At 42.1% G+C, this 183,863-nt stretch carries 151 protein-coding genes, 2 tRNA genes and 1 pseudogene; 61 read left to right on the plus strand and 93 right to left on the minus strand.

Annotated features, from left to right (window positions below; genetic code table 11):
* Together L1283_RS11405 and L1283_RS11410 are read right to left on the minus strand one after the other, a co-directional pair.
* Positions 1 to 257 (minus strand): IS110 family transposase (locus L1283_RS11405; RefSeq protein ID WP_429626108.1); only part of this gene is annotated, 257 nt, incomplete at its 3' end.
* A 288-nt stretch (positions 258 to 545) separates the two neighbouring features.
* Complete coding sequence (locus L1283_RS11410) at positions 546 to 2,765, minus strand: NADP-dependent isocitrate dehydrogenase (protein WP_429626109.1); 2,220 nt, start codon at positions 2,763 to 2,765, stop codon at positions 546 to 548.
* A gap of 273 nt (positions 2,766 to 3,038) precedes the next feature.
* Between L1283_RS11410 and L1283_RS11415 the strand changes: the two genes are divergently transcribed.
* From L1283_RS11415 to L1283_RS11430, 4 genes are all read left to right on the plus strand, one after another.
* Positions 3,039 to 3,878 carry an aldo/keto reductase gene (locus tag L1283_RS11415; protein ID WP_312460060.1) on the plus strand — a complete coding sequence of 280 codons (840 nt, stop codon included), beginning with the start codon at positions 3,039 to 3,041 and terminating at the stop codon, positions 3,876 to 3,878.
* A 176-nt stretch (positions 3,879 to 4,054) separates the two neighbouring features.
* On the plus strand, positions 4,055 to 4,903 hold the full coding sequence (locus L1283_RS11420) for a helix-turn-helix domain-containing protein (protein ID WP_248933726.1): 849 nt from the start codon (positions 4,055 to 4,057) through the stop codon (positions 4,901 to 4,903).
* Between the two features lie 84 nt (positions 4,904 to 4,987).
* Complete coding sequence (locus tag L1283_RS11425; protein WP_312460058.1) at positions 4,988 to 6,328, plus strand: TolC family protein; 1,341 nt, start codon at positions 4,988 to 4,990, stop codon at positions 6,326 to 6,328.
* Between the two features lie 99 nt (positions 6,329 to 6,427).
* Entirely contained in the window at positions 6,428 to 7,063 is a 636-nt protein-coding gene (locus L1283_RS11430) for an HdeD family acid-resistance protein (RefSeq protein ID WP_075992464.1), read from the plus strand.
* Positions 7,064 to 7,114: 51 nt separating this feature from the next.
* Here L1283_RS11430 and L1283_RS11435 read toward each other — a convergent pair whose 3' ends face one another.
* Complete coding sequence (locus tag L1283_RS11435; protein ID WP_145329154.1) at positions 7,115 to 7,756, minus strand: peptidylprolyl isomerase; 642 nt, start codon at positions 7,754 to 7,756, stop codon at positions 7,115 to 7,117.
* Between the two features lie 219 nt (positions 7,757 to 7,975).
* Between L1283_RS11435 and mgrA the strand changes: the two genes are divergently transcribed.
* Positions 7,976 to 9,007 (plus strand): L-glyceraldehyde 3-phosphate reductase, encoded by a 1,032-nt coding sequence (gene mgrA / locus L1283_RS11440; protein WP_159726905.1) that lies wholly within the window; start codon positions 7,976 to 7,978, stop codon positions 9,005 to 9,007.
* A gap of 101 nt (positions 9,008 to 9,108) precedes the next feature.
* Here mgrA and L1283_RS11445 read toward each other — a convergent pair whose 3' ends face one another.
* From L1283_RS11445 to L1283_RS11490, 10 genes are all read right to left on the minus strand, one after another.
* A complete protein-coding gene (locus tag L1283_RS11445; RefSeq protein WP_145329158.1) occupies positions 9,109 to 9,636 on the minus strand; it encodes a DUF1697 domain-containing protein in 528 nt (175 codons plus the stop codon).
* A 9-nt stretch (positions 9,637 to 9,645) separates the two neighbouring features.
* Positions 9,646 to 9,948 (minus strand): MGMT family protein, encoded by a 303-nt coding sequence (locus L1283_RS11450; protein WP_145329160.1) that lies wholly within the window; start codon positions 9,946 to 9,948, stop codon positions 9,646 to 9,648.
* A gap of 131 nt (positions 9,949 to 10,079) precedes the next feature.
* Positions 10,080 to 10,574, minus strand: coding sequence for a hypothetical protein (locus L1283_RS11455; protein ID WP_145329162.1), 495 nt, complete (start codon positions 10,572 to 10,574; stop codon positions 10,080 to 10,082).
* Between the two features lie 144 nt (positions 10,575 to 10,718).
* On the minus strand, positions 10,719 to 11,066 hold the full coding sequence (locus L1283_RS11460) for a hypothetical protein (protein WP_145329164.1): 348 nt from the start codon (positions 11,064 to 11,066) through the stop codon (positions 10,719 to 10,721).
* Between the two features lie 38 nt (positions 11,067 to 11,104).
* Complete coding sequence (locus L1283_RS11465) at positions 11,105 to 11,776, minus strand: hypothetical protein (RefSeq protein WP_145329166.1); 672 nt, start codon at positions 11,774 to 11,776, stop codon at positions 11,105 to 11,107.
* A gap of 60 nt (positions 11,777 to 11,836) precedes the next feature.
* Positions 11,837 to 12,373, minus strand: a complete 537-nt coding sequence (locus tag L1283_RS11470; RefSeq protein WP_145329168.1) for a hypothetical protein — start codon at positions 12,371 to 12,373, stop codon at positions 11,837 to 11,839.
* Positions 12,374 to 12,384: 11 nt separating this feature from the next.
* Positions 12,385 to 12,798, minus strand: a complete 414-nt coding sequence (locus L1283_RS11475) for a DUF3592 domain-containing protein (protein WP_158638915.1) — start codon at positions 12,796 to 12,798, stop codon at positions 12,385 to 12,387.
* Between the two features lie 306 nt (positions 12,799 to 13,104).
* Complete coding sequence (locus L1283_RS11480; RefSeq protein ID WP_145329172.1) at positions 13,105 to 13,659, minus strand: hypothetical protein; 555 nt, start codon at positions 13,657 to 13,659, stop codon at positions 13,105 to 13,107.
* Positions 13,660 to 13,760: 101 nt separating this feature from the next.
* On the minus strand, positions 13,761 to 14,495 hold the full coding sequence (locus L1283_RS11485; RefSeq protein ID WP_145329174.1) for a DKNYY domain-containing protein: 735 nt from the start codon (positions 14,493 to 14,495) through the stop codon (positions 13,761 to 13,763).
* 12 nt (positions 14,496 to 14,507) lie between these two features.
* Positions 14,508 to 14,849 carry a hypothetical protein gene (locus L1283_RS11490; RefSeq protein WP_145329176.1) on the minus strand — a complete coding sequence of 114 codons (342 nt, stop codon included), beginning with the start codon at positions 14,847 to 14,849 and terminating at the stop codon, positions 14,508 to 14,510.
* A 240-nt stretch (positions 14,850 to 15,089) separates the two neighbouring features.
* Here L1283_RS11490 and L1283_RS11495 point away from each other — a divergent pair, with 240 nt between their 5' ends.
* From L1283_RS11495 to L1283_RS11505, 3 genes are all read left to right on the plus strand, one after another.
* On the plus strand, positions 15,090 to 16,886 hold the full coding sequence (locus L1283_RS11495) for a helix-turn-helix transcriptional regulator (RefSeq protein ID WP_145329178.1): 1,797 nt from the start codon (positions 15,090 to 15,092) through the stop codon (positions 16,884 to 16,886).
* A gap of 427 nt (positions 16,887 to 17,313) precedes the next feature.
* On the plus strand, positions 17,314 to 18,393 hold the full coding sequence (locus L1283_RS11500; RefSeq protein WP_145329180.1) for a hypothetical protein: 1,080 nt from the start codon (positions 17,314 to 17,316) through the stop codon (positions 18,391 to 18,393).
* 353 nt (positions 18,394 to 18,746) lie between these two features.
* Positions 18,747 to 21,095, plus strand: a complete 2,349-nt coding sequence (locus L1283_RS11505; protein WP_312460038.1) for an NB-ARC domain-containing protein — start codon at positions 18,747 to 18,749, stop codon at positions 21,093 to 21,095.
* A 299-nt stretch (positions 21,096 to 21,394) separates the two neighbouring features.
* On the opposite strand, the gene L1283_RS11510 is transcribed toward L1283_RS11505, so the two are convergent.
* Positions 21,395 to 22,327 (minus strand): LysR family transcriptional regulator, encoded by a 933-nt coding sequence (locus tag L1283_RS11510; protein WP_145329184.1) that lies wholly within the window; start codon positions 22,325 to 22,327, stop codon positions 21,395 to 21,397.
* Positions 22,328 to 22,420: 93 nt separating this feature from the next.
* Here L1283_RS11510 and L1283_RS11515 point away from each other — a divergent pair, with 93 nt between their 5' ends.
* The 5 genes from L1283_RS11515 to L1283_RS11535 all read left to right on the plus strand — a co-directional run bounded on the left by L1283_RS11515 (position 22,421) and on the right by L1283_RS11535 (position 26,066).
* Positions 22,421 to 23,041, plus strand: coding sequence for an NAD(P)H-dependent oxidoreductase (locus L1283_RS11515; RefSeq protein WP_145329186.1), 621 nt, complete (start codon positions 22,421 to 22,423; stop codon positions 23,039 to 23,041).
* A 26-nt stretch (positions 23,042 to 23,067) separates the two neighbouring features.
* Positions 23,068 to 24,084, plus strand: a complete 1,017-nt coding sequence (locus L1283_RS11520; RefSeq protein WP_145329188.1) for a YncE family protein — start codon at positions 23,068 to 23,070, stop codon at positions 24,082 to 24,084.
* Between the two features lie 53 nt (positions 24,085 to 24,137).
* Positions 24,138 to 24,656, plus strand: a complete 519-nt coding sequence (locus L1283_RS11525) for an SRPBCC domain-containing protein (protein WP_145329190.1) — start codon at positions 24,138 to 24,140, stop codon at positions 24,654 to 24,656.
* A gap of 23 nt (positions 24,657 to 24,679) precedes the next feature.
* Positions 24,680 to 25,711, plus strand: coding sequence for an L-dopachrome tautomerase-related protein (locus L1283_RS11530; RefSeq protein WP_429626110.1), 1,032 nt, complete (start codon positions 24,680 to 24,682; stop codon positions 25,709 to 25,711).
* A 130-nt stretch (positions 25,712 to 25,841) separates the two neighbouring features.
* Entirely contained in the window at positions 25,842 to 26,066 is a 225-nt protein-coding gene (locus L1283_RS11535; RefSeq protein ID WP_429626111.1) for a hypothetical protein, read from the plus strand.
* Positions 26,067 to 26,222: 156 nt separating this feature from the next.
* Here the strand turns inward: L1283_RS11535 and L1283_RS11540 are convergent, their stop codons facing one another.
* From L1283_RS11540 to L1283_RS11550, 3 genes are all read right to left on the minus strand, one after another.
* Positions 26,223 to 27,602, minus strand: coding sequence for a site-specific integrase (locus L1283_RS11540; RefSeq protein ID WP_145329194.1), 1,380 nt, complete (start codon positions 27,600 to 27,602; stop codon positions 26,223 to 26,225).
* A gap of 231 nt (positions 27,603 to 27,833) precedes the next feature.
* A tRNA-Ser gene (locus L1283_RS11545) sits at positions 27,834 to 27,921 on the minus strand.
* A gap of 55 nt (positions 27,922 to 27,976) precedes the next feature.
* Positions 27,977 to 28,495: a YceI family protein gene (locus tag L1283_RS11550; RefSeq protein ID WP_075992444.1), complete on the minus strand. Its 519-nt coding sequence runs from the start codon at positions 28,493 to 28,495 to the stop codon at positions 27,977 to 27,979.
* A gap of 185 nt (positions 28,496 to 28,680) precedes the next feature.
* Between L1283_RS11550 and L1283_RS11555 the strand changes: the two genes are divergently transcribed.
* Positions 28,681 to 28,754, plus strand: a tRNA-Arg gene (locus L1283_RS11555).
* 379 nt (positions 28,755 to 29,133) lie between these two features.
* Here the strand turns inward: L1283_RS11555 and L1283_RS11560 are convergent.
* Positions 29,134 to 31,446, minus strand: coding sequence for a glycoside hydrolase family 3 N-terminal domain-containing protein (locus L1283_RS11560; RefSeq protein WP_429626112.1), 2,313 nt, complete (start codon positions 31,444 to 31,446; stop codon positions 29,134 to 29,136).
* Between the two features lie 311 nt (positions 31,447 to 31,757).
* Here L1283_RS11560 and L1283_RS11565 point away from each other — a divergent pair, with 311 nt between their 5' ends.
* A complete protein-coding gene (locus tag L1283_RS11565; RefSeq protein ID WP_145330236.1) occupies positions 31,758 to 32,507 on the plus strand; it encodes an NUDIX hydrolase in 750 nt (249 codons plus the stop codon).
* Positions 32,508 to 32,659: 152 nt separating this feature from the next.
* On the opposite strand, the gene L1283_RS11570 is transcribed toward L1283_RS11565, so the two are convergent.
* The 5 genes from L1283_RS11570 to L1283_RS11590 all read right to left on the minus strand — a co-directional run bounded on the left by L1283_RS11570 (position 32,660) and on the right by L1283_RS11590 (position 39,389).
* Positions 32,660 to 33,025, minus strand: coding sequence for a response regulator (locus L1283_RS11570; RefSeq protein ID WP_075992441.1), 366 nt, complete (start codon positions 33,023 to 33,025; stop codon positions 32,660 to 32,662).
* Positions 33,026 to 33,096: 71 nt separating this feature from the next.
* On the minus strand, positions 33,097 to 33,927 hold the full coding sequence (locus L1283_RS11575; protein WP_145330234.1) for a CheR family methyltransferase: 831 nt from the start codon (positions 33,925 to 33,927) through the stop codon (positions 33,097 to 33,099).
* Positions 33,928 to 34,299 (minus strand): response regulator, encoded by a 372-nt coding sequence (locus L1283_RS11580; RefSeq protein ID WP_145330232.1) that lies wholly within the window; start codon positions 34,297 to 34,299, stop codon positions 33,928 to 33,930.
* A gap of 13 nt (positions 34,300 to 34,312) precedes the next feature.
* Positions 34,313 to 37,915, minus strand: coding sequence for a response regulator (locus tag L1283_RS11585; RefSeq protein WP_429626113.1), 3,603 nt, complete (start codon positions 37,913 to 37,915; stop codon positions 34,313 to 34,315).
* A complete protein-coding gene (locus L1283_RS11590; RefSeq protein WP_201668524.1) occupies positions 37,905 to 39,389 on the minus strand; it encodes a hybrid sensor histidine kinase/response regulator in 1,485 nt (494 codons plus the stop codon). Before L1283_RS11590 ends, L1283_RS11585 begins: the two co-directional genes overlap by 11 nt.
* A 144-nt stretch (positions 39,390 to 39,533) precedes the next feature.
* Between L1283_RS11590 and L1283_RS11595 the strand changes: the two genes are divergently transcribed.
* From L1283_RS11595 to pdeM, 4 genes are read left to right on the plus strand one after another with little or no spacing between them, the layout of a single operon-like run.
* Positions 39,534 to 40,532 carry a ligase-associated DNA damage response exonuclease gene (locus L1283_RS11595; protein WP_145330226.1) on the plus strand — a complete coding sequence of 333 codons (999 nt, stop codon included), beginning with the start codon at positions 39,534 to 39,536 and terminating at the stop codon, positions 40,530 to 40,532.
* 7 nt (positions 40,533 to 40,539) lie between these two features.
* Positions 40,540 to 42,120: an ATP-dependent DNA ligase gene (locus L1283_RS11600; protein WP_145330224.1), complete on the plus strand. Its 1,581-nt coding sequence runs from the start codon at positions 40,540 to 40,542 to the stop codon at positions 42,118 to 42,120.
* Between the two features lie 19 nt (positions 42,121 to 42,139).
* On the plus strand, positions 42,140 to 44,602 hold the full coding sequence (locus L1283_RS11605; RefSeq protein WP_429626114.1) for a ligase-associated DNA damage response DEXH box helicase: 2,463 nt from the start codon (positions 42,140 to 42,142) through the stop codon (positions 44,600 to 44,602).
* Positions 44,599 to 45,261 (plus strand): ligase-associated DNA damage response endonuclease PdeM, encoded by a 663-nt coding sequence (gene pdeM, locus L1283_RS11610; RefSeq protein WP_312460018.1) that lies wholly within the window; start codon positions 44,599 to 44,601, stop codon positions 45,259 to 45,261. Before L1283_RS11605 ends, pdeM begins: the two co-directional genes overlap by 4 nt.
* 18 nt (positions 45,262 to 45,279) lie before the next feature.
* Here the strand turns inward: pdeM and L1283_RS11615 are convergent, their stop codons facing one another.
* From L1283_RS11615 to L1283_RS11630, 4 genes are all read right to left on the minus strand, one after another.
* Positions 45,280 to 46,242: a helix-turn-helix transcriptional regulator gene (locus L1283_RS11615; protein WP_075992433.1), complete on the minus strand. Its 963-nt coding sequence runs from the start codon at positions 46,240 to 46,242 to the stop codon at positions 45,280 to 45,282.
* 91 nt (positions 46,243 to 46,333) lie between these two features.
* Positions 46,334 to 47,125 (minus strand): heme ABC transporter ATP-binding protein, encoded by a 792-nt coding sequence (locus L1283_RS11620; RefSeq protein WP_145330218.1) that lies wholly within the window; start codon positions 47,123 to 47,125, stop codon positions 46,334 to 46,336.
* A gap of 33 nt (positions 47,126 to 47,158) precedes the next feature.
* Positions 47,159 to 48,190, minus strand: coding sequence for a FecCD family ABC transporter permease (locus L1283_RS11625; protein ID WP_145330216.1), 1,032 nt, complete (start codon positions 48,188 to 48,190; stop codon positions 47,159 to 47,161).
* Positions 48,191 to 48,195: 5 nt separating this feature from the next.
* On the minus strand, positions 48,196 to 49,053 hold the full coding sequence (locus L1283_RS11630) for a heme/hemin ABC transporter substrate-binding protein (protein WP_145330214.1): 858 nt from the start codon (positions 49,051 to 49,053) through the stop codon (positions 48,196 to 48,198).
* Positions 49,054 to 49,365: 312 nt separating this feature from the next.
* Between L1283_RS11630 and L1283_RS11635 the strand changes: the two genes are divergently transcribed.
* From L1283_RS11635 to L1283_RS11675, 9 genes are all read left to right on the plus strand, one after another.
* Entirely contained in the window at positions 49,366 to 51,744 is a 2,379-nt protein-coding gene (locus L1283_RS11635; protein ID WP_244294562.1) for a TonB-dependent receptor, read from the plus strand.
* Positions 51,745 to 51,791: 47 nt separating this feature from the next.
* Positions 51,792 to 52,547, plus strand: coding sequence for an HmuY family protein (locus L1283_RS11640; RefSeq protein ID WP_346068652.1), 756 nt, complete (start codon positions 51,792 to 51,794; stop codon positions 52,545 to 52,547).
* Between the two features lie 29 nt (positions 52,548 to 52,576).
* Positions 52,577 to 53,200: a hypothetical protein gene (locus L1283_RS11645; RefSeq protein ID WP_145330212.1), complete on the plus strand. Its 624-nt coding sequence runs from the start codon at positions 52,577 to 52,579 to the stop codon at positions 53,198 to 53,200.
* Between the two features lie 273 nt (positions 53,201 to 53,473).
* Positions 53,474 to 54,211: an HmuY family protein gene (locus L1283_RS11650; RefSeq protein ID WP_145330210.1), complete on the plus strand. Its 738-nt coding sequence runs from the start codon at positions 53,474 to 53,476 to the stop codon at positions 54,209 to 54,211.
* 38 nt (positions 54,212 to 54,249) lie between these two features.
* Positions 54,250 to 55,236, plus strand: coding sequence for a hypothetical protein (locus L1283_RS11655; protein ID WP_145330208.1), 987 nt, complete (start codon positions 54,250 to 54,252; stop codon positions 55,234 to 55,236).
* A 67-nt stretch (positions 55,237 to 55,303) separates the two neighbouring features.
* Positions 55,304 to 55,873: a hypothetical protein gene (locus L1283_RS11660; RefSeq protein ID WP_075992426.1), complete on the plus strand. Its 570-nt coding sequence runs from the start codon at positions 55,304 to 55,306 to the stop codon at positions 55,871 to 55,873.
* A 162-nt stretch (positions 55,874 to 56,035) separates the two neighbouring features.
* The gene (locus L1283_RS11665; protein WP_145330206.1) at positions 56,036 to 56,956 is read left to right on the plus strand and encodes a hypothetical protein; all 921 of its coding nucleotides are present in this window, start codon (positions 56,036 to 56,038) and stop codon (positions 56,954 to 56,956) included.
* Between the two features lie 8 nt (positions 56,957 to 56,964).
* The gene (locus tag L1283_RS11670; RefSeq protein WP_429626115.1) at positions 56,965 to 58,107 is read left to right on the plus strand and encodes a cytochrome-c peroxidase; all 1,143 of its coding nucleotides are present in this window, start codon (positions 56,965 to 56,967) and stop codon (positions 58,105 to 58,107) included.
* A gap of 196 nt (positions 58,108 to 58,303) precedes the next feature.
* Positions 58,304 to 59,551, plus strand: coding sequence for a S41 family peptidase (locus L1283_RS11675; protein ID WP_145330204.1), 1,248 nt, complete (start codon positions 58,304 to 58,306; stop codon positions 59,549 to 59,551).
* 148 nt (positions 59,552 to 59,699) lie between these two features.
* Here L1283_RS11675 and L1283_RS11680 read toward each other — a convergent pair whose 3' ends face one another.
* Together L1283_RS11680 and L1283_RS11685 are read right to left on the minus strand one after the other, a co-directional pair.
* A complete protein-coding gene (locus tag L1283_RS11680; RefSeq protein WP_145330202.1) occupies positions 59,700 to 60,152 on the minus strand; it encodes an RES family NAD+ phosphorylase in 453 nt (150 codons plus the stop codon).
* Between the two features lie 2 nt (positions 60,153 to 60,154).
* On the minus strand, positions 60,155 to 60,595 hold the full coding sequence (locus tag L1283_RS11685; protein ID WP_115048458.1) for an antitoxin Xre/MbcA/ParS toxin-binding domain-containing protein: 441 nt from the start codon (positions 60,593 to 60,595) through the stop codon (positions 60,155 to 60,157).
* A gap of 254 nt (positions 60,596 to 60,849) precedes the next feature.
* Between L1283_RS11685 and L1283_RS11690 the strand changes: the two genes are divergently transcribed.
* Both L1283_RS11690 and L1283_RS11695 read left to right on the plus strand, forming a co-directional pair.
* Positions 60,850 to 61,413 carry a biliverdin-producing heme oxygenase gene (locus L1283_RS11690; protein ID WP_088161405.1) on the plus strand — a complete coding sequence of 188 codons (564 nt, stop codon included), beginning with the start codon at positions 60,850 to 60,852 and terminating at the stop codon, positions 61,411 to 61,413.
* A gap of 29 nt (positions 61,414 to 61,442) precedes the next feature.
* Complete coding sequence (locus L1283_RS11695; protein ID WP_257786987.1) at positions 61,443 to 61,577, plus strand: hypothetical protein; 135 nt, start codon at positions 61,443 to 61,445, stop codon at positions 61,575 to 61,577.
* 116 nt (positions 61,578 to 61,693) lie between these two features.
* Here the strand turns inward: L1283_RS11695 and L1283_RS11700 are convergent, their stop codons facing one another.
* The 6 genes from L1283_RS11700 to L1283_RS11725 all read right to left on the minus strand — a co-directional run bounded on the left by L1283_RS11700 (position 61,694) and on the right by L1283_RS11725 (position 69,391).
* Positions 61,694 to 61,906, minus strand: coding sequence for a hypothetical protein (locus L1283_RS11700; RefSeq protein WP_139145000.1), 213 nt, complete (start codon positions 61,904 to 61,906; stop codon positions 61,694 to 61,696).
* A 16-nt stretch (positions 61,907 to 61,922) separates the two neighbouring features.
* On the minus strand, positions 61,923 to 62,927 hold the full coding sequence (locus L1283_RS11705; protein WP_145330200.1) for a metallophosphoesterase: 1,005 nt from the start codon (positions 62,925 to 62,927) through the stop codon (positions 61,923 to 61,925).
* 9 nt (positions 62,928 to 62,936) lie between these two features.
* Positions 62,937 to 64,586, minus strand: coding sequence for a RagB/SusD family nutrient uptake outer membrane protein (locus L1283_RS11710; RefSeq protein WP_145330198.1), 1,650 nt, complete (start codon positions 64,584 to 64,586; stop codon positions 62,937 to 62,939).
* Positions 64,587 to 64,680: 94 nt separating this feature from the next.
* Complete coding sequence (locus L1283_RS11715; protein WP_145330196.1) at positions 64,681 to 67,719, minus strand: SusC/RagA family TonB-linked outer membrane protein; 3,039 nt, start codon at positions 67,717 to 67,719, stop codon at positions 64,681 to 64,683.
* Positions 67,720 to 67,724: 5 nt separating this feature from the next.
* Positions 67,725 to 68,783 (minus strand): FecR family protein, encoded by a 1,059-nt coding sequence (locus L1283_RS11720; RefSeq protein ID WP_145330194.1) that lies wholly within the window; start codon positions 68,781 to 68,783, stop codon positions 67,725 to 67,727.
* An 83-nt stretch (positions 68,784 to 68,866) separates the two neighbouring features.
* Positions 68,867 to 69,391, minus strand: a complete 525-nt coding sequence (locus L1283_RS11725; protein ID WP_120336057.1) for an RNA polymerase sigma factor — start codon at positions 69,389 to 69,391, stop codon at positions 68,867 to 68,869.
* A 271-nt stretch (positions 69,392 to 69,662) separates the two neighbouring features.
* Between L1283_RS11725 and L1283_RS11730 the strand changes: the two genes are divergently transcribed.
* The 3 genes from L1283_RS11730 (at position 69,663) to L1283_RS11740 (ending at position 72,553) form a co-directional block, all read left to right on the plus strand.
* Entirely contained in the window at positions 69,663 to 70,805 is a 1,143-nt protein-coding gene (locus L1283_RS11730) for a DUF4932 domain-containing protein (RefSeq protein ID WP_286831557.1), read from the plus strand.
* Between the two features lie 147 nt (positions 70,806 to 70,952).
* Positions 70,953 to 72,008: a 3-oxoacyl-ACP synthase III family protein gene (locus L1283_RS11735; RefSeq protein ID WP_429626116.1), complete on the plus strand. Its 1,056-nt coding sequence runs from the start codon at positions 70,953 to 70,955 to the stop codon at positions 72,006 to 72,008.
* Between the two features lie 353 nt (positions 72,009 to 72,361).
* Positions 72,362 to 72,553, plus strand: a complete 192-nt coding sequence (locus L1283_RS11740; RefSeq protein WP_070566486.1) for a cold-shock protein — start codon at positions 72,362 to 72,364, stop codon at positions 72,551 to 72,553.
* Between the two features lie 140 nt (positions 72,554 to 72,693).
* Here L1283_RS11740 and L1283_RS11745 read toward each other — a convergent pair whose 3' ends face one another.
* The 11 genes from L1283_RS11745 to L1283_RS11795 form a co-directional block, all read right to left on the minus strand.
* Positions 72,694 to 73,287 carry a TlpA family protein disulfide reductase gene (locus L1283_RS11745; protein WP_145330188.1) on the minus strand — a complete coding sequence of 198 codons (594 nt, stop codon included), beginning with the start codon at positions 73,285 to 73,287 and terminating at the stop codon, positions 72,694 to 72,696.
* Positions 73,288 to 74,549: 1,262 nt separating this feature from the next.
* Positions 74,550 to 75,977: a phytoene desaturase family protein gene (locus L1283_RS11750; protein WP_145330186.1), complete on the minus strand. Its 1,428-nt coding sequence runs from the start codon at positions 75,975 to 75,977 to the stop codon at positions 74,550 to 74,552.
* Positions 75,978 to 75,997: 20 nt separating this feature from the next.
* Entirely contained in the window at positions 75,998 to 76,159 is a 162-nt protein-coding gene (locus L1283_RS11755; RefSeq protein WP_153847574.1) for a hypothetical protein, read from the minus strand.
* 193 nt (positions 76,160 to 76,352) lie between these two features.
* Positions 76,353 to 76,748, minus strand: a complete 396-nt coding sequence (locus L1283_RS11760) for a hypothetical protein (protein ID WP_145330183.1) — start codon at positions 76,746 to 76,748, stop codon at positions 76,353 to 76,355.
* A 14-nt stretch (positions 76,749 to 76,762) separates the two neighbouring features.
* The gene (locus L1283_RS11765; protein WP_070566495.1) at positions 76,763 to 76,993 is read right to left on the minus strand and encodes a DUF3995 domain-containing protein; all 231 of its coding nucleotides are present in this window, start codon (positions 76,991 to 76,993) and stop codon (positions 76,763 to 76,765) included.
* A gap of 219 nt (positions 76,994 to 77,212) precedes the next feature.
* The gene (locus tag L1283_RS11770) at positions 77,213 to 78,043 is read right to left on the minus strand and encodes a metallophosphoesterase family protein (protein WP_429626117.1); all 831 of its coding nucleotides are present in this window, start codon (positions 78,041 to 78,043) and stop codon (positions 77,213 to 77,215) included.
* Complete coding sequence (locus tag L1283_RS11775) at positions 78,043 to 79,842, minus strand: RagB/SusD family nutrient uptake outer membrane protein (RefSeq protein WP_145330181.1); 1,800 nt, start codon at positions 79,840 to 79,842, stop codon at positions 78,043 to 78,045. Before L1283_RS11775 ends, L1283_RS11770 begins: the two co-directional genes overlap by 1 nt.
* Before the next feature lie 9 nt (positions 79,843 to 79,851).
* Entirely contained in the window at positions 79,852 to 83,145 is a 3,294-nt protein-coding gene (locus L1283_RS11780; protein ID WP_070567092.1) for a SusC/RagA family TonB-linked outer membrane protein, read from the minus strand.
* A gap of 77 nt (positions 83,146 to 83,222) precedes the next feature.
* Positions 83,223 to 84,242 carry a FecR family protein gene (locus L1283_RS11785; protein ID WP_070566501.1) on the minus strand — a complete coding sequence of 340 codons (1,020 nt, stop codon included), beginning with the start codon at positions 84,240 to 84,242 and terminating at the stop codon, positions 83,223 to 83,225.
* 104 nt (positions 84,243 to 84,346) lie between these two features.
* A complete protein-coding gene (locus tag L1283_RS11790) occupies positions 84,347 to 84,946 on the minus strand; it encodes an RNA polymerase sigma factor (RefSeq protein ID WP_158638957.1) in 600 nt (199 codons plus the stop codon).
* Positions 84,947 to 85,279: 333 nt separating this feature from the next.
* Positions 85,280 to 85,879, minus strand: a complete 600-nt coding sequence (locus L1283_RS11795; RefSeq protein WP_070567095.1) for a porin family protein — start codon at positions 85,877 to 85,879, stop codon at positions 85,280 to 85,282.
* Positions 85,880 to 86,021: 142 nt separating this feature from the next.
* On the opposite strand from L1283_RS11795, the gene L1283_RS11800 reads away from it, so the two are divergent.
* The gene (locus L1283_RS11800) at positions 86,022 to 86,876 is read left to right on the plus strand and encodes a helix-turn-helix domain-containing protein (protein WP_070566506.1); all 855 of its coding nucleotides are present in this window, start codon (positions 86,022 to 86,024) and stop codon (positions 86,874 to 86,876) included.
* Positions 86,877 to 86,925: 49 nt separating this feature from the next.
* Here the strand turns inward: L1283_RS11800 and L1283_RS11805 are convergent, their stop codons facing one another.
* Positions 86,926 to 87,336, minus strand: a complete 411-nt coding sequence (locus tag L1283_RS11805; protein WP_286849431.1) for a TonB-dependent receptor — start codon at positions 87,334 to 87,336, stop codon at positions 86,926 to 86,928.
* A 23-nt stretch (positions 87,337 to 87,359) separates the two neighbouring features.
* On the opposite strand from L1283_RS11805, the pseudogene L1283_RS11810 reads away from it, so the two are divergent.
* Positions 87,360 to 87,787: pseudogene (locus L1283_RS11810) on the plus strand (DUF4998 domain-containing protein).
* Positions 87,788 to 88,007: 220 nt separating this feature from the next.
* Positions 88,008 to 89,738, plus strand: a complete 1,731-nt coding sequence (locus L1283_RS11815) for a tetratricopeptide repeat protein (RefSeq protein WP_088161383.1) — start codon at positions 88,008 to 88,010, stop codon at positions 89,736 to 89,738.
* Positions 89,739 to 89,813: 75 nt separating this feature from the next.
* Here the strand turns inward: L1283_RS11815 and L1283_RS11820 are convergent, their stop codons facing one another.
* The 3 genes from L1283_RS11820 to L1283_RS11830 form a co-directional block, all read right to left on the minus strand.
* The gene (locus tag L1283_RS11820) at positions 89,814 to 90,722 is read right to left on the minus strand and encodes a fimbrillin family protein (RefSeq protein ID WP_070566514.1); all 909 of its coding nucleotides are present in this window, start codon (positions 90,720 to 90,722) and stop codon (positions 89,814 to 89,816) included.
* 80 nt (positions 90,723 to 90,802) lie between these two features.
* Entirely contained in the window at positions 90,803 to 92,509 is a 1,707-nt protein-coding gene (locus L1283_RS11825) for an SUMF1/EgtB/PvdO family nonheme iron enzyme (RefSeq protein WP_429626118.1), read from the minus strand.
* Between the two features lie 62 nt (positions 92,510 to 92,571).
* Positions 92,572 to 94,215, minus strand: coding sequence for a fimbrillin family protein (locus tag L1283_RS11830; protein ID WP_198386100.1), 1,644 nt, complete (start codon positions 94,213 to 94,215; stop codon positions 92,572 to 92,574).
* 739 nt (positions 94,216 to 94,954) lie between these two features.
* On the opposite strand from L1283_RS11830, the gene L1283_RS11835 reads away from it, so the two are divergent.
* Positions 94,955 to 96,517 carry a TlpA family protein disulfide reductase gene (locus L1283_RS11835; protein WP_088161379.1) on the plus strand — a complete coding sequence of 521 codons (1,563 nt, stop codon included), beginning with the start codon at positions 94,955 to 94,957 and terminating at the stop codon, positions 96,515 to 96,517.
* A 31-nt stretch (positions 96,518 to 96,548) separates the two neighbouring features.
* On the opposite strand, the gene L1283_RS11840 is transcribed toward L1283_RS11835, so the two are convergent.
* Both L1283_RS11840 and L1283_RS11845 read right to left on the minus strand, forming a co-directional pair.
* The gene (locus tag L1283_RS11840; protein ID WP_088161378.1) at positions 96,549 to 97,556 is read right to left on the minus strand and encodes a S41 family peptidase; all 1,008 of its coding nucleotides are present in this window, start codon (positions 97,554 to 97,556) and stop codon (positions 96,549 to 96,551) included.
* Positions 97,553 to 98,026, minus strand: coding sequence for a DinB family protein (locus L1283_RS11845; protein WP_070566524.1), 474 nt, complete (start codon positions 98,024 to 98,026; stop codon positions 97,553 to 97,555). The genes L1283_RS11840 and L1283_RS11845 overlap by 4 nt, the downstream gene beginning before the upstream one ends.
* Positions 98,027 to 98,225: 199 nt before the next feature.
* Here L1283_RS11845 and L1283_RS11850 point away from each other — a divergent pair, with 199 nt between their 5' ends.
* The 4 genes from L1283_RS11850 to L1283_RS11865 all read left to right on the plus strand — a co-directional run bounded on the left by L1283_RS11850 (position 98,226) and on the right by L1283_RS11865 (position 100,739).
* Entirely contained in the window at positions 98,226 to 98,522 is a 297-nt protein-coding gene (locus tag L1283_RS11850) for a hypothetical protein (protein WP_139145001.1), read from the plus strand.
* A 295-nt stretch (positions 98,523 to 98,817) separates the two neighbouring features.
* Positions 98,818 to 99,159 carry a PAS domain-containing protein gene (locus L1283_RS11855; protein WP_088161377.1) on the plus strand — a complete coding sequence of 114 codons (342 nt, stop codon included), beginning with the start codon at positions 98,818 to 98,820 and terminating at the stop codon, positions 99,157 to 99,159.
* Complete coding sequence (locus L1283_RS11860; RefSeq protein WP_088161376.1) at positions 99,137 to 100,369, plus strand: sensor histidine kinase; 1,233 nt, start codon at positions 99,137 to 99,139, stop codon at positions 100,367 to 100,369. The genes L1283_RS11855 and L1283_RS11860 overlap by 23 nt, the downstream gene beginning before the upstream one ends.
* A gap of 4 nt (positions 100,370 to 100,373) precedes the next feature.
* Positions 100,374 to 100,739 carry a response regulator gene (locus L1283_RS11865; protein ID WP_088161375.1) on the plus strand — a complete coding sequence of 122 codons (366 nt, stop codon included), beginning with the start codon at positions 100,374 to 100,376 and terminating at the stop codon, positions 100,737 to 100,739.
* A gap of 93 nt (positions 100,740 to 100,832) precedes the next feature.
* On the opposite strand, the gene L1283_RS11870 is transcribed toward L1283_RS11865, so the two are convergent.
* The 4 genes from L1283_RS11870 to L1283_RS11885 form a co-directional block, all read right to left on the minus strand.
* Positions 100,833 to 101,195 carry a response regulator gene (locus L1283_RS11870; protein ID WP_088161374.1) on the minus strand — a complete coding sequence of 121 codons (363 nt, stop codon included), beginning with the start codon at positions 101,193 to 101,195 and terminating at the stop codon, positions 100,833 to 100,835.
* A 171-nt stretch (positions 101,196 to 101,366) separates the two neighbouring features.
* Positions 101,367 to 103,568: an ATP-binding protein gene (locus tag L1283_RS11875; RefSeq protein WP_286774873.1), complete on the minus strand. Its 2,202-nt coding sequence runs from the start codon at positions 103,566 to 103,568 to the stop codon at positions 101,367 to 101,369.
* A gap of 301 nt (positions 103,569 to 103,869) precedes the next feature.
* Positions 103,870 to 105,876 carry a BCCT family transporter gene (locus L1283_RS11880; protein WP_429626119.1) on the minus strand — a complete coding sequence of 669 codons (2,007 nt, stop codon included), beginning with the start codon at positions 105,874 to 105,876 and terminating at the stop codon, positions 103,870 to 103,872.
* A 74-nt stretch (positions 105,877 to 105,950) separates the two neighbouring features.
* Positions 105,951 to 106,799, minus strand: a complete 849-nt coding sequence (locus L1283_RS11885) for a mechanosensitive ion channel family protein (protein ID WP_286774871.1) — start codon at positions 106,797 to 106,799, stop codon at positions 105,951 to 105,953.
* A 261-nt stretch (positions 106,800 to 107,060) separates the two neighbouring features.
* Here L1283_RS11885 and L1283_RS11890 point away from each other — a divergent pair, with 261 nt between their 5' ends.
* Entirely contained in the window at positions 107,061 to 108,353 is a 1,293-nt protein-coding gene (locus L1283_RS11890; RefSeq protein ID WP_070566540.1) for a TIGR00341 family protein, read from the plus strand.
* A gap of 2 nt (positions 108,354 to 108,355) precedes the next feature.
* Here L1283_RS11890 and L1283_RS11895 read toward each other — a convergent pair whose 3' ends face one another.
* Complete coding sequence (locus L1283_RS11895) at positions 108,356 to 109,033, minus strand: potassium channel family protein (RefSeq protein ID WP_070566542.1); 678 nt, start codon at positions 109,031 to 109,033, stop codon at positions 108,356 to 108,358.
* Between the two features lie 72 nt (positions 109,034 to 109,105).
* On the minus strand, positions 109,106 to 110,488 hold the full coding sequence (locus L1283_RS11900; protein WP_286774870.1) for a TrkH family potassium uptake protein: 1,383 nt from the start codon (positions 110,486 to 110,488) through the stop codon (positions 109,106 to 109,108).
* A 231-nt stretch (positions 110,489 to 110,719) separates the two neighbouring features.
* Between L1283_RS11900 and L1283_RS11905 the strand changes: the two genes are divergently transcribed.
* The 6 genes from L1283_RS11905 (at position 110,720) to L1283_RS11930 (ending at position 118,434) form a co-directional block, all read left to right on the plus strand.
* The gene (locus tag L1283_RS11905) at positions 110,720 to 112,177 is read left to right on the plus strand and encodes an alanine/glycine:cation symporter family protein (RefSeq protein ID WP_286774869.1); all 1,458 of its coding nucleotides are present in this window, start codon (positions 110,720 to 110,722) and stop codon (positions 112,175 to 112,177) included.
* The gene (gene nhaA, locus L1283_RS11910) at positions 112,161 to 113,336 is read left to right on the plus strand and encodes a Na+/H+ antiporter NhaA (protein ID WP_145328369.1); all 1,176 of its coding nucleotides are present in this window, start codon (positions 112,161 to 112,163) and stop codon (positions 113,334 to 113,336) included. Before L1283_RS11905 ends, nhaA begins: the two co-directional genes overlap by 17 nt.
* A gap of 132 nt (positions 113,337 to 113,468) precedes the next feature.
* On the plus strand, positions 113,469 to 115,268 hold the full coding sequence (locus tag L1283_RS11915) for a chloride channel protein (protein WP_286774868.1): 1,800 nt from the start codon (positions 113,469 to 113,471) through the stop codon (positions 115,266 to 115,268).
* A 234-nt stretch (positions 115,269 to 115,502) separates the two neighbouring features.
* The gene (gene msrB, locus L1283_RS11920; protein ID WP_286774867.1) at positions 115,503 to 116,609 is read left to right on the plus strand and encodes a peptide-methionine (R)-S-oxide reductase MsrB; all 1,107 of its coding nucleotides are present in this window, start codon (positions 115,503 to 115,505) and stop codon (positions 116,607 to 116,609) included.
* A 245-nt stretch (positions 116,610 to 116,854) separates the two neighbouring features.
* Positions 116,855 to 117,580 (plus strand): ferritin-like domain-containing protein, encoded by a 726-nt coding sequence (locus L1283_RS11925; protein WP_286774866.1) that lies wholly within the window; start codon positions 116,855 to 116,857, stop codon positions 117,578 to 117,580.
* A 20-nt stretch (positions 117,581 to 117,600) separates the two neighbouring features.
* The gene (locus L1283_RS11930; RefSeq protein WP_286774865.1) at positions 117,601 to 118,434 is read left to right on the plus strand and encodes a ferritin-like domain-containing protein; all 834 of its coding nucleotides are present in this window, start codon (positions 117,601 to 117,603) and stop codon (positions 118,432 to 118,434) included.
* Between the two features lie 108 nt (positions 118,435 to 118,542).
* Here L1283_RS11930 and L1283_RS11935 read toward each other — a convergent pair whose 3' ends face one another.
* From L1283_RS11935 to L1283_RS11950, 4 genes are all read right to left on the minus strand, one after another.
* Positions 118,543 to 119,394: an anti-sigma factor gene (locus L1283_RS11935; protein ID WP_429626120.1), complete on the minus strand. Its 852-nt coding sequence runs from the start codon at positions 119,392 to 119,394 to the stop codon at positions 118,543 to 118,545.
* Positions 119,395 to 119,396: 2 nt separating this feature from the next.
* Positions 119,397 to 119,861 (minus strand): RNA polymerase sigma factor, encoded by a 465-nt coding sequence (locus L1283_RS11940; RefSeq protein ID WP_286774863.1) that lies wholly within the window; start codon positions 119,859 to 119,861, stop codon positions 119,397 to 119,399.
* Between the two features lie 229 nt (positions 119,862 to 120,090).
* Entirely contained in the window at positions 120,091 to 121,284 is a 1,194-nt protein-coding gene (locus L1283_RS11945) for a DUF1501 domain-containing protein (protein ID WP_286774862.1), read from the minus strand.
* A 16-nt stretch (positions 121,285 to 121,300) separates the two neighbouring features.
* Positions 121,301 to 122,674: a DUF1800 domain-containing protein gene (locus tag L1283_RS11950; RefSeq protein ID WP_333802815.1), complete on the minus strand. Its 1,374-nt coding sequence runs from the start codon at positions 122,672 to 122,674 to the stop codon at positions 121,301 to 121,303.
* A 600-nt stretch (positions 122,675 to 123,274) separates the two neighbouring features.
* Between L1283_RS11950 and L1283_RS11955 the strand changes: the two genes are divergently transcribed.
* Positions 123,275 to 124,315, plus strand: coding sequence for a linear amide C-N hydrolase (locus L1283_RS11955; RefSeq protein WP_429626121.1), 1,041 nt, complete (start codon positions 123,275 to 123,277; stop codon positions 124,313 to 124,315).
* A gap of 97 nt (positions 124,316 to 124,412) precedes the next feature.
* Here the strand turns inward: L1283_RS11955 and L1283_RS11960 are convergent, their stop codons facing one another.
* Genes L1283_RS11960 through L1283_RS11980 form a run of 5 tightly spaced genes read right to left on the minus strand, consistent with a single transcriptional unit; the run spans position 124,413 to position 132,622 of the window.
* Entirely contained in the window at positions 124,413 to 126,329 is a 1,917-nt protein-coding gene (locus tag L1283_RS11960) for a thioredoxin-like domain-containing protein (protein WP_429626122.1), read from the minus strand.
* The gene (locus L1283_RS11965) at positions 126,322 to 127,686 is read right to left on the minus strand and encodes a RagB/SusD family nutrient uptake outer membrane protein (RefSeq protein WP_312351894.1); all 1,365 of its coding nucleotides are present in this window, start codon (positions 127,684 to 127,686) and stop codon (positions 126,322 to 126,324) included. The genes L1283_RS11960 and L1283_RS11965 overlap by 8 nt, the downstream gene beginning before the upstream one ends.
* Positions 127,687 to 127,712: 26 nt before the next feature.
* Positions 127,713 to 130,958 carry a TonB-dependent receptor gene (locus L1283_RS11970; RefSeq protein ID WP_312351893.1) on the minus strand — a complete coding sequence of 1,082 codons (3,246 nt, stop codon included), beginning with the start codon at positions 130,956 to 130,958 and terminating at the stop codon, positions 127,713 to 127,715.
* Positions 130,959 to 130,996: 38 nt separating this feature from the next.
* Positions 130,997 to 132,049: a FecR family protein gene (locus tag L1283_RS11975; protein ID WP_312351892.1), complete on the minus strand. Its 1,053-nt coding sequence runs from the start codon at positions 132,047 to 132,049 to the stop codon at positions 130,997 to 130,999.
* Positions 132,050 to 132,070: 21 nt separating this feature from the next.
* Complete coding sequence (locus L1283_RS11980) at positions 132,071 to 132,622, minus strand: RNA polymerase sigma-70 factor (protein ID WP_429626123.1); 552 nt, start codon at positions 132,620 to 132,622, stop codon at positions 132,071 to 132,073.
* Positions 132,623 to 132,917: 295 nt separating this feature from the next.
* Between L1283_RS11980 and L1283_RS11985 the strand changes: the two genes are divergently transcribed.
* The 6 genes from L1283_RS11985 (at position 132,918) to L1283_RS12010 (ending at position 140,020) form a co-directional block, all read left to right on the plus strand.
* Positions 132,918 to 135,275, plus strand: coding sequence for an ABC transporter permease (locus L1283_RS11985; RefSeq protein ID WP_312351890.1), 2,358 nt, complete (start codon positions 132,918 to 132,920; stop codon positions 135,273 to 135,275).
* 230 nt (positions 135,276 to 135,505) lie between these two features.
* Positions 135,506 to 136,513 (plus strand): S41 family peptidase, encoded by a 1,008-nt coding sequence (locus L1283_RS11990; protein ID WP_429626124.1) that lies wholly within the window; start codon positions 135,506 to 135,508, stop codon positions 136,511 to 136,513.
* Positions 136,514 to 136,715: 202 nt separating this feature from the next.
* Positions 136,716 to 136,964 carry a hypothetical protein gene (locus L1283_RS11995; protein ID WP_286777269.1) on the plus strand — a complete coding sequence of 83 codons (249 nt, stop codon included), beginning with the start codon at positions 136,716 to 136,718 and terminating at the stop codon, positions 136,962 to 136,964.
* A 369-nt stretch (positions 136,965 to 137,333) separates the two neighbouring features.
* Positions 137,334 to 137,693 (plus strand): response regulator, encoded by a 360-nt coding sequence (locus L1283_RS12000; protein ID WP_115048386.1) that lies wholly within the window; start codon positions 137,334 to 137,336, stop codon positions 137,691 to 137,693.
* A gap of 168 nt (positions 137,694 to 137,861) precedes the next feature.
* Positions 137,862 to 138,221 (plus strand): hypothetical protein, encoded by a 360-nt coding sequence (locus L1283_RS12005; RefSeq protein WP_312351888.1) that lies wholly within the window; start codon positions 137,862 to 137,864, stop codon positions 138,219 to 138,221.
* Positions 138,218 to 140,020, plus strand: a complete 1,803-nt coding sequence (locus tag L1283_RS12010; protein WP_312351887.1) for an ATP-binding cassette domain-containing protein — start codon at positions 138,218 to 138,220, stop codon at positions 140,018 to 140,020. The genes L1283_RS12005 and L1283_RS12010 overlap by 4 nt, the downstream gene beginning before the upstream one ends.
* 379 nt (positions 140,021 to 140,399) lie before the next feature.
* Here L1283_RS12010 and L1283_RS12015 read toward each other — a convergent pair whose 3' ends face one another.
* The 22 genes from L1283_RS12015 to L1283_RS12120 all read right to left on the minus strand — a co-directional run bounded on the left by L1283_RS12015 (position 140,400) and on the right by L1283_RS12120 (position 171,390).
* Complete coding sequence (locus L1283_RS12015; RefSeq protein WP_312351886.1) at positions 140,400 to 143,444, minus strand: SusC/RagA family TonB-linked outer membrane protein; 3,045 nt, start codon at positions 143,442 to 143,444, stop codon at positions 140,400 to 140,402.
* A 71-nt stretch (positions 143,445 to 143,515) separates the two neighbouring features.
* The gene (locus tag L1283_RS12020; protein ID WP_312351885.1) at positions 143,516 to 145,330 is read right to left on the minus strand and encodes a RagB/SusD family nutrient uptake outer membrane protein; all 1,815 of its coding nucleotides are present in this window, start codon (positions 145,328 to 145,330) and stop codon (positions 143,516 to 143,518) included.
* Positions 145,331 to 145,346: 16 nt separating this feature from the next.
* On the minus strand, positions 145,347 to 148,454 hold the full coding sequence (locus tag L1283_RS12025) for a SusC/RagA family TonB-linked outer membrane protein (protein ID WP_312351884.1): 3,108 nt from the start codon (positions 148,452 to 148,454) through the stop codon (positions 145,347 to 145,349).
* A gap of 26 nt (positions 148,455 to 148,480) precedes the next feature.
* Positions 148,481 to 149,470: a DUF4961 domain-containing protein gene (locus L1283_RS12030; protein WP_429626125.1), complete on the minus strand. Its 990-nt coding sequence runs from the start codon at positions 149,468 to 149,470 to the stop codon at positions 148,481 to 148,483.
* An 82-nt stretch (positions 149,471 to 149,552) separates the two neighbouring features.
* Positions 149,553 to 150,005: a DUF5004 domain-containing protein gene (locus L1283_RS12035; RefSeq protein WP_312351882.1), complete on the minus strand. Its 453-nt coding sequence runs from the start codon at positions 150,003 to 150,005 to the stop codon at positions 149,553 to 149,555.
* Between the two features lie 13 nt (positions 150,006 to 150,018).
* Positions 150,019 to 151,746 (minus strand): RagB/SusD family nutrient uptake outer membrane protein, encoded by a 1,728-nt coding sequence (locus L1283_RS12040; protein WP_312351881.1) that lies wholly within the window; start codon positions 151,744 to 151,746, stop codon positions 150,019 to 150,021.
* An 86-nt stretch (positions 151,747 to 151,832) separates the two neighbouring features.
* Positions 151,833 to 154,109, minus strand: a complete 2,277-nt coding sequence (locus L1283_RS12045) for a GH92 family glycosyl hydrolase (protein WP_312351880.1) — start codon at positions 154,107 to 154,109, stop codon at positions 151,833 to 151,835.
* Between the two features lie 22 nt (positions 154,110 to 154,131).
* Positions 154,132 to 156,831, minus strand: coding sequence for a glycoside hydrolase family 2 protein (locus L1283_RS12050; RefSeq protein ID WP_312351879.1), 2,700 nt, complete (start codon positions 156,829 to 156,831; stop codon positions 154,132 to 154,134).
* Positions 156,828 to 159,167 (minus strand): GH92 family glycosyl hydrolase, encoded by a 2,340-nt coding sequence (locus L1283_RS12055; RefSeq protein WP_312351878.1) that lies wholly within the window; start codon positions 159,165 to 159,167, stop codon positions 156,828 to 156,830. Before L1283_RS12055 ends, L1283_RS12050 begins: the two co-directional genes overlap by 4 nt.
* Positions 159,168 to 159,190: 23 nt before the next feature.
* Positions 159,191 to 161,764 (minus strand): glycoside hydrolase family 38 C-terminal domain-containing protein, encoded by a 2,574-nt coding sequence (locus L1283_RS12060; protein WP_312351877.1) that lies wholly within the window; start codon positions 161,762 to 161,764, stop codon positions 159,191 to 159,193.
* Between the two features lie 4 nt (positions 161,765 to 161,768).
* Complete coding sequence (locus L1283_RS12065; protein ID WP_312351876.1) at positions 161,769 to 163,178, minus strand: SGNH/GDSL hydrolase family protein; 1,410 nt, start codon at positions 163,176 to 163,178, stop codon at positions 161,769 to 161,771.
* 225 nt (positions 163,179 to 163,403) lie between these two features.
* A complete protein-coding gene (locus L1283_RS12070; protein ID WP_312351875.1) occupies positions 163,404 to 165,053 on the minus strand; it encodes a DUF6377 domain-containing protein in 1,650 nt (549 codons plus the stop codon).
* A gap of 250 nt (positions 165,054 to 165,303) precedes the next feature.
* The gene (locus L1283_RS12075; protein WP_312351874.1) at positions 165,304 to 165,474 is read right to left on the minus strand and encodes a hypothetical protein; all 171 of its coding nucleotides are present in this window, start codon (positions 165,472 to 165,474) and stop codon (positions 165,304 to 165,306) included.
* Positions 165,461 to 165,760, minus strand: a complete 300-nt coding sequence (locus L1283_RS12080; RefSeq protein ID WP_312351873.1) for a hypothetical protein — start codon at positions 165,758 to 165,760, stop codon at positions 165,461 to 165,463. Before L1283_RS12080 ends, L1283_RS12075 begins: the two co-directional genes overlap by 14 nt.
* A gap of 275 nt (positions 165,761 to 166,035) precedes the next feature.
* The gene (locus L1283_RS12085) at positions 166,036 to 166,440 is read right to left on the minus strand and encodes a DUF5675 family protein (protein WP_312351872.1); all 405 of its coding nucleotides are present in this window, start codon (positions 166,438 to 166,440) and stop codon (positions 166,036 to 166,038) included.
* The gene (locus L1283_RS12090; RefSeq protein ID WP_312351871.1) at positions 166,437 to 166,970 is read right to left on the minus strand and encodes a DUF6266 family protein; all 534 of its coding nucleotides are present in this window, start codon (positions 166,968 to 166,970) and stop codon (positions 166,437 to 166,439) included. Before L1283_RS12090 ends, L1283_RS12085 begins: the two co-directional genes overlap by 4 nt.
* Before the next feature lie 50 nt (positions 166,971 to 167,020).
* Positions 167,021 to 167,665 (minus strand): DUF6266 family protein, encoded by a 645-nt coding sequence (locus tag L1283_RS12095; protein ID WP_312351869.1) that lies wholly within the window; start codon positions 167,663 to 167,665, stop codon positions 167,021 to 167,023.
* A gap of 462 nt (positions 167,666 to 168,127) precedes the next feature.
* The gene (locus L1283_RS12100; RefSeq protein ID WP_312351868.1) at positions 168,128 to 168,442 is read right to left on the minus strand and encodes a MerR family transcriptional regulator; all 315 of its coding nucleotides are present in this window, start codon (positions 168,440 to 168,442) and stop codon (positions 168,128 to 168,130) included.
* Positions 168,443 to 168,473: 31 nt separating this feature from the next.
* Complete coding sequence (locus L1283_RS12105) at positions 168,474 to 169,217, minus strand: LytR/AlgR family response regulator transcription factor (protein WP_115048359.1); 744 nt, start codon at positions 169,215 to 169,217, stop codon at positions 168,474 to 168,476.
* 2 nt (positions 169,218 to 169,219) lie between these two features.
* Positions 169,220 to 170,227, minus strand: a complete 1,008-nt coding sequence (locus L1283_RS12110; RefSeq protein WP_312351867.1) for a hypothetical protein — start codon at positions 170,225 to 170,227, stop codon at positions 169,220 to 169,222.
* A gap of 28 nt (positions 170,228 to 170,255) precedes the next feature.
* Positions 170,256 to 171,194, minus strand: coding sequence for a hypothetical protein (locus tag L1283_RS12115; RefSeq protein ID WP_312351866.1), 939 nt, complete (start codon positions 171,192 to 171,194; stop codon positions 170,256 to 170,258).
* Positions 171,195 to 171,261: 67 nt separating this feature from the next.
* On the minus strand, positions 171,262 to 171,390 hold the full coding sequence (locus L1283_RS12120; protein WP_262511804.1) for a hypothetical protein: 129 nt from the start codon (positions 171,388 to 171,390) through the stop codon (positions 171,262 to 171,264).
* A gap of 316 nt (positions 171,391 to 171,706) precedes the next feature.
* Here L1283_RS12120 and L1283_RS12125 point away from each other — a divergent pair, with 316 nt between their 5' ends.
* From L1283_RS12125 to L1283_RS12135, 3 genes are all read left to right on the plus strand, one after another.
* Positions 171,707 to 172,252 carry a hypothetical protein gene (locus tag L1283_RS12125; RefSeq protein ID WP_312351865.1) on the plus strand — a complete coding sequence of 182 codons (546 nt, stop codon included), beginning with the start codon at positions 171,707 to 171,709 and terminating at the stop codon, positions 172,250 to 172,252.
* Positions 172,253 to 172,595: 343 nt separating this feature from the next.
* Positions 172,596 to 173,111 (plus strand): MauE/DoxX family redox-associated membrane protein, encoded by a 516-nt coding sequence (locus L1283_RS12130; RefSeq protein WP_312351864.1) that lies wholly within the window; start codon positions 172,596 to 172,598, stop codon positions 173,109 to 173,111.
* A 4-nt stretch (positions 173,112 to 173,115) separates the two neighbouring features.
* Positions 173,116 to 173,484: a hypothetical protein gene (locus L1283_RS12135; protein ID WP_429626126.1), complete on the plus strand. Its 369-nt coding sequence runs from the start codon at positions 173,116 to 173,118 to the stop codon at positions 173,482 to 173,484.
* A gap of 51 nt (positions 173,485 to 173,535) precedes the next feature.
* Here the strand turns inward: L1283_RS12135 and L1283_RS12140 are convergent, their stop codons facing one another.
* The 4 genes from L1283_RS12140 to L1283_RS12155 are packed head-to-tail and all read right to left on the minus strand — an operon-like array spanning position 173,536 to position 180,215.
* Positions 173,536 to 175,035, minus strand: a complete 1,500-nt coding sequence (locus L1283_RS12140; RefSeq protein ID WP_429626127.1) for a TlpA family protein disulfide reductase — start codon at positions 175,033 to 175,035, stop codon at positions 173,536 to 173,538.
* A 2-nt stretch (positions 175,036 to 175,037) separates the two neighbouring features.
* Positions 175,038 to 176,429 carry a RagB/SusD family nutrient uptake outer membrane protein gene (locus tag L1283_RS12145; protein ID WP_312351860.1) on the minus strand — a complete coding sequence of 464 codons (1,392 nt, stop codon included), beginning with the start codon at positions 176,427 to 176,429 and terminating at the stop codon, positions 175,038 to 175,040.
* Between the two features lie 4 nt (positions 176,430 to 176,433).
* A complete protein-coding gene (locus L1283_RS12150; protein ID WP_312351859.1) occupies positions 176,434 to 179,823 on the minus strand; it encodes a SusC/RagA family TonB-linked outer membrane protein in 3,390 nt (1,129 codons plus the stop codon).
* Between the two features lie 17 nt (positions 179,824 to 179,840).
* Positions 179,841 to 180,215, minus strand: coding sequence for a hypothetical protein (locus L1283_RS12155; protein WP_312351858.1), 375 nt, complete (start codon positions 180,213 to 180,215; stop codon positions 179,841 to 179,843).
* Positions 180,216 to 181,219: 1,004 nt separating this feature from the next.
* Between L1283_RS12155 and L1283_RS12160 the strand changes: the two genes are divergently transcribed.
* The 3 genes from L1283_RS12160 to L1283_RS12170 all read left to right on the plus strand — a co-directional run bounded on the left by L1283_RS12160 (position 181,220) and on the right by L1283_RS12170 (position 183,717).
* Entirely contained in the window at positions 181,220 to 181,834 is a 615-nt protein-coding gene (locus tag L1283_RS12160) for a hypothetical protein (protein WP_312351857.1), read from the plus strand.
* 168 nt (positions 181,835 to 182,002) lie between these two features.
* Positions 182,003 to 182,362, plus strand: a complete 360-nt coding sequence (locus L1283_RS12165; RefSeq protein ID WP_312351856.1) for a nuclear transport factor 2 family protein — start codon at positions 182,003 to 182,005, stop codon at positions 182,360 to 182,362.
* A 377-nt stretch (positions 182,363 to 182,739) separates the two neighbouring features.
* A complete protein-coding gene (locus L1283_RS12170) occupies positions 182,740 to 183,717 on the plus strand; it encodes a hypothetical protein (RefSeq protein WP_312351855.1) in 978 nt (325 codons plus the stop codon).
* The last annotated feature ends 146 nt before the right edge of the window (positions 183,718 to 183,863 follow it).

Here is a 183,863-nt window from a genome sequence, read left to right on the forward strand (position 1 = left end):
ATTTTCTTAATCTTGTGCAGATGGTGGGCAAGGTTCTCATAATACACACCGGTAGCTTCCATCAAAAAAACAAGTGCTGCATCTCTGGCAATGACTCCTTTCGTCCATCGAAGGAACTGGTTGAATCCTTTGCTGTCGTTACTAAAATCAATTGTCTTGGAGAACGCTAGTCCTCCATCATCTGAACGTTGACACAGACATGCTGTGAAGGTCCCTTTTGAGATATCTATCCCAATGCATTGTTTACTAATACCCATAGTCAAGAATTTAAATCGTATCGACTTAATCATCCTTCGTCTATCCTTTTGTTTTATCCAGGCTCGAAATAGCGGCCTTAAGTACTGTTCAGACTCCTGAGAATAAAATCGTGTGGACAATTCCTTTTTTACGGTATAACGATCTGTTTACCTAGCCCACATTCGTCTCACACGAAAAGTCAATACATTTTGTATAACAACAATATAATGACCTTTTCTAAATTCTCAGTAAAAATAAAAGCCCAGATCAATCGAACTGGGCTTCTTTGTTATGAAAGCAATTACCGCTTAAATGCTGGAAATTGCATTATTCAATGTTTCAGATGGACGCATTGCCTTAGCTGCCAATTCATCATTCGGGAAATAATAACCACCGATGTTTTGTGCATGCCCCTGAGCCGCGATCAATTCTTCATTGATTTTCGCTTCATTTTCTGTTAACACATTTGCAACGGTCGCAAATTTCTCAGCTAATTCAGCATCTTTTGTTTGCGCTGCCAAAGCCTGAGCCCAGTATAATGTCAAGTAGAAATGCGACCCACGGTTATCGATCTGACCAACTCTACGTGCCGGAGATTTGTCATTAGCCAAGAATTTCTCCGTTGCTTCATCCAATGTCTCCGCCAATACCAGCGCTTTTGGATTATTTTGTGTTTGAGACAAGTGTTCCAAAGAAGCACCAAGTGCCAAGAATTCACCTGATGAATCCCAACGCAAGTAACCTTCTTGAAGGAATTGTTCTACGTGTTTCGGAGCCGAACCACCAGCACCTGTTTCAAATAAACCACCACCATTCATCAATGGAACGATCGACAACATCTTAGCTGATGTACCCACTTCTAAGATCGGGAATAAATCCGTCAAATAATCACGTAATACGTTACCAGTCACGGAAATAGTATCTTCGCCTTTACGAATACGTTCCAAAGAGAATTTCGTCGCATCAATCGGAGATAAAATACGAATATCCAGACCAGTTGTATCAAAGTTTGGCAAGTATTTTTCTACTTTTTTGATGATTTCTCTATCATGTGCGCGGTTTTCATCCAACCAGAATACAGCTGGTGTCTCAGATAGACGGGCACGATTTACAGCCAATTTCACCCAGTCTTGAATCGGAGCATCTTTCGTTTGACACATACGGAAGATATCTCCTGTCTCTACTTTTTGCTCCATGAAAACATTTCCTTCCGCATCAACCACACGAATAACTCCGTTTCCTGCAGCTTGAAAAGTTTTATCATGGGATCCGTATTCCTCAGCTTTTTGCGCCATCAAACCTACGTTTGGCACAGAACCCATTGTTTTTGGATCTAAAGCACCATGCTCCTTACAGTCTTCAATTGTCGCTTCGTAAACACCAGCATAACAACGATCAGGAACCATAGCAATCGTATCTTCTTCTTGACCGTCTTTATTCCACATCTTACCACCGATACGGATCATTGCTGGCATAGAAGCGTCAATAATTACATCAGAAGGTACGTGGAAATTTGTAATACCTTTATCCGAATTTACCATCGCTAAAGCAGGACCATTTGCGATAGCAGCGTCGATAGCAGCTTTCACTTCAGCCTCTTTTGCATGACCTGCGATTTTAGCATAAACCTCGCCTAAACCGTTATTTTTATTGATACCCAACTCTTTGAACAAATCGCCATATTGCGCAAAAACATCTGCAAAATAAGTTTCAACAACAGCACCAAATATAATCGGATCAGAAACTTTCATCATTGTTGCCTTTAAATGTGCAGACAACAATACTCCTGCGGCTTTCGCTTCAGCGATAGCATCAGCTACAAAAGCTTTCAATGCAGTTAAGCTCAACGTTGAAGAATCAATAACTTCTCCCGCTTTCAATGCAGAAAGTCCTTTTAATTCTGTCACTGCACCTTGCTCATCAACAAACTCAATTTTGAATTGGCCTTCATTTTCAACGGTTACCGACTGTTCTGAACCGTAGAAATCACCTGAAGTCATGGATGACACCTTTGTTTTGGAATCTTTCGCCCAAGCACCCATTTTATGTGGATTTGCTTTTGCATAATTCTTAACCGCTTTAGGTGCACGGCGATCTGAGTTTCCTTCACGCAATACAGGATTTACAGCAGAACCCAATACCTTTGCATACTTAGCTTTGGCTGATTTTTCTTCATCTGTGGTCGCTTCATCAGGATAGTTCGGAACAGCGTATCCTGCTTGCTGTAATTCAGCGATAGCACCTTTTAACTGCGGAATTGACGCGGAGATATTCGGTAATTTAATGATGTTTGCTTCAGGAGTTGTTGCCAACTGTCCCAACTCAGCCAATGCATCAGCAATTTTTTGATCTTCTTTTAAAAATTCTGGAAAGCTAGCAAGAATACGACCTGCTAAAGAGATATCTCTCAATTCAACATCGATACCAGCTGTAGCTGTAATCGCTTGAACGATAGGCAAAAACGAATAAGTCGCTAATAAAGGAGCTTCATCTGTTTTTGTCCAAACAATTTTTGATTTGTTTGACATAGTAATCTATTAGAAATATGTTTAATTTTTAATGCTATATGAAATCATTGAAAAATCTGAATTTCTCAAAAATTCGCCTAAAGATAAGAATTAATGCCATAATTAACGAGGAATTGCCCCCCTTTTGACAATAAAATTGTGAAAATAAATATATTTTGGCAATACAGAATAAGTCGCTTCAGCTCCGCCCAAAAGTATCCCTCTTGACATTTCAGTGACCGGATACTACAGGCGAAATCCTATTTTAGCTCAAATTAAAAAACGCAACTGACAATGAAAACATTCAAATTGAACAATGGAGTTGAAATTCCGGCAATTGGATTTGGAACTTGGCAAATTCCCGAGGGCGAAGAAGCTTATCAGGCAGTTAAAGAAGCTCTTGCCGCTGGATACACACATATTGACACTGCAGCTATATATGGAAACGAAAAGAGTGTTGGAAAGGCTATAAAAGACAGTGGTATAGATCGTAATTCACTGTTTATTACAACAAAACTCTGGAATACCGAACGTGGATACGATAAGACAATTGCTGCATTTGAAAAATCACTCAGCGATCTACAATTGGACTATCTCGATCTTTACCTGATTCACTGGCCAGCCAATGAAACACAATTTGCAAACTGGGCAGACATCAATGCGGACACCTGGCGAGCTTTTGAGCATCTGTATCAACAGGGAAAAATAAAAGCGATCGGTGTGAGTAATTTCCCAAAAGACTACCTCGCCAAATTATTGGAGTCAGCGACAATCGTACCTGCCGTGAACCAAATTGAATTTCATCCGGGGTATCTTCAGAAAGATACCGTGGCGCTCTCCCAATCCAATGACATCCTTGTTCAGGCTTGGTCACCCCTGGGTTCGGGCAGAATATTACAGGATGAAACACTCGTTGCACTGGCTGAGGAAAAGAATACAAGTGTTGGACAAATCTGTATCAAATTTGCCTTATCTCAGGGCATCTTGCCGCTGCCAAAATCAACCAATCCCGATAATATAAAACGAAATTTAGCTATCGACGATTTTGAGCTGACAGCAAGCGATATCAAAACTATCCTCGATTTACCTGAAATGGGGTTTTCCGGATCGGACCCTAAAAAAGTCGCTTTTTAAGAGCGGTAATACAAAATTTATGGAGTCGCTCTAAGGCTGCTCCATAAATCCTATATTGCAGAGCTTCTAGCACAAAAGAAACTTATTGTCCCTTTTTCCTAAACAGTGTATAACAATTTTTTGCTATTATAGCGGTAAAGTTGCCTACGCTATTCCTTACTTTTTTATTGAAAAAAATGAATGAAATAGAACTTATAGATCAATCGGAACTTCCTGTGCAGGGAGAAGACTACTACTATCACCCCTTATGGACGACTTGTATCCTGCTGTATAAAGGCTCTATTCAGGTCAATAGCAATGGTACGCCTACCGATCTCCAAGCTGGCAATATCCTCTTTATCGGATACAATAAGTACTACAGCTTTACGGCAATTAGTACCGATGCTGTTTTTAAAATACTTCATTATGACCGGAATTTTTCCAACCGAATACGATTGTCGATCAGTCGATACGATGCGTATCGGTTAATCAATGCCAATCGCTCCACACCTTTTACTCCCGCCCCCAACGATTTTGAAGCTATCTGGACATTGTTATGCACTTTGCATGGCAACCGTAAAAAACCGATCGATCCGAAGAAGGATTTTCTCCAAAAAGCCAATATCAATATTTTTATGGCGATTATTTACCTTTTGGCCGATGTGATCTATACTGCCGGCGAAAGCTCCGGAAAGACACACAACAAAAGAAAGGAAGAAATTACCGTGCATTTTTTACAGCTTATAGCCGATCACTACAAAGAACAGCGCGATCTAGCATTCTACGCCGACCGCCTCAACATCTCCATCAAATACCTGTCGATCAGCGTCAAGGAGATTACAAAAGAATCGCCCTCTGAAATTATTAGTAACTGGCTAGTCACAGAAGCTAGAGCGCAACTCACCATTTCTACCAAAACAATCAATCAAATCTCACAGGAATTTAATTTTTCAGATCAATATGCTTTTAGCAAGTTTTTCAAAAAACATGTCGGGATAACCCCCAAGTTATTTCGTGAACAGCAAGCCAACCTTGTTACCAATTGAACATCATAAAGCAGGAATCAAACATTTCTTGTCCCCCCAAGGCATACTAACTTTGTATCACATATATAAACAAAGTTAAATACCATGAATACGAAGTCAAGAGCCCGAAAAATAGGTTTTTACTTGACGTTATGCTTCTTTACATTCTTTTGCAATCAAACATACGGTCAAGACAGCATAAACAGCCGGAAAATAACAATTGAAAAACTGTTCGAACTTGCTATCCATAACCACCCAAATCTTATCGTTTCGGCATCAGCTGTACGTATCGCCCAACAAAAAACAGAAGTTGCAAAATTAAGAAGGCTTCCCGAAATCAGCGCTTCGGCATCGGCCTTTTACCTCGGCAATGCTACCTTGATCGACAAAGACCTCTCGGGGTCGGAAAAGGTACCTCTACCCCATTTCGGCAATAATTATGCTTTGGAGGCGAAAGAACTTATCTGGAAAGGAGGTGTGGTAAAAAATAGTATCAAAGCATCCTCTCTTGGCGAAGAACTGGCTGAATTAGATCATAAGAATGAAGAACAGAACATTAAAATTTTGGTTTTAGGGTACTACCTTGATCTATTCAAACTTAAAAATCAAGAAGCTGTCTATAATCAAAATATTGAGCTTGCCCACAAAAGGTTAGACCTGACGGAAAAATTATATAAACAGGGCATGATCACCAAAAATGATGTCATCCGAAACCAATTGCAAATATCTGAATTGGAACTAGCGAAAGAGGTCATTCAAAACAATCGGAAAATCCTGAATGACGAGCTTATCGTCGCGTTAGGACTACAGGAGGGCACAGTAATTGAGCCGGATGATAAATTATTAGATAGCAGGTTTCAGCTGGCAGACCTCGCGAGCTTGAAACAAGATGCTTATGTGTTCAGCCCGGGCCTTCAACTTGCGGCCAAAGAGACCGAGCTTCTGCAGACAGAAAAGGCGATTACAAAATCGGAACGATCCCCTGCCCTTAGCGTATTCGCGGGAAACAGTCTTGTGAAACCCATCACCAATGTGATGCCGGTGATCGACAAATACATGAATACCTGGAATACGGGTATCTCGCTAAGCTATACGATTTCCTCAGTCTACACCACTGGAAAAAAGCTTAAGCTAAATGATCTACAAATTGAAAAAAACGAGAAATACGCAAGCGCCCTGAAACAAAAAACCAGCGTAGCTGTTAATACTGCATACATTAAATACAATGAGGCCTACTCACAACGCAAGACTTTGGAGTACAATAAAGCGCTTGCAGATGAGAACTATCGTATTATTGAGAAAAAGTATTTGAACCAATTGGCGTTGATCGTCGATATCATGGATGCATCAAACTCAAAACTTGAAGCGGAATTGAAATACACAAATGCTGAAATCAATATCGTGTATGCATATTACAAACTTTTAAAAGAGACTGGAAAGATCTAGTATATTTTCCTTTTGCCTAATTTAATCAGTTTTATATATGTAAGGCCTCGTTAAGAAATTAATGGGGCTTTTTTATCTGCAATATTTTAACTCATTATTATGGCAAATTCATTTTTTAAAACGATCCGGACATCCATCAAGCATTGGTATATCCCATTGATTATCGGTATTCTATTAATTCTTTTGGGTTTCTATACCATTTCCACACCTGTTGCTGCATTTCTCACATTAGCGATTCTATTTTCATGGTCATTTATTATTTCTGGTATTTTGGAAATCATATTTGCCGTGCAGAATAAAGATGAAGTGGATGGTTGGGGCTGGTACCTCACCGGGGGCATCCTCTATACCCTATTCGGCATATTGCTGATTGCCAATCCGCTGTTATCAGCAAGCACCTTGGCATTTATCGTGGGTTTTTATGCACTTTTTAAATCCTTCCAACTGCTGTCCTTTTCCTTTGATCTCAAAAATTACGGTAGTAAATCTTGGGGATGGAATTTGTTATTTGCCATTTTAGGTATTATTTTCAGCTTTATCTTGCTTTGGAATCCATTATTTGCCGGTTTCTCACTGGTGATCTGGACAGGAATGGCTATTAGTACGGTTGGTTTCGCAGCCTGTGTATTTGCATTTCAGCTGAAAAGTCTCAAAGATATCCCGAAAAAGCTACCAGACGAGTGGAAAGAACGTTATCAGAAGCTTAAAGAAGAATTTGATCAACATCGTAAATAGAAAAAGGGCAATTAAGCCCTTTTTTTATCAATATTAATTCGGTGGTCAAGATTATTTACTTATTTCAACAATCTTAAAAGGCACTTTATGAAGTGGATAATCTTGCTTATCTGTTTTTACACGACTTATTTTCATGATCACATCAAAGCCTTCATAAATTTCACCAAAAACGGTAAAATCATGATCGAGTCTTGGCTGTCCTCCGCGAGCTAAGTACTCCTTACGTTGTGCTGCAGTATATTTTATGCCTTTCTTTAATTCCAGACTATCAAGCTCAGCTGCCGTGATTTTCTTTCCAACCACGAAATAGATCTGATTCAAAAAAGATGCCTTCGCGGGATTTCCATCCCGTCCTGCCCCCAGAGCACCCATTTTATGAAAAGCCCGGTCATCGAACTCTGCTGCCAATCGTGGTTTTTTATGAAGGGGATCTGCTGCCTCACGTTTTTCAATATCAATATCATGCTCTCCGCCCTGCACAACAAAATTTTCAATAATGCGATTAAACAATGCTCCCTGATACACAGTATCCCGAATGGATCGCAACATCAAATCGCGATGATTGGGCGTATAGTCATAAAGTACAACTTTAAAATCGCCAAAATCAGTCTTGAAAAGCAGATGTTTTGATTGTGCATAACAATTCCCCAATACAATAAAAAGAAAGCATAGGATGGTCAGAATTTTCCTCATAGTACGAATTAATCAGTTTCTTAGATTTCATATAAAAATACATTAAATTTCGATTTATAAAAGACATTCCCCTGCAGTTTTCCAAATGCGCTTGAAGGACATCTGCATAAGATCCTTTCGAAAGTTGCCCTTCACTAAAAAATTACATATAAAGTGTCTAGTTAAAACTTGCAAATAAGCATAAATTTATCTTAGTTTGGATTAAAACTATTCAAGACTATGCAGTATACAGCAAATCCAGACCGATATCAAGATATGATCTATAATCGTTGTGGTCAATCCGGTCTTCTATTGCCTGCCATCTCATTGGGAATGTGGCATAATTTCGGTGACGACACGCCCCATCAAACCAAAGTTGATATTTGCACAACCGCGTTTGACTTGGGAATTACCCATTTTGACCTCGCAAACAATTACGGCCCTCCTGCTGGGAGCGCCGAAAAGGCCTTCGGACAAATATTAAAAGAACAATTTTACGGTTTACGCGACGAAATGATTATTTCATCAAAAGCAGGATATCACATGTGGAATGGGCCTTATGGAGAATGGGGAAGCCGTAAATATCTGATATCAAGCTGCGAGCAATCACTCAAGCGCCTGGGTATCGATTACGTCGATATTTTCTATTCACATCGTTTCGACCCCAATACCCCCTTAGAGGAGACCATGTTGGCACTGGATCAGCTAGTCCGCAGCGGAAAAGCACTTTATGTCGGTATTTCATCCTATAACTCGCAACGCACAAAAGAGGCCTATGCGATCCTGAAATCATTGGGTACACCTTTTATTATTCATCAGCCCAGCTATTCCATGTTAAACAGATGGGTGGAAACCGATGGCTTGCTTGACACCTTGGATGAGATAGGCATTGGTTCTATCGTATTCTCTCCCCTGGCACAGGGCATGCTCACCGATAAATATTTACAACATATCCCGGAGAATAGTCGCGCTTCGCAGTCCAAATCACTTCAGACAAAATTTCTGAACGAAGAAAATCAAAAGAATATCCAGGCTTTACATGCAATTGCACAGCGTAGAGGACAGTCGCTCGCACAGATGGCGATTGCCTGGGTATTACGTAAGAAGCAGGTTACATCGGCGCTCATTGGTGCATCAAGACCACAACAGGTTGTTGATTGCGTTGGTGCACTGAAAAATCTGTCGTTTAGTCCGGAGGAAATTCACGAAATTGATCTTTATGCAAAAGATGGGCATATTAATATCTGGGCTAAATCGGCTGAGATCGATTAAGATTAATGGCACAGAAGTTTTCATCCGGAGAACCGCTTTGCGCCCGGTTGAATTCCATAAAACAAAAAAGAGCCCGGCACTATCCGGGCTCTTTCCGTTGATTAACCCATTTTTTTCACTATCTTTTCAAAGGTGTTGATATTCCGGCTTGTCATCTTATCTTTAAGATTCTTTTTCCCTAGCACCTTTCCAAAGCTGGAGTCCAAAGTATTTCCCTTAGGCACACGCCAATAAAAGACTGTATTGACAATTTCAGCCTTCTCCCCTAGCACCTGCGTCGAATTGCTGAATTCATCCATCAGTATTGTTTCGACACCTTTTGTCCCTACAAAAGCATATACATGGAAGTCCGTATGCGTTTCGAACGGAATGTTTGCCTGCAGCAATTCCACCTCTTCCTGCGACCGGATGAATAAAAAAGCTTCATAAGAAAAATATGCCGACATGGACTCCTCCAATAGCCGCTTGAGCGGGTCGGCCGCTTTGTCCGACGAAAAAACAATATTTCCAGAAGCCAGTACCGAAGTGACATCAGTTAGACCGGCGTCCTTAAAAACTTGACAGACATCTACCATCTTCATATTGGTTCCCTTCACATTGACGCCACGTAGAAAAGCACAGTATTTCATGTTATTAAATTAATCGATTAATTCCTCCATCGGATTCCAAAACAACTTTCTAAAATCCTTGATCCGTAAATTATTCACAACAAGTCCTTCAGCTTCAAGCCGTTCTTGAAACCCAGGCACAGCAAGTATACCGCTACTTGATATAACACGATGAGCAGGAACATCTTTCGGGCATCCGCCCATCGCTTTCCCGACGTGCCTTGAGTGGTTAGGAAAACCCAAAGCTTTTGCTATGGCTCCATAAGTCGTTACTCGACCTTTGGGAATCAGCTTTGCAACCTCATATACTTGTTGTTTGAATTGCTCATCCATTTCGGTTCACATTTTAATAGCTCGATATATTTACATCAAAGAGTGCCATTCCTTTGCTATTCTCATAGCAAAAAGAGAAGAGCAACCTAAGTTACGAAAAGCTCTTGTAAGCGATACAGTCTTTAATTGATTCACTTGTCTAATTTTTTGTTTCCATATGATTTTGGGGGGAACGATTCCTCCAATTGTCTATATACGCGATTCCAGCTAGGGCTATCGTAAGCATTCAGTTTTACATATTGCCCCTTTTTTGTTGCAATGCTTATTTTTATATCTATTCCGTCGTATGGCTGACGCGACTCCTCCTCTTTAGCGGCAATAAATTTTTCCAAATCAATTTTATCCAATAGGAAGTTCCATTTGTCTTCCGTATTGCCATATGATTTTAGGGTACTCTGGGCTGTATCAATTGCAGAAAACAGACAATAAACACTATCTCTTGTTATCTTAATCGTATAACCTTTTGAAGGTGTTGCTGTAAATCCGCCAACCGTAGAAAATGACACTGCTGTAATCTCATTTTTAGTATTTTCTACCGTCACCCGATGTGAGTTATGGGTACAGCTTTCCCATAAGAATAGCTGTCCAACCAAAAGTGAGAACTTTAGGATCAATTTTCCGCCCATATCTTGTTCCTTTAGACGCTGATAAGTAAATAATCAAACAAAAAAAAGCGTTGTCTGTTGTCAACAGACAACGCTTTTTACTATTTTCCTAATTTACAAAAGTTATTAAGATTTCGTGACCCCAATCTCCATATTCCTTCGGTATCAAACCAATCCCTCGAAATACGATCTTTTCGTCCCCTCTCCAATAAACAAAGCCGCGACATATACATCATTTCCAGCAACTGCAATTGCCAATGCTTGAGTAAAAGTTTCCCCTTTTGCCAATATAACCATTTGTCCATTCTTCCAGTAGACAGCCATGGGTTCATTTGTATTTGGGTCAATACTCACTCCCGCTACATAGACATCATTACCAGCTACAAAGATAGAACCTGTTAACCAAGTTGCATGAATCCCAGAGCCAGTTGCTAAAATAACTTCTTGTCTATTTTTCCAGTATATTGCCCTTGACCTATCTCTTAAACTAAAATTGAATATTACTGAACTCATATTCAGCTATCTAGATAGGAGTGAAATTATTTCTAACATTAGTTCTTATCCGTAAAATAAATTTCCAGGCCCCGATCTGCAGATCTTAGATTGATTAGATATCCAGCCTGCTCTGTTATCTTAACTGGAGTTCCTTCCGCCTCAAAAGTACTGTTGTCCAATTGTTCTTTGGGCTTGCTGGTTTTGCTCATGATCGTGGATTTAGCAATATAATAGGTATCGCCGTCCACTTTGAGGACCTTGAACCAACCGAATCCCAAGCGGTCGCCAGGTCCCGGACGCGCTTCGAAATGGCCAAAATATACATCACCCACAGCAGGCTTTTGTTCCATGGCGATTGTTTCCGCCGACTTTGGCAACGGCGGCTTCATTCCGTCGTAAATGATCATTCCAAATACGGCGACAATGAGCAGCGTGGCTATCCAGCCCAGAATGGTCATCTTGAACACAAAGGGTGGCCTTGGTACTTCTTTGCTCTTTGTCTGGTAGAAAGCCTTCATTTCAGCTGTCCATAGTCGCCTTGAGATCACCTTTCCTGTACTCAGATCCTTAAATTCGCCAGTCGCTTTTTTAGAATTTACTGTACAAACGGCCATGTGCATTTTAGTTCGTAAAAACACCAAAACCATAGCCTGTTCTGCTGTCTGAGGATTTTGCAAATGGCCGGCTGCAAAACGCGTTGCTTCATATTGTTGGAGTAGAAAAAACATATCTAAAAGATTATGGGTATTTTATGTTGTTATTTGTTGACACAATTTCCAGGAAGGACGTTAATCACTTTGTTTATTATAGCGATTATCGGCTACGACTTGTAAATAGCTATCTATATCCTTTAGGATCTCGGGGGCGATCTGCGCACATTCCCTAACCGGCTGAAGTAATGCCTGTCCATGCTGAATTTGGACAAAAGCCATCACGGATTCACCACCCCACATCCAATTATAAATAAGAGCCAGTCCGACTTCGGAAAATTTGGCCAGTTGCTTTATAAAAGCCAGCATAGGCAGGATTTCATGATAGTTTTCACTAAAATTGAGTGCTATGAAAGTCCAGCATTGTTTGTCCTCGTCATAATGTTCCGCTGCTGCGCAAAAGCGGTCACAGAGCAGTTCATCAACAACCTCACGGTTGTACTGTTTCGAATAGGTAGGGATAGCTTCCAATGCTGTTTTACTATACATTTCGCGACTGCCCCACCACTCTCGCCAATTTTCGTCCAAGTCTTCGGGGCTTGGTTTTGCCGAAAAGAACCCTGCTAAATTTTTCCTTTCGATTTGAATCTGAATATAAAGTGTATCTAGTTCCATAAGATTGCACGTTAAATAATTCCTGCTTTGAATAGAAAATAACCGATGCTGATCAAGACCATCGGCAAAGCTATGGCCAATAAGATATTGCTGGCCAAATACACTCCCCAATAGGAGCGGATGCGTATATCGTTATTATTGTTCGGATCATAGATCAGATTTATTTTTTCGCCTACAGCATAAGCCGGTGGATTAGCCATTGCTGAAGGTGAAAAACTTCTGACGCTGCCATCTATGCTATATTCCATCAGGGGCGTATACATGATACCACCCTCACTGCCCCGAGAAGGAATATTTTCGACGACTGTCGCCAGTACGAGCGAACCATTGCTCATAAGTCTCCTTGCGCGGCTAAAAGAGACTATGCCTAACATAAGGAGTGCCAATCCAATAAAGAGCAGTATCATATGTATTGTTGTTGCCATTTTCATGTTTTGGGGTTGAAGTTAAAAAAATAGAGAGATTAGTTACATTTTTTCGTGACCATGTAGTTTTAATTCAATAGGAATCAGACAGTTATGACTATTCATAGATGCAATAAATGTTCTTTTAGGCTTCATGATGATTTTTCCGTTAATCACCCGGACAGTATCTATTAGAAAATAAATTGCTCGGCAGAAAAAGCGTACCCAATTGTTTCGGAAGACCATTTCCGTTACCATTTTGAATGTCGCTTTCATAAATCCGTATATCTTTTATTGCCCTGTACTTCATCACATTTTAATTTTAAGTTACCACCACCGTGCCTCTGGCAGCGCATAAAATACTGTATCTGCCTTTGGCTGCCAGGGAGCCTGATGAAAGTGCCAGCTCGCGTCCACTTTATCCATAAATTTTGCAATATCCATAGTCCCCCACTGATAGGCCGTTCCGTAGCTTTTGCCCCCATAGCGGACCTTCCCAAAAACAAAGGGGGTCGAACTGCCCGAGACACCCCCTGTAAACTGGACGGCTTTTTCAATATGAAAGCTGATGCCGGCCGGAAACTTTTCCACCAGTGTATAGTCGCCCAGCCGGATGCGTTCTTCAATATAAGGCCAGTCGGGATGCAAGCTATCAAATAAAAGATATGGATAACCGTTTTGTGCATATAGCTTCACCCTTTCACTGATCAGAATTGTCTCCTTATCCAGTGTCACTGTTTTTCCCACCCACTGCTTAAACGGTGGATATTGGCTCACACCTGTAGACTTCGTTTTGATGGTCGCGTACAGAAAAAATCCGAAGCCCAACATGGCTACAATTCCTATCGTGATGATTATTCCCATTATTTTCTTTACAGACATATTTTAATTGATTTGTTTGCATTGACCAATTCACCATTTCCGCTCCTTTTTTTAACACTTCCTTCAACATCTTTCAGTAAAGAGCTACTGATAACGACCATTTACTGCCGAGCTCTTTTTCCATACAGATAGCGGTATTCTCCATCAAACGCATAGCCCAGTTCGTCTCGCACTTCAAAACCGAATTGCTGTACATTTTTTGTTTTGATGGTTTTAATGGATTTTGCGATGCTGTCTATATAAAATGCCCAGCGTCTGTCCGTCGCGTAAAAGGTATGATCACATTCCCGGTAATAGCTTCCGCCCACGCATTCCGCTAGAATACTAAAACTTTCCGCATCCGCATCAGGTACGATTTCATCGCGAAAATAGACATGCTTACTATCTTTCGCCACATTTCCGATACGCTCTCCGTGGAGCACTTCAAAAGACGTTGCATCGGCATCCTCAACATGTTTAAAATACGCACAGTAGACCGAATCGCCTACTAGCTGATAGATCCCTGGGAGCTCCCTGAAATCAGCAAGGCGATAGGCAAGCTTCTGCTCAAAAACATAATCGTGGCCTCCCGAGGTTGCCATGCCTTTTTCAAAATCAAGGATCTGAAAATCCACAGGATCAGCATCAGGCAGAATACAGAATCTATTTCTATAACTTTCCAGGTAAACATGATTGTTATCCTTAAAGTAATGGAAAGTAGAACCGTTACTTTGGATGATTTCAAAGCTTTGAAAATCAATGTCAGCATAAAACTTTCGGTACACTTCGCTGTCGAAATGCAAGATAAAGCTGTCATCGATTACCACAAAACCATTCCCTAAATCCTTCCTACTCATGATTAATTTGTTTTAGTCCGTATTGCTTTCCCTATCTAGAAATGGAAATTGCTTGTCAAATAATTCACCGACCAAGGGTAAAGGCTTTTTCACATCATTGGCCGCATTGATTATACCGATGACCATCACGATAAAAAACAATATGCCTGCATAAGCTAATATCCCTGCAAGCGACGCGAAAAAGAAGCCAACGATGTTGACGATCACGCCAAACAGAAAAGAAAAAAGGAGAAGCCCCAAGCCCTGCTTGAGGTGATAGCTACTGAAATCATTTCGCTGCGATTTTCCGCCGAAATAAGCGACTAGCCATAAGATACCGATATAACTAAGAATAGATTGTACTCTGGGACTCATGATGTTATATTTTTTTGTTTAAGCAAATATGTCAGAATCTGATTCAAAAACCTTTCCTAAGGTGCCGACAAAACATCTACTAACAAAAAAAACAGTATATACAAAACATCTACAAATTCGCCAAAACACTGAAAAACAGCATGTTTAAAAAAATAAGATTAGAGCCCGAATAAAAATCATTACAGATTTAAATATTAAATTTGGTACACTGCACGTTTGTTGTATATAAATAATATGTATTTGAAAAACTTCCCTCTACTGATCTTGATCCTGTCGATAGCTTGCTGCGCAAAAGCGCAGCTAACCCCAGCTGTGCAGCAGACTTTAGGGAAATTGGAAAACCTCCGGATCAACAATCGGGCAAAGGAAGCCTTGGCACTCCTCGAAAAAGCAATCGAAAACAAGAAAAATACGGCTGATGAAATGGTCTATTTCTACGCACAGCAAAGCCTGATCTACGGTACACTCGACAGCCTGTTACTGAGTAAGAGTAGTCTGGACAATAGCGAGAAATTCGCCCAGCAAGCCAGCACAAACGAAGCCAAAGCCATGGCTTACCGTGCCGAGGCCGCACTGAACCGGCAACTGGGTTTACCCGATGAGGTCGTAACAAGTGCCCTCAAAGGATTACGGTTACTGGAAAAAAGCGAAAAAGACCCACAAAATCAATATGCCCTGAATTACCTGCTATATGGTGTATACAGCCGCTGGAACGAAGATGAAAAAATGAACTTTTACATTCGCCAATGTGAACATTATGCGCGAAAAGCCAAAAATAACAATTCGCTTGTAAATGTCTATAATGGGCTCTCGAGCATGTTTCAGGCCCGCTATGAAAAGCAGCCGCAGAGATCCCTACTCGACAGTAGCTTCCACTACCTCCAAAAATCATTCGGCCGCTATCAGCAAGCTCGCAGCGACATCAGTCCGAATAGTTTTGTGATCACCTGCATCAATCTGGCCAATTTTTACTTTGAGTTTTCAAAGGCATCGCTGCACGAAAGAAAAAAACAGGCATTCCACTATTTGGCTCTGGCAGAAACTGAGCTAAAAAAGAATAACGCCGCAGCAGATTATTGGGTCAATGTCTATGGGATCAAGAGTGATTTTGCTTTACTAGAAAATAATCTGCCACTTGCAGAGCAGTATTTACTGCAGTCAATCAGTCAGATTAAACAGGACGGAAATACCTTTTACAAATCTGAATATACCGTATTTAAGCACCTTGCCGAGATTGCTACCAAAAAGAATGACCTGAAAACGGCACTCAACTATCAGCAGACAGCGGAGCAGCTGCTGAAAAAGACCTTTGATCAACAGCAGTTATTTAATGTACAGAAGTTGGCGGTGCAGTATGAGACCGAAAAGAAAAACCAACAATTACTTTTGCTCAGCCAGAAAGCCGAATTTCGTAAAAAACAAAATTATCTTTACGGTGGGCTTGCTCTGGCGATGCTGCTCGGTCTGGGTTTTATGTTCCGCTCCTATCACTTTAGGCTGCGCTATTCCATCGAACGTGAGCGGAAACTTCAGTTGGAAAAGCAAGATGGCGAAAAACGGGCTGCAATACAGCTCCAGCTGGAAAAGGAAGAACAGGCACGTCTACGCGCCGAGCAGGAACTACTGGAACTCAAGCGCAAGCAGCTTGAAAAAGAAGCGCTGGCAAGCTCCTTGATGATCGAACATAAAAATGATATGTTGCAGCAGATCAAAACGCAGTTGAATGATGGCGATGCTGCTCCTATAAAAAAACTCCTAAAAGAAGAAATGCTGATCAGTGCCGATTTTCAGGATGTTATCAATCAGATCCAACTGCTACATCCCGATTTTTTCAGTCAGCTTTCAGCCAGAGCCGTCAAGAAACTTACCCCACTTGATTTAAAATACTGCGCTTACATTCACCTTCAGATGAGCACCAACCAGATTGCGCAAGCGATGCATGTGGAGGCCCAGAGCGTCCGAATGTTTAAGTACCGCTTGAAACAGAAGTTCGGTCTGGATAAGGATACCGATCTGGAAGAATTTTTGAGAGAATAGCAGATTATTTTTTGAACCGGATTTTTTCGCTAGTCAATTCTATTCAAATAAACATTCGGCTAACAGTTTGAAAAAACCGTATTAAGAACAACTTAAAAATCCATTTAAACATCTAATTGCAAAATAATTAAGGACTAAGCTGGCTTCTCATAAACTTCCAACGAACAGCTACTAATCCTATTCTAGAATTGATTCGGATATGAGTTAAACCTTTAGTTCAATAAAGATTCTATTCATCTTCTTTTACTTTTAAACGCGATGCTTTTGAGAGCGTGTTTAAAGGTTATCTTGATTATATCATTCTCAAGCAATATGGTGAATTTGTAGATAATTTGTAGATAGGAGAACAGCATAAAGTTTATCTACCTTTACCCTCAGGCTGGAACGACAGCCGATCATTTTTTTGAGTAATATGAAGTAATTAACTATGAGAGAATTGAGATTTTTCCTGAAACTTATATTGGCCAGCTTTAGTTTTATTTTATTGATGGCATGCGGGAAGGATGATGATCCGATCGAGGATAGTCAACCTGAGCCGATCGAGGCCGATGTCTATGTGACAGGAATAAAAAAGGTGAATGGGGTAAACAGACCATTCTATCTTAATGGGGAAAAAGAGATTATGCTTGCATACAGCGGTAACGTATCTGCTACTGCTAACGATATTTTTGTTTCGGATGCGAATGTGTACGTGGTAGGGTTTATCAATTCCGATTTAACCTGGCAATATCACCCCAAGACTGCTGTGCTATGGAAAAATGGTATAATCCAAAATTTGGAAATGCCCGCCGCTTCGATAAGGTCGGAAGCTAGGGCAGTATTCGTTTCCGGAAATGATATCTATGTCGCTGGTAGACATCAAAAAGCCGGAGAAAATTGGATAGCTTGCGTTTGGAAAAATGGAAAGGTCATTAATGTGACGGACGGGACCAACACGGCCAGACTATATGATATATATGTCCATGGCAATGACATCTACCTGACCGGGTATGAAATAAATGACGAAATAGGAACTCAGGGTAAATACTGGAAAAATGGAACGCCAACTGTGTTGGAAAATAAGAATACTGAAAATATCGTCCCTAACCAGATCACCGTTCTCGGAAGTGACATATATGTTGTCGGTTCTGGTTTTGGAGGCATTGGACAGACTGTCCAGTACTGGAAAAACGGGAAACAGTCCATACTACCATCAAAACCAGCGCCAGTAAATTATGGTCAGGCAATAACAACAGAAGGAAGCAATCTCCTAATAGGCGGAACCCTGGATAACCAGCCAACAGTATGGAAGAATACGGTATCACTAAACTGGAACATCAACTCCGATCCTTCGATAGATGCTGAACTTTCAGACATGAAAGTACTAAAAGGAAATGTATTTGCAGCAGGATGGAGAAAAAATGGAACAAGTAGAACACTATGGATATGGAAAAACGGAAAGGAGTATTTCAGTACTGGACCAGATTCCCATTATACACCCACTAGTCTCTTTGTTGTTGAAAGATAATTGGACAAAGGTTTCCAAATGAGGGAATAAGAGGCTACATTATTTTTAATGCTAGTCAAAGATCGAAATGCGACCTGTTGTGTAATCGCAGATGAAATTAAATACTATGCAGGCAAGAAGTATCCATATTACAAAAAACGTTTTTTCTGAGATTGTGAATAATGGCAAATTTTCTAATTTCGGTTTGTATTGCAATAAGTTGTCTTGTCTTAGTTTAATAAGTGGATATTGGAGCGCCTGTGATTAACAGGGAAATATTAAAAAGTGAATCCAACAAAATTCGACAGGCAAAGTTAAACCGTATAAATATCACCTTAACCAAAAAAAAGGAAATTAACGAAAGTTATAAGGCAATGTGCGAATTGATATCGGACGATGCCCTTTTAGTTGGATTTTGCAGATGTGTTCATTGGGAATTTGGCGAATTAACGACCGAAGAGGCTATATACGCATTGCGACAAGAGATACTTGTTCTATTAACCGATAAAGTATTTGGCAATAGATCCGTTGAAATTATTTTTAGAGTTCTTTTATCTGAAATAAATCGGTGTTCCCAAGAAACTGACGCATCGTTACGATCAGTGGATAAAACTGATCTTCAGAAGCTTTTAGATTTAACAGATGCCGAAATTCAAGAAAGAATAGATCCCAAATTTATACGATTAATTGGTATTGAATTAGAAGAAATAAAGGATCGTATTAAAAACGTAGAATTAGTGCAAGAAAATCATGAAGCAGCCTTAAAAAATTTAAAACCACGCATCTTAGAAAGTACTGATCTTTCCTTGGTTCCATACTTAATCAATGTGGATAATGTCTTCGGATGGCAAAATGAAATTAAAGAAGTGTTTGACCTAATCGCCGATAAAAAGTTTATTTCCATTCACAATTTTGGTGGCGTGGGAAAAACAACATTTGCCAAAAAATTTCTTGCTCAATATCGGGATCACTACAATAATGTAATATGGTTAAATGTGGAGAATTCCGTGAGTGAATCAATTGTTCTGAATACTCCCCTGCAGAAAAACCTGCACATTAACTTGTCTAAAGAAACCACGGTCATTGAGCAATTTAATATGATCTTAAATGAACTCGATAAAACCGGAGAAAATAATCTTATTATCCTGGATATCCAAAAGAACCATGATCAGAAATTTTCTGAAATCAACAGAATCCTGAGCTTACGAAACTGGAAAAAAATCGTCCTTACACGTTCTAATTTAAAAAACCTAAATCCTTATTTACTTCCAAATCTAAATTATGAGAGTGCGTATAATCTTTTTAAATTACACTGTTCAAAAGAGTTTGATGAAACCTTATTTAGGGAATTTTTGGAATTTATTGAATATAATACTCTCACTATTGAACTCGTTTCCAAAACAATCGAGAATTCTTATGATCTAACACTAGAATTCATATATGATGCATTAAAGACACAAAATCTCAATAGCAATCTGCTTAAAATAGATATTGACCTTAATGATGAAGAAAATAGAGTCGTTGCAATCTTTGACTTTATCCTACAAAGCTTTTCCATTGAAAATTTAGAGAATAAAGAAAAGTACTTTTTACAATATCTGGCCCTGCTTCCGCCTTCTGATATCGTTATCGAAGATTTAATATTAATATGTGGTCGTGAATTCTATGACGGGAATAAACTTAGCTACCTAAATTCGATCAATGCGCTTGAGAAAAAAGGATTACTGCAATATGAAAACAATAAAAAAAGTATTCGGATCCACAAAATTTTACAGGAAACAATTTTATACCGACTAAGAAATGAAAATAGTCCATTTGTAGGGTTTATCTACTATATAACCTGGCTCTCCCATAGGTTAGCGGAAGGCTATAACAATCCCAAGGAATCTTTTAAATACTTAAAATATGCTGAATCAATTCTGAGGAACATTAAAGAAGAATTTCGCACAAATATTTATCAGCCACTCCTTCTATTGGAAAATGAATATTTACATCTTTCATCCTTTTTCTTTATTCGTGAAAATATTGATAAACTTTGGGAAGATTTGATAAATAGAACGGAAAAATACTTAGGAAAGGATGCTCGTTGTCTGGCTGCGATGTACAATAATCTCGCCTCTACTCTGAATGTTGAAAATTCTTTGGACACAATAATTAAGTATCAAAGAAAAGCTAATCAGCTATACCTGCAGAATATAGGGAATTTTAAAGATGGAGATCTCTTAATGTATATCACTTCCCTACATAACCTTGCTCAAGCATATCTATTAAAAGATGATCCGATAAATGTCGTAAAATGCCTTCATAAAGTAGCAACACTCCGAAAACAAAATTATTTCTACAACGATGCACAAATCGGAGTGGGCTATACCATATTATCACAGATACATCGTAAAACTAAAAACTTTGATGAATCTGATGCATTTATCAAAGAGGCAATAAAATACCATAATTCAATTCCGGCAGAAAAAAGAAACCATTTCTTGCTATCGAACTACTACAATAAACTAGCTGAGAATTCAATCTTTAAAAACAATCTGGAAGAAGCCCTATCCCATCAGCTCCAATGTGTTGAAATTATGGAAGAACAAGAAATAAGGAATACATACTCCGTAAAAATGTATGAATTTTTGATCAATTTATACAAAATCAGTACTGTTCCAGAAGTCTCTAAAGTTTATATCAATAAACTAGAATTATTAAAACAGCAGAACCAGAATTAATGGACATATCCAAAAGTGTTTTTTAAGACAAAAATAATATTGCCTATAATAATTTACAGATCGACAACTAGCTACTATAAGTAAAACTACACTTCATACCTTGAAGAGTAGCCAATATAAATGTCCTTTGCCTCAATGAATATTTCTATTTAGGCAAAGGACGTTTTACAATAAATATTGTTAAGTAGGACAAAGAACACATAGTCAGAATCTGTTTGTATAAGATTGCTCATTTAATTAACATTTTATCAAGGTATATTGTTATAGTTTACCACCAGATTCTAAAATTATTTTATCAATTAGACTGTATAAGAAGATAAAATAGGCTCCTGCATATCCGCATATTCAGCATTCAATTTTTCTTTCAAAAATCTAATCTGATCGCTATAGAGACTGTTCTTCCTCTGTCCAAAATACATGGTATTTTGGACATCATTGTACCCTCGCCACAAAACCTTGACCTCGCTTTTGGCAAAGGCCTCCCTGCAGATAAAATCAGGCAGTACAGCTAGACCCTGCCCTACGGACAGACAACGGATGATCGAAAATTTATTAGGAACAATATAATTAGGTACAAATTCCGGCATGATCCCAAAATTTTCCTGCCAGAACTGATTCAGAAGTTTCATGTCGGATGCTGTGTTATACCATATCTGCTGCTGGAACCAGTTTTTCAACGATTCACTGTCATTCGGATCGATCGTTTCCCAGCCTGAAAGATCGGTATTTTTTCCGCAGACAACCATCAGGGTTTCGGTGGTAAAGGCTTCAAACTCTAAAATATTATCCTCCTTTGGTTTTGTGGTCAGGATAAGATCTGCCCCGCCATTTTCAAGCAGTTCAGTCAGCTTCTCGTTCTCCCCGAACTGCATGATCAGGTTAAAGTCAATATAAGGAATATGCTGTTCAAGCGCCTGCTGAAAAGTTTCAACACACATCCCGACACTTACCGTAGGTCGGTCAGATCCGGCTTTACGTCTGAACCGCCCTTGGATTTCTTCAAGAACATTTAAAGAATGCTGCATCTGCTGATATAATAAATGCCCTCTTTCCGTGGGGACCATCTTTCGGGCTTTTCTTTCAAATAAAGGATAACCCGTATAAGTTTCCAGAGAATTGAGATGTATCCCAACTCCGGGCTGTGATACAAACAACTGCTTTGCTGCACCGCTCAGCGTTCCCGATTCATAAATAGCCTTAAAAGTCCTGAACCATTCCAAATTAGCATTCATGTATAAATATTTTTATAGTTATGTAAAAATACTATTATTTTTATTTAATAAAAACTGTCCATAATTTTGCATATAGATTTTTAACATATTGTAATGCAAAAGATACTGGTAATAAACGCAGGAATGAAATTTGCCCATTCCGGTGGTAAGCTAAATGAAACGATCACTTCTTGGGACAGATCGTTCTTTACTGCCAAAAATGGCTTTGAGCTTAGAATCACCGAAACCGGAGAAGGAGACTATGACATCGAAGAAGAAATAGAAAAGTTTCTTTGGGCAGACACTATTATCTATCATTTTCCCATCTGGTGGATGTATATCCCATTTACTTTAAAAGAATATATTGATAAGGTTTTTACTGCGGGACATCGAAAAGGAATGTATTATAGTGATGGAAGAAAAGCCGACAATCCCACCCGTAATTATGGAACCGGCGGGCTGCTTGGTGACAAACGGTATATGGTGACGACCACATGGAATGCCCCGGAGGATGCATTTACCATTCCCGAGGAATTCTTTCAAGGCAGAAGCGTCGATGATGGTGTTCTGTTTCCTTTTCACAGGATGAACGCATTCTGTGGACTTCAGCAGCTACCCAGCATACACTTCCACGATGTGGAAAAGAATGGCTCAGCGGAATTGGTCGAAACATTTAAACAGGAATACCTGCTGCATTTGAAGTCTCTTTTCAAAAATGATGGCGTGATTTTATAAATAGAAAATATGACCAAAGAAAAAATATGATCAATATAAAAAATTTACTGCTGGTGGCTTTTTGTTTTTCCAATACAGCAATCTTTGCGCAGCACCAGTATATACTGTCTCTGTCAAAGGGAGAAAAGAAACTTGTGGTCATGGACTATACCACCCTGGAGGTTATCAAAAAAATTCCTGTGGGCGATGATCCGCACGAAATTGTAACCAATAGCGATGGTACCAGAGCATATATCTCAGTTCCACTTATGAATGCGGGCGGACATGAAATCAACGTGATCAATCTTCAAACACTTGAACCTGAGCGAACGATCAATACAAGCCCCTTTAGCATACCGCATGGACTGGCTTTCAGGAATGATTCACTTTGGTATACTGCCCAGGGATCCAAAAATGTAGTCGTCTATGACCTCAAACAGAACAGAGCTGTTAAAGCTTTGGGAACGGGACAGGATTTTACCCACCTGATATACCTGACAAAAAACGGAAAGACCTTTTACACCACAAATGTTGAAAGCGGCACACTTAGTATCTATGAGAATAAGGAAATTCCGCCATATATGCCGCCAACAGGTATACTTCCTGCTAATGCAAAGCCTAGAAATGACTGGCGGCAGACCTTGGTGGATGTTGGTCTTGGAGCTGAGGGCTTCGATGTTTCCCCGGATGAAAAAGAACTATGGACAGCAAGACCGGATGGAACCATTGTGATAGTTGACCTCGAAAAAAAACAGGTTAAACATAAAATCAATACACAGGTTAAGGGACTCCACCGTCTAAAGATCACCCAGGATGGTAAAACAGTGTGTATCGTAAGTGTAAAAACTGGTGACCTGCTCTTCTACAACAGAAAGACTTTAAAATTAGAAAAAAGAATGCAGGTTGGACAGGGCGCCGGAATCTATATGGACAGTAACAATAGGATCTTTATTTCCTGTACCCCAAACAATTATGTTGCGGTGATTGACCTGTTGACACAAAAGGAAATCAAGCGTTTACCTATGGAGCGACCTGATGGTATAACTTCTGTTATTACCCCTTAATAAATTTAAAATCAAGCTTTAAAGGAGGCTATTAACAATTAAAATTATAAAATATGCAAAATTCAATAAACTGGCCTGAGGGATATTTACCGGGTCTAACAGATAATTATTGTTCAAATGAAGTAATTGTAAAAGGTTTGACCACAGAAGAAGTCTGGCGTTATTTAAACAATCCTTTTGCCTGGCCGAAATACTATGCGAATTCATCCGATATTGAATTTGAAAATAATGGCGGACCCGAGTTCACCGCAGATTCGCGTTTCCGCTTTAAAACATTCGGCTTTCCGATAGAAGCTGAAATAACTGAATTTGTCCCACCTGCAGATGGCAGACCGGCCAGAATTTCATGGCATGGATGGGCCGAAGGCGATGAGGAAACAAGACTGGACGTTATCCATGCATGGCTGATCGAAGATCTTGACGGCGACAGAGTTCGCATCCTGACCCAGGAATCACAGATCGGAAAACCTGCCAGAGAACTGGCTGCGCAAAAACCCAATCCAATGATCAATGGACATCAGGACTGGCTGGAAGGTTTAATAAAGGCTGCGCAGACTAAACTTGAAATATAACTTTAACTCAAAACAGGATCACAATGATAACTAGACTAATGCTCCCTATCATGTTCATGATAGGACTGAGTGTAAATGCCCAGCACTTAGAGAAGGTCACAGACTACAAAGGACAGCAGGTAACAGGAATCAGCGTAAATGAAGACGGACGGATTTTTGTCAATTTTCCTCGCTGGCGGGAATCGGTGAAATACTCGGTAATGGAAATTAGCGAAAACAAAGTGTCTGTACCTTATCCAGATACCAAATGGAACAGCTGGAAGCCGGGCAGTGCAATCAGTGATTCCCTTTTCGTTGCCGTACAGTCCGTAGTTGCAAAAAACAATAAGCTCTATGTCCTTGATACCAGGAATCCGTTATGGAAAGGTGTTGTGGACAATCCCCGTATTTTCGTTTTTGATCTCAAGACAAACAGCCTAATCGATGTGCTTAAGCTATCCGATGGCTCCTTCAAAGCTAACTCTTACACAAATGACCTACGAATCGACGATAAGAATGGATTTATTTATATGACTGATTCCAATGAACCTGGGCTAATTATATTTGATAAAAAAAATAGAAAAAGCAGGCGTGTTCTGGATCAGCATTATTCAACATCTGCTGAAACTGATCATTTGATGATAGATGGAAAAAAATGGGGCAGCAAGCCTGTCCATTCCGATGGGATTGTCTTTGATGAAACACGGGACAAACTATTCTATCATGCGCTAACTGGGAAAACACTTTATAGTGTCAGCGCGAAGACATTACGTGAAGGCTCTGAGCAGGAGATTGAAAGTTCAGTCAAAAAAGAGGCCTTAACTCCCTCTCCTGACGGTATGATACTGGATAAAAGGGGTAATTTATACATGGCTGATCTGGAAAAACATGCCATTGTGTTTATCAGTCCTAAGGGAGAGCTAAAGACTTTGGTCAAGAATGAGTCCGTAGGATGGGCTGATACCTTCAGTATTTATGGATCCTACTTATATTTTACGAATTCAAATATTCATAGGGTAGGATCAGGTGCTGAGGATCTCTCCTATCCTGTTTTTAAGATAAAATTGCCAGAATAATAAATCAGCAAGACAAAACATCTAAAAATAGCTATTATTAGGACTTGAAGGTAAAAAAGACTGTATTAGTGTACAGTCTTTTTTTATTAAATAACATTTTTTACTTTTTTTATTTTTAGCATCAGCGGCTATGGGTTTTGGTTACGCAGCCTGGAATATCGGAATTCTAAAAGGGAATCCTACTCTTTTGGCTGGTGCATCCTATTTCACTCCGGTATTGTCTTCTGTATTATATTCCTTTATGCTAGCGACAACTTTAGGATTATCATTTTGGCAAGGCTCCATAATGGTGTGTCTTGGATCAGTTCTTTGCTGGTTTGCTACAAAGGAAAATAATCCCACAAAAGGTAATTAATCTGAGAATATATTTTATCATACATCGTCTAAGTATTTTAATTATTGATCGAGTTATTCTTATGAGAAAGATAGTCAGATTGATATGTATCACCTTAACAAATCGATCATATAAAAGGGGAATATTAATTTCCTCTTTAAAATTTTTTGCCTCTATTTAAAGAAAAGTACTAGCCATTTTAAGTATTAACTCTAAAGCGTTTGATCTATTAATTAATGTATCGTTACTTTTATTCTGTTCTAACGATTTCAATGATTCAATTTCTTTACGAAGATCTAGAAGAAATGTTTCAATATTGTTCGATGATTTATCTTTTTTATTGCTTAATACTAATTCCAAATTTTTCATCTCTCTACCAATCGATTCCTGTTCAGTTATGGCATACTCTTCTGTCTGTTTTACAGAATAATGTCCAAGCATTTCTTTAACTACATGAATTGATACCCCATTATTCAAAGTAATTGTGCTAGCAAAAGTACGGCGAGCCTTATGGGTGTTTAAAGTTTCAGAAACACCACACAGCTCAGCAATCTCTTTTAGATATTCATTCATTTTCTGATTAGAACGGCCTGGTAGAACCGCTCCTCTTTTAATACATTCAGAATCATTACTGTATTTAGCAATTATCTCAAGAGCTTTTGGCAATAATGGGATATCAGTCCCAGATTTTGATTTTTGTCTACTGGACATAATCCACATACTGCCATCATCACCTTCTTTGATGTCATTCCATTTTAATTGAAAAGCATCAATATATGATAAACCTGTATAGCATTGAAAAACGAAAATATCTCTAACTACACTCAATCTATTAGATAAGAATACTTTATCTTCAATGCGCTGTAACTCAGCTTTAGTCAAAGGTTTCTTTTTCACCTTAGTTTTCCTACTTGTAAATAGCTTAAATGGATCTTTAGGGATAATTTCTTTTGCAACTGCCCGGAGTACTATCTTTTTGAAATTACTGATATATTTCAATGAAGTATTGTTCGAACACTTTCTGATAGTTTTTAAGTATAATTCATAATTTTTTACAAATTCATAGTTCAATGCAGAGAAAGAAAGATCTTCCCGCCCGTATTTATATTGGATAAATTCTGCTACATGAGAACGGGCAGTAACATATCTTTCACGTGTTCCATCAGAATACTCTCCAGTTTTAACTAAAGCAGCTATCTCATCATTATGTTCCAGAAATTCTTCTAATACGGAGTTATGACGTTTGTACTTACCATTCACAAAATCGATAAGATCAACAGCCGTAATAAGCTTATCATTATTCAGCAGTTCTGTCCGATAGCTGTTAATCTTGGTTCTAAATGAATCTAAAAAGAAATTGAGTTCTTTAGCATCCTCCTTGGTACCTATAGCTTTTTCTTCCTTTTGGTTCCATCTTGTAACATCCCACTGGCGTTTTGTGGAACATTCTTTTGTAATTCCATCCACCGTAATTCGAACATAGACAAGGCGGATAGCTCGGCTTTTTTCTCTTGGGCTCTTTAGAAAGAAGGTTAGCCCATAACTTTGTTCTAACATAATTAAACTTTTTAAGGGTTATAAATGTCGAACCAAAGATTTTTCCAGTTGTCAATGTGGCATTTTGTGGCACATTTTTGCAGAAACTCAATGTGCCACGAATGTGCCACAAAAATTATGAGTGTTTTTGAAAATTTCAGCAATTCCCATAAACAAAAAAATCCTGCAAATAATTGATTTTGCAGGATTTATCTATTTTTTAGTGCTTTTTAAAAATTTTGAAATTGCACCTGGCGGAGAGTGAGGGATTCGAACCCCCGAACCTGTGACAGTTAACGGTTTTCAAGACCGCCGCATTCGACCACTCTGCCAACTCTCCGCGACAAAAGTACGAATTTTCACTCTCCTACCAAATTTTATTTTATATATTATGCTTATTGAGCTTTTATAAACTGAATATCAGCACTAAATTTTACATCGTCGCTCACCATTACCCCTCCTGTTTCCAATGCAGCATTCCAATTAAGGCCAAATTCTGAACGTTTGATTTTGCCCTCTACAATAAAACCAGCTTTGGTATTTCCCCAAGGGTCTTTTTGGATACCTGCAAATTCTAAATCAAAAACGACCGGTCTAGTGACATCACGAATAGTCAAATTTCCCTTAATTTGTTCATTTTCTAAACTCGTTGCCTCAAAAGTAATGGTGGGATATTTTTCCACATCAAAAAAGTCTGGACTTTTTAGATGTCCATCCCGTTGTTCATTACGCGTATTGATGGACGCAGTGTCAATAACAACTTTCGCTAGGGCATTTTTAAAATCTTCGCCATCGGCATCAACATCTATTTTAAAACCGTCAAAGTTTCCTTTAACGTTCGTAATCATCATGTGTTTAACTTTGAATTCTATCTCGCTATGTGCAGCGTCTAGTTCCCATTTTCCTTGTGCCATAATTTTATGTTTTTTCTATTTGTTTAACAACACAAAGGTAACAGCAGTTTTATTCATTTTGTTTGACCTAGATCAATAAAATAATCTTGTTGAAAAGCAATCAGTTATTGAAAAACCACAAAAAAAAGTTAGCGATATTTTGGAAATATAACACAAATGTCTACTTTTGCATTACCGAAAGCGACGCGCCAATAGCTCAGCTGGATAGAGCATCGGTTTTCTAAACCGACGGTCTCAGGTTCGAATCCTGATTGGCGTACTTAAAAGCTCCTTTGTTTAAAGCAAAGGGGCTTTTCTTTTTATACACTATATGGTTTCAAAAGTTAAGATTTATTAAAATTTCGTCGATATGGCAGTCGAGCTTGAAGATGAAAATAAGCTAGGGCTTTTACCCTTTCTCATTTTTAAATTGACCATACAAAAGAAAAGCAACGAAGGCGAGTATGACAATTAAAATAACATTCATATGGTTATATTTTAGGTTAATAATAATTTAAATATATAAAAATAGATAAGGCCGAGCAAATGCTTCGACCTTATCAAAAGTAATTTCTAATTATCTGGCGCTGATTGACCCCAGGACCATCTAAATGAACTGAAACTATGATGGTGACTTACATGGTATTTATGGATTAAACCTATTTCTTAACAAACTCGCGCATGCGCTCATCTTTAATTACACCCGACCAGTTCAAACCATAACCAAAATCGTAAGCATGTCCGGCTTGATCAACATATACCTCCATATCAAAGGGCACATCCTCTGCTTGCTTCTCTACTGTAGCCATATTCGCTGGCATTTGAACCGGTAATAGACCAGATGGTTCATACTTTCCAAACATAACATCCAATACAGCCTGTGTCGATACGCCAAAATTCAAGACAATACCAGATACATCCTTTTCAAACTCGGCAAATACCATCGGCTTGTTGGCAGTTACAGCAACCAGAACTGGTTTATCTTTCATCATATCCTTCGTATCCAATATCGTCTGAAGATCCATCACATTAACAGCAGTCACCATTTTATTCTTATAAGATCTATTCTTAATCGATGGATCGATTACTGGATCACCTGCAGCAATACTCTCCGCTCTTGCGTTTGAGGCTGTATAAGTGCCATATTGCAAGGAAATGGGAACATAGCCATTTCCACCATTCCTGCGATCCCTTGCGCTATACCCACCTTCTGCACTGATCGGGCTCCGTACAAACACGATTGCAAGGTCAGCTTCATTGGGATTATCGGTTACATCGGCATATTTTCGCAAGAGATCAATGTTGAGGGGGTATTCCAATCGTGCCTGTGTATAGTTTCCCCACCAATCTTTCATTGCTGCACTATACATCTTCGGAACATAAACTTTCTTCCGTCCAAGAATAGGCAATTGCTGATCACTATTCTTTAGTAAAATAATGGACTTTACCTGTGCGTCGTAGCCCTCCTTCATATGGAGCGGATTACCGACAGTGGCGCGACTTTCCTCGACATCCAAATATGGATTTTCAAAGAGTCCTACCCGGAAAATATTTAACAGAAGCCTTCTAGCGGAAGCCTCAAATCGTTGTCTCATAAATTTCTGTCCGTGCTCTTTCACGCCCAGTTCATAGGCTATCAAAACAGGAGCCTTATCGTTATTGCCTCCAAATTGATCTACACCTGCCATCAATGCTTTATAATGACGCTCTGCCACCGACAGCTGTTCTACCCCCCAGGGTTTACCTGCAAATCCATCTGGTTTAGGCGCTTCATCTCCCGTAATCAACCAGTCCGAACAGATCACACCATCATAACCGTAGGTGCCGCGCAACAAGTCGGTAAGCAAATATTTGCTATAACCATTTCCCACATTTTCACCATTCTTCTCGTCTTGACCAAAAGAAATCGTATAATAGGGCATAACTGCGGCAGCTTTGCTCGTCTTTCCTGTCAACTGAAAAGCTCCATTGACAAATGGAATAATATGTTGCTTCAGATTATCACCTGGATATACCGCAAACTTTCCAATAGCCCAATGGCCGTCCCGACCACCTTCCTCAGGCCCTCCACTGGGCCAATGTTTCACCATAGCATTAACACTCTTATACCCCCAGCCTAAGGCAATTTCGTCTTTTCCACTCGACGTCTGAAAGCCATCGATATAAGCTCTAGCCATGGCTGTGGTCAACTCGGGGCTCTCTCCGAAAGTCATACCAATGCGGTACCAACGCGGCTCGGTACCCAAATCTATCTGTGGCGATAATGCCGTCGTGATGCCCAATGATCGATATTCTGAAGCCGCCACTTGCCCAAAACGTTTGACGATAGCTGGATCGAATGTCGCCGCCATCGCAAGTCCATCCGGCCACATCGAAATTTGCCCCCCTGCCCCCGCATTGAACTCTGCACTGACAACAGCATTATGACGTGGATCGGAACTATTATTCGCCGGAATACCCCATCCCAACCCTTCCACAAAACCCTGCAACTCATTATTCCAGCGGGCAGCGGTTTCCGGATCTTCTACTGCTGTTAATAGGACATGCCTAAGCCCATCCTTCTCCAGAAATTCGCGCTGCTGATCGGTCAGGGCCCAAGGTGAAACAATACCTTCCTGATAGTTTTTGCCTTGATAGGTGCCTGCCATAAATCCAAAGGCGGGTGCTGGTAAAGCTTGGTGTCTGCTGTATAACATAAGTCCAGCAATCTGATCAACAGATAATTTTGAGGCGAGATCTTTGGCGCGCTCTTCTGGTGTCAAACGCCAGTCTTCATAACGATCTAATTTCCCATTTCGATTGAGATCCTTAAATTTATTTCCAGCGATGCTTAGGATCTTCACTCCTGAAGTTGTCGAATAACCCAAGACAGGACCGTATTTATTCTCAATCTTTTGATAAACCTGGCCTTGTGCCGAAAACGTTAAAAATAGACTGAAAGATGAAGCGAATAGTAGTTTCCTTGCGTTCATATAATCTGTTATTTTAATAAATGAGTTCGTAGTAAAAACGTTCGCCTTATTGGCAATAAAAACATTTGGCTTGATACGTTATAATCAGTTACTTATATTGCTTCATTATGAAGCAATACAATTTTACAACCTTTTTATTCAAATACAAAATAAAATCAATAAAATAACACAAACAGCTAGATATCAATATATTGATTTAACAAGAGAGCCCCTAATGTAATTTTTGACACAAGGATTTGTTCGACTTTATCAACCAACTTTCCTCCCATTGGGATATTTTTTTGTAATATTAACCCAAAGACAGAAAGTACATGGATTTCAGAACACAGATTATTAACGCATCGGCAGAGAGTTATGAAAAATTTCTACCTCACATTTCTGTAGACACCGTCGTCTTTGGCTTCGACCAAGGTTCTTTGAGAATCCTTTTGCTAAAAATGAACTACAATAAAGAGTGGTTTCTTCCTGGAGGCTATGTAGGGAAAGAGGAAGATACTGACGAAGCGGTCAAACGCGTACTTTATGAACGCTCGGGTGTAAAGGATATCTTCTTGGAAGAATTTGCTGTATTTGGAAACCCACAGCGCAGCCAGCAATCCTTTGCGGATTACCCAGACACATTGTGGAACAAACAGCGTTTTATTTCAATTGGTTACTACGCGCTGGTAAATTACAAACATGTGGTTCCTCAACCTGATTCCTTAAGTGAGACCTGCCAGTGGATCGACTTTAAGGACATCACTGAACTCAATATCACCATGGACCACCGCAAAATCATCAGCAAGGCTCTTCGGACTCTTCGCGAACGGCTTTCTTACAAACCAATAGGATACAATTTACTACCAGACAAGTTTACACTGTCCGACTTGCAAGGGCTCTATGAAACAGTACTTGGTAAAAAACTTAATCGAGGCAATTTTTATCGTAAAATGAAAAATATGGGCATCCTTCAAAAACTTGACGAGCAACGGAAAGGCGGGGCCCATAAAGCTCCCGACCTCTATAAGTTCAACGTGGAAACCTATAATAATATCTTACAGGAAGGCTTAAATACCTGGTAGTACAATCAAAATACTTTGATACCAAATTTATATTTATATAATAGACTACAACCTAGTCACCGCTGACATAGGCCAACACATTCTACCATCGGCTAAACTAACCCGCAAGAAACTGACATGCGCAGTACGGAAGTCCAACCTTTACAATTGATCTATACAATATATTTATTGACAATATTTTCCAAATCTTCCAAATCAAAAGGTTTAGATAAAAAATCATCCGCTCCGGCACGATCTGCTAGGGATTGAATATCGTTGTTTGCCGAAACGTAAATTACAGGAATATGGCTAAAACGCTTATCTGATTTGAGCAATCTAGTCGCTTCAACACCACCTATGTTTGGAATCCAATTATCCATTAAGATAAGGTCAGGCTCTGCAGATTCCACCTTTTGGATAATATCATGTGAAGTTTCCGAAACTTCAACGTGAAAGCCCAAATCTGTCAAAACAACTGTTATAACCTCCAAAATAATGGTATCGTCCTCAAATATCAATACCGTTTTTGCTTTACTCATATAAAATAGTTTATGTATACCCTCATTGTTTTACATCAGACACAAAAAGATTCACGCCTGCCTGCAAACTCCTATAAGGTATAAATTTTTTTCCAAATTTTTTGATCCCCTACAGGTGTAAAGTTATGCTGAATACCTGAAAATCGTATGGTTTCTTTACTACCTAATGCCAAATATCCTAAATTTTCTAGACTCGCGTCGAATAATTTAAAGACACGCTCCTGCAAGTCCTTATTAAAATAGATCAAGACATTGCGACAAAGGATTAATTGAAAGCTATTAAATGAGGTATCAGATACCAGATTATGGGTAGATAAAATCATTTTTTGCTTTAGGTCGGCATTGAATTTCGCCCATTCATAATTTGCTGTATAATATTTCGAAAAATCCTGTTTTCCTCCAGATTCTATATAATTTTCAGAGAAAGATTTTATCTGGCTCAATGGATATACACCATTCCGGGCAATATCAAGTACCCGTGGATTAATATCCGTCGCATATATCAATGATTTGTGGTACAAATTGGCCTCTTTTAGCAAAATGGACATCGAGTAAGCTTCCTCTCCTGTGGAGCAACCAGCAATCCAAACACGGATTAACGGGTATGTGCCCAATTGTGGTAGAATTTCCTCCCGTAGCTGACGAAAGAATACGGGATCCCGAAACATTTCGGTTAGGTTAACGGTAATCTCTTCTACAAAGTGCTGCAAAAATGCAGGATTGTCCTTTAATACAAAGCGAAGTTCAGCAAAGCTTGCCAAACGGTCATTCGTCATAAGCCGATTAATCCGCCTCTTCATCGAGGCACGGCTATACTGCAAAAAATCATACCCGTAGTCTCGATAGATATCTTCAAGTAAAATATCTATTTCATGGTCTTTTATGATACTATAGCCCAACATTTAGATTAACCGTTCAATTTCACCCATCAATTTATCGACATCAATCGGCTTCGAGACATACGACTGGGCTCCAGCTTCCAAGCATTTCTCCCGGTCTCCACTCATCGCTTGAGCCGTCACGGCAATAACCGGAATTTTGCCTGTAAAACTCGAATTGCGAATTAGCTGAATCGCCTCATAGCCATCAATTTCAGGCATCATCATATCCATCAATATCAACGCCACGCCTTTATTCCCCTCCAAGATCTCCATAGCCTCGCTCGCACTTGTGCTGCTCAAAACCTGATATCCCTTAGCTTTCAACGTCAAACGCAATGCAAAAATATTGCGTTGATCGTCGTCCACAATTAATATTACCTTATGCTGATCCATATATCAGTTGTCCTCAATTTTCATATAACCACACACGCAACAAAGACAAGAGTTGGTCGATATCCACCGGCTTCGAGATATAATCCGAAGCTCCTGCCTGAATACACTTTTCACGATCCCCGATCATCGACTTCGCCGTAACAGCGATAATTGGCAATCTAGCATAGTCCGCATGTTGCCTGATATTCTTAATCGTCTCATAACCATCCATCTCAGGCATCATCATATCCATCAATACGATATCAATGGGTTCTCCGGACATCAATACTTCTAACGCTTCTTTACCATCCATCGCGGGAATTACCTTCACTTGAAATTTCTCCAATGCTTTGGTCATCGAGAAGATATTCCTAACGTCATCATCCGCGACAAGAACCTTCTTGCCCTTCAATACGTCAGTCAGAGCTCCAAGCCCATTGTTCTTCCTCCTAGCGTCGTCTGAATTATTAACCTCAATCAAATGAAGAAACAGGCCTACCTCATCCAGAATCCGTTGATAGGAATGAGCCGTCTTTACAACAACTGAGTCTGCATATTTTTTAATCTTCAACTCTTCAGCCTTGGACAGATTCTTGCCTGTAAAGATAATGATCGGCAAGTTCTCCAGTCCTTCATGTTGTTTGATTGCTTCCAACGTATGGTAGCCCATTTCATCAGGTACTCCCATGTCCAAAATCACACAGTCCACATCCGCTGTACGTAAAGCTGTAATGCTATCCTCTACATTATCTTTTACTTCAAGTGATATATTAAAACTACTTAAGAAATAAGATAATGCACTTGCATGCTTCGGGTTTTCTTCAACAATAAGCACCTTCTTCGGCGAACGGCTTAACGCCGATTCAATTCTTTGGAATACCGAAGTCATTTGTTCTAACGCAACAGGCTTATTAATGAAATCGATCGCTCCTTTTAATAAACTTTCTTTCTTCACCTCAAGCGAAGACATAATATGAACCGGAATATGCCGCGTAGCCTTATTGCCCTTCAATTGATCCATGACAGCCCATCCATCCATAATTGGCAATTGAATATCGAGCAAAACAGCAACGGGATGATATTTTTCGGCGGCTGGGAGTGCATGGTCACCACGAACTACAACTACACCTTTATAGTTTTGCGTATGGGTATACTTCAAGAGTGCCTTGGCAAAATTAATGTCATCCTCCACAATCAAAATCACCTTATCCCCTTCTACAACTGTATCCCGATCATCTGGAATCTCCTCTGGGATCCTAATCGTGACCGGATTATAGGTATCTTCTTTAACAATCTCAATGACCTCTTCGACTTCCGAAGATATCTCCTCAACCAATTGCTGCTCCTTGGTCAATATCTCTTTGACTTCAACATTAGACTTCGGTATAATGAACAAAAACGTACTGCCTTTGCCTACTTCGCTTTCCAACCGGATTTCTCCACCGAGTAAGCGCGCGATCTCGCGGCTAATGGAAAGCCCCAATCCAGTACCGCCAAACTTCCGCCTTGTTGAACCATCAGCTTGTTGAAAGGCTTCAAAAATAATCTTTTGCTTTTCAAGTGGTATACCAATGCCCGAATCGACTACAGCGAACACCAATCGATCGCTATCGCTTGGATCTTCATAGATTTCCAGACGTATTTCGCCCTCTTTGGTAAATTTAATCGCATTTGAAATCAAATTACGGAGTACCTGATCGATGCGAAGCCGATCTCCCTGAAATCTCCGGTTGACCTTATCGCTGATATTCGTCTTTAGCAGCAAACCTTTTTCCTGTACAATCGGCAAAAACAAACTATTCAAATCCGACAAAATATCATGCAGATCCAACGACGCATAATCCAAAGTCATCTTGCCCGATTCAATTTTTGAAAGATCCAGAATTTCATCGATCAACGTTAACAAACTCGTTCCTGAACTTTGAATGACTTTAGCCGATTCAATCTGATCTGAATTTAAGTTTTTCTCTACATTCTCCGATAGCAAACGTGATAGAAGTAATATCGAATTGAGCGGTGTACGGAGTTCATGGGACATATTAGCCAAAAACTCGGATTTATATTTAGTACTCAACGCCAACTCTTCGGCTTTATGTTGAATTTCCTGATTCCGTTCGGCAATCATTAAATTTTTATCTTCAAGCAATCGCGAGCGTTCCTCTAATTCCTGATTGGATTGCATCAGTTCCTCGTGTTGCACTTTGAGCTCTTCCTCTGATGACTGCAAACGCAATGTCTGCGCCTCCAATTCCGTATTCAGGCTTTCAAGCTCGGCATGCTGCGTCAACAACTCTTCAGACTGTACCTGAGTCTCTTCCAACAGGGCTTGAATCTTTGCCCTTCCCTTTGCTGAGACAAGGGCGACACCAATCTGTCGAGCACATTCTGTCAAAAATGTATGCTCTAATACTGTAAAAGGCTCCATTTGGCCAATTTCCAATACACCCAGCACCTGACCATCAACCAGCATTGGTAAAAAAAGGATATGCTGCACACCGATCTTTCCATTGGCAAAACTGACTACATAATCCTTAGCATTTAGATTATGTAGTGCCTTGGGCTCGCGATCCAAAAATACTTGCCCGATATAACCTTCTCCTGGCAGAAAATACTTTTGAGTCTGCATATCCAAGCCATATGTACCTGATAGTTGCAGCTTCTCATCATTAAAAATATAGATTGCACCACTAACTGATTCCGTATAGCCGACAAGACTCTTAATGGAGTCCGCAGCAATAATATCTTCACTCTTATTTCCCACCAATCCCGTATAGAGTTTAGCATAACCTGCATGAAGCCAATCGTTATCCGTTAGCTGATCAAATGATTTCTTTAATGATTTGGACATTCTATTGACCGATTTGGCAATTGCGCCCAAATCGTCATCTTCAATCTCCTCAGCCTTGACATCATAATCCCCCAATGCTATACGATTAGTAATCTTTTGGACCAAATTTAGTCGTCTAGAAATACCTTCATCCTTCTCACGTAATGATTTTTCAAGGGCTGAACGTTTCAAGAAGTCAGCACGTAATCTAAAATAAAAATAGGATGTAATAAAAAGAGAAAGCAGCGCACTGATGATAATAAACAAGGTTGTAATAAACGAAGAATTGTCCAGATTAGCCGACTTCTTGTCAATACTATCGTCCTCATAATGAATAATAGCCTTAATAATCGCGCGACACTTATCCATAGCCATCTTACTTTCATCCAAATGTGCTAAACTGACAACGCCTCCCTTTCTTTTAATATCAATAGACTCCTTTAAAATAGCTAAACGCCATTGCGCTGCAGTCAATAGGCTGTCAACCCGAACTTTTTGTACGGGATCCATCTTGGTCAGCGCTTCTACTTCCTGCAATTCTCCAGGAAGGCTTTTAAGTGCCATATTAAAGGGTTCCAGGTAATTTTCCTTGCCTGTCAGAAGAAAACCTCTATTACCCGTCTCTGCTCCTTGCAATGAGCTAAGCAGGCTATTCGACATACTGATAATTTTGCGTGTAACAGCAAGTTCCTGACGGTGTCTATTCTGTTCTTGAATACCTAGATAGGATGCTGTAGAACTGATTAGCAGAATAATTAAAGAAAAGCCTATGCCAATCGTTAAATTATTGATTGTCTTATTATTTGGCATCTACAGGTAAATTTAGTGGTAAAGTAAAATAGAAGGTGGCCCCTTGCTCACCCGAACTTTCTACAGCGATCGTACCCTGGTGACTACGGATAATTTCGGCACAGATATATAAACCTATGCCCAGTCCCTGAAAATCAAACGACGTTTCCTCCACGCGGTAAAATTTCTCAAAAACATCGGCTTGCTTCTCCACAGGTATCCCTATGCCAAAATCAATCACACTGATTTTCACAGCATCCTCAACGAGGGTGCAATCAACGATGACCTTCTCTGTTCCCGCAGCATATTTATATGCATTTGTTAGAAAATTAACCAAAACCTGCTCAAGACGAATCTCATCGCCATAAATCAGCAAATCGCCAATATCTCCCTGGCGATAAAGTACCATATTGCTCTGATCGTGTGTTTGAATAATCGAATCAATGGCGCTCTTGATCATATGCTCGAGTGAAAACACCTTCTTATTGATCAAGAGCTTGCCGTTATCGATCTTTGATAGATCGAGGAGATCACTAATTAAACTATTGAGTTTATCAACCTGCCCCTGAACGCGGTTCACATACTTTGCTTCAGCACTCTCTTCCTCAAGCTTAAGCTTGCGGTCCAGCAATTGCATATAGGCCTTAATGCTCGTCAAAGGGGTTTTCAACTCGTGACTGGCGATACTCAAAAATTCATCTTTCTCTTTTTCCGCCCGCTTCTGGGCGTCAATATCGGTAAAGGTCCCTACCCAGTTGCTTTCACTATTTTCTAAGATTGGCCATACCCGCAACAATTGGTACGAATATTCACCACAAATGCTCTTTTTCAAGCGAACCTCCATCTCCAGTGGTTTGCCCGACTGAAGACTCGCATGGAGCTCGGCCGCAATAGACCGATCTCCCGGATAGGTTTGCGGAAAAATAGTGGCATTGTCCGAAAACTGAAACCAACGACCATTGACAAAATCAATATTCCCCCTGTTATCACAGGTGAATGCAATTTGAGGCAAGGACTCTAAAAGAGTATGCAGGTAATCCACTTTGGACCGGAGCTCTTTCTGTGCCTGCTTGCGCCGTTCTACCTCAAGTTCCAACGTTTGTTGAACGTCTTTCAGCGCCTGCGTTTGCTCATATAAACGATAAAATGTCTTGACCTTCAACAGGAGAATATCTGGATCAACCGGTTTGGTCACATAATCCAATCCACCCGAATCATATCCCTTTGTGATAAAGCGCTTGTCGGTATTCACTGCCGACAAAAATATAATCGGTGTCTCCTTCGTTTTGCTAAATCCGGCAATATTTTCAGCAACTTCAAAGCCATCCATATCCGGCATCTGCACATCTAATATAATGAGTGCGTAATTATATTTTAAGATCTTTTTTAATGCTTCTTCGCCAGATTGAGCGGTATCAACTTTAAAATTTTTGGATTCCAGCAATTTTTGTAAAGAGTAAATATTATCCGGATTATCATCGACAATTAATATCATAGTGTATTAAAACTTAGCATCAAGGTTAACAAATCTAAAAAAATTAACTGAATACCCCCAATATAAATAAGCAATCGCAGCGCTAAATTGAAAACGCGACAAATAAGTAAAACTTTAGCGTACAGAAGCCTGTTTTAATGAGATATGATACGTTTTACATCAAAAGGTATTTATTGCGTTCCGGGCAAGTTTTATCTCGATCCATGGCAACCTGTAGATCTGGCCGTTATCTCCCATGGACATGCAGACCATGCCCATGTGGGAATGAAGAAATACCTCTGCCATCATTTTACGGTCAATATCCTACGAAGCCGCATAGGTCCAGACATTCAGGTTCAGGGTCTAGCCTACAACGAAGCGATATGTATCAATGGCGTCCGGGTATCACTACACCCCGCGGGGCATATTATTGGTTCCGCCCAGATACGCCTGGAGTATAAAGGTAAAGTTGTCGTTTTTACGGGCGATTACAAGATTCAGGACGATGGCTTGTCTACACCCTTTGAACCCATAAAGTGCCATGAACTTATTACAGAAAGTACATTTGGCCTCCCAATTTACCGTTGGGAATCTGTAGAAGCACAAAATGAACGACTACAAGCTTGGATTAAAACCAACCAAAGCAACAAAAAAACGTCCGTTTTTATCGGGTATTCACTTGGAAAATCACAACGTATCCTCAACGCTGTTCATGAAATAGGTCCTGTTTATGTCCATTACAGCATTGCCAAATTAAATGAAGCCTACAGTATGGCGGGAATAAAATTGCCGGACTATCACATTGCCGACTTAAAATCGGACCTCAAACAACTAGACAATCAGATTGTTCTGCTTCCACCAGCCTTGCTGGAAAGCCAACTGCTTCAAAAAATACCACATGTAGCTTATGCGATCTGCTCGGGTTGGATGCAGATCCGGGGGGCGCGACGGTGGCGTAGTGCCGACGCTGGCTTTGCGATCAGTGATCACGCCGACTGGACAGGTCTGCTACAGGCTGTCCGTGGCAGTGCCGCCGAAAAAGTATATGTCACTCATGGACAGACGGCGACATTCGCCAAATACCTCAATGAAATCGGCGTTGAAGCCGAAGAAGTGACAACACACTATGGTGATGAAGAGGATCCGCAAACCCAGACAACTTAGATAGCCTATGAAAGAATTTGCCACATTGATCAATGCTCTTGATAGCAGCAACAAGACCAATTTAAAAAAAGAGGCTATATTGGACTTTTTCAGAACGGCTACAGAAAAAGACAAAATCTGGTTCCTGGCCCTGATGACAGGTAAAAGGCCCAAACGCAGCATCGCAATAAAGGACCTCAAAATATGGACTTTAGAAATTACAGGAATCCCAGAATGGCTATTTATCGAATCTTATGCCGCTGTCGGCGATCTCGCCGAGACCCTGTCCCTACTGCTACCACCGCCCGCAATGCTGATCGAAAAAAGTCTGAGCGAATGGATGGACGAGATCATCGCCCTCCAGGATGCCACCATAATGGAAAAGAAAGTTTTTGTGCTCCGTTCCTGGAATACATTAAACACAGTGGAGCGCTTTATTTTCAACAAGCTTCTCGGCGGCAGCTTCCGGCTCGGTATTTCCGCCAAAGGACTAATCAACACCATCGCACATTATGCGAACACCGAAGCGAGCGCCGTGGCACATAGTATTATGGGGCAATGGAATCCACATGAGGTTGAATTCGACAAACTAGTCAAAGGTGCTTACAGCAACACCAACCGCTCCAAACCTTATCCCTTCTGCCTTGCTTATCCTTTAGAAAAAACACCCGAAGAACTTGGCCCGATAACGGAATGGCAAGCGGAATACAAATGGGACGGTATACGTGGCCAACTTATCAAGCGCGAAGACGAGATACATATTTGGTCTCGCGGCGAGGAACTCGTAACCACACAGTTCCCCGAAATTACCGAAGCTCTCAATCAGTGGAAAGGAAATTTTGTGCTCGATGGTGAGATCCTCGCTGTCAAAGATGGCCGTGTGCTGAACTTTTCCGAGCTGCAAAAACGGATCAACCGAAAGACCATCCCCAAATCACTGCGTGAAGAAGTGCCTATTTCCGTCTATCTATATGATATCCTGGAACTGAACGGCATCGATCTGCGCAATGAGCCCGTGACCTATAGACGTGCGCTGCTGGAGCAATGCTATGCAGCAAACCCTCCAGGTGCATTACAGCTGTCACTTTTGATACATGCAGCGGACTGGTCCGCGCTCCAGCATATCCAGGCAACATCCCGTACGCTAAACAGCGAGGGACTGATGCTGAAAAAGAAAGACTCGCCCTATTATACAGGACGCAAAAAGGGTGGCTGGTGGAAATGGAAAGTCAACCCCATGAGCATTGATGCCGTACTCATTTATGCACAGAAAGGAAGTGGCCGTCGCAGTGCACATTATACTGATTATACTTTTGCAGTACGGGACGGTGATCAGCTTGTAACAATTGCCAAAGCCTATTCGGGGCTTACAGATCAAGAAATTCTGGAGGTGAGCCGCTTTGTAAAACAAAACTCACTGGAAAAATTCGGCCCTGTAAGAACGGTCAAACCGGAGCTTGTTTTTGAGATTGCTTTTGAAGGCATAGGATACAGCAAAAGGCACAAATCGGGTATTGCACTGCGTTTTCCACGGATATTGCGCTGGCGAAAAGACAAAACAGCAGCGGAGATAGACGATCTTGAAGCGATTAAGAAATTGATACAGTAAAAAATAGAAACAATAGATATTGAACACAACGTTAGCACATAGTGAAGGGTTTCGAATTGTCAACGGCTATTTCGAAACCCAAGGAAAGGTCCCCTTTAGCTTTCAGACCAAGGCCTGGGAAAAGTATGCCCAGGGATATAGCGGACTGGTTATTGCCCCTACGGGTTTCGGAAAAACCTTTTCCCTTTTTATGGCGGTACTAATGGACTTCCTCAATCATCCAGAGCAATACCATAAGGGGCTAAAGCTGCTTTGGATCACACCCCTGCGCTCCCTGGCCAAAGATCTTGCGCGGGCCATGCAAACAGCAATAGACGAAATTGGACTCGACTGGATCGTACAGGTCCGTAACGGCGACACCGACCCCAAGATTAAAGCGCAGCAAACCCGTTCCATGCCCGACGTTTTGCTCGTTACTCCAGAAAGCCTGCACCTACTGCTTGCTCAAAAACAACGCGACAAATATTTTAAAAATCTGCGATGTGTGACGGTAGATGAGTGGCATGAACTTATGGGCAACAAACGGGGCGTGATGGTCGAGCTGGCACTTTCCTTTCTGAAATCGTATACGAAAAACCTGCGCATTTGGGGTATCACAGCGACCATCGGTAACCTTGATGAAGCCATGGAAGTGTTGCTTCCACAAGCTGCAAAACGTATACAGATCGTTGCCAAGGAGAAAAAGAAAATTGCCATCAAACCGATATTCCCCAGCACAGTGGAGCTCCTTCCTTGGGCAGGGCACCTCGGTGGCAAACTCGTTGATCAGGTCGTCCCGATTATACTAGCAAGTAAAAGCACGATCGTCTTTACCAACACGCGTAGTCAAAGTGAAATGTGGTACCAATTGTTACTGGAGGCTCACCCCGATTTTGCCGGACAAATCGCCTTACACCACAGCTCCATTGATGCCCATATCCGCGAATGGATCGAAGACAATCTCAGCAGCGGCAAACTTAAAGCAGTTGTATCGACCTCTTCCTTGGACCTAGGGGTAGATTTCAAACCCGTTGATACAGTCATACAGGTTGGCTCGAGTAAAGGTGTAGCCCGGTTTATGCAACGCGCTGGAAGAAGCGGACATAGCCCTTTCGAAACCTCTACGATTTATTTTGTCCCCACGCACTCCCTGGAGCTCATCGAAGTCGCCGCCCTTAAAGAGGCCGTAAAAACGCAGACGATCGAAAACCGGGATCCCATGGTTCAGACTTTCGATGTGCTTGTTCAATTCATGGTAACCATCGCCTTGGGCGGAGGATTTCGTTCGGAAGAACTGCATGCAATCGTCGCCAATACCCATGCCTTTCGCTACATGGATACGGAAGAATGGCAATGGTGCATGTATTTTATTACCGCAGGTGGAAAAATAGGCAAACGCTACGAAGAATTTCACAAGGTTATCCAAGATGAAGAAGGTAAATGGATCATCAAAAACCGTCGTCTTGCACTGCTCCACAGGCTCAATATCGGTTCCATTGTCGGTGATGCCATGATGCGCGTGAAGTTTCTCTCCGGTGGTTACATCGGCATGATCGAAGAATACTTTATCAGCAAACTTAAAAAAGGCGAACGCTTTATTCTTGCGGGGCGGATACTCGAACTTGTGATGATCAAGGAAATGACCGTATTCGTAAGAAACTCGTCGGGTAAAGCCATTACTCCAAGCTGGCTTGGTGGCAGACTTCCCTTATCGTCCAACTTGAGCCATTTCCTTAGAAAAAAATTGGCTGCGGCAACAGAAGCTCCTTCAAGTGAAAAAGAGCTTCATTTCCTGGCACCACTGATCGAAAAACAGGCCGAACTTTCGGCCGTGCCGAGCGAGGCCGAATTTCTCGTCGAACATATCAAAACCAGAGAAGGCCATCATTTGTTTTTCTACCCCTTGGAAGGCAGATTGATCCATGAGGTCATGGCAGCGCTTATCGCCTACCGCATCAGCAAGTTATATCCCATCAGCTTTTCCATGGCGATGAATGACTATGGCTTCGAACTCTATTCTGACAAAGAGATCCAGCTCAGCCAAATGCAGCTCGAACAGCTCTTGAGCCGGACCAATTTGATGGATGATGTGATCAGCAGTATAAACGCTGCAGAGATGGCCAGTCGCAAATTTAGGGATATCGCCGTCATTTCGGGACTGGTTGTCCAGAACTACCCAGGCACACAGCAAAACAACAAATCATTGCAGGCCTCCTCAGGAATTATTTTCCGCGTACTGATGGAACACGATCCCACCAACCTTTTGCTCAAACAGGCTTTTTCCGAAGTGTTCAACCAGCAACTGGAAGAACATCGATTAATAAAAGCATTCGAAAGGATCAATCATAGCAAAATACGCTATACCTTTGTCGAAGAGTATACGCCATTGAGCTTTCCGATAAAAGTGGATAGCCTCCGGCAATCGCTGTCGAGCGAAGCCTTGATTGAACAGATTCAACGCATGGAAAAGACCAATGCTCAAAAAAAGAAGCGCAGAAAATGAAAATCGGAGAACAAACAATTACCTTCAATAAACAGGAATTAACCCTTAACACACAACGATCTATATACTGGAAAGACCAAAAAACATTGATCTTGTCCGACCTGCATCTTGGCAAAGCGGCACATTTCAGGAGGCATGGCATTGCCATCCCCATGGATATAGCCATAACCGACCTCAATCGACTGGAATCCCTCATAGCGCACTATCAAGCCAAACAAGTCATCGTTGTTGGCGATCTTATTCACGCAGGCATCAATCAGGAAGTACTTTTGTTGGAATCATTCAGACAACGACACCCGGAGCTCCAGCTTCATCTTGTCAAAGGCAATCACGACCGCTTATCACAACAAATGACCGCCCGTTTCGGTATAGTGCATCACAAGGAAATTCTTGAAACGCAACAGATTCAGTTTAAACACCATCCCGCTGATGCAGCAGATTCATCTTCTTTTCGGATTAGTGGGCATATCCATCCGGGTATAAGCTTGGTTATTCCACCGAAACGACAGGTTCGCCTACCTTGTTTTCTCGTATCTGATCATCAGATTATCCTTCCCGCTTTTAGTACTTTTACGGGATTAGACAGTAAAGACCTGTCTTCCCTATATCAAAGCTATGCTATTTCGGACGATCACATCTTCCCGATCAGAAAAAACTAATCCAAGGCCCAGCTTATATTACATCTTGAGCTCTCCAGGCGAGATCCCATAATATTTTTTAAATGCACTGCTAAAATTATTCTGATGACCATAGCCCGTCAACAGGGCCACCTCATAAACCGTCATTTTATCTTCGAGCAGATAACTTTTGGCTTTTTCCATACGCACCCGTGTGAGGTAGTCGTGAATGGTCACTGAAAAATATTCCTTAAAGTCCTTACGTAGTTTACTTTCACTCGTCAGCACCTCTGCTGCCAGTTCTTTTTGCGTTGGTGGATTGGCAATACGCTGTTCAAGAATCTGCCGTGCCATCTCCAACCTTTGCACATCCTCCTCATGAAAGAGTGAATCGCTGCTTTCGGTCTTCTCGTTATATTGCTCGAACTGATACATCAATAGTTCAACAACACGTGACTCGGTATGTAATCGACGGATCTCTCCTTTCTTTTTAGATTCAATCAGCTCAGTTATGGTATGCTGCATCTCGTAGGTTGCCATCAGATCCTCCTCCGAAAATGACACATACTCTCCCTTTTCGATCTCATGCACAAATTGCTGATGCAATAACGAATCGCGTTTGATCAGATTGAGGTAATACTCTTTGGAAATAACGGCTATAAAATACGTGTATTCAATACCAGGTTCCACTTCATGAATGGATTTGACCGAAGGAATGTAGCGTATATTATGCCGGCTCATACCGTAAGGCAATTTGCTATCTGTCGGCTTAAAAAAGATAAACTGGCTGGTTATGGTCTCGCCTTCGATCTCCGTAAGCACCTGCACTGGCCGATCAAACTGCATTTTCGAATGCAAGATAAACAATCCTGAAGTCGATAGCTGAAAATTCTCCATATGGACAGGATCTTTGGATATGGATATCCTATTTTCGACCAAAGGTTTGTCGGGAACATAGCCATCCGGAATTTCTTCTTCAAAAAGCCAATCTGCCAACTCTACTATTTTACTTTTCACCAACATGATTACAAATCCTAAATAAGCCTGAAGCAGTTAAAATTAACGAAATAAGATGGTATTCTAAAATTATTTATAACCTTTCTAAATAACACAGTTAATCCAAGTCAATATCCATTTCCTCCAACTGAACATAGGGTTTCAATGTTCTTGGATTCATAATGACATTGGACTCGACCGAAAAGATGGTATAGATCTCCTTTTGGGCCAATACCTCCACCGGGGTACCATGAAAGAGCTTTCGGCCATTTTTGAGCATCAGAATACGATCGGCATACATGGCGGCAAAATTGACGTCGTGCACAATCAGCACCACCATAAATCCTTTTCGGGCAAGTGCCCGTGCAATGGCCAGTACTTTCTGCTGATAGTGCAGATCCAATGCTGAAATCGGTTCATCCAGCAACAACAAGGCATCCGGATTATCCCATATCTGCGCCAAGATCCGTGCAAGATGAACACGCTGCTGTTCACCACCAGACAGGCTCAAAAAATCCCGTTCAGCAAAAGCAGATACCCCACAAAGTTCCATGGTTTCGGACACGATCTTATAGTCCTGTTGTTTCGGACTATTCTTATAATGCGGATACCGTCCCATCAGCACAATTTCTTCTACATTAAAACTCAATGTCATCTGCTGCTGTTGACTCAGTAAAGCCCTGCATTTGGCCAAAGCCGCAGGCTCGTATGCCGACAGTGCCTTGCCATTGAGATGAATAGCTCCCGAATCCGGCTTTTTTTCACCACAAAGCACCCCCATCAGCGTCGATTTACCCGCGCCATTGGCTCCTAGGATTGCCAGAATTTCCCCTTTGCGCACCTGAAAGGTAATATCCTTCAGGAGCTTTCGTCCGTTCACTTCGTAGTTGATCTTCTCTACACGTAGCATAATGCGATTATTTTTTAAGCCTCTACCAAAAGACTATTTATCTTTGATTAAAATATACAAGAATACCGGTGTACCCAGTAAAGCTGTAATCACGCCAATGGGCAATTCGATGGGTGCCACGGCGACCCGGGCAATCACGTCTGCCAATGTCAACACCAGTGCCCCTAATAGCAATGAACCAGGAAGCACAAATCGGTGATCCGCCCCACCCATCAGGCGAACTGTATGTGGAACAATCAATCCCACAAAACCAATAATACCCGACACCGCAACGGATGCTCCCACAGCAAGCGTGGATAAGACAACCACCCAGCGTTTGACGCGATCAGTACGCATACCCAAAAGATCTGCCTGCAACTCCCCGAGTGAAAAAGCGTTCAATGACTTTCCAAAAAAAGGCAAGATCAGCATCGGGATCAAAATAAAGGGAGCCAACGCCCTTAGGTTATCCCAAGTAGCCCCGCCAAGACTGCCCAGCATCCAAAAAGTGATGGTACGTAACTGTTGCTCCGTCGACATATAAGTCATCAAACCCGTCAGCGCACCAGCAAAGGCATTGATGGCAATACCCGCCAACAACATCGTCGTCACATTTGGGCGACCATTTTTACTGGCGATACGGTAAACCAAAAAAGCGGTTAAACCAGCGCCCACAAAAGCACCAAAAGCCAATATATAGTATCCAATCCAGGCCGCTAAAGAGGTGAAGAGAAAAGTCTCAAAGGCAATGATCAGTACTGCAAAAAGGGATGCTCCAGAAGAAATCCCGATCAATCCGGGTTCCGCTAAGGGGTTGCGGAATATACCCTGGATCGCAGCACCCGATATACCAAGTGCTGCACCCACCAAAAGTCCAAGCAAAAGACGCGGCATACGAATCTCAAAAAGAACATCTCCTTGCATATTGCGCACAGCTTCGACACTCCCCAAGTGCAACTTTTGTGTCAACATCGTTAAGATATCAGCGGACGGAATATGGTATGCCCCCAGCCCCAAGGCAACAATACTTACAACACCCAATACCAGGCCCAAAGCCAATAGGATAAATTTCTGTTTCTTTTGCACCGGCTTTATTTTGAATCCATCACTTTTCCAAATCCACGGTGCAATTCTAAGATTGCGTCTGGCAGCCGGTTACTGAAATTTACCAGTAGTGAGGCATTCATCACCAAGATACGGTCGTTTTTACCCGCATTCGTAATACGCATGCCCGGCAATTTGAGGATAGCATCCTCACCGCCAAGGCTACTCGCGCCAAAATCAAATAGCAACACAATATCTGGATTGGCCTGCACCAGCGCTTCCGTCGTATAGGGTTTGAAATCCGAAAATTCCTGAACCGCATTTTTACCACCAGCCAGATTAATCATCGCATCCAAGCTACTGCCCTTACCTGCCACACTCATGGTACCGGTACCACGCGCATATAAAAACAATACTTTGGGCGCCGCTTTACCCTGATTTTCCTTCTTTACTAATTCCATGGTATGATCCAAGCTTACTTTCGTGCGGGAAACCAGATTTTTACCGGCAGCAGATTCACCGACGGCATCTGCCACCTCCTGGATGTAACGAAGTGCACCCGGAACAGAATAGTTTGGTTTAATGGAGACAAACTTCACACCAGCCGCACGAATCTGCTGAATGACCGATTTGGATACGTCGCCTTCATTCGCAATGACGATGCTTGGTTTAAAAGATAACAGACCTTCGGCCGAAACCGACCGATTTTTGCTTACCCTCGGCAAGGCTGCAGCCGCTTTGGGCGATATACTTGTCACATCGGTAGCGACCATGCGCTCGCCTACTCCCAGTCCGTAGATCGTTTCGGTCAACGAACTGTTTAACGTAATGATTCTCTGCTGTGCCGTCGCCCATCCACCGATTTGCATCACAAAACACAGTATAACAACATAAAATCTACTCATCGTAATTCTTTATCTCCATGATGGCGATAGCGGATTTCCAGGAATGGTTTTCGCATCTCGCCGTTCAACTTGAGTACAAAACAAATCAATAATCAGTCTAAATACAAATTATATCGAATCTTTTAGAATAGCACACTACAACACAAAAAAGACTATAAAACACTATTAAACAGTATTATACCTCTTAAAATAAACTACTTTTCAGTTCACAAAAAACGGATTAAATAGAATTTATGACATTTTGCATAGAGAAAAATTCAGACGGATTACCGTTTTTTGTTACATTATTTAGAATTAGTAAAAATAAAAATAGTGTTTAGAAGCATCTCATCTATTCGAACAAGCACCCTGATCGCCTTATGTGCCTGCCAGGTTTATACCCTGCAAGCACAGGAAAAATGGAAAATCTCCGGTGTATTGAAAAACGAATCCAATAAAGGCGTAGCCAATGCGACCGTATATCTTTATCCGGACAAATATGCTTTTAAAACAGATACTGCAGGTAGGTTTCAATTCAGTCAGCTCTATGCGGGACGCTACGAATTACAGGTACAGGCCATGGGTTATCAGCAGTACCGCCAAGTTATCGATTTGGAAGACAAAAATCAGCAGTTGAACATTGTGTTAAAAGCTGAAGAACGGCAGATGGATGTAGTTGATGTACAGGGTAAAGTGCAGGCTGTAGACAATCTCGTTAAGGCCGAAAATGCCGCCATGCCCGTTAAAGTCATCACTAAACGTGAAATTGAGCTTATGGGCAGCCGCCGTCTGGATGAAGTTTTAAAAGAACAGACGGGTATCGCCATCGTTAACGATATTGCCGGGGGCTCCAGAGCTGTTGGTGTACAGATCCAGGGGTTCAGCAGCAACTACGTGATGGTCCTTGTAGACGGACAACCCATGCTAGGGCGAAACAGTGGTAATTTTGACCTATCCCGTATCTCGGTGACCAACATCGAACGTATCGAAATTATCAAAGGCGCATCCTCTTGCTTATACGGCAGTGACGCATTGGGTGGTGCGATCAATATCATTACACGCCATGGTGCAATCACACCACAGGCACAGGCATCGCTTCTTTATGGCAGTCTCAATACCGTTGATGCAACGTTGGAAGCAGAAACACCTTTTGCTAATCAACGCGGGAGCGCCGTTTTTTCGGGCAATTACTACCGCACGGATGGTTTTAATACCGACAAGCAGTATCTGGACTCCAAGAGCACCACATTTCCACCCTATACCAACTATAGTTTCCAGGGGCGAGTACGTTATCGTACAAGCAAAAATGGCACTTTGGGCGTTACAGGGCGTTATGCAGCCCGAGAATCTGAAATGATCAATGCATGGTCAGAGTCGGCCACACTACAGGATAAACAGAAAGATCAGGACATCAACCTTTCGGCAAGTTACGACCATAATTTCGAGTCGGGACTGCGCAGTATGACGCGCTACTATTTCTCGCGTTTCCATTCCCAGATTGCCGCACAATGGCTGCAACAAGGTATTGTTGCAAGTGCCGAGCAATTCGGTCAAAATGTACACCGCATTGAACAGCAATTTGCGTATAGCCCCGCACAGCAGGTTAAACTTACCGGTGGTATAGGTGGTAGCCTTGAACTGATGGACAACCAGGATCTGGATGCCAAGCGCTCTTTGAACAGCGCATTTGCCTATTTGCAGACCGAATGGAAACCTGTAGACCGCTTATTAACGACGCTAGGCTTACGCTACGATCAGACCAATGTCTACAATGGCCATCTGAGTCCAAGTTTGGGTCTACAATACCATGTCAGTCCTACACTTTTGATCAAAGGTGGTATCGGAGCAGGATTCAAGGCTCCCGACTATAAGATGCGCTATCAGGTCTTTTTCAATCCAGCAGCCAACTATTTGGTCGTCGGTTCAGAGCGCCTAGCCGATGTGATTGCAGCCATGGATCAAGCCGGAGAACTGAGTTATAAAAACAGCTATATGCTGAATTTGGTGGCGGGCAACCTCAAAGCCGAAACCAGCATTTCAAACAATATTGGACTTACCTGGAGTCCGTCCAATAGATTTCAGGCCGATTTCTCCGTCTTCTACCATCGGATCAACAATCAGATCAACACAGTCAGTGTGGGCAACGGGACCAAAGTAGCACAGATCTATAGCTACCGCAACCTGCCCAAAGCCATGAATAAAGGTTTCGAAGTTTCATTGACCTATCAGGCAACCAAGGATCTGCAATTGTCGATGGGCTATCAATACCTGATTGCCAAAGACCTGAGTGTTTTGGATAGTATTGCCAAGGGAAGTTATCCCTATAACCAGATCAACGATCCCGCTACGGGCGAATATCGCCAGAGTAAAAAATCGGATTATTGGAGTATTGAGGACCGTTCGAGACACATGTTCAACGCAAAAGCCCAATATGAATATAAACCCTGGGGCGTCAATGTCAATGCGCGTGTCAATTTCAGAAGTGCCACACCTTTTCAGGAATATAATGGCAACCAGTTTATCGACAAATATGACATCTTTATTCCCTATCACACACTGGTGAATATGACGGTAGAAAAGAGTCTGATGAACCGCAGATTGACACTGCGTCTAATCGGTGACAATCTATTCAATTTTACAAGCCGTTATTTACTTGGGCAACCTGGACGTGTTATTATGGGCGGCGTCAGCTACCGTTGGATAAAAGAATAATAAGGACTAATGAACAAGAATTTAGCACACAAAGTACAAGATAAAAGATGAGAACGATTCGCATGATTATTGGAGAATGTAGCATCTGGCTTTCCTTTCACAAGATTGACCGTTGTATTTTTTCAGCACTATTGTTATTGACAGTGGTATCCTGTGGGAAAGACAAAGACTATACGATCGGATTAGAAGATGGCAAAAGTACCTTGATCAAAGATCTTGCTGGCGATACCGATGCAGCCATGGGCGAAGGTACTGAAGGAAAAGAGCAAAGACCATTTTTTATATTTCTTTTTCGTTTTAAAGACCAAAAGCAAATATGGGTTAAGACCAAAGCCGATTCTGCGCAGTGGCTTAAAACAAAAGATTGGGATATTGCCTTTACAGGTCCTTACAATTCGGAGATCTATGTGAACAATTCCCAGCATGAATACAATCCAGGTTATGGTGGCCAGGCAAATAATACCGCTGTGGTTTTACTGCGACAAGCCTATCAGAGTGTCACTGTGGCCCCTTCGGATGAAGAGTTTAATAAAAGTGAAGTAAACAAAATTGGCTGGGCAGCAACCGATGGTTCGGATGGCTGGTTTCGCTATAGTTTGAGCACCCATATTATGCAGGCGCTCCCCAATCGCACCTATGCAATTCGCTTACCCGATGGCAAATATGCCAAGTTGCAACTGATCAATGCCTATAAGGGAAATCCAGCGGCGGTAACCAACCTCAATTGGCCTGCCCCGTACTATACATTTAAATATTATGTACAGCAGGATGGCAGCAAAGATTTAAATACAAACACATTATAATAAGGAAAAATTACACAATTAAATTAAAGATGAATAGATTATTTACAACAGCAGCACTACTATGTGCATTGAGTTTAGGTTTTACTTCTTGTAGCAAGGATGAGGCAGTGGTAGAGGAGCCAACCGAGCAACCAGAAGAAAAGCCTGAGGACCCAAAACTTAGTGATGAGACAGCTGTTTCTGCAACTGCAACAATCGCAGTTCCTTCAGGCGTAAAAACTTTTTATGATTTTAAAACAAATGCTGTTCAGGAAGAAGCTAAGAGTATGATCAATCTTTCGGGAATGTATGGATCCACTTTGCAAAACACTTCATCAGATAATTATAAAATGGGCTATTTTGATCAGGCAAACACGAGTATTGAAAAGCTGACACTAGCATCGGTATTAACGGTCAACATCACTTTGACTGACAAACTAGGCATTGACGCATCAAGTGCTGGAGCTCCTGTAACAGGCCCGACGTGGATCATCTATGATTTTGCAAACAATCACGCTGTCTACCCTACTGCTAATCGCTACATCGTTATGTACAAAGGTGAGAAATTAAATAACGAAGCAGAAGAGCTCTATGTAATTCAAGCAGGCGGCATTACTGCAGCTAATGGAAATGCAACCTATAACATCAATTTTAAAAAGTTTGTTAAACAGTAGTAAACTGAAATATAAGTTTGAGAAGGTCTATTGAGAAGGTCTAAAGAAACATACTAGCAAAGCAGCTGGTTAAAATTCCAGCTGCCTTTGTTAACCAAAAATCAAAAACCGAAAAAAATATATTAAATACCAATTTTCATACACACTTTATCAGCAAAAGATTTTATCTTTACTATTATTTAGAATCAATTTAAATAAAAATAACATACTAACAGCCCTACTACATGTATAGAAAAGGGACAAAGTATCGACTAACACAAAAAACTAGTAACAATGAAAATAAAGAAACGCAGTAACCTATTAAAATTCATACCGGTATTGGCATTTTTAATTGTGTTGGGGGCCTGTAGCAAGAGCGCCCCTGTGGTAGAGCCCGAACCTGATCCCATAACTCCGGAAACGATGTTCAACCGCTTGATTACGGTTAAGAATTTCGGAGAAGACCTACCTTCGGGAAGTGAACCTACAACAGAGCAATCGCCAATATATTACAGCTTAGAGCAGAACAAAGCCGTTACATCCGACTACGTGGGTACCGCCCGCTGGGATATGTCATTTTCGGGGATATTCCGCAGCTTTATCAACTGCAACAACACAGCAAACGGATTTGGTAAAGGTGGTCCAGGCAAAGGTGGTGTGCTGATTGTCGAGAAAAAGTTTGAAGATGTAATCGATATTCCTTCAGATGCGGAGTTCCGCAAAGGTGAAAAAGCATACGGTACTGATAACTCCGGTGATTTTGGAGAAGGTTTGGGCTGGTATCTGTATGATTTTAACGGTACGTTCAAAGGCGGTGGTGCTGAAAACAAAAAACACGTTTGTTGGCCTATAGAAGATCATACCCTAGTCGTCCGTACGGCGAATGGAAACTATGCTAAGATCAAAATGCAAAGCATTTACAAAGATCTGCTCGATTCGAAGGATTGGTATACAAATTCGCCTACACCCTACTTTTCTTTCCAATATGTACTTGCCAAAGCTGGTAGTACCAAATTTACAATCGCTAACTAAAAAAATAAGCATAGCTTACTTATTAGACACTAACTAACATGAAAAGAATATACAGCATTTTAAGCTTCCTTTTTGTAGGATTGCTGCTAACCCGCTGCACCAAAACGGAAGAATTAGCCTTACTTCCAGCAGACAAAATACTGGAATACAAAGTCACCAATCTTCCAAATGACGAAGTTATTTATGGAGCCATCGACAATGAGGCCAATACCATTACGGTATATGTCCCTTACTATTATGGGCTATTGGTGATAGATCCGAGCATTACACTCTCCAATGGAGCGAGTATAGCCGAAGAAATTTTACCTGTTAAAACAGATGAAAAAAACCAGACGTATACCGTAAAGTCCGCTACAGGTACCACAAGAACCTATAGCTTAAAGATTGAATTACAAAGTACACCATCTTTTGAAGCGACTTTTGCATCGACATCTTCTATCTCGCTTACAAAAGGTCCTGGCGCTGGTTTCCCGGCGATTAATGGAACCTTTATGCATACCAATCCTTCATTGGTGAGTATTGCATTGATTAATCAAGAAACCAAGGAGCGATTTAAGATGGCTACGCCCAATAGCTTGAAAGTTTCGGTGATTGGATACCAATTAAGCTATACGGGTACCGAACGGGAAAACCGCATTCCATCCGATATTAAAGCAGGCACTTATGATGTAGAGGTGACCAACATCAACCATACCATTACATTAGCCAATCCGCTCAAAATTACATATCGTCAACCCGATGTAATTGTTAGCTTATCGGGTCTAAATTTGGCAAAAAATAAGGACTGGACCATTAAAGCCAACTTAGATAAAGTGATTTTAGATCCGACAGCTGTTATTATGACGCTCAATGGAAAGGATTATCCATTGACCATTAAATCTTATAACCGTACCGAAATGACGGTTTCCTTACCAACAAATCTTCCAATCGGAACCTTTGATAACTTACAGATCAAATTCCAATTTAAAGACTGGGCCGATGTTGTAAAGACACAGTTGTCTCCAAGTACAATAACGGAATCATAAACAAGCATCCACAGTATGCCATGGTGGCATCAAAATTAAATAAATTAAAACAAGAGGAGATCTCAACATGAACTCAAACATCAAAACTATCTTAAAATCAGCGATGGCCGTGACTGTGCTATCGGCAGCAGTATGGGCAGCAGCCCCAACAACAGAATCAGCAACAGCTCCTTTAGCGCTGAACCAAGCTAAGGCAAATAGTAACTACACTGTTGTAGGTCAATGGTGGAGCCCAGCAGCTGCAGCAACTTGGCCTGCAGTATATGTCGACCTTGCTACAGGTGCACAAAGCTTAAGTAGCTCTGGCCAAGTTGCATTCTTTAGCCATGTAAATGGTTCGATCAAGGCTAATGGATCTTATTCGATCAGAACGGTAGCAAAAGACATCGCTTCCGTTACAGCATCAGATTGGGCAACAGCGACTCCAGTATCATCACAGGGTAGTGGCGAATGGTATGAATATGATTTAGATAGCCATGCAAACCAAGCAATCCAACCTTTGACAGTGTTGGTCGGAAATTCTTCCGGAGCTTCGTATGCTGTTAAGTTAATTAATTTTACAAATGTTGGCCAACAAGTAGTGGCAGGTCAATTACAAGTAAAAGCAGATACCAATATCGAAGTTAAGGCATTATAGTCCTTCCTATTTAATGAATGAAAGATTCCGCAACCTGGTGGATGGGTTGCGGATCTTTATAACCTAATCATCATCCGCATAACGATTTTTTAACCAAAAAAAATTATGCAACACTCATTTTTGAAAAAACAAATACATATCATTCAATTCCTAGCTATTTTTATGCTAGCATTAACATGCTGGTCCTGTAAAACCGAATACCCCAGCCTACCCTACAACGACATCGAATCCTTTAGCATTCAGGATGCTGATGGCAAAACCTTGTCAGCCAGTATTGTGAATGACCAGATTATCCTATATTGGCCACCCTTAGTGGAGCAACCCGAAAGCATTACACCTACGATTAAAATTTCGGAATTAGCTACGATTACGCCTGCATCTGGTACCGCTATACAATTGCAATCTGAAAAACCAATTACCTATACCGTACGGGCACAAGATGGTTCCAGCAAAAATTATACATTGGTATTCCAGTACAACCAGCCGCTGGTACAGGCAGAAATGAATCTGCTCGAAGGCAAATATTACCTTAGTTACCCAAAAAATGAGGATTTGGTAATACGAGGAGAAAATATTTTGCCAGACGAGGCGCAAACCAAGGGCTATCTGGTCGATAAGGATGGAAAAGAGACCTTACTTTCTTTTTCTCAACCTCCAACATCTTTTATCGCACAATTTAATACTCCAGAAGATCTCAAACCAGGCAAATACCACATCAAACTGATCTCCGGACGTTACACGAAACTCACCGATGCTTTTGAAGTATTCTTACCAACATTATACAACGTCATACAATGGCAAGGTATGTTTTATACTGGCAAAAAGGGCGGCGACCTGGTGCTGAACATAAATAGTAAAGAGACTTATGAACTTTATTTCAAGGCAGATTTTGACCATTTTATAGCGACTGATAACCTCAATAACGAATATACTATCAACAATGTAGTGTTTGATGTTGCAACGATGACAATAAAGCTACCCATTCCCGTATCTGTACAGGGAAACGCAATTAAATCCTTGAAGATGATGGATAAAAACGGGAAGTTATTGTCAGAAGGTGATTTTAGTATCACTTTAAATTAATTAACGTCTTGCCTAGGATATTTTTGAGCGCGTATTTTCGCTATCACGGAAGGCAATTGATCGTAGCATGTTTCGTGGCACTGATACTATGCAGTTGCAGCAAGAGCGCTTCTGTTCCAGAAGAGCCTACAGCTCCTACTTTGCCAGAAGAAACCTTACGCCAACAATATAGTAAATCGGCAGAAAAATGGCCAGCTGCCGCTTGGTACAACAATATCAAGGTACGTGAACTGGCCGCTTTACCCGAAAACCCATCGAAAGATAAGGCCGAGCTAATAGCACTTGGCAAAGCCTTATTTTTCGACCCCCGCACCGGTAATGGCATGAAGACTTGCGCTTCATGTCATAATCCGGACACCTACTGGATCGACCAAAAAACAACGGCAGATGGTATCGCACTGCATCACCGCAATACACCTTCCATGGAAAATGCCTGGTACCTGGAAGGCAAACTCTTCCACGATGGCCGCGCAATGACTTATCGAGAGCAGATCGCCGAAGCCATCAACTCCCCCATCGAAATGGGCGGCAATACAGCTGCTTTACCCGCTAAGCTGCAAGCTATACCAGGCTACCTTCGTTTATATGAGGCGGCTTATTCGAGCCAGACGATGAGCGTCGAAGGATTGCTGGATGCCATAGCAGCGTATTCAAGATCAATTAGTAGTGGCGAAACCGCCTTTGACCGTTTTATCAAAGGAGATTACCAGGCATTAAACGATGCACAGCTTGAAGGCCTCCATCTGTTTCGGACCAAAGGAAAATGTATCAACTGCCATAATGGTGCCTTCTTTACCGATCTCGATTTTCATAACCTGGGTTATGCTGTTACCAGCAAAGGTGTCTTGGACAATGGTCGCTTTGAGGCAACAGGACTGGAAACAGACAAAGGTAAATTTCGCACGCCGGGACTGCGCAATGTGATCCATACTGCACCCTACCTGCACAATGGTAGTATTTCGAGCTTAGGTGAACTGATCAACCTGCTGAGTCAGGGCATGCCCCAAAAGACAGGACAACAGATCAATGGCACCTTATCGCCGCATATTCAAAATGTACGATTGAGCAGTAAAGAACAGGAAAATATCTTGGTTTTTTTGGAGAGCTTATCGAGCGTACCGACTAAGACCGAGCGGCCAGTATTGCCCTAAAATAAAAAATCCCAAAGGGGATACCTTTGGGACATTTGAGTACTCCACAGTAGCGGAGGCATCAAAAATTAAATAAATTGGCACAAATTTAGACTTTTATATTAAATAAAAAAGTAAAAAAGTATTAAATTTCAGATAATTATCCATTTTGTAGCGAATCAACTACAAGGACAAGGAACAAAATGCACATTATATAATGAGTCGAATCAGCCAAATAGTTGGTCTATTAGTTACAATAACTGCTATAACAGCTTGTCAGAACGGCGGTAAAACAACAACTCTGCCCGATGAATTTATTAGTCCAAAAACAGGAACAAAAAAAGAATTGACTCTCGACTCAATCTACCTGTATGCCAAACAGCTATATCGCTGGCAGGAATCTCTCCCATCATATAGCACTTTTGATCCGCGGACGAAATATGCACAGATAGACCCCGAACAAACGGCTTATGAGCGGGCACTTTTTGCGCTCAGCCAATACGCTTTGCACAAGAAAGATAGACCTTACGAATTGTCGACCATCCCCAATAAACCCAAATATTCATATTTGGAGCGTCGTCGTAACGACAAGAAAAGTAGTGGTCACATAGCCAGCATAGAAACACCCTACAGGTATGCTACACACCTGTCCTACTGGTCTGTTGGAAACAAACGGATTGCTTATGTTTACATTCCCTCCTTTCCCCAGCTCCAGACAGTAAAGGCCGAACTGGATCAGCTTGCAGCCGAACTGGCTCAAAAGCAAGTTACTCATCTCATCCTCGATCTACGTCATAACGGTGGTGGTTATGTGGAGACCGCAGAATATTTAGCCAACCTCATTAGCCCAGCCAAACTGGATAAAAAAGTTATGTTCAGCGAGCAATTTCATCCGAATGTACAGCAAGGCAAAGCAAAACTACTCCTCAAACAACCCTATCTGGATGCCAATGGCAAAGTGGTTCAATACAAAGGACGCCCTGCCACCCTCGCCGATGTAGATTATAGTGAAAAAGCCAATACGCATTATTTTATCAAAAAGGGACATTTCAATTCACTACAGCAGCTATCATGCATTGTATCTGAACGCACGGCTTCGGCAAGTGAATTACTGATCAGCAGCTTCAAACCTTATATTCCGATACGCCTGATTGGCCAGCAGACTTTTGGCAAACCTGTAGGTTTTTTTTCAGTCCACATAGGAGATTGCGATGTATACCTGGCTTCATTTCTCATCCGGAATGCCAATGGCTGGTGTGATTATTTTGATGGCATCCCCGTCGACCTGGCCTTAGCTCCGGTAGAAACATCCCGCCATCCCGGGGATCCAAAAGAAGCCTGGCTTGCAGCAGCGCTAAAAGACATTACAAAAGACGAAAATCTCACAGCAATTTCGTCGGTTACTTATTTTTCGATGCCAGCAGAAGAAAATTTGCTACTTAAAACAAATTTTAGGTTAAAGTAATGAGAAGCGATCCGACTGTAGATGCTCATATTAAAAACCAAGTATACGGGCATATTGGTCATATGCTTTGCGTATAAACTTGACAGCAGATGACTATTCGCGTAGTTACATGAAGCTGGACAGGAGATTACAAAAGCTTTGAAAAGGACTACAAGAGTCTATTGTCCCAGATATAATCTTCGGTGGAAAGAATGCTCACCTTACTGGAAAATGCGGGGTGCGAAGTATTGATTAAATAATTATGCTCCCAAGGAACTAGTGCAGAAGGTACTTGGAGAAGCAATGTTTTTCTTTCTTTATACCATTTTGACCCAATTTCTTGAAGAGCTGGGTAGCTTTCAATCGATTTCCAGTTTTTGGGCAAGTTATTAATGGTCACGACTGTAATATCTGACTCTTCAATTGCTAATTGAATAAACAGCAACTTGTAATCGGATCTAATGATAATCGAACTACGGTGCGCTACAAGCTCCAGAGTCGACAATGCGATGGATTCACCTGTATAAATTACGTACTCATCATCTTTGTTCCACCGATTGGCTACTCCCGATGCCTGCAGTGTATTGGCATATCTAGACTTACGTATATTATATACCAACATGTTTAAACATTTTCACCAAACTCCATTGCAGTAAGTCTGTTATCTATAAATTTGATACCTGAAATCGTTTCCAAAAAACTAGCCGGTGTACAATTATCCAATAGATAATTCTTCTCGGACAACCATGCCTCAAAATTTTCAACATGACCAAACACTTCAATACCGTGTTTATAAAGTGATAAAATAAGAATGATATGCTCTTTAATATTATCCTTTAGAATCAATTCGTTGTTATTTTTGTAATTCCGGAAAGTTCTCGGCGTAATATTCAACCATTTAGACAACGTAATATCATTCAATCCAATGATATTGTCTAATATTAGAATGAATTCTGAATCAAAATTTGACTTGACAGTATAGAAATAAATACCAGAAGAATCCCCTACGGGAGGTATTTCCTTTATTATCTTTTTCTGTTTGCTATTTAATGAAAGCGTTGTCATTTTGTCTCAAATTTTATTCCACTTAAAATTACTAAATATTTTCCTACAACACAAGGAAAATATTCCTATCATCCAGAAACTTCACATAGCTCAATTATATTGCTCCAAGCATAATTTCTTTGGTAACCATAGTGCGGATCATATCTTTCGCTAAAATCTACCATTTTTCATAGATGATAAAGCAGAAAACAGCATAAATTTGTGGAAATAAATACGAATCTTTGTATAGAATCGTTATAAATAAAAATAAGAACATGTTAAGTCAACATATCAAAGAGCAAACGCACGCAGCTCACCAAAACGTAGAAGGAACGATCGTGCGCCAATTGAAAAATATTCGTTCAGAAGCAGATTACGCAGAAGTATTGAAAGGCTTTTATGCTTATTTCCGCGCCGTAGAAGATAGTATCGCTCCTTTTGTTACCGCAGAAGTATTGCCAGATTTGGCCGAACGCCGCAACTCATCTTACATCAAAAGCGATATCGAAGCTTTGGGTGGCAACGTAGATAACCTGCCAGAAGCAAATGCTCCAGCTGTAGCAAATGTACAGGAAGCACTTGCATCATTATATGTCCTAGAAGGTTCAATCATGGGTGGTCCGTATATCGTGCAGATGCTCAACAAATATGGCGTTACCAAAGGAACTTCTTTTTTTGAAGGTTATGGCGAAAATAGCCGTGACATGTGGGCTGGATTTACAGCGGTATTGAACAAATATTCCGAAGATCCGGCAACTTATGATCGCGCAGTAGAGATTGCTAACCAAACTTTTTATAACTTTGGCGAAGTATTCACTCCTATTGCCAGTGCAAACTAAAATTGGAGTGTTCGTGTTTAATCCCATAAATGGAGCAAAAAGACAACAAATCTAAATGGCTTAAGCGTGCCGGAATTGGAGCATTTCTCTTCTTTCTGGCCAAAGGACTCGTATGGCTCGCTGTATTCTTTTTCGCAGCGAAGTCCTGCAGCATATCTATTTAACACAACGTATGAAGCATTCATCTGACGCGCAAAAAATGCGTCAGATGAATGCTTCTATCCAATCAGACCTTTTTCAATCCAATCCGCTTTTTTAGCCTAGACTAGTCTGTGTTTTTTTACCTCGAGCGCCAATGTATTCGGGTTGTGTTCGTATTGTGTTCGGACCACCTTCGGAGCTCGACAATCTGGTAACCACTATTGACCAAATTCCGACCAGGTAATTCCTGTTCAGGGTCTGTACGATAGCTGTTCAGCAGCTGTACAATATCTGTATCACATCCGAATAAGGTACGAAGCAGGTACGAAGCAAGTACGAATCTGCTCCACACCTCCTGCCCTATTACCTTATACTTTTGTAAGCACTGTCCGATACAGCTCTATACCTTCATGGCTGATAACCTGACAAGCTATTTCTTCGCTACTGATCGAGAAAGAGAAAAACCCGTATTGATCTTTCGCAAAACGACTATACGGCAGATCGGTTTTTACAGGCGTTACCTCTGATCCTGCCCCTGAGATAAACTGATGAAACTTCTTGCCTTCCACTTTTAAGTGCTGCAACGAATGTTCATGTCCTGAAAGGTAGATATCTACTCCCCGCTTTTCAAAGATAGACTCCAAGACTTTTCGAACTGCCAGGGTGTCGTAATTCGTCGTCCGCGGCCCCGCCGTATACAGGGGATGATGACCGACGACAATTTTCCAATGGGCATCCGAGTTTTCCAGTAGCTGATCTAGCCAGGCCAGCTGTTTCTCGGGTTGCTGTCCCGCAACATGTGGCCCATACTCGCTGTTACTGTAAAATTCAGGAATCATCGGATTAGTATCGATAAAGGCCATCAGTACTTTTTTTCCATCCTTAAGTGCAAATGTCTTGCTGTAATAACGCGCAAGCATCTTCCAACGTCTGCTGATCGTACTATAACGTACCTGTGCATCGGGATCTGATTTATAATCGTGGTTTCCCAAAATGGGATACCAGTCCCATTGCAGCGAAAATGCGGTATAGATATTTTCAAACGAATAATGCCACAGGGGATCATGTTCACTGACCACTCCGGAAGGGTAAAAATTATCACCGGTAGAAATGATAAAGTCATTGGGATGCTGATCGGCCCATTGGCCCATCTGTCCCGCTACAGCCAACTGATGGTCGGCACCATTGCGTCCCCAGTCGCCTACAGCCATAAAATGAAGATCATAGGCATCTTTGGGTTTCAAAAGCTGTTGTATATCTTCGCTTTCAAGTTGCGTAGGTTTTGTCAGACCGAAACTACTGAGCGTAATTCCGCCCAGGCCGGCTGTAATCGCCGTGCCCAGGGAATTTTTCATAAAAGTTCTGCGTTTCATTAATAGATTTTAATAACCAGGATTTTGTTGCCAGTGGGTGTTTACGTTTAATACAGTTGTTGGTACGGGAAAAATACGACGGAACTTCTCGCTCATGCCGGCAGGATACAGCGATCGGAATCCCCAGTTATCTTCAAATTTTCCGTAACGGATCAGGTCATTTCTACGCCAGGATTCATCAGCAAACTCACGTGCCCGCTCATCCAACACATCCTGCAGACTTGGGGCAGCCGTGAGCACAGGTGCATTAACATAGGCTCGGATCTGATTAACCAAAGATTGTGCGGTCTGACCATTGGTCGCGGTAGCCCCACGGAGTATAGCCTCCGCTTTCATCAACAGGATATCGGCATAGCGAAATACAGGTACATCATTGCTCTGATTACGCTGATTGGCTGATGTAACGGCTACGTCCATATAAAACTTAATGGATCTGTACCCCATTGAGCGCCCCTTTTGGTCGTTACCTACATTCAGTGTGGCCGCACCATCCGAACGCAAAGTAATTTCTTTAGTGGTCTCCAGTTGCCAATCAAACTGCGCATCTGCATCCGCAGCATTATAATCCTGATCTATGCCGCGTTTGGAAGTTCTGATCAGAAAAGGTCGAGTCTTATCTTCTGTATAATTTGACCAGTAATATTGCTTACCGCCGATGTATGAGGCATTCCTTTCGTCGCCTGCCAGATTAAATTTCTCCAAATAGCTCGGTAATACACGAAAAGTCCCCCCAACACTTTGAGGCAATGTTGCAAACTGATTTTGGGCACTGCGATGTATCCAGAAGCGCGAATAAGTCATACCCTGCTGTTTTTCACGATCATAGGGTATGGCAAATATAAAATCCTTTACCTGATAACCATTATCGGGGCGAAACTTGGCCATAAACTTGTGGCTTGTCAGGTTAAACTGTCCTGAGGAAATAATCTGGTCGCACATCGCAACCACATCATTTAACTTTTCATTTTGTGCACTTGGATTGTAATTGGCTACGTCCGTAGCCGTATAAACAGCCCAGTTGAGATACAACTTAGCCAGCAATGCTTCGGCCATATATTTCGTTGCTTTTCCATAGGTTGCTACAGAAACTGTGGTCGGTAACAAATCCTTCACCGCAAGCAATTCGGCCTCAATAAAACGGCAAATTTCAGCACGGTTTGAACGTGCGGGGACAGCATCAACAGGCCCTGTGATCAACGGTGCGGCGCCAAAATTATCCATCAGTATAAAATAATAATAAGCACGGATTGCGCGGGCAGGTGCAGTCAACTTTTCTTTATCTTCCCCGAATAATGCGATGGCATTATTGGCTAAGGTGATTCCAGTGGAAGCATCGTTCCAGATACTTGGCAAGAGGCCATTGTCTGCGTTCCAATTGTGCAGATGGAATTCGCGGTATCGACCGCCATCAAACCAGTCTGTTCCCATGGAAACACTCACTGCTTCATCTGCCGAGAGTGTTTGCACCATCCAATGATCGCGCCCCATTGCGCCTCGATAAGCGGCATATACATCGGCAAGAATCGCCTCGGCCGCACGTTCCGAATCCGGAAATTCCGTCAGCTGTGATTTTATATCAACATCCAGATCGGTACAAGATCCCAGCGAAAAACTCAATGCTGATAAGGTTAATAAACGAATTAATAGTGTTGGTTTCATATAAATTATTTCTTGTTCTATAGGCCATGTGGCATGCTCCATTTATGTCAACAGGATTGTTTCGATAAAAAGTTTTCCATCCCACAGGTCTGTCTTATAAATTAAAGTTAAGGCCAAACATAAACGTTCGCGTCCGTGGGTAGGTCTGGCGGTTATCAATTCCCGGAGTCAGGCCACCTAAGCCCACCTCGGGATCAATACCTTTATATTTCGTCAGCACAAATACGTTGTTCATCGTTGCATATACTCTTAGGTTTTTAATCGGTATATTTTTCATCGGTATCGTATAGGCCAACGTAACATAAGCCAAGCGCAGATAGCTTCCATTCTCCAGGTAACGATCGGATAGGTAATGTGCATTGATATCCGTCATGCGCTCGGTTTCCACAACGCTGGCAAGCACGTTTTTCTGCCCAGCATTACCAACAACGTTTGAATGGCGCGCACGTGTAGCGTTCATAATTTTCTGTCCAAAAGCACCTTGGAACATTCCGTTTAAAGAAAAATTCTTATACGAAAAGCTATTGTTCCAACCCAGTGTCAACTTGGGCTGTGGACTTCCCGTCACAGCCTGATCTTTCTTCTGTGGCGTTGTGGTTGTTTCGCCGGTACGCTCGCCCGTTTTCTCATCTCGGGTATAGAATACCGACACTCCTTCATCGTTGTAGCCGGCCCATTCCCAGGTATAAAACTGACCTATAGGTGCTCCCGGTGTCAGCCTCTGCTGAAATACATTGGTCTGCCCAGCGCCACCGAGATCCGACAATTCGATATAATCCTGCGTAAACTGCTCGTTGGCAATGCTCACCACCTTATTGGTGTTGTGTGATAGCACCAATCCGGTATTCCATTTGAAATCCTCTTTATCAATGGCCTTTGCATTCAGACTCAGTTCAATCCCCTTGTTCTCAATTTCACCAACATTGGCAGTCAGCGTTGGATAAATATATTTCGATTTGCTTACCTGATAATCATAAATCAGGTCACTCGTTTTCTTTTTATAGACCTCCAAAGACCCTGTCAGGCGATTTTTCAGAAATCCGAAATCCAGGCCTAGGTTAATCATACTGGTTGTTTCCCATTTGAGGTTCGGATTGCTATTGCGCAGCACCATCAAAGTACGTAATGGGCTTACCTGGCCATCGGCACTTACATAATCGAAAAACTTGGATGAGGCACCACGTACAGACTGCGCTGTAAATGCGTCAAAGCCCAATGAGTTGCCACTCACCCCGAAACCTGCACGCAGCTTTAAGTCATCAAAAATTCCGGTTTCACGGATGAATGATTCCTCCGAAAGGCGCCACGCCGCAGACACCGAAGGGAATGTTGCCCAACGATTGTTGCTTCCGAAAGCCGAGGAACCGTCGCGTCTTACCGTTGCCTGTAGGAGATACTTGTTATTGTAGGCATAATTCACACGGCCATAAACAGATATCATACGCAAAGTGGAAAGATAATAGTTCCCAAAGCCCAACAAATCAACTACATTGGCCATACCCGGATTATAATAACTCAAATCGTCACTGTAATAATCGGAAGTCGTCAATTGAAAGCCATCGTTATTGTTGTTCTCCTCCCATGAATAACCTGCCAGTGCAGCTACCTTATGTTTTCCGGCGAATGTCTTTTCATAACTCAGGTTCATTTCCATCACTTTCCGTTCATCTTCTACCGCGGCACGGATAGATTTGCCATTCTGACCACGTGCTGCCATCGAAAACATCGAGTAGTACTGTGCATTGTTAAACTGCCTGTTTTGCAGCGAAAGATCAATAGTATAGGTTAACCCGGGCAAGATCTCATAGCCCAGTTTTGCATGCGCCTGGAGCACCTTAGTTTTAGAAAAATTTGTATTCTCTTCAATTAAGGAAAGTGGATTGGCATATTGCGAACGGTCGGGTTTTTCAAACCAGGAACCATCGGTATTTCGTAATGGCGATACAGGTAGGTAATAATACATCGCATCATACACGCTGAGTCCCTGATCCAAAGCGAGCACATCATTCTGCTTGGTGATACTTGCGTTGATATTGAAAGAAGCCATCAGCCGGTCATTCAGCGCCTTGGTCTGCAAAAACGCTCGAGCAATCTGCCGCCCCATATCAGTCCCTTTGATAACGCCATTGTTTTTAATGGTATTGAGACTGATGCTATACTGTGTTTTTTCTGCTCCTCCAAGAATGGATATATTATGGTTGTTCGATATCCCTGTTCGCTCCACAGCTCTTTGCCAATCGGTATCTGCTCCCAAGTCGTCCGTTGGTTCCATCGAAAATCCATTATCATTGACATAAGACCGGTATTGCGCCGCATTCATCATCTCATAGTGCTTAGCCACTTTATCGATCGCCAGATAGCCGTTGTAATTGATATTGGTCTGCCCTGATTTCCCACGCTTCGTTGTAACGATAATAACGCCATTGGCCGCTTTTGAGCCATAAATTGCGGTCGCTGAGGCATCACGAAGCACGTCAATAGAGGCAATATCATCGGGCGCTACCAAAGCCAGCGATGCGCCCGGAACCCCATCGATCACATAGTAGGGTTCCATCGCTTCTCCACTACGTAACGTTGACGCTCCCCGGAGACTAACCGAAGGCGTCGCATTGGGATTACTGTTGTTGCTCGAAATCGTCAGGCCGGCAACTTTCCCCTGCAGCATCTGTGCTGGCGAAGTAAATACGCCGACGTTCGCATCTTCCGCTTTGATGGTGCTGATGGAGCTCGTCAGATCCTTTCTGGATACACGGCCATAACCAATGACGACCTCATCCAGTTTAACCGCACTCTGCTGAAGTTTCACACTCAACGACAAAGGCTTTCTTGCTTCAATAACATAACCCGATAACGTATCGGACTGAAATCCTACAGCCGAAAACACAAATCGATAGCCTGCATGTTCTACTAAATTCTGAAAATGGAATAGCCCCTGGCTATTCGTACTGGTGGTCACACTTGGACCTCCATTGACCTGAATAGCCTTAACGCTGACTCCAGGGAGAAACTCGCCCTTTTCATTTTGTACAGCTCCTTTCACTTGTTGCTGCTGCGCATGTACATGGGTAAGTCCAGCGGAAAGCAACGCAAAAATAAGCAGGTTCTTTTTTTGTGGATTTTTCTTGTTGAGCATATCTGTTAGTTGTTTAGATGTTCAGTAATTGTATTTTCCTGTTTGTATAGCGTATAACTTCCATCCGCATTGGCGACAAAGCGCAATTCATTGATCAAGCAGATTGTTGTCAAGATATCCTTCAATGAATCGTGATGTACATCAATCTCACCTGTATAATGGATGGCGGCAATACCCTTGTCGCCCAAATGGATCTGTTTTTTAAATGCAGTTTCTAACGCCTTTAGCACAGCAGGCATTGGTGTATTTTTCAGATTTAACAAATCCGGGGCAGACAGATCAGGCATGTTCAATGGTTGTTTTTTATTGACGGCTTCAATTCTTGTTGCACCCCGTGAATCAACTGTCAGCTTTTGGCCCGGGTCAGCTAAAAAAATCTGTTTGAAACCGTTTGTAAGCGAGGATACAAGCACCTTACCTGTATGTAATGCCACAGTCACAGCCTGACGCTTCAATTTGGTATTAATGGTAAAGGATGTACCAAGCGCCGTTGTTTTAGTCCCGCTGGCAAACACCGAAAATGGGCGTTTCGGATCCGATGCTACATCAAAGTAGGCTTTACCGCTAAGTTCAATATCACGGGCATTGACAACAAAATTTTTCACATAGCGAATATGGCTTTGTGCGAACAACCGCACATGGGATCCATCGGGTAGATCCAGCGTTATACTATAGGGATTTTTATTTTCTATTGAAGTCCAGACTGTATCTTGATGCGCTATAACTGGTTTAGCAGCGAACCGCTGAGCATCTGGCTGTACAACTGAATCTTTTGTCCACCAGGTAACAAAATGGAAGGAAAAGAAAAAGAGAACTGCAGCTGCGGCACTGTAGCGCAGTAGCGTTACCAAACGATACCGATGTAATGCCTTTCGATCCTGCGCTTTTTCCTGATTTTGAATGGCAGTCTGTATAAACGTTTTCATCGTTTCAGTAGGCACAGGCTCCTCCATTGCTGTGCTATCAAATTTCTCCCAATCTTCGTCCTTGAAAAGTTCGTTCACGAGGAAGGGCATTTTCCAGATCTTCTTTTTGATCTGATGCTGCTTTTTATCATGCTTCATACTCCTATTACGCAGGCCAGCACGACATCCCTTAGTTCTTAACAATTATTTAATAAAGGGCGCCGATACTTAACATAAAGGACTTATAGCATAATGGAATAGAGATGTTGTTTGAGTTGAAGAAGTGCTTTACTGATATGCTGTTCCACGGTTTTTGTGGAAATTGAAAATTGAGCAGCAATCTCTTTATGGGAAAGACCTTCTTTACGGCTCAGTTCAAAGACCTTCCGACGCATCGCCGGCATATTCTGGATATCTTTTTCCATCATACGCAAAAGGTCTTTATTTTCAATTGCCCGGATCAGACTATCGGTAAAAGGTGTCACCGCTGTCTGCCCTTCGTATTTGAAACGTGTAGCCTCCTTGCGCAGCAGATCGATCATGACTTGCCGCGCCATACCGAAAAGCTGCAACAGAATACTGAGCTGCTCGTCGAGCTTCTCCCTTTGGTTCCAGAGTTTGATAAAGGTCAGCTGCGTTACCTCCTCTGCAATATAATCCGATTGCGTACGCTTGAGTACAAAACCGTAAATCTGTCGATGGTACTTTTCGTATACGAGATTGAAACTTTTCTGATTGGAAGATTTGATAGGCTGAATGTGTTCCATTGCGCTGTCAAAAATAAAAGCACAAGGTTTCCTCAGTATTAAGTTAAGATCAATATTAAATTAAACAAATTGAATATATTACCTTTTCAATTAGCAGAATTCATTTCTAATTGTACAAATTTTATTATAAAACAAGCAGAAATCTCCCTATAATTGCAGTCGGGAATATTTCATTTCATAGTGAAATCCCCAATCAGACATGACCATAACCGGTAAAACGTTATGCTATCAGCAACATGTCTTATCAATAATTATATGAAATAACGATACGATGAAAAGGAATATCTTTTTTATTTTAATATGCTTTGTATTACTGGCTAACCTGGCCATCTGCCAAGAAAAAGACGTCGATTTTAGCAAAGCCTATATTGCCCAAAACGACGGCAAGACAACTATTGAAATCAATGAGGCACAGGAACTCATCTATATTATCTTTGCGATAACTGACTTTGGTAAGGAAAATCCAAACATGACCAAGCAGAATACGGCGTATTTTGAAGAGGTCAAAGCACATTTTACCCCATTTTCCAATCTGCCTATCGTAAAGAAATTTGACCAGCAACTACGAGCGAATCTAACGAACTATTTCCTCTTAGCGGCCAATGTATATGGCTTTAAATTTAAAAACGACCAATTAGTACCTACAAACATCTATATTTTTCCAGCGAGAGGAGTTGGAAATTATCAGGTGAAATCAAATCCTATCCCCGCTTACAAAAACGACCTGGAAGAATTCGCCAGAAAGAGCGGATACCGGGCATTCTACAAAGAGCATCAAGGCTATTACGACAGCCTTCGTACAGCATATCAGGAATATGCTTCCATTGCCGAGCAAAAAGAATGGTTAGAAAAGAAGTTCGATTATACAATCAATAGCTATCGTGTATTGACTTCCCCTCTGATTGCCGGGATGAATGCGACTCACACCTTCAAGTACAAAGGTTTCAAAGAAATTTTGCTTTTTTTACCCACCCTCCGCGAAGACGAATCCTGGAGCCCAAAATTCAAAAAAGCATTCAATACACGCATTATTTTCACGGAGATAGACCACAACTACGTAGGTCCATTGAGCGAAAAAAACAAAAAACAGATTGATACAATATTCAACAATAGAGACTTATGGGTAGATATAGAAAACAAAAGTACAGTTCATTATCCAAGTCCGGTAAAAGTATTTGATGAGTATTTAACTTGGGGACTTTTCATCTTATATTGTTACGACAAGTTTGGAGATGATCATGATCTTTTTGGCCAGATTGTTGAAAACGTCAACGATATGATGGTCAATAAAAAAGGATTTCCCAAAGCAGATGAATTTAACGCCGAATTGTTCCGCCTGTATAAAGACAATAACCCGAAAGATATTCAGAGCTTATACAAGCCACTGCTGGACTGGTGTGAGAAAGAAAATTAGCGCCATCCCGATAATATTTAGTAAATTAAGGCTGAGAAGGAAATAAGCCGCCAGAAATGTGAATGTATACGACCATAAGGAATCAGCATAGCATAAGGGGATGATCGTCGAAATATATTTATACACAATACGTACGGAGAAACAATTATGAACATTAGATTTATCGGTTCTGGCAGTTATATTCCATCCCACAAAATAGCCAACGCAGACTTCGCCGACCATCTTTTTTTGGATGAAAATGGGCTGCCGTTCAAGGAGCCGGCTTCTGTCATTGAAAAATTTAAGGCAATCACCGGCATTGAGGAACGCCGTTACGCCGATCCTGACCAAGTGGCTTCAGACCTTGCTTTCCTAGCTGGTCAACGTGCCATTGAAGACGCCGGTATAGCTGCTGAAACATTGGACTATATTATTGTTGCACATAATTATGGCGATGTGCAATCTGGCAAAATCCAATCGGATACTGTACCCAGTTTAGCAAGCAGGGTGAAGAAAAAGCTCGGGATCAGCAATCCAAAATGTGTGGCTTATGATCTACTATTTGGCTGTCCTGGTTGGAACGAAGGCGTATTGCATGCCAACGCTTTCATAAAATCAGGTATGGCAAAGCGCTGTATGGTCATTGGCGCAGAAACGCTTTCCCGTGTTATAGATCCTTTTGACAGAGATTCGATGATCTATGCGGATGGCGCTGGCGCTGTAATCATCGAAGCCACTACGACAGAGCAAGGGCTCCTATCACATGAGAGCGCAACTTATGCGCTTGAGGAAGCGAACTATATCAATTTCGGAAGCTCTTATCAACAAGAGCAGGACCCCGATATACGGTATATTAAAATGAAAGGGCGTAAAATCTATGAGTTTGCACTCAGCAAAGTTCCTTTGGCCATGCAGGCTTGCCTTCAAAAAGCGGATATCGATATCGCGGCAATCAAAAAAATACTGATCCACCAGGCCAACGAGAAGATGGACGAAGCCATTCTGATGAGGTTTTATGCACTATACGGTACAGTACCCCCGCCAGATATTATGCCAATGACCATCCATACATTTGGAAATAGCAGTGTGGCAACTATTCCTACGCTCTATGATCTTATTGCCCGTGGTCAGTTAGACAATCAATCCCTGCAAGAAGGCGATATCATCCTATTTGCATCTGTTGGCGCAGGTATGAATATCAATGCTTTTACTTATCGGGTTTAATATAATTTTACGACTACATCGTGTAGCTATTATGCTAACACAGAGCCTGCATAGGATTTATTTCATAAAAAATAACAAAACACTGTATATATCAATATTTTATACTTAAATTTGTATTATAATCGGCTCCGCCTTTGCTTATCTGAAATCGTCAAGTTATACTTACCGCTCAGTTTTCGCATTTTCAGAAGCTTTTTTGTTAGCAAAACGGAGATAAAGACCTTTTTGGACTTGAGTCAATCCAAGATCATTAAAATCAGATCCTATTTCTTGCAAAAAATCGATTAACTATTGTTCATATTCATTTATCACAATAGTGCAGTACAGATTACTTTAATATAATTTATAAAACAATGCAAGAAGGAACTATTAAATTCTTCAACCAAACAAAAGGTTTTGGTTTTATTACGCCTGCTGGTGGTGGAGACGACATTTTCGTACACGTATCTGGTTTAATCAACGAAGTACGTGAAAATGACAGTGTAACATTTGATGTAGAAAACGGTAAAAAAGGCGTTAATGCAGTTAACGTACGTATCGCATAATTAAGTAAACACACAAGAAGATAATTTATTTATCTTCTTGCGAAGTGTAACGGGCAACCGTTACACTTTTTTTTATCCATTTCATACCCAAGTACCGCAAAAAATCGGACGATTTATCGGTCTGGCACATGAAAGACTTTTTACAATCCAGCCAACATCACTTCTTCCTGTCGCAGAAAATATGGACTGCTATCTTTGAATCTCCAGCGCTTTCTGGAATACTTTCTGATGATATCAGCAACAACATCATCGGTGAGCTCATGCCCCTCTAACGTCGGAAAACCCTCCCAGCGTACAATGCCATCCGGATCTACTAAAATACAGTGTGGGATTCCCTGTACTTCGAGCTGTTTCTTCAACTTCGCTTTCGTATCGATCGCTGAGAAATAATCTATTTTAATCTCCTTCGCCTTTTTAATGACCTCTGCTTTTTCATCTGAAAGGCCAATGATCACAAGTTTATCACCATACTTCTTATGCCATTCATTGAGTTCAGGAATTACTTTCCGGCAGGGACCACACCAAGTAGCCCAAAAATCAATAAGGATAAACTTACCCTTTGTATCAGGCACATCTGTGAGCCACTGCTCCACCTCAAGTTTTGGCGCCTTTTGATTCAAAATTGATTTTGCCCACAATTTCTTATTGTTGTTGCTTTCCTGCGTATGACCGATTACATGGATCAGGCAAAGCGCAAATAATAAGAAAGCTTTTAGGATAAATTTTACATTCATAAAACAGCTTGTTTAGTTCCCCTAATTTATGGATTTTTTTCCACAATCATTTCATCCTTTCATCCCACACATCGTCTTTTCAAAGACACCTTAGCGGCCTTTATGAGGTAAAACAAAACCTATACTTTTAATTGACATAAAACACACAATACACTGTATATAAATAATTAGCATATTTATTAAAAACACAACAACTCTAATTTATTTGCTCTACGGCTCATAATTTTCCGAATGGAGCCAGTCCGACATCCCTATAAAATAACAGCGCACCATCGACATTTCCACTGCAAAAACCAGAGTCTAATCCATCCTCACAAAAGCCAAATTGAGGCGTTCAGCACACAAAAACAACGAAGTGAGCCGGCCCTTGATCCCATTCGTCAAGATAATGCACAAGTTGACCGCATTCTCCTGTAGCAAAGTGTAGGATAGCCCAATTTACAAACACTGCTTTCGGAAATCAAGACACTTCTTTAAAGCCTATTGAGTACCTATGTATACGGCTGACAAACTGGCACAATATCAAAAATAAAAAATAATAAATCTATATTAATAAGACATTTGACCTAGTTAATATAAACAGATAGTTACACATTGTTCTCTTTATAACACATCAACTTTACCCATCGGATACCATCCATCTGTAGTTCGCCTTGCGATGGCAAGATGAACTTTTGCCTGACCTGTGTTAAAGTTTCCTTTTTCGGCATCATAGCTTGGTAGGCATTTTATTGCGTCAGGAGCCCAGCTTACCCCGGCCAAAGTGTCTTTCCTAAGTTTATACTTGCCGTACGCACCGATTTATTTCTTCTTATCGATTTATTTCTTTTTATTTAGTATTTAGCGATAGAAAAAGCAACATCGAAACCGATATTGCCATCATAAGTACTAACCTGGGATATTATCTACATACGAAAGGGGGAATTACATACAAAAGGCCAAGAAATTATCTTGGCCTAATGCAACATATTATTTGGGGTGTTTTCGTAGCCCTATATTGCAAAAATACTGCCGAAATTAGAAACTCACAGCCATTAGCTTATTTTTTCTAAAGACTTTATGCTGCGGAAAAATAAAAAAACGGCTAAAATCACTTATTCCGCGGCAACTGGGCAAGTACAGTTTGCAATTCAGCAGAATTTGTAGCGCCCTGGAATAACAGACTGTCCTTTGTCCTAAAATCCAAGTAGGTATTCTCTTCCACCCTGTAGCCACAAGGGCCACAAACAGAGGCAGATAAGGAAATGCTTATTCGGCGTGGTTTACAACAGCAAACCGAAGTGTTCCTTGAGCGCTGTACGCGCAGCATGATAGCCACACATGCCATGCACCCCACCACCCGGAGGTGTTGATGATGAACAGAGATAAATCGTGTCGACCGAGGTTCGGTACGGATTTAGAGCCAAAATGGGCCTGCTGTACAGCTGCGAAATATCCATAATACCGCCATTGATATCACCACCGATGTAATTTGGGTTATACTCTTCGAGCTCCATAGGAGAAAAGGTATGCTTGGCCAGAATGGTTTCTTTAAAACCCGGTGCAAAGCGCTCAATCTGATTTTCGATCGCTTCGGTATAATCTACCTTACTACCATTAGGAACATGGCAGTACGCCCATCCTGTATGCTTGCCTTCGGGAGCACGACTGGAATCAAACGCACTCTGTTGCGCAAACAGCACAAAAGGCTTATCCACTTGCTTCCCAAGATGGCTCCGCTGCTCGCTTTCGGCAATTTCGGCGTAGGTATTTCCCAAATGTACTGTAGCGGCCTGCTGACAACGCAGATCTTTAAAAGGCGTCTTTTCTGATAATGCCCAATCGACTTTAAATACCCCCATTCCCTGCCTAAAGCCTTCGAGGCGTCTGCGGTAGCCGCTAGCAAGACCTATCCCTTTGAGCTGCAACAACTGCTTGGGCGTGATATCACAGAGTAGGACTTTATGGGATGGTAGATCGCGAACATCCTCTACCCAAAAGCCCGTTTGGATCTCCCCACCCAACGATTGATAATAGCCTAACAGCGCATTGGCAATGGATTGCGAGCCGCCAATCGGTATCTGCCAGCCATATTTGTTGCCTACCGCCGCAAGCACAATGGCAATTGCAGAAGTTGTCCAGTTGTCTAGGGGCTGAATTCCATGAGCCGCCATCCCTGCCCATAAAGCCTGTGCCTGCACCGAAGTAAAGCGCTTTGCTGTCCAGCTTGCCGGCTGAAGTGCATCCAGCCCAAACGAGGCTAAAGACAAAGGATGCTTCGGAAAGGATAATGGTCCCATAATATCGGCCGCAAGGCGCTCCCAATCTGTCACGACCTTTTCCACCAGCTTACGATACCTTTCACCATCCGTCCCCAAACCCTTTACCATTTCGGCAAGACTATGGTAAAGAATTCCCGTTTCCTCTTCGTCCAATGGGTGTGCTGCCGCATACTCAGGCTTAACAAAAGATAGCCCAAATGCTTCCAAAGGTAAACTCCTGAAAAATGGCGATGCCATAGCCATGGGATGAATTGCCGAACAGACATCATGTTTGAAACCCGGAATTGTAAGTTCCTGGATTCGCATTCCCCCACCGATTGTATCGGCACCCTCAATCAGCAACGTGCTCAGCCCCTGCTGCTGAAAGGTAATCGCTGCAGCAAGTCCATTTGGTCCCGAACCAATAATGATTGCATCAAATTTTCGCATAAGCTAGTTTTTAATCACTCCTAGTCGCAGCCTGTATTGGGTTGTTCCTTTTTTGAGCGCTTTGACGAAGTAGAATCGGACAACGATTTGCTATTATCCTTTTTTTTACCTGCAGATCCGCAGGAGACTGTAAATGTCGTTAAAACAAACGCTAAAAGTCCAAGATTGATTATTTTTTTCATATGTTATCCATTTAATTTACGATAATGTTGACACCATGTATCCTTATGGCTTTTTCAACTACTGATTCCCTTACTACAACTTATGCCCATGGATACAAACTTTTACCTGCATTGAAAGTATTTATTTTCCGGGCCGCACCCATCTTTAGAACTCATATACAATCCTATCAAACAACTTTATAAGAAATATCATTTATATAATATGTTCATCCAAAAAATAGGCGCGATACCGTTGTTTTAGCTCCTGTCGCTGTGTACTATCGAGCTTGATTTTCGGATCGGTCTGTGACACGACCGTAGAAACAACCTTATGTACGCCTTTACCTTTTTCAATAAATAATACCGTCGGCGAAGAAATCCGTTTAATGGAATCAATCCCCACAGCTGTATAAGGATTTAGGATATCGTGAATATTGAGGTAATAAATAGCCGCCTTTTCCTCCTGGGCAAATTCCAGCAGCGGCGTTATGGCATTCCGAAACCAGGGACAGCTGGGCCATCCAAAAAGGACAATACCGTTTTCAAGCTCCAGCACATCCTGTTCGGTCGCATAGACGATCCGCGGATTGTCGGGAATTTGTACCGGCACTTTGTTCGTTTTATTCAGGCTTTCAAGTTCCCGTTTAAAACGAACTCCATTACAAACGCAAAAATCAATAATCCGATAGCAACCAGCAAAGTGCCTACCCGGGTGGGATTAAATATCCTTCTGCCATTCAGATCGGTCGGAACGGCAACAGCCATTCCCCAATGTCCACCGAGCAACCAGAAAAAATGCAACAAAGCCAAAAAAATAAAAATAGTGGCGATAACGATTGAAAGTACAAACTCCATAAGGTAAATATAACGTATTTTAACTTGCCTGTGTCAGGGTTTCTCCTGAAAGAGGCAAGTTATGCAGCAGCAGGAATGCGAATTATTAAATAAACAATTCATAGCATATCTTGGAAAAAGTCAGTAGGACAAAAAAAGTAAAAATAAAATAACCTCAGAGGTCATACGCTCTGAGGTTATTTCTTATTGTACTAAGCAAAAGTTAAAAAACAGGTTTCTCTATTTCACATAACTCCAGCTGAAATCTTTCCCATGGACATCCACTTCGAGATGCCCGGGCGCAGTACCTTCAAAAGCTCCATGCCACCAATTGCCCGATACTGCTCCTGCTGTAATAAACTGTACCCCTTTCACTTTAATCTCTTCATACAAATGCATATGCCCCTGCAGGACCAGCTTTAGGCTGTGGTCTTTAAAAAGATCAAACACCTGCTTTTGGTTTGTAAAAGTATCTGCAGCTGTATAACGCCCCTCTAAAACCGGATAATAAACCGACAAAAAAGGGACATGGGAGATAATCACCAAAGGCTGATCTTTGCTTATTTTTTCGACAAGATCCTTTAGCCAAGCCAGCTGCTTGTCACCAATAACATAGTGGTTATCTTTGGTTTCCACACTATTCAACACGATAAACCTCCAGCCTTTATGGTCAAAACTGTAATAGGTCTGACCAAACGCCTTTTCAAAGAGCGCAAAATCATTAGTGCCGTCGCGCAAATCGCGCGGCAAACGATCATGATTGCCTATAGCCATGTGGTAAGGCTTTTTAGTGCGGTCAAAAAGTCCCTTCAACGACTTGATTCGTTGCTCGCCAGCCGATCGATCAGCCGATTTCAGATTGTCAATATCCACATTATCACCACCGCTTAGCAGCAGTTCCACCTGAGGTGACAGCGATTTTAACCGTAGCTCCACTTGCCCAAGTGTAGAATCGCTATGCACATGCAGATCGGTTAAAAATGCAAACTTAAATTCCTGTGCACTGATCCTCCCAAGGCTACATAATGTGAGGAACAGAAAACATAAAGCCCTTGTCATTGAATTTTTCATTACCATCCAAATATTTGTTTAAGATTATCATTTAAAAGTATTTCCCCTTGCGGTATGGGGCGATAGTAGAATTTAGGCACCTCAAAGGTTCCTGTATTTTCGATCGTTTCCACTGTACCATTATTCCCTTCCGATAAGAATACGCCTACATCCTGCCCAAAGCGGCCAACACGATAATACTGCAATTCTCTCCCCAAACTGTTTTTCTCTTTCACCGCCGGAATGGACGATGAGGAAGCTAACAGTACGATATCCGGAATACCATCGCCGGTCATATCATGCTGCCCCAATCCGGAGAAGTAAATGCCCTCACGTTTGTTCTTCAACAATTCACCTACATTCCAACGCATCAGATCCGTAAAACGGAATCCCTCAAAAGCCAGCTCAACGCGACGCTCGCGTCTGATCTCCAGCACGAGATTACGCTGGTTGCTTTCTACATTGGAGTAACGTGTCGCCATAACGGGATCGATACCTACGCCTACAACCATATCCGGCATACCCGCACGTCTACGCAACAGATTGATACTACGATCAAGATCGGCTTGCGTCAGCTGTCCCAGCTCGGCCTTTGCTTCGGCAAAATTCAATAAGACCTCCGCATAGCGATATAAAGGAATATCGAGATTATTGCGCGCTTCCAGACTGAGCGTATTCTGAAATCCTTTAATCTGATGGTAGCCCGAGAAATTTTTGGCCAATTGCTGCACATACAGTCCCGCCCCTTGCGCATAGGTATGCGAATAAATCAACTGCCATCCCGGATAAGCATACGTTTGTGCCAGACGTGGATCGCGGTTTTCGAACTCTTTGACGAAGGTGTTTTTTTCATAACCTGGCTGGGCCGCATAAAATGAACCATCTTTCATCAGGTAGGCCTGCACAAGATCACGCAAAGGATAGTACTCATAATTACCAAACATACCCGGCCACGAATCTGCGTTGAGTACATTGTTGGCATAAAAACGTCCAAGTACGATCTCTTTGTTGTTTTCAAGATTTTCACTAAAAAATAAAGTGCCGTAGTCCTGATTGGGCTTACCGGTATTGTATATACTGAAACCACCCTCGCGCATCTGCTGATCACTCAACGCTTGTGCTTTGTTCAGAAATTCAGTTGCCGTGGTTTTCAATTCCAGTTCGTTGTGGTATTTCCGGTAGGTTCCTTCATATAGGGCAAAGCGGCCATATTCCTGCAGCACCACCCACTTGTTGACCGTACCCGATTTTATTCGGGGCTGTACGTTTTGTGCGGCAAACTCAAAATCTTCCATGATTTTTTGCACCACCGTTGCTCGTGGGTCGCGCTTGGCAAAAAGATAATCCGTATCTCCAACCTCCAGTGCTTTATCCACCCAGGGCACATCTGAGAAACGCTGTACCTTCTCTGCATAGAAGCGGGCCCGAAAATACCGACCTAGCCCCTCATAATGTGCCTTTTCACTCTCGCTGATCTTAGCCTTGCCCATGTGCTGTAGAAAGAAATTTATTTTGCGGAGCTGCTCCCAGCTCCAGCCTCCTGAGATCGTCGCCGCAGAGGCATTACCGGCCATAATGGTTTTGATCTCCGTATTGCCCGTGGTACTTGCATTGTCTGTAGTAGCATCCGATTGATAGATCCCTACTCCTGAAAAATTGTACAATCCATTGATATACAACTCTAGGTCGGTCGCTGTATTGAAGAAATTTTCGTTATTGATCGCAGTCTCTGGAACACGATCCAAGTAGTTGTCGTTACAGCTTCCAAGCAGAGAAAGACCTGAACATACAACGGCTAATTTTATATATTTATTTATCATGATAAGCAATTAAAAGGTGACTTGAATACCAGCAGAAAAACTTCTTTGAAATGGATAAGTGAGACCATTACCTACACGGTCCGAACCTGCAGTTGGATTGGTATACGTATTTTCGTTCAGTGTCTCCGGATCAAAATAGCGCTTCACAGCAGACCATTCGATGATATTTTCACCACTTAGATAAACACGTAGGTTACTGATCTTGGCGCGTGAAGTAATAGATTTGGGTAAGGTATACCCTATCGTCAGGTTTTTCAGACGTAGATAGGCCGCATTCAGCAAATAATTGGTCTGTGGAATGGCCAATCCCTGGGCCTGGTCAATCCGGGTACCCAAGTTACGGTCAGCAAGCCATGACTGTAAGATGGGGTAAGCCGCATTGAGATTTTGATCGGCCAGTCCCAAATTCAAATAAGCTTGCGAATGTTTCGCACGGTCAATGTCCGAATCACTTCCCGGACGGTAGAAATCAAGCAAGTGCCCATAAAAGTTACCATAAGGCTGTTGGTATGTCCCCCAATACAGGTAGTCCAACGGATAATAATCGCGTTTACCAATGCCTTGAAAAAATGCCCGTAAGTCAAAACCTTTCCAATCTGCAGACAGGTCTATACCAAATTGATAACGTGGTGTGGAGTTACCAATGATCTTGAGGTCTTTGGTATCGCCAAGTGTATATCCTTTTTCAATCTTACCATTACCATCCTGATCCACATAGGTAGGCCATCCCGGTACAATCGACAAGGCGCCCCAGGGAATGATCGAAGTCTGGTCCAACTTGGCAATCTCTGCCTCGTCTTTGAAAAGTCCGTTACTTTGCAAACCCCAGATCTCCCCCATTTGCATGCCTTCATAATATTGCAGAATGCTTTTATTGGGGTTGTCAAAACGTGTAATTTTGGACTGTGAGTCCGACAGCAATAATTTGGCATTGAAGCGTAATGGTGCGTTAGCCAACTCGAAACGATCCTGAAAATTGACAGTCAATTCCCAGCCATTGGTCTTTAGATCGGCAGCATTCTCCCGTGGCTCACTCGCGCCCAAAATATTGGGAAGATCTCTGCCCAGTGTCAACATCCCCAAGGTACGTCTGGAGTAATAGTCAAAACTTGCCGAAAGTTTATTTTTGAGTACCGCAACGTCCAAACCAAAATTTACGGTATTGACCTTCTCCCAGGTATAATTGGGGGAAACCAAAGGTGGAACACCAATATAGATTCCCCGTTCACTTCCGAACAAGTAATCGGCATCCTTTTTTTCCATCGAAGGAAGGTAGCCGTAGTTCGACACAGACTGATTACCCAATTGACCGTAAGATACCCTCAGCTTCAATAAATCCAGTCCAGCGACAGACGACATAAACTTTTCACGGTCTATACGCCAGGCAGCTGAGCCCGAAGGGAAAAAGCCAAAACGCTTACTTTTCGGAAATCGGGAAGATCCATCGTATCGACCATTGAATTCAACAATATATTTATCATCATAAGTATAGTTCAACCGATAAAATGCACCACGTAAGGCATAAGTATCAATAGCTTCACCCATTTTCATTGTTCCTGTTGCAAACTGAATGGTTGGAAAGGATTCTGAAATAAGTCCGGCGCGTTCTGCAGTGATCACTTCATACCGATAATCCTCCTGGTTAAAACCCAGTACCGCATTAACCTGATGCTTATTAAAAGATTGCAAGTAAGTACCGTAGATATTATAAACATTATAATAGGAAAAACCCGCTTCACGATAAGCCCCTGTTGTCCCCTCTTTACGGACATCGTCCGGACCATAACCGATTTCGTATTGCTTGGTGTACCAATTGCGGTTCAACGAATTACGCTGGAAAGTATAATCTGCATTTACTTTGAATTTATTTCCAAAAAAGCGAAGCTCAGTATTGAAGGTAGATTGTACATCCAGACGTTTACGATCACTTTTACCGCCATCCACCATTTGTGCGGCAATAATACCTGCCGAAGAATTGGCCCATGTTCCATCCGGGTTCTTATCAAAAGAAGTTGGAAAAATATTGTATATATCGGGCAAACTCATCTGAGAAGGCGTAAGCCTACGTGTACTTCCGATCACTGTATTGTTACCAAATGAAATAAAATCAGAAAGCCTATAGTTTACTTTGGAACGCAGGTTATAGCGGTCAAAATAATCCTCTGCTAACTTAACAGGCGAATTTTGTCGGTTGTAGCTACCACTGATATAGTATTGTACTTTTTCATTTGAGCCCGAGATTGATAAGTCGTGTGTATTGGTTGCATTCCAGTCGGACAAGAAATAACGTGTCCAATCCCTGTTACCCATATATTCCCAGACCTTGGAATCTGAGGGATTGATACGCACACCGGCAATGGAAGGGTTGTCAGATCGCTCTTTTGCATATTGGTAAAACTGATCCGAATAGTTGACATTATCCCAGGGTGTATTATCGGTTGACGTTTCCAATAGCCTCGAAAACACATAAGGATCCGTTATTTTATTTGGCATTACTGTAGGTGTATTCCATGTAAAGTTATTTGAATAGTTCACTTTCACATCGCCTTTCCCTGTTTTTGTCGTGATGATCAGAACCCCAAAGGAGGCACGGGCCCCGTAGATCGCCGCAGCCGATGCATCTTTGATCACCGTAAATGACTCAATATCCTGTGGCGCAATCCTGATTAATTCGGCTGCCGAAATAGGAACATTATCTACCAAAATTAATGGATCGCCACCATTGATCGATGTAATTCCACGGATATTGATTTTAGGTTCCGCTCCTGGTGCTCCGGAGTTGAACTGTATATTCAAGTTGGGTGAAATCCCTTGAAGCCCTTGCGCAGCATTGGAAATAGGGCGGCTTTCGAGCACATCGCCACTAATCTGATCTACAGCACCAGACAGGTTGGTCTTTTTCTGTGTACCATACCCCACAACGACCACCTCGTCCATTTGATTTGAAGCTGCGTCTATGAGTTGAAAGACCACGCTCGATCTTTTACCGGAGGTAACAATATACTGGCACTCCTCTTTTGGCAGTAGTCCTGTATAAGTCACCAAAATACAATAGTTGCTATCCACCGGCAAATTATTGAACACGGCTTTCCCCTGCTGATCGGCCTGACCGGATCGTTTCAGTTTGCTATTCTTGTTTTTTATGGTCACCGTTGCATTGGCCAAACCTTTTGACTTCGCATCCTGCACGATGACAACAAGTTCCCCGCTTTGTTGGGCAAAACCCTTTTGGCCAAAAGCAATTGCTAGTAGCAGTAATAAAGCCCCCTTGGCTGGCCTTTTACCTGTTGAAAATTGTTGCATAGTTTTCATTAATAATTGAGCATAGTTTTCCCAGGCCTCCCTAAAAAGGGAGGCTCAATAGTGTTTTTTTATGGATTTTATTGACTGTTTTTTAAGATCGTATAGGTATTTGTTTCGGAATTAAACTTGAGTTCGAGCTCATTTGCAATACAGATCGTTTGCAGAATCTGCGCGACCTCATTTTCTGTTGTATATTTACCATAGAATGATAGTCCTGACACATCATCCGGAGAAAAGAGAATCGTTGTGCGGTAGAAAGACGCCAAGGCAGGAAGCACTTCCGCCAAAGGCTTGTGGTGAAATTCCAATGTCGTTGGTACGATCTCTTCCACTGGTTTTTCCAGTTTCAAAACAGGTCCTTTTTTGGGTTGTACAACTTTTTCCGCCCAAGTTTGCCCTGGAGTCAAATAGGCAAGAAGCTTATCTTCCCCATTTTCGCCACGCTCCTTAATGGAAACTCTTCCTGTGATCAGGCGCACACTAGGCTTCCTATTTTTGGCCTCCTGCACAACCCAAAAAGAAGTTCCTAAAGCCGTTGTCAGGATATTGCCCGATAGAACTGTAAATGGGCGCGATTTATCGTGTGACACCTCAAAAAAAGCCTTTCCTTGCAATTGAATTGCGCGCTGCTTTTCTGGAAAGGGTTGCATCAAGGAGATTGAAGAATTTGCCAAAAGACGGACTTTACTGCCATCTTGCAATAAAATCGTGCTATCCCGTACAACAGTATAGGTTATCATTTTGGACTTATCGACCGTTTTTTCGACCTTAACGGACTGCTTGCCTTTGGCATCCCCGCCACTATTCCGATCGAGTAGGTACCATCCAAATGAAAAACAAAAAAGAACAACTGCGGCAACCTTACCCCATAACAACCAAGGTGGATGTGCGATTTTAGTAGGTGTTTCGGTGGCTAGCAAACGGAGGTCTATCTTTTCTTTCATCCGCGTTTGAACCCCTTCCATATCAGCTTTGTACCCTTCTAAGACATCAAGTTCCTGCAACCAACACATTAAATGTGCCCGTTCCTCATCCTTTATCTGTCCTGATGAATACTTTTGGATTAATTCCTCCAATTCCCTTTTTCTGTCTTGCATACACCCTATAGTTGCTCCAATTGGGTGATCGTACCATCGAAAAACCGTTAAGTTTATGTAAAGTTTATTTTAAAAAATTTAATTAAAAACACCTTGGATAAGGATTAAAAGAAGACTAGAAGAGATAAGGACACGAAGACTGTCGGATTTAGCTGTTGCTGCTGCATGTGCTGGCGCACAAGGTTCAACGCTTTACTTAATTGGTTTTTTACAGTTTGAAGCGATATGCCAAGTTGTTCCGCAATTTCATGATTACTGAGACTACGTTGGTATTTCAAATTAAAAACAACGCGCATACGGTCGGGCATTTCCACCACAGACTGTTCAATCGCAATCAGTACGTCTGTGTAATTCTCTTCATAGTCCACGATAGGAAAAATATCATGCAGACCATCTTGTATCATTAAGCTATACTGTTCAATATGTTTTTCATGCACACCTTTCTTTCTGAAATACTGAAACAACTTATGATATAGGGCCGAAATAAGATAGGCTCGCAATCCGCTATGAATATTGATCATGGCCCTTCTTTGCCACAGATCCACAAAGAGATCCTGAACAAGATCCATAGCCACATCCACATCGCCTAACTTCTTAACTGCAATACGGAAAAGTGTGCTCCAATGATGCTCATAAATCTCATCAAAAGCACTGTAATCTGCATTTACCAGACGTTCTAATAGGATAGTGTCTATCGTTTTCACAAGCATACTCTCTAGATCAATAATTCTTCGTCAGCTGTAAAGATCATGCTTTAATACAACTACAATATTAAGGACAGGTAAAGAATACATTAACAACAAAAGCCTGTCATTTATGCATCTCCCCGACTCGGAAAGCTCCATCGAGCTATTAAATAGCTCTTTAAAGTGAATATATTACATATAATGTTTAAAAATGACAGTTCGTGTAGAAATCATGCCATCGCTTCGATATAACGTGAATGTGCAAAAAGTAAAGACTCAATAGATGCAGTTTAATGTACATTTATTGAGTCTTTACTTATAAATTAACAGTTAAACAACCTATTGAGCCGATCAGAACATATAAAAGATACTTAACTGCGCCACGCTATTCTTAAAATCAGATTTTAGTGTCGTAGAATTAAACTTACCTACATCCATAAAACCCTGGTAGTATCTCGCTCCCAGGCCCAAACCTTTAGCTGGACCTTTCGTAAATTCATAACCCAAACCTGCAACAGCACCCGCATCAATCTTATCTGCAAAATCCACAAAGCCTGTATTTTTTGCATCTTTTATCAATAGATTGGCCTGCGCCCCAACTTCCGCATAAAGACCGATAGCCGATCGATATTTTACGAGGATCGGAACGGACATATAGGATAACTTCAGGTCCTTATGCGTTCCGAATACATTGTCTGTGATTTTTGCGCCTTGCATTGAATACAAAAATTCCTCCTGAATAGACCACTTGTCTGTAAGCTTAAAATTGACAATAAGCCCCCCATTAAATCCTGCGAGTCCTTCAGTATCGAAGTTCGCACCTGTAAAGTTACTGTAGTTTCCCCCAGCCTTTAAACCAAAAGAAAGCCTTTGAAAAATTCCGCCCAAACCTTGAGCAGCGGATCCCTGTGCCATTGCCAAGACCAATCCAATTAATAATAGTTTTTTCATCACGAATAATTTCATTTAAAATTTATGTGACAAATGTAGATGCATTTAAAGAGGCTGGGAAGCTCTATAAGAAGGCGAAATTGTCCAAAAAGTCGTTTTTTCAATATAAAACAATACATTTGAATAACAATACTTGACTATTATGGAAATGACGCTGCCATTTACGCACAATAAAAACTTGAAACAGCATAACCATAATGAAGATTTCATTTTATTGGAGACACCCACAATTGAACGACTTAATTTTCCGGTGAAATTGGATGTCACCATAAGTATTATTTGCTTTAAAGGTCATTTGAAAGGGCATTCAAATATGCGCTACTTTGAAACGGGTGCCCCCTCTCTTATTGTACTCCTCGCGGGGCATACTGTAACCATAGAAAATGTGAGTGCCGATTTTTCTGCACTTTTTATAGTCATGTCAAAGACATTTACCTCAAGTCTTAATATCGAAGAGCATCTACCCGTTTTTCTTTCTTTGCATAATCAACCTTTTATTGCATTAAAAGAAGCAGAACTAACGAGTTTGGCTGATTATTTTAAAACAGTACAAAAAGTGCTGGAAACAGATAATCCTTCTACCACAAAAATTCTTCAACACCTAACAAAAGCCTATTTTTACGGGTTTGGTTACAATGCCCATAACATCGAACGTCATACACAACAGGAAAAAAAGCCCCGATTGGAAGAACTGGTTGAAAACTTCCTAAATCAGGTACAGGACAATTTCAAGCAAGAACGGGGCATAGAATTCTACGCAGATAAGCTATGTGTAACTCCGAAGTACTTATCTAAGGTGATAAAAGAACACAATGGCCTGTCTGCTAAGCAATGGATTGATGACTATGTTGTGTGGGAAGCTAAAGCACTGTTAAAATCTACGCATATGACTATACAGCAGATCAGTAATGAGCTTAACTTCCCTTCACAATCTTTTTTCGGCAGATACTTTAAGCGATCAGTCGGATTGTCTCCGCTCGCGTATAGAAAAATGTAGAAATTTTCCGAGGTAGTAAGCACACTTGTGCAAACCCATCAAAAATTGACTAAAAGGAATGCGGCAGACTCAAATTGAGACGAGTTCCATTGCCTTTCACATAATTCATATTATTTGACTGCCATTGCGAGATCACCGTGTAATAATCCTTATTGAATATGTTTTCGATTCCCAGGCGTATTAGCGATTGTGTGTTGATCTGATATTTACTGGAGAAATTGAAGGTTGTGAATGATCGGATAGGTCCTGTTCCATAGCTGTACAATCCATTAACAGGTTCAAAACGATTTCGGCCCGAAGTAGCGATCATTTGCGTTGTAAGCGACCATTTTTTCATTGGATTTACGGTAATAGAGCCCGTTATCTTAGGTGGATTGATGCGATCCCCACCAAGATATACACGACTTCCGTCCGTTAATTCCCTTTTCCCTTCAGTATATGAATAGCAAGCGAGATTCACTTGTAATCCCTGCAAATAATGAAATGGCCAAAGATACCGTCAAGGTAATCTTGTCCAATCTTGGTGAATATATCCAGGATTTCACATTGTACACGATGGATGGAGCCGGAAATAAATCGGTAGGCCAGACATTGACAGCAGTAAAAGTATATGGTCCCCTATATGTGAGCTCACTGCGGAATAGAAGATTTACGACAAGTAGTTTAAATTTGACAAATTTAACCCTCAACTTTGCCGCAAACACCGATACAATCAATGTAGATACCAAACTAGTTATACAAATAACCTCGGTGTAAGAGTAAATCTGTCTTTGCATCCTGATTCGCTGAAGATCGTATTACCAAATTGGAAAACAGGTGAGAAAGTACTTTTGAAGTCTTCATTTATACCTGTCAAGAATGCAATTGATGTATTTACAGCGTCTTATACAGACACACTTCTTATCAACTAAGTTCTCTTTTTTAACTTAAAAATCCGCTTGGTAAGTCCAGGCGGATTTTTAAAACCGATCGCCATGCGATTAATTTAACAGATGAAGCACATATTAGGCTCAGATAAAAGGAAGCATCTATTAAGCTTAAATATTTTTATTATCTTTACACGAAAATTGCCTTATTAAATTAGTTAAGGTGGTTTTATTCATATTAACCGTTAAATTCACGCTATTGAGGATGAAAGTCTATTGGTATTACATTTCACTTATACTCATTATATTTTTTAAAAGCACTGACTTATTAAATGCACAGTCTATCACCCAAATACAAGCCATAAAAAATCCATTGCAGCAGATAGAAGCCGTGTTAAACCTTCCAAGCCACTTTAATCGCGACACCACTTTATTGAAAAAGGAATTAGAGCCCATAAAAACATTAGCCAAACAGCACAACAGTATTCCCCTAGAATGGGCATATTATATGCTCATGGCAGATGGTTATTCCGTTGCTTTCGACCATACAAATGCTCTTTCTGACCAATATTACAAATACGCCAGAAACTTAATCGAAGCGCATCCGAACCCAGAACTGGAGATGATCGGAAATATACGACAGGGCTATTATAATTTCGTATACCGCAAGGTCATCGATGCTTTCCCTTATTTCTTACGAGCCAATGATCTAAATGCCAGAATAGACAGAAAAAAAATACCATTGCCCGTAAAACACTATCAATTTATGGCGAGCTTTTTTAATCATATCGGCGACCAGAAAAAAGCTGTAAACTATCTTCATGAAGCTTTGCCTTTTGCAAGACCTGCTTCAAGAGCACGGATTGATCTACTCAATTCAATAGCTGTCTACCTATCGGTAGACAATCCTGTTCCTGAAGCGCTTAAATACCTAAAACAGGCCATGGCCGAAGCTCAACAAGCAAAAGATTCTGTGTGGATTGGAATTATATCCGGCAACATGGCGGATTATAGTTGGGAAGCAGGAGATAAAAAAAAAGCAATCGAACTGGTCAAACAAAATATTGACCTCTCATTACGGTATCACGAGCCCAATGATGCCATGCGGGCAAATCTAATTTTAGCAAGCTGGTATATTGACCAGCAGGAATGGCAACTTGCAAAAAAACATATAGAGGCGAGTGAACATCTTATGGAAGACAAACCCTACTTTCTGAAATATAAGATGGATGCAGCCAAATCATTAGCTGCGATTTCGCATGGATTAGGACAGCAGAGCAAACAACTTCACTATTTAAACCGCTATATATTGTTGAGAGATTCATTGGAGAAAAGAACAAATATCAAAGAGTTGCAGAAAATCATCTGGGAGAGTGAACAGGAAAAATATAACCGCGCCTTGCTGTCCGAAGCAGAGAAAAGACAAAAAGTAAAAAGTACTTATCAATTTATGAGTCTTCTACTTGTCTTAATTTTTGCTATCGTTATTCTATTAATCAATAGGTCGAGGGCAAACATCAAAATACGTAACGCAAATCTTGAAAGGGAACAACTCCAACTTAACCACAAGAAGCAGCTTGTCGATCAAGAACTCCTCATATTAAAAAACTCGCTCAGCGAATTTACGGATACTGTCAGGCAAAATGACATCACGATTCAACAGCTGCGTGAGGAATTAAAAAAGGAAGAGAATCAAAATCCAACCTATATTGCCGAAGTAAAAGCGAACCTCAATGCCTTAATGGAAACACATATTATGACAGACGACCGATGGGCAAGGTTTAGGCATACGTTTGACCAGGTATACCCTGACTATTTACAACAGATGAAAGATGAACATGCAAAAATTACCGAAAACGACCTCCGTATATTAGCCTTACAGAAGCTGGAGCTGAGTAATGCGAGTATGAGTGAGCTTCTTTGCATCTCTATAGAGGGTATAAAAAAAGCGAAACAGCGCCTTAAAAAAAAATTGGGGGCCACTTATTCTTCCTGATAAAAAAGAAAATGGGCCGATTATCCTATTAATCGGCCCAAATGGAAAAATACAATTTAAAGAGTAGGTCCAAGTTTAATCTGCCGTACCTGTACGGCTAACGGTATCCCAATCTTTAATGGTTACATTGCCCAATACGACGCCTGTTTTATGCACTGTAATCGTATAAGTATATTCTTTGCCAGGCTCGAATTGTTCGTTCGCCTGACTTGCCCAAGCATAGGTATCGTTACCTATCTCAAAGGTGAAGCGCACAGCTCCGGCCGTTGCGTAGGTAGCCGGAAGCACAATAGCTTCATAGGTTGATCCGCTAGCTTTTACAAAGGGGCTTATATCCGCAGGGCCACTTGCTGCTCCCAGTGTCCCTGTGCTCAGGTCAATGCTCGACATGGTTTGCATACCCTTTATCTTAACTCCCATCGCGGACCAATCAGCGTTGGAAGCATCCAGACCAGTTCCTGCAGTAGGTTTGATAACCACTTTACTGAGCTTATGGTCAAAAACGAGTGGAACCTGAGTTCCGGAGCTTTTATTGAATCCATTCACGCCATTTGTTGCTTTGCTCCAAAGAAAATCAATTTTGCTCAGGTCATTTTGCGAGGAAACATCGATTGGCTGCACTGTCGACAAAGAAGCTGTGGGTACAAAAGGATAATACGCTACAAAATCCACTTTGCTGTCCGAAACAGGGTAATAAATCCCCTGTCCCGTTGCTGGAGCAAATACCGTCCCATTAAAGTTGTACTGGCGATTGCTGCTATTTTCGCTTATGGTCGTGGTCCCATGATTAACCATAAAAATACCGATCTGATCGCCCGAAGCCCATACTGTGCTCGCCCCCGAAGGGTTACTTGTTGCTTTAAGCTGACTAATTTGTCCACTGAAATTGATCACCTCATGTTCCACATCAGGTGTATCATTTTTGGCGCAGGCCCCGAGTAACAGGACTGCTGCCGAAAAGGCTGTTAACAATTGTGTTTTCATATTTAATTTTCACTTTTTAATTTATTAGTTATGACAATGTGATTTACGGCAATACGCTATGGTATTAAGACAAGCTTATTTTATCGATACTTTATTATACGAAATCCGATAAGGTAGGTCGAAGAAGAAACCAACGATTGTATTTTAGCCGCTGAGCGCGCATAAATCAAACCATTATTAAAGTTCCCCCCGCGCGCAAAGCGGTTAGTTGATGTAGCATCCGGAATGGATGGATCTACAACAGCTGTTTCCATTGTCGTTGCAGTAGACGGATAGGGACCATTGCTGAGACACCATTCCGCTACATTGCCATAGGTATCATACAATCCCCATCTATTGGGTTTCAAGGTACCAACAGCGGCACTTTTTAGCCCCGTCCCTTGCAGGTTAGTCCAAGCATAACTGTTAATTTGGGCAGGGTCATCGCCAAAAAACCAGCGATCTTCCGTACCCGCACGGCAGGCGTACTCCCATTGCGCTTCCGTAGGCAACGCACCTCCTGCCCAGGCTGCATAAGCTTTGGCTCCCTCAAAAAATACAACCGCCATAGGCACATTTTCACTACCTGGTAATGCTTTCCATTTTCCATCTATGTAATGAGGCTGACTTACTAGATTTTGAAATACGGAAAAAGCGAGTACCATATTTCCATCGAGCGGGACATGTACAGAAAGTCCCCCTCCAACGATATTCATCGCATTTAGAAAATCAGCATACTCGGCAACGGTAACCTCATACCTGCTCATATAGAAACCTTTGGTCAATTTTACCCAATGCCGTGGCTTTTCATTCGCATCTGCATAGGGGTCAGTAGCTGGGCTACCCATTTGAAAAGTACCTGCAGGAATCCATACCGCTCGCCAGAGATTTTTGAGTTGAGGCACGTCTATCCGATGTGAGGTGCCCCCTAAAAGCTGTAAAGAGCTCTTCTGCTGCTGGATATAGGATTGACCCGATTGACTCAGAAATAAGCTCCGCTTCCCAGCCTCAAGCATCTGAGCTGGCAAAAGTGCACGATAGGTAAACTTCGTTTCATAATCGGTATCATCGGGCTGCTCCACGCGATACATACGTACACTACTCTGCTGCCCGGATAGCGGGGTGAAAGTGCCGCTCGCTAGCGCCAAATGCCCATCACAAATAATATTCGTCAGGTTAACGACCATATCAACATCCGGACTAGAGGCTTTCGACGTTCCTGCTTCAAGCTCTACCTGTACCAAACTCAACAGATGTTTAAAATCAAGCTGCACCGTAGCGCCCAAGTTGATGGCTTCGGCTTTTGCAAACATCAGGTCACTCTGTTGAAAATCCGACCATATAGTTTGATCTTTCTTGACCGAGAAACTGATTGAAGCAGGATTTGTCAGCCCCGCACGATAAGGGTAATAAGCGTAAAAATCAAAACTGGTACCTGCCGGCCAATTGACGGCACCCGTCCATTTAGTACCGTTAAAAGACAATTTGGCATTAGCGATCAGGCTATTTCCAGCAGTTAATGGTTGACCCGCTGGCACAACAAAGATGCCTATCGTATCGCCAGCGCTAAAACTTGCGGTAAAATCGCTCGCAGACACTGGGGGAGTTAATGCCATATTACCGTTCGATTTACTGGACTGCAAAGTGGCTTTTGTCACATTTTTTTGATTATCATCAACTTTCGTGTTATTGATGATTCCAATCTGAAACGCCATATTCCCACGCCCCGAATTAGGATCTATGACAGCCAAATCTAATTTCTCCTGACAGGACATCAGCATAAAACAACACAGAAAAAATTGAAACAAATATTTTCTACTTAAAACTGTTATGAGGTTACTATACATAATTCGGTGCTATGTTGTATAAATTAAGGGTTAATAACAATGCGAAAACCTAGCATGTTACTGAAATAAGAAGCTTCTCTCAATGAACGGTAGGCAGCTCTCGTCTGAGTTGCTGTAAAACTCGCCATGTCATAACTTCCTCCTCGAAACGCATGATTCGCTTCTGCCTCGTTGGCCGGTCCCGGTCCAAGGAGTGCATCCGTTTGATTTTGTGCGCCAGGCGGGTAATCACCCGCAGAAAAACAATATTCTGCCACCAAACCATGCATATCATATAGCCCCCAAGGATTAGGCAACTTACTTCCAACGTCAAACTGTGAACTACCTTGATTATACCAAGCATAATTGGCCAACTGATTCTCATCATCACCAAAAGACCATCGCGTTGCTGTCCCCGAACGACAGGCATACTCCCATTGTGCCTCAGTAGGCAAGGTACCTCCAGCCCATTTCGCATAAGCCAAAGCCCCGTCAAACGTAAGTAACATCATAGGATAATGTTCAAAACCAGTCGGGGGAACCCATTTCGTCCCATTGTAGCGAGGTACATTATACTGATTATTAGCGACAAATCCCCTGACCCAATTCCCATTGAGCGGCACATTAGCAATATATCCGCTGGAAGGCATGGTTACATTGCTCGCATTAATAAAATCACAGTAATCTTGAATTGTAACCAGATATTTGCTCATGTAAAATCCTTTTTCAAAACGCACCCAGTGTTGTGGCTTTTCATTGGCACTGGCATCTGTATCGGTATTGGGGCTTCCCATCAGAAAACTACCTTCGGGTATCCACACCAGGTCAGCAGCAACCGGCTCGGTCTCCGTAACCTGACCTATTGTTTGCCAATCGGTAATAGCTGCACGTTGCACTTCTATCTCTTTATTCTTAACGGTAATGGTATAATTATATTCCTTTCCTTGCTCAAATGCATCAGTTACCGGAAAAGTATAATGCATCTGTTGCGTTCCAAGTTGAATGGTTAACACCCGACCACCCGTTCCGGTATGAGGTAGCAGGATAGCCGAACGATTAGTTCCCACATGAATTGTGCCCGAGGCATTCGCATTGTGCAGGACTGCAGTCGCCAAATTGAAGGTAGCGTCGGAAGAAAAGCCTGCGAGAGAAATCTGCGCTGATGAGAGTACGACAGGAGAAACCCCCAAACCAGCAGTCAAGTTAAAGTTGATCTTGGAAAGTATATGCTTAAAATTGAGATCCACCTCCTCCTTGCTCTTCACAATTCCAATACTACTATTGCTATAAAGTAGATCTAGGCTCCTTAAATCATGTTGATCCAAAAGATCTATGGAAAGTGTATTACCAGTTACTTGGCGATAGGGCGCATAAGCCACAATATCAACCTGCCCTGTAGTTGGATAATAAATCGGTTGGCCCGATAAAAAGAAAGCGGCTCCACCAGCACTATAGGTATATTTACGATTGTATTCCATGCCCAAGGACAGATTGCTTTGTCCACTCGCCATCATAAATAATCCCATCTCGTCACCATCGGCCCATACACTTGAATTACTCAGACCAGCATGGGCAGCTCGAACCCCTATTTTAAGTGAAATATCACTCATCTCCAGCGGTAAATTATCCGACTGCTTACAACTTAATAAGCTAAATACAGCAAGCAAAAAATATACTATTTTATACATCCTTTTCATATTTCAACATCATTTTCCAGCAAGGTACCCCCTAATTTCCATCGCCCTGACATGCAGCACACATCGCATTCCCCAAGTGTTGCGAACAATTTAATCTTAAGGCATAAGATCCAAAATGGCATTTAACTACAAGTCCAAAATTAGCTTAAAACCATCCTAACATCACAATTATAGGGGTGGACAGAAGGTAGACAATCCCTATACAGTGTCAATACAGTCTATCTCAGATAGTGAAAACCAAGTACATTATAATTGATTCACAACCTTTTCAAACAAACAAGGTCTTCCTGCTTAGGAAGACCTTGTTTGTTTGAAAAAAATGTGAGTCCGCTAATTATTTACAGGGATTCTGTAAACACCCCTTATCGCCGCCTTACCATCGGTGGTTAAGCCAGCCGAGGCCACAGCCGTTGCGCCATCAATTTTATAAACGGTAGACTTACCAGCACTACCCTCGGTATAATATACTTAACATAGTGCTCATTTGGTACAGATTAGCGATCCGGATTTAGTTGTTTTAGCTATAAAAGAATTACTTCCAGCAACAATTAAGTAAATTTCTTAATCAATATGTACCTGTTACTATTTACCAACTCGCAACCTGTTGCATAAACACAAAATATCTCCCCCCAAACCTTATCGCGAGATAAAAAATACAGGTATAAGAAAACAGGAAGAGCATCATGCTAAAGATCCGATTTTTTTTTATCTTTAATTAAATAACCTAAGCATGCTTACCACAATCCCAAAACCTAAAAAACCTTTAAAAGAGCAAAAAATACATCTTTTTTCCAGATTTCTACTCATCCTATTATGTATAGTCTGTTCGATCAGTAGTGCACAAGAAAGGGCCGAAAAAGCAATTGTACAAGGAAAGATTATACATTATGATCCTTTGATCCCCTTGAATATAACCCTGAATCGGCTGGGACTTTCTGCGATCACCATTTACCCCAAGGTCAACGATAAAGGTGATTTTTACGCGGAGGTGGATTTATATATACCTACGCAGGTTTGGCTAGGCTATCGGACGAATTTTAGCATTGTACTTCATCCCCAAGACAGTCTTTGGGTCTCTTTTGATGGTAATTCTGACCAAAGAAGTTCCCTTTTGCGCACAGTCAAATTTGCCGGGACTTCCGCCGTCACCAATACCCAGATCGCACAATTCCAAAATCTTTATTTTGCTAGTGAACTCTACGACCAAAATAAGAATTTTTATGCCGTAAAAAATTACGATCCCGTACAGTATATGCGATTCAACGACACCGTACGCCAAAAAAGCAAAGCGTTGTATGACGAGTTTGTCCATACCTATAGCCCAAATGCTGAAAGTAAAAATTGGGCTCTTTTTGAGACAGAAACTCCTTATTACGATAACATCCAGTTTTATTCCATAGATCACAAAAGAGCCAATAATCTAGTCCCCATGGATACCACCTTTGTTATCCCCATAGGATTTTACGACAAGTTGGCAAAGCGTCTTCCACTCGAAAAAAACCATTTAATGAACACAAATGCGGTATCTACATTTTCCTCATTTTATGATTATTATATTAACGAAAGACGGAGATTTGAGGAAACGAGCGACGCAAATTGGGGAATTACACCAAGTGGGGAACGGTTTGCGTCCACTACTATTGCTGACTCACTACAATTGCACGGGATAGTTAATTATGTGAGCGATCCGCTCTTACGCGAAATCATGCTGAGCCATCACTTTTCAAAAAGTTTTCGAAAACAGGATTTCAAAACCTACGAAAAATTTATTACAATTGTCACCCGACATATTACTTCCCCCTTTCTGCGGGATCCACTGCAGCAGGAATACCTTGCTACAAAAGCCCGAGTCGAGCATCCTGAACTCAATAGCCGTGCTATTCTAAAGGATATGCAATCCTCTCCGATCCAAGAGATCATGGAAGATATCTTACAAAGCAACAAAGGTAAAGTAATCTACGTCGATTTTTGGGCGACCTGGTGTGCCCCCTGCTTGAGTGAATTTCCCAACTCCAAACGAATAGAAGCCGATTTTCAGAACAAAAACGTTTCGTTTGTATACCTCTGTCTTGATTCAGATCAGGACAAGTACAAGGCAACGGTTAGTAGCTATGATCTGGGCGGACAGCATTATTTCCTATCAGCCAAACAGAGCGGCTCCATTCGAGACCTATTCAAGGTCAGCGGCATACCATTTTACCTTTTGATAGACCGAGACGGCACAATTCTAGAAACGGGAAACCACCTGCGACCACTAACCGCAAAAGATAAAATCAATACGTTGTTCCAATAGCGGCAGATTCCGAGAACAAATAATACGCCTGCTATTGGCCCAAAAGTTCCAGGGCCTTGATTATTTTACGATCCTTTTCCAGCACTGTGAGGTTGTCGTCTCCCACGACTTCAAAATCAGGCGAAATATAGGATTTATAAACTTTTAAATTCCTGTCCACCACATAATCTGTTGACAAGTTAATGCCCGCATGATCATTTATTTTAAACCCCTGCACCGCGGTTGTATAATTTGCGGTCTTTTCCCCTACAATAAACGTATTTTTTCGTCCAATAAAGGATATGGCAGTCATTTCACCCGCGCTTGCCGTATAGCAGCTGGTCAAAATAACCAATGGAACATCATTTGCAATCGGATAGATCAACGCTGATTTTCTGTCCAGCATATTTCCATCTATCAGCAACTTTCCCGCCTTAATTTCCCAGTCGCCTGTAGATTGATTACCAGCGTCCCTAAAACCTCCAAAGTGTACATTGTTTCCGATAAACTCTTTCAGTCCGAGTAATATCGGATACATATTTCCTCCGGTATTTAATCTCAGGTCTATAATCCAGCCTTTAATTTCTGCTGAATTGATCCCATTGATATGGGTCACAATATCATCAGCGATACTATCAACTTTTTTAAACGCAAAATCACTGTTTCCAACTATTCGGAGATATCCTATTTTATGATCAATCACCTCACTAAACGTACTCTTCTCCGTGTTAAGCCTATTTTTCAGATAAACATTGGTCATCACATTAGGATTATTCCATCCGTAGGTTTTTCCTTTGTATTTAAGACCGCCATGATAATCGTTGAGCTGCCTAAATACGGCTTCATATAATGTTGCGGCTTCATCAATCGCGTTTAAATTTTGGGCTTTATTGTATAGTTCACGTTTAATAACCTCAAGATTTTCTTTATGAATTGAATTGGCCGATATAAGTTCAATCGATTTATCAACAAATGATTTTACACTGTCATTTTTAAACGTTTGCGAAAACGCATATCTCGAAGAAAATAAAAGTATTAACAATAAAAACAATCTGGTCATCTTGGAATTTTTGTAGCAATAAACTTCCTTATACTCATCATATAACCCAAATGCAGGCCTTCATGAAAGTTGTTCCATTCGAAGGCATCCGTTATTGAAGTGAGATGGAAGCCCGTACCCGTAGTGCGTTGCTGATAGGTCACAAACTTTTTGTTGTTAAAATCACGGATGGTCGGTTCAATCTGTTCGAGGAGCAATCTTTTCAGCAGATCAGCTTCCTGCTGCGATACCGCTGCTGAAGGCTTTGTTCCGGATTGGTAGCTGTTGAAGATTTTCTCAGGGATATGTCCTTCTACCTCAGATCCGATATAGATTAATTTATGCTGTGTGGCAATGATGTGCCCGATATTCCAGATCAGGTTGTTGCTGAAGCCATCAGGAATGCGATTGAGCTGTTCCAAAGAATAGTTTTCAAAGAATTTGAGGTAAGCCATTCGGCTCGTTTTCCATGCGCGAAAAAGTGATTCCATGTCCTGTTAACTGTCTGTGTTTTGTACGCAAAAATAAGCTGAATCTTTAAAACTGTCAAAGCTTATTTACGGCAATCGGATGCTATACATCAATTTCTTCCAATGGCACCTGCAGACGCTGATTCTTTTTTTATTGAACTTTTTGATTTGAGTATTGTTCAATTTGAAAGGAAATGGTTCAATTCTTAAAAAAGAAAGTATGAAAGCACAAATCGGACTCGTTATCACGGCAGTTGCCGGAGCAGCACTGCTCATTTACAGACGCTGGAAACAGCGTTCTGTACACGAATCAACAGAACAAACAGATCGCAAAGAGACGGGCAATCTAACGAACCCACCTTCTTGGTACCGCCCCCTTAACATGCCCGAAATCGACAGCATGGATATTGTATCGTTGCAATATGCCCCCGTCAGGGTATCGCCCGACAGAAATAATGCGGTGCAAGGGATCAACAAACACATTTCGTATTACCATAAAGGCAATAGACATCAATAAGGCAGTGATACGGAAATATTTGCAGTATAAGCGATTTCTACAGCTAAAAAAGTGCCCAAGCTCAGTATACAGCGCTTAACCGCGACAATAAATGCCCGCAGTTCCGCGTTCCAGTTACATCGGTTCAGTCAGATCAAAAATAGGTGTCCTGCTATCTTTTGCACTGATTTATATTTTCTTATATTTTCAGCAGGGATTTATACGGGTTTTGAATTTAGACATGCCAAAATCCGCTTCAATTTCAAAATTATCGACTAAATTGGGACACCTTAATTAATATGGGAGTTTAAAATATATGAAAAAAAATGCTTCCTGCATCAACAATTCAACGCAACGTACTGAAAACAAGAACAATGATTTAGATCTTTATCTAAAAGCATTGAATTCTGCCTATTCGGGTATTATAATTACAGACAATCTGCAATATGATAATCCCATCATTTATTGCAATAAAGCTTTTGAAACCATCAGTGGTTATGCCCACGATGAAATTATTGGCCACAATTGCCGATTTTTACAGGCTCAGGACCGTTCGCAAGCCGAACGTAAGATTATCAAAGAAGCAATTGAACGCGGCGAAGAATGTAAAATTGAAATTCGAAATTATCGTAAGGATGGAACTTTTTTTTTGGAATGAACTTTTTATTTCACCCGTGAAGAATGAAGAAGGTCAGGTAACTCATTTTATTGGTGTTCAAAATGATATCAGTGATCGAAAAAAAGCGGAGCATGATCTTCGTGAAGAGAAGTCCCATGTGGAGCTCAAAATACAGCAAAGAACCAAGGAGCTACAAGATAAAGAAAGCTTTCTGTCCAGTATTATTGAAACAGTACGAGAAAGTCTCTTGGTACTCGATGCCAAATATATCGTCCTGAGCGCCAATAGGCATTTTTTAAACTCATTTAAAGTCACCACAGAAGAAACGGTAGGAAATTTATTATTTGACCTCGGCAATCAGCAATGGGATATTTCTTCTTTAAAAGAGATGCTCACTCGGATATTGCCCACCAATAACCCGGTTATCGATTATGAGGTAGATCATATCTTTCCTCATATCGGTCGAAAAGTGATGCTGCTAAATGCTTATCGTATTGAATTCGAGGGCCAGTACAAAGACCGGATCCTGATTGCCATCGAAGATATTACAGAAAAGAAGGAGCAGGATCGGCGTAAAGATGATTTCCTGTCGATTGCGAGCCACGAACTTAAGACTCCGCTCACAACAATTAAGGGTCTCTTCCAGATCTTACAGCGATTGAGTGCCGAAAACACCGATCCGAAGTATGTCTCAACTTTAGATAAAATCACGGTTTATATCGATCGCTTGAACTTGCTAATAGCAAAACTCTTAGATACGTCTAAAATTCAATCTGGAAATCTTGAGCTGCACATGGAGCCTTTTGAGATCGATAAGACCATCCAAGACGCCGTCGAAAGCATGCGATTGGCGGCACCTGATTCTGACATCCACCTTATAGGAAATACAGGTAGTATCGTCGAGGGCGACGAGCTCCAGATTATCCAAGTGCTGAACAATCTGCTCTCCAATGCTATTAAATATTCACCCGAATCGAAAAAAGTTGAGGTTAGTATCCACAAAGTAGCCAACTTTGTTAAAATCTCTGTACGTGATTATGGCATGGGCATAAGCTACCAGGATAGACTAAAAATTTTCGAGCGATTTTTCCGTGTCAGCCATATACAGAAAAAGTTTCCGGGTTTAGGCATTGGGCTCTATGTTTCGCATGAGATTATCTTACACCACAAAGGAACACTGTGGGTCGAAAGCGAGCCAGGAGAAGGATCCACATTTAATTTCACATTACCCACTGTAAACAACAAATAAAAATATGCAGCCTAAAAAGATAATGATCTGTGATGACGACCGAGGAATACTCGAGATGCTGGAGCTTTTTTTAGAACTAGAAGGATATCATGTCATATGCGAAATAAATAGCACGCACTTGACAAAGCAATTAATTTTGCATAAACCAGACCTCTTGCTGCTAGACCTCTGGATGCCCATAATTTCTGGTGACCAGCTGATCAGAATTATCCGCAGTACGCCTGAAATCAAAGAAACTCCTATAATTGTGCTATCGGCAAGCGTCGATGGACCTGAAATAGCAGGGAACTTAGGCGCAAATGGCTTTATTGCTAAACCTTTTGATTTAACCGATATTACGGATAAAATTAATAGCATACTGAAAAACTAAGTCTGCGAGTACACGCTGGCCAAGCACAAATAAAAGCACTTTTTAATGGAAAGTGCTTTTATGCAGCTGATGTGATCATCTCAAGACAATCGCTTACGCTTGGCCCAATTTGTCCACGAGAAGTAATAGATCGTCCAGTTCAAATGGTTTGGCCAAAAAAGCGTCGGCTCCACATGCAGAAGCAAGCTGCTTCCCACGCGAACTCGCAGACATCATGATCACCGGAATATTTTGATGTTTTTCTGAACTCCGGAGTTCACGAAGGATATCGCCACCTGACAACCATGGCATTTCAATATCCAATAGTATAATATCAGGGTCAATTTCTTCGACAGAAGCAATAAGTTCTCTGCTTTTTGACACTAAATAAACCTCTCTAAATTCATTCTTTAGAGCCAGCTCCAAAACGTGAAGGATGGTGGCATCATCATCACAAACAACAATTTTCTTTTTCATTTTTTGATTGTTTAAAAACACCGCAATGATTGAAAAATATGGTCTTGTGGGGGAGATTTAAAATATAGACCTAAGCTGGGCAGATTGTTGGTTACCAAACCGTTTATATAATCTTTCTTTGAGATTTTACAAGATAGACAATTTATTGGATAAAAGTCTACGCTCCTTTGTTTAAGATACTAAATGCATACGATCTGCTTCAGGTATATCTTTGAAGACGACCGAAAATGTAGTACCGACGTCTAATTCGCTTTCCACGTGAATAGCTGCGTTGAGCTTATTCGCAATTTGTTTAACAATGGAAAGGCCCACCCCCGAACCTTCAAAACCTTCTGAGTTGGCCATTCGGGCAAAGATTTCAAAAATTTTGTCGCCCTCCTTCAAATCAATTCCGATTCCATTATCCTTGATATCATACCGGACCGTATTTCCCTGCCGCATGCTCTCAACGGATACTTGCGGGTTTTGCCTCTTACTGCTGTATTTTATGGCATTGCCAACAAGGTTCAGAAATAATTGATAGATCAATGTTCTCTCCCCCAATACAGGCAGTGTTTCACCCATTATAAATTCTAAATGCGGGACTTGATATTGCTGTTTGCAATTTTCAACGATATTGACAATCTTGGACTTTGGATTAATTGGTTCGAACACAAAGTCGACGTGATTTACCTTTGACATTTGGTAGACTTTATCCATCATATCCCGCATCAGCTGCGTCCCCTCCAAGATATTTTTCATTGACTTTGCAAGCAGTTCGTCAGAGATGTCTTTTTTATGGAGCAACATTTGTGCAGTGAGTTGTATCGTCGTCAGCGGATTTTTAAGATCATGGGTCAGCGTGTAGCCAAAAGTATCAAGCGCATTATTGGATCGCACCAGTTTCTTGTTCAATTCATCAATCTCTCCCCCACGTTGTGCTATCGCTTGTTGTATAATCTGTGTAATATTTTCGATAAAAGCGAGTTCTGAAGATTGCCATTTTTCGGCTTTTCCTTTTGTAATTTTTTTCCATGCCTCGAAAGAAGAACGTGGCGAAGGAAAGGTAATCTTTCTATCTTCGTCTACCTGCATCACTTTTTCCGGCTTCCCTGCCCAGGTCTCTTCTATCAGGCGTTCTTTTCTAAAAACATATACGTACCAGTTATTTGCGGGCAGAATACTGATGCGTAGTACACCGGGAAACATTTCAAGATCTTCGGAAGGACCATCGTCCTTAAATCTATCAGTCGCAAAAAACTCCGCGTTGGCTATTTTTTTATCAATTTCTCGGAGCATTTTTTTATCAGGCACCTCACCCACCATCTTGATCGCGCGATCACGTTTAATGATTAGCCCCTGCCCATTCATTACCTCCATAATACGCAGGGCATACTTTTCCAACACGTCATACAAGTCGCGCTTGACCAACAAATCACTTTTTAGATCATGCTTCAGCTGCGATAGATTTTTCTGAACTTTCACCTGTTTCTTCTGAAAATCTGCCAGATAATTGTTTACAGCGTATTGAGTAAGAAAAGTACATAGATGGCGCTGTGAAAGATCTACATGCATTGGCTCCCGATTCTGACAGGCCACAAGCCCCCAAAGCTCATCGTCCACGATAATGCTAAAACTTGCACTCGCCTTTACGCCGGCATTTTTAAGATATTGTAAATGCATGGGTGAAAGCGCCCGAAGGCTGCAGCGTGTAAGATCGAGATCATCGGCACTCCGCCCCATCAGCGGAATCGCTTCCGCATTGACATCCGCCGTATGGCGGGCATGAAAAATACGGTAAAGCTCGCGTGCCTGTGCCGGAATATCGAATTCCGGATAACGATAATTCATCAACGATTCCAGCTCAGCACTCTTGCTCTCTGCAATAACTTGTCCACTATTATCTTCCAAAAAGCGATACACCATCACTCGATCATAATGAATGATGTCCTTAATCAATTCAGTCAATGCTTGCCAGCAAGAGTTGCCGCTGCTTCGGTCATCTAAATGCTTTGCATAATAATATAATTTGGTCGTTTTGATAGCGAGAGGATTGCAGGCCTCTATTTCAAGAAAAATTTTGCCATCATACCGATAGAGACTTAAAAAATAATCGTTTTGATGAATAGTAACACGTTCGGAATACCTGGCAAACATACTGTCGGAAACAGCTTGTTCAATATTCTCTCCACGAAGTTCAAATGAAGGAGTTATCCGATGAAGAACATCGTCTACTGTCATGCCCAGCATTGCGGTGTATTCATCACCTGCAATAGCGGCACAGTTTTCGCTTACCGCAATACACTTATCGTCTTCAAAGATAAATAAATGCCCAAAAGACTGTATATTTCCACACAGGTGAATTTTTTCCTCATGACAATTGATTTCCCGCATAAAGCTACTGATATATTAAATAAAAATATGGTAAAATCAACAGTCCTGTCCTCCGTTAACGCTATCATATGGTTACTAATTTACCAAAAAAATCTGACCTATCGAAACTTGCATCTTTCACTTTAAACCTGAAGAAAAACGAACTAAATATCTACTGCCGGCCCGACTTTTCGAGCTCTTTCATAAAATTCCTCCCCCAGTAATGGATAGCTTAATGCGGAATAAAAATGGTATTAAGCAGCTTCGATTTGGTTAGGCACAAGCTATCTCACATATTAAGCAATGCGTCGTAGCCGGCTGATCATCTCAGATTTTTGTTGGCATTGCTACTAATAAACATTTCATTTTTTTCTTCTGAAATTATTTCTAAAAAGCGCTCATAATGCTTCAAAACATCACTTATCAGCTCATTTTTTGTAAAGTACTGAATATCATAACCCTCACGAGCATCTCCAAAATAAGATTTCGGAAAATAAGTTTTTTTATCGGCTATATCAGGGAGATTTTCTTCTTCGACGACATAATCCGACACCACTTTAAACTGGTTCTTTACCCCGTATATAAAATTGTTGATTAGGTCGTGACGAATTTCAATCGCTATCCGATTTGGTTTATCCAACTCATGAATCTTTGATTCAATACCATTCTCCTTAAACTCAGCCTGCAAATCTTCGAACGCTGCCTTCACTGTACTCCTCATAAATTCATCGACCGACTCACGGCTTTTAAAAGAAACAATCTGTTGCAGGCGATCTTTCCAAAATTCGCCCGACCAGGGCACAGTACTCACCGAAAAATCACGCTCATAATAACTTCGGTCAATCGTCAATGCTTTTACCAAACTGACGCAAAAAAGCAACATGATAATTGAAAATGGCAATGCTGTTATAAGTGTCATAGTTTGTAATGCCTGCAGTCCACCCGTGTTCAACAACATGAGCGCTAAGATGGCCAACAAAGCGCCCCAAAAAACCATTTGCCATTTTGGAGACTTTGGAGCATTTTTAGTAGCAATACTATTCATAACAAATATACCCGAATCAGCCGAGGTCACAAAAAAGATAATAATAATAAGGATAACCAGATAACTGACAATTTCCGATAAAGGCAAGTAGTCTAAAAATCGAAACATCAAGGCATCTGGATTATCTGCTAAAGAACTCAAAGCACCTTTAGCGATATTAATATCAAACCACATGGCACTATTTCCAAAAACAGACATCCAGATAAAATTAAATATGGTCGGAATAATAAGTACCGCAGCAATAAATTCACGAATGGTCCGCCCTTTGGAGATTTTAGCAATAAACAGCCCCACATAGGGAGACCATGATATCCACCAGGCCCAGTATAGAATCGTCCAGTTATAAAACCAGGGTAATGTTGCCTCGTCATAAACATGTGTATCAAAAGTCAAACTAAAGAAATTGTTTACATAATTGCCTATTCCTTCTGTAAAACTGCCAATAAGGTAAACCGTAGGTCCAAGGAAAAGAACAAATAGCAACAAGATAATAACAGTTAGTATATTAATATTACTTAATATCTTTACACCTTTATCGACCCCTGAGGTGGCAGATAAAACAGACAACATCGTTAACACGCCAACAATCATGATCTGATAGGTAAAATTATTATCGGGTACTAGACCCAGGGTCTGCAAGCCAGCATTTACTTGAACCACTCCGAACCCCAACGTGGTCGTGATACCGAAAAATGTACTACAAAGTGCAAATACATCAATCGCATTACCCCATTTTCCATTGATTTTGTTTTTCAATAAAGGATAGAAGCAACTACGAAGTGAAAGCGGAAGCCGATAGCGGTATGCAAAATATGATAATGCCAAACCGACCACACCATAAATTGCCCAAGCATGTATACCCCAATGAAAAAAAGTATACAGCTGCGCATTTTTGGCTCGGTTAATATAGTGATTACCGGCAAAAGCCTCGGTCGAAAAATGTTGCATCGGCTCTGCGACACTGAAATACATCAATCCGATTCCCATACCTGCAGCAAATAACATAGAAATCCAAGAAAAGAAGGTATATTCTGGCTTACTGTCGTTACTTCCGAGCTTGATATTACCAAACTTGCTAAACATGAGGTAAACCAGGAAAATGACAAAAAGTGTCACAGCCCAGACATATACCCAATTGAGGTTCACAAAGATAAACTGTTTTATTGTATCTAGAATATTTACTGTCAACGTTGGAAAAAACACAGCTAGCAGACAAACCCCTATAATGAAGAGCAGGCTTGGAATAATGATTCCTTTATTAAATGTCGATTTTGACAAGATCACTTGAATTAAATTTGGTTTACACTATGGTCTTTCGACCAATTATTACGTTAATCGTATGCATTATTACGCACAAATCATGCATTGCTGCGAATATGGATATCCCTTTGTGGAAATGGTATTTCAATACCAGCTTGATCCAATGCCTCTTTACAATTAATAATCAACTGTTCCTGCATGGTCCAAAAGTTTTCGTTTGACGTGGTGACACGCACCGAAAGATTGATTGCGCTATCGCCAAGTTCGGTTACCACAACCTGCGGAGCTGGCTCCTTAAAAGCATATTCATTGTTGCGCACGACATTCAGAAGGATTTCTTTGGCCTGTTTTAAGTCAGCGTTGTAGGCGACACCGATATCAAACCAAGTACGGCGGGTGCCCAACTGGGTATAATTGGTAATACTGCTATTCGACAAAACACCGTTGGGAACAACGACTTGCTGATTTTGCGGCGTATTTAATTTGGTATTAAAAATATCAATTTCGGTAACCGTACCCGATACATTTGCACTGGACGTGATATAATCCCCTACCCGGAAAGGTTTCAATAACAAGATCAGTATTCCACCCGCAAAATTGGATAAAGAACCCTGCAGGGCCAAACCTATCGCCAAACCTGCCGCACCAATAATAGCGACAAATGCGGAAGTCTGCACGCCGAGCTGTGTCACGACGACAATAAACAAGAGTATATTTAAAATCCAGCTAATTAGGTTACTTAAAAAGCGCTGCAAGGAGATATCCATTTGCCGCCGCTCGAACGCCTTATCGATCATCCGCTTAACCAGGCGAATGATCCATGATCCAATTAAATATATCAGTAAAGCTGAAATTACGGCAGTAATAATACGTGGCGCCCAGGCAACGGCAGAGGAAATAAAATTATTCCAATGCTCCTGGACGTCGTTCAATTCTAAATTGTTCATAGTGTTATAATTTATTAAAAATGTAAGGCGTAGGGCTTAATATATTTATTTATTGTTATAATCACAAATTAATATACCAATGATTATAATTTCAACAATTAGTTTGCCTAATTGTTTGTTAAAAACCAAAAAACGAAATTTATCTTTTTCAGGTTTGAAAACCTGTAGCTATTATACCACGCTTTTCCAAATAATTTGGTCGTATGCTCTATAAGATAAAGGATGTTTACTATATTCGTTTAAATCTAAGGTGAAAAGTGTATGAATAAAATTTTGAGCTTTTTTGATCTGCATCAAGGTGAAGAAAAAAAGGAGACGGTATTAGAAAACGTCGTTGCAAACATTTCCTTTCGGGGTTCCAATGCTTGGATCTTGGCCTGTGCTATTGTCATAGCTTCTGTGGGCTTAAATGTCAACTCAACAGCAGTAATTATTGGAGCTATGTTGATTTCTCCACTTATGGGCCCTATCGTCGGAGCAGGATTCGCATTAGGAACATTTGATTTTCCTTTGCTTAAAAAATCCATTAAAAATCTACTGATTGCGACAGTCATCAGTCTTGTTGTATCTTTTATCTATTTCCTGCTTAGTCCATTCAAAGAAGCCCAATCCGAATTGCTCGCGCGCACATCTCCAAATATTTATGATGTAATGATTGCCATATTTGGTGGCCTCGTGGGCGTTATAGCCATTACTCGGGTTGACAAAGGCAATCCAATCCCTGGGGTAGCCATTGCAACAGCCCTTATGCCTCCCCTATGTACAGCGGGCTATGGTCTTGCAATTGGCAATTTTGCCTATTTTGCAGGGGCATTGTTTTTGTATATTATCAACTGTGTATTTATCTGTATAGCGACTTTTATTATTGTTAAATATTTGCGTTATCCAAAAACTCATTATGTAGATCAGCAACGAGAAAAAAGGATTACGCAAAGCATAACAATTATCACGCTAACGCTCGTCATACCAAGTATATATTTTGCTTACAATCTGCTGCAGGAAAAAAAATACACCAATAAAGTGAAGCAATTTGTACAGCAGGAACTAAGCAACAAAGGGTATACTGTCATTTATGAAAAAATGCAGCTCAACAGTAAACCGAAAAAGCTAGAATTAGCCTTTTTGGCAAAAAAGTTCAGTAGTCAAGAGATAAAATCATTGGAACAAACAATGCATACATTCGGAATTGAAAACACCAAACTTATTATTCACCAAGATAGCCTGGATTTAAAGTCTAGTATTCTTAGCGAAATAGACAAACGTACCGCAGCTGTCAGTGAGAAAGATCTAACGATTCGCGCGTTAAACAACGAACTTACAAAATACCAGGTCGTAAGTCCGGAGCTCGATCGGGATATTAAGGTTCTGTTCCCTGAATTAAATTCATATAGCATGGGAATGCAACAGCATTACGCAAAAACCGATAGCGTGGCAAATCTCATTGCATTTATTTATACTTCCCCCGCCGCGTTAACACAAATCCAACAAGATAAATTGCAAAAATGGCTAAAAAACCACTTTCCAAAAGACAGTGTCGAAATCATTAAAAGATAGCATTAGAGGAACGCTTTGATATGATCGTTGTAGCCATAAATCACCAAAATATCTCCTTCCCGCAATCGCGTATCCGGACGAGGAATACCATGGAGTACTGTGGTTACAACACTTTTTCCAAATGAAGTCTTTTTTTCCGTATTTTTTAATATCGTAAGCACTAATAGTTCATACTTTTCTCGGAAACCGATCTCCTGAATCGTTTGTCCTACATATTTTTTAGGGACGATGGCTTCTACAATCGAATAATTACTATTAAGTTCAAAAGAATCTACAAACCCTGTCATACACAAGCGCTTGGACCACCGTTCTGCAGACTCTTCTTCCGGATGAGCTATCTCTGACACCCCTAGCGCACCTAGTACTTTTTCATGCAGTCTGTTTACGGCCCTACTGATCAGGCGTTTCACGTTAGCCTCTTTACACAAAGCACTGACCATAATATTGGCACCTTCATCCTCACCGATCGCGACGACCACAACATCTGTATTTTTTAACGGTAAAGAGTGAAAAGCCGTTTCGTCGGTTGCGTCCAAACAAATCGTATGTGTAATCTTTTCCTTCAATGCCGTCACTTTAGCGATCTGACGATCAACACCTATTACTTCATTGCCTTGTGCAGTGAGCTTTTCTGCCAGAGAAGCTCCAAAGTTCCCCAATCCTAAAATGATAAATTTCATTCTTGTATGTTCTTTACAAATTATACGTACATCCCTTCCCATAGTTATTAAAACTAATACGGGAACCTTTACCTAATATATTGTCAATTCTTCTTCAGCATATCGATAGTGCGTATAGCGCGCCTTTTTGATAAAAGCGATTAATACCGATAGCATGGTTACTCGTCCAATAAACATCAAAAGAATTAATATGACTTTGCTTCCTTCCGCCAGATCACCTGTAACTCCCAAAGAAAGGCCAACGGTACTGTATGCCGAAAAACATTCAAATGCGATCTCTAACAAAGGCCGATTGCGCTCAAAAAATGAAATTGCGTATACTCCCATCCCTATAATTATAAGCGAGAGAAACATCGTAGCAAAAGCACGCTGAATTGAGATCCCTGCTATTTCGCGTCTAAATATTTCAGTTCGGTCTTTCCCTTTTGCCAAGCTGATCGCATTCAGTATGGCGAGCGCAAATGTACTCGTTTTTATCCCCCCGCCTGTGGAGTTTGGCGATGCTCCTATCCACATTAATAGCATAATAAACAAAATGCTTGAAAAATGCAGCTGTGCAAAATCAATACTGTTGAAGCCTGCCGTTCGCGGTGTTGTCGCCGTTGCGAAAGCTACTACCCATTTTCCTATACCACTATGATCAGCAAAAACATGATTATATTCGGAGATAAAGAGCACCAAAGTCGCAAACGCAGTGATACAAGACGTCGTAATCAGGTTGAGCTTGCTGTTAATGGTCATTACCCAAGGACGGTAATAATTTTCCTTCGTTGTCCATTTATGGAACAACCTATTTATCAAGTGTTTGATATATTTAAGTACATTTATAACAATTGGAAATCCTAAACCGCCAAATATATATATACTGGCTACCGCCAGTTGGAACCCATAATTATAATAAACCTGTTCATGCATCAGGCCATTTGACAACGTCGAAAAACCAGCGTTGCAGAACGAAGACACCGAATGAAATACAGCAATAAAAATGCGTTCGGCCGTACCGGCCCCGTTAAAACCATCCATAGTCCAAAAGATGACGGCAGCACCGACAGCTTCTATTCCGAATGTAATTGCGATCGTGCGTTTGAGTAAAGTAAATACTTCACCCAGTCGTTGCGTGTTCGAGAAATCCCGTATGGCAAGCTGATTTTCATAACTGCTTCCCCCTTTTAAAAAATAGGCGAAAAGACCAGCAAAAGATAGTATGCCTATTCCACCAGCTTGAATCAGCAATAAAATAAAGACTTGGCCCCAGCCAGTGAAATGGGTAGCTGTGTCAACAACAACAAGCCCTGTAACACAAACTGCACTCGTTGCAGTGAAAAGCGAATCAGTCCAGGAGATTGGTTTATTAAGGGCAATGGGAAGTTTCAACAACATAGTACCTATAACAATCAATGCCAAGAAACTAAAGATGAACAATTGCGCCGGATTATAGAATCGTTTTTTGATCAAAATATTTTAAGGTATACCGGTAAAATTAAAAAAAATAAATTATCCGGTGCAAGCCCGCAACGATATAAAAATTTTCAATAGCAAAAATACTCCTTGTAGATGCGGCAAAGGACACATATAAATTATACGTATTAGATATTTAAAATACATAAACAAAATCTATTCAATATTTAAAGCAGCGTTGGCTGGTTTTCCCTACTTTTAGGCGGCCTATGAATTCAATGATACAACATGGACGTAATAATCAATAAAATTTATGATATCATCTGGAGCGACGCTCTGGTGTACCTTTGCCTGCTAACGGGGATATATTTTACCGTACGCTTCCGCTGCCCTCAGCTGATGCAAATACGGGAAATGATCCGTCTGCTTTTTAATGGCGACAGTTCCGACAAAGGCATTTCCTCCTTTCAGGCCTTTTCGCTTGCTATTTCAGGCCGCGTAGGTACCGGTAATATTGCTGGTGTTGCCACAGCAATCGCCATGGGCGGGCCGGGCGCTATTTTTTGGATGTGGGTAATTGCGTTTTTAGGCAGCGCCTCGGCTATTGTCGAAGCTACCCTTGGTCAGATGTATAAAGAGGTCAATGATGGCGAATACCGCGGCGGACCTGCATTCTATATCCTAAAAGGATTGCGATCCAAGACTTTTGCCTGGACCTTTGCGATTGTGACGATCATCAGCACCGGATTTTTATTGCCCGGAGTGCAGAGCAACAGTATCAGCGCAGCAGTCGAGTCCGCTTTCCATGTGTCGCCGAGTATCACCGGATTGGCTATTGCCGGACTATTGGCGATTATTATCATCGGTGGAGTAAAGCGGATCAGCACCGTTGCCGAATATGTTGTACCGTTTATGGCTGGCGCCTATATTCTTATGGCTCTAGTTATTATTGCCCTCAATTTTACGGAGATCCCTGGCGTTATCGCCCTGATAGTAAAATCTGCCTTGAACATGGAAGCTACTTTCGGCGCTATCGCCGGCATGGCAATTTCATGGGGTGTTAAACGGGGTATCTATAGCAACGAGGCCGGACAGGGCACAGCACCACATGCGGCGGCAGCAGCCGAGGTATCCCATCCGATCAAGCAAGGCCTGGTACAGGGGTTTTCTGTTTACGTCGACACCATGTTTGTGTGCACCGCAACAGCTTTGATGATTCTCTTTACAGGGCAATATAATGTTGAAAATCCAGCCGGAGGATTTCTCGTCCAACATCTTCCGGCGACGGAAATGGGACCAGCTTTCACCCAACAGGCTGTGTCACATCATTTCCCCAACATTGGAAATGCTTTCGTCGCGCTGGCATTGGCCTTTTTTGCGTTCACGACTATTATGGCTTATTACTATATCGCCGAAACCAATATCAGCTTCGTTAGCCGAAAAAAACAACATAAAACCGTACTTATCTGGATTCTGCGACTGCTCATATTAGTATCTACCTATGTCGGATGTATCAGTACAGCCAAATCTGCCTGGACCCTGGGCGACATTGGTGTCGGTCTCATGGCTTGGCTCAACCTGATTGCAATACTCCTGCTTCACAAAAAAGTTGTCGCCATCTATACAGACTATCAGGAGCAGCAGAGGTCCAAGAAAGACCCTGTATTCGACAATTCCAAATTTCAATTTCCGAACATGGACCTATGGTCCAAAAAGAACACGCAACACGATGAGCCAATTGATTAATCTTACCGTATTCAAAAATTTTTTCAAGTCAAGTAACGCTGGCGGCATTTTATTATTTATCTGCGTCATTTTATCCCTCATCGTAGCCAATACCGCAGCTGGTCCTGGGCTGCAATCATTTTTGGATACACCCTTTGGTTTCGATTCTGACACCGTACATTTAAAATATAGCACACTGCTTTGGATCAATGATGGATTAATGGCTATCTTTTTTCTGCTCGTGGGACTGGAGATCAAGCGTGAGATCGTGGAAGGCGAACTCTCCTCGCCTAAACAAGCATCGCTCCCGATCCTTTGCGCTATTGGTGGCGCCATTGTACCGGCGATCATCTTTTTAAGCTTCAATTCAGGGCAGGCGACAGCAGGTGGCTGGGGTATACCCATGGCGACAGATATCGCCTTTGCATTGGCCGTAATCGGTATGCTAGGTAACCGGATTCCAGCAAGCTTAAAGGTATTTTTGGCCGCTTTGGCTATCGTGGACGATCTGATCGCCATTTTGGTGATTGCTTTTTTCTATTCGTCGGGCATTGAAACCACCTACTTACTGTATGCAGGTATCGGTATGGTTATTCTCTTTGTCATGAACCGCATGAATATACAAAACCCCTATCTGTATCTGATACCAGGTGTATTTATCTGGTATTTTATTCATCATTCGGGTATACATGCTACTATTGCTGGTGTGATGGTGGCGATGACTATTCCGACCAATGATACGGACCTTGAGTCGCCCTTAGAACGTCTGGAGCATGCGCTTGTCAAGCCTGTCAATTTTTTTATTATACCCTTATTTGCATTTGCCAATACCAATATCAGCATTGAAAGCGAGATGCTTACAGGATTGGTCGCTCCGATGGGCCTGGGTATTAGCCTTGGCTTATTACTGGGCAAGCCGTTGGGCATTTTAATCATGACTTTTGTCTGCTCTAAACTGGGGATTAGTAGTCTCCCGGAAGGAAGCTCATTCAAACATATCCTGGGTGTAGGCTTATTGGCTGGAATTGGCTTTACGATGTCTATATTTATTTCCATCCTGTCCTTCAGCGACGCGCTGCATATCAAAGAAGCGAAGTTATCGATTCTGCTGACCTCACTGCTGGCGGGAATTTTAGGTTATTTGGTATTGTCGGTGTTCGGCAAAAAAAGTCGTGTATAAGCCTATTTATGTAACAAAACGTTAGTATTAATACCTACTATAAGACGATACAAATTGTTTGCTTGCAATAATGACTATATTGGCGCACGCTACTTCATCTGTCCGTAAGTTAGTGTGCTGAATAGTTCAAAAATGGCAAATTTTAAAAAGACTTTCTATAAAAAAATAGACCATATCAACCAATGGCGTATGAGAAAAGTTTCGAATCGGAACTTTATCATCATCTTGGCCTTTTTGGTAGGTATTGTTGGGGGGCTGATGGCATCCGTTTTAAAAAGACTGACTCATTTTATTGCGACAAGTATCCAGAACGATATTGACTGGAAATTAAAGTATTCTTTGTATCTGGTTTTTCCGTTGATCGGTATTCTGCTGAGTGTATTATTTGTCCGAAAATTTATCAAAGGCAAAAAAATAGAACATGGTATAACGCCGATTATTTATGCGATCAGCCGAAAAGGAAGCCGACTGGATCCCAGTAATATTTATTCACAGGTGGTGACTTCAGCCATCACCGTTGGCTTTGGAGGTTCCTGTGGTTTGGAGGCTCCCGTTGCCTTGGGCGGATCTTCTATTGGTTCAAATATTGCGCGTTTTTTTGGATTACAATATAAAGAAGTGACCATGCTACTGGCCTGCGGTGCAGCTGCAGGTATTGCTGGTGCATTTAATAGTCCTTTGGCAGGAATGATCTTTGCCATTGAAATTCTGCTACCCGAATTTTCCATCCCTGTGTTTATTCCACTGCTAATTTCCTCTGCAATGGCGTCGGTGGTTTCGCGGCTGCTCTACAGTGAACCCCTATTTACGAACTTTAATTCCTACTGGCAGGTATCCGCCTTATTCTTCTACCTGCTAATGGCTGTACTGATAGGCTTATACACCGTATATTTTGCGCGCGTATCTGTTATTGTAAACCAATGGTTTCGGAAAATCAAAAATCCTTATAACAAGGTATGGGTGAGCGGTGTTGCTTTGGGACTGATGATCCTAGTATTTCCTGCGCTATACGGCGAGGGCTATCTGACCATACAGCAAATTTTGAATGGGCAGTTCAACGCAATTGTCAAAAATAGTTTATTCTCCGAATACCATAATATCGGCTTCGTTGTTTTTGGATACACGCTATTGACGCTCTTCGGAAAATCATTTGCCGCACTCTTTACTCTTAATGGAGGTGGCAATGGTGGCGTTTTTGGTCCAAGCTTGGTGATGGGAGGACTCTTGGGGTTTGCATTTTCTTATGGGATCAATCTGACAGGGCTTGCAGAGCTAAACGTTCCTAATTTTGTTGTAGCTGGTATGGCCGGCGCCCTGAGCGGCATTATGCATGCGCCTTTGACCGGTATGTTCCTTATTGCGGAGGTGACCGGTGGCTATACATTGATGGTCCCTTTGATGCTTGTCTGTTCGATATCTTACCTCATCAATAGAACAATGCTCAAGCACTCGATCTATACCAAGGTGCTCGCAGAATCAGGTGATTTGATCTCTTATGAAGATAAAGATCGTTCCGTATTAAGCATGATGCGCATCAAATACGTTTTGGAAACGAACTTTGTGATTTTGCGTCCTGATGAAACCCCTAAATCTAGACAGCACGATATTATTCATAGCAAAAGAAATATATTTCCCATTGTGAGCCACGATGGCAAATTCATCGGAATAGTCAACAGCGAATATTTATTCTCGATTCTACTTGGTGAATTGGATGGTCTGGATACAACATTTGAAAAATTGGCTCAAAAGCCCAATGATATCGTTGTTATTCATGAAAGTATGGAATCTGTGATGTCAAAAATGAACAAAGAAGACACCTGGATCCTTCCGGTGCTTGGACCTGAGCAAAAATATCTGGGCTTTGTATCCAAATCTAGTGTATTCAATAAATACCGAGCACTGCTAATCCGCCAAGGGCATTACCTCGAATAGGAAACAATAACCGTCCAATTAAGTTTAACAATAGATTTCTTTCGGTAACTTTATTGTATTGTCTGCTTCAGGTAAAAAAGTACCGCTGTCTAAAAATTCTCCATGGATGTTTATGGAATTCCATCTCTAGACATATCTTACCAATAACGAAGCAAAGATCCTCAATTTTAAATTGATCAAAAACCAATTCGGACCTTTACATCGTATATTAAAAAACAAGAATGGAGAAACGCTATGAAACAGGTATTTTTATTATTATTACTAGGATTAGGCTTATTTATGCTCAGCAAATTTGGCTTTTCACAGAAAACTGGTGATTCCAAAATAATTAAAAAACAAGCTATGAACCCTACTGGCGAGAAAGATCAGGTTATTTATTTTGCAGGGGGATGTTTTTGGGGTACGGAGCATTTTCTTAAGCAGGTCCGTGGGGTGACCGCTACCGAAGTTGGTTATGCCAATGGCAATCTAAAAAACCCAAGCTATGAGCAGGTTTCCACAGGAAAAACGGGCTTTGCGGAGACTGTCAAAGTCACTTACGATCCACAAGTCGTCGACTTAAAACTGCTCGTAGATTTATTCCTAAAGACTATTGACCCGACCTCGCTCAATAAGCAAGGAAACGATATCGGAACACAATATCGTACCGGCATATACTATACAAGCGATTCAGCCGTTCCGGTTATCAAGGAAAGCCTTGCCGAACTGGCCAAAAAATATCCGGCAAAAATAGTTGTTGAACTGGAACCCTTACAAAATTACTACGACGCTGAGACATACCATCAAAAATATCTCGACAAAAACCCAGGTGGCTACTGCCATATTGATCCGGAATTATTCGAGTTGGCACGAAAAGCCAATCCTTCTCCCGCCAAAAATTCATCCGCGCAGCAAACTTATAAAAGGAAAGACCAAAGCACATTAAAAAAAGAACTTACACCACTGCAATATGATGTCACGCAGCATCAGGCAACCGAGCGTGCATTCGATAATGCATACAATGATGAGTTCAGAGATGGCATTTATGTAGATATTACTACCGGTGAACCACTATTTGTCTCGACCGACAAGTTTGAATCAGGTTGTGGATGGCCCAGCTTTTCCAAACCGATCAATCCAGACTTAGTCGAAGAATTAGCGGATAATTCTCACGGCATGCGCCGCACGGAAGTACGTAGCAAAACTGGCGACGCTCACCTAGGACATGTCTTTGATGACGGCCCTGCTGACAAAGGCGGGCTACGCTATTGCATCAATAGTGCCTCTCTCCAATTTGTGCCTAAAGAAGAAATGAAAGCCAAGGGTTATGCAAAATACTTGCCCTTGCTAGCCAAGAAGTAAATGGTATAGCATAAATAGCTCTTAGCGAAAAACTGATGCAAGTCTGCATCAGTTTTTTTGTGCGCTGCTATCCCGAGCAGTACCGTAATAAGCGATCCGCTTACATGTAAAACGATCGTTATTTACAACAGCTAAAACCTACATCAAAAAAAAATTAAAAAAAATAGAATTATTAAATCCAAGCTATCCAAAAAGTCGTAAATAGTTATAAGTACAGAAAATTATAAAACTTAAAGACTTTTGTTATGGAAAAGACAACAAAGCCCCACAATGATTCGCTATTTCATTCCAATAGCGAAATTGAAAAAAGGGATCTTCGCAGAAGGGATTTCCTAAAATTTGCAGGCGCTAGTGCTGCATCATTAGCCATCCTGGGTATGTCCAGTTGTAAAAAAGATCATGATGACGGTATGGATAATGGTGGTAAGGGTCTATATTTTGGTAGTGGCGATATTGCTATTCTCAACTACGCATACGCGCTCGAACAGCTTGAAGCCGCCTTTTACATTCAATTGGTCAATAACCCCTACACGGGAATGACCGATATGGAAAAGACATTCTTTACAGATATCCGTGATCATGAGATTGCCCATCGCGAATTTTTTAAAGTTGCACTGGGTGCCAAAGCAATCTCCAGCCTTGATTTAAATCTTTCGGGTATTAATTTCAGTAGTCGGGAAAATGTCCTGGCAACGGCCAAAACATTTGAGGATCTGGGCGTTTCAGCATATAACGGTGCAGGATGGCTTATTAAAGATCCTAATTACCTGTTATTGGCAGGCAAGATCGTTTCGGTCGAAGCGCGGCATGCTGCTTGGGTACGTGACATGATAGACAATGGCAGTTTTGCCAATATGGAAGTTGTGGATTCCAATGGTCTTGATGTTGCAAAAAGCCCTAGTGTCGTACTGAGTGCTGCAGCACCGTTTATCAAATCGAAAATCGATGTATCGGATCTACCCACTTATTAATCACCCAAAACTCAATTATCATGAATCTTTTAAACGTTTTTGAACAAATAAATGCTGTAGATCCTGAGTTCAGCGATCGCATCAGCCCACGTCGTGAAGCAATTAAAAATCTAGCTTCCATGAGTAAAAAAGTAACGCTGGCAGCACTACCCTTTTTCGTTAGTGAACTTTTCAAAAAAGCTTATGGTGCCACAGCCACCACGGATGTAAATGGTGTCCTAAATTATGCATTGACCCTCGAATATTTAGAAGCAGAATATTATACCATGGGAGTTGCCAAAGCTGGACTTATCCCCTCGGGCAAACCGCTTGGAGCCATTACCACCATACGGGATCATGAGGTAGCTCACGTGAATTTTCTGAAACAGGTATTGGGCAGTAAGGCTGTTTCAAAGCCGACATTTGATTTCACCGCTGGCGGCACATTTGGAAATGTCTTTAGCGATTATGATACATTCTTAGCGGTTGCTCAGGCATTTGAAGATACCGGAGTGCGCGCATATAAGGGACAGGCAGGCATCTTGCTTGGCAACCGCGTTGTTCTTACTGCTGCATTACAGATCCACTCTGTCGAAGCGAGGCATGCCTCCCATATCCGGCAGATGCGCCGCGCACGCGGCGGTGGTGCCGCAAATCAAAAGCCTTGGATTACGGGAGCCAACGATACGGGTATCGGTGCCGTCGTAGATCCTATTTATGCAGGTGAAGATAATGTAAAGCAAGCAGGCGTTGACATAACTTCGCTGTCTGGCTCGATGGGGAAAATCTCAACTAGTGCAGCAACACAATCTTTTGATGAGCCATTAACCGCAGAAGCTGTACTTAATATTGCAGGTTTATTTATCAAAGCTTAACAAAAGTCTTAATCTACCTGTGAAAACGGCCCCGGTTTGGTTTACAAATTGGGGCTTTTTCGTGCTATTAAAACATGAACGACAGTAAAAAATTTAAGAGAATAAGGGCTAAATATTTCCCATCACGCAGAGCTCAGTTAGCGTAGGACTAGGTTTTCCACCTTCATCCTCCAACGTAATGACGAAGGCCTGTGCTTTGGCAACATCAAGCATTTTACTGGCCATCTGATTGCGGGCAGCCACCGGAAATACACCAACACTGACCGGCTGTCCGTCTACCATGGCCCAGAGCTGATACTGTTTACCCTTGGGAGGAACGGGCATATGATCAAGACTCAAGTAAACTGCTTTAGAATGCTGGTCCCAGTAAACTAGTGCGTGCAAATCTGGTTTGGTCTCAACCCCTTTTAAAGAAATCGTTTTAATGGCCGGGTTCTGAATGAGTGCCCATTTGTCCTGCAATACAGCTAAGGTAGTTTGCTTCGAATTTAGTTGTGTATCCGTTTGAGCAAGCATCTGTCTATCCTGTTGTTGCTGCAGATAAAAGAATAGATTTGCACCAGCACTAAGCGCAAGCAAAACACTTGCTGCGATTGCCCACCCATAAGATCTTAGCGATACGATCTGAGCCGTCTGCTCTTCAGTGCTGGAATTTTTTAGTGACTTATCATATTCATCCGATGAAGTAATCAGCGTGGGAGGAAGATCTGCTGAATCATTCTTCGCAACGAGGTTTTCATCTTCAAGCCTAGCCCAGATCTTTTCCTTCAGGGAAATAGGCATTGCCACCGCCTGGATCTCAGCCAAGTTCTCGAGCATTTTTTCAGCTTCGATTACTGCTTCATCCACTGCGGAATTATTTTTACGAATACAGTTCAGGATACTGACTTCCTCTTCGGAAGCGAGTCCTAACACATACGATTCAATAATCCCAGATGATATGTAAGCTTCGATATCCAAAATTAACGATATTCTTTTAATAATTTTTTTAAATGTAAAAATGCAGCTTTAGTCCGTGTTTTTATGGTCCCCAAAGGAATATCGAGCTGTTGTGCGATTTCCTGTTGGGTGTATCCTTCATAGTAGGCCATTTCAATCAAAATGCGGCATTCGGGCTTTAAGTTATCTAAAACATTTTTAAATCCAATAAAATCTGCCCGTGCATTCCGTTCATTCTGACTTCGATCTAGCTCCTCTTCTCTATTTACGATATTGGAGAGCGGTTGGTTTTTCAATTCATTCTTTGCACCCTTTGATTTACGGTAGTCCAGTGCGGCGTTACGCGCAATATTGATCATCCATGTATATAACCTTCCCTTTTCTGCATCGAAATGATCAACATGTTTCCAGATCTTAACAAAAACATCCTGAATAACTTCCTCTGCGTGCTCAACAGAAGTTACAATCCGGCGAACTACGCCATACAAGGCGTCTGCATAGTTATCGTAGAGATAGCTAAAAAGCCTGCTGGTTCTTTTTCTTAAGCAAAAGAATCAATGTTTCTTCCGAAAGGTTGTGTAATGGACTCAAATTTTAAGTTTATAGAACTAATATCTCTAATAAATCCTGTAAATCAAAGCCCATCACACAATTCAGGTATAAAACTATTTATCGAAAAAAAAAGCGTATAAATACCTACTCATAAGAAGGTGTTTTTTAAATAAAATCATAAATCCCATTTTTCCAACCTAATATTTTGGCTGAATCTGCATCGAGCCATTTTTTCAATAGTGTAGCATATACTTTTCGAAAATCTTCCGTATACTGGAGATCCCCCTCATTGAGCTGGGTTAGGTCGGGCAGCGCGTTGAGCAGGCCCTGTTTTTTCAATCCTCCGGATAGAAAAAAAAGTTGGTTGGCCGTACCATGATCAGTGCCATTGCTGGCATTCTGGGCCACCCTACGGCCAAACTCCGAAAAGGTCATCAGCATGACATGCTGAAAAAGACTATTTTTCTTGAGGTCGTCCACAAACGCCTCCACGGCATCGTTGATGGTTTGGAATAGACTCTCCTGCCGCTGCTGCTGATTGATATGCGTATCAAAACTGCCGATCTGCAGATAGTATACCTGTGTATTGATATCCGATTTAATCAACGACGATACCGTCTTCAGATCCTTTCCAAGCACCGAATCGGGGTACGCTGCTGCGGTCTTCCTGGCTTTACTCTGTTCAAAAATATAGTCGGCATTGTTGATCGTATCACCCAGGGTCTGATACAGATAGGCTACTGTCTCCTCTTCATGCTGATGCTGATGTTCCTGATAGAGTGCATTAAAATACTCTTCACGGCTGGTCTGATAAAGCTTCTTGGGGTCTTTAAACGCAAACGCTTTTTTCTGTTTTCCCTTGAGGGCAAGGCTCAGCATATCATTCACTTCGAGCGCCTGCGTCGGATGAACGCAGTCGTAACAGGCCTGGTCGAGGTAGCGGCCTATCCAGCCGCTCTCCAGGTACTCGTCGCTTCGGCTCGCACTATGCCATATATCCATGCTGCGGAAATGCGATTTATTGGGATCGGGATAACCGACATTGTTGAGTACAGCCAGTTCGCCACGATCATAAAGTGTCTTAAAAAAAGGTAAAGCCGGATGAATGCCCGCTTCATCTGTGAGCGTTAGTGCATTATCGACCGCAATCGTCTGCCGTTCCCGAAAATAGATATCATTGCGCATCGGAACAATGGTATTTAGCCCATCATTGCCACCACTGAGCTGCAAGATGACCAACACCTTATGTCCCCTTTCCAGTGCTTCAGGCAAGGACATGGCTTTTAAGAAATTGGGCAGCAGCAGCGATGCTGTTGCAAGTGAACCTGCTTTGAGAAATTGGCGTCTTTTGATGATCATGGCTTTCTTATTACGATTAACAGAGTTGATATTCGGGGATACTCATTACTTCAATAATAGTCCTACGGCGGCTTCCGCCAGCGTAGCTATCGCGCAGTGCCTTACCAAAGGAAGGTTGCTGCTGCAGCAGGAGCTCAAAGGGATCCCGATCGGCAAATACAGCCTCGACCCCAGCCCAGTCAATGGAAATTTTTGGGTTTTTATAGGCTTTAGCCATGGCCCGCGACTGCTTCATCCCCATATCAAGGTCGTCGTCATTCTGCGCGTCAAGATCCAGCGGCCGCAGGCCGGTCCATATCTGCGGTAGTTGCATCCGGAGCAATAAGGTAGAGCTGTCGATCCAGGCTTTTCCCGATGGCCATCCCGCCACATTCGGCGGATACAGGAGCATCTGTCCCAACAGCTTTTGATAAACAATCAGGTTTTCAGGAATCGCGATCTCCATGGGCAGCATACGCATAATACCAGCCATGAGTTCCACCGGTGACTTTATTTTGTTGCCCACATTTTTGGAGTCGTAAAACCAGGCTGCCGTAAATACACGGTCTAGCAACCGCCTGATATCATATCCTGAATCGAAGAAATCTTTACTCAGCGTGTCGACGATGTCCTGATCCACTTGTTCGTTTACCAGAAAACGGTAGAGCTTTTCGGTGATAAAACGGGCCGTAGCGGGCCGCTCCAAGATAATATCCAGGATAGCATTGCCGTCGAAACTTCCGGTTTTCCCCAAAAATGTTTTGCTGCCCGAATCATGATACTTTTTACGCACCAAGAACTGGCCATCCTTATCGTATGACCAGCCCGTAAATGCACGCGCAGCTTCCTTCACATCCGATTCCGTATAGTTGCCACGCCCCATCGTAAAGAGCTCCATCACTTCCCGGGCAAAGTTTTCATTGGGGTGGTCTTTTTTATTCTGCTGGTTGTTGAGGAAATTGAGCATAGCCGGAGCTTTGGAAACGGCGAACAGCAGATCCCGGAAATTTCCAAGCGCATTTTTTCTGATTTCGTTGAGGATATGGGCGCTAAAATTGGCGTTGATAACCCGGCTAGCAAAATGTCCGTGCCAAAAAAAGGCCATCTTCTCCCTGAGCTGATCTTCGCTATGCACCATTTCATTCAGGAAATTAAGGTTGATCTCAATATTACGCTTTCGATTGAGCTGTTGTACCTGCTTTTTGTCTGCGGCATTCAACTTGGAAAGCGTCGTGTAGTCGACGTTGGTCTGCTCCGTATTGAAACTGATGGGATGAAATTCATGTTCCTGGGCATATTGCTTCCAGAGGACTGCGGTAGACTGCTGTTCAAAAACGGTAATCTGCTGTAGGCCCATCCCAAATCCGGCGCGATTTGCCAGGTGTATATTTTTTTTAAAATCGGACATCATCCTGTTTCCTTTTATACCTAAATAACGAATTATTTAACTATGTTAGCTTACAGGAAGATTCGATTTAACAAAAATTAAGCTAAATTAACAAAGTGACTACCAAGACAATACTTTTCAAACTTCGATTTTTTTATTAAATTTATTCGCCTAGGTGCAAAAGAACCCCTTGTTGAAATTGCACACCTCCTTTAAAACCACGCTGTATCGCTCATTTGCTTAAGAATTCTTATCCCACTGCTGTTTTCTATCCCATTGAGTGCTTCCACATTCAGGACCAGCCACATGAAATTAAATAAACTTAAGCTGTAGCGGGCGAATAAAGGATTATATTTTCTTCGGCATGCCCTATTATCGTCGCGAATGGCAGCCAAGAGTACAATTACGAAGATTATTATTCTCCAGTGTTAATTTAATATTAAGCTACCCAAAATTTGACGGTTAGGACAAACAAAAAGAGGGGAAAATTAGTTATTATGGCAATGATAATTATCCTAATTAACAAAAATAGACTTAAATAAGTTAAATGTAGCAGCAGGCGAATTGAGCTACGGGATTATAGACCAACATAGGAATACATTTTAATCATATAAATTTAAGAAAATGAAAAGAATCTTAATTGTTTTAGTGCTGGTTTTTTGTTTTGTCTATCGCAAAACCGATGCATGCACACGCGTTGTATATAAAGGGCCCAATCAAACTGTCCTTACCGCCCGAAGTATGGACTGGCGGGATGAAATACCCGTTAATCTGTGGGTGTTTCCAAAAGGGATGAAACGAAATGGAGAAGTGGGTCCCCTTTCCGTCAAATGGACTTCAAAATATGGCAGTGTCATTGCGAGTGCCTGGGACATCGCCACTACAGATGGCTTGAATGAGGCTGGCCTTGTAGCCAATGTCCTTTGGCTAGCCGAATCCCAATATCCTAAATTCGATCCAAAAGGACAGAAGCCCGGATTGACCATTGCCGCTTGGGCACAGTATATATTAGATAACTATGCTTCGGTAGCAGAGGCCGTAGATGCTCTTAAAAGCGAACCTTTCGTCTTAGTCAGCGACTATATTCCGGGTACACAGCGGTTTACGACACTCCATTTATCATTATCCGATAAATCTGGCGACAACGCCATATTTGAATATATCAACGGAAAGCTTGTGATACACCACGACCCGAAATACGTCGTGATGACAAACTCGCCGATCTTTGAAGAGCAGCTGGCACTCAATAATTATTGGCGGGGAATTCCAGGTACCATCATGTTGCCTGGTACCAACCGTGCGGCAGACCGATTTGTGCGTGCTTCCTTTTATATTGATGCAATTCCACAGACCGATGACGTGAGGAAATCCGTTGCAAGTGTGTTTAGCGTAATTCGCAACTGTTCTGTTCCTTATGGAATTTCCTCCAAGGAAGAACCCAATATCTCGACGACACGTTGGCGTTCTGTAGCAGATCACAAAGATTTGGTTTACTATTTTGAAACAGTAACCACACCGGGTACTTTTTGGATCAATCTAAAAGATCCGGATCTGAGCGAAAAAGGTCAGGTTCTTAAACTTGATGTGGAACAAAACAAAACCTATACTGGATTGAGCAATGAACACCTAAAAAAAGTACAACCTTTTAAATTTATGGGGTTGTGATCGATATGATATAAGCAATTGCTGTTTCATTGATGTTGTCGTATTACTATCTCAATGAAACAGCACATTTGCGAACAGCTACATGGAATCCAACAAATTAGTGCTCCAGTTCTTTCAGGTATTCGATCATGGCATCGAGGCTCTGCAGTAGCTTCTCACCTTCAAATCCCACCTTTCGAAAACGGATGTTCCCCTTTTTGTCCAGGATCAATGTTGTCGGAATGGATGTGATATCCAACTTACTACTGAGCTTCTTATCTTGGTTGTAATAAAATGGAAAGTCAAATTCGGGATTGGCTTTCGCCCATTTGTAGGCATCGTCCCAGCTGTTTCCGCTGCCCGAATTGAGTATCACGAACTTCACCTGCGGGTCATCCGCATATTTTTTGTACACCTGATGCAAATAGGGAAATGAAGCGATGCAGGGCTTACACCAGGTTGCCCAAAAATCAATGATGACAATCTTGTCCTGGAGATCCGCTTTGAGCAAAGGTTTTTTGTCCATATCAACTATGCTGATGTCTTCTGGAAATGGCGTATTGCCGATGATCTTTTGAAACTCCTGGTAATACCCTTGTTTCCATTGCTTGTCAAGCTTGCTAAAATAAGCCTGCCGTTCGGCAGCATTGTCCATTCCGTTTTTAAGGATCGCTTTGTCGAGAAGCTGCCTGATCGCTGGATCAAAAGGAGCATAACGATAGGCTGCCTCCAATACAGGTATAGCACTGTTTGGATCATTCCACTGCTGATACTGCATGGCCACCGCCCGCAGCAGTGCCGCCGATTGGAGTGTAGGGATACTTTTATCGAACCACTTCCGGGCCGCTTCAGGCTGGTTTAACTGAGCAGCGATAAGTCCCTGATTGGCCATAATTTCTGCTTTTACTGCAGCAAGCTTATCCGCCTTGGCCGGATCATGGGCCACCAGATAGCCCGTTTCGGGGAAATAGCGTATTAAACTCACGGGATAGGCCGCAACACTGTCAAGTAGATATAAATTGAGCTTGGACGCATCCTGCAGCATCAGCTTATGCGCTAAGAGCAGCTGCACATACTGATTGTATGTGCGCCATTTGTAGGGATCCTGTTCCCAACGGGTAATCAGCGGCAGGTATTTCTTGGCCTGTACGCTGTCGCGGTGCTGCACATAGTAGGTAAAAAGATAGTCGTAGGCGCTGCCATAGGCCGCCTCATTATCGGCTGTCTTGAGGGCTAGAAGCTGCCCTATCTTGGCGACCACGGCGGTGGAATCCTGCTCGCGGAACAACTTATTGAGCCGATACCCTATGCCGATCTTCTTGTTGGGAAACTCGTTGATCACCACCTGGCGGATCGAATCCACTTTTTGGTTCTGGCCGAGTATCAGATAGCCCATGGTCACCTTGTTGAGGTTCCCTTCAAAGAGCGGATTGCTTCTGAATTTCTTTTCCACCACGGCCAAGCCCTTGTTCAAGAGCCACCCCTGCTGGGCCGGACCAGCGTTTTTCATCTGTAGCACAATCAGCCGGAGCTGTGCCTCGTAATTGTCAGGATACAGACTCAGCTCTTTTTTGAGGTAATACTCCTGTGTAGCCAGGATATGATCTGAGGTTTTGTCCTGCACCGGCACGCTGTATGATTTCCCAAGGTAATTGCCGGCAATCAGTTTCCCCTGCTTATAGACGTAGATCTCATACTGACTGCTATCGCTTGCCTGCTGTACAAATTTCTTGTCTTTGTCGGCAATCGTAAAGCAGGAAAAGTTGGCGTAGGCGGGCAGTTTAAAACGTACACGCCAGATTCCACCTTCTTGTTGCATGGGCATGCGGCTCGGGAACTCGTAAAAATTTGAATAGTTGAAATCCACGAAAAATGGCCCTTCCTTATGGGTAGCAGCAGATTTACCCGGATCAAAGCTGATGGTCACGGTATCTCCGGCCGCTGCTTTTTGCGGCAAAATGCTCACTTGTGCCTGCAACAGCAGGTTTGCCTGTAGCAGGCACAGCAGCAATGCGTATTTGAATAGCTTAATCATTCTGTTGGAGGTTAGCATTGGTAATTAAAATAGCACTGGCGATCGGTATTTTGGTATCGCTTTCACTAAAGTCTGTTTTGACCTTCGAAAGTACAGGGAGGGCCCTGTTTGTGCGCACCAGGTCAAACCAACGGTGGCCCCATTCACCGAGCAGTTCTAGCTGCCGCTCCTTTTCGAGCGCCAGCGCAATGCCCGCCTTGTCCATCGTTTGTGGCAGCGCAGCAAGACCTGCACGTTCGCGGATCTGATTGATATCCTGTATTGCCGCCGGCAACTTATTCTGGTTTAGCCGCGCTTCGGCACGGATCAGATACTGCTCGGCAAGGCGCAGCACAGTATTGTATTCGGTTACAGGGGCGCCCGTGCGCACCTTATACTTATACGGCATATAAAGCGTCTTATTACTTACCACATAAGGCTTTAACCACATCGCTTTACGTAAGTCATTTTCTTCGTAGGCCGCTACCGTGGTATCATACACCTGATAATAACTCCGTGCTGTAGCTACTGTCGGAACGATACTGAAACCTTCCCAGGTGTTGACTCCGGCAGTGGAAAGATTAACGGTCTGCAGCTGCCAGATTGCCTCTTTGCTCGTTTTCAAAAAGACGGTATTGAGGTCGCGCGACAGTTCGTACCGGTTATCAGCAATGACTTTATCGGCCATTGCTTCGGCATTGGCCCAGTCGCCATGATACAGATATACCCGGGCCAATAGCGCGTCAACCGCTTTTCTGTTGGGGCGGGTACGCTCATTGCCCTGATAGGCATCCGCAATATCGACAGCAGATTTCTGCAGATCATCCACCATGAAAGCATAGAGCTCTTCCCTGGAGGCCGGACCTTTTCGGTTGTTGGCTTCCAGATCCTTGGTATCGGTGATGAGAGGCACTTTATTGAAGAGGTTGCTCAGGTAAAAGTAATTGAATACCCTTGTAAAACGGGCCTCGGCCGATAGCTGTGCCTTTACCGTACTGCTGAGCGCCGAGGCTTCGACACCCTCGATAATCTTATTGCTGTGGTTGATATAGCTATAAGGTTGCGACCAGAGCCGATCAAGATAAGAGGTTGCCGGACTTAGTTTATTGTATTTGTACTCATCGTAGCTTGTAAAGGCTGAGTTATACTCGTCGGCCAGACTGGACAGTACAATGGTCATCAGCCCACTGGCGAACTGGTTATTGTAGTTGTTCATACTGGTATAGAGTCCGCCCACGGTTGCTGTGGCCGTCTTTTCGTCACTGAAGGCCGACTCTGCTGCTACTTCTGTCTTGGGTGGGTCCACGGCCAGAAATTTATTGCAGGAGATGTTTAGCAGTGGTGTTGCAAAAAGGCTGTAGATAATATATTTGTTCATGGGATATGTCTTTAGTTTTATGATCATTAAAAAGTGAGCTGAACCGCAACGGTATACGTGCGCATGGATGGCGTGGCGCTGTTCCGTACCGAACCAAAGGGATTGACATCCGAAACATAAGTACGGTCAAAACCAGGCATCTCGGGATCCATACCTCTGAAGCTTGTCCAGGTAAAGAGGTTCTGTGCATTGAACTGTACCACAACGCGGCTCATATTGATCTTCTTTGCCCATTTGGAGATATCGTAACTGAGCGATACATTTTTTAAGCGGATAAAAGAAGCATCGTCCCATACGGCCGAAGAATAGCGGTAGTAATTGCGGTAAGCCAGGTTAGCTTCGTTGCCGCTATTGGCTGTTGCACGTGGCACATCCGTCACATCTCCGGGCTTCTGCCAACGATTTAACACATATTCATCCAGATTGCCCAATCCGCCAATGGTTGTTGCCTGTGGGCCGTAACCAATGGATGGTCCCTCCTGTTTGACAAACTGAAATAGAAATCCAAGGCTCACATCGCCATAACTCAGATTATTGCCGATACCACCATAGTACTTGGGCAGTAGTGATCCCAAAGTCACATAATCATTGAAATCACTGATTTTCCCATCACCATCCACATCCCGGAATTGGGCGACCCCGGTTTGTGGATCCACTCCCGTAAACTGAAATCCGCGGACGATACGTGTGGACTCGCCAATGACGTACCGCCGCACATCACTGCTACTCGCAAGCCCGGGATATTCCAGCAGGGTATTGGACGGGAAAGTAATATTGAAATTGGTTTTCCAGCTGAACTTTTCCTTTTGGATATTCACACTGCTCAGCTCAAACTCAAAGCCCTTATTTTCGATCAGTGCGGGGGTATTACCAAAATAAGAATTATAGCCCGTCTGCGGTGCTAGCACAATATTGATCAACTGATTATCCGATCTATTGTTGTAATAATTGGCCGTGAGAAAAATACGGTCTCTGAAAAAGCCAAGGTCGAGCCCCAGTTCTTTCTTTTTGATTTCTTCCCATCCAAAATTGGGATTAAACACCCGTGTCGGATAAAGCCCCGTGATGCCCTGGTAGGCAAATCCTGTGCCCCAGGTATCCAGATATTGGTAATCACCGATCTGGTCATTACCCGTCACCCCCCAGCTGGCACGAAGCTTCCCGAAGCTCAAGATAGACTGATCCTGGAGAAATTCTTCGCTGCTGAACACCCAGGCTGCACCGATCGACCCAAAATTACCGTACTTATTGTTGGGCCCAAAGCGGGAAGAGCCATCCCTTCGGTAACTGAAATTCAACAAATATTTGTCGGCATAGGCATAATTGATACGACCAAATGCAGACTGGTAACGGTAATCTGCATACTGATTGTTGCGATTCACAAGGATACCTGCAGCACCGATATTGTTTAGCTGTGAATCACTCGGGTAACTGCTGCCATCGAAGTATTTCCCTTCGCTGACCCTTTGCTGCCAGGTACCACCCAAAAGCAGTTTAAAATCATGTTTACCAATTGTTTTGCTGTAGTTTAATTGCGGTTCAATGATATAGGACTGATAATCCGAATTCCCGTAAGAAGCCATGGAACCCGTACTCGTCAATGGATTAAATCCCGCATTGGGCAGCAAGCGCGTCTGGTCCATGCTTTTGAGGTTGTAGCCCACATTGACTTTTGCGACCAGCTGGGGTAAGATCGCATATTCGGCAGAAAAGTTGGCCAGCAGGGATTTTGATTTCGAAACACTCGAGCGCTCCATATAGGCGGCGGGGTTCTGCAAACTCTGCTGAAACCAATAATAGTCGCCCTTTTCATCGTATATGGGATAATTGGGCGCCAGGTTATAAAACTGTGCGATATCTGTCGGCACGGTATTGTTACGGTCCAGGTTGAGGTTGAAACTGCTGTTGAGTTTAAATCGTTGATCTTTGGACTGCGTAGACAGGTTCAACAGCGCACCCCCACGCTGATAATTTTTATTACCGGGCAAGGGATCACCCTGACGATTGAAATTGGTACTGGCCAGGTATTGGGTATATTCATTTCCGCCCGAAAATGACAGCTGATAGGTTGAAAAAGGGGCCGATGCACCATAAAACTCCCTTTGCCAGTCGCTGTAGGCGGACTGATCCCAGGTGAGCAGATCCGGCGCATTATCTGCTGTCGCTGTCCAGTTATCGTTTTTAAAGCCTTCCTTCCGGATTTCCAAATATTGTTCCGTATTGAGCATCTTCAAGTTGCGGATGGCCTTACCGGAGCCCACATTGGCATTAAAGTCTATTTTAAGTCCGCCCTTATTTCCTTTTTTTGTTGTGATCAGGATCACCCCATTCCCACCCCGGGAGCCATAGATGGCTGTCGCATCCGCATCTTTAAGCACATCGATGCGTTCAATATCCCTTGGATTGATTAGGCTTAGCGGGCTTTGATTGCCATTGGCCGCGGTAAACTGATTCATGCTTTCGTCCGAAAATGGAATACCGTCGATAATGTAAAGGGGGCTGCTGCCATTACTCAGGGAGTTTACACCCCGCAGTTGCACCTGAAAAGAACTGCCCGGCAAGCCCGAATTAGAAGCGATACTAAGTCCGGCAACGCGGCCCTGCAATGCAGCCAGGGGATCGAGTACCGGTTGGGTCTCTATTTCCCTGCCGGTTACACTGGATACCGAACCCGTATTTTTGCGTATCGAAGACGTACCGTAACCGATCACCACCACTTCATCCAGGTTACCCGGATCTAGCTCAAGGCTTATTTCCATGAGGGCCTTGTCGGCCACCTTCACTTCCTTGCTGCGGTAGCCCACATAACTCAAAAGTAAGATATCATCCTGCTGCAGGCCATTTAAACTAAAACGACCGTTAGCATCGGTCACTGTACTGGCTACCTTATTTTTAACCCGTACACTAACCCCTTCAAGCGCTGCACCGGTAGCATTGCTGACCCGACCAGAGACGGTCATCTGGAGCGCCTTTGCTACCCCCTTCCCCTGGAGCACGATGGTGTTTTTGACAATTTGATAGCGGATGCCCTTAGCCGAGAATGCCTGTTTAAGTAGCTCGGGGATATTGGCATTGTTTAAATTGACATCAATATTCAGGTCGGGGTTAATTTCATGGGGATCATACACAAAGCGGTAATCGCTGCGCTGCTCAATGGCTTTAACGAGCTGTTTAAATTGAACATGGTCAGATGCCTTGTCTCCCTGCTGGCTAAAGGCATAGCCATTGACATGCATCAGCATCAATAGCAGTGTTTTTACGGATTGTTTCATAGGGTATTTAGATTGAAAATGCGTTTGTTTGGGTTTGGTTAGGGAACAAGGACAAGTCGATCGTTGTCGATGGTATAGTTTATGCCGGCGAACCGTAATATTTTGAGTACTTCTTCAAAGGACTCTTTTTTGCTGATTTTCCCGCTAAGGACTTTGTTTTTATAGACGGGCGCCAGGCTATAGGTAAAATTGTACCAACGGGAAAGATCGGCCAAAATCTCGGGAAGCGGTGTCTGGTCAAATTCAAAGTAACCGTCTTTCCAATTGGCAGCATCCTGTTGTGTATTTTGCTGCTTTCGCTGGAAGGCACCGTTCAGCACATTCAGTTCGATCGACTGTCCCGGTAGCAGAATCTCCTGAAGATCCGCATTGCTGACCCGTATTTTACCTTCGTCGAGCTGTGTGGTTAAGAGCTGGCTATCGTTTGCGTATAACTTCACGTTGAAAGCGGTTCCCAAGGCTTCAATGCTGGTGTTGCCGACATGAACAATAAAAGGTTTGGCTTTATTTTTTGCCACCTTAAAATAAGCTTCACCCGTCAGGAATACCGAGCGTTCCTTGAGGTCGTATCCCGGTCCTATTTCCAGCTTGCTGTCTGCATTTAGCCATACGGTGGTTCCATCGGGAAGTTCCATTTTGAATTCTTGCCCCTTTTTGGTCTTGACCGCCAGGTTATCCCCCTTCCCCTGCGCCATGTAGGCCGGGCTAAACGGTTTCTTTTCGTCCAGGCTAACCACTTCATTGCCGATCAGCAGATCGGCCTGGAACTGGCCGACACTAAAAGGCAGTGGCTGTGGCGATTGTTGGGGCAGGGAAAAGAAGTACAGCGCTGCACCTGCCATCAAAAAGAATACAATACTGGCAGCCACCTTCAAATAGGCCTTTTGGTGGCTTTTAGCCCTTAATTCGGGCCCAAAAATATGCTGTTGGAAATAGCGGTCTTCAGCAGCCAGATCAAGTTCTGGTATATCTCTTTCATTATTTTTCCGACTGAGCTGATTGTACCAACTTTCGACAAGTGCAATTTCCTCGGCACTGCACATCCCCTGCTGATACCTCTGCAGTAGTTGTTTGGATAATCGTTGTTTCATAGGTTCTATCCTGTTTACCGTTTAGAAGACAGGATAGTGTCCACTTAGTGGTAGAAAAAAAATGAAAATAGTTCGAATTTTTTTTCTCAAAACCGTCAACGCATTGTATATCTGCTTTTTGACGGTCTGTTCAGAGATATCAAGTTCTGCGGCAATCTCCCGATAACTTCGTTGCTCGAAACGACTTTTTTTGAAGATCAAAGCCATTTTACGTGGCAGCTTTTCAATCGCTTGATCGATCTGCTGAGCCAGTTCTTTCTCCCGCAGCAACTCGTCGGGCATAATTTCAGTAGTTGAGGCGGCATGCTCCAGGTAATGTTCATATTTCCGGCCCACATCCTGGCTGGCGATACGATTGATGACCAAATTACGGGCCGAACGAAAAAGATACGCCTGATAAGAATGTTCAATTTCGAGCCGTTCCATGCGGTCCCAGAGATTGGCGAAAATTTCCTGTACAATGTCACGGGCTTCGTCACGATCGTCTAACATCCGAAACACATGCACATACAACTTCACCCAATTTTCTTCATAAAGTTGGGTAAACAATTGTCGGACATGTGTAACACTCATCTGCTGGTTTAGTTATTGTTGATCAGTCAAAATTAGGTTTTATTTTTAGGAAAGTCAATTTATGATGGATTTCTAATGAAACCTGTAAAATAATGCAATGAAGATGCTCCTGTATGTTAGTAAAATTTTGAGTTTATCAATAGGTTCAATAACCTTTCCTCAATTGTCCGCATTCGAACAAAGATCGTTCGATTTCGAACATGCAATTGATGATAAAAAACGCTTTAACTACTTATTTTCAGCACTTTATTTTATTGGCAATGAATTAGTAAACGTTAATCCATAACAATTTCATATGCTTACGAATTATTTTCAAATTGCCTTTCGTCATTTAGCAAAGAATAAAGGTTTTACAGCGATAAACAGTGTAGGATTAGCTTCTGGAATGACAGCTGCCATATTGATCATGCTATGGGTTAAAAGCGAATTTAGCTTTGACCGCTTTTATTCTAATACCAATCAGATCTATGCAGTAGGGATGAAAGATGTATGGGAAGGCGAAGCCGTCGAACATTTTTATACGCCTAAGCCAATGGCTGCGGCTTTAAAAACCGACTTTCCTGAGATAAATGCGATTACAAGAGTGGATAAGGGTACTGGATTTCTTTTAACCCATCAAGAAACAAAACTTGCAAAAGAACAAGGTGTTTTCGTAGACAGCACATTCTTAAAAATATTTGATTACAAGGTTATAGCAGGCAATCCCCTCGAGGCATTAAAAAATCCCAACCAGATTGTTCTCACGAAATCTTTGGCTGAAAGATTATTTGGGCATTCCGACCCGATCAACAAGACCATCCGACTGGACAGCTCCCAAATTTCAACTGTGTCTGCGATTATTGAGGACTTGCCAGATAATTCGTTTATGAAAGGAAGCACTTATCTCGTACCCTGGACACTAATGGAGAAAATAGGCTATTCAGACGATTATTGGGGAAATAATTCCATTCAGACCTACATACAACTGCATAAAAGTGCGAATGTCGATCAATTTGAAACAAATATAAAATATTTCTTAAGAAAGCATACCGATACAAAAGTGGCCAATTTTATTAAACCTATCGGCGATAAATGGCTTTATAGCAACTTTACTGAGCAGGGAAAGCCAAGCTCGCAACGAATTGGCATGGTACGATCATTTATCGCCATTGCTTGTTTTATTCTTATTATTGCCTGCATTAATTTCATGAATCTAAGCACGGCTCAGAGCGAAAAACGGGCGAAGGAAGTAGGTGTCAGAAAAGTCGTCGGTGCAAATAAAAAGCTGTTGGTCGGTCAGTTCCTGACTGAATCCATGGTGATTTCATGTATTTCTGGCCTATTATCCCTGTTGATTACCCTGATAGCGCTCCCCTACTTTAATGATCTGGTCTCCAGAAAGCTATCTATCCAATTTGACGATCTCCTTTTCTGGGCAATGTTTGCAGGATTTATTGTAGTGACCGGAATTCTTTCAGGGAGCTATCCTGCGTTTTATCTGTCTTCCTTCCTGCCGACGAAAGTACTGAAAGGCAAATATCTTCCTATTCAACAGAAATTTAACCCTCGGAAAATCCTCGTCATTTCCCAATTTTGTATTGCTATCATCCTGACCATAACAACATTATCCATCCATCGGCAAATCAAATACGCTCAAAATAGAGAAATCGGATATAATAAGGAAAGGTTGGTTAGTATTATCGATCAGGGAGAAATCAGCAAAAATAGATTACTTATAAAAAACAAATTATTGTCTTCCGGTATTGCCACACAGATTTCAAGGACTTCGTCCCCCCTTACGGAGAACAGAAGCAGCAACTACATGGACTGGGCTGGGAAGCCCAAAGGTAATAACACCATTTTTGCCAGAATTGGTGCCGATGAAAATTTGGTCAACACGGCAGAGCTGCAATTAGTTGCAGGGCGGGATTTTGATTTGGCTAAATTTCCAACTGATTCTGCCGCGATGATTATTAATGAATCCGCCGCCAAGGCATTTAATTTTGATGATCCGATCGGCAAAACGGTTGTCGATAGCAGGAATTGGCATATCGTCGGAGTTATCAAGGATTTTATTCAGGAATCGCCTTTCAGTCCCATTACTCCAATGGTCATTCAGGGTGCTTATGCAGGTACTCAGGTTACGAACATACGCATAAACGACCATATGAATACGTCAGAAGCACTTGCTGCCATGGAGAAGATTTTTAAAGAATATAATCCCGACTATCCTTTTGAATATTCCTTTGTAGACAGCAAGTACGCCGAAAAATTTAAAGATTTTCAACAATTGGGTACACTTTCGAGTCTTTTTGCACTATTGACAATTTTTATTTCATGCCTTGGCTTATATGGCCTGATTGCCTATATAGCCGAGAACCGGACGAAGGAAATCGGTATCCACAAAGTACTGGGAGCCTCTACTTTTAAGATCATGAGGATGCTGTCTCAAGATTTCGTGCTGCTGGTCCTTTTCTCATGCCTGGTCGCATTTCCGATAGCCTATTATATCGCTGACGACATGCTCAGCGCATATACTTACCGTATTAAAATCACCTGGGATATCTTCATTGCTGCCGGTATGGGTACGTTGATAATAGCGTTGCTCACGATCAGCTATCATGCGATCAAAGCAGCCTTGATCAACCCGGCTGTCAGCCTGAGGGATGAGTAAGAAGAAGAAACTTTCTAATACCATCATACCTAAAAAATGGGCCCTTGACATCCTGAATAATCTTTTGTTCGGTTACGCGTGTATTTTCCTTTTTTAGTCTATATTTGTGCGATCGACAATTATTAACATTTCTAATAATACAAATGAACAGACGCGTCCTATTTTTATGGCTATTGCTAAGTTTACCTATCTTAAATTTCGCTCAAAACTGCAATTGTGAATCCAATTTTTTGTGGGTAAAAAAAACGTTTGAAGAAAATGATGCCGGTTTTCAATATACCATCAGCAAGAAGGGCAAGGATGCCTATGAATTGCACAATAAAATGTATCTCGAAAAAGTTAAACACCTGTCCAATAATCAGGAATGTGCTACATTACTCAATCAATGGATCCGTTTCTTTCGTAATGGGCATATCGGCGTAAATTATATTGGAAAAACAAAGAAAGGCGAAAAGGTTACCGAACAAAAAAAGCAGCCTATTGAAAAGGATCTAAATCCATTAAACGCCACAAAGCCATTATTCGAAAAAATAAATGAAAACACGGTTTACCTCCGAATTCCTGATTTTGAAATATCCGAAAAAAAAGCAATTGACAGCCTTATATTGGCCAACCGAGCAACCATCTTATCGACCGAAAATTTTATTATTGACGTTAGAAATAATCCAGGCGGAAGTGATGCGAGTTATAGTAGCCTTATCCCCTTCTTATATACGCAGCCGATTAGAACCGTAGGTGCATTATTTTATTCGACAGATTTAAATAATCAACGCATGTTGGAGCTGAGTCAAAACCCCGATTTTGACGAGGAGTCTAAAAAAACGTTCAAAATCTACTACGAAAAATTGCAGGCCAATAAAGGTGAGTATGTCGATTTATTCAATAAAAAAGTAAACATAACCAAGCTGGATACCATTCAGCCTTATCCCAAAAACATAGGGATCGTTATCAATGAAAATAACGGGAGCACGACAGAGCAATTTCTATTGACCGCCATGCAAAGTAAAAAGGTAAAATTGTACGGTAGAACAACCAAAGGAATGCTTGATATCTCGAATGTAAATATCGTTACATCACCCTGTGGCGATATTGAACTGTACTATGGATTATCTAAAAGTTATCGTATTCCAGACTTCCCTGTAGACGACATCGGATTACAACCTGACGTATTTATTGATAAAACCATTGATCCTTCGAGTTGGCTAAATTTTGTGCGCGACCATCTCAATGGAAAATAAGATTAAGATAAAAAGTTTAGTTACATTTATTTTTTTTTGCAATCTGCATCACAGCGGATATTCCCGGCGCTAAACTTTTCAATTTTAGCGCCGGATCCATAAAAGAAGCTACATTTCTATTAAAATTGTCCGCAAGTCTACCAGGTTATCATTTAAACTTAGTACATCCTGTTTCGTATTTTTTTTCGTATATTATCTCACTATGAAAATAGTAGACATCACAAAAGACACTTTAATCAGTGCTCAGAAAGAAGGATTTACCGTATTAATCACCAAATTTAATTCAGATCCGTTAAACCCAACCTGGATTGTCGACAAGGTTGAAAACGACAAAATAGACGCGAGCAAAAAAGCACTGAGCGAAAACTATCAGCTATGCTATTCCCTTAAAGAAGCTATTCTGACGATTGATAATCGCCCCTTTATCGGAAAATTACAATTAAGCCATTAATAGCGTTTGATCAAGGTATAATCCTCTGCACAATCAACAGCATGTATTGTTTCAAAAAGCCGTTGAGCTAACGTGTAACAAAGCAGGATAACAATAGAAACATGCTTAAGAATTATTTAAGCATCATATTTTTTTAACCTAGCGGACCAAACTATCCTTAAGTTTGGTCCGCTTCTTATTTCTGCATTTCCAACTCATTCAATCAAAAAATTAGCCAAAAAGGACAGCGTAAGCCCCCTAATAGCCTGCATTGCTAGCAGCTCACTGATAGCCTTACTTTTGTTCTGTTTCTCCGAACTGAAAATTGCGCGTTGCCCTGTTTTTTGTATGCGCTTTTTTCCTATATTTACGCGATAAATTTCAATAGAAATGACGAAAAAGAAGGCTATAGTTATTCAAGATAATGAAGATATCTTGAATATCATGGATGAGGTCTTAGTAGATGAGGGTTTTGATGTGATTCCATCGCTTACGACTGAACCAATAGAAGAGCTTGCAGATATTGATCCCGACATTCTTATTGTGGATGACCATATTAAAGGAAGTAAAAAAGGATCCGAGGTGATCAAGGAACTCAAAGCTGATCCAGATACCGAAGAGCTTCCATCTGTCCTGACATCGACAGCCAGCGATATTGCAAAAACCGCCGCCGAATGTAAAGCCGACGACTTTATTGAAAAGCCATTTGATTTAGATCATATGGTCGATGTGGTTAAAAGAAATAGTTAAAACAGCATAAAATATACCTGACCTACGGAGCGCTATAAAAGGGACTATTCTTGAAACGCAAGTCACATTATACATGCCCGACAAAATAATCTCAAGAATATTTCTCTCCAGATCGCCAAGAAAAAGATCAGTGTTTTTACAGGAGTCTCCGGATCGGGCAAGTCGTCTTTGGTCTTTGAAATCATAGGTGCTGAAGCCCAAAGGCAGTTCAGCGAAACACAGGGCAGTTTTATCCGAAACCGGCTGCAGCACATCGGTGTTCCGGATGTGGACAAAATCGACAACCTGAATGTCCCTATTATTATCAATCAAAAAAGATTGGGCGGTAATGCACGCTCTACTGTAGGAACGGCTACCGACATATATGCTTCCTTGCGCCTGCTTTTCTCGCGCATGGGAACACCCTTTGTAGGCTATTCAAGCGCTTTTTCATTCAATAATCCTTTGGGCATGTGCAAGGCCTGTGAAGGCCTTGGCATTGTGAGACCATTGATACGGATTCCCTTATCGACAAACAAAAATCGTTGAACGAAGGGGCTATCCGATTCCCGACCTTTCAACCGGGCGGCTGGCGCCTGACGCGCTACACCCAATCAGGCTATTTTGACAACGATAAAAACCTGCACGATTATACCCCGCAGGAATGGGAGCTCCTTTTGCATGCAGCCGAACACAAACCCAAACATCCTGATCCGGAATGGGGGAAAACGGTCCAATATGAGGGTATCATTCCCCGTATTGAAAAAGCATTCCTCAAAAAGCAGTCTAAGGAAATCATGAACCGAAAAGAGGCTTTAAATACCATTATCGTTACCAAAACTTGCCCCGTATGCAAGGGAAACCAGTTGAATGATACGATTCTGTCCTGTAAAATAAGGGGCAAAAACATTGCCGACTGTACGGCCCTTTCGATCGATGAGCTCTTGGCATTTGTTGCTTCTTTACCATCCAACGCTTTTGATGTTATTCTGACCGAACTGAAAAAGAAACTGCAGTATATCGTCAACATCGGCTTACAGTATTTGACCTTGGATAGAAGAACAGATACGCTGTCGGGCGGAGAAAGTCAGCGCATCAAAATGGTGCGAAACCTGGGGAGCAGCCTGACGGATTTACTCTATATTTTTGACGAGCCGAGCATCGGACTTCATCCAATGGATTTACAGAACATAGCCGCAATTATTAAACAGCTGCGTGATAAAGGCAATACCGTTTTACTTGATGAGCACGACCCCGATCTGATCCGCATAGCCGACCATGTAATCGATATGGGGCCAGAATCGGGAAAAAACGGCGGCGATATTGTCTATAACGGCACGGTTGCGGGACTAAAAACATCCACCGGAAAAACAGGCCTGTACTTTGCCAAACAGCCTCAAATTAATCATAAGCCACGATCGGCAAAGGGATACCTTGAAATCGAGCATGCCAATCTGCATAATCTGAAAGACGTCGATGTAAGCATTCCCCAAAAGGTGATGACCGTAGTTACCGGCGTGGCGGGTTCGGGCAAGAGTACGCTGATCAACAAAGCGCTGCCCCAATTTTATCCCGAAGCCACCATTATCGACCAGTCGTTATTTTCAACGGGTGCACGCTCCAATCTGTTGACCTACCTGGGCTTATCTGACGCGATACGTACCCTGTTTTCAAAAGCAAATCAGGTATCCGATAAGGTTTTTAGTCGAAATAGCCTCGGCGCCTGTGAAAACTGCAAAGGTATCGGTATCGAAAAAATTGATCTGGCCTTTATGGATGATATTGAACAGACCTGCGAGGTCTGCGGTGGCTCTGGCTTTAAGCCTGCGGTCTTAACATATCATTACCATGATAAAAATATTGTTGCGGTGATGGATATGACTGTAGCAGAAGCCTATGATTTTTTCCCGGACAAACTCTACCGTCAGTCGTTTGATATGTTACTCCAACTGGGACTGGGCTATCTTACTTTGGGGCAACGGTCAGACAGTTTTTCGGGTGGGGAAAGACAACGGCTCAAACTGACCAAAGAACTCAAGAACTCCAACAAGATTATCGTCCTCGATGAACCCAGCACCGGCTTACATCCAAACGATACCGAAAAGCTATTAAACTTTATCAATAACCTGGTGGATAACCGCAATACATTGATCGTTATCGAGCATAACCTCGATGTTATCGCCCAAGCGGACTGGATTATCGATATTGGGCCCGGAGCGGGCAAGTATGGCGGAAATGTGGTGTTTACAGGTACCGTTGCCGATTTGCTCAAAGATACTGTCTCGCTAACGGCCGCCTGTTTACGGCAACATATCCATTCTGCAGCCTCAATCGGCCGAAAGAAGTAACCCTCACATTGAAACTTAGGATAAGCGATTTAACGACGCTTGTTCTTGGGTTTTGAATCGTTGAAATCCACTATAAATTCAAACTGGATTCCCCTGATTTTCTAACTACGCTTTGTAACGTAAAAGTCCGCTATCCGCCATGCTCCAAGTTGGCATTTGCAATCAGTGCCAATTCAAGTTCGCCAATTTCCTGAATACTAACTCCAACGATGCGTTGTCGCCGTACAATCAATTACCACCGATAATCTAACTGCTCAAAAACTGAGCGAGTAATACGTATCGTCCAAATTTCTTCAAAATAATAAGCAGGATCAAATGATTTGGCCCTGCTTATTATTTAAACCTGTAATTGTACTATTTAAAACTCATCACTGGCTGATTAAAGTCCGATCTGTATACCGAGATTTACAACACGTTGATTCTGATACGCATCTCCCGCGCTGTTAGACGTCACCTCAGGATCCTGCTGATATAAGGAATAATTCGTCCAGGTCAGCAGATTATACCCGCTCAGATATAAGCGTGCATTGTTAATCCTAAATGGCAGCCATTTATTGGGTAACTGGTACCCCAGCTCAACTGTCTTCAAACGTAAATAGGTCGCATCAATAAGCCAGAAATCAGACATATAGGTTGACGGGCTATTAATCGTTGTCGGATTAGTCGTTAAGCGGGGAAATTTAGCTGTCGCGGCTGTTTCGGCAGTCCATCGCTCTTGATGGATTGGTTGAAACTGGCTCTGGAAGGGCTCAATACCGCTTCCCTGAACGCTAAAGCTGTACCCGGTAGTCCCATGCAGCAACACATTGAAACTAAACCCTTTGTAACTTCCCCCCAAGGTAAGTCCAAAGCTGGTATTGGGAATATTGGGCTTACCGATCACCGTTCGATCATAGTCATCAATTACACCATCGTTATTGAGGTCCTTATACCGCAGATCACCGGGCTGCACCTCATACCCTCCCGACGGTTTTGGGCTTGCACCGATATTTTCCTCGGTATAAAAACCATCATACAGATAACCCAACGGTTGATTGATCTGCTGCCCTGTCAGCCGCAACCAAGGATAAGCTGGTGCCGGTTCATCCTGAAACAGGATCTTATTTTTGAAATACGTCAATACACCTTTAATATTATAATTAAATGCGCCGATATTGTTGTTAACATTCAGTTCCAATTCCACCCCCCTATTCCGTACCTTCGCAATATTTGATGGCGAGACCCCTACACCGATGTGCTGGAAAAGCGACTGTGAAGTAACGAGCTGATCATAGCGTAGGTTATTGAAATAGTCAAAGGTCATGGAAAACTTGTTTTTCCATAGATTGACATCAAGCCCTACATCAAATGACTTCTGTTTTTCCCAAGTAACATTGTTATTTCCCAGATTTCCTTCCGTGATAATAAGTGAAGGCTGATGGGTTTCACCAAAAGAATAGCTTCCGCCCTCGTTGTATACCTGCTGGTACAGATAACGGTCACCGGCGACCTTGTCAGAACCCACGATTCCATAGGAAGCCCGCAATTTAAATAATTCTACAAAGTTAAATGCATCTTTGAAAAACGATTCCTTCGCTAGATTGTATCCTGCCGACACCGCCGGAAAAAGGCCATAACGCTGTGCCGCCTGAAAACGATCCGAGCCATTGTATGCTGCTGTTGCATCCAATAAGAACTTCTCTTTAAAGTTGTACCCTGCGCGAAAGGTATAGCCCTCAAAATTCTGTGGAATCCAGTTGGTTTTCTTATCCCCCTTTGTTTTATAGGATTCCCGATTATACAGCAGGAGTGCTGTCACCCCATGATCCCCAAAAGTTCGCGCATAATTGAAATTGGCCTGTACATTCACCCGACTGTTGTAATCCCCCTGGTAGGCCCGCAAGGTATAATTGCCCAGCACATAAGGTGCCCCACCTTTCAGCTGGTAACCGTTCGAACTCGGGTCATAACGATACACAGGTATCTCATCGCGGGCCTGCTCTCGACCATTCGACTCCACGCTGGCATAGGCTACACGGGTAGAAAATGAAAGCCCCTTCAACCAAGCATTCAGTTCCTGAGTCCCGCCAAATAAAATATTGATATCGTTACGTCGATCCAAGCTATATCCAGACGCTGCCAGGCGTGCATTGATCGTCGGTAGCAACTCCTGCGTATCACTGGCATAGGCGAACGAACCATCTGGGTTTATAAAAGGTGCCGACCATGGTCTTATCTTATTAAAATTGAACACCTCACCAACGACATTTCCCGCCCGCGGTGAATTGATACGATTGAAGTTCGCCCGGAAATCCAATCGTAATTTGAGCGTCTTCGTTGCTTGTACATCTAGATTTGATCGCAAGTTGAAACGACGATAATAATAGTTATTGTTGACCTTGTCACCTTCATTCTCAAAATTGTAAAGATTTCCATTTTGGGAGAAAGCCCCACCTGATACAAAATATTTAATACTTTCGCCGCCACCAGTGATATCAATATTTGTATTGTACTGTTGGCTCGACGGTTTAAAGATCCGGTCATACCAATTGATATCCGGATGGCCATAAGGATCATCCCCGGAACGGAAATGTGCCAAATCGGCTTCACTAAAAGGTTGATTGGAATTGTCGCCCAGCGTATTTGCTATCGCTTCATTCCATAAGAGCGCACTTTCATAGGCATTCAAAAACTTCAATTTTGTGACTGGGCTCTGCATACCTGACTCGATACGCGCATTGATCTTTGGCCGCCCCGATTCACCCCGCCGCGTTTTGACAACCAATACACCATTTGCCCCCTTGATACCGAAAACAGCCGTCGTCGATGCATCCTTTAGGATCGAAATACTTTCGATTTCATTGACGTTGATCTGCGAAAGTTGTTCATATGTATATTCGATATCATCAACAATAATCAGGGGCTGGTTTCCTTCTGGATTCAATGAACTGACACCGCGGATATAAAAATCCGAAGCATCTTTACCGGGTTGTCCGGAGCGCTGTACCGAAACAAATCCCGGTAATCTTCCAGCCAATGCATTCTGTACGCTCGAAGTTGGCACCTGACGGATATCCGCCCCTTTTATTGAACTGACTGCGCCCGTGCTAGTGATCTTTTTCGTCGTACCAAATCCCACTACCACCACCTCATCAATATCCTGGCTGCTGGATTGCATAATCACTTCGATATTTTCACCCTGCTTCACGTCTCGTTGCTGGGTATTATATCCTACACTTGTAAACACTAAGACCTTAGTACCTCGTAAGGCCAATTTAAACCGTCCATTTTGATCTGTTTGTGTGGCTCCCCCTCCTTTCTCCTGCACCGATACACCCACCAAGGGACCCGAACTATTTTTGACAATACCATTCACCATGGATTGCGCCAATAGTATAAATGGCGTCAAAACCATTATTGTTAACAGATATATGCTCTTTTTCATCCGTTTATATTTTATTTTTTCATGATTAAAGCCATTCGCGCAGCCTTCTTCGGCTTACGTAAATAAGCCAATTACCAGCCGGGGTTCTGTACCATTTTTGGATTTTTGATCACTTCCGAAAATGGAATGGGAGCCAAGTACATCTTCGTATCAAATGTCATTTTCAGAATAGGAAGTGACTGCCTGATCGCCCCGGTTCCCGTTTGATAAATGACTGTGGCGTGTAGCTCCTTATTAAACTCCTCTTCGGCTATTTTCCACCTTCGCACATCGTAAAAGCGATGCTCCTCAAAGGCCAGTTCCTTTCTCCGTTCGAGGTAGATCAGCTCCCGCATTTCTGCTTTGGTCAATGTTTCGGGAAGCTGATAGGGAATCAGCCCTGCCCGTTGTCGTATTTGTTCAACAGCACGATAAACATTGACATCAGGTCTCTCCAAACGTTCATTTCGTGCTTCAGCATAATTCAACAATATTTCAGCATAGCGGAACAGGATAAAGTCATGGTTTACATTACTATAGTTTGCCAGGGATTCAAAATTTCCCATAAACTTGCGGAGGTAATAGCCCGTTTTTGTCTGTTGCTTGGATCCACCTGGTTTATCGGATCCCCCCTCAAAGGTTTGTACAGGACGATTTAACCAGGGGGCGCCATTATAAAAAACAGTTGCGTAGAAGCGGCTGTCGCGCCCTACATAAGGATCGTTAGGATCATAGCCTGAATTTTCGTCCGTAATTTTCAGACCGTTACTCATCCCAAAGGCGTCTACAAGTTCCTGGGTAGGACTAGTTCGACCATTGTTCACTCCATTGGCATAACCCACGGGACCATTGTTATTTTCAAAACTGGTATTATTGCCACCTTGTTTGGAAAAGATTCGTTCATTGTTGCGTGTGATAAAGACATCTTTAAACTGCGGTTCAAGCTTAAACAGGTTTAGGTCCATCAAGTCTTTGGCCGCATTCTCGGCCAACTGCCATCGCGCAGCAGAAAATACCGTATACCCCGTAAGAATATTCTGTCCATTGCTATTTCCACCGTTGAACAATGGACTGGCAGCATACAGGAGCACACGGGATTTTAGCGCCATGGCCGCCGCCTTCGTAGGCCTTCCATAAAAAGCCAGATTAAATGGATCAGTACGTAAGCTATCTTTTATTGCGTCACATTCCCCCACAATATAGTTGACGCATTCTTCGAAGCTTGCCCGCGGCAACTCAATATCATCGTTCAGCTGGTATACCTTATCACCCATCAGCGGTACCCCGCCATAACGTTTGACCAATTCAAAATAAAATAAGGCACGCATAAATTTTGCTTCTGCTTTCCATACCCGCGGCATGGGCGTACCATTTTCCAGTTGTCCCTTTACTGGTACACGATCGATATTTTGAATAAAAATGCTTGTCTTTCGAATCCCCTGATACCAAGATGCCCAAAGGTTGTCCTGATAATTATCCGAAGTATAAGAACCTGTTGCCAACTGCTGTACCGATGTGTTGGTCGGATTGGAGGAAACGGCATCATCCGTGGCTGCGTCCAGGAAATCTCCACCGACCCGATTCCCTAGGCTGGGCAGATAACGGTAGCAATCGGTCAGAAACCGGTTTGCATTTACACCGGCAGAATCCCGTCGGTCAAACACCTGGTCCAGTGTTTGCAGCTCGATAGGCTCTTCCTCTAGGTCGCTTTTACAGGAGAAGATCCCGATCGAAACTCCGACTACAAGCAACCATTTTAACTGATCATATTTCATACGAATGATTGGTAATTTAAAGGCCATGCGGAAGCCCAGGTCCATATTAGAAATAGGTTTTATTTCAGACGCTCTGCAAGATACCTCACGCTCCGCAGCATGTATGTGGTTTGAATAGGAATATTTTATCATTGTCGATTTCTAAGGTTTATAATTTCACGTTTACACCAAAGCTTATGATCCGCTGTGCTGGATAGGCTGTACCTGATGAGATTTCTGGATCCAAGCGGCCATAGGGGGTAAAAGTGAACAGGTTTTGTGCATTTGCAAAGATGCGTACCGAAGATAGCTTTGCGCGCTTTGTCCAATCGAAGGGCAATGTATAGCCGACATCAAGATTCCTTACCCGAAGATATTCGCCCGAACGGGTCCAGTAGCTCGAAATATTTTGTGTATTGGTCGGATCGGGTCCCAGCGTCAGCCTTGGATAAGTTGCAGCAGTACCGGTCTCCGGTGTCCAACGTCCCAGCATATAATCAAATCCCTGTCCGTCGCCAGTATCCCCAAAGGAATAATCCGTTTGTTGGTAACTACGGTTTAATACCCCCTGAAGCAATACACTGAAATCAAAGCCTGCGACATTGAATCCTAAGGTAGTGCCAAAATATACGAGTGGTTTTGTATTGCCAATGGCCGTTTGATCGTACTGGTTGATAATACCGTCTCCATTCAGGTCCACCAGTTTTACATCACCAGGATACACCTTATTTCCCGATAACAAAGGTGCATTATCGGCTTCTTCCTGCGTTTGGATTAGCCCATTCGCACGGTAACCAAATGTCTGGCCTATGGGCATCCCCGTGCGCCTGTTCCAATTATATTGCTGAAAGACCTCGTTCATATACAGCACTTGGGTCTTCATCCGTGAGGCATTGGCGGTAATGAAATAGTTAAACTCACCGAAATTATTTTGATAGGTCAAAGTGATTTCCTGCCCCTCATAACGGTTTTTACCAATATTTTCATTCGGATACCCAATACCGATCAAGTCAATGGTCGATCCGCGCTGTTGCAATAAGTCAAAATAAGTATCTCTAAAATAGTCGGCTGTCAATTTCAGTCTTGAATGCCAAAAGGCAGCATCCAAACCGATGTTAAATTTATTTCCCTTTTCCCAGGTTCCTTCAATGTTGGCAAGCCCTTTTTCGATCAAGCTATTGGTGTAAGCATATTCTGAGCCGAAATCATAGCCGTTCGCTCCGTCCTGTCCATAAGAAGCTCGCCAGCTGTAATAACCTAGGGCGGCTTCGTTGGTATTTCCCGTCCGTCCAAATGTAGCGCGCCATTTCAGTTGAGAAAGCCAATCCGCTTTTTCCTTCAGAAAGTCTTCCTGCATCATATCCCAGCCCAACCCAAAAGCATAAAACAGGCCATATTGGTTTCCCGGCATAAAACGATTGAATCCTGAATAATTTAAGGCTACTTCAGCAAAGTACTTATCCTGATAGACATAGTTTGCTGTCGCCGCAAAGTTGGTGTAGATCGCAGGTAAATCAAACTGATAATTGGCCGTTTGCCTGTCCATAAACAGTTTGGCGCCGACACGATGTTTCTCACTCAGTTGTTTATCATACCCCAGCGCTCCCTGGAAATAGAAAAAGTTTGCTGTCGATGTGGTCGCAAATGAATTAGGCTGGTCGGCTATCGTTCCATACCGTACATACACGAGTTCTTTTTGCTCGTTATAGCTTAAGTCATACACCGGCTGTTGGCGATTCCGGTCGATAAGACTCGACGAAGTTGATGAAACATTTAACTTACCCTTTGCGTACAGTCCGGGAACAAATTTGTCAAGCTTGTAATTAAAATCCAGATTAGCCAGCAGGTCCCTCGTATTGTCCAACAGATAACCTGATCCCGTCGCAAGCTGGTACAAATTGCTCCGGTACACGGAGGAACCACCATAAGATTGGTCGGGATTAAAAATTGGATACGCGTTATTCGGTGTATTGTACAAGGTCGATAAGATCGTTCCTGTTTTTGCCCCCGGCTGTCTGCCATCCTGTATCTTTCCAAAAAACTGTAGTCCAATTGTTAAGTCATCAGTTACATCCACATCAATGGCACTATTGATGAGATAACGTTTATGCTGTACATTGGTCTCATAGTCAAATTTATCATCCGATTTAAATAGACCAGATTGGTTCAGGTAGCTTAGCGAAAGCGCATAACGTGCATTTTTGATTCCGCCCTTCACACCCAGGTTATATTTGGTGATCGGGTTATTGTCCCGCACGACAGCATCGTACCAATTGACATCAGGGAAAAACAAGGAATTGGTTCCATCCCTAAAGGCCTTAAAATCGTCCGAACTATACACAGGTTGGCGCCCTGCATTGAGCAATGCTTCGTTATAGAGATAGGCATACTGATAGGCGTTCAATGGCTGTGGCATTTTAAGCGATTGCTGAATTCCTGTTTGTGCTGTAAAGCTGATTCTTGGTGGTCCTGCCTGTCCTTTTTTCGTCGTTACCTGCAATATCCCTCTGGAACTCCGTTGTCCCAATAAAATGCTGGAAAGTGCATCTTTGACCACGGTCACCGATTCGATATTTTCGGGATCAATGGAATAGATATCCCGCTGTACACCGTCGATCATAGTCACCGGACTTTGTCCCCTTAAGTTGAAGCCGATTTCAGTATTATCACCGATGCTGGAACGGTATTTCACGGCATCCGAGGGAAGAGATCCCGCCAGATCATTAGCGGTAATTGCGGTCATGCTCGGTGACCGAAATCCGCTGACTTCCTGCGTAAACAGCCCCGGCAACCGGCCTGTAAGCGCATTTAAATACAAGGATGTCGGTACATCTTTGATCTGACTGTTATAGACTACCGAAACGGATCCAAGGAGCTCCGAACTTTTCTTTTTTTCATAGCCTATACGCAAGGAGTCTGCACTTTGAAGTACGGCCGGCACCAAAGACACCAGTTTTTCGGCACCTCCCTTTATCCTCTTTCTATAATATCCCGGATATTCCACCCATAAGACTTCATGCGTAAGATGGCCTGACGGGGAAAAATCTCCATTTTCATCAGTCTCACCGACAAGCTGCCGCCCGGCGTCATAGACCTTAGCACCTGAAATCGGCTTACCATATTCATCCACAATTTTCGGAAATTTCCCTATCGCCCGCTCCTCATTCCCTGAGGCTGTCTCGGGGAGCCGTGGATACCAGCTGGCCTGCGCGGTCTGTTTATCGGCAATCACCAACAATACACCGACAACACTTAATTTTATATAATGGTTAAACATTTGTCATTCGTTTATTAGGTTAGCAATCACTCACAGCGGAAGGTATATTTAAAAGGCTCATCCGTATTGCCATAACCGACACTTTTGGTTCCCGTAATGTCCGTATAGAAATATTCCAGCCGGGCGATATGTACATCTTTGTCGAGTTTAAAAAAACCACGTGGCCAAATATCAATGCGGTATTTCTTGCCACCGATGTCCGACAATTTGGTATCCGCTGTCTGCTTCTTGATTTCGGAAATCAGTTTTCCCGACGCATCCATCGCCTTAGCATGTAAATATATGCCCGCCTCCTGATCCAATACCGTATTGGTAACCCCAGCATCAAAAGTCAACGTAATGATATCGTTGTCCAGACTTTTGACAGGTTGTACAGTACCCAACTGGGGGTTGATAAAATCGATCAGATCGCCCTCACCATCGGTTACCTCGAAAGCATTTGAGAACGTAAATTTTTTATAATCTGTATCCTCCGGACGCAGATTTTCGATTGAAGAACCGATATAGAATCCCAAAGACAGCAACATATTTTCGGCGCCAACGTTACATTCGGCCTTCACCGTAAAATCGATATCTTCGTTATTGACAAAGGAATAGGCCTGTGTACTTCTAAAAACAATCCATTCCATATCATCCACCAGATTGGGGCCTATACCGAACATTTTCTTGGCGGCCTGATGCCAGCTCAGTCCCGATACAGGTTCGATTTCGCTGTCCGGAATAATACGCATGGTGCCATCTCCCTTTGGACTGGTAAAGGACATGGTCAGGTTTTTACGCGCATTCCATCCCTTGGGTACCATGATACCCGCGACTAGCTGGGTGCTATAATTACCTCCCCCCTGGATACGGGGCTCGGCCCCGCACTTCATCGTGAACGTCACCCTTTCATTTGCTTTTGCAGATGTAGGCACAGCTACTGAGATGGCTTTAAGACCGCATTGAGCTAAGAATATGGCCAAAAATAGCCCCATTGCCCAGTAGATATATGTCGAATAATGTGTGTTCTTTTTCATATATAAATAATTTGTTCTTTAAAGGCCACATGGAATATCCATATTAATTCGTCGGTGCTTGTGTTTTCCAACCCTGGATATCTCATATTTCTCCGTTTAAACGCTCACAATCATATTGATAGGTGTTGCTGCTGCAACCCAGGCTTATCACTAAGCTGAGCTGGCGTTTGCCCTTGACTACAGGGAATTGGAATTTGAGGACCACCTCCTCTTTACCCTCGGTTGGACTAAGCACAACACTAAAGGGATACTGTGGATCATCCAGACGGTACTTTCCCGAGCCGCTGACTACAAAAGGTAGATTATCAGCAATGGTATAGGTTCCATCGGCATTGAAATCGATCTTAAAATCTTCCAATTTCAAACGCTTACTCAGGTCTTCCCCGTTTCGAGTCAGCTGAGTTACTTGCCATTTTCCGGTAATATCTTTTTCGGCCTCTTCAGTGGGGATATTGCCCAGCTCATCCTTACAGGAATTTATTCCCATACATAGGGCCAGCATCAAGGACCATGAGCGTATCTTGTATATTTTCATCCGTTTAGTTTTTTTAATATCCTGGATTTTGAATCAAGTCTAAGGACTTCGCTACTTCAGATTGCGGGATGGGCCAGAGGTACATGCGTTTGTCAAAGACACGTTTTCGTACGTTGATGGTATTGTAGATTGTTCCCGCTGTTGTACGAACGGGTTCAGTCCCGTGCAGCTGTTTATTTTCCAATGATTCAGCCAACTTCCAACGGCGTACGTCAAAAAAACGATGTCCTTCAAAGGCCAGTTCTTTTTGTCGCTCATTCCGGATTATCTCACGCATGGCGTCCTTGTTTAGGCCAGTCGGCAATACAAAAGGATCCAACCCTGCCCTTTCTCGGATGGCCTCCACTGCCGCATAGACCTTCAGATCCGGGATCCCGAGCGATTCGTTGCGTGCTTCAGCATAGTTCAACAAAATTTCCGCATACCGGATAATTGGCAGACAGCGCGGCGTATAGGTATTGAACCAATCCGCGGCTACATCCCGATTGACCATTTTATAGGTATAATACCCCGTAGGCGTGCCCCGGTAAATGGCATCCTGCCCCGAAGTCACATTGTTTGGATTGGACTTATCGATATAGATATTGACTGGTCTCCGGGCCAATCCATCCCGGTGGAAGACCATCGACTGATCTCTGGTTACGGTATTCGCTAAGCGGGGATCGCGGTTTTTATAGGGGTTTTTCGGATCATATCCAGCATTGGGATCGTTAATAGGCAAACCATTACGCATCCCAAAAGCATCCACCGTTTCCAGATACGGATAAGCGCCGGGGTTGCTTACACCAAAAGTTGGCGGATTCCAGATACCTTCAAGATCCCGGTTGGAATCTTGCATTCTGGCGAGGATATATTCTGAGTTTTTGCGCAGTTGAAACAGCTGATAGAAGCCAAATCCAGGTTCGGGATCGTTGTTGACATACAAACTGTAATGTCCAGATTCAATGACCTGCGCTGCTGCCGCTTCGGCCCGCTGCCAGCGTGTTTCATCCACGACGGAATAGGCAACGACATCCTTCAACGCTCCCTCTGTTGTCACTGGGCTGCCATTGAATAGCGGGCTCGCAGCATAAAGCAGTAAGCGAGATTTCAACCCATAACAGGCTGCTTTACTGATACGTCCATAATCTTCGCCTGCGTGTTCCCATGGGAGATCCTGCGCGGCAGCATCGCATTCAGCTGCAATATAGTTCACACATTCATCGAACGTATTACGCTTAGCTGGGATAACATCACTTGCTGCGTAAACACTGTCTCCCATCAGTGGCACACCACCATAATGTTCCAATAAAATAAAGTAATAATAAGCTCTTAGAAACCGGGTTTCGGCTTTTACCCGCACCTTAATATTGGTACCAAAGCGTGTCCTATGCAGGTTTTTAAGCATAATATTTGCTCTACGAATATTAGTATAGGGTTTTGCCCAGGCATCATTGGTGATAATATTGGAGTTGACGGTACCCGTGGCAAACTGGATAAAGGTATTGATACTGCCGAGTCCAGCGCCTTCCGCTTCATCTGTACTGGCATCAAGCCCACCCCCACCAAAGCGCTTAGGCCAAGTCGCAAATCCAATATCACCATATATGCCCGACAGGAAGTTAATGGTATACGTACTATCTGAAAAAACGACCTCTTCATTCAGATCTGAAGATTGCGTCTGATCTAAAAATCCCTGTTTACTACAAGCCGCAAAGGCCAGGAAGGCCAGTGCGCAAAATGTCAATTGGCTTTTGTTCATAATTTTTTGTAAAACAGTAAAATAATTGGTTATGCTATCATTATACCAGCGAGCCTAGCCCGCTGGCATTAATTTTTTCAAAAGATCTAATCGATCGAACTTAGGGAAAATGGCCTCGAAGCCGTAGAAATCCCCCTTTCATAATTGGGTTTATCGCCCATGACAAAATGAAGCTCGCCCCCTTTCAGCAGATCTTCATAACGAATAAAATTTTTGTCGTAGGCTGCACCATTGAGCGTAGCTGATTGAATATAGACATGTTCCAGACTATTGTTATCTGCCTTGATGGTAAATGTTTTCCCGTTATCGAGACTGATGGTCACTTTTTTGAATACTGGACTCCCAAACACATATTCATCGGTTCCGGGACAGACACTATAGATCCCCATAGCACTCAGTACATACCAGGAAGACATCTGCCCTTGGTCCTCATCACCCGGATACCCCTTTTCCGTCGCATTATAAAGGCGCGATGTCACCATACGAGCATATTTTTGTGCTTTCCAGGGTTGACCGCTGAAATTATACAGATACGGGACGTGCTGCGTCGGCTGGTTGCCATGCGCATACTGCCCCATTTTTGACAACAACATTTCACGCATTTCATGGATTTCCTGCTTATAGCTACCGTAGTTGACACGTTGCTCCATGGTGAAGAACGTATCCAGTTTTGCATTAAACTTATCCACCCCACCGATCAGGTTGATCAAGCCATTCACATCGTGCATCACCGACCAGGTATATTGCCAGGCATTTGCTTCGGTAAAAGGTCCACCCCATTCTACAGGATCAAAGGGTTCACGCCATTGCCCATTGTCCAGTCGGCCGCGCATAAAGTTTACCTGAGGATCAAATACATTCCTATAGTTGTACATCTGCCGGGCAAAGATATTTTCATAGAATTTGTTGCCCGTCGCCTTTGCCAGCTGATAAGCACAAAAGTCATCGTAGGCATATTCCAATGTCTTTGCCGTACTTTCGTGAATATCGCCATAAGGAACATACCCCTTGGTAAAATACGCCTTCCACCCTTCGCGCCCATTTGATCCACCCCACAATCCTTTATTGGTCGCCTCATGGTAATAGGCTGCCAAAGCACTGTCGGCATCGAAGGTTCGGATCCCCTTCACCCAGGCATCCGTCAATAACGAGATGGCATGATTGCCAATCATCACGCCCGACATTCCAGGATTGGACCAGGTCGGAAAAAATCCGGCCTGCTTTTGTGCATCTAACAAGGACTGCATATAACGCCCCTGCATGGTCGGATGCAAGAGATTGCTCAAGGGGAATTGCCCACGAAAGGTATCCCAAAAACCATTATCCGTAAACATGTACCCTTTATGAATCTTGCCATCATAAGGGCTGAAATAATGGGGGTTTCCCTCCGGATCCATTTCATAGAACTTACGTGAAAATAAGTTGGCCCTGAACATGCAGGAATAAAATGTTGCCATCTCCGCTTCCGTCCCCCCTTCTACGCGCACGCGGTTCAGCAATGCATTCCAGGTATCAAAAGCTTTCTTTTTACTCACCTCAAAAGTATTGTGTCCGCCCAGTTCGCGTTTAAAATTAAGATCAGCCTGCTGAGGGCTGATATAGGATGACGCAATCTTCACTTCCACTTTTGCTCCAGGGCGGAACTCCAGATATCCACCTTTGCCTTTCCCTGCATCATAGCGCTGCCCGGCCTGGATTGTGCCCTTGACATTTTCCCAGGTGCCGTAAGCTTTAAAATCCTGATCGAAGGTAAGCACAAAATAATTTTTCATATGCTCGGGCACAAAACGCCCATTATGCACATACCCGACAATCTTGCGTTCCTCAGGAATTATCTTAATCTCGCTATCGCCCAAAAAGCCATCCAATAGCAAGAACGCTTTTTCCTTTTTCGGGAAGCTAAAGCGCATATGCGCCCCTCTTTCCACTGGACTCAGTTCCGCCTTGATGCCGTTATCAAAATTCACGGCATAATAATGCGGCTTAGCGATCTCATTTTCATGTTTGAAGGATAACGCGCGACGTTCCTCATTGACCTCCAGTTTTCCAATACCCGGCATCAACGAAAAGACCATATAATCCCCCATCCAGGGACTACATTGGTGAACCTGCTGAAATCCGCGTATGCTGTTTGCTTTGTATTGATATTTCCAGCCATCCCCATTTTTCCCCGTTTGTGCCGAAAAGAAATGCACCGCAAATGGCAGTCCTACCGTAGGATAAGTATTTCCATAGGACAGGCTCCATTCGGAATCGGTTCCCTGAAGCGTATTCACGTACTTTACCAGGTCCACCTGCTGCGCTTGCGCCTGGCTTAGCATCGCAAAAATCACTGTCAGATAAATACATAATCTTTGTTTCATAATCAGTTATTTAAATTTTCTATCATCTTAGAAGAATGTTCTTTAGTTTCAATGTTTCCTTTTCAGCATGACCATATTGCTTCCATAGCAGCTTCGCATTTTTTAATTGCTGTGCATGGGATTCCGTAAGCCGAACAAACTTTTCCTCGCCCGGCATCAGGGTAAAATAATTATCCGAAATCATGAGCGGCAAAATGCGTTCATTAGTTGCTGCATCCACCAGGCGTAAGCGATTACCAAATGATACTGTCGTTCCACGATTAAAAACCCGGAGGACGACACCGTCGGTACTGCCTATTTTTTTATAGTCAAATTCAAGTTTGGCTTTCGGCAAACTCGCCAGGCTGGTATAATCCAGCTCTTTGCGGCCATTTCGCCAATAGAAATTTTCAGATAGCAAAACTCCCTTTCTATCCTTTAGGGTAAGCTTGATGAAGTGTACATCGGACAAGGCTGTAGCTCCTTGTTCGCCATCAAAATTTAGCCGAAAAGCTTCCATCGCCACATTTGACTGTACGCTAGCGCTGGTTTGCAGCCCATATTTTTTGATCTCTTTGCCACTCATATCAAAGACCTGCGCCGAAATCCATACCGAATCAAGGCTCTTTAAGCTTGTATTGATCACCTTAACACTGTTGTTGGATGCATTCCATTGAATATGCACCGGCTCACAGGCCTTTTTCGCTCCCCAATAGGCGCCCGTTGCATCGTAATAGTAATCATAGGTCTGCCATACAAATGAAGGGTAGGCCGATTGGCTCATCCAGATCAGCATGCCTGCTGCGTCGTCCCAGAGCTTGTCGTTCCAGGCCTCATACATGCCCTTCATGACTTCGAGGTTAAGGTATTGCGCCTTTTCAGCAAATGCAGATAGGTCCATCGATTCGCCATACTGTTTATTGACAGCATTTTTATACTGGATAGGACTCGCGTTAGCAGCTTCCTTACCAAAAAAATGCCTGTTCCACACATTGTCATCTTCCGATTTGAGCTGTTCGTCCGTAGGTAATGGCCAGAGCTTGTCCTTTGGGATAAACTTCACGATACTTTCATAATTGGGAAAAGTAGCCGTTCCGATTTCCGTACGTAGGCCATAACCGTAGTCGCTGCTATAAGGGTAAGGCGGATCGTTCCAGGCTAGGTTGCTTCCCGAAGTTTCAAAATGGTGCCGTGGCGGCTGGTTGCCCCACCATCCGCTTCCCGAAAGACCATCCTGATTGGAACTGGATTTATACAGCCGATCATTGTGGTCCTCCGACGCCACAATAGCACGCAGGTAATTATCCAATTCAGGTTTTGGACGCGTTTCATTGGCTCCGCACCAGATCGCGATGCTGGCATGATTTCGCAACCGTTTTACTTTATCGAGCGCATTTGCTTTAAAATCATCATCATTGGCTACATCGTTATACGCCACATAAAGCCAAAAATCGTCCCATACCATCATCCCGTAACGATCGCAATAATCATAGAAAGCATCGTCCGTGATCGAGCCCGTCCACAAACGGATCATATTATAGTTCATATCCTTATGTAACTTGATCTTGAGACCGTACTCTTCCCCTTGGCAGCGGAGCAAGTATTCGCTCATTCCCCAATTCCCACCTTTGAGATAGATCTTTTTTCCGTTGACATAAAAATTCAGCACTGGCCATCCCGCCTTATTGCGTACATAATGGTACTCATATTTACGGATCCCAAACTGGATCTGCTTCTGATCCGAGATCTCATCACCAATTTTTGCGGTAAGCGAACAACTGTACAGATTCGGATCCCCATAACCATTTGGCCACCATAGCAGCGGCTGTTTGATCAAAAATTCCTTCACTTCCTTGCGGGTGATGTACACCTTTTGGGTGCTATGTGCCTCGACCCTCACTTTTTTAGAAAATCGGATATCCCCGGGCATAACGATTCCTTCCAGGGTTATTTCTTTGGCCTGATCGCCTGCATTTTTTAGATCGGTCGAAAAGTCCAGGTAGGCAAACTCGTTGCTTTCCAGGTCGGACCGCATCCAAGGATCTTCCATACTGACGTCGCCAGCAAAGCACAGCGATACATTGCCAGTAATCCCAGCCAAACGTCCCGGCACATAAGGCATCCAGTCCCAGCCAGCCGCAGCCAAGTACGTGGGGCTTGCCGTTACGCCAAAAGGTTCTTTTGCCGTACGTGTTTTCTTCTGGTCGGCATCGGTAATCAACACCGCGATTGCATTTTCCTGCCCCACACGCACGAGATCTGTGATATCAAATTTGCTGCGCAACATATGGCCACTGACATCTCTTGTAGCCCCTGCTACACCCGATAGCTTCACCCCATTGCAGAAGAAATCGGCATAACGGTTGGTATTGTCAAAATGAATCCACACACGTTGCCCTTTTTTATAGTCTGCAGGCAGGCGAAAGGAAGTACGGTACCAGAACGGACGGTTGAATAACTGTTCATCCACGCGGTAGATGTTGTCTGAAAAATTGGGATCTGGTACCAGTCCTTGATCCACATAAGCTGTGAAGACGCCCCCCGGAACAATACCGCGCACAGGGTCTTTCATCCGAAAATTGGGTTGTGCTATTTCCTGCCCTGAATAAGGCAGATCCGATTGCGGCTTTATTTCCCAACGAATTGCAGGATTATCACTATTGAGCGAAATCTCGCGTACTTGACCATAGCCAACAAGAGCAAGCTGTAGGAATAGCAGTATATATACTAGTCTTTTTTTCATTTGATCCCCCAGTCTTTGTTTGGATTAGGCCCCATATAGAGTTCCAAAGTTGCCCCAGCCACCATATCTTTAAAGTCAATGTAATTTTTAGCATAAGGCTTTCCGTTTAGGACTGCCCGCTGGATATATATATTATCCGCCGTATTATCGTGAGCGACAATGCGAAACCTTTTACCCGAGAAATAATTAGGATCCAGCTGAAAAGACAATTCCTGGAATATGGGACTTGTTATTTCAAAGCGTGTTGACCCCGGACAAGAGGGATGTATCCCCGAGGCGGCCAGCACATACCAGGCCGACATCTGTCCTACATCCTCATTTCCCACAATTCCCTCTACGGTATTACTATACGCTTTATCGCAGATGTAACGGGTCCATTTTTGGGTAAGGTAAGGCGCATCCAGATGATTGAACAAAAACGGAACTAAATGCACGGGCTCATTGGCGTGATTATAATAATCGTTCCAGCGCATATTTTCAGGTGTCTTCTCAAAAAAATCCGTTAGATCAGCTAAGGTCTTTTCTTTACCGCCCATCAACTGGATCATGCCTGGAATATCATGTGGCACAAACCAACCCTGCTGATATGGGTTACTTTCAATCGTACCATACCATTCTTTGGTTCGCGCATTTTCGGGCCACTCTTCCCATGATCCATCATTTTTCCTTGGTCTGAACCAGCCTTTTTCCGGATCGAATATCTTCCGATAAGCTTGACTTTTGGCCAAATAAACGTGTTCTGTTTCCGTCTTGTTCAATCCTTTTGCCAGTTGGGCTATGCACCAGTCGGTGTATGCATATTCAAGCGTATTTGAGATGCTTAATGCTCCAGAGCTGTAACCTAAAGAATCATTGCCAAATCTTTTGGAGGTATTGATTGCAAAAGTTAATGCTTTTTGTGCGTCGTAATTGCGTATTCCTTTCGCATGGGCATCTGCCAGTACCGATAGCGCAGGATTACCGATCATGCAGCCTGAATACGCATTTAATAATTCCCAGCGTTCAAAATAACCCTTTCCAGATTCATCAGCCAGACTGATCAATGAATTGAGCTCATCATTTACTAAGCTGGGGTTAATCAATGTTTGCAACGGAAATTGTGACCGAAAAACATCCCATCCACTAAAAATCGTCCGTTTGGTAAATCCCTCATTACGGTGTATTCTTTTGTCACCACCCGTATAACGTCCGTCTACGTCCGTAAAGATGCGCGGATCAATCATGGTATGGTACAATGAGGTATAAAAGATCGTTTTCTGGTCTTCGGTACCGCCTTTAAGCGCAATTTTGGACAGCTGAGTATTCCACATTGCTCTGGCTTCCCGACGGACGCGATCGAAATTCTTGCCTGCGATTTCCTTTTTAAAATTATTTTCGGCGCCCTGCATATCGACGAAGGAAATACCGACCTGTAGATTGACCTGCTCGCCCTGTCGGGTTTCAAATTCGGAGAAAACGCCAAGGTGTTTGCCTTCCATTTCGTTTTTTCCGGGCCATACCTTCGCTTCGGCTATCCGATTTTGGTAGTGTATGGATTGTACATCCTCACGCTTACGCGTCCAGTTGTCGGGGATCTCTGCCGACCAAATACCATATTTTTTTAAGGGTTTATCAAAGCGTGCATAAAAGTAAACGGTATAATCTGCCTTACCGTCGCCATCGCCCCAGCCACCGCCCTCCGGCGCACAGAGCATCCATCCCTGAATACTATAGTCATCGACTTTCCGGACATATTGCTGTATCGCAGTGCCGCCAACGCGACGTGCCAGGTCGATCTGGATACGTGATTCCTTACTTTGCGGAAAGGTAAAACGAAGCATACCGCTATGTGGGGCAGCGGTAGCCTCCACCCGTATGTTATACCGTTCAAGATCAACAGCGTAGTATCCAGCTTGAGCAACCTCACTGGATTTGTCGTAGGATGAGCGGTAACCAGTCAACGTACCATCCTCCTTTCCGGCGATGGTATGCAACCTACCGGTGGTAGGCATCACCAGAAAATTTCCGAGATCGCCATACCAGCCTACTCCACTCATCTGCGTGAAAGCAAAACCTTCCATACTGCGATGCTCGTAACTATATCCTGGGCTGTTATCACCGCCTGTAATCGTGTTAGGGCTCACCTGTACCATGCCATAGGGTGTCGTCGCCCCCGGAAAAGTCTTTCCCAAACCATGATACGTGCCTGCGGCGCCCACACTTGTACTCGCACCAATAAATGGATTGACATAGTCTGCTAAACTGGGAACAGAATGATAACGGCGACTAGCACACGATGTCGAAGACAGGATTAGCGCGATAACAAAACAAGATAGCAGTCCATATAATTTGTTCATATTGATTTATCGTTTCTTAGGTTCTATTTATTAATCTGAAAGGTTCTGATTCCGAATTTTGGCAGCTGCACCACAAAAGCCTTGCTCTTGTCATCTACCCTACTCAGGGGAATATTCCCCTTTTGCTCACCATTTAGCAGAACTTCCTGCAGCGAAGCCGCAGGAGAGTTTATGGCGACAGATGATGTGGCCTGTTTATTGCCCGTATTAAAGAGGCGTAAGCTAAGTTGTCCATGGTCCAGCTGAAAGGCCGAGATTTCCAGGTTATTATCCGAGATTGTGATCAGCTGACGATCGCTGAGTTCCAAATGGGCATGATAGCATGCCAGCAAGGGTTCGTTCCAGGCATTGCTTCGGTCTGCGATACGCGCTGTATTCCAGTTATTTTCATGTGGTATCAATGCATAGTGCATGTGTAATGGTTCAGTGATCTTATAATCCATCCCCCACAATCCCAAACCCGAGTATTGTGCCGTCAGACTCAATGGATACGCTTTACCATGGACGTATGATCCCGTATGGTCGGTCAGTATGGCGAGTCCATATTGGCTATTTTCATCATAGAGATCTACCCAGTTCAACACAACGTTGTTCTTAATCTGATCCCACTGGCCAAAAAAAGTATCCTCTAAGCGACTTTCGGTGACGTCAAAAGGTGCATTTTTGGCTATTTTCCCCTGTTTCAAAGTTGAAGGAAACATGACTTTCAACTTATAGCGATCGTCTGTAAAAGCACGTCTATTATCAGTCCATTTCTTTTGTTGCTTATATTCACCGATTCCAACATTCCCTTTCCAATCGATGGTCAGGTCCATATCGATGCGTTGTTGACCTGCCACTAAAGACAGCAACTGAACAAAAGGATGCCCATTGATATTCCCTTTTACCTCCACCGTTGTTTTCAGCCCATCATCCTGTACGATAGTAAACACTACAGGGCTTTCCTTAGAAGAATAAAATTTCTCCTCCTCATAAAAATGCCCTGCGATTTCTCCCATCCGATATCCCCCATCTTGTGCAGCGAATTCCTTATGATTTGCATATTTGGCAATCAGACTCTTGATTGTTCCACCCTGCTTTTTGTCCAGCACAATCTTGTACAATTCATTTTCGAGAATACAATTGCCTTCGGTATCAAAGCGGACGATTTTTCGCCGTTCACGCGATTTAGATTGTCCCGGCTTAATGGGTTGAGCGGGCTTAAGCTGATAGGTAGCATAGCCGAAGCCATTCACCTCTGCTTCAAATTCCACGACCTTACCTTGATCCGTTTGACGGCACTGCACAGGCAATACCTGCTGTTTTCCTGTCCACACGGTGACATCATCCACATCTGCAGGTAAGCGCACCTGTACCCATTCCTTTCGGTGCCGGGCTAGCGTATTATAAACCCGGATATAGCCCAATTCCGAATTGGTACTCCGCGTGGAAGAGGCATAAGAAGCATTTGCCTGCTGGATCAATTGGTCCGCAATGTTCAGGGTATTGTTTGTCCACTTCTCGATCGCCTGCGCCCAAGTCTGGTCCTGATGCAATTTATTGTAAGGCACAATCCACGAGTCGTGGTGCTGGGCCATCATCAAGGTTCGCCAAGCTTCGTCAAGGCGTTTATGATCTGGTACAAAACCATGATCCATAAAAGCCATGGCCCCGATTTTTTCAGCTTGCAGTATGCTGTTTTCCGCTTTGCGCACCTGTTGTGCAATACGTTGCAGCACTTGGCTCCCCCACATTAAGTTAACCAAAATATCCTCCTGCCCCATTTTCCAGCTGGGCACAGCTCGTCCGGCGGGGACCGACCGAAAATATTCCGTCCAGGTGGTGTAACGCACCTGATTTTTCACCTGTTCGCCCGTTCCCATCCACGGACCATTTTTCCAACCTGCATCCTGGTAGCACATACCGACAGGATTCATAATTGCAGCATCATAACAACTCTTCCAATAGTCCGCAGTATTGGCCCAAGCCGTAGTCTGCCAGGTGGAGTTTTTTTCAAAAGCCTCATTTGCATAACGGGGTACTGTAAGGATTGCCGTACCATCGGGCCCTTCCCAATTCAGAAATTGACCACCATGTGCCCTGATGTAGCCTCCCCAGCAGGTATTTGGCGTTTTAAGTACCGCATATTGAAATCCGAATTGCCGAAGGATCTGGGGTAGACTGCTTGTAAAACAAGGTTCTTCCGCAGCATAAGTTGTAAAGTTGATTTCTGGAAAATGCGCGTGATATTTAGCCATGCCATAAGCAAATTGACGGATGATACTTTCACCAGAGATATTATACAGATAAGGTTGCGCATAGGTCGGATTTGTGAAATCCAGACGTGGATCCTTCGCCCATTCCTTCATGCGTGCATAGCCAGCAGGATCCTTAACCTTGACCGAATCCCAGGTCTCTGGCTCGATCTCAAGTCCAATTCGCCAGCTTGGTGATCCTTCCAGATGGTCGAGCATAAATGTCGTTACCCAAAATGGGTAGTGTCCGTAAACCCCGCCGTGATAACCATCGACAAAATAAGCTTGCTGTTGTCCCTTTAGTCCAGCTGCTGACGACAACACAATGAGCAAAATAACTGCTATTTTTTTCAACCCGGTCATGCCATTATTTTTTCAGCTGCACAAGACGCACAGAACGCTTAACAGGTTGATTAACTTCATTCATGCGCTGCTGTAGATCATCAATTTGGCTTTGCCAGGCCGCGCGTACTTCAGGATACATCGCTTTGGCATAGAGATCTCTTTTTGCACGCAACCAACCATCTGTGGCCACATGTTGGTCCATGACCTCGATTGCCTTTCGATTGTCGGCATTCAACAATCCTTTTGGGAGAAAAAAATTATACTGCACCCAGGCCAGATCACGGAAGCGGCGTTCAATCTCCCAGCGTTCTTCATTGAGGAACATCACTTTCAAGGCCTGCTGATATTGTGGTGTCCGTGTCTGATTGGCCAGATTGATCCCTTTGTCGAGATCCGTAGCAGACCATACACCGATTTCCTGATCGTCAATCCATAAGGTGTAGTTTCCTTTAAGTCCCTTTACCTGCAAGACTTCCTGATTCATTTCATCCATAAAAGGGACGATCTTAACGGCATCGTGCTGACTATATTTAGCCCCCCAGCCTCTAGCGACTGTATCCATAGGATAAGGCAATGCCGCCGCGAGATAATCAAAACTGAGGTTATTTCCAGCTTTTTTGACATTTTCAACCGTACAGTTCTTTGCTTCTGTCACACGTTGCTTCGAGGCGTCAATGCCCACTGTAGCTACCCCTTGACCGGCAAATCCCTGTGCTTTTAAGAACAAATAAGCCATGACCATATGCCCATTATTATCCGGGTGCACGCGGTCGCTTCCAGATATGGTGAAGGTTGGATCCTTTTGCTGAAAATTCGCATTGATTGCGCTGATGGACTGATTAAAATCATAGAATTCCCAGCCATTGCTTTTGGCCGATTCACGCTGAAAATCTACAATGCGTTTCATAGCCTTATTTTTATTTTTAAAGGGCTTATTATCCTTGATCACCACATTTTCATCATAAGGCGTGCTTCCAAGCAATACCAGGCGGGTATCGACCAACCCTTTGTATCTTTTTTCCATTTCCTTGTACCCATCATACGACTCTTTTACCTTGGTATCCGCGAAAATCTCCGGCTGATCACCGTTATATTCAAAATAGCCTGAATCGTTCATACCGAAAGTCGTGATCAATACCGTAGGCTGCTTGCTGAAAACATCGCCATCCAATCTTCTGAGCATATCCACCACGCGATCCCCCCCGATTCCGGCGTTGAATACCTTCAATTTCATTTCTGGAAAACGTGTGAGGTAATACAGCCAGATATAGGCGTGGTAATGCCCACCATCTGTAATACTATTTCCCAAAAAGACCACGCGATCGCCATCCTTAAAAGGCGAAATTTGTTGTGCAACAGTCCGGAGAGCTGTTCCCAAAGAGACGAGAACGATGAATCCTGCCAAAAAGATTTTTCTAGAATAATTTCCCATAAGATTAAAATTGTATCAGGTTGACGATAGGTAAAACGTAAATATAGATTTATCAAATTGGTATTGGTTCTATCGGCAGTCCCTTGGAAACAAATGTATAACGCAAGAGCCCTACTTGCAGCTGCAAGTAGGGCTCTTAGTAAACGATTAAAACACAGAAATCAAAATAAAACACTGAAAAACAAAAATTTACAAATAAGCAAGCAAAGTATTTTGGTAAATGATTTAGAATTGATTTGGGGATACTGCACCCAGTTTTCGTACTTTTTCTTCGAAATGTTCAGCATCATTGATCGCCTTACTCTTTACTTTGCTTTTATAGTTATAGATGGTTTGCATCGAATAACGTAGAAATATAGCGATCTGGTTCACATCAGATATTCCCAATCGAATCAGCGCAAAAATGCGGAGCTCGGTATTGAGTTTATCCTTTTTCAGCTGGTACTGTTCATCTGGCCGGAGCAGGCTATTAAATTCATCGACAAAATTGGGATATACCTCTAGAAACGTACGGTCAAAATCAGTATAAAGATCTTGCGCATATTTTTCAAGTGATGCATTGGAGGAGGTAAGTTGCTGCAGGTCCTCGAGCTGACGGCTTTTGACTTTACGGTACACATTTTTCCTGAAATCATCTAATTTGTCTAGGTACACCGCACACTGATTGAGGTAATAGCCGATATAACGTTCACGCACGAGGTTGGCCTCGTCCAGTTTATGGTTGACGAGCGTCAGTTGCTCATTGGTCATATTGAGTTTCTTTCTAGCACGGGATACGATCCTCATCTGTTTAAATAAGAAATAGAGTGTGAGGATCAAAATAATCGCAAATATGCTGATTACGACGGCGTACAAACGTAGGTTTTTCCGTTGTTGGTCGATTTTGGCCAGATAGGTCGCTTCGATAATAGGCTGCGTACGTGCAATCACGGTATTGCGGAAGCGCGAATTGTAGTAATTGGCATCGTCCAGGGCAGCCTGAATATAGGTAAAAGCTCTGTTTACATCCCCTTTTTTGTTCAAGTAAATCGCCAAAGTCAATAAGGACTCGTTTTCCTTAATCGCCAGGCGTACATCTGTTATTGCAGCCATGATCAGGTATTCTTCTACCAGCTGCATTTCGCCGAGTTCTCTAGCAATCATAGCAAGACCCATGGCAGCCATTCCATAACCGTGTGTATCACTTTTTTCCTTTTTAAATAAATGCAACTGAATATCCCTAGACTCTTTAAACATACCGGCTGCTTTGAGTTTAAATGCTTTCTCCTTGAGGTACATATCCGATTTTGGATCAAGCAGTCCCATGAGGCTATTCCTAGATTTGGCGATTTCGCTTTCGTACTGCCTATTGTAATTATCGTGGTCAGTATATTTGATCAAGTTTTCATAATAACGGATACAGCTCCAGTGGTAGATGACCTTGAGGTGCTGAGGCAGCCCATCATAATCGATTTGCTTCAGTACCTCCCATGCCTGGGTAAACAATCCAGAGATGGAAAGAACAAAAGCCAATTTGACTTGGCTTTCGGTCATGAGCTTCTGATCGTTCAATTGTTTGGCTATTGCGATATTGCGACCGATATAGGCGAGCGAAGAATCACAGTTTAAGGTTTGATATTCAAAAATTAGCTGATTTTGGATCTCATAGCGATCTTTGGCTGCTGAGTGATTTCTCAACCGATCTTTGGCTGCTGAGTGATTTCTCAACCGATCTTTGATTGAATCAATCTGACGAATCTTGGTATCTAAATAAACTGTACGATTATTTATAGCTTTATCCAAGACTTGCAGTAAGGAATCTATTTTGCTTGCCTGTAATGGTGTACAGTAAGCTATCGCAAAAATGCATAGAAGAATAAGTTGTTTCGCTTTCACTAGGTTATTATAATTGATCACCGTCACTCAAATATAGACAAAAATTTATTGGTAAAAACCCAAGCTTATATCGTTAACTTTATTTCTTTTCCTCATAAACTGCTGAATTTTGCCGCCGACCTGCCAGTAATAATGCAAAAAAATTCTTTTCTATCTGATCACGAACGCATTCCAAAATTGATAACAGTACAATATGTCGAAGCCTTACAAAAGTTAGGCGCACCCGTAGATACGCCTAAATTACATTCGTTCACCGCTTTCGTTTGCCCAACTTCGCCAATAATCTACTTGTAGCAAAACTGACCAAGGTGCCTAAAGCGGCTGTCAAGGCAGTCTGCAGCACATCACCCAGCGAGATACTGGCCCAAATGGAGCATATCGTGCCCCCGAAGGCTGATATACGCATATCATTCCATCGCATCAGCTTCGCTCCTTTCCGCATTCTGCTGGATTGCCTCGCCGTCAGACCGTCGATAAATCTGGTCTAGGTTGTTCTTTTCCTGCACATTGTCACGCGGTAGATCGATAGGATCCTCCTTTTCAGGCGAAGGTTCAGGAGGCGGCTTTTCCTCTTCCATAACTGTTTCCAAGATGCCCAGGCCCACAGCGATATATTTTAAAATGTTACCCGCCTTTCCGGGCCATTTAACGGGAGCCGCAAGAACCACTTGCAACACCTGTCCTATTTTGTTTAAGATTTTTTTCATACCTATTCGTTTTTAAAAACATTCCCTTCTTTATTCGAGCAATATAGGAGGACAAAGAATTGAAAGCCTGCTATTACTACCACCAATCTCTCCTAATACCAGCCTCGATAAATCTGCAGGTAAAGGAATAGAAAATATAGCGTTCTGACTGTCAAGCTTTGACGGGATCTGGCGTATATATGAATCACTGTCTGAGCGCAGCGAGTTTGATTCATATAGCCAGAGAACTAAAAAGATGACACCAAAGAATGCAATGATCTATTCCATACCTGCATTTATCGAATATTCAAATACACTTCATCCCCCATATCCCACAGGCTATACACCAGCGCCTTAAGTTTTGCCAATGCCTTACCGCTGTAATCCCCTGTACCTTCACCCGTTAAAGTCGTGACCGGAGCAATGCAGCCCTGCAGTTCTTTCAATGCATCGTTGGCCGCATGGATCAATATCGCCTCCCGGCCAAGTACGATGGGGATACCAATCTGTTCGCCATGTTTGGGGTATCGCCGTTTCTCCAGCTTGTACTGTCCAATAGGGATACAACTGATCCGTGGGATGTTATTTCTGTCTGGCAGCTCGATCGTATGGCAGATTTCTTCACCTTGATAGGTGATAGTACCATTGGTTCCCTGTGCTCCATATTTCCGTTGGAGCAGCAGGATATGTTTTGTTTTCATATGGTTGAATAACCCAGATATTTTGACCGTGAATATTTGTTGCCTTTTCTATCTGATAGCAATAGATAAAGATGGAATCCATCCTCCCGGAATCCTTCAGGTATAGGCACAATTACGCGTCCTTCTCGACGTTGCCAGATTTGCTCGTTGACGTAGGCATAACCTTTCTCTACCTGATAGGCACAGAGTATTAGCCGGTCATCCGAATCTGAAAATCTCGAATACCGAACCTCATGCGTCAGTTCAATAGAATCGGTATAACGATTTATGCTTATGGCATATAGACCGGGCAGAGAACCTTCACTAAGGCGGACCAAAGCAGGATCCACTACAGGTTGTTCTCCTTCATCTCTGATAGCGACCTTAAGTAAATATCCGAGGGCTAATCCCGCTGCGAGACTATTCTTTCTTTTTGCCATCTCAGCATATCCTCTTTTGACCAGTCCATTTAAGGGAGCCAAAAAGGCCACCCCCGCTTTAAAGGCAGCACGTACGCGCAGCTGTCCGGGGCTGATTATCTTTTTTGCCATAATAAACTGTTAAAAATGAGCTGAGCCCGATCGGCTCAGCCCACAAATCATTAGATAAGCTGTATCTCGCCTAGATACACACTTTTAGACACCCGAGTCTTGGTCCGATTGGATAAAAATAGCCAGGTATGAACCGAACCAGTAGCCAGATGATCGGGTACCAGAAAGGTCACTACACCGATCGATCGCGTACTAGGTGCTGGAGTGGATATAAACTCATCCTTTTCGGGATGATAGGCCAGCACATAGACCAGATCATCTGCAAAGGTTTCGAACGTTTCGCTGGCACCTGTCGACCAGCTAAAGATTAGTTCGCCCGAGTCATAAGAAGCCGCTACTGTTCCACCGCCATACATGCCACCATCAGCAATACTGATCTTGGAATAATCAAGTGCAAAATCAGGATATACACCTGTAATCGCCCTTTTTTGATTAAATTGAAATGCCGCATTCATCGGAGTTAATTTTTCGCTATTTTTACCAGCGAATCCGATTTTTAGAAAGACATTGATCGGTAGCAGAAAACGCATCAGCGTCCTGAACTTTTCCTGCTGCATGAGCTGCGCCTCTGAGGCGGGCTTCGACCTCTTTTTATAAAGCCCTTTGATGTAGTTGATACTCTTCCAACTGCTTCCGATTACTGAGCCGGCTTTACCCTTAAAGCCTCCGTTTGCTCCGTTTACAATAGTTCCCATTTGTTAAAATCAATCCTGTTTTATACCGGTACATCTGATTGACATAACAAACATAAAACACTTTAAATCAACAACAAATAGACACAAACTATTAGACCGATCGCAGACCGATAAGCATCGTAAAGTTGACCGATTATAGACCGAACTCAATTACACATAAAGTCTTTTTCGACATGAAAAAACAAAAAAACAAGGCTAATTTCGAGCGATTGATTCTCATTTATAATTTATAACGAAAGTCCTACGAATTCCTACATGTGATCATATTTTGATCGGGATTTCATCGGGATCTGATGCTATTTTCCCGATGAAATCCCGATGCCAACCCGATAAAAACAGGCGGAAAGGCAGAAGTTGATCAGCAGAAAATACGGATAGAGGCATAAAAAAAACGTCTCCCCGTTAAGGGAAACGTCCGAAGAAAGTAATCGTATACAGGTAAAAATCGATAGATCGAGCGGACTATAGTCCCCGGTAGCTCCTGCGCAAGCGCTCTACATCCACATCGCGGTAATAGCGTTTGTTGCGCTCGCGCTTGGCGATGCAGATATAGCCATCCCGCTGCAGCCGATAGAGCGTTTCGGTAGAGATCCCGACATGCGATTTAACATATTCAGCATCACGAAGCAGTACATTTCCCGCATCCAGCTGCTCCCGTAGTTCGAGATAAGTTGCAAGCTGACGCTTGACCGCTAACAGTTCCAGCAAGATCAATTCTTGGGCATAGGATTGCCCTGGGCTAATCGAAAGCCCTTTCAAACAGCGATTTTTACGCATACATATTTATTTAGGGTTTATAATAGACAGGTTATTCGATCGATTTTCCCATTCCAGCAATGTTCTTTCTACGCGATCGACTGATCGGAAGACTAATTTTTTCACCTTCGGCAAGCCATAACTTGCCACCATCGATATACTTAACAAATTTGAAGTTGACAATGTAACCACGGTGGATACGCACAAAATCGGCATGGGGCATATTTTCTTCAATCTCCTCCATGGTTATCCTGCAGATCAGCCTCTCATTACGAGTCACTATTTCTACATAATTGTCTATACTGTGGATATAGATGATATCGCGATATTTCAGGACCCTTTTACAGCGAGAGTCTTTGACTTCGTACACGTAATATTCGCGCTGTACCGCCGGCGCTATCATGATTGGTGTCCCTAATCGTTTAAGGCATTTATTTAAAGCCAAGAACACCGCGTCAAAAGTCACATTCTTTAGCAAATAATCACAAGCGTCCAATTTGTAACTATCCAATGCAAATTCGGCATAAGCGGTGACAAAGACCAGTGCCGGTCTCATCGGCTGCGGCAAGATTTTGTAAAGCTCAAATCCCGAGATTTCGGGCATCTGTATATCCAGAAAAAGAATATCCACTTTATGGTGCATCAGATAGTTGAGCGCCTCCTTTCCATTCTCGAAAACTTTGACATCTTCAAAATCACCTATTTTGTGAATGTCTTTTAATTTTAAGATCTGTTCGACAACTTTGTTGGCATCCGATCTCTCGTCGTCGACTACAACAATACTATATTTAGGCATAATTAATTCATGAATTTTAACTCCACCACAAAATACATCTCTTCCTCAATACGATACGTTACATTTACATGACCTTCTTGTAAAGGTTCAAAGAGACGATTGACCAGTTCCAATCCCTTGCCCGTTCCTTTTCCCTCGGTACTGCTGGCTATACGATTGCGTACCGTAAAAACGATAGCATCCTTTTGTCGAATCCACTCGATGACAATAGGGATTGTTCTTCCAATCGGGCTATAGGAAACTGCATTTTCAATCCAGGTCATCAGCGAAAGCGTGGGGACAGACCTATTCCAGATGTAATCTGTAACAAGTTCCTCTCCTTTGATCTCTATTGATCGATGCACACACATAACCACCAATTGTTTGAGATAAGCCCATTCCTCAGCCAACGCTACCCGGCTATTGCGCGAGGCGATCTTATTGATAATGTACTGAAAGAAATCCAGCACTTTAAGATCAAAAACAATTTTCTTCTCCACTGAAAACTGATAGAGTTTGAATAAAAAATGCCCCGACAGCAGTGCGTTGTCAGAAATATCTTTTACGGCGAGCTCAAGTTCATTTATTTTTATTATTTTTTGTCTCTTCTGCCACAAAACGGTATCAAGTGCGAGGAAAAGCAGCACGAATGCAAGCCCACGAACGATTATAATAAATAGCTTTTGTGCATCCCCATCTTTCCAAGGGAAATAGAACACGACCCCCTGTGCCGTTAGAAAACTGTAATAATACCATTTTACGATAGGATAAACCCATATAAGCAGCGCAACTCCGGCCACCAATATAAACCAGAGTCGATATTTGTGCAGCCTTATAATATGGAAAGTGACAAAACTGACAGTAAAATAGGATACATACGGAATGATAAACAATATAAAGATGTTAAAAGAGTGATTTAACCACAAGTGTTTGAATACGCTGCCAAGCAATAAGATAAATAAGGTGACTCCATAAATATATCTGTAATGCAATTGGTTAAAAAAATCCAGATTGAATGAATAAGTCTTCATAATTAATTGGTCAAGTTGTTAACCCAAATTAGAAAATATCATTCTTTTTAACAATAATTTCATAAAAAATCTTTCTAGATAAGTCAAACAAATATCCTTTATTCGCAAAAGAAAACGGAATCATCCAGCTTCCTTTACACTTTGTGCCAGATCCCGTCCGCTCGTCAAAACCCTTATAATGGTGCATAAGTCCCCAGTTTTCCCAGGCAGTCCAATCATTATGCATCATTGCCTGAAAGATTTCCTGCAGTTTTGTAAAAGCATTTAAGATCGCCGTCGGATTATTTTTGTCCGCTGAGGTTAATATGTTTATTGGATTCCCCATTTGCCAGGCTGGTTCTGTATGATGGAGTTTAGGGCTTAGATGAATGGCGTATACAGGTAAACCAAAACGATGTGCGAGCTTGAGTAGGTTACTACGCCAATAAAAATAACTTCCACCGAAAGAGACCCTTAGTCGCCCCTGCTCCTCTTTACTTTCATTGTTGCCCACTGATTCATTCGCATCCAAGAATACGAGTATCAGCCGATTGAGTGAAATAGCCTGAAGCATCTTGCGTATGACCATGGTGTCACTCGCCTCCAAGCATTCGAACCTATCTGCTGGCAAGCCCATATCGGCGAGGTCTCGGGCATATTTTTTACGTTCTCTTTCCAATACCGTATTCGAGACCACCATGGTGAGTCGGTATCCTGCTGCGACAAGATAACGTGGGAGCAGACGATATGGCCCATAATGAAATGAGAAGACGATGCTACCAGCCAAAGTAGCGGGTTCAATGGTAGAAGATCCTATCCCCTTATTTTCAGTAGAAAAATCTCGATCCAATTGGGCAAACTGTTGACGGTGTTCTTTCCAGCGTTGATAGCCTGTTTCAAGTTCAACTGCGGGCTTATCCGGATAAAAGCCTTGCACATTCGCCATCCACAGCAGGCGTTGTAGTTGTTCTTTTTTTTGATTGTTCATTTGGTTTTCGGTTAATATGGCCCAGGTGAATTTGAATCACCTGAGGCCATTGGTGTACGATGAAGAACTATAGAGATCCTGTCCAACATTTATCATCATCCAGATCGCCCAATATAGGGTCGTCACCAAACAGTTCAAAAGCTGTATAGCCTTCAAATAGATCACTTGTTACGCTTGTTTGCAATTCATTTGCCATGTTTAAATCATTTTGTTGACTCGAAAGATGCAGGTCGAATCTATCCTGCTCTATCGTACGATATATTCATTTAATGATCAGCTGATAAACAAATTTGCAACAAGCAAGGAAAAAAAACAAGTCGGGGGAAACAGAGCAAAAAAACAGCACTGAACTGAAAATTAGCTAACAATCGTAGCTTAAAATACCATTTACCCATGATATAGGTATTTCACCCATCAAATAGGTTATCTATCCCTTAATAGCACAGATTGACTAAGCATTCGTAAATTGCCTTTTCCTTTTTTATGATAAAAAATCCAACATAAACTAAACAATGAAGAAAAGTAAAGAATACCTGCTTGATCCCTTTTTCAGAGATATTAACCCACAATGGCAACATGAAATCCCTGAATTATCTGCTGTATTTGAAGAAGAGCGTTTTAGCCCAGGAGAACGACTCATCAACGACTGGGGCGAGCTCTATCTGATCGTTGATGGCATCTTTGGGAAATATGAGAAGACCTGTCCAGTACGCTACGCCATTTCTGGCGAATCATTGATGATCCCCAACCATAAACACCGCTATCAGTTTATCGCGCTAAGTGATTGCCGTACATACCGTACCTCGCTCCGGCAACTGGAAGAAATCAATGCGCATAACCCGAAAGTCTTTTATCTGTATGCCAATCTCAGGGACAAGCAGGAGACCTATCTGGACTATCGGCATAAGTTGTTATCGTTGAACAATCAGGATAAATACGACTTTGTCTTTGACAAATATCCCGATCTTAGAAGCTATGTGAAGCATCATGAACTGGCCCTGTTTATGGGAATCAGCAGCGAGCTGCTCCGTCGGCTCTTGCGGGATCATGATTGCTAATAGCCCAATTTTTTGGGTATCCCGTCAAAATCTATTGTCGTTGTAAACACAAAACTTAGTCTTCAAAATCCCAACATAGCTAATTAGCTGTGCTCGAACTTTGTAATAGCAGCTCGGATAAAGCAGAACAATACCATCAAGCTTAATCGAAGAAAGTAATATGTACAGGTGAAGCTTGATCCTAAATGCTCCAATAAAAAACAAGGTTATGAAACAACACAAAAGAAAATTTGCCTTATTCCCGCGATGTCGGTGAGTATAGAACCAAAAAGGAAATCCAGCAGTGATACGCAGCTGGCTCCGCAGAAAAACAAAAAGAAAGAACAACAACACAAACAAGCTTATGGAAAAGCGCATCAATATTTCAGTATATCAACAGGATCAGCCTGCAAGCTCCCCAAAACGCGGTAGTTCAATCCGCTCGGGTGCACATTGGGTCTATCGTCGCTTACCTGAGGTGATCATCTACGGCTATGCCTTTCTGTACATGTACACGGGATGGGCCAAGTTTATGAACATATCTACCTTTATCAGAGGCAATAGCAAGATCCCCTATCTAGGTCAGTATGCGAAATTGATCGGCTATGGCATCCCCTCGCTGGAGATTGTGCTCGCGATCCTGCTCGTTATTCCTGTATATCGGATCAACCGCTTTGCACTGTGGACATCGACCCTTTTGATGGGGGTATTTACCATTTACCTCAGTCTGATGGTCGGGTTTGCAGAGAAAAAGCTTTGTCATTGTGGTGGTGTGATCGAATCCATGGGCTGGAAAACGCATATTGCCTTTAATATCATCTGGGTGATTGCGGGAATTTTTGCCCTGGTAAAAACAAAACTTATACATTCTAAAATTTAAACCCATGGTACGTATTAAAAAATATGGGAAATTGCTACTGGGTGTAGCAACAATCGCAGCTGGGGCCGGAATGGCTCAGTATGCGCAAGCGCAAAAAGCTTCAAAGTTACAAAACCAACATGCGCAAAAACTTGAAGCAATTACTACAGGAAAGGCTACGATGCGTTACTGGGTAAATGACCAGGCAACTGGGAAATATCTAGAAATTACGACTGCGCCAAATCCTATTGAGAATTGTCAGGAGCCAAGTCCAAATGACTGTGTCGTTCAATCTGAGAATGCCTCATTGCCTTCGACGTTAGACTACAGTCAAGCTACTCCGGCAAATGGTGTGCAACCACACCCAGATTCAGATAAGGCTTTTTACCAATAGTCTTTTGAATCTAAAACAGCAGGCCGGCAATTATTTGTCGGCCTGCTGCAATTAAAGATGCTTTTCCATTAACTCAATTAATGCTTTTCCACCGTCTAACCTCGGATCTGGAGGCCCCGACGAAATAACATTCCCTTTTTTATCAATAAGTAATAGCTGTGGCGCTCCTTTAAAATTGTAATGTTTATAGAATGGATTCTCATACCATGATGTTCCATATGTTGAGAGTTTCAGCTGCTCTGGCTGGCTATAGTCTTTTGTTTTTAATCCATTTATCCAAGCTTTTCTGGTTTTATCAACACTCAGGCTAATAAAGACAATATTTTTTGTTTTCTTGGATTTAAAATGGTCTATGATCTTGCGCATTTCTTTGTTCATATATTTACAGCCGAAGCAACCGTTAAACCACAGATCCATAAGAATCATTTTACCTTTAAAATCCTTAAGCCGATGCATTTGCCCTAATGTATCGGGCAGGCTAAAATCATATGCAGGCACATTATTTCCCGTTTTTGACTGCCACCTTTCAAATAGATTCTTTATAGTAGGATCCTTTAGCATTTTATAAATACTTGCCGCACAGTCTTGTACACCCACTTTCCGCTCGGCGAGATTAATCGCACTGGCGGTCAATAAGGCATCACGTTGTTTATTTGCAGCCATGGTAGTAATCTTTTGCAGTATATCCGCAAATTCAAAATCATTGGCAATTTTATCAGGATATTTAGTGTAAGCTGCACGGCTTTGCTCCCGTTCAAAAAGATACTTAATGTAAAGTGGTGCATATGCGGCTAAATCATTACCATCTTCAGAAGTCTTAGATAGCCAATTTAGATATTCTTGCCTGAAAACCGGAAAGTCGAACCCGCCTTTTCCCTTATCCAACCAAAATTGCGAACAGAGGGTAAGATAAGCTCCTCCGATCGTATTGTATTTTATGATTTGGAATGCTGAGTCGGTCAAATCATTTTTATAAAGATCAAGTATGGCAAGCTTTGTTTGCAGATTTTTTTCTATCAATCCAATTAAAGATTTTGCATAATCACTACTATTTTCGTGTTCTTTCTGACGAAGCAAAGGTAAAATCGAATTCCTCGGAAATATCTGGTTGGCATAGATAGCCTGCTGGCAGTTCATCTTATCCTCACCTCGTCCAGAAAAATTAATATTATCATCCGATATATCCATCTGCAAGCTATCTCCAGCCTCTATGAGATAAAGTGTAAAATTATTATCCAGGATATTAAGATAGTTATATTCCTGTTTAGGGCCCTCGAGCTTAAAACTTACAAAAAGTTTGGAACTCTTAGGTTGAAAGCTAAGTTGAAAGCTACCATTCCCACTGATTTCACTTTTATAAGATGTCGAAAATGCATACCAATTCGGTAAAGCATATTCATCGAGCACAATCAGGTGCAACTTTGTACCCTTGGGTAGTTCTTTTGAAAAGCGCCCTGCAATGGTTATACCGGACTGCGCATGCACTATCGACACTATCCCCCATAGACAGGTTATAAAACATATAATTATTTTAAATAAGATTTTTATCATGACTACTTATTGTTTGAATAAAAAATAGATTCATTGGTCGGTATTGGAAATGCAAATTGTGGAGAACCGGCCTTGAGTACATAAGTTTCATTTCCGAGCTTTCTCCTAAGAGATATGTTGGCGCCCTCTTTGTTGAGCCGGCGTATATCGTCCCAACGTAATCCTGCTCGCCATACCAATTCTTTTCGTCTTTCTATCAAGACTTTATTTAACGCTTCATGCTGTCTTGAAAAGTTATCCATTGTGAATGTTCCTGTTTTATATCTTTTGGAAAGCAGCTTAAATAAATAATCCTTACAAGTGTGAAGATCATTTTTTCTGGCGGCGCATTCTGCTTTAATCAGATATAATTCATCCGTAGCCAATCCCGAATAAGGGAAACGGGAGGAGCCGCTATATCCCCGTTTCGTTTTGATTAGGCCGTTTGCAGTATTTTTCGAAAAGAAAATGGATTTTCGAAGGTCATTTTCATCGTACAGATCATACAGACCATTATCGATGCTCATGTTTTGTGTACTCGCATATAATACCAATGAATAATTGCGTCCCACTGTTGAATACAGCATTGACTCTTCATTGCCTAGCGTAAAAGGTGCTGCTGCTATTAAGCTAACGGTATTGTAATCTATCAGCTTATCATACATAGCAAGACAGCTATCGGCATATGTCTCAGCAGACTCATAATTGCGCATACTCAGATAAATGCGGGCAGCCAGAGCGTAAGCAGATGGCTTGTTAGCCCTGTTTCTATCCAGTGTAATGGGTGCATCCAATAATGAAGTAGCCCGGTTTAAATCGTACAAGATCTGATCATAGTTTTCTTGAATAGAAGAACGCTCGACGACTTCGTCAACATTGGGAGAAAGTTTTAAGGCTATTCCAAGCTCTTGCGGTGCAGAATCCGCATCATAGGGAGCTGCAAAGTTTTTGACTAGATCAAAACATGCAAAAGCTCGTGCAAAATAAGCCTGTCCTAAAATGTGGTTATATTTTTTTCTATCTGCAGCAGTTTCTTTGAGATTTTCCATTCCGCTGATAACCGAGTTAGCATAAAATATACCCTCATAAGGGTAATTAAAATCTTCTATACTCGTTTGTCCACCATATCGATCTTCGGACCAGATATAAACATTTCGTTCTAAGTTTGACTGGGCCAACCAGTCTTTTTCCTCCGGTATACTATACTCGTCCGAGGCTAGGAACGGGAGTGCTGATGTTTGATTTATCCGGGGGTAGTCCAGCATTTGCTGAAAATCATTTAATGTCTTTGGAGACACAATGTCTGTGGAGGGCTTCACATCAAGAAAGCTATCCTTACATGCTGTAAGATATAACAAAATGAATAGCAATAAGAAGGCCCTTATTGAAGTAATGTTTTTATTTAAATTCATCATGTTGTTAAAAGTTTGCATTTAATCCAACACTATAAGTACGGGGTATAGGCATTAAAGGAGAATCAGGATCCTGGCCCTGCTTATTGGCTTTCCAAATCAATCCAATATTATTAGCGTAGACAAAAAGCTGGAGTTCACGGATTCCTAACCTGTTGATAGGCCTCCGAAAAGCCAAACGTATGTCTTTCAGACGGACGGTGCTGGCATCTTCGATTAACGTCGCTCCATATTTGTAAAGACTCTCCCGATTGCTGTCAAAGGGATAAGTCATAGAAGGTACATTTGTCCAAAGCTCGTCACCAACCTGCTGCCAGCGCTTACCATAATCAGGCTGCATATAATTAGTCAACAATTCCGAATATTTTAGCGACTCGCGTCTATACTTATGACCGGCCTTAAAAACGATATTAAAGCTGAGATCAAAATCACGATAATGAAAGGTATTTATCAGACTTCCAAAAAATGTTGGTGTGGCTACACCTGAATATATTAGGTTGTCCGTATCTGAACTGTTCATCATGGCGCTATAATTCTGGCTTTCCATTCCATCTAACCGCCCTATCAGATTCCCTTCACTATCAAGTCCCACATAGGGAAAACTAAACAAGGCGTATAATGGATGTCCTTCCAGTGGGTTTATATAATTTCCTCTCACCACGTCAAAGTTGGTACTCTGTTTCGCTTTATAATTTGTGATCCTGTCTTTAACTAAGCTCAGCAACGCTGTACTTTCCCATTTAAAGTCTCCGATGAGATTACGGCTATTGAGCGTTATATCCCAGCCTGTTGTTACCATATCGGCTGCATTTCCTTTGATGGTAAGTACGCCCGCCTGAGGAGCAAGCGGACTGTTTGCTATCAGATCGCTGCTTCGTTTTCGATAATATTCGATAGAGCCCGTCAGACGTTTTTTCAGGGTTTCGAAATCAAGCCCAAAATTCCAGACACCGACCTTTTCCCAACGTAGGGAAGGATTTGGCGGATTGGAGATTTTTAAATAGTTATTGCCGAAGCTATTGATACCTGTACCTGCCAGTGTAGTAAGATAAGCCGATATTGATTTGTCTAGATTACCATTATACCCATAAGAAGCCCTTAGACGTAACACTGGTAAAGCTTTGATACCATAAAAGTCTTCGTCAGATAGGTGCCATAAGCCACCAATAGACCATAGTGGTACCCCTTTTTGATTTGTTTTTACACCAAATAAATTGGACTCATCCCGACGCGCACTCGCAGATAAGGTGTAAATATTATTAAAAGTGTAAGATCCATTAAAATACAGTGACCGATTGCGATCTATGGCCCCACTGTTAGCCACCCGAGCAGCAATTCGTGAACTTCCATAACCGTAGTACTGCGGAAATTCTTTTGAGAAATCCATCGCATTATTAGCCGATATTCCTGTTTCAGGGTCATATCCGTAGCGCCTGTCGCTGGATGATTCAGTTTTATAATCCCTGATTTCAAATCCGGCCAGTGCGTGGATCTGATGTTTACCATACTGTTTGTCAAAATTAAGCTGGACCCTTCCTGATTTATTGGTATACCGACTATTGTCCTGATCTAAGATGTCGCCCAGTGCAATGGGCCGGGTTAACTGATCGGTCGCTTTATCTCGTTGTGTAAAAGTATTGATCAGATTACGTACATAGTATGAACTGGACAGATAATGTCGCCTATTGTCCTGGGTTCCTTTCTGAAACAGGTAGTCCGCTGAAACGTTAAGCCCCGGCATAATCTTCCCCTCTATACGATGATTTAATCTATAATCCGTTCCAGTGATGATGCGGTCTGCGCGTAGCTCATTGGCAGGATAGTAAGACCAGTCTAACATTTGATCCGTATCGATACTTTTGACAAAACTTTCGCGCAAATCTTTCACTGTGGCCAATGCATTGCCGTTTTCGTCAAACATGCGTTCATAAGGATATCGCGGTGTCAGATATGGCGAACTTATCCCCTTCTTGTCACTCTCGGTAAAGAAAATATCCGAAGAAATGATCAACCGATCTTTCCAGATGTTAAACGAATTTTTTGCTGTCAGCGAATAGCGGTGATCTAACTGGTTGATAATCGTACCACGGTTTCGATCATAGCCGCCTGATAGAAAGTAGCGGTGTGCTGTACCGCCACCTCGGATCGATACAGCATGCTGTTGATTTACAGCCGACTGATAGACTGTATTGTAGATGTCGTGTCGGCCGTCGTAATTGCTCAATCGATCTACAAATGCTGCAGAGTCAGCAGTTGAGATCTTTCCCTCTTTTCGTTGCTGCAGCATCGCCACTACTGGAGAAATGGGTGAAAATCCATCCGTTACATTCCAGAAATAACCATTATTGAACAAGGCAGTTTCAAATGCAATATACTCTGATGAAGAAAGTTGAGGTCGATAAAAGATATCCGGCTTTTGAGATAATGTCACATTCGAAACAAAGTTTACTTGCGCTTTTTGGTTAGTCCCTTTCTTGGTGTTGATCACAATGACACCATTACCCGCACGCACGCCCCATATTGATGCAGCAGCGGCATCTTTTAATACTGTTATCGTTTCGATATCATTGGGATTAATGCTCTCTAAGGAACCCTCATACGGAAAATTGTCCAATACAATCAAAGGAACTTGATTGCCATATATTGTACTATTTCCGCGGATAGTTATGGGTGAGCTACTTTCTGGATTTTTGTTAAAAACAAGGCTACTGGTCAATCCGTCTAGCCGATCGATTATTTTTGTGCTGACAGTACGATTTAGTAGTTGGTTATCCACCTGCACGAAACTCCCTGTGGCTCGCTCCTTCGGGATCTTTTGGTATCCCGTACTCACTACCTCCACCTCTTCCAATTGATTCTCCAGTGGTATCAATTTTACTTGCAATGATACCCCAGCAACATAAGGCAGTTCTAATCGCCTGAAACCCATGTGGGAGAATGAAACTGTACCTTTAGAATTGGAAACTGCTAACGAAAAGGAACCATCATTTTTGGACGAAGCCCTACCCTTTTCACCTTGCAACTGGATGGACACCCCTTGGATCGGTTTACCGTCAGTGGAAGATATGACAGTACCACTTACAGATAACAGCCCTTCCGCCCCGCTGTCCTTGCGGGGCGTCTGAGCTGATAAACTAAACATATGAAAACTGAACATCATAAGGAACAGGATTAGAATTGTCCTTATGCTAAACATTCCCTTTACGCTTTTTGGCATCGGCACAGGGGTACATGCCGATATCATCTGCCTCAAGTTATATACAATACAATCGAAGGGGTGCTTTTTATCCCACGGATATTGAACTTTTTTTAAATTATTTTTTTCAGCATCTTTTATAGCTGCCGGATAGGCTACCTTATCCAATAAGGCAGACATCCAGTTTGATCTGTGCTTCATCTGCTTATTGTTAAAGGTTAGTCTGCTATGCGTCCAAAAAACTCATGGATCCGTTTTGTTATTTCGAGCTCATCCAAGCTGGATAATGTTGTTTCAGCTTCTGAAATATCAATTTTACTAATGTCCATAAAGTCTTTATGTACATGGAAGTAGGCGATTAGCAGCGCCATCACCTCCACGGCAAATACCTGCTTGTGGCAGATTTCCAGCACATTCTCGCCGGACGATCTCTCGGCTGATTTTTTCAATAGCATATTGAACTTATTCTGAATAGTATTGATGTCGTACTTATTCCAAAATTCGATGATCTTTTTAATCGGATCATAAGCAGGTTCATGTGCTTGATATATGGCCAGTTCTAGCGCCAGCACACTTGAATATTTTTGGTTCATTTTATAGCTTAAATAAAGATGACTTAGCTATGTCCTATTCTTTTTAATTGGACGTAGCTTCCCCATTAGCAAAATTTTTGCATTCAAAAAGGGTCGTCAATAGCAGTATTATTTTAAAAACTGCTTATCCAACAAGAAAAAATTAACAGATCCGCAAAACGCCCTCAAATTGGTTACAAGTCATCTAAAGGGGTCATTATGGCGCTTCCTCTCGGAAAGAAATAAAAACCCGACCTATTTAGTATAGAATAACAATACAAAATTATAGTATTTAATTTTGTTGTTTAGAAATAAAATGCTACATTTAAGGTGTTCAAAGTCTCGTAAGAGCAATTTTATTAATTACACAAAATTAAAGGGTGTAGTGTTATGAATACAGATCGGGAAACCTAGTCTAAGGGCCTTTCTAGTGCTTACCTGTTCGGCACGAACTATTTTGCGAATGCCGCTATCCCCTATTTTGATTTTATATTGTTTAACTAATTATTCTGGAGCCCGAATAATCTTGCTTATTAGAATTGAATTGGAAAACTCAAGGCTCACCTCGTTGAGGTAAGTTCTGTGTTTTTGGTGGTCTTTGAATCGTTTTATCATAATCTATTATGGTTATAAAAACGATGGCACTTTAAGGCTATTGGAGATGGTTGCTTGTTAAAATCAACGGAGCGAACTTCCAAGCTTTGCACGTGGCGCCGTCAAGAGCCTCTAAGACCGGAGTCCTAGTTCCACAAAGTCTGACAGAAAGTTCGCTCCAATGAAATGTATGCAAAGATACAAAAATCAATGGAAAGCGAACCCCGTGCCAACCTACGTGGAAAATTTGACGGCTTTCGTGCGTAAGTGACAATCGTTCGTGTAGGGATTTCTCCTACCCTGTTTCGCATGTTACAATACAAATGTAATAATAAATATATGAAATTCAAATTTTTCGATTAATTAAAATGAATAAATCTGTCCCCATTTACAACGCTCTAAATGAGTTCGTAAAGATACTTTTAAAGTATATGAAAAAATTCGGGCTGGAGACTGTTGATATAGCGTTTCTTTCCTCAACTAATAGATCGAATATCGACAATTTGGTAAATCTTAAAGGAAGTTTGGAATTACCGAGGATGGAAGCTATTGCTCAATCATTTAATTTACATCATTACCAGTTTAGTAATCCAACACAAGAAATTCCTAACTATAGTTCTCTTCCCGAGAGGACGCAAAAAAGAATAGAATACAGAAAGAAAAAGGGTACTTATGTTCCAGAGTCAAAAAACTCGTCGACAATAAATGATAAAATAACAATAGTGCTTTCTTTTTATAACAAAAACGATGAGTTTCTAACCGAAAATATCGTTGAGAAAATAAATACTGTAGATGCCGATTCAACCTCTGACACTACAATTATAGGAGATAGAATTGCTAAATCTTTTACTACATATGTGAAGAAGACAGATAAACCTTTCAATGAGAAATCTGGAAGGGGTCCTAAACCATTTTTCTATAAAATATTATCTGCAGTCGACGCTGGTGATCTTAAAAATGCTATCAATGTTGTAGGGGATTATTGGTTTGAAAACTGCTATAAACTTTTTAGCCAAGAAAAGGAGATTGAGAATAATGGCGAATAGACCAATAATTTTTGGAGATATACCCAAAATACCTGAAGGACATTGGTTTGAGGGCGGAAAGGAAATGATGCCCTCAAGTTTTCATCGTAATTGAGGAGCAATTTGAAAAACGATCATAGAGTACATAGGTTATTGCAAGGATGTAATCAATAGTTGAGAAAAAAGGATATGAAAGAAGATATTATGGAAGAAAAAGGGAAAGTACTTACTGAGCCATATGTTTTAAATAAGAGAACAGAAATAGTTTTCAAGTATATAGAGGCCTATAACGAGATGAACGTTGAAGGTATGATTGCAGATTTCGCTGATGACATTGTTTTCCTAAACGTTATGAACGGTGAAAACCCTATGGAATTGAAAGGAATCGAGGAATTTAAGAAACAGGCGATTGACGCCCTATCCTATTTCAGTGCGAGAGAGCAGGCCATTGAATCAATGACACATCTGCATAGTTCGACAGAAATCGTGATCAATTATAGGGCTGTCGCAGCAAAGGATTTTCCCAATGGTCTAAAAAATCCATATTAAACGATAGAACGGAGAAAGCTTTCCGATATGTTGAAGCATATAACCAAATGGATTTGGTAAATATCACAATAGATTTTGATGATTCAATGGATATAGTAAATTTTTAATTTATTAAACCTGATGACCATCAATAGAAGTTTTAATAAAGAAGGAAACCGAATATTTTTTTAACGAATAGAATAATATAAATGTACAATTTTATTTTTGATAATATAATCAACTTTTTACAGTTTTCAATCCCATTAATAATTTCCATTTGGGGTATATATTATGTTCGAAAGTCAAAGTTCTCTTTTATCGAAAGACGTAATATAAAATTATATCAAGATATTGTTAAAACCATCGATGGAATGTCTATACAATATAAAGACGCGGACGTGAAAGAAAATTTGATTTTATTTAATGGCACTATTATCTATACTGGCCATAATGATATAAAATCAGATGAAATTGATAAAGAATTGACTCTATATTCACCTGACAAAAACGCAATATGGCTACACTTTGAAATTAAGAATTCGTCAGAATTTTTTGTTCCAAATTATAGAATAGAAAAGAATAACGTAATAATAGAAAGATCTTTATGGAAAAATAACGATTATATTAATTTTGTAGCACTTATTGATTCTAAAAAAAATAAAATCAATATCTCCCACCGTATCTATAATGTTACCAGCAAAATAAGGAGATTCAGAGAAAGTGATGCTGCTTTATTCAAAATAAACGCTGTTATGACCTCATTAGCACTGATTTTCATTACCTCAACCACATCATTAGTAGATTACTTTATTTCGCCCAAAAGCTCAAAAAACGATACTTTACAAAATAGTATTTTTAGTAAAAAACTCGAACTAGATGAAACCTACTATATTAATGCAAGAAAAATCAATATCGATGAATTACAGAAAAAAAGGGAGGAAATGGAATTAAACAGATATGATAAGCAGATAAAAAAAGAACTCGATAGCTTGACAAAGCTTGTTGAAATACATAAGAAACATCCATCAGACAAAAATCATATTAAGGTATTAGAACAAGCACTAAATGCAAAATCAATAAAATACCCTTTTCGAAATGATTATGATGAAATAAGTTCATTAGCGTCGTCCAAAACGGACACTTTAATTCTCAACAATCTTCTAGATACAAGTAAATTATATATTTTAAATGACTCGACTAAAATAAAATTTTCATATAATAATCTTCGGAAAAAGGGGAATGATGAAAAACTTAACTTTCTAAGTGCTTTTATCAAGATTATTCCTTTAGCATTTATTTTATTCATCCTTTATTCAGTTTATAGTTACGTATCTATAAAACGATTAACAAAAAAGATAAATGTTACTGAAAACTAAATATTAAGAGACATATGTGTCCTAAATAAATTTTAGGATTGGATTTCTGTTGTACAGGCATAGCTTTTTTCATCATTTCGATATTGACCCCTATTTTTCAATCTGCGAAGATCTTTAGCTGTCCCTTTTTTCCTTTTATAGGCGGC

Origin of the sequence: Sphingobacterium sp. HSC-15S19 (assembly GCF_050433745.1) — a bacterium.
Lineage (GTDB): Bacteria > Bacteroidota > Bacteroidia > Sphingobacteriales > Sphingobacteriaceae > Sphingobacterium > Sphingobacterium siyangense.

Bases quoted from the DNA above. Each gene is read 5' to 3' on its own strand.
- L1283_RS11430 (WP_075992464.1), top strand. From the start codon at position 6,428: ATGGCAAATTCATTTTTTAAAACGATCCGGACATCCATCAAGCATTGG.
- L1283_RS11945 (WP_286774862.1), bottom strand. From the start codon at position 121,284: ATGATCATCAAAAGACGCCAATTTCTCAAAGCAGGTTCACTTGCAACA.
- L1283_RS11905 (WP_286774869.1), top strand. From the start codon at position 110,720: ATGGACGTAATAATCAATAAAATTTATGATATCATCTGGAGCGACGCT.
- L1283_RS11965 (WP_312351894.1), bottom strand. From the start codon at position 127,686: ATGAACAAATATATTATCTACAGCCTTTTTGCAACACCACTGCTAAAC.
- L1283_RS11985 (WP_312351890.1), top strand. From the start codon at position 132,918: ATGCTTACGAATTATTTTCAAATTGCCTTTCGTCATTTAGCAAAGAAT.
- L1283_RS12015 (WP_312351886.1), bottom strand. From the start codon at position 143,444: ATGAAAAAGAGCATATATCTGTTAACAATAATGGTTTTGACGCCATTT.
- L1283_RS12105 (WP_115048359.1), bottom strand. From the start codon at position 169,217: ATGCCTAAATATAGTATTGTTGTAGTCGACGACGAGAGATCGGATGCC.
- L1283_RS12075 (WP_312351874.1), bottom strand. From the start codon at position 165,474: ATGCGATGGAATGATATGCGTATATCAGCCTTCGGGGGCACGATATGC.
- L1283_RS11515 (WP_145329186.1), top strand. From the start codon at position 22,421: ATGCAAAAGATACTGGTAATAAACGCAGGAATGAAATTTGCCCATTCC.
- L1283_RS11870 (WP_088161374.1), bottom strand. From the start codon at position 101,195: ATGAAAAAGAAAATTGTTGTTTGTGATGATGATGCCACCATCCTTCAC.
- L1283_RS11710 (WP_145330198.1), bottom strand. From the start codon at position 64,586: ATGAAACCAACACTATTAATTCGTTTATTAACCTTATCAGCATTGAGT.
- L1283_RS11715 (WP_145330196.1), bottom strand. From the start codon at position 67,719: ATGCTCAACAAGAAAAATCCACAAAAAAAGAACCTGCTTATTTTTGCG.
- L1283_RS11780 (WP_070567092.1), bottom strand. From the start codon at position 83,145: ATGCAACAATTTTCAACAGGTAAAAGGCCAGCCAAGGGGGCTTTATTA.
- L1283_RS11450 (WP_145329160.1), bottom strand. From the start codon at position 9,948: ATGGATGAGCAATTCAAACAACAAGTATATGAGGTTGCAAAGCTGATT.
- L1283_RS11480 (WP_145329172.1), bottom strand. From the start codon at position 13,659: ATGTCTGTAAAGAAAATAATGGGAATAATCATCACGATAGGAATTGTA.
- L1283_RS12135 (WP_429626126.1), top strand. From the start codon at position 173,116: ATGGTACGTATTAAAAAATATGGGAAATTGCTACTGGGTGTAGCAACA.
- L1283_RS12120 (WP_262511804.1), bottom strand. From the start codon at position 171,390: ATGGCAAATGAATTGCAAACAAGCGTAACAAGTGATCTATTTGAAGGC.
- L1283_RS11745 (WP_145330188.1), bottom strand. From the start codon at position 73,287: ATGAATGTAAAATTTATCCTAAAAGCTTTCTTATTATTTGCGCTTTGC.
- L1283_RS12125 (WP_312351865.1), top strand. From the start codon at position 171,707: ATGAAGAAAAGTAAAGAATACCTGCTTGATCCCTTTTTCAGAGATATT.
- L1283_RS11615 (WP_075992433.1), bottom strand. From the start codon at position 46,242: ATGTTGGTGAAAAGTAAAATAGTAGAGTTGGCAGATTGGCTTTTTGAA.
- L1283_RS11865 (WP_088161375.1), top strand. From the start codon at position 100,374: ATGCAGCCTAAAAAGATAATGATCTGTGATGACGACCGAGGAATACTC.
- L1283_RS11435 (WP_145329154.1), bottom strand. From the start codon at position 7,756: ATGAGGAAAATTCTGACCATCCTATGCTTTCTTTTTATTGTATTGGGG.
- L1283_RS11560 (WP_429626112.1), bottom strand. From the start codon at position 31,446: ATGAACGCAAGGAAACTACTATTCGCTTCATCTTTCAGTCTATTTTTA.
- L1283_RS11970 (WP_312351893.1), bottom strand. From the start codon at position 130,958: ATGAAACAATCCGTAAAAACACTGCTATTGATGCTGATGCATGTCAAT.
- L1283_RS11795 (WP_070567095.1), bottom strand. From the start codon at position 85,879: ATGAAAAAACTATTATTAATTGGATTGGTCTTGGCAATGGCACAGGGA.
- L1283_RS11570 (WP_075992441.1), bottom strand. From the start codon at position 33,025: ATGAGTAAAGCAAAAACGGTATTGATATTTGAGGACGATACCATTATT.
- L1283_RS12140 (WP_429626127.1), bottom strand. From the start codon at position 175,035: ATGATAAAAATCTTATTTAAAATAATTATATGTTTTATAACCTGTCTA.
- L1283_RS11425 (WP_312460058.1), top strand. From the start codon at position 4,988: ATGAATACGAAGTCAAGAGCCCGAAAAATAGGTTTTTACTTGACGTTA.
- L1283_RS12030 (WP_429626125.1), bottom strand. From the start codon at position 149,470: ATGAAAAAGAACACACATTATTCGACATATATCTACTGGGCAATGGGG.
- L1283_RS11750 (WP_145330186.1), bottom strand. From the start codon at position 75,977: ATGCGAAAATTTGATGCAATCATTATTGGTTCGGGACCAAATGGACTT.
- L1283_RS11860 (WP_088161376.1), top strand. From the start codon at position 99,137: ATGGAACTTTTTTTTTGGAATGAACTTTTTATTTCACCCGTGAAGAAT.
- L1283_RS12025 (WP_312351884.1), bottom strand. From the start codon at position 148,454: ATGTTTAACCATTATATAAAATTAAGTGTTGTCGGTGTATTGTTGGTG.
- L1283_RS11595 (WP_145330226.1), top strand. From the start codon at position 39,534: ATGATACGTTTTACATCAAAAGGTATTTATTGCGTTCCGGGCAAGTTT.
- L1283_RS11975 (WP_312351892.1), bottom strand. From the start codon at position 132,049: ATGAAACAACGATTATCCAAACAACTACTGCAGAGGTATCAGCAGGGG.
- L1283_RS12065 (WP_312351876.1), bottom strand. From the start codon at position 163,178: ATGGGAAATTATTCTAGAAAAATCTTTTTGGCAGGATTCATCGTTCTC.
- L1283_RS12165 (WP_312351856.1), top strand. From the start codon at position 182,003: ATGAAAGAAGATATTATGGAAGAAAAAGGGAAAGTACTTACTGAGCCA.
- L1283_RS11960 (WP_429626122.1), bottom strand. From the start codon at position 126,329: ATGATTAAGCTATTCAAATACGCATTGCTGCTGTGCCTGCTACAGGCA.
- L1283_RS11445 (WP_145329158.1), bottom strand. From the start codon at position 9,636: ATGAAATACTGTGCTTTTCTACGTGGCGTCAATGTGAAGGGAACCAAT.
- L1283_RS11800 (WP_070566506.1), top strand. From the start codon at position 86,022: ATGGAAATGACGCTGCCATTTACGCACAATAAAAACTTGAAACAGCAT.
- L1283_RS11620 (WP_145330218.1), bottom strand. From the start codon at position 47,125: ATGCTACGTGTAGAGAAGATCAACTACGAAGTGAACGGACGAAAGCTC.
- L1283_RS11685 (WP_115048458.1), bottom strand. From the start codon at position 60,595: ATGACAACGCTTTCATTAAATAGCAAACAGAAAAAGATAATAAAGGAA.
- L1283_RS11895 (WP_070566542.1), bottom strand. From the start codon at position 109,033: ATGAAATTTATCATTTTAGGATTGGGGAACTTTGGAGCTTCTCTGGCA.
- L1283_RS11775 (WP_145330181.1), bottom strand. From the start codon at position 79,842: ATGATAAATAAATATATAAAATTAGCCGTTGTATGTTCAGGTCTTTCT.
- L1283_RS12085 (WP_312351872.1), bottom strand. From the start codon at position 166,440: ATGAAAACAAAACATATCCTGCTGCTCCAACGGAAATATGGAGCACAG.
- L1283_RS12100 (WP_312351868.1), bottom strand. From the start codon at position 168,442: ATGCGTAAAAATCGCTGTTTGAAAGGGCTTTCGATTAGCCCAGGGCAA.
- L1283_RS11735 (WP_429626116.1), top strand. From the start codon at position 70,953: ATGAACATTAGATTTATCGGTTCTGGCAGTTATATTCCATCCCACAAA.
- L1283_RS11925 (WP_286774866.1), top strand. From the start codon at position 116,855: ATGGAAAAGACAACAAAGCCCCACAATGATTCGCTATTTCATTCCAAT.
- L1283_RS11675 (WP_145330204.1), top strand. From the start codon at position 58,304: ATGAGTCGAATCAGCCAAATAGTTGGTCTATTAGTTACAATAACTGCT.
- L1283_RS12115 (WP_312351866.1), bottom strand. From the start codon at position 171,194: ATGAACAATCAAAAAAAAGAACAACTACAACGCCTGCTGTGGATGGCG.
- L1283_RS11755 (WP_153847574.1), bottom strand. From the start codon at position 76,159: ATGAAAAAAATAATCAATCTTGGACTTTTAGCGTTTGTTTTAACGACA.
- L1283_RS11765 (WP_070566495.1), bottom strand. From the start codon at position 76,993: ATGGAGTTTGTACTTTCAATCGTTATCGCCACTATTTTTATTTTTTTG.
- L1283_RS11550 (WP_075992444.1), bottom strand. From the start codon at position 28,495: ATGGCACAAGGAAAATGGGAACTAGACGCTGCACATAGCGAGATAGAA.
- L1283_RS11535 (WP_429626111.1), top strand. From the start codon at position 25,842: ATGGGTTTTGGTTACGCAGCCTGGAATATCGGAATTCTAAAAGGGAAT.
- L1283_RS11930 (WP_286774865.1), top strand. From the start codon at position 117,601: ATGAATCTTTTAAACGTTTTTGAACAAATAAATGCTGTAGATCCTGAG.
- L1283_RS11820 (WP_070566514.1), bottom strand. From the start codon at position 90,722: ATGAAAACACAATTGTTAACAGCCTTTTCGGCAGCAGTCCTGTTACTC.
- L1283_RS11585 (WP_429626113.1), bottom strand. From the start codon at position 37,915: ATGCCAAATAATAAGACAATCAATAATTTAACGATTGGCATAGGCTTT.
- L1283_RS12050 (WP_312351879.1), bottom strand. From the start codon at position 156,831: ATGAAAAAAAGACTAGTATATATACTGCTATTCCTACAGCTTGCTCTT.
- L1283_RS11590 (WP_201668524.1), bottom strand. From the start codon at position 39,389: ATGATATTAATTGTCGATGATAATCCGGATAATATTTACTCTTTACAA.
- L1283_RS12000 (WP_115048386.1), top strand. From the start codon at position 137,334: ATGACGAAAAAGAAGGCTATAGTTATTCAAGATAATGAAGATATCTTG.
- L1283_RS11485 (WP_145329174.1), bottom strand. From the start codon at position 14,495: ATGAGTAGGAAGGATTTAGGGAATGGTTTTGTGGTAATCGATGACAGC.
- L1283_RS11815 (WP_088161383.1), top strand. From the start codon at position 88,008: ATGAAAGTCTATTGGTATTACATTTCACTTATACTCATTATATTTTTT.
- L1283_RS11725 (WP_120336057.1), bottom strand. From the start codon at position 69,391: ATGGAACACATTCAGCCTATCAAATCTTCCAATCAGAAAAGTTTCAAT.
- L1283_RS11680 (WP_145330202.1), bottom strand. From the start codon at position 60,152: ATGTTGGTATATAATATACGTAAGTCTAGATATGCCAATACACTGCAG.
- L1283_RS11420 (WP_248933726.1), top strand. From the start codon at position 4,055: ATGAATGAAATAGAACTTATAGATCAATCGGAACTTCCTGTGCAGGGA.
- L1283_RS11575 (WP_145330234.1), bottom strand. From the start codon at position 33,927: ATGTTGGGCTATAGTATCATAAAAGACCATGAAATAGATATTTTACTT.
- mgrA (WP_159726905.1), top strand. From the start codon at position 7,976: ATGCAGTATACAGCAAATCCAGACCGATATCAAGATATGATCTATAAT.
- L1283_RS11840 (WP_088161378.1), bottom strand. From the start codon at position 97,556: ATGACCAGATTGTTTTTATTGTTAATACTTTTATTTTCTTCGAGATAT.
- L1283_RS11460 (WP_145329164.1), bottom strand. From the start codon at position 11,066: ATGAGTTCAGTAATATTCAATTTTAGTTTAAGAGATAGGTCAAGGGCA.
- L1283_RS11845 (WP_070566524.1), bottom strand. From the start codon at position 98,026: ATGGAATCACTTTTTCGCGCATGGAAAACGAGCCGAATGGCTTACCTC.
- L1283_RS11695 (WP_257786987.1), top strand. From the start codon at position 61,443: ATGGAGCAAAAAGACAACAAATCTAAATGGCTTAAGCGTGCCGGAATT.
- L1283_RS11640 (WP_346068652.1), top strand. From the start codon at position 51,792: ATGAGAACGATTCGCATGATTATTGGAGAATGTAGCATCTGGCTTTCC.
- L1283_RS11740 (WP_070566486.1), top strand. From the start codon at position 72,362: ATGCAAGAAGGAACTATTAAATTCTTCAACCAAACAAAAGGTTTTGGT.
- L1283_RS11600 (WP_145330224.1), top strand. From the start codon at position 40,540: ATGAAAGAATTTGCCACATTGATCAATGCTCTTGATAGCAGCAACAAG.
- L1283_RS11690 (WP_088161405.1), top strand. From the start codon at position 60,850: ATGTTAAGTCAACATATCAAAGAGCAAACGCACGCAGCTCACCAAAAC.
- L1283_RS11770 (WP_429626117.1), bottom strand. From the start codon at position 78,043: ATGAAAAATTCAATGACAAGGGCTTTATGTTTTCTGTTCCTCACATTA.
- L1283_RS11950 (WP_333802815.1), bottom strand. From the start codon at position 122,674: ATGATGTCCGATTTTAAAAAAAATATACACCTGGCAAATCGCGCCGGA.
- L1283_RS11850 (WP_139145001.1), top strand. From the start codon at position 98,226: ATGAAAGCACAAATCGGACTCGTTATCACGGCAGTTGCCGGAGCAGCA.
- nhaA (WP_145328369.1), top strand. From the start codon at position 112,161: ATGAGCCAATTGATTAATCTTACCGTATTCAAAAATTTTTTCAAGTCA.
- L1283_RS11650 (WP_145330210.1), top strand. From the start codon at position 53,474: ATGAAAATAAAGAAACGCAGTAACCTATTAAAATTCATACCGGTATTG.
- L1283_RS11525 (WP_145329190.1), top strand. From the start codon at position 24,138: ATGCAAAATTCAATAAACTGGCCTGAGGGATATTTACCGGGTCTAACA.
- L1283_RS11410 (WP_429626109.1), bottom strand. From the start codon at position 2,765: ATGTCAAACAAATCAAAAATTGTTTGGACAAAAACAGATGAAGCTCCT.
- L1283_RS12150 (WP_312351859.1), bottom strand. From the start codon at position 179,823: ATGAAGCACAGATCAAACTGGATGTCTGCCTTATTGGATAAGGTAGCC.
- L1283_RS12095 (WP_312351869.1), bottom strand. From the start codon at position 167,665: ATGGGAACTATTGTAAACGGAGCAAACGGAGGCTTTAAGGGTAAAGCC.
- L1283_RS11730 (WP_286831557.1), top strand. From the start codon at position 69,663: ATGAAAAGGAATATCTTTTTTATTTTAATATGCTTTGTATTACTGGCT.
- L1283_RS12060 (WP_312351877.1), bottom strand. From the start codon at position 161,764: ATGACCGGGTTGAAAAAAATAGCAGTTATTTTGCTCATTGTGTTGTCG.
- L1283_RS11705 (WP_145330200.1), bottom strand. From the start codon at position 62,927: ATGAAACGCAGAACTTTTATGAAAAATTCCCTGGGCACGGCGATTACA.
- L1283_RS12110 (WP_312351867.1), bottom strand. From the start codon at position 170,227: ATGAAGACTTATTCATTCAATCTGGATTTTTTTAACCAATTGCATTAC.
- L1283_RS11830 (WP_198386100.1), bottom strand. From the start codon at position 94,215: ATGTATAAAATAGTATATTTTTTGCTTGCTGTATTTAGCTTATTAAGT.
- pdeM (WP_312460018.1), top strand. From the start codon at position 44,599: ATGAAAATCGGAGAACAAACAATTACCTTCAATAAACAGGAATTAACC.
- L1283_RS11455 (WP_145329162.1), bottom strand. From the start codon at position 10,574: ATGGGCGGAAAATTGATCCTAAAGTTCTCACTTTTGGTTGGACAGCTA.
- L1283_RS11565 (WP_145330236.1), top strand. From the start codon at position 31,758: ATGGATTTCAGAACACAGATTATTAACGCATCGGCAGAGAGTTATGAA.
- L1283_RS11855 (WP_088161377.1), top strand. From the start codon at position 98,818: ATGAAAAAAAATGCTTCCTGCATCAACAATTCAACGCAACGTACTGAA.
- L1283_RS11885 (WP_286774871.1), bottom strand. From the start codon at position 106,799: ATGAACAATTTAGAATTGAACGACGTCCAGGAGCATTGGAATAATTTT.
- L1283_RS11835 (WP_088161379.1), top strand. From the start codon at position 94,955: ATGCTTACCACAATCCCAAAACCTAAAAAACCTTTAAAAGAGCAAAAA.
- L1283_RS12080 (WP_312351873.1), bottom strand. From the start codon at position 165,760: ATGAAAAAAATCTTAAACAAAATAGGACAGGTGTTGCAAGTGGTTCTT.
- L1283_RS11995 (WP_286777269.1), top strand. From the start codon at position 136,716: ATGAAAATAGTAGACATCACAAAAGACACTTTAATCAGTGCTCAGAAA.
- L1283_RS11520 (WP_145329188.1), top strand. From the start codon at position 23,068: ATGATCAATATAAAAAATTTACTGCTGGTGGCTTTTTGTTTTTCCAAT.
- L1283_RS12020 (WP_312351885.1), bottom strand. From the start codon at position 145,330: ATGATAAAATATTCCTATTCAAACCACATACATGCTGCGGAGCGTGAG.
- L1283_RS11890 (WP_070566540.1), top strand. From the start codon at position 107,061: ATGAATAAAATTTTGAGCTTTTTTGATCTGCATCAAGGTGAAGAAAAA.
- L1283_RS11510 (WP_145329184.1), bottom strand. From the start codon at position 22,327: ATGAATGCTAATTTGGAATGGTTCAGGACTTTTAAGGCTATTTATGAA.
- L1283_RS11660 (WP_075992426.1), top strand. From the start codon at position 55,304: ATGAACTCAAACATCAAAACTATCTTAAAATCAGCGATGGCCGTGACT.
- L1283_RS11465 (WP_145329166.1), bottom strand. From the start codon at position 11,776: ATGTTTTTTCTACTCCAACAATATGAAGCAACGCGTTTTGCAGCCGGC.
- L1283_RS11785 (WP_070566501.1), bottom strand. From the start codon at position 84,242: ATGCAAGACAGAAAAAGGGAATTGGAGGAATTAATCCAAAAGTATTCA.
- L1283_RS11630 (WP_145330214.1), bottom strand. From the start codon at position 49,053: ATGAGTAGATTTTATGTTGTTATACTGTGTTTTGTGATGCAAATCGGT.
- L1283_RS11875 (WP_286774873.1), bottom strand. From the start codon at position 103,568: ATGCGGGAAATCAATTGTCATGAGGAAAAAATTCACCTGTGTGGAAAT.
- L1283_RS12155 (WP_312351858.1), bottom strand. From the start codon at position 180,215: ATGAACCAAAAATATTCAAGTGTGCTGGCGCTAGAACTGGCCATATAT.
- L1283_RS11415 (WP_312460060.1), top strand. From the start codon at position 3,039: ATGAAAACATTCAAATTGAACAATGGAGTTGAAATTCCGGCAATTGGA.
- L1283_RS11540 (WP_145329194.1), bottom strand. From the start codon at position 27,602: ATGTTAGAACAAAGTTATGGGCTAACCTTCTTTCTAAAGAGCCCAAGA.
- L1283_RS12055 (WP_312351878.1), bottom strand. From the start codon at position 159,167: ATGAACAAATTATATGGACTGCTATCTTGTTTTGTTATCGCGCTAATC.
- L1283_RS12130 (WP_312351864.1), top strand. From the start codon at position 172,596: ATGGAAAAGCGCATCAATATTTCAGTATATCAACAGGATCAGCCTGCA.
- L1283_RS11470 (WP_145329168.1), bottom strand. From the start codon at position 12,373: ATGGAACTAGATACACTTTATATTCAGATTCAAATCGAAAGGAAAAAT.
- L1283_RS12035 (WP_312351882.1), bottom strand. From the start codon at position 150,005: ATGAAAATATACAAGATACGCTCATGGTCCTTGATGCTGGCCCTATGT.
- L1283_RS11980 (WP_429626123.1), bottom strand. From the start codon at position 132,622: ATGAGTGTTACACATGTCCGACAATTGTTTACCCAACTTTATGAAGAA.
- L1283_RS11490 (WP_145329176.1), bottom strand. From the start codon at position 14,849: ATGAGTCCCAGAGTACAATCTATTCTTAGTTATATCGGTATCTTATGG.
- L1283_RS11915 (WP_286774868.1), top strand. From the start codon at position 113,469: ATGGCAAATTTTAAAAAGACTTTCTATAAAAAAATAGACCATATCAAC.
- L1283_RS11645 (WP_145330212.1), top strand. From the start codon at position 52,577: ATGAATAGATTATTTACAACAGCAGCACTACTATGTGCATTGAGTTTA.
- L1283_RS11955 (WP_429626121.1), top strand. From the start codon at position 123,275: ATGAAAAGAATCTTAATTGTTTTAGTGCTGGTTTTTTGTTTTGTCTAT.
- L1283_RS12145 (WP_312351860.1), bottom strand. From the start codon at position 176,429: ATGATGAATTTAAATAAAAACATTACTTCAATAAGGGCCTTCTTATTG.
- L1283_RS11500 (WP_145329180.1), top strand. From the start codon at position 17,314: ATGAGAGAATTGAGATTTTTCCTGAAACTTATATTGGCCAGCTTTAGT.
- L1283_RS12090 (WP_312351871.1), bottom strand. From the start codon at position 166,970: ATGGCAAAAAAGATAATCAGCCCCGGACAGCTGCGCGTACGTGCTGCC.
- L1283_RS11475 (WP_158638915.1), bottom strand. From the start codon at position 12,798: ATGGCAACAACAATACATATGATACTGCTCTTTATTGGATTGGCACTC.
- L1283_RS11505 (WP_312460038.1), top strand. From the start codon at position 18,747: ATGTGCGAATTGATATCGGACGATGCCCTTTTAGTTGGATTTTGCAGA.
- L1283_RS11720 (WP_145330194.1), bottom strand. From the start codon at position 68,783: ATGAAGCATGATAAAAAGCAGCATCAGATCAAAAAGAAGATCTGGAAA.
- L1283_RS11655 (WP_145330208.1), top strand. From the start codon at position 54,250: ATGAAAAGAATATACAGCATTTTAAGCTTCCTTTTTGTAGGATTGCTG.
- L1283_RS11580 (WP_145330232.1), bottom strand. From the start codon at position 34,299: ATGGATCAGCATAAGGTAATATTAATTGTGGACGACGATCAACGCAAT.
- L1283_RS12040 (WP_312351881.1), bottom strand. From the start codon at position 151,746: ATGAACAAAAGCCAATTGACATTTTGCGCACTGGCCTTCCTGGCCTTT.
- L1283_RS11530 (WP_429626110.1), top strand. From the start codon at position 24,680: ATGATAACTAGACTAATGCTCCCTATCATGTTCATGATAGGACTGAGT.
- L1283_RS12045 (WP_312351880.1), bottom strand. From the start codon at position 154,109: ATGAAACAAAGATTATGTATTTATCTGACAGTGATTTTTGCGATGCTA.
- L1283_RS11665 (WP_145330206.1), top strand. From the start codon at position 56,036: ATGCTAGCATTAACATGCTGGTCCTGTAAAACCGAATACCCCAGCCTA.
- L1283_RS12160 (WP_312351857.1), top strand. From the start codon at position 181,220: ATGAAAAAATTCGGGCTGGAGACTGTTGATATAGCGTTTCTTTCCTCA.
- msrB (WP_286774867.1), top strand. From the start codon at position 115,503: ATGAAACAGGTATTTTTATTATTATTACTAGGATTAGGCTTATTTATG.